The sequence below is a fragment of the Kribbella sp. WER1 genome (assembly GCF_054189145.1).
Window position 1 is genome coordinate 391412 of record NZ_CM135186.1, and the last position, 226337, is coordinate 617748.

A 226337-nucleotide genomic window follows, 5' to 3' on the forward strand; every position below is an offset into this window, starting at 1 on the left:
GCACCACCTGAGCCGGCGGATACCTCCGACGCGCAGCGCGCGGTGTCGGCTGCGGCCTGCAGGGCGCAGGGGATCAGGCTCAGGTCGGCGGGGCCGTTGGAGGGTAGTTCGGCGTAGGCGAGTCGGGTGCCAGAGAGGTCGCAGATGATGGCCCGGGCGCCCCGCGGGCCGAGGTCGACGCCGGCTACCAGGCCCGTCTCGCGGGCGAAGCGGAAGGCTCGGGCCGGGCGGCCGGGACCTGCCGTCGCCGGGCTGGCGGACTCCACCAGGCCGGCGGCGAGCAGGTCGTCGAGGACGGCGTGCACGGTCGGGCGCGACAGGCCGGTGCCCTCGCTGAGCATGCCGACAGTGCGCGCCTCGTCCGCGTCGGAGAGGAAACGCAGGCAGGCGACCTGGTTCGCCGCTCGCTCCGCCTGCGCGGCTCCGCGTGCAGTCTCCATCGACCCCAACCCATTAAGGAACCGGCTTTAATAAAGACGGTAACAGAATGCGCGGACCGACGGCAATGACCGTTGCTCCAAGCAACTACCGCTGCAGCACCGTGCGCTCGACGACCGTCCACGTGGTCGTCGTCAGCACGTACAACCCGGCCGCCAACGGCACGAACGCCACCGTCAGCAAGGTCCCGAACGGCAGCAACTGCGCCATCCGCCGAGACAGCGTGGTGGCCGACGCGTCCAGCTGCCGCAGCTGCAGCCGCGCCGAGAAGAACGCGACTACAGCGAGCAACACAGCGATCACCAGGTACGCCGGAGTGCCGGTCAGGATCGGCCAATGCGCACCGAGGGGCGCCCCGAACAGGCTTCCGCTGATCAGCTGGTTCGACTCCCCCGCGACCACCGCGCGGGAGAACAGCGTGTACATCAGCCAGAAGAACGGCAGCTGCGCGAGCAACGGCAGGAACCCGGCGAACAGCGACGTACCGGACTCCGACTGCAGTTTGGTCAGCTCGCACTGCAGCCGCTCCGGATCACCCCGGTGCTTCTCGGTGAGTTGTTTGTACTGCGGCATCAACGCCGCGCGCGCCTGCATCCCGCGATGCGCCCGCACGCTGAGCGGGACCAGACACAGCCGGACGAGCAGGGTACACAGCACGATCGCGACCACGGCGGCGTACGCACCGGTCAGTGGTTGCAGGACGGAGACGAAGGACGTGAGCATGTGATAGGCACCGGCGACCGGTGCCTCCAGGAAAGAAGGCACAGCAAAACTCCACGAGTGGGTAGGAACTGGTAGCGAGGTGGTCCGCTACAGTCCCGGGGCTCGTGGCCGGGCTCTCCCGGCAGCATCGGGATCCCGGAGCAACAGATAGGCCGTACGCCGGGCGTTGGCCCGGGTGGCGCTCGAACGTGCCGGCAGCGGCGAGGCCATCGGATGGCGCGACGCCGTCCGGGCGACCTGGACCGCCAGGAACAGCAAGGCCGCCGCCGTGAACACGGCGACGGCCAGCAGACCCGCATCCGGGCCGAGGGCAGGCATCGCCAGCGACCAGACGCCGGCGAACACCTGCCCCATCGTCATCAGTCCAGGTAGTCGCGAAGCACCTGGGACCGCGACGGGTGCCGGAGCTTCGACATGGTCTTGGACTCGATCTGGCGGATCCGCTCGCGGGTCACGCCGTACACCTTGCCGATCTCGTCGAGGGTCTTCGGCTGACCGTCGGTGAGACCGAAGCGCATCGAGACCACGCCGGCCTCACGCTCGGACAGCGTGTCCAGCACCGCGTGCAGCTGCTCCTGGAGCAGCGTGAACGAGACCGCCTCGGCCGGCACGATCGCCTCGGAGTCCTCGATCAGGTCGCCGAACTCGGAGTCGCCGTCCTCACCGAGCGGGGTGTGCAGCGAGATCGGCTCCCGGCCGTACTTCTGCACCTCGATGACCTTCTCCGGGGTCATGTCGAGCTCCTTGGCGAGCTCCTCCGGAGTGGGCTCCCGGCCGAGGTCCTGCAGCATCTGCCGCTGGACACGGGCCAGCTTGTTGATGACCTCGACCATGTGCACCGGGATCCGGATGGTGCGGGCCTGGTCGGCCATCGCCCGGGTGATCGCCTGCCGGATCCACCAGGTGGCGTACGTCGAGAACTTGTAGCCCTTGGTGTAGTCGAACTTCTCGACCGCACGGATCAGACCGAGGTTGCCCTCCTGGATCAGGTCCAGGAACAGCATGCCGCGGCCGGTGTAGCGCTTGGCCAACGACACCACCAGGCGCAGGTTGGCCTCGAGCAGGTGGTTCTTGGCGCGCCGGCCGTCCTCGGAGATCCACTCGTACTCGTCGCGGACCTTGTCCTTGAGCTTGGCGGCCTCGTCGGCGGACTGCTCCTCGGCGAACAGGCCGGCCTCGATCCGCTTCGCGAGCTCGACCTCCTGCTCGGCGTTCAGCAGCGGGACCTTGCCGATCTGCTTCAGGTAGTCCTTGACCGGGTCCGCGGTGGCACCGGCGACCATCACCTGCTGCTCGGGCTCGTCGGTCTCGTCGGCCTCGGAGACGATGAAGCCCTGGTCCTCGGTGAGCTCCTTCTCCAGCCCCTTGACCGCGTCCGGCTGGAAGTCGGACTCGTCCACCTCGTCGAGCGCGCGCGGCTTCCCGGTCTTCGGGTCGATCGCCAGACCCGCCTCGGACACTGCCTTCTTCGCCGGAGCCTTCTTGGCAGCGGCCTTCTTCGCGGGGATACCGTCCTCCTTGGTGCCGGCGGCCTTCACCGCCGCCTTCTTCGCGGCCACCTTCTTGGCGGCCGGCTCGGTCACTCGGGCGCTGGTCCTCGGAGCCGTGCTACGGGCGGTGGCGGCCACGGCCCGGGCCGGCTCGGCGGGAAGATTCTCGGACGAGCTGGACGACACGAATTACCTCTCGTCTGACGCAGGGTTTGTACGACGGTACGACGTTGTGTATCTGAGACTTTGGGTACTGCGGTGTGCGGCTGCTCGCTGGTCAGGCGGCGGCAACAGTCCATTGTAATCCGCGAACCAAGGCCACGCGTCGCACGACCCCCCAGAAGAGCGCATTTCCGGAGGGTCGTCCGTCGATCTTTGCTCACCCGTTACGTGTCTTGCGGAGCGGTCGCGCGACGACCGGCCGCCGGACCAGCTGCTGCTCCTGTTTGAACTGCCGGACCTTCACCAGCGACGCCACGTCGATGACGTCGGCGACCGACTTGTACGCGCCGTCCTCGCCGTACGGCTCGGACGCCTCGCGCCAGCCGCGCGGCCGGACCTTGAGCTGCTTGCCGAGCAGCGCGACGAAGATCTTCGCCTTCTGCGCGCCGAACCCGGGCAGGGCGGACAGCCGGGCCAGCAGGTCGTCACCGGACTTCACGTCGGACCACAGGCCCGACGCGTTCCCGGAGTACTGCTCGTCGAGGTGCTTGGCCAGGGTCTGGATCCGGGCCGCCATCGCGGTCGGGAACCGGTGGACGGCGGGCGGGCCGGCCACCACCTCGACGAACGCGTCCGGGTCGTAGTGCGCGACCGTGGACGGATCGAACGGGCCGAGCATTCGTTGCGCGATCGCGACCGGGCCGGCGAACGCCCGCTCCATCGGGATCTGCTGGTCGAGCAGCATGCCCACCAGCAAGGCGAACGGATCTCTGCTCAACATCTCGTCGGCGTCGGGTTGCTGGGCCAGGCACAGCTTCCTGCTGCGTGTCGAAGTCACCTCAGTCCTCCCCTCCTTCGATCAACTCAGCGTCGGCCTTCACGGCCAGCACCGGACACGGCGCGTCCAGCAGCACCCGCTGCGCGTTGCTGCCGAGGATGAGCTTGCCGACCGGTGACCGGCGCCGCAGCCCGATCACGATGAACTCCGCGTGCACCTGCTCGGCGACGGCCACCAGGTCCTCCGCCGGGTCCAGTCCACGGACCAGCTGCCGCACCTCGTACGGCACACCGGTCGAGTCGAGTTGCTCCCGTACTTCCGTCAGCGCCGCGTCGCTTGCCGCGGCCTCGTCGCTGTCGTAGCTGCGCCCGCCCCGATGCGAGTTCACCACCACCAGCTTGGCGTCCCGCAGCGTCGCTTCCTCCGCTGCCCGCCGAAGGGCCGCACGGCCTTCCGCCTTCGGCACATAACCCACGACGATGGTCGTCATCGCCCTGCCTCACCTCCGGGTGTGTGTCGACCCGTCTCGAACGATACTGCTCCCGACCCCGGTCGGCATCCGCTGCATTTGCACCTGTTGTGTCGCACCGGTGACGGAGGGCTGCCGGTGCCCGACTACTACCCGCCGCGGGCCTGCCTAACCTTCCGGTGGCCACACCTTTGCAGGGCTGTCACCAAAAGCGCCACCCCTGTAGTCCGGGTCGTTATCGAACTCGTCCCGATTGGGCCTCGCGACGCGCTCGGGTACGACGTTGCCCTGGGCAAGAGCGGACGGTTCCGTGGGGAGGACCGTGGTTCCGCGCGGCGTTGTCCGACGTTGTCGACGGTTCCTGACCGTTACTAACCGGTTCAGTCCGTCGGCCATTCGTGGACTGGCGTGTTGTCGTGCATGTGGTCGCGGTACCGGCGTAACATCCCGCGCAATGCGTCCCGGCGACCGTGCGAGCCCTGTGTATACAGGCGATGGAAGACGTCGGCCTGCCAGGACGCACCGTTACGGTTGGTGAGGCAACGCTGCTCGACGATCCCCAGCAACCGGTCCCGGACCGCGACGTCGACGCCCCAGGCATCGAGACCGCGAACCGCCAACGGCAGCAGGCGTCTGAGCACCAGCTCGGTCGCGCGCGCCGTCCCGACCCCGGGCCAGAACACCTCGGCGTCGATCCCGTTGCGGGCCGCGGTGTGGAAGTTCTCCTCGGCGGCACTGAACGACATCTGTGACCAGATCGGCCGTTCGTCGTCGGCCAGCGCGCGGACCAGCCCGAAGTAGAAGGCGCCGTTGGCAATCGTGTCGACCACCGTCGGCCCGGCCGGCAGCACCCGGTTCTCGACCCGCAGATGCGGCTTCTCCCGGACAACGTCGTACACCGGGCGGTTCCAGCGATAGATCGTCCCGTTGTGCAGCCGTAATTCCGAAAGGGCTGGTGTGTCGCCGCGGTCCAGGACGGCGATCGGATCCTCGTCGGAGGTGACCGGCAGCAGCGCCGGGTAGTACCGCGAGTTCTCCTCGAAGAGGTCGAAGATCGAGGTGATCCAGCGTTCACCGAACCACACTCGCGGGCGTACGCCCTGGGTCTTGAGTTCGTGCGTGCGGGTGTCGGCGGCCTGCTCGAACAACGCGATCCGGGTCTCCCGGAGCAGCTCCTTGCCGAACAGGAACGGCGAGTTCGCCCCAACCGCGAGCTGGACGCCGGAGATCGCCTGGGCGGCGTTCCAGTACCGCGGGAACGCCTCGGGCGTCACCTGCAGGTGGAACTGTGTCGACGTACAGGCGGCCTCCGGGACGATGCTGTCCGCGGTCACCTGGAGGCGTTCGACACCGTCGATGGAGATCTGCACGTCCTCGCCGCGGGCGGCGAAGATCTGGTCGTTGAGCAGCGCGTACCGCGGGTTGGTGCTGAGCGACTCGCGCTTGATGTGCTCGGTCAGCAGGGTCGGCAGGATCCCGACCACCACCATCGACGAGCCGGTCCGGGCCGCCTTGTCCTCGGCCGCGTTCAGGCTGTCGCGGATGTTCGACTCCATCGTGTCCAGCCCGAGCCCGTCGATCTGCCCGGGCGGCACGTTGATCTCGATGTTGAACTGGCCGAGCTCGGTCTGGAACGCGTCGTCCTCGATCGCGCTGAGCACCTCGGCGTTCTTCATCGCCGGGTCGCACTGCTCGTCGACGAGGTTCAGCTCGATCTCGATCCCGGTCATCGGCCGCTCCGGCGCGAACCGGTTCTCCCGCAGCATCCGCGCGAAGGCGTCCAGATTGCGGTGCACCTGTTCCCGGAACGCGGTCCGGTCCGCCCGGGTGAACTCGACCCGGTCGACTTCCTCACCCATCGCGCCTCCCCTGTGGCTCCTTCGCTCAGTGTGCCTGAAGGTGCCCGGTAGCGCGCTGTTCAATCGCGTCGTGGTCAGACCGGGACGACGATGAAGTGGTCGCGCTCGATCCGGACCGGCTCGTCCCCGGCCGCCGCCAGCACCTCGACCAGTTCGTCGAGTACGGCGGGCCGCAGCTGCAGGACGTGTTCGCCGGGATGCCGGTCGGCGCCCATCGGGTAGTCCTTGCCGGGTTCCGCGGTCATCTCGACGTGCGCGCCCAGTACCCACTCCACGGCATTGCCTGCGGCAACGAACTCCCCCAGCCGCCGGACACTCGCCCGGTACGCCGCCCAGTCCTTCACGTACAACCGGCCCGGATACAAGGAGTCTCCGGTCAGCAGCAGCCGCGTACGCCGGTCGTACAGCGTGACGTCCGCGCCCTGGTGTCCCGGGATCGGGATCACGTCGACGACTCGCTCCCCCAGGTCGACGGTGCCGTTGTGGTGCGGCCAGTTCCCGAGCCCGAAGTACGCCGCGACCTGCTCGACGGACCGTCCCACGACCGCGTCGAAGCCGCTGTCGCCGCCGACGTGGTCCCCGTGGCCGTGGCTGTGGGCGACGATCAGCTCGCGATCGCCGCGCAGGCTGTGGACCAGCTGAGGGAGGTCCGCCTCGCCGGTGCCGGTGTCGACGAGCAGGGCGTGCGTGGTGCCGAGCAGCAGGTAGAGGAACGGGCCCTCGAAGCTCGTGTGCAGGGCCTGCCGGATGATCGCCGTCCGGTCGTCGTACCAGTGGACCTGGTGATCGGGCGTGGCCGGGTCGGTGCCGTCGTCCCAGTGGCCGGGGAAGGTCATGGCGGGAATTGTCGGTGCCGGCGGCGACAATTGGCGAGTGCGTAATGATCCGTCGGTGCTGCACGTCGACCTGGACGCGTTCTTCGCGGCCGTCGAGCAGCGGGACAAGCCGTCGCTGCGGGGCAAGCCCGTGGTGGTCGGCGGGATCGGCGTGCGCGGAGTCGTGTCGACGGCGTCGTACGAGGCGCGGCGGTACGGCGTCCGCTCGGCGATGTCGACGGCGGAGGCACGCTCGCGTTGTCCGCACGCGGCGTACCTCGGTCCGCGGTTCGAGGTGTACCGGGAGACCAGCCGTGCGGTGATGGCCGAGATGCGGGCGCTGTCGCCGCTGGTCGAGCCGCTGTCGGTGGACGAGGCGTTCGTCGACCTGTCCGCGAGCGGTCTCACCGGGCTGACCGTGGACGACGTCCAGGCGATCGCCGACGACCTGAAGGCCGCGATCCGGAAGGTGAGCGGCGGGCTGACCGCCTCGGTCGGTGCCGGTACGTCGAAGCTGATCGCGAAGATCGCCAGCGATCTCGACAAGCCGGACGGCGTGGTCGTGGTGCCGCCCGGTACCGAGGCGGAGTTCCTGGCGCCGATGCAGGTGACCGTGATCCCCGGCGTCGGGCCGGCCACCGCGCAGCGGCTCAGCATGGCCGGAGTCCGGACCGTCGCAGACCTGCAGCAGCTCGACGAGGATGAGCTGATCCGCCAGGTCGGCTCCGCGCACGGGACCAGCCTGCACCGGCTGGCGATCGCCGCCGACGACCGGCCGGTGGTGAGCGACCGGGAGACCAAGTCGGTGAGCGTCGAGGACACGTTCGAGACCGACATCATCGACCGCGCGCTGCTCACCGCGATCAGCGACCGGATGGCGCACCGGGTCGCCGAGCGGCTGCAGAAGGCCCAGCTGTCCGGCCGGACCGTCACGGTCAAGACCCGGATGCACGACTTCACCACCCACACCCGGTCCTCGACGCTGGCCGGGCCGACCGACGACGTCCGGGTGATCGCGCGGGTCGCCCGCCGGCTGCTCGAGGAGAGCGAGATCGGCGGCGGCATCCGGTTGCTCGGTGTAGGCGTCTCGTCACTGGCCGACTGGATCCAGGACGACCTGTTCACCGAGGACGAGCACGCGGCGAACCCGATCGAGGTCGTCGAGCTGCCGGCCCGGCCGCGCGACCAGCGCGGGTTCCACCCCGGCCAGGACGTCGCGCACCCCGACCACGGGCGCGGCTGGGTGTGGGGTTCCGGGCGCGGCCGGGTGACTGTCCGGTTCGAGACCGCGGACACTCCGCCGGGGCCGGTCCGGACGTTCTCGGTCGACGATCCGGCGCTTACCAAGGTGCAGCACACCGGTGCGGATGCAGACGGCGGACCCGAAACCGACCACAATGGGTCAGGTGACTGACGACCGGCGGGGTGTGTACCCGTTCTGCGCGCCGTGCACCGCGGCGTCGGAGGCCTGGCGTGCCGCCGAGCTGACCGGCCCGATGGGCGGCCGGTTCTACGGCCATCACGACGTCTGCGAGAACTGCGGGTCCTCGGTGCGGACCCTCTACCACACGGTGCTGTGGGTGCCGGTGTCGAAGGCCGGGCGGTACCGGATCATCCCGACCGGCGGCCGGTCGTACGTCGCCCGCCGGGTGGTCGACCAGCCGGCGCCGCCCGAGGTACGCCGGGATCCGGTGCCGGTCGCGCATCCCGAGCTGGACGCGAGCCCGGAGTACCGGCTGGCCGAGGCGTGCTGGGCGGAGAGTGAACCGGGCCAGGCACTGCCGCACTACCAGGCGGCGCTGGCCGAGCGGGAGCAGCTGCTCGCCGCCGACGACCCGGCGACGCTGCGGGTCCGGCTGCGGGTGGCGCAAGGGTTGCTCGCGACCGCGAACTACGGGCGCGCGATCGCCTGGTTCGAGCTGATCACGCCGCAACTGGTGGCGGTGTTCGGGCCGCATCACGAGTACACCCGGGCGGCGACCGAGGCGGTCACCGGTGCCCGGCTGATGGTCGGCGGGCCGCGTTCGGAGGCGCTGCTGCTGGGCGACATTGTTGCCGCCGACATCCATCGGCTCTCGGCGACGGACCCGCAACTGGTGCGCGATCGGGCCGCGCTGGGGAAGGCGTTGCTGGCGTGCGGCGACATCTCGGACGCGGTCGAGGCGCTGATCCGGGTCGTCCGGGACGCCGTACCCGGTCATCCTGACACAGCTGTGTATCGCGCGGCGTTGACGGAGGCGTGCGAGGTGGCGGAGGCGCGCGGGAAGAAGCGTGACGTGCAACTGGCGGGTGCGGCGCGGCAGTTGCTCAGCCGCGCAGACGCACCGACAAGCACGTGACACAGCCTTCGAGCTTCTCGAACTCACTGATGTCGACGACGACCGGCGTGTAGCCGAGGCTTGCGAAGAAATCGGCCGACTGGGGCGCCGAGGCGGCCATCAGCAGGCGGTTGCCGTCCAGCAGCACGACGTGGGCGCCGGCTTCCTCGGGTACTGCGCGGAAGCTGTCGAACGCGTCCGGGTCGTCGACGAGCGGCTCGTACCCGATGACCGTCCCGTCCGGCAGCGCAGTCACCGCCGACTTCAAATGCAGCACCTTCCGCACCGGGACAGCACGCACGTCGGCTGAGACGGCCGCTCGGAGCTGGGCGATGCCTTCAGCGTTCGTGCGGCCGCCTTCGCCGACGTAGATGGTGGTGCCGACCTTCAGGGCGTCGCCGCCGTCGAGGGTGCCGGGAGCGGTGATCGGTACGAGGCGGTAGCCCTGGGCGGCGACCGTCTCCGCGGCGGCGGCTGCTTCCGGGCGGCGTTCGGTGGCGCCGGCGCGGGCGATCACCGCGACGTCGCCGTACACGACCATCGTGTCCTCGACGAACACCCCGTCCGGGCACTCGTCTACCGCCGGCACCTCGACGGTCGCCCAGCCCGTGCCGTGCAGCGCGTCGACGTACGACTGCCACTGCTGCACCGCGAGCGCGACGTCCACCGGCTGCCGCTCGATGTGCGTGACCAGCCCCTCGGCGAGGCGCGGACTCGGGCGGCGGATCAAAGCGGTCGGCATGAGCGCAGGGTATCGGGGTACCGGCAGGCCACCGAGAAAGGAGCACCCCGATGCCGAAGATCCTTCCCGCCACCGGCGGCGACGTGGTCGAGATCATCCTCGCCGACCACCGCTGGTTCGAGGAGGCGCTGCGCGAGCTGCGCGACGTCCGCAGCGACCGGGCCGCCGTCCTCGCCGACCTGGCCACCGTGCTGATCGCACACGCCGAGGCGGAGGAAACGAAGGTCTATCCGAGCCTGCGGCGCAAGGACGCGATCGACGCCGACGAGGTCGAGCACTCCGAACACGAACACGCCGAGGGCAACGAAGCACTGCTCGCGCTGATGGAGGTCGACGACACCGGCAGCGAGGACTTCAGCACCAAGCTGCACGAACTGTCCGAGGCGCTCACCCACCACCTCGACGAGGAGGAACGCGACGTCCTGAACCCGGCCCGCACCGACGTCACGGAGCAGGTACGGCGTGACCTCGGCGACCGCTTCGCCGCCGAACGTGCCCGGCTGATCGACGCCGGCTGCGGCGACATCGCCAACGTCCGCAAGGTCGTGCTCACAGCCGAAGCGTGAGCCCTTCGTCGGCCGCGATCACTTCTCCGTCGAAGACCGCCGTCGCCTCCCGCACCGAGACGCCTCGATCCGAGCCCGGCCAGAAGTGCGTGAGCAGCAACCGCCGCGCACCGGCCGCACCGTGCGCAGCCTCGGCGGCCGTCATCAGATAGCTGTCGGAAGCATCGCCTTGCAGCGTGGCGTCCGAGATGAAGAGGTCGGTCCCCTCGGCCAGCCTCCGCAGCTCCGGCGACGGTCCGCTGTCGCCGGTGTACGCGACGGACACCCCGGGCGCCGACAGCCGCACCCCGAGATTCGTCTTGTAATGCGGGAGTTCCACGGTCAGTACGTCGAACGGCCCGATCCGCGTCGTCGCCGCCAGGTCGTGGACCGCGAAGACGGTCGCCGGATCCGGGTTCGGCTCGAGAGCACGCAGCACCTCCAGCGTCTCCGGCGTGCAGTGCAGCGGGACGGGCGGCGCGTCCGGCGCCTCGTAGTGCCGGACGCGGGCGAGCGCGCTCACGTCGACGCAGTGGTCCGGGTGCTGGTGGGTGACGATCACCGCGTCGACCTCGCCGCGCGGGCAGTACTCCAGCAGCCGCGGCAGAGCGGCGTACCCGAGGTCCAGCAGCACGCGGAACCCGTCGTACTCCAGCAGGAACCCGGCGCAGGCGCGGCCCGGCTCCGGCCAGGCGCCGCAGGAGCCGAGGACCGTCAGCGACCGGCTCACCGGGACGCGAACGGCTGGTTCGTCGGCACGATCTCCTTGCCGAGCGGGACCAGCGAGACCGGGATCAGCTTGAAGTTCGCGATGCCGAGCGGGATGCCGACCACGGTCAGGCAGAGCGCGATCCCGGTGGTCAGGTGGCCGAGCGCCAGCCACCAGCCGGCGAAGACGATCCAGATCAGGTTGCCGAGCAGTGCGCCCGCGCCGGCGCTGCGCTTGTCGACGATGGTGCGGCCGAACGGCCACAGCGTGTACCCGGCGATCCGGAACGCGGCGACACCGAACGGGATCGTCACGATCAGGATGCAGCAGATGATCCCGGCGACCGCGTACCCGACCGCCAGCCAGAACCCGGCCAGCACCAGCCAGATCAGGTTGAGAAGCGTCTTCATGTCTCCCAGCGTGCCACCTGACGGGTGTGTTCCCGGACGAGTTCGGCGACAAGTCCGGGATCGTTCCGGGGCATCCAGTGGCCGCCCCTGACCACCTTGACGGTGCTGTTCGGGGCCCAGCGCGCGATGTCGGTCTGCAGCGGCGTCGTGACGAACGGGTCCGCGTCCGGCGAGACGGCGAGCACCGGTACGCCGGTCCGCCGTTCCGTCGGGCGGGTCAGCCGCGGGAGGACGTTCGCGCGGTACAGCTTCAGGCCGTTGACGTAGTCGCCGAGTTCGCGCTGGTCGTCCGGGTGCTGTTGCTCGAGGCGGTTGAAGAGGCGTTGGGCCCAGCCTTTCCGCCAGGCGAGCTCGGGCAGGTACGGGAGGTGGAAGTAATAGATGTACCAGGAATGGAGCAGTTGTTTGATTGCCGCTCTGTCTCTCCGGCGGATGAAGTACCCGGCATGGTCGAGTGACGGCCCTGAGATGCTCGTGAAGGAGATGATGCGCCGCTGGAGGTCCGGGTCGGTGATGAAGTGCCAGGCCTGGATTGAGCCCCAGTCGTGGGCCAGCACGTGCACTTCCCGACCGCCGAGGACTGCTTCGAAATCTTCTTGCAAGCGGCCCAGGGCATAGGCAGACGTGCTGCTCGGGTGGTCGGATTGGCCGGCGCCGCGGACGTCGTACGTGACGACCTCGAAATCCTCCGCGAGTCGTTCGGCGACCGGTTCCCACAGCCTCGCGTTGTCCGGGTAGCCGTGCACGCAGACGAGGACCGGTGCGCCCGGGTTCGGGTAGGTGTAGACGGCGAGGCGGGTGCCGTCCGCGCTAGTAGCTGTCGACTTCGAGGGTGGCAAAGGTCATCCCCGCCTTCACCAGTCGTTCGCGCAGCGCCGGTCCCATGGCCGCGGCGGTGGTGGTCTGTCCGGCGGTCTCCGGCAGGTCGTCGAGTGCGAGGCAGAGCGTGCTCTCGCCGAGCATCTTCGCGGTCTCGTCGTACCCCGGGTCGCGGCCGGCGACCTCGGTGACGACCTGCTTCCCGCCGCCGCGCCCGACGAAGCGGACGTTGAACCACGAGCGGGCCCGGGTCTCGGCGCTCGGCCCGTCGCCGGGCTGCAGCCGGTTCAGCAGCGCCTTGCGGACCGGCGGCACCTGCGCGCCGGCGACCAGCAGCCCGACCCCACCGATGCCTGCGGCAACAGTCGGCAGGCGCTTCAGCGCGGCGTAGTGCGAGTACCGGAAGTCCGGCCCGTACCGGTCCAGCAGCCGCGCGGAGAAGCCGACGATCTGCGGGTCGATGGTCGGCAACGGCACCGCCCAGAACCCTTGCTGCCGGTGGATCGTCCCAGCAACGGCGCGTGCCTTCCGGCCCTCCGGCCGCGGCTCGGCGGCCCGCCGCGCACGGTGCGCCTCCAGGTTCTGCTTCGGCCGGGAGAATGCGGTGATCGCGGTGTGGAACGTCCCGCCCGACGGCCGCCCGCCGGCCCGGAGCAGCCCGTCGACCTGGATCGGTACGTTCTCCGGCAACTGCTCGACGGTGAACTGAACGCCGAGGTCGTACGGGATCGAGTCGAACCCGCACGCGTGCACGATCCGCGCACCGGTCTGCGTCGCGCGGTCGTGGTACCGCACGTACATCCGGTCGAGGAACTCCGGCTCGCCGGTCAGGTCGAGGTATCCGGTCCCGGCCTCGGCGCAGGCCGCGACCAGCGGTTCGCCGTACTGCACGTACGGGCCGACCGTGGTGGCGACCACCTTCGCCGACCCGGCCAGCTCGCGCAGCGACCGCGGATCGGTGACGTCGGCGTACAGGACGTCCTGGCCGAACCGCTCGAGCTTGGACTTGTTGCGTCCGGCAACGGCCCAGCGGAATCCCGTCGGTGCGTTCTTCGCCAGGTACTCCGCGGTCAGCGCCCCGGTGAACCCGGACGCACCCAGGAGTACGGCGTCGTACCTGCGGCTCATCGTCCGGCGGCCTTCTCCGCGTCGGCCAGCCCGCCCGCGCCGGTCGGCCGGGACGACGCCTCCGCGCCGCGCGCCTGGACGTCGGCGAGCGCCGCCGCGTCCGCCTTCGGGACGCTGAACCGGGACCCTGCCTCGATGATGTGCGGCAGCGCCCAGCGGACCACCTTGAGCGCGCCGATCCAGCCGGGCACGTGCACGGTCCGCGAGCGCTTGGTGATGCCCTCGACGAACTTGCCGACCGCGAAGTCCAGCGGGTACGTCCTGCCGACCATCGGGATGCCGGTCCGGACCTTGCCGAACACCGGATGCGTGTCGACGCCGCGCACCATGTCGGTGTCCACGAACGTCATGTGCGCGACCCCGACCCGGACGCCGAGGTGCTTGAGCTCCGGCCGCAGCGTGTCGCCCATCGCCTCGACCCCGGCCTTCGCCACGTTGTACGACGCCAGGCCCGGGATATGCACGATCGCGGCCAGCGACGACACCAGCAGCAGGTACCCCTTGCTCTCCAGCAGGTACGGCAGCGTCAGACGCACGGTCTTCCAGACGCCCAGCAGGTTCACGTCGATGACGCGCTCCCAGGCCTTCGGGTCCATGCTGCGGGTGAAGCCCGGCGCGGCGATCCCGGCGTTCGCCATCACGACGTCGATCCGCCCGTACCGCTCCGCGACGCCCTCGACGGCGGCCTGCAGCGACTCCACGTCGGTGACGTCGGCCTCCCACCAACCGGCGTCCGGGCCGCAGTCCTCGGCGACCTTCTTCAGTTCGTCCGGCTCCAGGCCGACGAGCGCGAGCTTGGCGCCGCCCTGCGCGAGCTTCCGGGCGACCGCGGCACCGATCCCACGGGAGGCTCCGGTGACGAGCACGACTTGACCGGCCAACGGACGCATCGGGAACCTCCAGCTTGTTGAGTAGATACTCAACAGTAAGTGCTTGTTGACCATTTACTCAATAGACTGGCCGGTATGAGTCAGACCAGCGCCCGCCTGCGCCCGGACGAACGGCGTACGCAGATCCTCCAGGCCGCCCGCCGGGTGCTGCTGGCCGACCCGCACCGCGAGCTGACCATCGAACTGGTCGCCGCCGAGGCGGGCGTCTCCCCCGCATTGCTGTTCCACTACTTCGGCTCGAAGAGGAAGTTCCAGTACGCCGTCATCGAGGAGGCCGCGGCCGAGGTGATGCTGCGGACCGCACCGGATCCGTCGCTGCCGCCGGACGAGCAGCTCCGCTCCGGCATCCGCGCGTTCGTCCGCGCCGTACTGGAGGCCCCGCAGCTGTACCGCGCGACACTGCTGATGTCGGCGGCCGGCGATCCGGAGGTCCGGGCGCTGCACTCCGACCTGCGCCGGGTGTTCAGTCAGTGGGTGATCGGCGCGGTCGCCGAGCGTGGCATCGAGGTCACCCCCGTCGTCGAGCTCGCCTGCCACGGCTGGCAGGGTTACGTCGAACAGACCCTGCTGGTCTGGATCGACGACCCGACCGTCTCGCCGGAGGCTCTCGAGCAGCTCTGCGAGCGGTCACTGGACGCGATTCTTTCTACGACTGAAGAGTGAGTTGACGTCCTCCCCCGCCTGAAGACGGAGGATTTCAACTACGCAACTACTGGAGGTGCGTGTTGAGGTTCACGCCTCTCAGAAACACCTGCCGGCGTCTCTCGGCGTACGCTCACGGCCCGTCCGGCCGCGATGTTGCGTGCTGCATTCACGTCGGCGTTCGCGCGGTAATCGCAGGTCCGGCATCGGAAGACGGCTTGGCTCTCGCGCGCCTCCTGATCCCTGGTCCAGCACCGCGAGCAGGTCTGAGATGTGTAGGTGGGGTTCACTTTCTCGACGCGGCCCGGGGCCTTCTGTTCGAGCCTGGCCACGAGCATTCCCCAGCCATTGGCGAGAATGCCCCTGTTCAGCCCGGCCTTCTGCGCCACGTTCCGGCCTGGTTGCTGGAGGCTTCCTCTGGCGGACTTCGTCATTTGCTTGATGCGCAGATCCTCGACCCGGATCACGTCGAACCTGCGCGCCAGTTCGGTCGTGGTCTGCTCGACCCAGTTCTTCCGCCGGTCAGCCTCCCGGGCCTTCAGCTTGGCGATCGCGGCCTTCAGTTTTTCGCGACGGTTGGAACCTCGCTTCGATTGGGCCATTCTTCGTTGCAACTGCTTCACCCGTCGCTGCTCGCGTGCCGTGGGTGCGGGACACGACAGCAACTCGCCAGTCGACAACGCGGCCGACACCGCGATGCCACGGTCCACCCCGACAATCGATCCCGTGGCTGGCGACGGGATCGGGTCTGGGATGACGGCGAACGCAAGATGCCACCTACCCGCCCGGTCACGAGTAACGCGGTAGGACTTCGCGGCCGGCAGCTTCCGGGACAACCGGAACTTCACCCAGCCAACCTTCGGGATAAGGACCCGGCCCCACTTCCGGGACAGCTTCTCGACCCGGCCCGCTTGGAGGCCGACGATCCGAAACCCTTCGTGTATGCCCTTACGGCGCCATGTCGGCCGCTGGTGAGTCCCGTTGCAGAAGTTCCGCCAAGCCTGGTCCAGGTCACGCAACGCCTGCTGTTGCACAGTCTGCGAACCGGCTGCGAGCCACGGTTCGGCCGAGCGCGCTTCGGTCAGCTGCTTGGCTTGCGCCATGTAGCCCGGGGCAGCCGGAAGGTCCGGCCGCCACATCAGGCGTTGCTCCAAGCCCAGATTCCACACGCACCGCGCATGCCTGCACAGCTCACGCAACCCAGACGCCTGCTCCGGGGCTGGGGCGAGCCGGTAGCGGGACACGGCATTCAGCAAATCACCGAGCACCGACAGTTCTCATGCGAATGGAGGCAGTTGCGGTTCCTTCCCGCCAAATGACGGGACTTGCCGCAACGAAGCCAATGAACAAGTTCTTCCTGATCGTCCACATCCTCGCCGCGATCCTCTGCATCGGCCCGATCACGGTCGCGGCCGGCATGTATCCGCCGCTGGCGAAGAAGCTGCTGACCGCCGAGACGCCGGACGCGGGCGGCCTGCCGGTGCTGCACCGGATCACCCAGGTGTACGGGTGGGCGAGCCTGGCGGTCCCGGTGTTCGGGTTCGCGCTCGCGGGCAGCATGCACGTGATGGGTGAGGCCTGGCTGATCATCTCGATCGTGCTGACCCTGGCCGCGGCGCTGGTGCTCGCGTACCTCGTCGTACCGGCGCAGTCCGCCGTCCTCGCGGTTGCCGGCGGTACTGCGGAGGAGCGCGCCGCCGTACTGCCGAAGGCGAAGCTGATGTCGATGACGACCGGGATCTTCTCGCTCCTCTGGCTGGTCGTGTTCGTGCTGATGGTGCTCAAGCCGGGGCACCACGGAGGGTAAGGTTCGAGCCGTGCTGACGGTTGCCACGGTGAACGTGAACGGGATCAGGGCCGCCTTCCGGCGCGGGATGGGGCCGTGGCTGCAGGACGTCGACCCGGACTTGTTGCTGATGCAGGAAGTCCGGGCGCCCGACGAGGTACTGCGGGACCTGCTGGGCGGCGACTGGAACATCGCGCACGCCGAGCCCGCGATCGACGGGCACAAGGGCCGCGCCGGCGTCGCGGTGGCGACCCGGCGTCCGATCAAGGGCGAGCGCGGCGAAATCGGCCCGACGCGGTTCGACGGCACCGGGCGGTGGGTCGAGGCGGACGTGGTCCTCGACGACGGGTCGACGCTGACGGCGGTCAGTACGTACGTCTTCACCGGCGAGTTCGAGACACCGCCGCGGCAGGAGGAGAAGTACGCGTTCCTCGACGCGATCACCGCGCGGCTGGCCGAGCTCCGCGCCGACGGCCGGCACGTGCTGCTGTGCGGCGACCTGAACATCGCGCATCGCGAGGAAGACCTGAAGGCCTGGAAGGCGAACCGGAAGAAGAGCGGGTTCCTGCCCGAGGAACGCGCCTGGCTGGACCGGCTGTTCGCGGCCGGGTGGGTCGACCTCGGCCGCCGGTTCGGCGGCGACGGCCCCGGCCCGTACTCGTGGTGGTCCTGGCGCGGCAAGGCCTTCGACAACGACGCCGGCTGGCGGATCGACTACCAGATCGCCTCCCCCGGGTTCGCCGATTCCGCGAAGAACTGCGTCGTGCACCGCGCCCCGACGTACGCCGAGCGCTGGAGCGACCACGCCCCGGTCGTCGCGACGTACGCCGTCTGACCCCGGCGCTCCTACGATGGGCGCATGCCTGCGGACCCGTCCTTCGTACTCCCGGCCCCCGAGGTGCCGACCACGACGCACGAAGGCTTGCGGCTGTACCTGCCGGACACCGCCGTGCCCTCACCGGCGGTCCTGCTGGTCCACGGAGTCCCGTACTCCGCCGAGGGCCGGCCGCGGCCCAGCGCGTGGCAGATCTACCGCGGCTATGCCGCCCAACTCGCGGGCCTCGGCACTGTGGCAGCGGCCGTGGATCACAGCCCGGACGGACGCCCCGACGACGACCGATCCCTGGCCGCGATCGCGAAGGCGATCGCCGCCATCCGTGCGCATCCGCAGGTGGACGGTGACCGCATCGGTCTGTGGTACTTCTCCGGCGGCGCGCCATTGTCCGCCGGCTTGCTGCAGGATCCCCCGGAGTGGCTGCGGTGCATCGCGCTGACATATCCCGTGCTCGGCGACTCCGAACTCGTGACGACCCGCGGAGTGCCTCCGGTCGACGCCGTCCGCGGCTCTCGCGGGCTGCCGATCGTGCTGACGGTGGTGGGGCACGAATTGCCCGACGTGGCGCGCACACAGCCGCCCTTCATCGACGCCGCCCTCGCGGCCGGCGCCGACCTGAGGATGATCGACGCACCCGGCGGGCGGCACGGGTTCGACGTACTCGATCACACCGACGAGTCACGACGGGCCGTGCGGGACGCGTTGACTACCGTAACCGAGTGCCTGCGTACCTAGCCGGGTAGTCTCGCCGCATGGCTGAGAACTCTCCTGTGACGCCGCCGACTGCGGCGCGGAAGCCGGTGGAACGGACGCACCACGGTGACACGTTCGTCGACGAGTACGAGTGGTTGCGCGACAAGGAAAACGACGAGGTACTGAGCTACCTGCGGGCCGAGAACGCCTACACCGAGGCGCGTACGGCGCACCAGGAATCGTTGCGTGAGGCAATCTTCAAGGAGATCTCGGACCGCACGCTGCAGACCGACCTGAGCGTGCCCGCGCGGCGCGGGGGGTACTGGTACTACTCGCGCACGATCGAGGGCAAGCAGTACGCGCTGCACTGCCGGGTCGAGGCCGACGGCGACCGGCCCCCCGCGACCGACGGCGCGATCGCCGGCGAGCAGGTGCTGCTGGACGGCAACGAGGTGGCGGGCGACTCCGAGTTCTTCTCGCTCGGCACCGTCGACGTCTCCCCCGACGGCAAGCTGCTGGCGTACTCCGTGGACGTCAAGGGCGACGAGCGCTTCACGTTGCGGATCAAGGACCTGGGCACCGGCGAGCTGCTGCCGGACGAGCTGCCCGACGTGCACTACGGCTCGGCGTGGTCGGCCGACAACTCGACGCTGTTCTACACCAAGGTCGACGACGCCTGGCGCCCGTACCAGGTCTGGCGGCACACGCTGGGCGCGACCGACGACGTGCTGGTGATGGAGGAGCCGGACGAGCGGTTCTGGATCGGCGTCGACCTGACCCGCAACGAGCAGGCGATCATGATTGCGCTCGGCAGCAAGCTGACCAGCGAGGTCTGGCTGCTCGACGCACGGCACCCGGACGGCGATCCGGTCGTCGTCGCGACCCGCCGCGAAGGCGTCGAGTACGACGTGGAGCACGCCGGCGACCAGTTGCTGATCACGCACAACGCCGACGCCGCGAACTTCTCCCTGGCCACCGCGCCGCTGGACTCCCCCGGCGACTGGACGACCTTGATCGAGGGCGACGAGACCAGCCGGCTGCTCGGCGCGGACGCGTTCGCGGACCACGTCATCCTGTACCGCCGCCGCGACGCGCTCACCGAGCTGGCCATCATGCGCCGCGACGGCGGCAGGTTCGGCGCGCCGGAGGCCCTCGAGTTCGACGAGCCGATCTACACGGTCTCCCCCGGGCGCAACGACGAGTGGCAGGACACCCGGTACCGGTTCGGGTACACGTCGCTGGTGACGCCCGGGTCGACGTACGACGTGAACGTGGCGACGGGTGAGCGGCGACTGCTCAAGCAGCAACCGGTGCTCGGCGGCGTCGACCTCGGCGACTACACGCAGTACCGCGAGTGGGCGACCGCCCCGGACGGCACCGAGGTGCCGATCTCGATGGTCGCCCGCAAGGACGTCGCGAAGGACGGGAACGCACCGGTCGTGCTCTACGGGTACGGCTCGTACGAGAGCTCGATGGACCCGTGGTTCTCGATCCCGCGGCTGTCGCTGCTGGACCGGGGCGTGGTCTTCGCGATCGCCCACATCCGCGGCGGTGGCGAGCTCGGGCGGCACTGGTACGACGACGGCAAGATGCTGACCAAGCGGAACACGTTCACCGACTTCGTCGCGGCCGCCGAGCACCTCGTGCAGGCAGGCTGGACCAGGCCGGAACGGATCGTCGCACAGGGCGGCAGCGCCGGCGGCCTGCTGATGGGTGCGGTCGCGAACCTGGCCCCGGAGGCGTTCGCCGGAATCGTCGCGGAGGTCCCGTTCGTGGACGCACTGACCACGATTCTGGACCCGTCGCTGCCGCTCACCGTGATCGAGTGGGAGGAATGGGGCAATCCGCTCGCTGACCCCGAGGTGTACGCGTACATGAAGTCCTACTCGCCGTACGAAAACGTCACCGCGCAGCACTATCCGGCGATCCTGGCGATCACCAGCCTGAACGACACCCGGGTGTTGTACGTCGAGCCGGCGAAGTGGGTGGCGAAACTCCGGGCCACCGCGACCGGCGATTCCGACGTACTGCTGAAGACCGAGATGGAGGCCGGGCACGGCGGCCGCAGCGGGCGGTACGACGCCTGGCGTGAGGTCGCGTTCTCGCTCGCCTGGGAGCTGGACACCCTCGGCCTGAGCTGAATTCGAGCCCGAAAGCAGGAATTTCCGCCTTCCGGCGTGTGTTGTAGAGCACACCGGAAGGCGGATTTCTGCGTGGTTTCTCAGGTTCTCCGCGGAGTGTTGCGCCGAATATCCCCAGCAGGCCTCGGGACACCGGTTTCCAGCGCGGTTTCGGTGCCGGGAACTCTCAGGGAACCTTCAGGGTGTTTACACACTGGTACCGGAATCTTGAACCCTACTCGAGCGTTGCTCTCCATGTAACGACGAAGGGAGTTTCGGTGGCTCGCATGACTCGCGTCCGGGCGACGGACGACGGTATCGACGGCAAGGACAGCGTAGGTCTCTACCTGGAGGAGATCGCGCGCACTCCGCTGCTGACGGCTGAGGAAGAGGTCGAGCTCGCTGAGACGGTCGAAGCAGGACTCCTGGCGGAGCAACTGCTGGCCGAGGGGCGGGTTGGACGGAAGAAGGGCGGAGCGCCCAAATATGCGACGGAGGACGAGCTGGAGTGGCTGGCCGACGAGGGCCGGCGCGCACAGCAGCGGTTCGTGACCGCGAACCTCCGGCTCGTGGTGTCGATCGCGCGCCGCTACGGGCGGTCCCAGATGCCGCTGCTGGACCTGGTCCAGGAGGGCAACACGGGGCTGATCCGGGCGGTGGAGAAGTTCGACTACCGGAAGGGATTCAAGTTCTCGACGTATGCGACCTGGTGGGTGCGGCAGGCGATCACCCGCGGTATCGCGCAGCAGGCCCGGGTGGTCCGGCTGCCGGTGCACGTGGTGGAGCAGCTGAACCAGATCGGGTCCGCGCGGCGCACGCTGGAGCGCAAGCTCGGGCGGGAGCCGGAGATCGACGAGATCGCGGCGGAGCTGGGCCTGGACGAGGAGCGGGTCACCGAACTGATCCGGATCGGCCGGGACCACATCAGCCTGAACAGTCCGGTCGACGACGAGGGCGAGACCTCGCTGGGTGACCTGATCGCGGCCGAGACCGCGCCGGGTCCGGACCAGCTGGTCGCGGACGCGTCGGACCGCTCGGGCCTGTTCAGCCTGGTCGACCAGCTCGACCCGCGGTCCGCGGACGTGATCCGGCGGCGCTACGGCCTGCACGACGGCCGCCAGGCCAAGCTGGCCGACATCGGCGCAGTGCACGGCATCTCGGCGGAGCGGGTCCGCCAGATCGAGCGCGAGGCGCTGGGCCGCCTCCGCCTGCTGGCAGATCCGACCCTCGCCGCGTAGTACTCCCACCCGAAACCCCTCAGGACCCCCGGGCCACGATCTGGCCCGGGGGTCCTTTCGGTTTCAGGCGGCGGCCATGTTCCAGGAGTCGATCAGGGCCGGCAGCTCGGACAGGCGCTGGACGGTTGCGTCCGGCGTGCCCTCGGTGTGGCCGATCTGCTCGCGTGGAATGGCGCTGTGTGGCAGGTGGGCGGCGCGCATGCCGGCGTTCTGGGCGCCCCACACGTCGTCGAACAGGCGGTCGCCGACGAACAGGCAGCGGGACGGGTCCTGCACGCCGACCGAGCGCATCGCGGCCAGGAACGCCTCCGGGTGCGGCTTCGTGTGCGCGATCTCGCTGGTGTAGACGGCGCCGTCGAACAGCTCCAGGACACCGTCCCGGGCGAAGATCTCCTCGTGCCGCCGGCGCGGCCAGATCGTGTTCGACAGTACGCCGAGCTTCAGTCCGCCGTCCCGCAGCGCGTGCAGCGTCTCGATCGCGTCCGGCTCCAGGACCGTGTGCGGGTCCCACTGGCGCTCGTACTCGGCCAGGCCCTCCGGGGTCAGCACGACGTCGGCCAGCGCGCAGACCTCGTCGATGGTGCTGCTGCGGTGCTCGTCGCGGGACCGCCGCCAGACGGCGCCCTCGGCCGCGACCAGCCGGGCCGCCAGCTCGTCGGCGTTCGGCTCGTCGAGCACGGTGCTCACCGCCCGCCAGGTGTCGTGCAGGGAGATGTCGTGCCAGGTTGCCAGCGTGCCGCCCCAGTCGAACAACACGGCTTCGATCTTCACGTTCGTCACGCGGCACAGCCTGCCAGACCCCACCGACAGTCAGCGCGTCCTTTTAGCTCAGCCGGACGACCTCGCGGCGCCGCGCCAGCCAGGTGACGGCGTACGCGTACGCGCCGAGGCACACCGCGTCGGAGACCAGCAGCGTCCACGGCGCCCCGCCCTGCTGGTTCCACTCGCTGCCGTGACCCATTGCCAACGGCAACAAGAACGCGACCAGGTTGTTCAGCGCATGCAGCGTGATCCCGGCCTCCAGTCCCCCGGTCCGGACGGTCAGCCAGCCGGCCGTCGTCGCGAACAGGAACACGTCCGCCATCGCCCAGCCGGTGTACCCGTGCGCCGAGACGAACGCCACCGCACCGATCACGATCCCCGGCCACGGCGACCGGAACAGCCGCCGCAACCACCGCGCGCGACCTTCCGCACTGTCCGGCCCGTACGCCCCGATCGCCTGGATCACCCAGCCGCGGAACACGAACTCCTCCGCCGCCGACTGGAACGGCACCAGCACCAGGATCAGCACCGCCGGTACGACGAACGCGCCGACCCCGATCCAGGCGCCGCCGGTGTTGCCGATCGCGTCCTGCGGCGGGAACACCGCGTCGACGAGCAACCCCATCAGGTACGACAGCACGACGTACCCGAGCGCCGGCAGGCAGCACCAGAGCAGCCAACGCCAGCGGATCCGGTTCAGGACGGACGCAACGCTCCAGAACGGCCGTCGCTGCACCAGCCACGCCGCCACGCCGACGAGCGGCGTCAGCACCGCTAGCAGGACGAGCTGGAACGCCAGGTTCTCGGTGTCGCTCGGGAAGACGTCGGTGCCCTCCGGCGTACCGAACGGACCCGCCACGACCCTGTGCACGATCACCCAGGCGACGACGACGAACGTCATCAGCAGGAACGCCGTCCCGACCAGCAGCAGCGTGCCCAGGATCGGGCGCCACCACGTGTGCTTCGCCGTCCGCGCCAGCCGGTGGTACGGCGTGCCCGGAGGCGCGGGGACCACGCGCGGCTCCCGATAGCCGTACGGCAGGCCCGGCTGACCGTACGGCTGCGAGTACGGCTGTGGATACGGCTGCAGGTACGGACCCGGCGGAGGTCCGTGGTGCCCCGGCTGGGAGTATGGGCCCGGTTGCGGAGACGGCCCGGGCTGTTGCGGGTCCATGACTGGACTCTAGAAGATCGGGCCAACTGGACGGAGGGAGAGCACGGTGGTGACGGAACCGGATCGGGAGACGGACGCCTTGCCGCAGTCCGTACTGATGCCACTCAGCGGATCGGCGATCTTCCTCGTGGTGCAGATCGAGCCGGGCGGCGAGGACCCGACCCGGGACCTGCTCGAGCGGCTCAGCGGCCTGGTCCGCTCGGTCGGCTTCCGCGTCCCGGCCGGGAACCTGTCCTGCGTCACCGGGATCGGGTCGGCCGCCTGGGACCGGCTGTTCAGCGGCCCGCGCCCCGCGGAGCTGCACCCGTTCGTCGAGCTCGAGGGCCGCACGCATCACGCGCCGTCCACGCCCGGCGACCTGCTGTTCCACATCCGGGCCGCGCACCAGGACCAGTGTTTCGAGCTGGCCGCGCAGATCATGAACGCACTCGACGGCGCCGCCGCGGTCGTCGACGAGGTGCACGGCTTCAAGTACTTCGAGATGCGCGACCTGCTCGGCTTCGTCGACGGCACCGAGAACCCGACCGGCGCCGAGGCCCGCGACGCCGTACTGGTCGGCGACGAGGACCCGGACTTCCGCGGCGGCAGCTACGTGATCGTGCAGAAGTACCTGCACGACCTGAAGGCGTGGAACTCGCTCACGGTCGAGCAGCAGGAGCTCGCGGTCGGCCGGAGCAAGCTCGACGACATCGAGATGGACGACGCCAGGAAACCCGGCAACGCGCACATCGTGCTGAACGTGGTCGAGGACGACGACGGCAACGAGCTGCAGATCCTGCGCGACAACATGCCGTTCGGCACCATCGGTACCCAGGAGTTCGGCACGTACTTCATCGGCTATGCGAAGACGCCGTCGGTCACCGAGCTGATGCTGCGGCGGATGTTCATCGGCGTCCCCGAGGGCAACCACGACCGGCTGCTCGACTTCTCGACAGCGGTCACCGGCGGCCTGTTCTTCACGCCGCCGGCGGAGTTCCTGGACGAACTGCCGCCGGCGCCGTGAGCCTCACTCCCCGAACAGCGGCGCGTCGACCACGCTGGCCCAGCTGAAGTCGAGCTTGTCCCCGAACGGCGCCGGCACCTTGCCGAGCGAGTTGATCACGGTCGCGGTGCCGTTGGCGTGCCCAACGGCGTACAGGTAGCCGCTCTTGGTGTCCTTGTCGATGCCCAGCAGCAGCGTGCCGTAGTTGCCGCAGCGGGCGGTCTCGAGCGTCTCGAAGCCCTGCCAGGTACCCGTACGGACCTGCTTCACGACAGGCTTCATCGGATTGGTCAGCGGGATGTGGATCGTGTACAGCGCGCCGCCCCGCGTCGTCGCGAGCAGCGTGTCGTACGTCGACGTACGGCTGAGCAGGGTGATCGCCTTGACGGCGGAGAAGCCAGGATACGAACCGGCCGCCTCCCAGTGCTCCGGGCCGCCGTTGACCGGGTTCAGGTTCCAGCGGAAGAGCACGCCGTCGTTGCGCAGTGCGTACATCTGCGAGTTGGGGTCGTCGAGCGCCCACGAGTGCGTCAGCGTCCGGAACGCATCCCAGCCGCCGCCGATCCGGGTCAGGCTGCTGCTGACGACCTTGCCGCCGGTCCCCTTCTGCACCCATTGGTGGGCCTGGTACATGACGCCGCCACTGACGACATGCCCGTCCAGCGACGTCTGGTCGCCGAAATCGTCGTCCCACGTCCACTGACTCGTCAGCGAGACGGCGCGGCTGCCGAACGGGTTCTTCGCCATCACGTCGAGGGGCTTGACGGAGATCGGCGACGTCGCGTTCACGTAGCGGTCGACGGTGTTGTTGTCAGTGGTGAGGCCGCCGGACTGCACGTAGCACGCGGTCGCGGTCGGCGCCGCGGTCGCCGTACCCAGGCCGGTCAGCAGCGGTGCTGTCAGCGCGAGGCCCGCGGCCAGCGCGGTGATGCGTCGCATGATCATTCCCCGTTCAGTGGTGGGTCGGCCCAGGCCACGCTGGTCCAGCGGAAGTAGGTCGGGTCGTCGAACGTGGTCGGTACCTTGCCGAGGCTGTTGATCACGGTCGACGCCCCGTTAGCGTGGCCGACGGCGTACAGGTAGCCGGTCTTGGTGTCCTTGTCGATGCCGAGCAGGAGTACGCCGTACTGCCCGCAGCGCTCGGCGACGAGGCTCTCGAAGCCCTGCCACGTACGGGTGCGGACCTGCTTCACGACGGGCTTCATCGGCGAGGACACCGGGATCCGGATCGTGTACAGCGCGCCGCCGCGGGTGGTCGCCAGGAACGTGTCGTACGTCCGGGTCTGGCTGATCAGGGCCATCGTCTTGACCGCGCCGAAGCCCGGGTACGACCCGTCGGCCTTCCAGCCGTCCCGCCAGCGGAACAGCGTGCCGTCGTTGCGCAGGCCGTAGTAGTGGGTGTGGGCGACGTTCCCCGGACCGGCGCCTTCGTCGTACGTCGACTCCTCGAAGTACGTGAACTTGTCCCACCCGCTGCCGATCCGGGTGAACGTGACCTTGTCGGACGGCACCGCGCCGGTCCGGTAGATCGCGGAGTACATGGTCGAGCCGAGGACGACCTCGCCGTAGTGTGCCCAGTCCTCCGGGACCTCGGGCTCGATCACCCAAGCGCTGTGCAGCCGGGCCAGGCCGGGCGCGAACCGTTTCGCGGCTTCGAGCTGCTTCGTGGAGGCGGTCGGCGGAGTGCCGGCCGTGACGCCCTGGCGGGTGTGATCGCCGGCGGCGTTCACCGAGCCGAGGCTGAGTCGGCAGGCGGCTGCGGCCTGCGTGGTGTTCGTCGGTTGTGCGGTGGCGGGTAGCGGTGCCAGCAGGCCGGCTGTGAGGAGCGCGGCCGCGGCGGTACGTCGGTGCATCGTGATCATCCCCCTTGGACGACTACCGCTCTTGCTCCCTCGATGCACGGTAGCCGCGGAAAGTTGCGGTCCCCGGACTGTCGGTGGATCGAGGGACACTTGGGACATGTTGCTGATCAAGCTGGTCGAGACCTCGGCCGCGCTGGCCGGGACCCGGTCGCGACTGCAGAAGGCCGGGTTCATCGCCGGGTTGCTGTCCGAGGCCACCGAACCGGCCGAGATCGGGATCGTCGTGACGTACCTGTCCGGCGAGCTGCGGCAGCGGCGTACCGGAGTCGGGTGGCGGACGTTGATGGAGGCGCCCGCGCCGGCCGCCGAGCCGTCGTTGACCGTGACCGAGGTGGACCAGGCGTTCGCGGAGCTGGCCGAGATGTCGGGCGCGGGCGTGCAGGCGCGGCGGCGGGCCGCGGTGGACGCGCTGTTCGGGCGTGCGACCGAGGGCGAGCAGCGGTTCCTCCGGCTGCTGGTCGGCGGCGAGCTGCGGCAGGGCGCGCTGGACGGCGTGATGGCCGACGCGGTCGCGCGGGCGACCGGCATTCCGCTGGACAAGATCCGGGCCGCGGCGATGCTGCGCGGGGCGACAGCGCCGGTCGCGGTCGCCGTACTGACCGAGGGCGCGGCGGGGCTCGCGCAGTTCGGGCTGGAGGTCGGGCGCGGGGTGCAGCCGATGCTCGCGCAGTCGGCGACCACGGTCCCGGAGGCGCTGGAGAAGACCGGTACGCCGGCGGCGCTGGAGTGGAAGCTCGACGGGATCCGGATCCAGGTGCATCGCGACGGCGACGAGGTCGTGGTCTACACGCGGACGCTCGACGACATCACGGGCCGGGTTCCGGAGGTGGTGACGGCGGTGCTCGCGCTCGACGCGCGGCAGGTCGTGCTGGACGGCGAGCTGATCGCGTTGCGGCCGGACGGGCGACCCGAGCCGTTCCAGGTGACCGGGTCGCGGACGGCCACGCGCGCGGCGACGGGGCCCGAGGCGGTGCCGTTGACGCCGTACTTCTTCGACATCCTGCACCTGGACGGTCAGGACCTGCTCGGGCTCGACGGCGCGACCCGGCACCAGTGGCTGTCGAAGCTGCTGCCCGAGGAGCGCCGGATCCCGCGGCTCGTCACGTCCGACGCGGAGGCGGGTCAGGCGTTCTTCGACGACGCCGTACGGCGGGGGCACGAGGGCGTCGTGGTGAAGTCGCTGACCGTTCCTTATGAGGCGGGGCGGCGCGGATCGGGATGGGTGAAGGTCAAGCAGACGTTCACCCTCGACCTGCTGGTGCTGGCCGCCGAGTGGGGGCACGGGCGGCGGAAGGGCTGGCTGTCGAACCTGCATCTCGCGGCGCGCGACGAGGAGACCGGCGAGTTCGTGATGCTCGGGAAGACGTTCAAGGGGCTGACGGACGAGCTGCTGCGGTGGCAGACGGAGCGGTTCCAGGAGCTCGCGGTCCGGCGGGACGACTGGGTCGTGTACATCGAGCCTGAAGTTGTGGTCGAGATCGCGTTCGACGGCGTCCAGACGTCGCCGCGGTATCCGGCCGGGATGGCGCTGCGGTTCGCGCGTGTGATTCGGTACCGCGAGGACAAACGCCCGGGGGACGTGGACACCGTGCAGACCGTGCGGGCGATCCACTCCGGACCTCAACCTGTAGTAGAGATCGAGGAGACCGTCGATGAGTGATGATCCCGACGCCGTGACCCGGCGGATCGCCCGCGCGGCGCTCGAGCACGACGACCCGACCGGCTGGTTCGAGAACCTGTACGCCGCCGCGGCCGACGGCGAGGCAGTCGTCCCGTGGGACCGTGGTACGGCGCACCAACTGCTCGCGGACTGGATCGCCGAGTCCGGGCCGGACGGCACCGGCAAGACCGCGGTCGTCGTCGGCGCCGGCACCGGCTGGGACGCCGAGCTGATCGTGGACCGCGGGTACGACACGACCGCATTCGACATCTCCCCCAGCGCCGTCGAGACCGCGCACCGCAACCACCCCGCCTCGAAGGCGCACTACGTCGTCGCCGACCTGCTCGACCCGCCCGCCGACTGGCACCAGGCGTTCGACCTGGTCGTCGAGATCTACACCGTCCAGGCGCTCCCGATCCCCCTCCAGCCCGACGCGATCACCCACGTCACCGACCTCGTCGCCCCCGGCGGCACCCTCCTCGTCATCGCCGCCGCCCGCCCCGACGACCAGCCCGACGCAGCCACCCAGGGCCCACCCTGGCCCCTCACCCGCGCCACCATCCAGTCCTTCGCCTCCCCCGAACTGCATCTCATCCAGCTCGACCAGGCCCCCAGCCCCACCGACCCCACCATCCTCCGCTGGCGCGCGGAGTATCTCCGGGACTGATGACGGACGCTCCGGACCTGGTACGCCGAGCCGAACGGGCCGCGATCGAGGTCGGGATGCTGCTTCGGCGTACCGGCACCGGTCCCTCGTGCTGCTTGCCCGGCGTCGGGCGCTTCCTGGCGGTGCTCGCGGCCGGTTGCGCCGGAGGAACGATCGGCGAGTCCGGCACGGGAGTCGGATACGGCACGGCGTGGATGGCGTCAGCGATGCCGGCCGACTGCCGACTCGTCACCGTCGAGTCGGACGAGGTTCGCGCGGCCGCGGCCCGACGGGTGTTCGCCGACGAGCCACGCGTCGAGGTGATCCACGGCGACGCGCTCACCGAGCTGGTGGGACACGCGCCGTACGACCTGCTGTTCGCCGACGGCGGCGACCAGCGGCCGGAGGTCGTCGAACTGCTCCGCCTCGGCGGTCGGCTGGTGAACGACGACGTCACCCCGCTCGAGCTGCTGCCGGCGGACTCGCCGTACCGGCGGCACGATCCGAAGCGCGAGTTCTTCTTCGGCGATCCGCGACTGATGGCGACCGAGGTGGTGCTCCCCGACCGCCGGAACTCGCTCCTGGTCGGTACGCGAACAGCTTGAGATCCGATGGGAACATGTGTTCGAAAATGATGTAGAGTTGGGTGCATGGCGGGGCGAAGTGTGGTGGGGCCTACTGCGCTGCGGATGCTGCTCGGGAGTCATCTTCGGGAGTTGCGCGAGCGGGCTGGTGTCACGCGGACGGATGCCGGGTGGGCGATCCGGGCCTCGGAGTCGAAGATCAGCCGGCTGGAGCTCGGGCGGGTCGGGTTCAAGGAGCGGGACGTCTCGGACCTCTTGACGTTGTACGGGGTGCAGGAGGCGCGGGAGCGGGATCGGCTGCTGGAGCTGGCGCGGGAGGCGAACGACCCGGGCTGGTGGCAGCGGTACGGCGACGTCACGCCGGAGTGGTTCGATGCGTACCTGGGGCTCGAGGCGACCGCGGAGCTGATCCGGACGTACGAGATCCAGTACGTCCCGGGCCTGCTGCAGACCGAGGAGTATGCGCGGGCCGTGGCGCGGCTCGATCCGGGTGGTGGGCGCAGTGAGGCCGAGATCGAGCGGATCGTCGCGCTCCGGACCCGGCGGCAGCGGGTGCTCGACCGGGAGCCGCCACTGCGGTTGTGGGCGGTCATCGAGGAGTCGGTACTGCGCCGTCCGATCGGCGGCGTCGACGTACTGCGCGCTCAGCTCCTCGCGCTCCGCGAGGCCGTCGCCCGGCCGAACGTCACCGTCCAGATCGTCCCGCTGGAGAACGTCGGCCACCCGGCTACGGCCGGCGCGTTCACGCTGCTCCGGTTCCCGCAACGCGACCTGCCGGACATCGTGTACGTCGAGCACCTGACCAGCGCGCTCTACCTGGACAAGCGCGACGACGTCGAGGCGTACACGCAGGCGCTGGAGCTGCTCGCCTCCACCAGTCCCCCGCCGCAGAAGACCGACGAGGCCCTCACCCGCCTACTCGACCGCCTCCCCTGACCGCGCCCGACCGACCGCCCCCAGCCCAGCCCCAGCCCCACCTCAGCGCACTCCCGCCGTCCGCAACTTCACGGGTTAACCGGTGAAGTCGCCCCTTCACACCCCGCACGCCGGAAGCACGGGCGCAAGCTCACGGGTTAACCTGCGAGATCGCCCCTTCACACCCCGCACACCGCAGGCACAGGGGCAAGCTCACGGGTCAACCAGCCAAATCGCCCCATCACACCCCGCACACCACAAGCACAGGGGCAAGCTCACAGGTCAACCAGCCAAATCGCCCCATCACACCCCGCACACCACAAGCACAGGGGCAAGCTCACAGGTCAACCAGCCAAATCGCCCCATCACACCCCGCACACCACAAGCACAGGGGCAAGCTCACAGGTCAACCAGCCAAATCGCCCCATCACACCCCGCACACCACAAGCACAGGGGCAAGCTCACGGGTTAACCTCTGGGCGGTCCGCCGTTGAGCAGTTCGGCGTGGGCGTGGGGTGCGAGTTCGGGATGGTGCAGGTCGAAGGCCGGCGACTCCGACCGGATCCGCGGCAGCGCGTGGAAGTTGTGCCGCGGCGGCGGGCAGCTCGTCGCCCACTCCAGCGACCGGCCCCAGCCCCACGGGTCGTCCACCTCGACCCGCGGGCTACGCCGCGACTTGTAGATGTTGTAGAAGAACGGCAGCACCGACGCCCCGAGGATGAACGCACCGACGCTCGACACCTGGTTCAGCGTCGTGAACCCGTCGCTCGCCTTGTAGTCGGCGTACCGCCGCGGCATCCCCTCGACGCCCAGCCAGTGCTGCACCAGGAACGTCGTGTGGAAGCCGATGAACAGCAGCCAGAAGTGCATCTTCCCGAGCTTCTCGTCGAGCATCCGCCCGGTCATCTTCGGCCACCAGAAGTAGAAGCCGGAGAACATCGCGAACACCACGGTCCCGAACACGACGTAGTGGAAGTGCGCGACCACGAAGTACGAGTCCTGCAGCTGGTAGTCGAGCGCCGGCGACGCGAGGATCACACCGGTCAGCCCGCCGAGCAGGAACGTGACGAGGAAGCCGACGGCCCACAGCATCGGCGTGTCGAACGACACCGACCCGCCCCACATCGTGCCGATCCAGTTGAAGAACTTCACCCCGGTGGGCACGGCTATCAGGAACGTCATGAACGAGAAGAACGGCAGCGCCACCGCCCCGGTCGTGAACATGTGATGCGCCCAGACCGCGATCGACAACGCCCCGATCCCCATCGTCGCGGCGACCAGCCCGTAGTACCCGAAGATCGGTTTCCGGCTGAAGACCGGCAGTACTTCGGTGACGATCCCGAAGAACGGCAGCGCGATGATGTAGACCTCGGGATGCCCGAAGAACCAGAACAGGTGCTGCCACAGGATCGGCCCGCCGTTCGCCGCGTCGAACACGTGCGCCCCGAGTTTCCGGTCCGCCTCCAGCACCAGCAGCGCCGCCGCGAAGATCGGGAACGCGATCAGCACCAGGATCGACGTGACCAGCACGTTCCAGGTGAAGATCGGCATCCGGAACATCGTCATCCCGGGCGCCCGCATCGTCACGATCGTGGTGACGAAGTTGACGCCGCCGAGGATCGTCCCGAGCCCGGCCATCCACAGGCCCATCGTCCACAGGTCGCCGCCGACGCTCGGCGAACGCACCTCGTTGGACAGCGGCGAGTACGCCGTCCAGCCGAAGTCGGCGGCACCACCCGGAGTGAAGAACCCGCTGATCGTGATCAACCCACCGAACAGGAAAAGCCAGTAGCTGAACATGTTCAGCCGTGGGAAGGCCACGTCCGGCGAGCCGATCTGCACCGGCATGATCACGTTGGCGAAGCCAATGAACAGCGGCGTCGCGAACAGCAGCAACATGATCGTGCCGTGCATCGTGAACAGCTGGTTGTACGTCTCCTCGTTGACGAACTGCAGACCGGGCTCGGCCAGCTCGGCGCGGATCACCAGCGCCATCACCCCGCCGATCAGGAAGAACGTGAACGACGTGACGAGGTAGAGCTGGCCGATCACCTTGTGGTCGGTCGACGAGAGCACCCGGCCGATCACCAGCCCCAGCGGCCGCCGCCCAGCCCCAGTGGCAGTCGATCCGGCGCGCTCGGTGACCCCGGCATGCCCGCTGACGCTGGCCATGCCACCTCCCGAACTAACGCATCCCTTCGATTAGACACCTCTCGGTTCGGCAGCAACACCCCCACTTTCCGGCGGTTCAGCTGACGGTCAGGACCTTCGATGCGGTCTGGGTCCCCTGGTGGTCGGCGTCGGCGAGCCAGACGACGCGGTACGTGTACGTGCCGCGCGCGGTCGGCTTGATGCTGAACGCGTACTTCCCGTTGCTCGTCAGCTTCCCGGTCGTGACGGCCACCCACGTCGTACCGGAGCGCCGCTGCAGGTACGCCGTCGTACCGGCGTGCGGCGGGTTCAGGTACCCGTACAGCAGCGTCGATGCGCCGAGCTTGATCGCGCCCGGGGTGAGGTACGCCGACAGCGCCGGGTGGACCTGCAGCAGCGCGGTCGAACTGCGCGTGCCGAGGACGCCGGCGCCGCCGTTGTAGCCCCACATGTAGTACGTCGACACCGACGGCTTCTGCGAGACCTTGACGATCCCGTTCGCGTCGGTCGTGTACGACCCGACGGTCGACCACTTCGTCGCGGTCTTCGCCTTCGAGTACAGCACCAGCGGTACGCCGGGCAACTTGCCGCCGTCGAGCCTGGAGACGCCTGCGGTCAGCGTGACAGCCCCGGTGTACATGATCGAGGCCGCGCTCATCCCGAACGTTGCCTTGGACCCGACGAGCCGGACGTCGACGCCCGGACCGACCTTGCCCTTGGCATCCTTCGTCCACACGCGGTACGCGTAGCTGGCCGAGTTCGGCAGACCGGTCTGCGTGTAGATGCTCGCGGCACCGTTGTAGACCGCCGTACCCGACGTGGTCAGCGGCGGCGGCGTCGAGCCGGATGCGCTCCGCAGCATCACCGTGGTGTTCGCCGGCTTCGTCCAGCGCAGCGCGGCGGCCGCGACACCACCGCTCACACTGAAGCTGCTGACCGGCGCGGGCGGAGCGGTGAGGTTCAGGTAGTTCTTGTCGATGGTCATCTGCACGCCACCGTTGGTCTCGCTGACCTCACCCTGGTACTGGTGCACCCGCTGGTGGTTGCTCCAGTACGCCGAGTTGATGAAGCGGCTCGTGCCGACCGCCGAACCCCAGTGCGCGAACCAGATGTTGTCCGGCCGCGTGTACGCCGTACTCGTGTACGCGCTGTTCAGATCCACACCGCCCGACGCGGCGCCGACGTACGCGCCGCCCTGGTAGCCGCGCGAGTTGAGCTCCTGCGTCCAGCCGCTCAGGTACGACAGCACGGCCGCCTTGCACGCGGCCGTCGACGTGTACGACTCGATGTCGCTGTAGATCGCGCTCCGCTGCGCGAACCCGAGCGCCTGCGCCGCCGCAACCGCGTTGATGGCGGCGTTACGCCCCTGAACCAGCGCGGTCGACGCGACCGACGACATCCGGCTGTTGTACGTCGTGCACGGCGCCTGCAGACCGACGTCGATCAGCAGGAACTGCCAGCCCTTGCTCGCGTTCGCCGCGACCCAGTCGGCGGTCAGGTTCGGCTGCGCGCAGCCGCGCAGGCCGCCGCTGATGTAGATGCCGACCCCCTGGTACGTCGGCCGCCACGCGGTCATCGCGTCCTGCGACGGCGCCGCGCAGGTGTCGAACCCGTTCCCGGCGAAGTTGCCGGTAGCAACGATGGACGGCGTCACCGCGGCCGGCTGGGCGACCCGCGCGGACGGCGTCTTCGTCACCACCTTCCCGCTGCCGAGTACGTCGTTCGCGGCCCGCTCCGAGCCCGGCGCGTAGTACGCGGTCGCGAGCACGCCGGCGTCGGTGATCGCGCGACGCAGCATCCCGTCGGTCGACGCCTGCGCGGTCGTCAACGGCTCCAGGATCAGCCCGGAACTGCGACCGATCAGGTGCGCCGGGCACTTCGCCTGCGCCGTACTGCGCCCCAGATACACGGCCGGCTTGTCGAGCCGCACGCACGCGGTCGGATCAGCGGCCAGGTCGACCACCGGCCAGCTCGCCGGGACGGTCACTTGGTAGCCGCGGTAGGACACGGTCTTCGTGTCCGCGGCGGCCGCCGGGCCGGCAACGGTGATCCCCGCCACCAGCGCGAGGGCGAGTGTGAGCCCCCCAGGTCTGAACAACCTCACAATGCTCCCCAGTCTCATCGTCGGATGCTGCCCCCAAGTGAAGGCGAGCGCCGCTCCTGTTGTCGAAGAGCTTCCGGCACTCGCCTCGATGCGAGGATGCTATCGATTGGCGTTTTGGATCGCTCGATCCAGAATGTGTTAGAGTCGTCGGCATGCCCAGACCGAGGACCTTCGACGAGGATCGCGCCGTCGACGCCGCGATGCGCGTCTTCTGGACCTCCGGCTACGAGGCGACCTCCACGCAGGACCTGTGCACGGCGACCGGGCTCGGCCGGAGCAGCATCTACAACACGTTCACCAGCAAGCGTGATCTCTTCGATCGAGCGCTGCGGCGGTACGTCGAGGACTTCAGCGCCGCGCAGCTCGAGGTGATCCAGGACGAGTCGCTGCCGATCCGCGAGCGAGTCCGGCGGATCCTGTGGACGGCGGTCGAGCCCGAGCCCGACGACCCGGCGGGCTGCTTCGTGATCAACACGATCGTGGAGCTCGGCCCGAAGGAACCCGAGATCATCGAGCTCCTGGACCGCGACCACGAGACCAAGCTCGCCGCGCTGACCACCGCCATCCAGGCGGCACAGGCGGCCGGTGACCTCGACGCGGAGCAGGACGCGGCGGGTCTGGCGGCGTACGTCTTCACGGTCCTGGGCGGCCTGCGGGTCGCCGCACGACGCGGCGCGACCCCCGAAAGCCAACGCACGGTCGTCGAGGCCACGCTCCGCAGCTTCTGATTCCCACCAACACCTCGGTCAGGCCTGCTCAGGTTTTGAACCGATTGATCCACTATGAGAGGACATCATGCCCCGAGCCGTCTACCTGCTCGGTCTTGCGATCTTCGCCCAGGGGACGTCCGAGCTGATGCTCGCCGGGCTGCTCCCCGAGCTCGCCACCGACCTGCACGTGTCGATCCCGGCCGCCGGCCTGCTGATCTCCGCCTTCGCGGTCGGCATGCTGGTCGGCGCACCGATCCTCGCCGTCGCCACGCTCCGCTGGTCGCGCCGCGTCGCCATGCTCGCCTTCCTCACGGTGTTCGCCCTCACCCACGTCGCCGGCGCCCTCACCTCGTCGTACGGCGTGCTGCTGGCCACCCGGGTCGCGGGCGCGTTCGTGTACGCCGGGTTCTGGGCCGTCGCCTCGGTGACCGCGATCGAGCTCGCCGGACCGCAGGCCCGCGCGAAGGCGATGAGCATCCTCGCGGGCGGGCTCACGGTCGCGACCATCGTCGGGCTGCCGGCCGGCACACTGCTCGGGCAGCACCTCGGCTGGCGCTCCGCGTTCTGGGCGGTCGCCGGACTGTCGGTGCTCGCGATCGCGGGCGTCCTCGCGACGATCCCACGCGGGCGAGCGCAGCACGTCCCGTCGTTGCGCGACGAGCTGCGCAGCATGGTGAATCCGCAACTCTGGCTCGCGTACGGCACGACCGCACTGTCGACGGGCGCCATCCTGGTCATCTTCAGCTATCTCGCACCGCTGCTCACCGTGACGACCAACCTGCCGGAGGCGTGGGTGCCGGTCATCCTCGCGCTGTACGGCGTCGGCTCGCTGGCCGGGATCACGATCAGCGGCCGCACCGCGGACCGGCGCCCGTTCGGTACGCTCGCGATCAGCCTGACCGGGGTGGTGCTCGCGGCCGTGCTGCTGGCGCTGACGGCCGGGACGCCGTGGATCGCCGTACTCGCGATCGTCGCGGTCGGTACGTTCGGGTTCGCCACCAACCCGGCGGTGAACTCGCGGGTGTTCAGCGTCGCCGGGTCCGCGCCGACGCTGGCGGCCGCGTTCAACATCTCGGCGTTCAACGTCGGGATCACGGTCGGCCCGTGGCTGGGCGGACTCGCGCTCGACGGGGGCGCCGGGTATCCGTCGGTCGGCTGGATCGGCGCCGGACTCGCAGTACTTGCCTTCGGCACCATTCCGCTCGCGATCCGGGCAGGTCAGCCGGCGTACGAGAGGGCGAGCTCGATGACGGGCGCGTAGCCGGTCCGCCGGGCGTCGGTCCAGGTCGCGGCGCCGCCGGCCAGGTCGTCGGTGGTCATCCGGTAGATCAGCGCCCGGATCAGCATCTGGCCCCACTCGGGCAGCTCCGCCCAGCGGGCCGCGAGTCCGGGCTCGGCGCCGTACCAGCACAACGCGTCCGCTACCGCGACGGCAGCCGCCCACGCGGTCGGCCGCCAGTACACCGGCCAGTCGATGATCGCCGGTGGCAACCCGCCCGCGAACATCACGTTCCCGGGCAGGTCGCCGTGTACCACCTGCGCCGGCAACTCCACGGGCCGCCAGGCGTCGACCAGCGGGCCGACAAGCTCGACGTACGGTAGGGTCCCGTCGACGGACTGTTCGCGCCACGCAACCCGGTCTCCGTCGCACCACGGATCGCTCCGGGTGTCGATGAAGTCCGGCCGCGGCACGTCCGCCACTGCCTCGTGGAACGCCGCCGCGGCGACCAGCACCTCGTCCTGCCGCCGCACGTCCGTCGCCCCGGCCAGCAACTCGTTCGCCTCCCACCCGAAGGCGACCCACTCCCCGTCCACCGCCCGCACGGGGCGCGGCACCCGAAAGGCGTCGGACTCCGGCAGCACGCTCAACACGTCCGCCCGCCAGGCGCTCTCGCCGTCCGACCGCTTGAGCACGACCTCGCCCGACCGCCAGGTCTCCCCCTGCCCGCCGTCCAGCCGCACCGCGGGCGCCGACAGGCCGAACGCCGCCAAGACTTGCTGCTCAGGTCCCTCCATGGCGCCACTCTTTCATCCCGGCGACCTCGGCCTTGAGGTCCGCCCAGAACTTGGTGGTCGCATCGACCCGGTAGGCCAGGCGGTAGATCGTGGTCTTCTCGGTGCCGCGGACGCGGAGCTGCACCTCCGAGCGGCCGGGGTGGGCGGCGAGGACGTCGCGTAACCGGTAGACCGTCCGTGGGACGACGTTCGACTGGGGTGTTTCCAGGACCACCACGCCGACAGTGGCGAGATCCGCGACCGTCACCTCCGAGCCGATCAGGCGGGGTACGTCGTCGCGCTTGTCCAGGCGGCCTTTCACGAAGACGACCGCGTCCTGCTGGAGGCGGCCCGACACCAACTGGTAGGCCGCCGGGAAGAACAGGCACTCGACGGCGCCGACCAGGTCCTCGACGGTGGCCGTGGCCCAGGCGTCACCCTTCTTCGTCACGCGGCGTTGAAGTCCGGAGATGATGCCGCCGATCGTCACGACCGTGCCGTCGGGGTGCTCGGAGAGGTGCGCGATGCCGACGTCCGAGCGGGCGGCGAGGACGGACTCCAGGCCGAACAGCGGATGGTCGGAGACGTACAGGCCGAGCATCTCCCGTTCGCGGGCGAGGAGCGCCGGCTTGTCCCACTCGTCGGTCGGGAAAGTCTCGTCGAGGGAGAACACCGGCGAATCCGTCGCGCCGAAGAGGTCGAACTGCCCCTCGGCCTCCTTCCGCTTGACCGCGAGGGCATTCTCGACCAGTTCCTCGTGCCGGGACAGCAGGCCCTTGCGGGTGTGGCCGAGCGTGTCGAACGCCCCGGCCTGGATCAGCGACTCGGTCGCCCGTTTGTTGCAGGCAACCGCCTCGACCTTCGCGAGGAAGTCCGGGAACGACCCGTACCGGCCGCCGGCCCGGCTCCGGACGATCGCGTCCACCACCCCGTCGCCGACGTTCCGGACCGCGGACAGCCCGAACAGCACCACGTCGTCGCCGTACGCCGCGAAGTTCGCCAGCGACTCGTTGACGTCGGGCGGCAGCACCTTGATCCCCATCCGCCGGCACTCGTTCAGGTACGCCGCGGACTTGTCCTTGTCGTCCTTCACCGACGTCAGCAGCGCGGCCATGTACTCGGCCGGATGGTTCGCCTTCAGGTATGCCGTCCAGTACGACACCAGCGCGTACGCCGCCGCGTGCGCCTTGTTGTACGCGTACCCGGCGAACGGCACCAGCACGTCCCACACCGCCTGCGTCGCCGCGTCCGAGATCCCGTGCCTCCGGCAACCGTCCCGGAACGGCACGAACTCCTGGTCGAGCACATCCTTCTTCTTCTTGCCCATTGCCCGGCGCAACAGGTCCGCCTGCCCGAGGCTGTACCCGGCGAGGATCTGCGCCGCCTTCTGCACCTGCTCCTGGTAGACGACCAGCCCGTACGTGATCCCGAGCACCTCACGGAGCGGCTCCTCCAGCTCGGGGTGGATCGGCGTGATCTCCTGCTGCCCGTTCTTCCGGAGTGCGTAGTTGGTGTGCGAGTTCATTGCCATCGGCCCCGGCCGGTACAGCGCGGTCACCGCGGTGATGTCCTCGAACTGGTCGGGCCGCATCAGCCGGAGCAGCGCGCGCATCGCGGTACCGTCGAACTGGAAGACGCCGAGCGTGTCGCCGCGCCCGAGCAGCCGGAAGGTCGGCGCGTCGTCGAGCGGCAGCTGCAGCAGGTCGATCTGGAGGCCCTTGGTCGAGCGGACCATCTTGACCGCGTCGTCGATGATCGTCAGGTTCCGCAGTCCGAGGAAGTCCATCTTCAGCAGGCCGAGCGACTCGCAGCTCGGGTAGTCCCACTGGGTGATCGTGACGCCGTCGCTGTGCCGGACCCAGACCGGGACGTGGTCGACGATCGACTCGCTGGACATGATCACGCCGGCCGCGTGCACCCCCATCTGCCGGACGAGTCCCTCGACGCCTTTCGCGGTGTCGATCACGGTCCGCGCGTCGGGCTCGTTCTCGTACATCGCCCGGACCTCGGACGCCTCGTCGTACCGCGGGTGCTTGGGGTCGGTGATCCCGGTCAGGTCGATGCCCGAGCCGCCGACGTCGGCCGGCATCGCCTTGGTGATCCGGTCGCCGGTCGCGTACGGGAAGCCGAGCACCCGGGCCGAGTCCTTGATCGCGTTCTTCGCCTTGATCGTGCCGTACGTCCCGATCATCGCGACCTTGTCGGCGCCGTACTTGTCGGTCACGTACCGGATCACCTCGACCCGGCGGCGTTCGTCGAAGTCGATGTCGACGTCCGGCATCGAGACCCGTTCCGGGTTCAGGAACCGCTCGAAGATCAGGCCGTGCTCGATCGGGTCCAGGTCGGTGATGCCGAGCGCGTACGAGACCAGCGACCCGGCCGCCGAACCACGGCCCGGGCCGACCGCGATGCCGTGGTTCTTCGCCCACATGATGAAGTCCGCGACCACCAGGAAGTACCCGGGGAAGCCCATCTGGACGATCACGTCGATCTCGTACGCGACCAGCTGCCGGTACCGCTCGTCCCACCCGTCCGGATACCGGCGCTCCATCCCGCGCCGGACCTCCTCCTGGAACCACGTCACCTCGGTGTACCCGTCCGGTACGTCGAAGCGCGGCATCAGGTCGCGCTTGCTGAACATCCCGGTGGTGTCGATGCGTTCGGCCACCAGCATCGTGTTCCGGCAGCCGTCCTGCCAGGCGTCCGAGGAGTCGATCGCGTACATCTCGGCGGCCGGCTTCAGGTAATACCCGGTGCCGTCGAATCGGAAGCGGTCCGGGTCCGCGAGCGTCTTGCCGGTCTGGATGCACAGCAGCGCGTCGTGGGCGGTGGCCTCGGCGGCGTGTGTGTAGTGCGAGTCGTTGGTGACCAGCGGCGGGATGTTCAGCCTGCGTCCGACGTCGAGCAGGCCGTCGCGGACACGGCGTTCGATCTCGATACCGTGGTCCATCAGTTCGAGGAAGTAGTTCTCCTTGCCGAAGATGTCCTGGTACTGCGCGGCCGCGGCGACCGCCTCGTCGTACTGACCGAGCCGCAGCCGGGTCTGCACCTCACCGGACGGGCAGCCCGTCGACGCGATCAGGCCGTCCGACCACTCCGCGAGGCTGTCCTTGTCCATCCGCGGCCACTTCTGCAGCCAGCCCTCCTGGTACGCGTCGGACGACAACCGGAACAGGTTGTGCAGACCGGTCGCGTCTCGCGCCCAGATCGTCTTGTGGGTGTAGCCGCCGGACCCGGACACGTCGTCGCGCTTCTGCTGCGGCTGCCCCCACAAGACGCGTTCCTTGGTACGGCGGGACGCGGGCGCGACGTACGCCTCGATGCCGATCACCGGCGTGATCCCGGCCTTCTGCGCCTGGTGGAAGAAGTCGTACGCGCCGTGCAGGTTCCCGTGGTCGGAGATCGCGAGGTGGCTCATGCCGTAGTCGGCGCAGGCGCCGAACAGGTCCTTCAGCCGCGCGGCGCCGTCGAGCAGCGAGTACTGGGTATGGACGTGCAGGTGGGTGAACGAAGGCATCGGGCTCCACAACTGTCTGTTGTCTCGGGCCCTCATCCAAGGCTTCGCCAGAGGCACCGATCAAACAACCCGTCGAGCACCTCGACAACCATCGGTTGTACTGTCTGGTCGCGTGAATCTCGACAGCCTGCGCGCGTTCGTCGCCGTCGCCGAGGAGGGCCAGTTCCGGTACGCCGCGGACCGGCTGCAGCTGAGCCAGCAGGCCGTGTCGAAGCGGGTCGCCGCCCTGGAGACCTCGCTCGGCGTCACGCTCTTCGAACGCGTCCCCACCGGCGCGGTGCTCACCGCGTCCGGACGGACCTTCCTCCCGCACGCGCACGCCGTACTGATCGCGGCCCGGCACGCGGTCGAGTCCGTCCAGCGCGAGGCGCGGCCGTTGCGCGTCGACATCCTGAACAGCCGTACTCTGCCCGCCGTGCTGATGCTGGACTTCCACCAGGCTCATCCGGAGATCGCGCTCAAGACCCTCGTACTGCGTGGTCTGGGCGCATCGTTGCCGGCCCTGCAGGCGGGCGAGATCGACGCGACGTTCGCGTACCACCCGGACCCGCTGCCGCCGGGCGTCGACAGCACGGTCGCGTACCTCGAACCGCACGAGGTGGTCGTCGGCGCCGGGCATCCGCTCGCGAACCGGACCACGGCGACGGTGGACGAGTTGCGCCGGTACACGTTCTGGATCCCGGGGATCGTCGACGGCAGCGAGTGGGGTGCGTTCTACCAGGAACTGTCCGCGGAGTTCGGGCTGACGATCGACTCGACCGGCCCGAGTTTCGGGTTCGAGGACCTGATCGGGACGATCGCCGAGTCGAAGTCGGTGATCACGTTCTGGGGCGAGCGGACGCGCGAGGCCGGCCCGTGGCCGCGCGGCGTGCGGCGGCTGCGGGTCGTCGACCCGACCCCTGTCTATCCGTGGTCGCTGATCTGGCACCGCTCGAACCGGCATCCGGACCTGCAAGCCCTTGTCGAACATGTGCGGAAACCGCCACAACCCACCGACGACCTGTGGCTTCCCCGACGACTGCGGGACTATAAGATTTCGCGGTGACTGATCTCGACCTGTTCGGCGACCTCGACACCGGCGCACTGCCGGAACGGCAGCAGCGGATCCTGGTGGTGATCCGGGACTGGGTGACGCGGTACGGGTACCCGCCGAGCAGCCGGCAGATCGGGGACGCGGTCGGGCTGAAGTCCTCGTCGTCGGTGTCCAAACACCTGGCGACCCTGGAGGACAAGGGTTTCCTGCGCCGCAGCCCGTCGGTGTCGCGGCCGATCGACGTCCGGATGTTCCTGCAGGAGACGACGACCCGCGACACCAGCGACGAGAACGTCCCGGTCCCGGTGGTCGGCGACATCGCCGCCGGTACGCCGATCTCGGCCGTCGAACACGTGGACGACGTACTGCAACTCCCCCGCGGGCTGACCGGCCGCGGCAACGTCTTCGGGCTCCGGGTCCGCGGCGAGTCGATGATCGACGCAGCCATCTGCGACGGCGACATCGTCGTGGTCCGCCAGCAGGCCGAGGCGCACTCGGGCCAGATCGTCGCCGCGATGATCGACGAGGAGGCGACCGTCAAGGTGTACCGCCGCCGCAACGGGCATGTGTACCTCGAGCCGCGCAACCCGGCGTACGAGGTGATCGACGGCGACAACGCCACCGTCCTCGGCGTCGTCGTCTCGGTACTGCGCAGCGTCTAACGTTCGAGGTTGGACTTCACCCGGGCGAGGTTGGCCGGCATCTCCTTGCGGGACTGCGGTACGACGATCAGCGGCACCAGCACCTTGCCGATGCCGTGGCCCTCGAAGCCGACGTCGATCCGTAGCGTGCTCGCGTCCCGGCCGGGGATCGGCTCGACGGTCACGTTGACGGTCGCGCGGATCGGGCCGTCCTCGCCACGGACCGCCCAGGCGTGCGGCGGGTCGAACAGGGTCAGCCGCGACGTCACGTCCCGTTCGCGGCCGCCGATCCGGCGGGTGGTCAGGCACTTCGCGCCGACGACCGGTTCGCCGCCTTCCAGGTGGCCGCCGGTGACGCCGGCCTGCCATTCGGGGAAGTGGTCCGGGTCGGTGACGTACGCGAACACGTCCTCGGCGGTCCGTTGAACCTCGACCTTCGTCACGATCGTTGTCATCTCGGTGCTCCCTCCAGTCGTTGGTGGAGTAGGTCCAGCTGGGCTGGGTTGGTGGTGAGTTCGGCAGCGCGCTCGTCGGCCGCGCGGGCCTCGGTGGGACGGTCGAGGTCGCGGAGGAACTGCGCGCGCGTCGCGTGGAACAGTGGATACGTATGCAACTCGCCGGCCAGTGCGTCCAGCTCCGTCAACGCCGCGGCCGAGCCGCGGACGTACGAGAGCGCGATCGTGCGATGCAGGCACGTGACAGGGCTCGGCTGCAGCGTCAGGAGCATGTCGTACAGGACGAGGATCTGCGGCCAGTCGGTCTCCGACCAGTCGGCGGCCTCGCTGTGACAGGCGGCGATCGCGGCCTGCAGCTGGTACGGGCCAGGCGCTCGGTAGCGGCGTGCGGTTCGGGTCAGCAGGGCGGTGGCACCGGTGATCGCGGCGTGGTCCCAGAGCGTGCGGTCCTGGTCCGCGAGCAGGACCAAGTCCGGGGTGAAGCGGGCGGCCGTCCGGGCGCGGTGCAGGCGGATCAGCGCGAGCAGTCCGGCGACCTCGGGCTCGTTCGGGAGCAGGCCGTGCAGCAGCGCGGTCAGCCATTCGGCGTCGTCGACGAGGTCGCGCGAGTGCGCGCGTTCCGCCGTACTGGACAGGTAGCCCTCGTTGAAGAGCAGGTAGATGACCGTCAGTACTTCGGTCAGCCGCTCGGGCAGCTCGTCGTCGCGCGGGATCCGGAACGGGATGCCTGCGTCGGTGATCTTCCGCTTGGCCCGGGTGATCCGCTGCGCCACGGCCGACTCCGACGCCAGGAACGCCGCCGCGATCTGCGCGGTCGTCAGCCCACACACCACCCGCAACGTCAGCGCGATCTGCGCCTCCCGGGCGAGCGCCGGGTGGCAGCACGTGAAGATCAGCCGCAACCGGTCGTCCGCGGGCGGCGGTTCGTACGGCTCCAGCAGCGCGAGCTTGCTGCGGTAGTTCTCCTGCCGCCGCAGTACGTCGAGACCGCGCCGCTTCGCGACCGTGAACAGCCACGCGTCCGGCCGGTCCGGGATCCCCTCCACCGGCCAGCGTTTCAGCGCGACCTCGACCGCGTCCTGGACCAGGTCCTCGGCCGCGGCGAAGTCGCCGAGCAACGACACGAGCGCACCGGCCATCCGGCCCGCGTGATCGCGGACCACGCGGGCCAGCTCCTCCTGAGTGCTCACATCTCCGCGACCGGCCGGATCTCGATCACCGGGCAGGCCGGCCACGTCTTCACCATCCGGAGCGCCTCGTCCAGGTCCTCGACGTCGATCTCGGTGAACCCGGACACGACCTCCTTGCCCTCGATGAACGGCCCGTCGGTGGTCAGCGTCCCGCCGTCCAGCCGGACCGTCGTCGCGGTCTCCCGGCCCTGCAGCTTGCTGCCCCGGTTGGTGATCTTGTCCGCGTGCTCCTCGAACCACTGGTACACCCGCCGGTACGCGTCCTCCTTCGCGGCAGGCTCCAGCGCCGCGAACTCCGCCGCGAACTCCTCGGTCTCGATGAACATCAGTACGTATTTCACCCAGCTACCTCCTTGAGCCCAGTGTGACTCTCCTTCAGCTGACGATCGGCGTACGCCGGGATCCGACACTCTGGCAGGGTGGGGCCATGAAACGTCCGTTCTTCGCCCGGATGTACGCGCGGGTCCGGCCCACGCTCGACGAGGCCGGGGCCGCCGAGCACCGGCGGCGGCTGCTCGCCGGAGCCGCCGGGCGGGTGATCGAGGTCGGTGCCGGCGACGGCGGGAACTTCGCGCACTACCCGCCCGAGGTCGTGCACGTACTCGCCGTCGAACCCGAGCCGTTCCTGCGCGAGCACGCCACCCGCCAGGCCGCGGCGGCACCGGTACCGGTCGAGGTCGTCGAAGGTACGGCGGACCACCTGCCGGCCGCGGACGCGTCGGCGGACGTGGTCGTGGTCTCGCTCGTCCTCTGCTCGGTCCCCGACCAGGCCGTCGCGCTCGCCGAGGCCCGGCGGGTACTGCGGCCCGGCGGCGAGCTCCGGTTCTACGAGCACGTCGCCGCCGAACCGGGCCGGCTGGCGCGCGTCCAGCGGATCGCCGACGCCACCTTGTGGCCGCTCTTCGTCGGCGGCTGCCACACCCACCGCGACACGGCGGCCGCGATCACGGCCGCCGGTTTCGCGATCGAGCACCTGGACCGCTTCACCTTCCCGCCCGACCGGGTGACCCCGGCCGGGCCGCACATCCTGGGACGCGCCCGGCTCAGGGTGTGAGGTCGGTGGCGGCGCGGCCCTCCGGGAAGTACATCGGGACCGAGCCCTGGTCGTGGACGATCAGCCACTCGCCGTCGATCCGTTGCCACGCCGCGGTCCAGCGCACCCACATGCCCGTCTGGTCTCCGTTCGCGAGCGTGCCGCTGATCCGGTTCACGGCGTACGTCACCGCAAGGTCGCCGTCGACCAGCACGGTCAGGTCGTGCACCTCGTAGCCGAGCGGCGGCCGGTAGATCGTGAATACCTTCTCCCAGTTCTGCATCTTCTTCTCCGCGCCGAGGTGCCGCAGCGGCGCCTCGACGTCGAAGGAGACCAGGTTCGGCGCGAAGATCGTCTTCAGCGCCCCCAGGTCCCCGTTCCGGATTCCGTCCAGCAACGTCTCGATCCGCTCCCGGATCTCCACCTCGGACACCGCGTTGTCAGTGTTGTCAGTCATGCCGGTACGACGGGACAGCGCCGCGTAATGTCAGACCTCACAGTTCGGCACGCCGTTTCGTCGTACCGGGTATGAGCGAGAGGACCGACATGGCCGAGCCCGGCCTGAGCGCGATCATGAGCGAGCGCCGGCAGCTGATCAACCTGGCCTACCGGCTGCTCGGGTCGCTGGCCGACGCCGAGGACGTGGTGCAGGAGACGTACGCGCGCTGGTACGCGATGACCCTGCCGGAGCGGCACGCGATCGAGAACCCGGCCGCCTGGCTGACCAAGGTCGCGAGCCGGATCTGCCTGGACCAGCTGCGCTCCGCGCGGGCCCGCCGCGAGCGGTACGTCGGCGAGTGGATCCCGGAGCCGCTGCCCGACGACGTCGACGGCCCGGACGACCCGGCGGACCGGATCACGCTCGACGAGTCGGTGAACATGGCGTTCCTGGTGGTGCTCGACGCGATGACCCCGGCCGAGCGGGTCTCGTTCATCCTGCACGACGTGTTCCGGTACCCGTTCCCCGAGGTCGCCGAGATCGTCGGGCGGACGCCCGCGGCCTGCCGGCAGCTGGCCTCCTCGGCGCGCCGGCGGATCCGCGAGTCCCAGTCGCCCACCCCGCCGTCGGCCCGGAAGGCGGAGCTGGTCCGGGCGTTCAAGGCGGCCTGGGAGGCGACCGACATCAAGGCGATCATCAGCCTGCTGGATCCGGACGCCACTGCGATCGCCGACGGCGGTGGGCTGGTGACGGCGTTCCTGGACCCGATCCACGGCCGCGACCAGGTCGCGCGGCGCTTCTCCGCGCTGCCGGTCTTCCAGCACGGCCGGACGATCGTCGAGCGCCTCGTCAACGGTCAGCCGGGACTCGTCATCGAGTTCGAGGGCACGGTCGAGACCGTGCTCGCGTTCGACTTCTCCGGCGACCTGATCACGAACATCTGGACGGTCAGGAACCCGGAGAAGCTGCGTCCCTGGACGCACTGACCAGCGTCATCACGGTCTCCTGCGCGCACGCCTTGTTGACACCGATGCCGCCGCGCGCGCCGCGTTTGATCCAGCCCGCAACATAGTGCCCCGGGCGGTCGACGACGGCGCCGCGGATGTTCGGCACGATCCCCCGCTCGGCGTCGAACGGCAGCCCGTCGACCGGCCGGCCCTCGAACCCGATCGCGCTGAACAGGTTGCCCGCCGCAATGACCTCGCCGGACTCCAGCGTCAGCCCGGCGGACGTCCAGGCCGCCGGCCGGGCGTGGTACCGCAGCTCGACCCGGTCGCCCGCGACGGTGAGCAGCTCCTGCAGGGCCGGTTCGGTGTACGCCGCCTGGTCCGGCCCGCGACGGCCGAGCAGCACGACCTGCTTGATCCCGCTGGCCGCGAGCGTACGGCGGACCTCGGGCGGGACGTCCATCGTGCGGTCGCTGAGCAGCATCCGGGCGATGTCGATCGCGACGTTCCCGTTGCCGACGACAACCGCCCGCGGACCGGTCAGCTCGACCGGGAGTGTCGCGCCCGGCCGGCCGTTGTACCAGGCAACGAAGTCCTCGGCGGTACAGGCGGCCTCCTCGCCGGCGATCCCGAGCCGCCGGCTCTGCCGGGCACCGACCGCATGCACGACCGCGTCGTACCCCTCGGGCAGCCCGCCCCGGACCGGTGTCCGCCCTGCGGGCCCACCGCGGGCATCGCCGCCAACGGCCCTGCCGTCGCCACCGCTCAGCAGCGCGGCTGCGTCCGTTCCCGGGCGCCAGTGGACGCGCGAATGGCGGACCAACCGTTCGAAGTTCTCGATGATCTGCTTGGTCTGCGGATGATCCGGCGCGACCCCGAACCGGACCAGCCCGCCGAGCCGGTCGCTGCGGTCCACCACGGTGATGTCGGCCGTTGTCCGCAGCAACAACTCGCGGGTCGCGTACATCCCGGCCGGTCCGGCGCCGACGACCAGCACCCGGCGCGGCCCGCCGCCCCACACCTGGTACGACACCGGCTCCCAGCTGTCCAGGTCGGTCGCCTCCAGCGGCTCGCGGTCCGCGAAGTACGCGGCGTTCCGCTGGACGTCCTCGGGCGCCGACCGGTCGGCCGGCTTCGCGGCGTCGACCGGGCAGATGTCGGCGCAGGCGCCGCAGTCGATACAGGTCCGCGGATCGATGAACAGGCTCGCACCGGTCCCGAACCCGGGCTCGCCCGGCGACGGGTGGATGCTGTTCATCGGGCACACCGCGACGCAGCTCGCGTCCGAGCAGCAGTCCCCCGAGATCGCGAACGTCACAGCAGCCCGGTCCGCCGGTACACCCGGGACGCGGCCGGCGTCAGCAGTCCGACCGAGCCGAGGAAGTCCATCAGGTTGGCGCAGCTCGTCCGCAGCAGCGACCGGTGGTGCTCGTTCGCCCGCGCCTCGCGGACGGCGCGGTCGGCGTCCAGGCCGACGTTCACGTAGACCTCGCGACCGACCATGCTGGACACGATCATGTCCGCGGCGATCGCGATCACCAGCGCACTCACCCAGCGCCGCCCGCGGCCCGCGCTCGCCAGCCGCTCCCGGGTCTCCTCGCGGGCGAACACCATGTGCCGCGACTCCTCGACCACGTGGATGTGGTTCACGGTCCGCACGATCGGCTCGACCCGGCTGTCCCGCATCCAGTCCCGCTGCATGACGTCCAGGACCTCCTCGGCGACCAAGATCGCGGCGTACGCCGACTCACCGGTCGCGACGGTCTTGAACATCCGCCCGAGCTCGCGGGCCAGCAGCCGCGGCCGGTACGCCGGTTCGACCATCCGCTCGGTCGCCCGCGCGAACATGATCGAGTGCCGGCACTCGTCGGCGATCTCGGTCAGCGCCCACTGGAACTCCGCCGTCCGGGCCGGCTTGTCGTAGATGTCGCGCAGGATGAGCTGCTGCAGGATCATCTCGAACCAGATCCCGGTGGTCGCGACCGATGCCGACTCGTGCCGGGTCAGCTCGCGCTGCTGCGCCTCGGTCAGCTCGTCCCAGTACGGCGTGCCGTACAGCGTGCTCCATTCCGGCGACATCCCGTACCCGTCGCCGACCGGCGCGTCCCAGTCGATCTCTGTCTCGGGGTCCCGGGACAACCGGCTCGCCGATCCCAGCAACCGCTCAGCGGTCTGGTCCATCGCACACCTCCGGAGCGATATGACATCGTCTATGTAACATAACCGATGGTTCACGCTTCTGTCGAGCTGCGCGCCGATGTAACGCGCGCTACAGTGTCGTCTGTGACGGATCGATGGCTGGTTTTGCTGGTACGGATCCCGGCGGAGCCCTCGCGGCACCGCGTGGCGGTCTGGCGCGAACTCCGGAAGGCCGGAGCGCTGTCCCTCGGGCAGGGCGTCTGGGCGGTTCCCGAGCTGCCGGTATTCGAGGCGGCGGTGCAGCGGACGTCCGAGCTGGTCGCCCGCGCCGAGGGTGAGGTGACGATGCTCGAGGCGGCCGGCAGGGGCGAGGCGGACGGCGCCCGGCTGCGCGGGCTGTACGACGAGGCCCGGCGCGCGGAGTGGATCGAGTTCCTGGCCGACTGCGGGAAGTTCGAGGCCGAGATCGCCAAGGAGATCCGGATCGAGAAGTTCACGCTGGCCGAGCTCGAGGAGGAGGAACAGAGCCTCGAACGGTTGCGCCGCTGGCACCGCGACCTGACCAGCCGCGACGTCTTCGGTACGCCGGAAGCGGCCGAGGCCACCGCCCGCCTCAAGGACTGCGTCGCGTGCTGCGAGGAGTACGCCGAGCTCGTCTTCCGCGCCCTGCATCAGCTCCCGGGTGACGCGCAGTGAAGAAGATGTGGCCGTTGTACGCCGCCGGCTTCACCACCGCGTTCGGCGCGCACGCGATCGCCGCCAACCTCGGCGGGCTGTCGTCCGACGCGGTGAAGTCGCTGATGACACTCGGCATCCTGCTCGCGCTGTACGACGGCGCCGAGGTGCTGCTGAAGCCGGTCTTCGGCACGATCTCGGACCGGATCGGCGCGCGACCGGTACTGCTGTTCGGCCTGCTCGGGTTTGCCGTTGCCTCCGGCACCTATGTGATCGCGGACCGGCCCGGCTGGCTGTGGGTCGCACGGCTCGGGCAGGGCGCCGCGGCGTCGGCCTTCTCCCCCGCCGCGTCCGCGCTCGTCGCCCGGCTCAACCCGTCGGCCAAGCACGGGCGGGCGTTCGGCAGCTACGGGTTCTACAAGAGCATCGGGTACACGGCCGGGCCGTTGCTCGGCGGCGGGATCGTCTGGCTCGGCGGATTCCGGCTGCTGTTCGGGGTGATGACGGTCCTCGCCGTCGCGGTCGCCGTGTGGGCGTTCGTCGCCGTCCCCGTCGTACCGCCGCTGCCGCGGACCCGGCAGACGGTGGTGGATCTCGCACGCCGGATCACCGACCCGGCCTTCCTCCGGCCGACCGCGGCGCTGGCCGCGGCGACGGCGGCGTTGTCGGTCGGCGTCGGGTTCCTCCCGGTCACCGGCGCGTCGGACGGCCTCGGCACGATCGCCACCGGAGCAGCCGTTTCCTTGCTCGCGGCAACCGCTGCCGTGGTGCAGCCCCGATCGGGCCGGGCGCTGGACGCCGGCAAGCTCAGCACCCGGACCGGTATCGCGATCGGCCTCGGGCTCGCGGCGGCGGGCTTCGTCTGCGCGGCACTACCTGGCGTCGTGTTCCTGCTGATCGCGGCCGCGCTGATCGGCGCCGGGACAGGCGTGATCACCCCGCTGGGGTTCGCGGCGCTCGCGGCGAGCACATCCCCGGAGCGGATGGGTCAGACGATGGGCACGGCGGAACTCGGACGCGAACTCGGCGACGCCGGCGGCCCGCTGCTCGTCGCCGCCGTCGCGTCGATCGCCGTCCTCGACGCCGGCTACGTCGTACTCGCCGTAGTCCTCGCGCTCGGGTTGCTCATGCTCCGCCCGGCACGAAGCTGAACAGGCTCTCACCCTTCACCAGAGGTTCAGGTACGCCGGTGAACCGGTGCACGCCGACGCCGAAGCCGGCCTCCTTGCCCGACAGCCACACCCGCTCGAAACCGCCCGTCTCGAACCAGTCGCAGATCGACGGCACCAGGTCCGGGTCGCCGCGGTGCCGGGTCCAGATCACCGTCGCGCCGGTCCGGCAGAGCTGCCGGCTGCCCGCGATCGTCCGCCGGATGTCGGCGTGCGCGATGTTCCCGAAGATGCCGGTCAGCAGCACGAGCTCGGCCGGCACGGACCCGTCGTACTGATCCGTCAGCGAAGCGTCACCGGTGACCACCTCGACGTTCTCCGGCGCGCGCTCCCGCGCGGTCGCGGCCAGCTCCGGATCCAGCTCGACGAGCCGCGCCCGTACGTCAGCGGCCCGCGGGTGATCCCGCAGTACGCCGAGCAGGTCGCGGCCCTGTCCCGCGCACAGGCCGACCACCGGGATCGGACCGGCCGGCGCCCGATCGAGGGCGTCCCGGACCTGTGCCTGCACGGCCACCAACCGCTGCGACAGGTCGGAGGCGGGGTCGTCGTACCGCTGATGCCAGGCGCGCCAATCCATGTCAGGAGACACTACGGTCCAGCAGGTCGAACGCGCGGTTGATCAGCGCGACGACCCGGTCCCGGACCTCCTCCGGCGACGCGCCCTCGACGGTCCAGCGCTCCGCCATCCGGAGCGCGAGCGGATGAATACTGAAGACCTGATGCGCCAGCACCTTCGCGGTCAGCTCGTCCACGTCGGCCGCGAGTGCGCCCGCGACCGCGTCCTCGTGCGACGCCCACAGCTGCTGGCCTCGCGCCTGCAGCAACGCGCTTCCGGCGAGGACGCGGCGGAAGTGCACCGTCGGGCCGCTCGGATGGTCGGCGAACCGGCCGACGGCCGACCGCCGCAACCCGGCCAGCAGGCTCTCGCCCTCGCGCCGGTCCGCGACCGCTTCGATCCAGCGCTGCTCGATCGCGGCCTCGCTGGCGAAGAACAGGTCCTCCTTGGCCGGGAAGTAGTTGAAGACGGTCTTCACCGACACGTCGGCGGCCGCCGCGACGTCGGCGACCGTGGTGCCGTCGAAGCCGCGCTCGGCGAACAGCTCCAGCGCCGCGGACGCGATCCGCGCCCGGGTCTCGCGCTTCTTGCGTTCCCGCAGTCCGGGTTCGGCCATCTCGTCGACCTCCTTGCGACAGCACCTTACATCAGGCTATATCTTTATAGTCGACTGTAAGGTTTTATCTGACAGTAGGAGAACACTATGACCCGGGCCTCGGTCCTGATCGTCGGAGGCGGGCTCGTCGGCCTGTCGGCGGCCTTGTTCCTGCAGTACCACGGCGTGGACTTCGTGCTGGTCGAGCGACGGGACGGGGCGTCCGTCCTGCCCCGGTCGCGCGGCGTACATACCCGCACCGTCGAGTTCTACCGGCAGATCGGCATCGAGCCGCGCGTCCAGGAGGCCGCGGCGCACGCGCTGAAGGCCGGCGCGTTCGGCGGCGCCCGGTACGGCCGGAACCTGATCGAATCCGAGGCGCTCGACCTGCGCGGGCTGCACAAGACCGCGATGGGCGGCGACCCGAGTCCGTCCGGGTTCTGCTTCTGCCCGCAGGTGCTGCTGGAGCCGGTGCTCGCCGGGATCGCCCGCGACCGCGGCGGCGACCTGCGGTTCGGGACCGAGCTGACGGCGTTCAGCGCCGGGCCTGACCTCGTCACCGCGACCGCGGGCGGGGAGCGGATCGAGGCCGACTACCTGATCGCGGCCGACGGCGGCGGCAGCCCGATCCGGACCGACCTCGGCATCGGCGGCTGGACATTGCCGCCGACGCACCGCTACCTCAACGTGTTCGTGCACGCCGACCTGACCGAGCTGGTCGCGGGCCGGACGTTCAGCCAGTGCGATGTCGCGAACGGCGTCGTCCTCGCGAAGAACAACACCGACGAATAGTCGTTCCACCTCGAGTACGACGACACTCCCCCGGCCGACCCGCTGGCCTGCATCCACGCGGCGATCGGGCGGGACGACATCGCCGTCGACGTTCTCGCCAGCAGCACCTGGGACACCCGCGTGCACGTCGCCGACGAGTACCGCCGCGGCCGGATCTTCCTCGCCGGCGACGCGGTCCACCAGCACGCGCCGTGGGGCGGGTACGGCGCGAACACCGGGATCGCGGACGTCCACAACCTGGCGTGGAAGCTGGCGATGGTCCTCGACGGGCGGGCGGCCCCGGACCTGCTCGACACGTATCAGGCCGAGCGCCGGCCGCGCGCCGTACTGGCCGCGCAACAGGCCCGGGTACGCACCGACTTCCTCGCGCGCTATGGGATCACGACCGACGAGAACGCCGCGGACGTCGCGCAGCAGGTCGACACCGGCGCGATCATGACCCGCTACGACTACACCGGCGACGGGTACGTCGACGAGCTGACCGGTCAGGTAGGCACCCGGATCCCGCACGCCGAGCTGACCGACGGATGCTCGACGCTCGACCTGTGCGGCCCGGGGTACGTCGTACTCGCCGGGCGAGACGCTCCGACGTACCGTGAAGTTGTCCCGGTCGACCGGGTCGGGCTCGGCGCGGACGGCGCGGTCCTGGTCCGGCCGGATCAGCACGTCGCGGCGCGGTCCGACGACGGACTGTCGCCGGACACGGTGCGTGCCTTCCTGCCGAGGTAACACGGTCGATCTGTAACCTCACAGTGACCGACAGGCAGGAACTTCCGGGGCCGATGGATAGTTGTTCTTCCGGAGCCCGTGCACGATCAGAGGAGAGTCATGGCAAGGCGTGTCGAACAGAAGGCTGCGGCCCGTGAGCGGATCGCGGCGCAGCAGGCCGCGCAACGGCGGGCCGAGCAGCGCCGGCGGCTCCTGCTCGCGGTCGGCGCGGTCGTTCTGGTCGTGGTGATCGTGGGCGGGCTGATCACGATCCGGCTGGTCGGCGGCGGCAAGAAGACCGCGACCGGCCCGAGCGGCACGCTGGACCCGGCGCAGGTCACCGCGCTCGGTTCGATCCCGGACTCCACGTTCTCCACGGTCGGCAGCGCCGGCGTCACCACCGCGCCGTCGGCGATCAACAACGCCCCGGCCCTGACCGCGAACGGCAAGCCGAAGGTGCTCTACATCGGCGCCGAGTACTGCCCGTTCTGCGCCGCCGAGCGCTGGCCGGTCGTCGTCGCGCTGTCCCGCTTCGGCACCTTCAAGGACCTCGGTACGACGCACTCCGCGTCCGCCGACGTGCACCCGAACACGCCGTCGCTCTCGTTCCACGGCTCGACGTACACGAGTCAGTACCTGACCTTCACCGGCGTCGAGACGACGACCAACGAGGTGCAGGGCAACAGCTACAAGCCGCTCGACACCCCGTCGGCCGAGGACCAGGCGACGCTGCAGAAGTACGACAACGTGCCGTACGTCGACAAGGAGAGCGCCGGGTCGATCCCGTTCATCGACATCGGCAACAAGTTCATCGGCTCCGGCGCGACGTACTCCCCCGACGTGCTGGCCGGCAAGACGCAGGCGCAGATCGTCGACGCGCTGAAGGACCCGTCGAGCCCGATCACCAAGGCGGTCATCGGGTCGGCCAACGTGTACACGGCGGCGATCTGCAAGATCACCAACAACCAGCCGGCGAACGTGTGCACGAGCGAGGCCGTCACCGGGGCTGCCGGCAAGCTCGGCGCTGCGAAGGGCTGACCGATGACCGGCACGACGGAACGGTCCTCGTCGCGGACGTCGCTGGGCGTGATCCCGTGGGCCACCCTGGCCGTCGCGGTGGCCGGGCTGGCGGTGGCGGCGTACCTCACCTACGAACACTTCACCGCCGGCACCACACTCGCCTGCCCGGACACCGGCGTGGTCAACTGCGCCAAGGTCACCAGCAGCCAGTACTCGAAGGTCTTCGGCATCCCGGTCGCGCTGCTCGGCCTGCTGTTCTTCGTCGGCATGACCGCGCTGTCGGTCCCGCCGATGTGGCGCACAACGTCGCCGTGGCCAGGCCGGCTGCGGCTCGTCGGCGTCCTCACCGGCGTGGTCTTCGTCTGCTACCTGATCTGGGCCGAGCTCTTCCAGATCAACGCGATCTGCCTGTGGTGCACGGTCGTCCACGCGTTGACGCTGGTGTTGTTCGGCCTGGTCATCGTCCGGCTCGCGCTGGTGCCGCCCGCTTCATGAAATGAGCCCGCTCCGGGTACCGGGACGGCATGCGATCGCCAGGGGCCGAGGAGTGGGTGCCGCACGACGGTGGGATGCGGAAGCTCCGGGCGCGGCTTCCGGACTGCCGCGGGTGCGAGTTGTGGGAGGACGCCGACCAGGTCGTGTCCGGCGAAGGGCCGGTCCGGGCCCGGATGATGCTGGTCGGCGAGACCCCTGGTGACCACGAGGACAAGGAGGGGCATGTCTTCGTCGGCCCGGCGGGTCACCTGCTCGACAAGGCGCTGGCCGAGGCCGGGATCGTGCGGTCGGACGTCTACCTGACCAACGCCGTGAAGCACTTCCGCTTCGAGCGGCAGGGAAAGCGGCGCATCCACAAGACGCCGAGCGCGGGCCAGATCACGGCCTGCCACCCCTGGCTGGCCCGTGAACTCGAGATCGTCAAGCCGGCACTGGTGGTCGTGATGGGATCCGTGGCCGCTCGCAGCCTGCTCGGCAGCGGTTTCCGGGTCACCCAGCAGCGCGGCGAGCGGGTCGAACTGCCGGACGGACGGGCGGCGGTCGCGACCGTCCACCCGTCCGCCGTCGTGCGCTCGGACGAGTTCCGCCGGGACTTCCGGCGCTTCGTCGACGACCTGCGGGTGGCCCGCGGCCTACTCGGCTGACCACCGCCAGTCGCGGACTTCTGGCAGGTCTTCGCCGTACTGCGTGACGTAGGCGTGGTGCCGGGTGCGCTGGTCGGCGAGGTACTGGCGGGTGGTGGCGGCGCGGGTGCCGAGGGACGGGACGCGGTCGATGACGTCCATGGCCAGGTGGTAGCGGTCGAGGTTGTTGCGGACGACCATGTCGAACGGCGTGGTCGTCGTACCCTCCTCGATGTAGCCGCGGACGTGCAGGTTCGCGTGGCCGGTACGGCGGTACGTGAGGCGGTGGATCAGCCACGGGTAGCCGTGGTACGCGAAGATCACCGGCTTGTCGGTGGTGAACAACGCGTCGTACTCCGCGTCCGGCAGACCGTGCGGGTGTTCGGTCGCGTCCTGCAGCCGCATCAGGTCCACGACGTTCACGACCCGGATCCGCAACTCCGGAAGGTGTTCGCGCAGCAGTGAGACCGCGGCCAGCGTCTCCATCGTCGGTACGTCGCCCGCGCACGCCATCACCACGTCCGGGTCACCGCCGTCGTTGCTCGCGAAGTCCCAGATGCCGGCCCCGCGGGCGCAGTGCAGCGCCGCCGCGTCCCAGTCGAGCCAGTTCGGCTGCGGTTGCTTGCCGGCGACAACGACGTTTATGTAGTTCCGGGTCCGCAGGCAGTGGTCCATCGTGGACAGCAGCGTGTTGGTGTCCGGCGGCAGGTACACCCGGACGACCTCGGCCTTCTTGTTCACCACGTGGTCGATGAACCCGGGGTCCTGGTGCGAGAACCCGTTGTGATCCTGCCGCCACACGTGCGACGTCAGCAGGTAGTTCAGCGACGGGATCCGCCGCCGCCAGTCCAGCCGGTTGATCGTCTTCAGCCACTTCGCGTGCTGGTTCACCATCGAGTCGACGATGTGCACGAACGCTTCGTACGACGAGAACAGCCCGTGCCGGCCGGTCAGCAGGTACCCCTCCAGCCAGCCCTGGCAGGTGTGCTCGCTGAGGATCTCCAGTACCCGCCCGTCCGCGGCGAGGTGGTTGTCGGTGTCGAAGCGCTCCGCGAGCCAGCGCTTGCCGGTCTCCTCGTACACCGCGGTCAGCCGGTTCGACTCGGTCTCGTCCGGGCCGAACAGCCGCAGGTTGTCCGGGTTCAGCCGGAACGCGTCCCGCAGGAACGCGCCGAACACCTTCGTCGGCTCCCCGTCCTCGGCGCCCGGCACCTTCGCGGGTACGGCGTACTCCTCGACGGCCGGCAGCTCCAGGTCCCGGCTCAGTACGCCGCCGTTCGCGTGCGGACTCGCCCCCATCCGCCGCTCCGGGACCAGGTCCAGCAGATCCGGTACCGGACGGCCGTGGTCGTCGAACAGCTCCTCGGGGCGATACGACCGGAGCCAGTACTCCAGTTGCCGCAGGTGGTCCTCATTCGACCGGACACCGGACAGCGGGACCTGATGCGCCCGCCAGGTGCCCTCCACCTGCTCGCCGTCGACGGTGTGCGGGCCGGTCCAGCCCTTCGGCGTACGGAACACGATCATCGGCCACGCCGGACGGACCGGCTCGTTCTTGATGTCGGCCTTGATCTCGTCGATCCGGTCCATACAGACGTCGAGCGTCGCCGCCAGCGCCTGGTGCACCTCGGCCGGATCGGATCCCTCGACCAGGTACGGCTCGTACCCGTAGCCCCGCATCAGCGCGGTCAGCTCCTCGTCGCCGATCCGCGCGAGCACCGCCGGGTTCGCGATCTTGTACCCGTTGAGATGCAGGATCGGCAGCACGGCGCCGTCGCGCACCGGGTTCAGGAACTTGTTCGAGTGCCAGGACGCGGCCAGCGGACCCGTCTCGGCCTCCCCGTCCCCCACCACGCACGCCACGAGCAGGTCCGGGTTGTCCGCGGCCGCGCCGTACGCGTGACTGAGCGAGTAGCCCAGCTCGCCGCCCTCGTTGATCGACCCCGGTACGTCGGCCGCGACGTGACTCGGCACCCCGCCCGGAAACGAGAACTGCTTGAACAGCCGCGCCATCCCCACCTCGTCGCGGGTGGTGTTCGGATACGCCTCCGTCCAGCTCCCCTCCAGCCACGTGTTCGCGACGAGCGCCGGCCCGCCGTGCCCCGGCCCGGTCACGAACAGCACGTCCCGGTCCCGCTGCCGGATCACCCGGTTGAGATGTGCGTACAGCAGGTTCAGGCCGGGCGTCGTCCCCCAGTGCCCGAGCAGCCGCGGCTTGATGTGCTCGGCCCGCAGCGGCTCCCGGAGCAGCGGATTGGCCAGCAGATAGATCTGCCCCACGGACAGGTAGTTGGCCGCCCGCCAGTACGCATCGATCCCACGCAGCTCACCGTCGCTCAGCGGTACCCCGTCGATCTGGTCCACTTTTCACCCTCCTTCTCGCCGGACCCGCGCCTATTACCCAGTGCCGGTCTGCAACATTCGGGCCGGGGCAGGTAGCATGGTTTCTCGATCGCGCATGCAGGAGCGGTGAATTCTGAAAGCCGTGTTCCTGGGCACTCTCTGGGCGACCCTCTGGACGACACAGGGTGGCGTCTCGTCGGCGGGTCGGTCCCCGCGCGGTCCGGCGTTCCGCCACGGCCCGGTCGTGGCACGACACAGGAGGAAATGTTGGCCCGACGAGGTCAGCGCCAGCCCGGCGCTACCCGTTCCGCACCCCGTCGCCGGCGGCGCGTCCGCGACGGCGAGTCCGACGGTCTGATCCAGGTCCTCGCGCAAGCGGTCCGCGAGGTCGAGAACGCGGTCACCCGCGGCGCGATCAAACCCTCGACCCGGACGAAGTTCCAGGTCGTCGCGCTGCTGGTCCGCGAGGAGCGGGCCCGGGTGAACGGCGACGCGGCGGCCACCGAGGCGTACCGGACCGAGCAGCTCCGGCGGCTGGACGGGATCGCGACGATCCTGGCCAAGACCGCCGCGATGGAGCCGTCGCTGCTCGTGCTGCTCGCCGAGGACGCGGTGATCTCCGAGGCGGCGGCCGCGCTGAAGCGGCAGATGATCGAGGAAGCCGGTCTGGAGGCCCCCGAGGAGCCGGAGCCGGCCGAGCCGGTGATCGCCCCGGAGACCCAGACCCGGCGGGTCGTCCCGCAGGCCGTGGTCTCCCGGCAGCTGGCGAACCCGTTCCTCGCCCCGGACTTCTCCGCGGCCCCGTCCCGCCCGGCCGGTCCGAGCCGGCTCGGCGGCTGGGAGCTGATCGGCCCGCTGCTGCGCTCCTTCGAGCACGCGGCCGCGTCGGCGAGCATGACGCTGCCGGACCCGACCTCGCTGCGGCTGGCCGGCGGGATCGACGCGCTCCGGCTCCGCGGTCTGGAGCTGATGCCGCACCAGGCCCGGCTGATCGCCGCCGCCGCGGACGGTCACCGGACGTTCCTGCTCGCCGACGAGCCCGGCCTCGGCAAGACCGCCCAGGCGCTGCTCGCCGCGCAGGCCGCGGACGCGTACCCGCTGCTGGCCGTCGTACCGAACGTCGTGAAGACGAACTGGGCCCGCGAGGCCGGGCTGTGGACGCCGCGCAAGACGCCGACGGTGATCCACGGCGACGGCGACTCGATCGACGGTTTCGCCGACATCGTCGTGGTGAACTACGAGGTCCTCGACCGGCACGTCGGCTGGCTCGGCGATCTCGGCTTCCGCGGCATGGTCGTGGACGAGGCGCACTTCATCAAGAACAAGAAGTCGCAGCGCTCCCGCAACGTCCTGGAACTGTCCGAGCGGATCCGGTCCCGGACCGCCCGGCCGCTGCTGATGGCGCTCACCGGTACGCCGCTGATCAACTCGATCGAGGACTTCACCGCGATCTGGGAGTTCCTCGGCTGGGTCGACGAGAAGGCCCCGCGCGCCGAGCTGATGGAGAAGCTCGACGCCACCGATCTGACCCCGGCCGACCCCGGGTTCGCCGCGGCCGCCCGGTCCAGCGTCATCGACATGGGCATCGTCCGGCGCCGCAAGGTGGACGTCGCGGCGGACATCCCGGCCCGCCGGATCGCCGACCTGCCGGTGGAGCTGGACGGCGCCCTCGGACGCTCGATCCGGGCCGCCGAGCGGGAGCTCGCCGACCGGCTGGTCGAGCGGTACCGGACCGCACTGGAGACCCGCCGCGCGGGTGCCGTGGTGGACGGTATCGACCACGACCTGGTCCGCCAGGTGGCCGGCTGGGAGCGGACCGAGATGGCCGCGAAGAAGACCGGCGACAACGTGTTCAGCCTGTTCCGCCGGATCGGTCAGGCGAAGGCCGGGCTGGCCGCGGACTACGCCGCGCAGCTGGCGCAGAACGTCGGCAAGGTGGTCTTCTTCGCCCGGCACATCGAGGTGATGGACACCGCCGAGGAGCTGTTCGCCGAGCGCGGTATCAAGTACTCCTCGATCCGCGGCGACCAGACGTCGCGGACCCGGCAGAAGAACATCGATGCCTTCGTCAACGATCCCGAGGTGTCGATCGCGGTCTGCTCGCTGCTCACCGCGGGCGTCGGGCTGAACCTGCAGGTCTCCTCGAACGTCGTCCTCGCCGAGCTGTCCTGGACGAACGCCGAGCAGACCCAGGCGATCGACCGGGTGCACCGGATCGGCCAGGACGAGCCGGTCACCGCCTGGCGGATCATCGCCGCGCAGACCATCGACACCCGGGTCGCGGACCTGATCGACGCCAAGGCCGGCCTGGCCGCGATGGCGCTCGACGGCTCCGACGAGGAGGTCGGCTCGTCGGCGGACTTCCAGCTCGAGGCGCTGACCGCGCTGCTGACCCGGGCCCTAGAGGCCGCTGCCTGACAGCTCGCCCACCGGCAGCTCGACGTCGAGCACGTTGGTTGCCGGGGCGAGCGGGCAGGTCCACTCCGGGCTGTACGCGCAGGACGGGTTGTACGCGAAGTTCAGATCGACGACGAAGCGGCCGGTGCTCAGGCCGCTGCCGAGGTCGGCGCCCTTGACGGTGTCGACCAGGTAGCGGCCGCCGCCGTACGTCGCGCTGCTCCGGTCCTTGACCGGGACGAACAGGCCGCCGCCGTACGACTCGAGCCACCAGACGTCGAGGTCGCCGACCGGGAGGTGCAGTACGCCGACCCTCGAGAACGGGATGGTGCCGTCCGTCGCCGACTGGAACTCCCAGGTGTGCGGCTTCACGTCGGTGTCGATGATCGCGTCGAACCGGTACTGCTGGTCGTAAGCGGCGACGGGTGCTCCGGGGTAGGTATCGCGGTGCTCGCCCGGAACTGGAGAGGCCGGGTGGTTCTTCAGGAGGTTGTCGCGGGTGGCTCGCCAGTGGGCGTGGGCCTTGGCGGGGTCGCGTTCTGTGCGGACGGCGTCGTAGAGGGCGAAGACTTGGCGGCGCCAGTCGGCGACGGCGAGCGCCGGCGCTCCGAAACGCGTCTCCGGATTCATGAGATCTCCTGTCAGCTCTTGAGGGCTTCGGCGGAGTCGGGCCAGTACCTGTGGATCTTGTCCAGGTACGACTGGGCCTGCGGGCCCGCCTTGCGGCCGCGGGCGAAGATCCGCATGTTGCCGCCGCCGGCGTTGTAGCCGAGGGCAAGCAACTCGTCCTTGGTGTACAGGCCGGCGCGCTTGCTCGGCAGTCGCTTCGCCAGGTCGTGCAGGTGCCAGGCGGCGGCCTCGATCGCCAGCGCCGGGTTGTCCGGCAGCTCCTCCCACTTCCGCTTCGCGAAGTCCCGGCCGCGTTTCGTCTCGTCGAAGGCGGGCTTGTGCATGTTCGCGATCCCGAACGCCGGATTCGAGTCGACCTGCGCCCACTGCCGCTCGAACTTCGGGTCGTGCGGCTTGTACGACTCGGCGTACAGGACCGCCATCAGCAGCTGCGGGTTCACCCCGGCCTGTTCGGCGTACCGGCGGACCTGGGGCGCGAAGTGCGCCGGGTCGTAGTCCTCGTACCAGGCCTTCGACGCCGTGGCGGTCGGCTTGGACGCGGGTGCGGTGGTGGTCTTCGCCGTCGGGGCAGATTTGTCCGCGGTCGTCCGGTCGGAGCACGCCGCCCAGACCCCCACCAGGAGCACGCCGACCGCGACCCAGCCCCACCGCTTCGCCACCTGCACCCCGCCAAACCTACCGTCCTGTCCGGACAACGAAGCCGCGGCTGTCCGCAGAACGCAATTTCGGCGAGTTTCCGGCCGGATCGGCGCCGAACAGGTCATCACACCCGCATGATGAGCTCACCATGATCGATCCCCACGAAGATGGCGCCGCTTCGGCCTTCGCCAGGCTCGCCGTCGAACTGCACGAGGCCCCCGGCGTCGAGGAGACCGTCGACGCGGTGGTCCAGTTCGCCCTGCAGGCACTCAGCTGTACGTACGCCGGTGTCGCGTTCGCCGTCCGCGGTGCCCGCGCCGAGGTGGCCGCGGTCACCGACCCGGTCGTCGCGGAGGTCTACGAGCTGCAGATCGGCAACCAGGCCGGCCCGCTCGTCACGGCACTGCGCGACCAGGTCCCGGTCCTGATCCGCGACACCGGCACCGACGACCGCTGGCCGGAGTGGGCCGCCAAGGTCGCCGCGCTCGGCGTCCGCAGCGTGCTCGACGTACCGCTCGCGGCCGGCCCGGAACCCCGGCGTACGGTCGGCGTACTCGGGCTGTACAGCCCCGAGCCGGACGCGTTCGGCCCGGACGACGAAGCGGTCGCGCACATCCTCGCCCGGCACGCGGCCGTCGCCCTCGCCTCGGCCCGCAAGGAACAGGCGCTGTCCCAGGCGGTCGACGCCCGGAAGCTCGTCGGTCAGGCGATGGGGATCCTGATGGAGCGGTTCGCGATCGACGCCGATGCCGCGTTCGCGGTCCTGCGGCGGTACTCGCAGGACACCAACACCAAGCTCCGGGACGTCGCGCAGCAGCTCATCGACACCCGCAAGCTGCCCTAGCGCGCCAACGTCGTACTCGGGAGCTCGCCGTACAGCTCCCGGTACGCCGCGGTCATCCGGCCGTGGTGGTGGAAGCCCCAGCGCGCGGCGACCGCCGCCACGGTCCGCTCGGCCGGATCGGCCGCCAGCAACTCGGTGCGTACTTCGGCCAGCCGCAGCCGGCGGAGGTGATCGAGCGGCGTGCTGTCCAGGTGCTTCCGGAACGCCGCCTGCAACGCGCGGACCGTCACGCCCGCCGCGGTCGCGATGTCCGCGACGCTGATCGGCTCGTCGAGATGCGACTCCAGGTAGCCAAGCGCTCGCTTGATCGTCGCCGGCGCCGCGGTCGGCCCAGGAGCGTCCATCGCGCTGTGCGGGAAGGCCGCCAGGACGCTGGAGGCCAGCAGCTGCGAGAGCGAGGCGAGGACCAGCGGCGACTCCTGGACAACCGGGTCCGGGAGCGCCTGATCCCCCAGGTACGCGATCATCCGCGACAGCTGCGCGGCGGCCTGCCGGCTCCGCGGCCGATGGCTGAGCAGCCGCACCGGAGCGTTGCCGGACCTCGCGACCCGGCTCAGCAACGCCGGATCGAACATCGTGATCGTGTACGCCGACCGGCAGACCCGGCCTTTGTACGGGCGGTCCGGCGGGGCGAACGCCGCCAGGTCGCCCGGCCCGAACCCGTCCTGCCAGCCGTCGGTCGCGTGGTCCCGGATGCTGCCCGAATGCACCTCGCAGAGGCAGATCTTGCCGAGCGGATCGGCGTCGTAGCTCATCTCGAAACCGATCTCGATCCGGTCCACGCTGATCGACTCGGCGGTCGCCCGCGAGATCCGGGTCCGCACGGTCGACGTACCGCCGCCGATCTGCATCTTCGTGTACGCCCGGTTCAGGAATTCCTCGGTGTGCGCGAGATCGCGGCTCTCGAACAGCAACGGCTCCATCCGGCTATTTTGCCTGCCACCGGGCACGGGTGAGAAGACAGCAGTTCGGCCCCGGTCCGCGCGCGAACCGGGGCCGAACCGTGACGTGCTACTTGCCCTGCAGGACCGTGAACAGGTCGGTGTGGTCGTTGGTGCCGAGGACCGCCTCGGCGCCCGGGCCGTTGGCCCAGACCGGTACGACCGCGCCGGTGTGCTGCTGGCTCGGGCCGGACGCGACCGGTGCCTTGCCGTCGCCGCCGAAGCCGGCGGTGCCGTACGTCAGCGTCAGGGTCTGACCGTCCTTGGTGGTCACGTTGGTCGAGTAGCCGGTCGGCAGGCCGCTGCCGCTCGCGTCCTCGCCGACGATCTGGCTGGTGTGGGAGTGGTCGGCAGTGACCACGACCAGCGTGTCCGGGTGCGTCTTCTGGTAGTCCAGCGCGACGCCGATCGCCTTGTCGAAGTTGACCGTCTCACCGAGCTGGCCGCAGGCGTTGGTGGCGTGGTCCTGCTTGTCGATCGAGGCACCCTCGACCTGCAGGAAGAAGCCCTTCTTGTTCTCCAGCAGGTTGATCGCCTTCGAGGTCATGTCCGCCAGGCTCGGCTCGTTCGCCGGGCGCTGGTTCTCCTGGCACGCGGCCGGGGCGTTGCCCTTGCCGAGCGAGGCGGCCGGGCCGTTCCACTCCAGCGACATGTTGCTCTTGTTGAACAGGCCCAGCACCGGCTTGCCGGCCTTGACCGACTTCAGCCCGGCCGCGTCGGTGACGTACTGGATGCCGTTCACCTTGGCCTGGTCGACCACTGTCTTGCCCGCGTACGGACCGCCGGTGATCTGCTGCTCGAACCGTCCACGGCCGCCGCCCAGCAGTACGTCGACCTTGTGGTCGGCCTCCTGCTCCGCGATCGAGCCGAGGCCGCCGGCCGCCTTGGTCTCCTTCGGGCAGGCGGCCATGTCGGCCGGGCCCTGGCAGCCGCGCAGCGACATGTGCGAGGCGAGCACGGCCGGGGTCGCGTCGGTGATCTCCGCGGTGGAGACGTCGCCGACCTTCAGGCCGCGCTTCTGGGCCAGCTCGAGCAGGGTCTGGTAGTTCGTCCCCGGGACGTTGTCCGCGCTGCTCGGGCCCTGCGAGATCCGCTCGTCGATCGTCTTCTTGCCGGTCGCCCAGCTCGAGCCGGTCGAGGCCGAGTCCGGGTCGTAGTCCGGCAGGTACGGCGCCTTGGCGCCCGGCTTCACCGACCAGGTCGTGTCGAAGCCGGTGTACTTCGCCCGGTCGACGTTCAGCTTGTTCCGGACGCCCTGGTAGTACCGCGCCGCGGTGATCTCCTGGGTGCCCATGCCGTCGCCGAGGAAGAAGATCACGTTCTTCGGCCCGCGCTGCGGGTTGTGCCTGTCGGCCTGGGCGTTGTCGAACGCACCGCTGGCGGCGGCGGAGGCCATCCCCGCGGCGGCGATCACCGTGGCCGCGGCAAAGGCGGCGACGAATGCCTTTTTCCTGATCATTACGGGCCTTTCTGGTCGGTCAGAACACCCGGAAGCTATGGGTGGCCGCCGGACGTGGCGTGTACGGCAGGTGACCGGCAGATGACGGCACCCACGGTGCAGCTGTGAGGACTCTCAGCGAGCGGAAAGCGCTTGCTAGACTGGCGCGATGATCTACGAGCTGAATCATGTCGGCGGGCGGGTGCAGGATCTCGAGGCGAGCCTGGCGTTCTACGGCGGGCTCGGGGCGGAAGTCGTCGACCGGTTGTTCATGGCCGGGTCACGGGTGCATCGGGTGCACATCCAGCTCGCGACCGGGCTGGTCGAGCTGCTGCATCACGAGGAGGCTGATGCGGAGGCGACGTACGGGCTGAATCATGTGGGATTCATGACCGATGACCTGGACGGGGACTATGCGCGGCTGATCGCGCTCGGGTACGGCGAGCTGTCGTCACCGCGGGTGGCGGGCAGCGGGCAGGGGCGGCTCGCGTTCCTCGCGGACCCGAACGGCGTCCGCGTGGAGCTGCTGCAGCGGACCGAGGAGTTCCGGGTCCCACCGATCACGACGGGACCGGTGCAGGCGCTGTCGTACGTCGGCGTCGCGGCGCCGGACGCCGAGGCTGCGGTCGAGTTCTACGGGACGCACCTCGGGATGGAGCAGGTCGCCGACGACACGTTCCGCCTCGGGCCGGACGCGATCAAACTGTTGCCATCAGCAACCACCACGATCGACCACCTCGGCTTGACCACGCAGACCCCCCAACCCCCAACCACCGACCCGGACGGCAACCGCGTCAGCTTCAACTGAGAACGGGGGTCGGCGAACGATCAGCTATCTCCACCACGCAGCACCGTTCGCCGCTCGCCGCGCCCCCAACACCCGCCCACCGCGGCCCACACACAGCGCCCGCTCGCTGCGCTCAACTCACTCAGCGCCCCCTCGCGGCGCCTGCCTCACTCGGTGGCTCTCGCGGCGCTGCACTCACCCAACACCCGCCCGCCGAGCTCCACTCACCCGGCACCCATTCACGGCGCTCCACTCACCCAGCACCCGCTCACGGCGCCCGCCTCACTCAGTGCCGCTCGCCGCGCTCCAGTCACCCAGTACCCGCCCGCGGCGCCCGCCTCACTCACCACCCGCTCAGGGCTCCCCACTCACCTGGCACGAACTCGCGGCACTCCGCTCGCTCAGCGCTCGCTCGCGGTGCTCGGTGGTGCGGTTGCTGTGGCGACTCGTTCGATTGTTGGGCGCCAGGAGTTGAGGGGTGCGACCGTCAGGCCGACTACCTTGCCGGCGTCGTCTGCCCGGCGGAGGGCGACTGCCGCGGCGAAGTCGGGGTCTGACTCGAAGGCTCGGATCTCGTACGTCGTCATCGGTCCGCCCTGGGCGACCAGCGTCCGGCGGCTTGACTCCGACAACTGCTCGGCATGTACGGCGTCCGTCGCCACCAGGTAGCGCTTGGCGACGCCGTGCAGCTCCACCAGCCGGGCGACCCGCTCCCCCAGCAACTCGCGCACCGCCTCCGCCCCGTTCCGCCCGTGCCCCGCATCGTCCCCGGGTCGCAGCATGTGGCCGATGTCGTGCACCAGACCGGCGACCTGCAGCTCCTCGTCCGCGGGGAAGTCGCGCCGTAGCAGCTCCGCGCACTGGCGGTCGTGGTCGAGGATGTCGACCGGGTCGCCGCTGCGGTCCGGCTGGTCCCAGACGTCCGCGCATTCACCGAGCACCGCCATCAGCTCACCGACTGTGGAGATCGACATGCCGCGCAGAGTAGACACCCGGGGTTAACACCACGCGCCGCCTAGCCTTGGGACGTGTTCGACTACGACGCCGAACTGCAGCGGTACCAGCCGCGGCTCCGCGCCGCGTGCGCCGTACGACCGGGCGATCGAGTGCTTCGGTACGACGTACGGTCTGGGTATCAGCCGCCTCGGCGTGATGTTCTTCGCGGATCCGGCGGCGTCCTCTTCGACTCAGACGCCTGGGTCGCCCGCGCGGAGTGACCTGCGTCACACTTCGAGGGTGTCGATTCGGCCGGCCGCCAGCCGACGCCCAGGTACAAGCAACCCGACGAAGGAGCACCACACCATGCGAAAGCTCATCACCACCGCGTTCATCTCCCTCGACGGCGTCGTGGAGGCACCTGGCGGGGAGACGGGGTACCGGAACACCGGCTGGACGTTCAAGGACATCCCGTTCGACGAGACGGCGTACGCGCTCAAGGGCGAGGAGCAGGAAGAAGCGACCGCGCTGCTGCTCGGCCGGGTCAGCTACGAGTCGTTCGCGCCGGTGTGGCCGACGATGGCCGAGTTCCCCGGCTACCTGGCGATGCCGAAGTACGTCGTGTCGACGACGCTCCAGGACAGCGACCTGGTCACCAACTGGAACGAGATCACCATCCTCCGCTCCCTCGACGACGTCGCCGCCCTCAAGGAGACCGAAGGCGGCCCGATCATCGTCAACGGCAGCGCCACCCTGAACCGCGGCCTCTCCGACGCCGGCCTGATCGACCAGTACAACCTCCTGGTCTTCCCGGTCCTCCTCGGCGCCGGCAAACGCCTCTTCAGCGACGCCGACCGCGACAAGATCGCCCTCACGCAAACCTCCAGCCAGTCCTACTCCAACGGCATCCAGCGCCTGACATACGACGTCCAGCACTAACACGCGGGGCGGAGTGGGCGGTTTTCGGAAGGAAGTTTGCGCCTGGTGCCGAAAAGGTTCCGCAAAGGACGGCCTGAGGGAGGTCCGGGTGGTTATGCGTCTCGATCTGCGGCGAGGTGGCGGGCGGCGGCGTGGTAGATGTCGTCGGGTGTCTGATTGAAGGCGATCGCGGCGTCGGGGGCGTGGCGGCGGATGAGGTTGATGACGGTCTCGAAGAGGCCGGACTCCTCGTCGGCTCGGCGGATGCCGCCGCCGACGACCACGCAGTCCCACGGCTGGGCTGACAGCGCGGTCGTCACCACGGCCGGAATGTCGTCGCTCCCGTCGAGCCCGACCAGGCAGGTCCGCGCGCCGACCCCGTGCTCGGCGAAGTCCGCCATACCGGCCTCGATGCCGGTCATCACCGGCTCCGGGTTCCACGGTCCGGGGACGCGGTACGGATCCAGCCCGATCACCAGCACCCGCGGCTTGCTCTCCATCCGTCGAGACTAACGCGCGAACGAGAGCAGCGTGATGCTGTGCGGCGGGAACTCGTAGCTTCCGTCCAGGTCGACCGTGCCGAGGTCGCGGAGCGCGACGGTGTCCGGTGCGCTGAGGCTGTTGGAGGCGAGTACGTCGTCTGCGCTCAGCCGCATGACCGCGCACCGGGACGGCAACGCCTCGCGGCGTCCGTCGAGGGTCAGCGCGGCGCCGATCGTGTCGTCGCGGTGCCGGTTGATGACTGCGACCCGGATCGTCTGCCCGTCCGTCGTCGCCGACACGTCCAGGTCCGGCACCGTCGCCGGCACGCTCCGGAACTCGCCGCGGTGGTCCCGCTCGTCCCCCTGCCGTACGGCGGCCAGCCGCCCGGGCGACCGTACGTCGGCCGCCAGCGCGATCGGGCCGAGGTGGTTCTGGAAGAGATCCCACACGTGGTACGTCGCCGCGCGCACCGAACCGTTGGGGCGGGCAACGATCACGCCGTTCGCGTTCAGCAGGTTGACCGTGTTCGCCATCGTCACCGGCACCTCCCGGCCGCCCATCCGGTGCAGGGCGTGGAAGACGCCGGCGTAGAACAGCGCGTCGGCGAGGGTGCGCGGGCTCCAGCGGTTCACCCGGTGCGCGGGATGCGTGGGCAGGCCGTCGACGCCGCGCGGGACCGTGCCGCCGTCGTCCGACGGCTGCGGCTCCGGCCAGCTCGCGGGCTCGACGTGCCGGATGTTCCACTCGTCCAGCGCGAGGCCGAGCGGACGATCCACCCCGGCGCGGGCGGCCAGCGCGCCGACGAGGTCGGAGTACTCGACGAGCTGCTGCTCGAAGTACAGCGACTGGGCAACGATCGCGTCGTACTCGGCGGCGCCGTCGAACTGTTGCGTGGTCGCGCCGTACAGGTGGAACGACAGGTAGTCGATCTGGTTGCCGACGGCCCGCAGTACGGTCTCGGTCCAGTGCGCGTCGGCCTGACCGACCGCGATGAACTTGAGCGCCGGATCGACCCCGCGCATGAAGCGGGCGTGCTCGGCCGCGTCGGCGGCGTACGCGGCGGCGGGGCGGTGCCCCATCTGCCAGTCGCCGTACACCTCGTTGCCGAGGCCCCAGTACTTCACGCCGTACGGCGCCCGGCCGCGGCGGCGGGTGTACTCCGTGTCGCCGGCGTAGTTCGTGTACTCGACCCAGCGGACCGCCTCGTCGACGTCGCGGCAGCTGTGCGCGAGGTACGGCTCGGTCCCGACCTCGGCGCACCAGGCGAGGAACTCGTCGGTGCCGAAGTGGTTGTCCTCCTCCGAGCCCCACGCCAGCTCCAGCCGGCGCGGACGGCCGGTGCGCGGGCCGATGCCGTCCTCCCAGTGGTACGCCGAGGTGAAGTTGCCGCCGGGCCAGCGCACGACCGGGAGGCCGAGCTCCTGGCAGAGGGCGATCACGTCCTTGCGGAGACCGCTGCGTACGTCGTCACCGCCGTACGCGAGTGGTGAGCCCTCGTCGAAGACACCACCGTCGATGTTGCCGAAGAACGCGGACTCCAGGAAGTGCCCGTAGATCATCGGATCGATGGCGTGCTGCCGGTCGCTGTGGATGTCGATCGTGGCGGCGAAAGTCACAGCACTGGACTATAGACTGCTTCGCATGCCGCCGAACGTCCTGCTCATCTGTACCGACCAGCAGCGTTTCTCCGCATTGGGTGCCTCGGGCAACGATGAGATCGACACCCCCAACCTGGACCGGCTCGCAACTCAAGGCGTGTTGTTCGAGAACTGCTATGTGCAGAGCCCTGTCTGCGCGCCGTCCCGCGCGAGTCTGATGACCGGCCGGTACGTGCACCAGCACGGCCTGTGGGCGAACGGCGTCGGACTGCCGGACCACGAGCGGCTGTTCAGCAAGGACCTCGCCGACGCCGGGTACGACTGCGGCCTGGTCGGCAAGTTCCACCTGAACGCGTGCTTCGGCGGCCGGTCCGAGGTGCGGCACGACGACGGCTTCCGGGTGTTCCGGTGGGCGCACGATCCGTACCCGGGGTCGTCGGAGAACGAGTACCACCGCTGGCTGTACACGGTGCGTCCGGATCTTGTCGGGGCGGAGCTGGACTACGACTCGCTGCCGGCCGAGATCCACTACAGCCGCTGGATCGGCGCGCAGACGATCGACTTCCTCGCCCGGTCCCGCGAGCGGTCGAAGCCGTTCTTCTTCGTCGCGAACTTCTTCGATCCGCACCACGGGTTCGGGGCGCCCGAGGAGTACGTCCGCCGGTACCGGGAGAAGGAGCTGAGCCGCCCGGTCCCGGACGACCTGTCCGGCAAGCCGCCGATCCAGACCGAGGCGTCGCACGCGTCGTACGCCGGGCACGCGCGCGGGTTCACGACGTACAGCCCGGAGGAGCTGCAGGAGGTCAAGGCGGCGTACTACGCGATGGTCACGCTGGTGGACGACGAGGTCGGGCGGATCCTCGACGCGCTCGACGCGCAGGGCCTCGCCGACGACACGCTGGTCATCTTCACCAGCGACCACGGCGAGATGCTCGGCGACCACGAGCTGATGCTCAAAGGCCCGATGATGTACGACGAGGCCGTCCGCGTCCCGCTACTTCTGCGCTGGCCGTCCGTCATCCCCGCCGGCACCCGCAGCCCCGACATCGTCCAGTGGATCGACCTCTCCGCCACGATCCTGACGGCCGCCGGCCTCCCCACCCGCGGCGAAGGCCAGGACCTCCTCCCCCTCACCACCGGCCAGAACAGCCGCGGCTGGGCCGTCAGCGAGTACCGCAACAGCGGCCACCCGTACGCCGACCCCGTGCACCTCACGATGCTCCGCCGCGACCACTGGAAGCTGATCGTCCACCACGCATCCCGCACCCGCCCCCGAACCGGCGAACTCTACGACCTCACCGCCGACCCCCACGAACAACAGAACCTCTGGAACGACCCCCTCCACCGCGACATCCGCACAAACCTCCAAGAATCCCTCCTCGACACCCTCGTAGCCACCGAATCCCGCACCCAACCCCGCCTCGCGGACTGGTAGGCCCGCGGTTTCAGCTGGTGGTGAAGCGTTGTTCGAGGGTGTCGAGGAAGGATTGGACCTGGCGGTAGGTTTCGGAGCTGTAGGCGCCGACGCTGCGTTCGGTGGAGAGGGCTTCGCGCATGGCGTCGAGGTAGCGGCGTTGGATTACTTCCATTTGTTCGCGGGTGTCCGGTTTGGTGTCGCGGAGTTGGCGGGTGCCGGACATCAGGCGGGGCAGGATGCGGTCTTTCAGGCTGTGGACGACGTCTGGGTCGAGGGGTTCGCCTTCGACGGTTTGGTCCGCCAGGGGGCCGACGGCGTCGATGGCGGATTCGCCGATCCGGCGCATGAGTTCCTGGACGGAGTCGCGTTTGTCCTCCGCGCTCTCGGGACGGAAGCGCATCCGCGCGATCACCGCGGGCAGCGAGATGCCGAACAGCACCAGCGTGATCAGCGCGACGATGAACGCGGCCAGTACGACGGTTGCGCGGTGCGGCGTACCGGCGGGGATCGTCTGGGCGGCGGCGACCGTGACGACGCCGCGCATCCCGGCCCACGCGAGCACCAGCAGGCCGCGTCCGGTGATCGGCTCCCGCTCCTCGAAGTCGGCGTCGGCGCGACCGCGGGCGAGCCGTTTCCGGGCCCAGGCGACCCGGTTCTCCTCACGCTCGGTCGACGGCTCCATCGCCTCGAGCCGTTCCTCGAACTGATCCAGCTGCGCATGCGCCTGCTCGTGCCGGTCGTCCGGCCCGAAGTGGCTCTGCAACGCCGGCCACACCAGCCCCAGGAACCGCAGCGCGATCAGCAACCCGACCACGAGCAGCACCAGGACCGTGATCTCCCCGGCCGTGGTCTCCGCGCGTGCGTCGTTCACCAGCTCCGGCAGCTCGTACCCCATCGCCAGGAAGACGCCGCTCTCCAGGATGAAGCTGATCGTCGTCCAGGTGGTCGACTGCGTCTGCCGGTCCCGCGCACTGAACCGCCGGTTCCCGAGCGCCCCGGTCAGCAGCCCGGCGATCACCACCGCGAGTACGCCGGACGCGTGCGCCTCCTCGGCCGGGAAGTACGCGAGGAACGGCACCGCGAACGAGATCGTCGTGTTCAGCACCGGATCGTCCAGCCGCTGCCGCAGTACGACGGTGACGAACCCGACCGCCCCACCGATCAGGATCGCCCCGACGACCGCCCACACGAAGTCGAGCACCGTATGACCGAGGCTGAAATGCGTCGTCACCGCCAGCGCCGCCACCGCGGTCCGCAACACGACCAGCGCCGACGCGTCGTTCACGAGACTCTCGCCCTCGAGCACCGTCATCAGCCGCGGCGGTAGCCCGACCCGGTGCCCGATCGCGGTCGCCGCGACCGCGTCCGTCGGGCTGACGACCGCCCCGAGCGCCACCGCAAGCGCGAACGAGATGCTCGGGAACGCCGCGTGCACCAGCGCCCCGATCACCAGCGCCGACACGATCACCATCACGATCGACAGCCACGAGATCAGCCCGAAGTTCCGCCGTACGTCGATCACCGGCAGCTTGACCGCCGACGTGTAGAGCAGCGGCGGCAGCACGCCCGCGAGGATGATCTCCGGTTCGATGTGGATGGCGGGCGTACTCGGCAGGTAGCTGGCGCCGATCCCGAGCGCGACCAGCAGCAACGGCGCCGCGACACCGGTCCGGCGCGCGAACACCGAGGCGGCGATCATGATCGCGAGCCCCGCACCGGCAATCAGAACGATCTGGTGGTCCACGTGACGGCAGTCTAGGGGCGGCGGCCCGTGCCCCAGGGTAATGACCAGTGATTCACCCTGGTGTCACGCGCGGCCCGGAGCGGCAGATTGGTGGTCAACGCAGGATGTTGATCCCAGGAGGAAGTCATGAGTACCGACCTGTTGTTCGAAGCCGTCGTCGTCCCGGTCGCGGACGTGGACCGTTCGAAGGCGTTCTACACCGGCCTCGGCTGGCGGCTGGACGCGGACTTCGCGTTCGACAACGGGTTCCGGGTCGTCCAGTTCACCCCGCCGGGCTCCCCCGCCTCGGTCCAGTTCGGCAGCAACATCACCACGGCCGAGCCCGGTACGGCGCAGGGCCTGTACCTGGTCGTCGCGGACATCGAGGCGGCCCGGTCGGAGCTGATCGCCGCCGGCGCGACGGTCGGCGAGGTGTTCCACCCGGGCGCGCCGGGTGCCCAGTTCGAGCCGGCGACCGCCAGCGGCCGGGTGGCCGGTCCGGCGGACGACCGGTCGAGCTACGGCTCGTTCGCGACGTTCGGCGACCCGGACGGCAACACCTGGCTGCTGCAGGAGGTCACGGCGCGGATCCCCGGCCGGGTCAGCGAGGCGACGTACGGCTCGGTCGCGGAGCTGGAGGACGCGCTCCGGACCGCGGCGAAGGCCCACGGCGAGCACGAGGCCCGGACCGGCCGGGCCGACGAGAACTGGCCGGCCTGGTACGCCGCCTACATGCTCGCCGAGCACACCGGCGCGAAACTTCCTGAGTAGGACATGTAGAGAACGTCGCCGCAGCCTCGTCCTCCGGGCAAGAACCACCTGACAGAGGAGACTCGGACGATGGCAATCAAGCGCATGGACCACATCGGTGTCGTGGTCGAGGACCTGGCGGCGGCGAAGGCGTTCTACCTGGAGCTCGGGATGGAGCTGGTCGGCGAGACCACGGTGTCCGGGCCGTGGGTGGAGGGCGTGTCCGGGATGCCGGGCGTGGTCGCGGACATCTCGTTCCTGCGGACCCCGGACGGGCACGGGCAGCTGGAGCTGACGACGTACCGGACCCCGCTCGCGACGACGCTGGAGCCGGACGCGCCGCCGAACACGCTCGGGATCCGGAACCTGATGTTCGCCGTCGACGACGTCCGGGACACCGTCGACCGGCTGAAGGCGCACGGCGGGTCGCTGGTCGGCACGATCGAGGAGTACACGCCCGGAAAGCACTTCTGCTACCTGCGCGGCCCGCAGGGCGTGATTATCGCGCTTGCCGAAGACTAATTGTCCATGGCACCGCCTAGCGTGCGGTGCATGAACCGGATCGATCGGCTGTACGCGCTCGCGGAGGAGCTGCGCGCGGCGGGCCCGCGGGGGCGGACGGCGCGGCAGCTGGCAGCGCGTTTCGAGGTCAGCGTACGGACCATCGAGCGCGACCTGAGCGCGCTCGGGCAGGCCGGCGTACCGCTGGCCACCAAGCAGGGCCGGACCGGCGGGTACTCCGTGGACCGCGCGATGAGCCTCCCGCCGCTGAACTTCACGCCGCGGGAGGCGATGGCGGTCGCGGTGGCGCTGAGCCGCAGCGACCACGTGCTGTTCGCGCGGGACTCCCGAACCGCGCTGCAGAAGATCGTCGCCGCGATGCCGCAGCGGGACCTCGACGAGGCGCGGACGGCGGCCGCCAAGGTGCGGCTGCTGGTGCAGCCGGTGCCGGATCCGGACGGCGAGATCGCGGAGCAGATCTGGCGGGCGGTGCGCGACAACCAGGTGCTGCGGGTGCAGTACACCGACGTCGGCGGCGTCGAGACGGTCCGCGAGATCGAGCCGCAGCACGTGGTCGTCGGGCCGAACGGGTCGTACCTGACCGCCTGGTGCCATCTGCGGCAGGAGGACCGGGTGTTCCGGATGGACCGGATCACCAAGGCGGAGCGGACCGCGACGCTGCCGCTGCGGCCGCCGGCGACCGACGACCTGCACGTCGACGGGTACGAGACCAAACTGCCGGACGCCGCGCTGCGTCCGGAGGATCTTTTTCCAACTCCGACATAGGGCTGTCGCGAACCGCTGGAACCGTGGTTCTCACGCAGTCCACACGAGTTGAAGGAGAAAGTCCCATGAGTACTCCCGCACCCGGCACGCTGGCCTGGTTCGAGGTCGCGACCGACAACCCGGACGCGGCGGAGAAGTTCTACGGCAGCCTGTTCGACTGGTCGTTCGACTCGTCCGGCAGCCAGACGTCCGGCGGCCTGGACTACCGCAACATCACCGCCTCCGGCGCGCCGCAGCCGATGGGCGGGCTGTTCGCGACCAACGGCGAGCTGCCGAACCACGCCGTCTTCTACATCCTGGTCGCCGACGTCGAGGCGACCTGCACCGACGCCGAGCAGCTCGGCGGCACGGTGGTGAACAAGCGGCTCGGCGTCGGCGGCGGCACGCCGGACTTCGCCTACCTGCGCGACCCGGCCGGTAACCAGTTCGCGGTCTTCACGCCGCGCCCCGAGTAATGACCCCCACCAGCCCCGCGTCCCCGCCGGCCGGCACCGGCGGGGCGCAGGCCCTGTACGACGAGCTGACCGACGACCTGCTCTACGACCCGGCGATCGGGTACGGGACGATCATGGGCCATCCGTGCATCCGGCTGGCCGGGAAGTTCGTCACCTGCCTGGAGCGGAACGGCACCGGCCTGATCCTCAAGCTGCCCGCGGCCCGGGTCGGCGAGCTGATTGCCGACGGCACCGGCGTACCGTTCACCGCGAACCGCGCGCCGATGCGCGAGTGGGTCACGATCCCGGCGGTCGACCGGACCCGCTGGCAGTCGCTGCTGGCGGAAGCGGTCGCGTTCGCCCGGACGCAGGTGGTTCCGTAGGGTTCGGGGTATGGGTAGCAGTGTCTACGTTGCTTCGGTGGAGGGGACGACCGGGAAGTCGACGGTGGCTCTCGGCGTACTGCATCAGTTGTCGCGGCGGGTCGGGCGGGTGGCGGTGTTCCGGCCGATCGTCCGCGCCGACACCGCGACGCACGGCGGGCGGGACTACGTCCTCGACCTGCTGATCTCGCAGGACGCGGTCGAGCAGTCGTACGAGGACGGCGTCGGAGTCACGTACGACGCCGTGCACGCGGACCCGGACGCGGCGCTGGACACGATCGTGGAGCGGTACCACGCGGTCGCGGAGCGGGCGGAGGCGGTGGTGATCGTCGGCAGCGACTACACCGACGTGGGGACGCCGACCGAGTTCTCGTTCAACGCGAAGATCGCGGCGAACCTCGGCGCGCCGGTGCTGCTGGTGCTGAACGGCTTCGACCGCACGCCCCACGACATCCGCGCGATCGCCGACATGGCAGCCGCCGAGCTGACCGCCAACCACGGCTCTCTGTTCGCCGTCATCGCCAACCGGGTGGATGGTGGGGCAGGTACCGAGTTGGTCGCAGCCTTGGAGGGGGTGGGCGCGCCGGCGTTCGCCATTCCTGAGGAGCCGGTGCTCAATCAGCCGCTGGTCGGGGACCTGTTGCCGCCGATCGACGGGCAGTTGCTGAGCGGCGACCCGCAGCTGCTGACCCGCGAGGTCACCGGGCTGATGATCGCCGGGATGACCATGCCGAACGTGCTCGATCGGCTGTTCGAAGGCGCCGCGGTGGTGACCGCAGGCGATCGCCCCGAGGTGGTCCTCGGCGTCGTGATGGCGCACGCGTCCCGCACCTTCCCGCAGATCGCCGCGATCGTCCTCAACGGCGGCTTCGAGCTCCCCGCCCAGGTGCAACGCCTGATCGAAGGCCTCGGCGTCACGCTCCCCATCATCGAGACCGGCCTCGGCACCCAGGCCACCTCCAGCAAGCTCACCGCCGTCCGCGGCCGCCTGACCAAGGACGCGCCCCGCAAGATCGACACCGCGCTCGCGCTCTTCGACCAGTACGTCGACGGCCCGGCGCTGCTCGACCAGCTCGCCCTGGCCCGGAGCAGCGCGGTGACCCCGCTGATGTTCGAGCACCAACTGGTGGACCGCGCCGTCTCGGACCGCCGCCACATCGTCCTCCCGGAGGGCGGCGAGGAGCGGATCCTGCGGGCGGCCGACGTACTGCTCCGGCGTGGTGTCGCGGACCTGACGCTGCTCGGCGACCCGACCGTGATCAGCCAGCAGGCCGCGACGCTCGGCGTCGACGTGAGCGCGGCGACCGTCGTCCATCCCGAGCACAGCGACCTGGCCGAGCGGTTCGCGGCGGAGTACCACCGGCTCCGCAAGCATCGCGGCGTCGACCTCGACCGGGCGCGTGAGCTGGTCCGGGACGTCTCGTACTTCGGCACGATGATGGTGCAGCTCGGCCTCGCGGACGGCATGGTGTCCGGCGCCGTGCACACCACCGCGCACACGATCCGCCCGGCGCTCGAGGTGGTGAAGACGGTCCCGGACGTGTCCGTGGTCTCGTCGGTGTTCTTCATGTGCCTGCAGAACCAGGTGCTCGTGTACGGCGACTGCGCGGTGAACCCGGACCCGACCGCGGAACAGCTCGCGGACATCGCGATCTCGTCGGCCGGCACCGCCGCGGCGTTCGGGGTGCAGCCGCGGATCGCGATGCTCTCGTACTCGACCGGCACGTCCGGCGCCGGCACCGACGTCGAAAAGGTGTCGAAGGCAACGACCATCGTCCGCGAGCGGGCGCCGGAGCTGCCGGTCGAGGGCCCGATCCAGTACGACGCCGCGATCGACGCCGCCGTCGCCCGGACCAAGCTGCCGGACTCCCCCGTCGCCGGGAAGGCGACGGTGTTCGTGTTCCCGGATCTCAACACCGGCAACAACACCTACAAGGCGGTGCAGCGCTCGGCGAACGCGGTCGCGGTCGGACCGGTCCTGCAGGGTCTCCGGAAGCCGGTCAACGACCTGTCCCGCGGCGCCACGGTCCGGGACATCGTCAACACGGTCGCGATCACCGCGATCCAGGCGCAACAAGGTGGAACGCGATGAGTGAATACGTCCTGGTGATCAACGCCGGCTCGTCCTCGCTGAAGTACAGCCTGGTCGACGCTGTGTCCGGTACGGCGGCCGCGTCCGGACTGGTCGAACGGATCGGTGAGGAGCAGAGCCACCACGTGCACCACGGCCCGTCCGGTGACGTCGACGACGACCAGCCGGTCGCCGATCACGAGGCCGCGCTGGAGGCGGCAGTGCGGGCCTTCGACAAGTACGGCCCGGCGCTGTCCGAGGTCGACATCGTCGCGGTCGGGCATCGCGTCGTGCACGGCGGCGACCGGTTCGCGGCGCCCGCGCTGGTGGACGACGAACTGATCGCGGCCGTCACGGACCTGGTACCGCTGGCCCCGCTGCACAACCCCGAGAACCTCGAAGGGATCGAGGTCGCGCGCCGGCTGTTCCCGGACCTGCCGCACGTGGCGGTGTTCGACACGGCGTTCCACCAGACGCTGCCGCCGTACGCCTACACGTACGCCGTACCGTCGTCATGGCTGGACGACTACGGGATCCGGCGGTACGGGTTCCACGGGACGTCGCACGCGTTCGTGTCGGAGCAGGCGGCCCGGCTGCTCGGCCGCGAACCCGATGAGCTGAACGTGATCGTCCTGCACCTCGGCAACGGCTGCTCCGCGGCGGCGATCCGCGGCGGTCAGTCCGTCGACACGTCGATGGGGTTGACGCCGCTGGAAGGGCTGGTGATGGGCACCCGCTCGGGCGATCTCGATCCGGCGGTCCACGGACACCTGGCGCGGGTCGCCGGCCAGTCCGCCGAGGAGACCGACCGGGTGCTGAACTCGCAGTCCGGGCTCAAGGGCCTGACCGGCGCGAACGACTTCCGCGAGGTCCTGCGCCGCCGTGCGGACGGTGACGGGCAGGCTCAGCTCGCGTTCGACATCTACACGTACCGCCTGAAGAAGTACATCGGCGCGTACTACGCGGTCCTCGGCACCGTCGACGCGATCGTGTTCACCGCCGGCGTCGGGCAGCACTCCGCCGAGGCCCGGGCCGCCGCGCTCGCGGGGCTCGAGCCGCTCGGCATCCACCTGGATCCGGTCCGCAACGCCGACCCGAGCGACAACCTGGTCAGCACCGACGACAGCCTGGTCAAGGTGCTGGTCATCCCGACGAACGAGGAGTGGGAGATCGCCCGTCAGTCCGTGGGCGTGCTCACCGCCCGCTGACGAGCCTGCCGGCGTTCCATGGTCGCGGCCAGCCCGATGACGTAGCCCACGGCAAGCAACCACAGTCCGCCGGGATCCTTGGTGATCAGCTCCGCGACGCCGGCCAGCGCCACCAGGGTCCCGACGCAGACGCCGGCGACCGACGCGATCACGGTCGCCTTGTCCGGGTCGCCGTACCGGTGCCAGAGCACCGCGCGCAGGACCCGACCGCCGTCCAGCGGCACGCCGGGCAGCAGGTTGAAGACGAACAGCGCCAGGTTCATCACCGCGAGCCACATCACCGACATCTCCGGCAGCCCACCGTGCTCACTTGCCCCGAGCAACAGTCCGCCGCCGATGCCGAGACCGCCGAGCGCGAGGCTGGCCGCGGGACCGGCGGCGGCGATCAGGAACGCGCCGCGCGGCGTCTCCGGGTCGCCGTCCAGCACACTCACGCCGCCGAGCATCCAGAGCGTGATCCGCTGCACCGGAACCCGGAACCGCAGCGCCGTCAGCGCGTGCGCCAGCTCGTGGACCAGCAGCGACGCCACGAAGACGACGGCGACGATCACGCCGGTGATCCAGTACTCGGCCGCGCTCCGGCCGGGCACCAGGTACGGCAGCGTCGTCCAGGCGAGGGTCCCGGTGATGATCAGCACCATGCCGAGGACCGACCAGTGGGTGCCGATCGGGATCCCGGCGATCCGGCCGAAGCGGAACGTTTCCTTCATCCGTGCGTCCTCACTGTGCTGCGCGCCAGGCTTGCTGGATCCGCAGACGGGTCCCGTGGTGCAGGACCGCGCCCTGGTAGAGCCGGCCGCCGATCCGCAGTACGACGCCGGTCGCGGCGACGACGAGGACGGCGGCGAGCACGCCCTGCCAGAGCGGTACGTGGATCAGGGCGGATCGCAGCGGCAGGTACATCGGGGCGGTCGGCGGGAAGAACGACAGGACGGTGACCCACCACGCGTGCGGGTTGCGCAGCGCGACGAAGCCGCCGAGGTAGGCGAGCGTGAGCAGGCCGGTGAGCGGCACGACGGCGGCCTGTGCGTCCTCGATGCGTGACGCCAGCGAGCCGAGGGCGCCGTACAGCACGCTGTAGAAGCTGTAGCCGAGGACGAACCAGACGACGACGCTCGCGATCTGCGGCAGGGTTCCGCCGGGCAGGTTCGGGGGCTTCACGACCTGCAGCGTGAGCGCGGCGACGATCGCGAGCGCCGCGAACTGGGCGACGCCGAGCAGACCGATGCCGATCACCTTGCCGGCCAGCAGCTGGGTCGGGCGGACGCGGGCCAGCAGGACCTCGACGACCCGGCTGGACTTCTCCGCGACGACACCGGTGAGCACGTAGCTGCCGTAGATGTTCAGCGCGACGAACAGCAGGATCACGCCGACCAGCGCGACGATCACGCGGCTGGTGTTGTCCGGGTTCGGGTTGAGGACGGTGACGGCCGGTCTGGCGGGTGCCAGCAGCCCGTTGACGTTGGAAGGCGCCAGGCCGAGGGCGGTGGCGCGTTGCTCAAGGATGTAGCGGCTGGTAGCACCGGCGATGACCGGGGCGAGCGTGGTGTCGGCGTCGCCGGACCAGATGACCTCGACCTTGGTCGCGGTCGCGACGATCGCGGCGTCGGCGGTACCAGCCGTGACCTGAGCGGATGCGGCCGCGCGGGTGTCGACGACGTGCGTCTGTACGTCGAGCCCGCTCGCGGCCAGCGCGGTCGCCAGCGGCTGGGGCTGGGTCGCGACGATCGCGACCGCGTACGTGTGCTGACGTTGTGCGACCCGGACCGGGATCACGATCACCAGCACGACCGCGAGCAGCATCACCACCGCGGACACCCGGAACGCCGTACTGCGGACCCGGGTGCGGATCTCGCGGCTCGCGACGATCCAGACGGCACGGATCCCGGGCGTCATCGGCCGACGGCTTCCCGGAAGAGCTCGTCCAGGGACGGTGGCTCGTAGTCGAACCGCAGGACCGATCCGGCGGTGCGGGCGGCCTGGAGTACGTGGTCGGGGTCGCCGTCGGCCTGCAGACGTAGCTGGACGTGGCGGTCGTCGGCCCGTTCGACCGTGATGCCCTGCAGCTCGGCGGTCCACGCAGTACTCGCGGGTGCGGCGAACACCACCGTCACGCGGCGGTGGGCCGTTGCGCGTTGCAGCTGCTCGAGTTCGCCGGCGAGGACCACGCGGCCGCGGTCGATCGTGACGATGTCCTGGCACAGGTCCTGCACGAGGTCGAGCTGATGGCTGGAGAACAGCACCGTCGTACCGTCCGCGGCGAGGTCGAGGAGCAGGGCGCCGAACTGGTCGACACCGAGCGGATCGAGGCCCGCGAACGGCTCGTCCAGGACGAGGATCTCCGGGTCGTGGACCAGGGCGACCGCGAGCTGGATCCGCTGCTGGTTGCCGTGCGACAGCTCCTCGAGGCGGCGCTCGGCCAGGTCCGCGGCGCCCACCCGGTACAGTACGCCGGTGGTCGCCTCGGCGGCGGCCGCGGACGAGAGGCCGGACAGCATCGCGAAGTACCGCACCTGCTCGGCGACCCGCATCGACGGGTACAGACCGCGCTCTTCCGGCATGTACCCGAACCGGCGGCCACGATCACCGTCGAGCCGCGCCCCGGACCAGCGGATCTCCCCGCCGTCCGGTACGACGAGTCCGAGCAGGCAGCGCATCAGCGTGGTCTTGCCGGCGCCGTTCGGCCCGAGCAGCCCGACGAGCCGCTTGGGTGCGACCGCGAAGGTACAGCCGTCCAGTGCGACGGTGCCGCCGTACCGTTTCCGCAACCCCTCGATCTCCAGCACCACCCGGCCCACCTCCGCTCAGCCGGCGCCCCTTCCGCCAGTGTAGGTAGCCGCGGAAACCCGGCCTCAGGGCTGGGCGGCCCAGTCGTTCCAGCTCGCCTTGGCGCCGGAGTCGCCGATTCGGACCACGTCGTAGACAGCGCCACCCGCGACCAGGACCGCGACCACGGTCAGGACGGCAGTGAGCGCTCCGGAGGTGGGGGCCAGGAACCGGCGGTTGAGCGGCGAGCGGCCGGTGGTTTCGCGCTGGCGCCACCAGATCAGGAGAGCGAGCACCGCCACGCCGATCGCGGCGTAGATCGCGGTGTCGCCCAGCTCGGTGTGCTTCTGGATCAGCGGGCTCGGTGTCAGGTGGTGTTCGAGCCACTCACCCGCATTGGTGGTGATCGGCACCAGCACGACGACGATCAGCGACAGGACCAGGTTGGGACCGGCGAGCCGGCGGCGCGCCGCCGGCCAGAGCGCGGTGAGCGCGAGCAGCAGGGCCGCCAGCGGAAGCAGGACGACGATGGCGTGGACGAGCAGCACGTGGGCGGGGAGACCGTTGACAGTCTTCATGCGACTTCCTTCGTGTGGGGACTGAGTGGCTCACGCTGGCAGCCCGATCTTGGGAAATTCTTGGAAAGCGGCGCCGTGCACACTGGAGACCGGGAGGGAGCGACCCATGGCCACACCGACCAGGAGCCGTCCGGCGTGGTACCGCCGGGTCTGGTCCGCGGTCTCGCTCGTCGTCCTGGTCGCGATCGTCGAGTACGTCGTCCTCCCGAAACTCTCGGTCGCCCGCGAGTCACTCGAGCGGGTCGCCCGGCTGAACGCGCTCTGGCTGATCAGCGCGGTCACCCTCGAAGCCGCCTCGCTGGTCTGCTACTCGCTCTTCAGCCGCGCGCTGCTGTCCGGCAGCCCGGTCCGCTTCTCCTGGATCCTGCGCTCGGACCTGACCGGCTACGGCGTGAGTCACGTCGTGCCCGGCGGCGCGGCCACCGCCACCGCCGTCCGGTTCCGGCTGCTGGTCAGCGGCGGCGCGAAGCCGGCCGACGTCACCGCGACGGTCACCGCCGAGGCGATCGGGTCGCCGCTCGCGCTGGTCCTGGTCGCCTGGCTGGCGACGATCCCCGGGGTCGTCCTCCGCGACGAGACCCCGGCGTACCTGACGTTCTTCCTCGTCGGGCTAGTCGCGCTCGCGCTGGGGCTGCTCGCCGTCCGCGAGAGGTCCCGGCTCGAGCGGCTCTCCGCCCGCCTCCTGCGCGCGATCGCCCATCGTCTCCCCGAGCGCGCCGGGACCTGGATCTCGACCGTCGCGCTCCGGCTCCGCGAGGTGCTCGCCGACCCCGAGGTCCGCAAGGCGTTCCTGCTCTGGGCGACCCTGAACTGGATCCTGGACGCCACCGTGCTGTGGATCTTCGTGGCCGCGTACCACACCCCGATCAATCCGGTGCCGGTCCTGCTCGCGTACTGCGCCGCGAACCTCGCCGCGGTCGTCCCGCTCACCCCGGGCGGAATCGCGGTCGTCGAGGGGATCGCGATCTCCAGCCTGCTCGGCTTCGGCGTCCCCGGAGAGGCAGCCGTCCTCGCGGTGCTGTCCTGGCGGCTGCTCCAGTTCTGGGCGCCGGTCCCGCTGGCCGGCCTGTGCTACCTGAGCCTGCGGGTCAGGGCTCGATGAGCCCGGCGCGGATCGCGTACCGGGTCAGCTCGGTCCGGTCGCGCATGCCGAGCTTCTGCAGGATGTTGGCCCGGTGCCGTTCGACCGTCTTCTGGCTGATTGTCAACAATCTGGCAATCTCCTTGGACGGGTATCCCTCGGCGATCAGCTTCACGACCTCGTCCTCGCGTGCGGTCAGTACCTGCCCGGGCACCCGTTCACCCCGGCGGACGCGGTCCACGTAGTCGCGGACCAGCGTGCTCATCACGCCCGGGTACAGGAACGACTCGCCCCGCCCCGCGGCCCGGCACGCGTCGACGAGGTCCCGGTCGGCGACCGACTTCAGCACGTAACCGCTCGCCCCGGCCTTCAGCGCGGCGAAGAAGTACTGCTCGTTGTCGTACATCGACAGCATCAGCATCTTCGGTGGATCCCGACGGCGGGACAGCTCCCGCGCCGCCTGCAGCCCGGTCATCCGCGGCATCGCGACATCCAGTACGGCGAGATCGACCGGAGTGTCCCGGAACGCCTGCAGCGCCTCCGCCCCGTCGCCCGCCTCGGCCACCACCTGCAGATCCGGCTCGCTGTCCAGGATCAGCCGTACGCCGCGCCGTACCAGCGCGTGGTCGTCCGCGAGCAGGATCCTGATCATCGCCGCTCCAACGGGACGGCCAGGCGTACCGACGTACCCGACTTCCCCGGGCCGACCGTCAGCTCGGCCCCGATCAGCAGCGCCCGCTCCCGCATCCCGCGGATCCCGGTCCCTTCCTCGGCTCCCCGCATCCCCGTCCCATCGTCGTCGACCTGCAACACGATCGCCTCACCCTGCCGCTGCAGCGACAGCCGCACGTCGGCCGCCTGCGAATGCCGGGCCGCGTTCGTCAACGCCTCCTGCGCGACGCGGTAGATCACCAGCTCCCGGTCGGCCCCCAGCTCCGGCAGCCCGGGCGACGTGACCCGCCGTACCCGCAGACCGTGCGCCGAGAACTCGGTCGCGAGCGCCGCCAGCGCACTCTGCAGCCCGAGATCCTCCAGTACGCCGGGCCGCAGCCGCCGCGCCACGCTCCGCACCTCGTCCAGCGTCGCCCGCGCCGTTTCCTGGACCTCCAGCAGGTCCTGCTGCGCGGCCGGCGGCACGTTCGACGACAACTGCTTCAGCCCGAGCAATACGGCGGTCAGCCCCTGGCCGATCTCGTCGTGCAGCTCGCGCGCGATCCGGTGCCGCTCCGCCTCCTGCGCCTCGAGCGCCATCGCGTTGCTCCGGCCGCGCTCCAGCTCCAAGCGTTCGAGCATCGCGTTGAAACCGTGGACGAGATGCTCGACCGCGCTGTTGCGGGACTCCGGCAACCGTTGGCCGGGGCGCTGCAGGTCGACCGCGTCCATCAGCCGCGCCAGCCGGTCCAGCGGGGCGAGACTGGTCCGCAGCAGGATCGAGTTCAGCACCACGATGCCGATCAGGCCGAGCACCAAGACGACCGCCTCCGACTCCAGCACGGTCGCGGACACCGTGACCGGAGCCAGTGCCAGCGCGGCGGTGCCGACCACGAACACCAGCCCGTTGATCAGGCAGACCCGCCAGTACAAAGGCATTCCGTTCACCTCTCCACCTTCCACTACGTACGTCCGCGAAGTCCATGCAGACAGCCAAAAGTGGGTGCCAGCACTCATACCGCCGCCCTCGGCGGCCGAGCAGACTGGAGCTGCGGCGAGGCGTGCTGACGGGGGCCGCCTCGCCGCAACCACACGGCTCCGGGAGGCAGCATGCTGTTCACACCGTCGGCGATTCTCGTCGCACTCGTCGTTCTCGCGGCCGTGGCCGCCGTCGAACCCCGGCTGGTCCCCCGCGACCGCCTGCTGGTCGTACTGCGGGCCGGCCGCGCCGAGCGGGTGATCAGCTCCGGACCCGCCGTCCGGCTGCCGTTGGTCGAGCAGTACGTCTGGTTGCCGAAGGCATCCACCCGGTACCCGCTCGCGGTCGGTACCCGCAGCCGCGAAGGCGTCGAGGTCCGGGTCGCCGCCGATGTCCGGCTCGCGATCACCGATCCGGCCGCCGCCGTCGAGCACACGCCGCGCCCGCTCGACCTCGCCCTCGACGAGCTCGAGCGGGCACTGATCCGGACCGTCGCCCGCCACGACGTCACCGCCCTCGCGGACCTGCCGTCGACCCTCGAACTCGCGGTCGACGTACCGGGTGTCCGGGTGGTCGCGGTGCACGTCGGCAGCGTGGAGATCGCGCTCACGCCGTACGCGCTCCGCTCGGTCGGCGGTCAGACGAAGTAGCGCAGCCACACGTACACCCAGGCCAGTCCGATGCTCAGCGCGGTCACGACCACGCCGTACCGGGTGAACTGCCAGAACGTGATGTGGTGCCCGCTGCGCGACGCGATGCCGAGGGCAACCACGTTCGCGCTCGCCGCCACCGCCGTACCGTTGCCGCCGAAGTCGGCGCCGAGCGCGAACGCCCACCACAACGCCTTCCCGGTCTGCGGCTCCTGCTCGACCACGCCCTCCACCACCGGCGTCATCGTGGCGACGTACGGGATGTTGTCGAAGAACGCGCCCAGGACGCCGGAGCCGAACAGCAGAGCGGTTGCCGCCAGCAAGTACCGGTCGCCGATCGCGGCCACCGCCCAGTCGCCGATCGCCTCGATCACGCCGGTGTGGGTGAGTCCGGACACCATCACGAACAGGCCCATGAAGAACACCAGCGTCGCCCACTCGACCTCCCGCAGTACCTCGCCGACGTCCGCCTTCGACACCAGTACCATCACGCCGGCACCGATCAGCGCGACCAGCGACGGCTCCAGGTGCAGGACCGAGTGCAGCGAGAACGCGGCCACCATCAGCCCGAGGACGATCAGGCACTTCACCAGCAGCCACGGATCTCGGATCGCGCGCCGCTCCTGCAGCGCGAGCACGGCCGCAACCTGCTCCGGGTTGAACCGGAAGTCCTTGCGGAACAGGAACCGCGACAGCACCACGAACAGCACGAACACGACCACCACGATCGGCGTCATGTGCACCAGGAAGTCGTTGAACGACAGGCCGGCACGACTGCCGATGATGATGTTCGGCGGATCCCCGATCAGGGTCGCGGCACCGCCGATGTTGGACGCCAGTACCTCCGCGATCAGGTACGGCTGCGGCCGGATCCGGAGCCGCTCGCAGACCACGATCGTCACCGGTGCGACCAGCATGATCGTGGTCACGTTGTCCAGGAACGGCGACGCGACCGCGGTGATCAGCATCAACAGCACCATCAGCCGGTACGGCTGGCCACGGGACCGTTTCGCGGCCCAGATGCCGAGGTAGTCGAAGACCCCGGTCTGCTTCACGATCCCGATCACGACCATCATGCCGAGCAGCAGGAAGATCACGTTCCAGTCGATCCCGGCATGCTCGGAGAAGAACACCTCGGTGCCCGGCGCGAGCCCGAGGACCAGCATCGCGGCGGCGCCGATCAGCACCACCTTGACCTTGTCGGCCTTCTCGGTCGCGATGAAGAAGAACGCCAGGCCGAAGATCACCAACGCGACGAGTGGCCTCACGCTCACCCCGGCGGCTGGTCCTCGAGCCCGGCGACCGCCAGGCTCGTCAGCAGGCGGTCCAGCGTGATCACGCCGGTCAGGACGCGATCCGTACTGACCACCGCGATCAGCGGGCTGCGGCCGCGCGCCATCAGGGCGGCGATCTCCAGCAGCGTCGCGTCCTCGGTCAGCGTCAACGGCCGCGCCACCGGACGCGGGAGGCAGTCGCCCACCGTCAGGCCGCCGAGCTCACGCCAGAACCCGTCGGCCGACGACTCGTCGACGGTCCGGGACAGCATCGGGTCGTCCTGGTACGCCGCCGGGATGCTCAGCCGCAGTACCTGGGATCCCGGAAGCACCGCGACCGGACGGCCCGCATGGTCGACCACCACCAGGCCGGGCAGTCGGCCGACCGCCATCAGCTGCACCGCCTTGACCACCGGATCGGCCACCGTGACCGTCGGCAGCCGTACCGCTATGTCCACGGCCCGCATCGGCGCCCCTTGCCCAATCGCAACACTCACCAGACCTCCCCTGACGGCGTACTCAGACGTACTCAGGAGTCAAGTCTTGTGGCCGGGGCCGTGCGCAACCATGGGGTCCACACCCCAACTTCGGGGTGTGATTACACGACGCGTGCGGGTGCTGCGGTCTTGTCGTTGCGGGCGACGCGGAGGCGTACGCGGTGCCGCAGCCGCGGGAGGCCGAGTACTTCGTGGAGGTCGGCTGCTGCTTCGGCGACTGCTGCCGTGACCGTGTCCAGGTCGGCGCTCGGCTCGATCGTGCACTGCAGTTCGGCGACCAGCTGGCCGCGGTCGGTGACCACTCGACCGGAGGCGTCGCGGATCTCCGGGAGCGCGGAGAGGTCGGTCGCCGCTGCTGCTACTGCCGCATGCGCGTCCGCGGACAGGCCTCCGTGCTGCTTGTCGTCGGACAGGTGGAAGTGGCCGTTCACCCGGCGGGGCAGGTGTGCCGCGAGCCACCACAGGCCGATGAGCGCGATGACGATGCCCGCGGCACCTGTTGCCCACGGCCACCATGATGCCTGGGTGTGGTCCGGCGGGGTTTGCACTGTTAGGCGGTGCGGCGTGCCGGCGTGCCACCAGAGGAGCGCGAGTGCGCCGGCTGCGATCAGGATCAGGGCGACCAGGACGCCGACCGTACGGTCCAAGGCGATGATTCCGCGGCGCATGTCACTCCTCCCTCAGGTCGACGCGTACGCGGGGCTGTGGGGTGACGGATCGGAGACGGTCGGCGATCGTCGCCTGGACCTCGTCGTGCACGCGCTTCGGGCTCCCGAACATGGTCACCGTTGCCTGCAAGCGCCGTCGCTTGGCGACCACCGACGCGGCCGTCACCGAATCCACCCGCGATGCACTGTCGGCCGCAAGCCGCGCGGCTGCCGCCGGCCGGATCCACACGAGGTCACCCACCTGCAGATGCGTGCGCCGCCGCGGCTTCACCGCCAGCACCAGCACCACAAGCCCCACGACAACAGCCGCGATCCCCGCCACCCGCATCCAGTCTCCCGGCTCAACCACCACGGTCCGCCCGAACCAGTCCGCCGGAATCACCTGCCCGCGCAACAACCCGGTTGCCCGCAACATCTCAGCAACCCCCACCACCCCAACTCCAACCAACACCAAGGCCCCCACAACCCCAAACCCCCACACCCCAGCCCCCGCCACCGGCCCCCTCGCCGCCACCGCGGAGAAGGCAGAGGACACGCCCCGCTCCCCCACCGCGGCCCGCGGCCGCGCAGCCCCTCGCGCGCCGGCACCCTGCTCCTCGGCCCCTCGCACCGCCGGAGCATGATCCTCGGCGGGGCGGGCCTCGACTGCTGTGATGTCTACGTCGACTCGGTCGACGCCGAGGCCGGTGAAGCGTTCTACGTCTTCGGTGACGGCCTGCTGCACCTCCGCGGCCACCTCCGCCAGCGGGCGGCCCCAGGCGGCGGCCACCTGCAGCTCGATCCGGGTACGACGTCCCGCGACGACCGCCCGCGCCTTCGGCAACCCGCGGCCCAGTACGCCATCCCGCCGGACCACCCCGCCGTGCCTCCGCGCGGTGATCTCCGCGATCCGTTCGACCGCCCGTTGAGCGATTTCGAGCCGCCCTCGATCACCCCCGTACGCGACCGAGGACGGCTCTGTCACGGGCGCGACGGTGGCTGCGTCAGCCACGGCCACGGCGCGAGATCAGGTCGTCGATGCCCTTCGTCCCGTCGGACAGGAAGCGGCCGACGACGAGCCCGACCGCGCCCAGGACGAGCGCGAGCAGGAAGCCGGGAAACCCGCCGGCCGCGGCGGCGATGGCGATCAGCAGACCGGCGAACAGACCGATGGTCGACGTGCTCACGTGCTCTCCTCAGGGATTCGGGGTAGTGACTACTGGACCCGGCGCTCGGCCGGGGCTTCCGCGGTGTCGTCGTCGTCCTCGTCGTCGCCTTCCAGGTGCACGTCGCTGACCGCGATGTTCACCTCGGTGACCTCGAGCCCGGTCATCCGCTCGACAGCGCCGATCACGTTCCGGCGGATCGCGTCGGCGAGGTCGGCGATGCTTACGCCGTACTCGGCGACCAGCTCGATGTCGACGGCCGCCTGCTTCTCGCCGACCTCCACCGAGACGCCCTGGGACAGGTTGGTCCGGGAACCTGGGATCCGCTCGCGGAGCAGTCCGACCGCGCGGGCCGCGCCGCCGCCGAGCGCGTGCACGCCCTCGATCTCGCGGGTCGCGATCCCGGCGATCTTCGAGACCACGATGTCGGCGATCGTGGTCTTCCCGGTGGCGTCGGCCCCGCCGGCGGTTCCGGTGCCATCGGCAACGATGTCCTTCGGCGCCGGGTCGGCGCCCCGGCGGGCGGTGGTCTTGCCGGCTGTCACGGTCTCGGTCATCGGACGATGCCTTTCTGGTCAGCGGTTGTGCCCGTACGACGGTTGGACGACAGCCCGCAGCGATTCGTCACGCGCCGGACAAGAGTGACATGTCTCACGCCGTCGATCCGGGAGGTTACCGTGACAGGTGTGCCTTCGGTGTCGTCCTCACAACATGAACCTCCTGGATCCGCGATGAGCGGCGGTCCGGCGCTCATCGAGCTGGACGAAGCGACCCTGGTCGCGCGCGCCCGCGACCGTGACGCGGGCTCGTTCGAGCTGCTCGTGCGCCGGTACCAGCGCCGGATCTACACGCTCTGCCTGCGGATGCTCGACGGCGCCAGCGGCGAGGCCGAGGACATCACGCAGGAAACGTTCGTCACGGCGTGGCGCCGGCTGCCCGAGATCCAGAACGACGCGGCGTTCGGCGGCTGGCTCTACCGGACCGCGACGAACAAGTGCCTGACCGTGCTGCAGCGCCGCCGGCCTACCGTTGACCTGGACGAACACCATCCGGCGACGGACGCCGACCCGGCCCGGACGGCGGGCACGAGCGCCGCGATGGATGCGCTCTCACAGGCGCTCCGGCAGTTGCCGCCGCAGCAACGGGCCTGCTGGCTGCTGCGTGAGGTGCACGGCCGCTCGTACCAGGAGATCGCCGAACTGGTCGGTACGACGCCGACCGCCGTCCGCGGACGGATAGCCAGAGCCCGCGCCGAGCTCGCGGAGGTGATGAAGCCATGGAGGTGACCGACCTGCACCCGCTGGCCTGTGGCCGGACGGTCGAGGACGTGTGGGAGGACCTCGACAGCGGTACGCCGAGCGCGCACCTGGCCGAGTGCCCGCACTGCCGGACGGCCCGCGCCGGCCTGGAACAGCTGGCCGCGGCGACGGCCGTGCTGATCGACGACCCGGTCGACGTACCGACCGGTCTGCTGGACCGGATCATGACCGCGGTTCGCGCGGACGTGAACCTCGGCCGGACGCTCCCGCTCGGGTCCGCGGACGTGGAGCTGTCGGTGCCGGCGCTGGCCGCCGTCCTGCGGTACGCCGTCGACGCCGTGCCCGGGATCCGCGCCCGGCAGTGCCGGATCGAACTGGTCGACGGCCGGCCCGACACGGTCCGGGTGTCGATGACGGTCGCGCTGAAGTTCGGCGCCGGGCAGGTGGATGCGCTCGCGGCGGCTCGCGCACGGGCCGCGACCGCGCTGGAGGCCCAGATCGGGTACGTCGTCGAGAGCCTCGACTTCGAGGTGGTCGACGTGTGGACGGACCCGCGGTGACGCCGGACGGCCTCGACGACGCGAACGACGTGGACGACGTGGACGACGTCGCCGATGCGGTGGCGTTGGCGGAGGTCGCGGCGGTCGCGGCTCGTGGGGTGGCCGGTGTGGTGCGTTTGCAGCCGGGGCTGGTCGGCTTGCTGAAGCAGCTTGCGGCGCAGGCCTGGGAGCGGGCGTCCGGCCGGCCGGTTCCTGACATCGCGGGGATCGACGTCGAGGTGCATCCCGATGGACGGATCCAGATCGGCGCCCGGATCGTGACCGCTGCGACCCATCGCGCGGCGGACGTGGGTGCCGGCGTGCATGACGCGATCAGCAGCGCGATCGTGGCGTTGACTGGGAAGGAGCCGCAGGTCCGCGTCCGCATCGTCGAGATCGCGCTCGAACCACACCGCCTTTAGGGTCGTCGTATGGGCGAATGGCAGTTCGGGCGGATGACCGACGACAGCGTGTTCGAGGCCGTGACGTTGCCGCACACCGTCGTACCGCTGTCGTGGCGGGACTGGGACGCCGCCGCCTGGGAGGACCTCTGGTGCTACCGGCGCTCGGTCGACGTACCGGCCGACGCGCAGCGGGTATTCGTCGACGTGGACGGCGCACTGCATGCCGCCTCCGTCTATCTGAACGGCGAGCCGGCCGGATCGCAGGGGGGCGGATACCTCGCGCATTCGTACGAGGTGACCGCGCTCGTCCGGCCCGGCGCGAACCTGCTCGAGGTAGTCGTCGACGCCCGCTGGCTGCCGATCCCGCCGAACGGCCACCCGGACGGGCACGGCGCCGTCGACTACTACCAGCCCGGCGGCATCTCGCGCTCCGTCGACGTCCGGTTCGAGCCGGCCACCTTCATCTCCGACGTGTACGCCCGCCCGCTCGACGTCCTCGACCCGTCCGCCCGCCGCCTCGAAGTGACCTGCACCCTCGACGGCGACCCCGAGCAGGTCGGCGTAGAGCTCCGGGCTCCCGGCGGACGCGTGATCGCCGCCGGATCCGGGACTCACCTGACGCTGCGGGACCTCGACGTACAGCTCTGGTCGCCCGACTCCCCCACGCTGTACGACGTCGTCGCGCGGCTCGGCAACGGCAGCCAACGGACCGTCCGGATCGGCTTCCGCGAGGCGCGCTTCGAGGTCGACGGGTTCTCCCTCAACGGCACCCGGCTCGAGCTGTTCGGCCTGAACCGGCACCAGATCTTCCCGTGGACCGGCATGGCGATGCCCGATCGCGTCCAGCGCCGCGACGCCGAGATCCTCCGCAACGAGCTGAACTGCACGATGGTCCGCTGCGCCCACTACCCGCAGTCCCCCGCGTTCCTGGACGCCTGCGACGAGCTCGGGCTGCTGGTGTTCGAGGAGATCCCCGGCTGGCAGTACGTCGGCGACGCCGCCTGGCAGGACCTGGTGGTCGCCGACGTCGAGCGGATGATCCGCCGCGACCGCAACCGCCCGTCAGTGGTCGTCTGGGGCGTCCGCGTCAACGAGTCCGCGAACTACCCGGAGCTGTACCTGCGTACCCAGAAGGCCGCGAAGGAGCTCGACCCGGACCGCGCGACGAGTGGCGCGATGGTCGCCGGGGAGTACTCGACGGACGCGTTCCACCAGGACGTGTTCGCGTACAACGACTACGCCCACGACGACACCGGCGCGACCCTGCTCGAACCGTTGCCGGACATCCCGTACCTGGTCACCGAGGCGATCGGCTCACTCGCCGGACCGCACTTCTACCGGCGCACCGATCCGCAGGAGGTCCAGGCCCGGCAGGCGTTCCTGCACGCCCAGGTGCACCAGCAGGCGGCTGTCGACGACCGGTACCTCGGCGTGGTCGCCTGGCAGGCGTTCGACTACGACTCCGAGAACGGCTGGGTCGACCATCGCCTGAAGTGCAACGGCGTCGCCGACACGTTCCGGATCCCGAAGCTCGGCGCGGCAATCTACCGGTCGCAGGTCCCGCCGTCACGACGGCCGGTGATCGCGCCCGCCTTCTACTGGGACGATTCCGCGCCGGACGAGCTGATGATCTGCTCGAACTGCTCGACCCTCGAGGTGTTCCTGGACGGCGAACTGGTGGCGACGGTACACCCCGACACCGAACGCTTCGGCGGGCTGCCGTACCCGCCGTCCTTCCTGCCCCACCCCGGACCGGGCGAGCTCCGGATCGACGGGTACGTCGACACGCACCGGGTGATCAGCAGCAGCTTCTCCCCCGCACTCGACCGGCTGCAACTGGTTGCCGACGACACCGAGATCGTGGCCGATGGCACCGACCTGACGCGAGTGGTGCTACAGGCAACAGATGCCCACGGCAACCCCCTGCCCGCGACCGGCACCGTGACCTTCGAGCTCGACGGACCGGGTCAGCTCGTCGGCGACGCCGGCTTCCCGCTGGAGTCCAACGGCGGCGCGGTCGCGGTGTGGGTGCGGGCGAACGAGCCCGGCCGCATCGACCTCACCGCGACCCACCCGACGCTCGGCACCGCATCCGTCACCGTGACGGCAGTCTGAGCCACCCACTCAGCGCGGTCGCGAGCGCCACCGGTGCGTCGTACTGGATCAGGTGTCCCGCGTCCGGGATCTCGGCGTACGCCGCCCCCTGGATCAACCCCGCGAGCCGGCGACCGGTCTCGGTCGGGATCCACGCGTCGTCGCGTCCCCACACGACCTGCACCGGGACCGTCAGCTCGCCGAGCAGCCGCTCGTTCGTGACCAGGAACTCCTCGTCGTACTGCGCGATCTGCCGGTAGAACGCCGACTGCCCGACGTCCGTGCACCAGGGGCCGAGCAGCTCCGCCAGCTCCTCATCCCGCAGCCCGCGATGACTCGCCGCGCTCACGTACGCCCGCAGGATCGCCTCGTGGATGTACGCCGGCAGCTCGCCAAACGTCTCCGGGTGCTCCTTCACGAACCGGAAGAACGCCGACCCGCTCGGCGGGATCGCCACCACGTCGACGAGCATCAACGACGCGTACGCCGCCTTCTCGACCAGCGTCGCGCGCAACGAGACCGCGCCGCCGAAGTCGTGCGCGACGACCTGCGGCCGGTCCAGCTCCCAGTACTCGAGCAGCGCCGCGAACGCCCGGGCCTGCCGATCCGTTCCCAGGCGATCTCTCGTCCGTCCCATCCGAACCGTTCGTCCATGCACTCCACCTAACCATAGGAACGGCTCGCAACGGTTAGCTGAGGTGGGCGATCTGCTCCTGGACGCGGAACTCCAGACCGTCCGCGACCGCCAGGTACACGTCCTGGTCGACCAGGTTCCCGTCGAGGCGGAGCAGCCCGCGCGGGCTGTCGTAGAAGTGCCCCGACGGCAGCCCCGCCGACACTGCCACGGATCCGTTGATCTCGCCGAGCCGGGCGAGGAAGCGGATCGCCTCGTAGCAGGATTCGCCGACCGCGTTGAGCGCCGGAGCGTACGGCCCGAAGCGGGCGTAGTACCCCCGGGCGAACTCGCTGCTCTCCACCGTCGGCAGCCCGTCGAAGTACGCCGCGGCCGCATAGACCCCGTCGTTCGCGCCCGCTCCGGCGCCGAGCAGCGTGTTCTCCTCGACCGCGGGACTCAGCCGGACCATCCGCTCACTCAACCCACCGGCCGCGAACTGGCGGTTGAAGTGCACCGCATCCTGCCCCATCAGCAGCATGATCACGCCGTCCGCAGCGGTTGCCCGCAGCCCGTCGATCACGTCCCGGAAGTTCGACGTACCGAGGGGCACGTACGCCGAGTGCACGATCTCGGAACCCGTTCCCTGCAAGGCTTCTCGCGCCACCGAGCCCGTCACACGCGGGTACACGTAGTCGTTGCCGACGACAACCCAACGCCGGGCACCGAGGTGCTCACGCAACCAATGCGTTGCCGGGAGCAACTGGTTCACCGGCCGCTCGCCGAGCATGAACACGCCGGGCGTGTCGTCGGCGCCCTCGTGCATCGCGGCGAACGCGTACACCACCTGCCCGCCGATCCGCCGCGTCAGCGCGACCCGGACCGCCGAGATGTGCCAGCCGGCCACCGCCTCGACTCGTCCCGCGTCGACGAGCCGCCCGACCTCTTCGGCGACCACAGCAGGCGCCCGGCCCGCGTCCACCTGGACGAGTTCGACGGCTCGCCCGGCGATGCCGTTCGCCGCGTTCAACTGCTCGACGGCCAGCTGACCACACGCCAGACAGGACGGCCCGTAGATCCCGGTCGGACCCTGCTGCGGCACGACGAAGGCGATCGGCAGTACGTCGGTCCGCCGCACCGTCCACCTCCTCCGGGTCGCCGTTCAGTCTGACCGAACCGCAGGCGGATGTTCGAGTGAACCGGCTATATTCCCAGCACCTGAACCTGGAAGGGGGCCGGCGTGCTGCTCCTGCTGAAGCGGATCGAGCGACAACTCGAGCTCGGGCTGCAGCCGCTGCTCGACGAGTTCGGGCTGACGATCGAGCAGTGGCGGATCATGGCCGCGCTCCGCGAGGAGCCCGGCCGGCCGATGTCGCTGCTGGCTGAGTCCGCCGTACTGCCCGCCGCCAGCCTCACCCGGCACGTCGACAAGCTGGTCGAACGCGGGCTGGTCCTGCGCCGCATCCACCCGGACGACAAACGCCGGATCGTCGCGGCACTCTCCCCCGTCGGCGGCACCGTCGCCGAGCGGATCGGCGGCGTCCAGCAGGACCTCGAGGCGGATCTGGCGAAGTACTTCCAACTGGAAATACGCGAACGTAGCAGCTCGGCAACACCGCGGTAACACGGCGTTCCTAGGTTCCTTCCATTCGGGTGCATCCCCCGCCGGCAGCGTCGCCGGCCCGCCGGAGCACCGCCCGCCCGAAGGTGCCGCAGGAGTTCCGCCATGACTGTTGAACCCACGCTGGACCACCGCACCCACGCAGCTCCCACCACCGCGACCCGCGAGACGCTCGAGGACTACACGCTCCGGTTCGCTCCGCGCAGCTACCGGAAATGGTCGACCGGCGTCGTCGCGGTCTCCGCCCTCGGCGGCATCGCGTACCTCGCCGACTTCGCGATCGGCGCGAACATCGGGATCTCGTACGGGACCACGAACGCGCTCTGGGGCATCGCGATCTTCGCCGTCGTGATCTTCGCGAGCGGTCTGCCGCTGGCGTACTACGCCGCCCGGTACAACATCGACCTCGACCTGATCACCCGCGGCAGCGGCTTCGGGTACTACGGGTCCGTCGTCACCAACGTGATCTTCGCGTCGTTCACGTTCATCTTCTTCGCGCTCGAAGGCTCGATCATGGCGCAGGGCCTGTACCTCGGGCTGCACGTACCGCTATGGCTCGGGTACGCCGTGTCCACGCTGGTGATCTTCCCGCTGGTGATCTACGGGATGAAGGTGCTGTCCACGCTGCAGGTCTGGACCACACCACTCTGGCTGATCCTCATGGTGCTGCCGTTCTGCTACCTGCTCGTCTCGCACCCGTCGTCGGTGTCGACGTTCTTCTCGTACGGTCCGGACGCCGACTTCGGGTCGATGCTGCTCGCCGCGGGCGTCTGCCTGTCGCTGATCGCGCAGATCGCCGAGCAGATCGACTATCTCCGGTTCATGCCGCCGAAGACGCCGGAGAACTCGCGGCGGTGGTGGACCGCGATGCTGCTCGCCGGGCCGGGCTGGGTGATCTTCGGCGCGATCAAGCAGGTGATCGGGCTGTTCCTCGCGGTCTACATCATCGCCCAGGTCGACGGCGGTACCGCGATCGCGAACCAGCCGGTGCACCAGTTCCTCGAGATCTACCGCGGGTTCCTGCCCGGGTGGCTGGCGATGACGCTGGCCGTCGTACTCGTGGTGATCAGCCAGGTGAAGATCAACGTCACCAACGCCTACTCCGGCTCGCTGGCCTGGACGAACTCGTACACCCGGCTGACCCGGCACTACCCCGGACGGCTGGTGTTCCTCGGGTTCAACCTGGTGATCGCGCTGGTGCTGATGGAGGCGAACATGTTCGACTTCCTGAACACGATCCTCGGGTTCTACGCGAACTGCGGGATGGCCTGGATCGTGGTGGTCGCCTCGGACATCGTGTTCAACAAGTACCTGCTCAAGCTGTCGCCGCTGGCGCCGGAGTTCCGCCGCGGCATGCTGTACGCCGTGAACCCGGTCGGCTTCGTGTCGATGGCGCTGGCCGCGGGCGTGTCGATCATCGTGTTCTTCGGCGGCCTCGGACCCGCGATCAAGCCGTACTCACCACTCGTCGCGATCGGACTCGCCGTCGTACTGCCGCCGGTCCTCGCCATCGCCACCCGCGGAAAGTACTACCTACGCCGCGCCGACGACGGGCTCAACCTCCCGATGTACGACGACCACGGCAACCCGTCGGGCGAGCTCCTGACGTGTCACGTGTGCCGCCACGAATACGAACGCCCAGACATGACCGCCTGCGTCACCCACGACGCCGCAGTCTGTTCCCTCTGCCTGAGCACGGACAAGCTCGCCGACCACGTTCTACCGTTGCAGTCATGAACTTCACCCCCGCCGACGTCGAGAAGCTGCTGCTCTCCGTGGCCGGCATGGTCGCTCGCGACCGGCTGGCCCGGGGAGTGCTGCTCAACCACCCCGAGGCCGTCGCACTGCTCAGCACCTGGGTCATCGAACGCGCCCGCGAAGGCGCACGCGTCGCCGACCTGATGGAGTCGGGGCGGACCGTCCTCACTCGCGAGCAGGTGATGCCCGGCGTCGCCGAACTCCTCCACGACGTCCAGGTCGAAGCAACCTTCCCGGACGGCCGCAAGCTCGTGACTATCCACAACCCGATCATTTGAGGGCAGACGCCATGGCCGACGAAAGTACACTTAGCAAGGAAGAGCAGGGGGCGGAGGCGTCAGCCGCCCCGCCTGGGGCAGTTCGGGTCAGGCCAGGCACGATCGTGCTGAACGCCGATCGGACGGACGGCGAGCGGCTGCGGCTGGTGGTCGTGAACGCGGGCGACCGGCCCATCCAGATCGGCTCGCACCTGCATCTGCCGGATGCGAACAGCGCGCTGGAGTTCGACCGGGAGGCGGCGCGCGGGTTCCGGCTGGACATACCGTCGGGTACGTCGCAGCGGTTCGAGCCCGGCGCGTCGCGGGAGGTCGCGCTGGTCGCGCTGCGCGGGAACCGGCGGGTGCCGGGGATCCAGGCGAAGGCGGCGGCGGACGCCGAGCTCGGGCCGGTGAGCCGTGGCTGAGATCTCCCGGGCCGCGTACGCCGCCTTGTACGGCCCGACCGTCGGCGACCAGGTGCGGCTCGGGGACACCGACCTGTGGGTCGAGGTCGAGCAGGACCTGACCGCCGGCGGCGAGGAGGTCGTGTTCGGCGGCGGGAAGTCGATCCGCGAGTCGATGGCGCAGGGTACGGCGACCCGCGCGGACGGAGCGCCCGACACCGTCATCACCAACGTGCTCGTCGTCGACTGGTGGGGCATCGTCCGGGCCGACGTCGGGATCCGCGACGGGCGGATCGTCGCGCTCGGCCGGGCCGGCAACCCCGACATCGCCGACGGCGTCGACCCGGACCTCCGGATCGGGCCGTCGACCGACGTGATCGCCGGCGAGGGACGGATCCTGACCGCGGGCGCGATCGACTCGCACGTCCACCTGCTCTCCCCGTCCCAGCTGCACGAGGCGCTCGCCACCGGCATCACCACGATCGTCGGCGGCGGTACCGGTCCGAGCGAGGGGTCGAAGGCCACCACCGTCACCCCGGGCGCCTGGCATCTCGAGAAGATGCATCGCGCGCTGGACGCCGTACCGCTGAATGTCCTGCTGCTCGGCAAGGGCAACACGGTCAGCGCCGAGGCGCTCGCCGAGCAGGCGCTCGCGGGCGCGGCCGGGTACAAGGTGCACGAGGACTGGGGGTCGACGCCCGCGGCCATCGACTCGGCTCTGCGCGCGGCGGACGAGTGGGGTCTCCAGGTCGCCCTGCACGCGGACAGCCTGAACGAGGCCGGGTACGTCGAGTCCACGCTGAACGCGATCGCCGGGCGCGGCATCCACGCGTTCCACGTCGAGGGCGCGGGCGGTGGGCACGCGCCGGACATCCTGTCGATCGCGTCGTACCCGCATGTCATCCCGGGCTCGACGAACCCGACGCTGCCGCACACGGTCAACACGGTCGCCGAACACCTCGACATGTTGATGGTCTGCCACCATCTCAGCCCGGACGTGCCGGAGGACCTCGCGTTCGCCGAGTCCCGGATCCGCGCCACCACGATCGCTGCCGAGGACGTGCTGCACGACCTCGGCGCGCTCTCGATCACCTCCTCGGACGCGCAGGCGATGGGCCGGATCGGCGAGGTGATCACCCGGACCTGGCAGGTCGCGCACGTGATGAAGCACCGGCGCGGGCCGCTCGGCACGGTCGCGGACAACGAGCGGGTCCGGCGGTACGTCGCGAAGTACACGATCAACCCGGCGATCGCGCACGGCATCGACCACGTCGTCGGATCCGTGGAGGTCGGGAAGCTGGCGGACCTGACGCTGTGGGACCCGGGGTACTTCGGGGTCCGGCCGAACCTGGTGATCAAGGGCGGCGCGATCGTGTGGGCCGGGCTGGGCGACCCGAACGCGTCGATCCCGACGCCGCAGCCGGTGCTGATGCGGCCGACGTTCGGGAACGGGATCGGGGCGGAGCTGTCGTACACGTTCGTGTCGCCGGCCGCGCTGGCGGACGGGCTCGCGGGACGGCTCGGGTTGCGGCGGGAGCTTCTCGGCGTACGGCCGACGCGGGCGGTGACGAAGGCGGACCTGAAGAACAACGACGCGCTGCCGTCGATCGTGATCGATCCGGAGACGTTCGCGATCGAGGTCGACGGCGAGCAGATCGAACCGGCGCCGGCCGCCGTGCTGCCGCTCGCCCAGCTGTATTCGATGTTCTGATGAGCACCCCCGAACTGGTCGCGATGATGCTGGCCGACGGCCGCCTGCCGACCGGCGGTCACACTCAGTCCGCCGGCCTGGAACCCGCCGTGCGCGCGGGCCTCGGTGCCGGCGGCAACCACCTGGAGGACGTTCCTGCGTACGCCCGGGATCGCCTGCGCACCGTCACCCGCGTGGAGGCGGCGGTTGCCGTCGTCACCCGGCACGCCGCCGCCGGCTCGCCTCCACCGAGTCGTGTGAACTGGTCCGGCCCACGTTCGCCGAGTCGTGAGGAATCGCTGGGTTCGGACGACCGATCTCCACGACTCGGCGGAGCGTACGCGGAGGTGGAGCGGGCGTGGGCGGCTCGGGTGGGGAGCCAGGTGGTGCGCGGGGTTTCGCGGCGGCAGGGGCGGTTGCTGCTGCGGCTGGCTGGGCGGGTTTGGCCTGAGGTGCTTACGTATTTGCCGGCAGATCGGGAGGTGCCGCGGCCGATCGTGCTCGGGGTCGTTGCGGCGGTCAACGGGTTGTCGGCGGAGCAGCTGGCGCGGGTGGTTGCATACGAGGATGTGCAGACCGTCGTCTCCGCCTCGCTCAAGCTCCTTCCGGTCGATCCGGCCGACGCGGCCGCCTGGCTTGTCGGGCTGCACGACGACATCGAGCGGCTCGTCAAGGACGTCGCGCCGCTCACCGATCCGGACACGATCCCGGCCGACGGCGCACCGCTGATCGACCTCTTCGCCCACCAGCACGCGACCGAAAGAATGAGGCTGTTCCATGCCTGAGACCCGCTCCTTCCGACTCGGCGTCGCCGGACCCGTCGGCACCGGCAAGAGCTCCCTGATCGCGACCGTCTGCCGTGAGCTGTCCGCCGAACTCCGGCTCGGCGTGATCACCAACGACATCTACACCGACGAGGACGCGCGCCTGCTCAAGTCCGCCGGCGTCCTCGACCCCGAGAGGATCCGCGCGGTCGAGACCGGCGCCTGCCCGCACACCGCGATCCGCGACGACGTCACCCCGAACCTGATCGCGGTCGAGGACCTCGAACGCGACTTCGCCCCGCTCGACATCGTCCTGGTCGAGTCCGGCGGCGACAACCTGACCGCGACGTTCTCCCCCGCGCTCGTCGACGCGCAGATCTTCGTCCTCGACGTGGCCGGCGGCGGCGACGTCGCCCGCAAGGGCGGACCGGGAATCGCCCGCGCCGACCTGCTGATCGTCAACAAGACCGACCTCGCCCCGTACGTCGAGGTGGACGTCGAGCAGATGGTCCGCGACGCCGAAACGGCCCGCGACGGCAAGCCCGTGATCGCCCTGTCCCGCACCGATCCCGCCTCGGTCGCCCGCCTCACGGACTGGGTCCGCGCGATGCGGAACGCCGTACACACAGGTGATCACACGCCCGTCGACCCCGGCCCGATGGCGCCGCACGCCCACACCGGCGAGAACGGCGAGGTCGTTGTCCACACGCATTGAGGTCGTCGCCGACCCGATCCGCGACCGGTGCCTCCTGACCACGGGCCACCTGTCCCCACTTCAGCTGCCCGGCCGCCCCGGCGTCGTACGCGTCGCACTCGTTGCCGCAGGCGCCCTCTTGCTCGCCGGTGACGAAGTACGGATCGAGATCGCAGTCGCCGGCGCCGTCCGTCTGGAGATCGTCGAGACCGCCGGGACAGTTGCCTACGGCATGCGTGGCGGCTCCGCCCGCTGGGACGTCGGCATCACGCTGACCGACGGCGCAAGCCTCCAGTGGTACGCCGAACCGTTCGTCGTCTCCGCCGACGCCGACGTCACGCGGACGACGACCGCGCACCTGACCACCGGCTGTACGGTGCACCTCCGCGAATCGATCGTGCTCGGACGCCAGAACGAGCCGCCCGGGCGCCTCCACACCACCACCCGCGCCTGGCTCGACGACCGACCGCTCCTCGCCGAAGACCTCCAGTTCCGCAACTCCTGGGCGGTTCTCGGCACCGCCCGCTGCCTCGACACCGTCACCACCCTCGGCTTCCGCTTACCCGACGACCCGCAGACCCTCCAGCTCGAAGGCCCCGGCTCCATCGCCCGTCAACTGCTCGACCAGCAACACGAAAGCACCCTCTGAGATCTCGCCGCGCGGCAAGCTCACCGTCACTACCTGATCCGTCAGTACGTCGACACGTTGTCGAAGTACGCCGGGTCGTCGACCGTGTTGTTGCTACCCGCAATCATCTGAAAGCGCACGCCCGTCATCAGGAACGGGTTCTGGATACTCGCGAGCGTCGTCCACGGGCCCGACACGCTGGCGGAGTACTCCCAGTAGAGCTTCCCCTCCGCCTCACGGAAGCGCAACCACTGCTGGCTTGTCGCCGAGTACCTCGGCCACGACGGCGTCAGGTTCACCTCGCCGGACCCGCTGTTGTACCATGCCGTCAGGCTCCCGCCCGCGACGAACAGCTCCGCGTAGTGCGTCGCGTCCTGCCGGATGATCACCGACGTCTCGCCGTACGCCGTCCCGCCCGCGCCGCCGTTCGCGGGCCGGACCAGCTGGACCTGTACCGACCGGCCCGTCTGGTCGTACGTCGTTGCCGTCTGCACCGAACCCGTCGTCCAGGCGCCGGCCGGATGGGTGATCGCGAGCTGACCGTTGACCACGCCGACCGTGGACCCGTTCTGACCGACCACCCAACCGGGGCCGACGGCGCCGGAGCTGAAGTCGTCCGACGGACCCTTGCTCGGTGGCACCGAGTCCAGCAAGGCGTCGATCGCGGAGTCCAGCGCGGTCGCGTCCACGAGTTTCAGGTAATACTGCTTGCCGAGCAGGCTCGGCGTGAACGAGTTCGCACCGCTGTTCGAGATCACGTTCTGCCCAGGCCCCGACCGGCTCATCGACTGGTCGGCCGGCCGGACGGCCCGGTAGACCGCGACCAGGTCGTACGAGTAGATCCAGTTGCCCGGCTTGACGAAGGCCTCGTACGCGACCCGCAGCGGTGACGTCGCCGGCTGCGTCGTCGACACCGTGCTGCCGGTGTGCACCGCGTCGCCGACCTCGTACCCGTCCCACTCGAGTTCCGTCGGCCACTTCTTCGCGACCGTCTGTGCCGAGGCCACGTCGCCGACGATGTTGTTCTCGCCGTTCCGGCTCGGGTAGCCGCCGGCCATCGAGACCAGGCGGCTCACCTTCTGCGCCACCAGTTCCGTGCCGTTCAACGGGCTGTACGCGTCCGGTGGGGACGCGAGCAGCCGCGCCAAGTTGCCCAAGTAGCCTGTGGACGCGATCACCACACTGCCGTCCGGCTGCGCGGCAAGGACCTGCCGGTACGCCGTGACTGCGTCGGCGGGTGCCGGGACGGTGCCGGTCGTCGCCGCGCAAGGTCCGGCCCAGTCAGGGTTGTTCACGTCCGTACCGTTGGCGGGCTGCGCGGATCCGATCACCGTCGACGAGGAACCGTAGTACCGGGTGAGCGCCGCCGCGCACCTCCAGGAGTCGACGGCCACCGCCGGGCGGCTGGTCCGGGTGTTCACCATCACCGCCAGCACCTGTGCCTCACCGGCCCGCTGCAACGCCAGGGCCGTCGCGACCGCACCCGCATCGTCGGCATCGCTGAAGATGTCGGTGTCGACGATCAGCCGCACCGGCCCGGCCGGCGGTGGCACCGGCGACCGCAGGGCGACCAGTACGGCGAGCGCCCGGCTCTCCGCCACCGACGCGGTCGCGGTCTTCGCGCCGGACGAGCCGGCCGCGGTTTGCGCGCCGGCTGCCAGCGTGGCGGACCGGGCCGCGTACGCGGCGTCCGCCAGCTTCGCCATCCCGGTCGGTGCGGTCCAGGTCGCCTTGCGGTTCGCTGCGTTGTAGGCGTAGTACGCCGCGACCAGCTCGGTGTTCTTCGTCGTGGTCGTGACCCGGGTGGTGGCGATCCTCTGCGTCGGGCCCGTGACCGCGACACCGGCCGCAATCTCCACCGGCCGGCGCGGATCGGCGCCCGCGAACGCGGCGATACTCGCGACGCCGCCGACCGCGACGGTGCTCATCCAGGTGTAGCTCTTCTCGCCCGCGACGAACACGTGCCGGTAGACCGCGAGCGCATCGACGACCCTGCTGTTGGTCCGTACCACGAGGGTCCAGCCGACCGGCGGGCTGAGCACCGGCTGTGTGGTCGCCCCGGTGCGGCCGAAGCCGAGCGACGCGATCAACAGGTCGCCCGGCTTGGTGCCGGTCGGCACCGGCAACGTGAGCTTGGTCGTCCCGTTCGGCGGATACGCAGCGGTGCGTGCCGGTCCACGCGACGTGATCACACTCGCAGTGACCGTTGCCGACGCCAACAGCTTCGGTCCGGTCGCCAGCATCGCCAACGCGACGAGCCCACCCAGGACCGTCCTGCCGATCCTCATTCGATACCTCCCCCGGGCCCACCATACGACGAAAACGCGTCCGGGGAACCCCTGAAAACTCGATGCATCAACACCGCGTCCGCCGTGCACTTGCTGGATATAGCCGCATTCCTGTGGGGGGAAACCAATGACCGCGACGGACTCTGCCACGCCGCTGAACGACCACGCCCGACGACCGTCCGTGACCCGGCGCGCACCGAGACGTACGACGGTGAGCCTGGTGATCCCGGTGAAGAACGAGGCCCGCAACCTCGCCTGGGTACTGTCCCAGATCCCTTCGTGCGTTGACGAAGTACTGATCGTCGACGGCGATTCGGTGGACGCCACCACCGCGATGGCCCTCAGCTGCCGGCCGGACATCCGGCTGGTCAACCAGTCCGGACCCGGCAAGGGCACCGCGCTGCGGACCGGGTTCGAAGCCTGTACGGGCGATGTCGTCGTGATGATGGATGCCGACGGCAGCATGTCGCCGGACGAGATCCCGCACTACCTGCACTTCCTTGCCAACGGCTACGACTTCGTCAAGGGCTCGCGGTTCATGGGCGGCGGCGGGTCGCTGGACATCACCCGGTTCCGGCGCTGGGGCAACCGCGCGCTGCTGATCGCGGTCAACTCGCTCTACGACACCAACCTGACCGACCTCTGCTACGGATTCTGCGCGTTCGACCGGCGGTTCCTCGAGCACCTGAACCTGAACGCGTCCGGCTTCGAGATCGAGGCCCAGATGACCGTGCACGCGGTCCAGGCCGGACTCCGGATCGCCGAGGTACCGAGCCTCGAACTGCCGCGGCGCAGCGGCCGCTCGAACCTGCGCGCGATCCGCGACGGCCGCCGGGTGCTCTCCGCGATCCTCACCGACCACCCCGGGCGACTGGCCGGTGCGGCCCGCCGTACCCGACTGGTCGCGCGGTGATCCCCGCGAACCAGCGGATACTCGTCGGCGATCTGCACCTGGACCGGCCCTGGCCGGATCCGCCGCTCGGGGACAGCGCCCGCTACGGCGCTGCCCGCCTGCTGGTCCGGCGCCACCAGCAGCCGCTCGGCGAGATCACGGTCCCGCTCGACCGGCCGCCGACCGCGGACATCCTGCGGCGTGCTGTCCTCGAGCAACTCGGCGACCTCGGCCCGGACGTACTACCTGACACGCCGGCGCCGCGGTCCGCGACGGTCGTGATCGCGACCCGGGAGCGGCCCGACAGCCTGGAACGCTGCCTCGGGACACTGGCGGAGTCCGACCATCCCTTCTTCGACGTCGTCGTGGTCGACAGTGCGCCGACGACGCCCCGCACCCACGCGCTGGTCCGGGAGCACCCCTGGCCCTTTCGGCTGAGCTATGTCCGGGCGGACCGCCCGGGCCTCGGGTACGCACACGACGTCGGGATCCCGCGGCTGACCGGCGAGGTGGCGGCGTTCACCGACGACGACGTGGAGATCGACCGGCGCTGGCTGACCGCGATCAGCGCGCCGTTCGGGGATCCGGCCGTTGCCTGTGTCACCGGTCTGATCCTCCCGGCGGAGCTGGAAACCTACGCGCAGCGGTGGATCGAGGACGCCGGCGGATTCGCCCGCGGGTACCGGCGGACGGAGTACCGCCTCGATCGTCCGACCGCGGATCGGCTGTTCCCGTTCACCGCGGGCCGGTTCGGGTCGGGCGCGAACATGGCGTTCCGGTCGGAGTGGCTTCGGGCGCGCGGCGGGTTCGACCCGGCGACCGGTGCGGGCACGCCGGCCAAGGGCGGTGACGATCTCGACGCGTTCCTGCGGGTGGTGCTCGACGGACAGACGCTTGTGTACGAGCCCGGCGCGATCGTACGGCACCATCACCGGCGCGACTACGAAAGCCTCCGGCGGCAGGCCTATGGGTACGGCGTCGGCCTCGGCGCCTACTTGACCGCCGCGGTACGCCGGCATCCGCTGGATGCTTTCGCGATGGGCCGCCGGGCCGTTCCCGCGCTGCGGCACCTGCTCGCGCCGGGCTCGGCACGGAACGCGAGCCGCGGGCAGGACTTCCCGGCCGAGCTGATCTGGCGCGAGCGGCTCGGCGTCTGCGTCGGCCCGGCCGCGTACGCGTGGAGCCGGTGGCGGTACCGCGAGGTGATCCGGCCATGACGGTCGACGTCGAAGAACGCTTGATCGGGGTACGCCGCTTCGTTGCCGAGCGCACCGAACGCTGGCGGCAACCGCTGTTCCGCAGCGGCCACTTGCTGGTCGCGAGCTCAGTCCTGACCGGCGTCGTCGGGATCGCGTACTGGCTCGCGGCCGCCCGCCTCTACCCGCCGGACGTCGTCGGCCGGAACTCCGCGGCGATCTCCGCGATGATGTTCCTGGCCGGCTGCGCGCAGCTCAACCTGATGAGCGCGCTGCTCCGCTTCCTGCCGACATCCGGCTCCGGCGCGAAGGCGATGGTCGTCAGGTCGTACGCCGTCGGCGGCGGGCTCAGCCTGATCGCGGGCGCCGTCTTCGTGCTCGGCGTACCGCTGTGGACGCCGGAACTCGCAGGACTCGTCCGCGCGTGGCCGGACGCGGTGCTTTTCACGGTCGCGACCGGTTGTGCGGCGATCTTCGTCATGCAGGACAACGTGCTGGTCGCGCTCGGCCGGCCGGCCGGCGTGCCGGTGGAGAACCTGGTCTTCGCGGTGCTCAAGCTCGGGCTGGTCGTCGCGCTCGCGACAGTTGCCGCGCGCAACGGGATCTGGATCTCCTGGGTCGTCGGTCTGCTGGTCGCGGTCGTCGGTACCAGCGTCTATCTCGCGACGCGGGCGGTGCCGCGATTCTCGGGGCCGCGGTCCGAGTCGGTCACGCTGCCGGAGCTGGTGCGGTTCGTCGGGCCGGACTACCTGGGATCGCTGTGCTGGATCGCGAGTACGACGCTCGTTCCCGTCCTGGTCCTCGGGCTCGCCGGTTCGGCCGAGGCAGCCGCGTTCGCATTGCCGTGGTCGATCTGCCTCGCGGCGTTCCAGGTCCCGGCAGCCTTCGGTCAGTCGCTGGTCGCCGCGGGTGCCCGTGATCCGGATCGACTGCCCCCGCATTACCGGCAGCTTCGCCGGCACACGCTCACCGTGCTCGCCCCGGCCGTGCTCGTGGTGGTGATCGGCGCGCCGATGCTGCTGCACTTCTTCGGCGGCTGGTATGCGTCCGAAGGGACGACGACCCTGCGGCTGCTGATCCTCTCGGTCCTGCCGAACGCCGTGGTTTCGCTCGCGATCAGCCGTGCCCGCGCGGAACGGCGTACCGGAGAGGTCGCCTGGTACCTGATCGCCACCGGGCTGATCGTCGTCGGCCTGACCGTCGTCATGGTCCCGCGGATCGGCATCGCGGGCGCCGGGCTCGGCTGGTTCGTCGCGGAGACGCTGCTCGCGGGCGTCGTCCTGCTGCGGGACCTGCGGATCGTCCGGCGGGGCTCCCGTTCGGACACGAGCGTCGTACTGCTCGACGACCGGGTGCTGCACACGGCCGCGACGCGTTCCGGCCGGCAGGCGCTCGACCGCGAGTACGGCGCCCTCGTACGGCTGCATGCCGACGACCGGCTCGGCTACTGGCGACGGCTGCTCCCGGTCGTCCTCGAAGCAGAAGGCGGACGACTCGCCACCAGCAGGATCGCCGGCCGACCGGGCCGGCGGGTCTCGTCCGCGGAGTACGCCGCCGCCGTCGACGCGATCCGCGCGCTCCACGACCTGACCAGCCGGAACGTCGTACTCCGAGCCGCTGACCTGGACGCGATCGTCGACGAACCGGCGGCCGTCCTGCGCGGCGTCCTCACCACGACGACCCACCGTAGGATTGTGGACAATCTGACGATCGGCCTGCGCGCGGCCCTCGACGGGCAGGTTCTCCCGGTCGGCTGGACGCACGGCGACTTTCATCCCGGCAACGTCCTGTACGACGTCGGCCGGGTCAGCGGCATCGTCGACTGGGAGCAGGCGTCCGTCGCGTATCCAGTTGCCCTCGACACCATGTTCTGGGCGCTCACCACCGCCGGCGACCGCCACCAGCTCGGCCGCCGCGTCGTCGACCGGCTGCGGCACGGCTGCTCCGAACCCGAACGCCGACTCCTCGGGGCCACCGACGTACGACTCGAGCGCGCGCTGCTCCTGCTCACCTGGCTCCGGCACGTCGCCGGCAACCTGACGAAGTCCGAGCGGTACGCCGCCAACCCGATCTGGCTGCGGCGCAACGTCGTCCCCGTGCTGCGCGAGGTGGCCCGATGACCGCCGTCATCAGCGCACCTCCGATCCCGACGGTCTCGGTCGTGATCTGCTGCTACACGCTCGACCGGTGGCAGCAGATCGTCGAGGCGATCGCCTCCGTCCAGGCGCAGACCCAGCCGGCCGCCGAGATCATCCTGGTCGTCGACCACTCGCCCGACCTCGCCGCGCAGGCGTTCACGCTGGACGGCGTCCGGGTGGTCGAGAGCGACGGACCGCGAGGCCTGTCCGGAGCCCGCAACAGCGGTGTCGCGGTCAGTACGTCGGACATCGTCGCGTTCCTCGACGACGACGCGTTCGCGGCGCCCGACTGGCTCGAACGGCTCACCGACGAGTACGCCGATCCCGACGTCCTCGGCGTGGGCGGGCACGTCGAACCCGACTGGGAGAGCAGCCGGCCGGCCTGGTTCCCACCCGAGTTCGACTGGGTGGTCGGGTGCAGCCACTCCGGACTCCCCCGCGCCACCGAGGCCGTCCGCAACTTCGTGGGCGCCAACATGTCCTTCCGCCGATCCGTGTTCACACAGGTCGGCGGGTTTCGCCCGGACCTTGGCCGGGTCGGCCGGCGACCGGTCGGCTGCGAGGAGACGGAGCTCTGCATCCGCGCCGCGGCAGCCTTTCCCCACGGTGTGCTGCTGCACCATCCCCAGGCCAAGGTCCGGCACCACGTCCCGGCCGAGCGCGCGACCTGGTCGTACTTCCGGTCCCGCTGCTACTCCGAGGGCCTCTCGAAGGCGGTCGTCTCCCGCCTGACCGGCCGGACGGCGGCGCTGTCGTCCGAGCGGGACTACGTACGCCGGGTATTGCCGCGCGGTCTGCTCGTCCGCCGCAGAGCGCTGCCGCTCGTCGCGGGACTGGCCACGACAGCCATCGGGTACGTCGCCGGACAGGTGCTCGCCCGTCGCCGGACCCTGATCGCACACGTGCCGCTCGTCGCCGCGCTGCTCGTCTGGGCGCTGTCCCTCGGCTCCGTCAACGTCAACGCGATGACGGATCTCGGCCTGGTCAGCGTGCTGTCGATCGGGTACTGGATCGCATTCGTGACGATCCTGGTCACGACAGTCGTCCTGATCCATCGACGGCGGTCACCCGCCGGCTACCTGCTCGGGCTCATCCTCGTCATCCACGGCACACCACAGCTGCTGTACGGGACGCTCAGGTATTCGTGGGCGTGGAAGCACGTCGGCATCGTCGACTACATCCTCCGGCACGGCGCGGTGGACCCGAGCATCCCGGCGCTCAACGCGTACCACGCGTGGCCTGGGTTCTTCGCGCTGAGCGCCGTACTCACAAAGGCGTCCGGCATCCCGACCCTGAGCTACGCGGGCTGGGCGCCGGTCGTGAACACCGCGCTGGTGCTGCTGCCGTTGTGGCTGATCTTCGACCACCTTGCGAAGGACCGGCGCCGCGTCTGGTTCGCGATGTTGCTGTTCGTGCTGTGCAACTGGATCGGCCAGGAGTACTTCTCGCCGCAGGCGTTCGCGTACATCCTGTATCTGACCGTGCTGGCGATCTGCCTGCGGCATCTCGGCCCGACCGCGAAACGGCAGCGCCTCGGGTTCCTCGGCATCGTCCTGCTGCTGATGGTCGCGATCGCCAGCAGCCATCAGCTCACGCCGTTCATGCTGTTGTCCGCGCTGTCGATGCTCGTGCTGATCCGCAAGATCCGCCCGTTCGTGTTGCCGATCGCGCTCGCGGCGATCACCGTGGTGTGGATCTCCTCGATGGCGGGCGCGTTCCTCGGCCAGAACCTGTACTGGATCGTCGAATCGATCGGCCGCCCGGCGTCGAACACGCAGACCACCTTCGTCGACCTCAGCCAGGCGGGCCCCGACCAGCAGCTCGTCCTGTACGCCGATCGCGGGCTCACCGCGGGGATCGGGCTGCTCGCCGTCCTCGGAGCGTTCCGGCTGCGGCACGCGCGGGCACCGATCCTGACCACCTCGGTCCTCGCGTTCAGCCCGTTGCCGCTGCTGGTGATGAACAGCTACGGCGGCGAGATGCTCTTCCGGGTCTACCTGTTCGCGCTGCCGTTCCTCGCGCTGCTCGCCGCCGGGCTGGTCTACGCGCCCCGCCCGGCACGCTGGTCGTTGCCGGTAGCAATCGTCTGCGTGCTGGCGACCGCGTCCGCGTTCTGCCTCGCGTACTACGGCAAGGAGCGCGCGAACCGGTTCACCCCGGCCGAGGTCACCGCGTCGAACTGGCTGTACGCGCACGCCCCGCGCGGTTCGACCATCGTCGGGGCGACCGCAAACTTCCCGTGGGCGTTCACGCACTACGAGTACTACGACTACGAGTTCCTCGAGAATCTCCCCGCGGCCCGGAAGCCGCTTGCCGCCTCCTCCCCGGTGAGCGCCATCAACGAGGTCGCGGGGACGCCGTCCGGCACACCGGTGTACGTCGTGCTCACGGCATCGGAGCAGACCGCGGTCCGGTACACCGGCGTACTGCCGGCGACGACCGTGCCGCGAATCGATGCCGTGCTCGCGCACACCCCGGGCTACCGGGTGGCGTACCGGAATGCGGACACCACGATCTATCTGCGGAGCGCCCGATGAGGGCGGTCGTGGTGTTCGCGTTCGTCGCCCTCGGCCCCGGGCTCGCGATCGTCCGCCGGCTCGACGTCGACCCGCCGATGCGCTGGCTGCTCGTCATCACGACCAGCCTCGCCGTCACGGCCGTGGTGTCCGAGGCGTTCGCGATCGCGCAGAGCTGGACCGCGACGGCGGTGCTGTGCGTGGTCGCAGCCTTCTCCGTCCTGCTGCTGCCCCGGCGGCGGCGATGAACATCCCGATCCTGCTGTACCACTCGGTCAGCCACGCGCCGTCGGAGTGGATCGCGCCTTTCACCGTCACGCCGGAGACCTTCGAGCGGCACATCCGGCTGATCTCGCAGGCGGGGCTGCAACCGCTCACCGTGTCACAACTGCGGTCCGCCGTCGACCGGCGGCAAGCGCTGGAGCGGCCGGTGGTGATCACGTTCGACGACGGGTTCGCCGACACGCTCGACGCGGCGGCGCCGGTGCTCGCCCGGTACAGCATGCCCGCGACCGTGTACGTGACATCCGGGTTCGTAGGCGGCCGGAGCCCGGGCAGCGACCGGATGCTCGGCTGGACCGAGGTACAGCAACTCGCGGCGCTCGGGCACGAGATCGGGGCGCACTCGGTCACGCATCCCGAGCTCGACACCCTCGAAGCAGCACCGCTGTGGCACGAAGTCACCCGCTGCCGGGCCGACCTGGAACAGCACCTCGGGCAACCCGTCGACAGCTTCGCGTATCCGCATGGATACTCCAGCCCCGTCGTACGGCGAACCGTCGCGGCCGCCGGGTACCGGTCGGCGTGCTCGGTGAAGAACGCGCTCAGCCCGTACGACGATCCGCCGTACGCGATCGCGCGCTTGACGGTGATGAGCGACACGACCGACGACGAACTGTCCGGGTGGCTCGCCGGGCGCGGCCCGGTGGCACGGCCGCACGATCGGCACATCACCTGGCTGTGGCGCCAGTACCGCCGAGCGAAGAGCTGGTCGCGATGACCCAACCGCTGGACCTGCTACTGACCGCCGACGAACTCGCCGACCACCTCCGCACGGCGGTCGCCGAGGGCGACCACCTGAACGCCTACCTCTACACGGCCGGCCTACACCAACTACTCGAAGACCACCTACACCCAGACCCCCTACTACTCCGCCGAGCCGCCGCCTATCTCCACACCTCACCCGCCGGCCATCTCGCCGAGGCTGTCGCGCGGGTCCTCCAGCCACGGACGGACCCACAGCTCGTCGCCGCGAGCCACCAGTTGTCCGCAGCAACAATCAGCTACGCCACCGCGTACCTCACCCAGAGCGAACTCACACCAGTGGACCTTCCGGTACTCCGGCTGAACGACGTAGCGCGGGTCCCATCCTGCTTCCGCAGCTTCGACCAGCACCCGGACGACGTCGTACTGCTGGCGAACCGCTTCATGGCGCAGTACGGAACCGCTGACTCGGTGTGTGTGGTCGGCATCCGCACCTCCGGCAGCTACCTGGCACCACTCTGCGTCGCCACCCTCCGCACCCACTCGGTCAACGCCGAGCTGCTCACCTACCGCCCCGGCCGCGGCCTCCGCCCCGACGAACGCCGCACCCTGCAGTCCGCCGACCGCATCGTCCTCATCGACGACCCACCGGTCTCCGGCACCGCACTCGCCACCGCCGCCAAGACCATCGCCGCAACCAACAATCAGATCACCATGCTCCTCGCCTTAGCCGGCGACGAACCACCACCAGCCCTCCGCCCATGGCCCGGCATCTACCTCCCGTGGACCGACTGGACGGTCCACACCCGCCTGACCGAAGCCGCCGTCTCCGCCCAACTGAGCACGCTCCTCGGCCACCCCGTCCAAGCCCACCCCCTCCCCAACCCAACCCAACCCACCCACCGCGGCCGCATCCGCGCCCGCTACGAAATCCGAACGACCACCAGCAGCAGCGAGATCGTCGTCGAAGGGGTTGGGCTCGGCTACTTCGGCGATCATGCAGCCCTCGTCGCCGATCGGCTACCCGCCCACTGCCCCAGGGTCTACGGAGTCGCCGACGGTCTGCTCTACCGCGAGTGGATCCCCGACGGTCAACAGGTGGCCCCTCGGCCCGAGGACATCGTGCGGTACGTCGTCGAGCGTGCCGACGCCCTGCGGGTGCCCCGCGACCCAACCGCGCTGCTCCGCGGGCGGTCGCCGGTGTGGGAGGTCGGGGGTGGGCTGCTCAGCGGGGTGTTCGGGCGGCTTGCGCCGGTTGGGCAGGTGGTGTTCACCGACCGGATCGTGCGCGGGCTGATCCGGACCAGCGCGCCGACGATCGTCGACGGGCAGACCGACGTACGGCATTGGGTATTCGGGCGGAAGACCGGGTTCGACGAGCGGTCGTTCGGGAATCTCGAGCTCGGCTGCTACGACGAGACCTTCGACCTCGCGGGCGCCGCCGCCGATCCGCCGGAGCCTGGGTTCGAGGCGCAGTTGCGGGAGCAGTACCGCTGGCACACCGGGCGATCCGTCGACCTCGAGCGCTGGCTGATCTACCGGCTCGCGCACCTCTGGCGGCTGCGCCGGGCCGGCGACCTGCCGCGTTCGCGGACCGACGAGCTGTCGGCGATCGCCGTCACCGAATACCTGGCCGCGGTCCTCGACGCGACCAAGCTCGACGGCGGCGGCGACCTGTGCGCGATCGACCTCGACGGCACGCTGGAGAGCGATCCGCTCGGGTATCCGTGCGCCACCCCGGCCGGCGTCCTCGCCCTGCGCGCACTGGCCGCACACGGGTACGCGCCGATCCTCGCCACCGGCAGAAGCTTGCCCGAGGCAATCGCCCGGGGCAGGACGTTCGGCCTCCGGGGAGTCGTCGCGGAGTACGGCGCCGTCAGCTACGACAGCGCGTCCGGGCAGGTCACCGACCACCGCGACGCCCGCGCCCGGACCACGATCGAGCAGCTCCGCGAACGGCTGCACGACGTACCGCTGGACGAACGCTTCCGGTACGTCGTCCGTCTCCCGCGGCTGGACGCGGAGCTGGAACAAAAGATCGGCCCGAAGCTGCTCGCCCAGGTGCGGATCATCCGCGGCGACGAGCAGGTAGACCTCGTACCACGCGGAATCACCAAGGGCACGCCGCTCGACGGGTGGGCCGAGCCGCGTGGGAACGCCAACAGCACAGTGCTTGGTGGGGTGGTGGCGATGGCTGTTGGCGACAGCGTTGAGGATCTGCCGCTGTTCGATCTGGCTGGGCTTGGGCGGGCGCCGCGGAATGCTGCGGGTGCGGTTCGGGCGGCCGGGGTTGTGGTCACGCGGGGTGGGTATCAGGCGGGTCTCGCGGAGGCCTGTGGCGATCTGCTCGGCCACCAGCCCGGTCGGTGTCCGCGTTGCCGGGCGCCTGAGTTGCCGGACCGGTCGAAGGTTCTTCTGGCCGTTCTCGGTCTGCGTGAGAACGGGCTTCGTGGTCTGCCGGCCCGCACGATCCGTCTCGCGCTGCGGAGTTCGCGATGGTGAGGCTGATGGACGTGGTGAGTCCGGCACCGGTGGAGGCCTGGCGCGAGGTGCTCTGCAACGATCGCGAGGCCGGGCCGGGGCAGACGCCCGAGTGGCTGGCCGCCATTCGGGAGGTCGGACCGTACCGGGACGTCAGCCGGCTGTACACGTTCGACGACGGCCGCCGGGTCGTGCTCCCGTTAGCGGGGCGGCTCGCCGGCGTGATGGCGGTCGAGGAGTCGTGGCCGTTCGATTGGGGTATCGGCGGGCCGGTGTGCGACGGACCGGTCGACGACACGCACGTGCGGCTCGTGTACGACGACCTCCTCGCGCGCCGGGCGCTCCGGCTCACGGTCCGGCCGGGTCCGTTCGCGAGCAGCGGGTGGCGTCGTACGCCCGGATCCTTCAGCGTCACCGAGCACACCAGCTACTGCCTCGACCTCCGCGGCGGGTACGACGTTCTGTGGGGCAACTTCCACAGCCGGGTCAGAAGAGCCGTCCGCAAGGCCGAGCGCTCGGGGCTCCGGATCGAGGTGGATCGGAGCGGCCGGCTCGTGGACGTGTTCGACCGGCTCTACCGGCTGTCCGTGGCGCGCTGGGCGGAGCAGCAGCACGAGCCGCTCGCGCTCGCCCGGTGGCGGGCCGCCCGCGCGAACCCCAGGCGTAAGTTCGCGGCGGTGGCCCGCCAGCTCGGTGAGCGGTGCGCGATCTGGATCGCCTGGTACGGCGACGAGCCGGCCGCGGGACTCGTTGTCCTGCGCAACGGCGACCACGTCCGGTACTGGCGCGGCGCCATGGACCACCGGATCGCGAACCCGACGCGGGCCAATGATCTGCTGCACCGTGAGGTGATCGCGGACGCCTGCGCGACCGGCGCGATCCGCTACCACCTCGGCGACAGCCGGCCCGGGTCGTCCCTGGCCGCGTTCAAGACCGGCTTCGGCGCGACGCCGCACCTGTCGAGTTCGTACCGCACCGAGCGGCTGCCGCTGACGGCCGCCGACAGCGCCGTACGGACGGCGGTGAAGCGGGCGCTGGCGTTCCGCGACGGATGAGTTTCGGGAGGGGATCATCATGACCTGGTTGGTCACCGGCGGGGCCGGATACATCGGAGCGCACGTCGTCCGGCTGCTGCTCGGCGCCGGCGAGGGAGCGGACGGGGACGTCGTCGTGGTCGACGACCTGTCCACCGGCGACGCCTCCCGGGTGCCGGGTTCGGTGCCGTTCGTCGAGTGCTCGATCCACGACACCGCGCAGCTCGTCCAGGTGCTGTCGGCGTACGGCGTGACCGGGATCGTGCACCTCGCCGGGCACAAGGCGGTCGCCGAGTCGATCACGCATCCGCTCGAGTACTACTTCCAGAACGTCGACGGCCTGCACAGCGTCCTGACCGCGATGGTGCGGACCGGCGTACGGCGGATCCTGTTCTCCTCCAGCGCCGCCGTGTACGGACCCGTGACGTCCGAACCGGTCAGCGAGACGTCGCCGACCGAGCCGGGATCGCCGTACGGCTGGACGAAGCTCACCGCCGAGCGGCTGCTCCGCGACACCGCCGCGGCGCACGGACTCGACTGGGCAGTCCTGCGGTACTTCAACGTCGGCGGCGCCGCCGTACCGGAACTCGGCGACACCGGCGTCGACAACCTCCTCCCCCGGCTGCTGGACGCGGTCGAGCGCGGGATCGCCGTCGGCGTCAACGGTGTCGGACACCCGACCCACGACGGCAGCTGCGTCCGCGACTACGTGCACGTCGCGGACGTCGCCGCCGCGCATCACTGCGTCCTCGACCGCCTGCAGGCCGGCCCGATCGGATCGGTCTACAACATCGGCACCGGCCGCGGGACCAGCGTCCTGGAGATGATCGACGCGGTACGACGGGTCACCGGGCAGCCGCTCGCCTGGTACCCGGCGCCGGCGCGACCGGGCGACGCGGCCGAGGTCGTCGCCGACGCCACCCGGATCGGCCGCGATCTCGGGTGGTCCGCCGAACGCGACCTCGACGAGCTGGTCCGCAGCGCCTGGCGGGCCCGCACGCTCAGCCGTGTGCGGCAGTGAACGTCAGGCTGTTGACCACGTTGATCGAGCCTGACTGAACTTTGTGGCCCGCCCCGAGCTTGGTCGCCGTCTTCTGCACCGCCTCGAACACCTTGTCCGGCGTGATCTTCGGCGCCAGCGACTGCACCAGCGCGACCTGACCGGCGACGAACGGCGCGGCGACCGACGTACCGCGCCACCACGCGAACCGGCCGCCCGGCAGCGGACCGGCGATCTGGTCGCCCGGCGCCGCGACGTCGATCCAGTCGCCGAAGCCGGAGAACGACGCGAGCGCGGTCCATTGCGCGTCGAGCGCCGCGACACTCATCGCCTCGGGCTGCGCGGCCGGGAACTCCTTGCTGTCGTTGCCGGAGTTGCCCGCCGCCGCGACCACCACGATGCCGCGCCTGCGCAGCTCCTTGATCGTGTCGCCGAGCAGCTTCGAGGACTTCGGCGCGCCGAAGCTCAGGTTCACCACCGTCGCACCGGCGTCGGCCGCGTCGAGCAGCGCCTGCGCGACCGTGAACACGTTCCCGCGACCGTTGCTGTCCAGCACCCGCTCCGGCATGATCTTCGCGCCCGGCGCCACCAGCGAGGTGATCCCGGCGATGAACGTCCCGTGCCCGTACGCCGTGTCGACGTGACCGAGGCCGTCCGGGGTCCCCGGCGCCTCCTCGGACGGGTCCGGATCGTCGTCGACGTAGTCCCAGCCGGGGACGAGCCGGCCCTTGAGGACCGGCTGGTTCGGGTCGACGCCGGTGTCGAGGATCGCGACCACGCTGCCTTTGCCGAGACTCTTCCCCTGCGCCTGGACGAGCTTCAGGTCGGAGACGACCGGCTGATCCAGATACACCGACGGGTCGCTGCCGGCGTCCACCGCACTCCCTTCCGGCCAGGCGTGGAAGCGGGTGTCGAGCAACGTCTCGACCGTGTCCGGCTCGGCGTACACGACACCGGCCGCGTGCTCGATCTGGTCGGCCAGCTGCTTCAACTTGTCGCCCTTCTGGTACTTCGGATCGGTCGGGTGCAGCCGGTAGATACCGCGGGACGCGAGTACGGCGCTGTCCAACGCAACCGGGTACGCGGACACCACGTCGCCGATCCGGTAGCCGTCGGCAACATCGATCTTCACCACGATGCCGTCGGTCAGGTCGGCCGACGCCGGCAGGTTCGCCCTGGCCGGCAGTGCGGCGCCCAGCCAGCCGAGGACCACGAGCAGGACGAGGCTCGCCGTCCGGCGACCGGGACGAAGGCTGATCATCGATTCACTCCCGTCGGTGACGGTGCCGGATTGGTCGTGCCGGGCGGCTCGACGTAACTGAACGGGGCCCAGTGGAAGGGGTGCGGCAATCGGCGGGCGACCGCCGCGCGCGCGACCCGCAGCGCCGCGGCCGGACCGGATCCGTCCGCGAGCGCGCGGTAGTACGCCGCCATCAGGTCGACGGTGACGGTGTCCGAGACGAGCCACTGGCTGACCACGGCGCCGCTCGCCCCGGCGGCCAGGAACGCCCAGGCGAGTCCGACCGGCTCGGCGCCGACGTTCTCGTGGCGGCCCGATTCGCAGGCGCTCAACGTCACCAACGTCCCGCGCAGGTCCAGGTCGAGCAGTTCGGCGGCGGTGACCCAGCGGTCCGCGAGGCCGAGCGAGGAGAACGCCGGGTTGCCCGGGCGGTACAGCCCGTGGCAGGCGATGTGCAGTACGGCGGGGGCGGGTCCGCCGGCGAGCTCGCGGAACAGCGCCGCGCTGGTCGCCTCCGGGCCGCCGTACACCCGGACGTTCGGGAGCAGCCCGCCGACGGTGTCGGCCTCGGCGCCGACCGACGGCGCGTTCACGTCGGCGACCGCGAAGACCACCGAGTGCCGACCCGGACGATTGTCGCCGGAGGCAACGATCGGGCCGCCGCGGGCAGGTTTCACGGTGATGTCCCAGTAGCTGTTGAGGTGTGCGGAGCCGTCGTACAGGGCGTGGAAGGGGACCCGGTACAGCCGCCGGTCGGGGACCACGATCAGGCTCCGGCCGGTGGTGGCGTCGAGCAGGTCGCGGATCGGCGCGATCACCGCGCGGTACAGCCGGCCGAGGATCTGGTTCGTCGTCGCCACCAGCGTGTCCGCGTGCCGCCGGGTGAACACGTCGCCCAGCCGGAAGCGGCTCCACTGCGCACCGAGGTGATCCAGCTCCAGCGTCAGCGCGGGCAGCACACCGCGTTTCCGCCGTACGACGAGTTCCCGGCCGGAGCGCTCGACGAACACGAGCAAGTCGTCGCCCGCGGTGTGGAACGTGACGATCGCGGCCCGGCCGGCCGGCGCCGGTGCCACCGGTCCGACCGCCTCCGCGGGCGCGGCGACCGGCTTCTCCCGTGCCGCGAGGCGGACCTGCGCGAGGCCGAGCTGGTCCTCCAGTTCGTTGGCCCGGCGCTGCAGCGCGGCACGCTTCTGCGGATGCTCGGTGGTCGTCAGGCCGTTGTACGTCGCGGCCAGGTCGGCGAGCAGCGGACGGAGTTCGGCGGAGTGATGAGCGGGGCGGATCGCGCCGTTCAGCCGGTCGATCAGGGTCCGCGCCTTCGCCCGGTCGCTGAGCATCCGCGCCTCGTCGGCGGCGCCCCGGTCGACCAGCAGCGCGACGAGCTCGTCGTACGCCGCCAGCCGGTCGGTGCGGAAGGCCAGCCGCATCGTGTGGTCCGGGAGTACGCCGCTCATCCGCTCGACCTCGTCGGTTGCCTCACGCAAGCATTCCTCGGCCTCGGCGCGACGGCCCGCGGCCAGGTGCCGGCGGGCGGCCCGGAGCAGGAACGGGTACCGCAGGTGCGCGTACGGCTGCTCCTCGAGCATCGCCTCGACCGCGTCCAGCGCCTCCCCCGCGGCCTCGTCGTCGAGCGCCAGGTCGATCCGGCGCAGCGTCGCGGACACCAGAGCGGCCGTCCAGTTTCCGGCCAGCAGCTCGGCCGCGGCCTGCTCGGCGAGCCGTGCCGCTTCCTCGGACCGGCCCTCCACCGCGGCCAGCTCCGCCTCGGCCAGCCGTATCTGCGCGCGCAGCCGATCGTCGCCGACCGACTCGGCCAGCTCCGCCGCGGTCCGGATGTCCGGCTCCGCCCGAGCGGCCCGCCCGGCGCCGAGCTGCGCGAGTCCTCGCGTCAGCCGCGCGGTCGCGACGTCGTGCCGCATGCCCAGTACGGCGGCGTGTTCCGCGACCGTCGTCGCCGCCGCGAGGGCTTCGTCGTACAGCCCGAGGTCGAGGCAGGTACCGGCGATCGCCAGCTGCAGGCGGATCGCCTCCGGGACAGCCTCCAGCTCCTGCAACTCGTCGTACGCCGACTCGAGCAGGCGTAACGCCCGGATCAGGTCGCCGGTCTGCCGGTACACGTCGGCGCGATGGCCCGCGCACTTCGCGGACCAGAGGCGGTCGCCCTCCGTTCGGAAGACCTGTTCGGCGGACTCGAGCGCCGCGAGGGCTTCGTTGGCGCGGCCAAGATCCAGCAGCTCGATCCCGCGGTTCGCCCGGGCGCGGGCCGCGTCCGGCGCCAGCCCTAATGCGTCGTACTCGGCCTCGGCCCGCAGGCACGCCGCGAGCGCTTCCTCTTGCTGGCCTAGGAATCCGCGGGCGACCCCGAGGTTCTCCTGCGCCGCGGCGTGCAGCCAGCGGCTCAGCTCGGTCTCCTCCGGATCGTCGCCGAGCTCGACCGTCTCGAGTTGGGCCAGCAGTGTCTCGGCCACTTCCGCGGCCTCGTGATGCCGGCCGAGGTCGTCGAGGATCTGCATCTTGCCGAGGTCCGTACGCAGTCCCGACAGCTGTGCGCCCGTTTCCCACCAGCGCCGCCGCGCTTCGTCGATCAGCGCGAGCGCGTGGTCGAACTCGGCCCGATCGGCAAGCACTCTGGCGAGCAGGTAGCAGGCCCGCGCGGTCAGCCCGTCGTTGCCGAGGTCCTCCGCGGCGAGGCGGCAGACGGTCGCGACATCACCCGCGGCCGCGGGCTCGACGTGGACGAGTTGCTCGACCTCGTCGAGGAGTCCGGTGACACCCGGGGCGGTGGCCAGGCCGTGCGCGCGCAGCCGCTCGAGGCGTGCCGGCGTGTCGGGTTCGGCGAGCAGCTCCCCCACTGCCGCGCTGCTCATCAGGACGGCTCGGTTCCGGATCCGGCCAGGGGGCGGTCCGGTTCGATCGTGACGTCGGCGACGACCACGAACTCACCGTTCGACGCCCGCAGCTCGTACTGCCCGTCCGGTACGTCGGGCAGGCAGAACCGGCCGAGCTCGTCGCCGTCGACGGACCGGAACTCGCCGGCGCCGCCGCGCAAGGTGACCTCGGCGACCGGCGCCGCACCGGGCTCGACCAGCAGCTGCCCGTCGATCCGGCTGTTCCCGCGACCCAGCCGGTGGATGTCGACGACCAGGTCCGCCCGCGCGCTCCGGAACGCGACGTGGATGGCGTGCTCCACCGACCCGGCCGCCCGCAGTCCGACGAGTACGAGATCGCGCCGGCTGTCGAAGACCTGCTCCGCCCTCAACTCCGGCAGCTGCCCCGATTCCCGACCGGTGCGCCAGCGTTCGAAGTACTGGTGCAGGCGCTGCGCGACGATCGGCGGCGGTTCCTCGAGCGGCAACTCGGCCGCCGCCCGCTTGAACCTGCGCAACCAGGACGCCGCCGCGGCCGTCGCCGGCACGTTCGCCACAGTAGCCTCGACGGCGTCGGCGCGCTCCGGGTCGAGCCGGCCGTCGACCCAGTCCGCCACCAGCTCGAACCACGTGTTCACAGCGACTCCTCAGGCAGGAACCGGCGCAACGTCTGCAGGCACCGCGCGCGCATCGGCCCGACCGTGCCGATCGCCTTGCCGAGCCGGCTCGCGATCTCGGCGTACGACGGCGACGCGGCGTCGAAGTACAACCAGAGCAGCAGGTCCCGGCACGGCTGGCCGAGCCGCGCCAGTGCCTCGTGCACGACCGCGACCTTCTCCCAGTCGGCGAACCAGTCCAGCTCGTCCGGTATGTCGGCGGCCGGGTCCGGCTGCGGCGACTCGTGGTCGTGCCGCGAGCGCAGCCGCCAGGCCTGCCGGCGGGCCACGGTCATCAACCAGGACGGCAACCGTTCCTGGCTGCGGATCGCGGCCCCGGCTTCGAGCAGCGCGACGAACACGCTCTGGGTGACGTCGGCGGCGTCGTCCCGGCCGAGACCGTTGCGTCTCGCAACAGTGAAGACGAGCCGCTGGTACCGCCCGACCAGCAGCGCCCAGGCGTCCTGATCCCCTGCGTGGCAACGCGCGAGCAGCTCTGCGTCACTGGGCAGCAACAACCGGTCCGCTTGATTCGTCCGCCCCCGGACCGCCGCTCGCGGGACCACCTCCGCGGCATGAAAAGCCAGGTCCATCGGCCGCTCCCTCCCCTGGAGGCCAAGGACTGTTGCGTCAACGTAACTCCGGAGCGGCCGTGCTGCAATACACCTGCTACAAGAACGTCGAGAGCAGTAATGTCATGCCTAATCCCATTACAGAGATGACTGTCTCCATCACAGACCACGTCTTGATGGTCTCGCCGACGGTCATCCCGAAGTACTCCTTGACGAGCCAGAAACCGGCGTCGTTGACGTGCGAGAAGAAGAGCGATCCGGCACCGATCGCCAGCACGACGAGGGCCAGGTGCGTGGTGCTGAGTCCGGTCGCGAGCGGCGCGACGATGCCGGCCGCCGTGACGGTCGCGACCGTCGCGGAACCGGTAGCGAGCCGGATCAGGACCGCGACGATCCAGCCGAGCAGCAACGCCGACAGGTTCGCCGCGATCGCGATCTTCGCGATCGCCGTGCCGGTGCCGCCGTCCACCAGGACCTGCTTGAACCCGCCGCCGGCGCCGACGATCAGCATCACGCCGGAAATCGGCATCAGGCTCTCGCCGATCTTCTTGCTCAGCTCCGGGATCCCGAAACCGACCGCGGTGCCGAACGTGTACATCGCCAGCAGTACGGCGATCAGCAGCGCGACCACCGGGTCGCCGATGAACTGCAGGACCGGGTAGATCGCGTTCTTCGAACTCATCCAGACGTCGGACGCGGCCTTGATCAGCATCAGCGCGACCGGGAGCAGGACGGTGCTGAGTGTCGCGGCGAAGCTCGGCGTCCGGGTGCGCGTCGTACCCGGAGCGGGCGGCGGCGCGGCGTGCCGTGCGTCCGCGGCGCTGTCCTGGGTCGATTCCGGAGTACGGTCCTGCGGCGCGTTGTGCGCGGCGGTGTGCGCAGGCTCGGAGTCGTGGTGGCCGGAGCCGACCTCGAGTGCGGCACCGGCCGCGCCGATCGGCACCCACTTCGCGGCCAGCCGGCCGAACAGCGGACCGGCGACGATCACGGTCGGGATCGCCACCAGCAGGCCGAGCGCAAGCGTGATGCCGACGTTCCCCTTCAGTACGCCGATCGCCGCCAGCGGCCCGGGGTGCGGCGGGACGAACCCGTGCAGTACCGACAGACCCGCAAGCGCCGGGATCCCGAGCAGCATCGCGCGCGCACCGGTACGCCGTACCGCGAGCACGACGACCGGGATCAGCAGCACCAGCCCGATCTCGAAGAACATCGGGATGCCGATGATGAACGCAATCAGCGCCATCTTCCACGGCAGGCCGCCCGGCTTCCCGCGCAGCAACGTGTCAACGACCTGGTCGGCGCCACCGGAGTCGGCGAGCAGCTTCCCGACCATGGCGCCGAGCGCGATCAGGACACCGACGTACCCGAGCACACTGCCGACGCCGTTCTCGTACGACTTGGTGACGTCGCCGGCCGCGATCCCGGACGCGACGCCGACGAACAGCGCGCCGATCGTCAGCGACAGGAACGCATGCACCTTCAGGGCAACGATCAGCACCACGATGATCGCGATACCGACCACGGCCATGATCAGGACGCGGGTGTCGTGCCCGTTCCAGGGCGCGTGCACGTCCGCCTCAGCCACCAGCGGAAGACCGACTTCGTAAGCGAGACTCATAGCTCTCCTCCGGTCGCGACCCCCACTTCGCAGTCTGCCACCAACCCACCGTTTCCGCCGGACGGCGCGGCGCAGTGCTCGTGTAGAACCGGTTGCATGGTCCAACCTGCCGAAGTCGTCCCAACGGCCCGGATCGAGGTCGGCCCAGCTCACCACCTGGCAGTCCGCCGGCGCAGCGCGGGCGGCTCGCATGGGCGCAGCGCCGGCAAGGCAACGAGACCGACGCCGAGCAGGTGGCACCCAATCCCGCCCGCCGAATCCGGTGGGTCCACCACCGAGATGCAGGGTTCGCCTACCTGATCCGAGGCGCTAACCCACCATCTGCCGGGTCCACCCACCAGAAGCGGCCGTGCCGACGTGATCGCCGTGGACGCCGCCGTACAGCTGGCCGACGTCCCCCCGCAGCTCGCCGGGTGACGCGGCGACGATCGAGGTCTTGCGGTCGAATTATCGATCACTTACAGTCTGGCCCACGGCCGAATGTGATCGATAACTTTTCTTCCGGACCTGCACGTTGCGAGACCTCCCCGCCCATGTGAGGACCCACCGTCATGCCTAGAAAACGCTTCTTCCGACCCGTACTCGCCGGCCTGGTGGCGGCGACCGTGACCGTCGCGGGACTGCCGCCGGGCGGCGCCGCGCCCAGCGGACCGACGTACCGCAACCCGCTGATGAGCGACATCGCCCAGGCGTTCTCCGACGCCGGGCTGATCCGCGCCAAGGACGGCGCCTGGTACGCGTACGCGACCAACACCAGCCTGACCCGCGGCAACGCCCAGAACGGCGGACCGCAGCACCTGATCCCGATGGTCCGCTCCACCGACCTCGTGCACTGGACCTTCCTCGGCGACGCGTTCAGCCAGGCCAACCACCCGCAGTGGGCCGGCTGGCCGCAGAAGGGCTACTGGGCGCCGGACGTCCGGTACGTCGACGGCGAGTACTACATGTACTACTCCGCCCCCGGTTCCACCTCGCTCGACGCCGCGATCGGCCTGGCCACCGCGCCGACCCCGGCCGGACCGTGGACCGACGTCGGGCATCCCGTCGTGAACTTCGTGAAGGACAGCGAGGTGATGGAGATCGACCCGATGATGTTCATCGACTCCGACGGCTCGAAGTACCTGTACTACGGCTCGTTCCGCAAGGGCGGCATCCACGTCGTCAAGCTGACCGCCGACGGCAAGAACACGGTCGGCGAGTCCACCCAGGTCGTCGCCGGGGAACGCGGTGAAGGCACCTGGGTCCAGAAGCGCGGGCCCTGGTACTACCTGTTCTACTCCGGCTACGGCTGCTGCATGGGCACCGACGGCGGGGGCGGCTACCCGGTGCTCGCCGGCCGCTCGGCCTCCCCGACCGGCCCGTTCGTCGACGAGAACGGCCGCTCGCTGACGTCGAACCAGCCCGGCGGCACGATCGTGAACTCGTTCAACGGCAACTCGCTGAACGCCACCGGCCACAATGCCATCACCGTCGACCGCTCCGGCCAGGAGTGGAACATCGTGAACTCCGATATCCGCGCCGACCACACCTGGGGCGGCCGCCCGCAGTCGATGGACCGCCTCGACTGGGTCGGCGGCTGGCCGACCGTCCGCGCCGGGCAGTGGACGTCCGACACACCCCAGACCGCACCGGACGCGACCTCGACGGTCGGCAGCTCCTTCGACTCCCCCGGCCTGTCCGGCTGGCGCTCGGTCGCGGGCGACTGGACGAGCGACGACGGGTACGCCGCCTCGACCTCGCCGTCCGGGCTCCTCGTCAGCCAGAAGAGCGGAACTGCCGACTACCGCGTCGAGGCCGACCTCCGCACGCCATCGGGTCCGGCCGGTGTCGTCTTCGGGTACCGGTCGTCCCGCAACTACGCGGTCGCCTGGCTCGACCCGCAGCGCGGCGTGCTCCGCGTCGAGCAGCGCCTCGGCGGCAAGATCGTCGGTACGACGGAACGCCCGCTGTACCAGGGATTCCGGTACGACACCTGGCACTCGGTCACCGTCGAGGTCCGGAACGGCCGCGCCGCGGTCCAGGTCGCGCCGTCGATCGGCGACAACCCGCTCGGCGAGATCGACGTACAGCTCGCGCCCGGGCTCAGCGGGCCCGCGCAGCTCGGGCTGACCGGAACCGCGCAGGGCGACAACCTCTCGATGACCAAGCTGTACCAGCCGGTCACGCGCAAGATCGCGGATCCGAAGATCGGGCCGTTGCTCCCGGCGTACAGCGACGAGTTCACCGGACAGGACACCAACTGGCAGTGGACCGGTGCGGACCAGGGTCAGGTCGCGGACGGTCAGCTCAACTGGGACACGCAGGCAACCAACCTCAGCACCGACGCCACCGTCGCGTTGCGGGACGCTCCGGAGGGCGACTTCACCGTCGAGACCAAGCTGACGCTCCCGTTCGCGAGTACGACGGGCAACGGCCGGGCCGGGCTGATCGCGTGGACGTCCCGGACGAACTCGTTGCAGCTGGCACCGACCCGGACGAACGCCGTACAGCAGGCGTTCCTGTGGCCCGGGGCCGATCCGAGCCCGTGGCCGGAGGCGATCCAGCTCGGCCCGAGCGCCGACACGATGTGGCTGCGGCTGCGGCACACGACGCGGGACGGGCAGCACCTGTTCCAGGCGGCGACCAGCCTGGACGGGAAGCACTGGCAGTGGGGTAGCTACTGGTACCTGCCGGCCGGGCCGCTGAAGTTCGGGCTGATCTCGATGGGCGGCGCCGGATCGACGGCGCACTTCGACTACGTCCGGACGTACGGGGCGACCTCGTGACGATCACGCGCCGCACCTTGCTCGCGAGTGGTGCGGCCGGGGCGCTGGCCGCGGGGTTCCTGCCGGGCCTGCCGGCCTTCGCGGCATCCGCCGACGAGGACGGGTACGACCTGTGGCTGCGCTACCGGCTCGTCCCGGACGCCGGCCTGCTGGCCCGGTACCGGTCCGCCTTCACGCACATCGTTGTCTCCGGCAACCACGCCGTACTGCGGTCCGCCGGGGCCGAGTTGTCCCGCGGGCTGTCCGCACTCCTCGGCCGGTCGGTGCCGGTGAAGGACATCGCCGGGAAGAACGCCGTCGTCGTCAGCGTCGGGAAGCCGGCCGCGGAGAGCTTCACGATCAAGCGCCGGGCGGACCGACTGGAGATCACCGGCGGCGACGAGCGGGGCGCACTGTACGGCGCGTTCCGGTTCCTGCAGCAACTGCAGCGTCAGCGGCCGGTCTCGGCGCTCAACCTCGCCGACCGGCCGGCCGCGCCACTGCGGATGCTCAACCACTGGGACAACCTCAACGGCAGCATCGAACGCGGGTACGCCGGCAAGTCCATCTTCGCCTGGGACGAACTCCCCGGGCTCCGCGAGCGGTACGTCGACTACGCGCGGGCGATCGCGTCCGTCGGTATCAACAACACCGTCGTCAACAACGTGAACGCCAGCGCGGACTTCCTCCGCAGCGAACGGCTGCCCGGGCTCGCGGCGCTGGCCGGCGTACTGCGGCAATGGGGTGTGCGGCTGTGGCTGTCGGCGAACTACGCGGCACCGATCACGCTGTCCGGCGGCCAGGTCACTGTGGCGGATCCGTTCGACCCGGGTGTGCAGCAGTGGTGGCAGGACAAGATCGACGAGATCTACCGGCTGATCCCGGACTTCGGCGGGTTCCTCGTCAAGGCCAACTCCGAAGGGCAGCCCGGGCCGCTCGACTACGGGCGGACGCACGCCGACGGCGCGAACATGCTCGCCGACCGGATCGCGCCGTACGGCGGGAGGCTGGTCTGGCGGTCGTTCGTCCACGAGGGGTTCTCGGACTGGGCGCAGTACGAGTACAACGTGTTCCATCCGCTGGACGGGAAGTTCCACGAGAACGCGATCGTGCAGACGAAGAACGGGCCGATCGACTTCCAGGTCCGGGAGCCGGTGAATCCGTTGTTCGGCGGGCTGCCGCAGACCAATCAGATGGTCGAGCTGGAGATCACCCAGGAATACACGGGGCACGCGACCCATTTGTGTTATCTGGTGCCGGAGTGGAAGTCGATTCTCGGGTTCCGGAACGGTCCGACGGTCGCCGATATCGTGACCGGGGTTGCCTATCGGCAGGAGAACGTCGGGCTGGCCGGCGTGCTGAACTTCGGCGACGACCGGGACTGGACGGGCTACCAGCTCGGGGCGGCGAACACGCACGGGTTCGCGCGATTGGCCTGGAATCCCGGGCTGTCGGCGGACGAGATCGTGACCGAGTGGATCGAGCTCACGTTCGGGTCCGATCCGCAGGTGAAGTCGGTACTCAAGGCAATCATGCTGCAGTCGTGGGAGACGTACGAAAGCTATACGTCGCCGCTCGGGATGGGGTATCTGACGTATCCGCTCGGGGCGCATTTCCTGCCGGATCCCAACTCGACGCACAATCTGTCGCATTACACGACCAATGAGGGAACCGGGTTCGATCGGACCGCTGTGTTCCCGGGGCTTTACACCGGTTCTTGGCCGGACGTCTACGGGTCGTTGGACAAGTGTCCGGACGAGCTGTTGCTGTTCATGCATTGGGTGCCGTACACGCATCGGCTGAAGTCCGGGAAGACGGTCATTCAGCACATCTACGACAGTCACTTCGCCGGGTACGAGCGGGTGCTGGAGTTCCGGCGGGCGTGGGGGCGGCTGGCCGGGCGGGTGGATGCGGCGCGACATGCCGATATCGCGGCGACATTCGACGCGCACGTGGTCGAGGCCGAGCGCTGGCGGGACACGATCGTGTCGTACTTCTACGGGTACTCGCGGATCCTGTCGACGGGGACGGAGTGGCTGCAGGTTGAGTACCCGAACCGCGGGTTGCTGATCGGTGGCGTGGCCAACGACCTGCCGCTGGCTGTCACGAATGCGTTCCGGACGGCGCAGACGGTGGCGGCTTCGGTGCGGCCGGTGGACTCGTCGTGGACGGTCGGGACGACGACGGTGGCGATCGAGTCGGGGGCTTCGGCAAGCATCACCGTACCGGTCACTCCGCCGTTGGTGACGGAGATGGTGGAGCTGGCGATCGAGACCGGGCAGACGGCGTTGGGTGCGGAGCATCAGACGTTCGTGGTCACGCCCGACGCTGCGCAGTGCCGGCTCGCGTTGGACATCGGGACCGTGGACAGTCCGTTGGTGCCGGGGTATGCGCGGGTCTCGCCTAGTACGACGTGGGATGCGGCGCGCGGGTACGGCTGGGTCGGGACGGCGCCACAGCCGCGGGATCGTGGGAGTGCGTGGGACGCGCTCCGGCGGGACTTCGTCGGGGACTATCCGGCGAGGACGTTCCGGATCACGCTGCCGCCTGGGAAGGTGCGATTGTCGGCCTTGGTCGGCGACGGTGGACCAGACTGCCCGCCTACGCTCATCACCGAGGCCGGCAAGCTCCTCGCCGCGTCCACGGACCTGCCCGGCGGCGTCTTCACCTGGATCCACGCCGACCTCGACGGCGGCGCGACGGGCCGCACCGCCGACCTGGTCCTGGACAGCGAGCCTGACCGGTTCTGGCACCTAGGTGCCCTGATCCTCCGCTAAAGCCCGTCGGTGGTCGGGACCCACCAGGCCCGACCACCGGCGCCCGCCCCACCCATCAGCGTGGGGGCGCGGTGGTTTCCCGGAAGAGGATCCGAGTGGGGGCTGCAGGCAACGGCTCCGGCTCGGGCTCCTCGCGGAGCGCTGCGATCAACCGGCGCATGCCGTGGCGGCCGGACGATTCCCGGTCCACGTGCACGGTGGAGAGCGCGGGCGTCCCGTACCGGACCAGCGTGAGGTCGTCCCAGCCGGTCACGCTCAGGTGGTTCGGGACGTGCCAGCCGCGCTCGAAGGCAGCCCGCAGTACCCCGGCGCCGATGTGATCGCTCGCCGCGACGACGGCGGTCACCGGCGTGTCGTCCGGCAGCGATCGCACCGCCTCCGCGCCGGTCTCCGGATGCCAGGGGCCGTCGTACACGCCGTGCGACCGCAACCCCAACCGCTCGCACGCCTTCAGGTACCCCGACCGCCGCAGCTGCGCCGACCTCCAGTCCTGCGGTCCGGCCACGTGGAAGAAGTCCCGGTGCCCGAGCACCGCGAGCTTCTCGACCAGCTCCTCCATCGTCGCCTCGTCCGTCGCCACCGCCTCGACAGCCCGCAGCCGCGCGTCGAACTCGTCGGTCTGGACGACGACCCCGCCGGGCTTCACGGTCAACGGCGTCACCGACAGCACCCCGTCGACCTGTCCGCGCCCGAGGATGTCGTCCGCGAGCCGGCTCAGCGCGGCCGGGTCCTCGTCCACGCCGATCACGATCTCCACCTGGTACCCGAACCGCTGCGCCTCCTCGCACGCCGCCTCGACGGTCCGCTCCGGCCCGGTCCACCCGGGCAGGATGATGGCCACCACCCCGGTACTTCGGGTCCGCATCGCCCGCGCCGTCAGGTTCGGCCGGTACCCGAGCTCGTCGACCGCCGCCTGGATCCGCGTCGACGACGCCGCCCCGACGGTCGGATCGGCCCGCAGGTACCGCGACACCGTCTGATGCGAAACCCCTGCCAGCGCGGCCACGTCGTACATCGTCGGCCGCCGCTGCGCACTCATGCCGGCAACGATACTTGCCTACTACTTCAGGTGGTGGACCTCCTGCAGCGCATAGACGGGCGTGGGCAGGTTCTCGTAGCGGGCCTTGAGTTGCAGGGACAGGTAGAGCGAGTAGTGCCGCGACTGGTGCAGGTTGCCGCCGTGGAACCAGAGCGCCTCCTGTTGGGTCGGCTTCCACATGTTGCGTTGTTCGCCCTCCCACGGGCCCGGGTCCTTGGTCGTGTCGGAGCCAAGGCCCCAACACTTGCCTACGGCATCGGCTACCTCCGGTGAGATCAGGTCGGCCGCCCAGCCGTTCATCGAGCCGTACCCGGTGGCGTAGACGACGAGGTCCGCGGGCAGCGTCGTACCGTCCTCGAGTACGACGGCGTCCTCGGTCAGGTGCGACACCTGGCCGTGGGCGAGCTTCACGTCCCCGTTCGCGACCAGCTCCGCGGAGCCGACGTCGATGTAGTACCCCGATCCCCGCCGCAGGTACTTCATGAACAGCCCGGACCCGTCGTCTCCCCAGTCGTGCCGGAAGCCGGACGCCTCCAGCCGCGCGTAGAAGTCCTTGTCCTTCTCGGCCATCGCCTGGTACGCCGGGATCTGGAACTCGTGCAGGATCCGGTACGGGATCGACGCGAAGATCAGGTCCGCCTTCTCGGTCGTCACGCCGGCCGCGAGCGCGCGCTCGGAGTACAGGTCACCAAGGCCGTACTCCATCAGCGAGGCGCTCTTCACGATGTGCGTGCTGGACCGTTGCACCATCGTCACGTCGGCGTCGTGTTCCCAGAGCGCGCCGCAGATGTCGAAGCTGCTGTTGTTCGACCCGATCACCACGCACCGCTTGCCGGCGTACGCGTCCGGGCCGGGGTGCGCCGACGAGTGGTGCTGGTCGCCGCGGAACACGTCCTGCCCGGGCAGGTTCGGCACGTTCGGCTTCCCGGACATGCCGGTCGCGAGGACGAGCTGCTTCGGGCGCAGCGTCAGCTCCTGCCCGTCTCGCTCGACGACGACGGTCCACTCACCGTCGGCGTACGACGCGGAGCGCGCGACCGTGTTCGACCAGTACGGGACCTCCATCGTCCGCACGTACGACTCGAGCCAGTCGCCGATCTTGTCCTTCGGTGCGAACACGGGCCAGTTGTCCGGGAACTTCAGGTACGGCAGGTGGTCGTACCAGACCGGATCGTGCAGGCACAGCGACTTGTACCGGTTCCGCCACTGGTCCCCCGGCCGCGGGTGCTTGTCGATCACCAGCGCCGGTACGCCGAGTTGCCGCAACCGTGCACCGAGTGCGATCCCGCCCTGCCCGCCGCCGATCACGAGGACGTACGGCTGCTCGGCCGACCCGAGCGTCTCCGCCTCGGCCTGCCGCTTCTCCTTCCACGTCTGCCGGTGCTTGTCGGCGCCGTGCTCCGCGCCCAACGGCCGGCGTACGCCGCGCGGCTCCTCGAACCCCTTCAGCTCCCGCAACGTGGTGAGCAGCGTCCACGCCTTGTCCTGCCCGTCCTCGTCGACGAGCCGGACCAGCCCGCCGCCGCGCCCGACGCCGGTCTCGAACTCGAACCACGCGGTGATCACCCCGTCCGCCTCGGCCGCCGGCTCGGTCAGCCGGAAGCCGCTCGGATCGGTGGTCTCCAGCGTCTTCGTCAGCAGGTCGGTGACGCCGTCCGGGTTCTCGACGGTCTTCAGGTTCCAGGTGAACGCGACGAGGTCGCGCCAGAAGCTCGTGGTCGCGAACAGGCCCGCGGCCCGAGGGACGTCGCGCGCCCGCAGCGCGTCCTCGAACGCCGTCAACCAGTGCGTGGCCCGCTCGTCTGCCGACTGCTGCCTGGTCGGCTTCTCCTCGGTCTGAGTCATGAGGTCAGGACACCGCGTCACGGCTAGGGGCGACCAGGGTTGCACCACGTTGCACCGTGGCGACGGTCACTGTCCCGGCCTACGATGAGCCGCAAGGCGGGAGGTGCCCATGACAGCGAGTACGGCGTACGGCGCGATCCCGCCTGGCACGGACCTCACACTGCGTGCCCGCGAGCTGGTCCGGATCCACGACGCGGTGCTCAGCGGCGTACGGCCTCCGCAACGGCCACGGGCGCTCGTAGCGCGCTCCTGGTCGCGGGTGATGAACCTCGGACTGGCCGCCGATCATGTCAATGCGCGCCGTCCGATGAGCCAGGAGGAGCTGGTACGTCGTCGCAGTACGTCACGACTCTCGCTGGTGATCGACGAACTGCGCCGGGTGCTGACCAGCGTCGCGGACGCCTCGCTGTTCCTGATGGTGGTGTGCGACGCGGACGGTGTCGTGCTGTGGCGGGAGGGCGCGCCGCGGGTGCAGCTCACCGCGGATCGGCTCGGGTTCCTCGAAGGGATGCTGTGGACCGAGCAGGTCGTCGGCACCAACGCGATCGGTACGGCGCTGGCCGAGGCGGCGCCGGTGCAGCTGTTCTCGGCCGAGCACTACGAGAGCCACCAGCACCCCTGGTACTGCACGGCCTGGCCGATCCACGACCCGCGGGACGGCGCGCTGCTCGGGGTGGTCGACGTGAGCGGCCCGGCGCTGACGCTGCATCCGGCGATCGCCGCGCTGGTGGAGAGCGCGGTCCGGCTGTCCGAGGCGGCGCTCTGGCGGCACCACCAGGAGCGGCTCGAGAGCCTGCGGCGGTCGACCGAGGCCGTGGTCAGTTCCACCAACGGTCCGCTGCTGGTCGTCGACGACCACGGGTGGGTCGCGCACCACACCGGGATCGCGGCGCGCGACCAGATCGACGTACCGCAGGCCGACCGGGCGGTCGCCGTACCGGGGCTCGGGCTGTGTCTGCCCGAACGGCTCGGCGACGGCTGGCTGATCCGCCCGCGGGAGGCCGGGGCGACCGTGCGGGCCCGGTTGTACCCCGGGCCGGACCCGCGGCTCGAAGTACTCCGGGACGGCGAGCCGTGGCGTACGTCGCTGACACCGCGGCACGCCGAGATCCTCGCCGCCCTGACCGCGACCGGACCACGCGGGCTCACCGCGGCCGAACTCAGCACCCGCCTGTACGGCGACGCGCACCACGAGGTCACGATCCGTGCCGAGATCTCCCGCCTCCGCCGCGTCGCCGGAGCACTCGTGTCGACCCACCCCTACCGGATCGCGGCCGGCGTGTCGATCGAGCTCTGAACCTGGCGCGGGCCGGCCTTGGGCCAGGTCATCGAGCCGGGTTCGCGGGCCTCGCGGCGGATCCGGTTGTCGACAACGAACCGGCAGGTCTTCTCCTTCACCTTCGCGCCCAGCCGCCCCGGGATGAACAGATTCACCGCCGTGTCGTCCTTGCGCGCAAGCTGGCGGATCCCCGCCCCCCGTCCGAGGCTGATGCACGCACCACTGAACCGCAGCTCAAGCGGAGCAGGCTCAGTGCCCGCGATCCGACTCAGCACCGTGTCAGCCGCCTGCGCACCGAGCGGCCCGGCTGCATACGTACTCATCCGCAACGGCCGCCCGGACGGCGCAACCGCGTCGCCGGCAGCCAAGACCCGATCGTCGTCCACCGACGTCAACGTCTCGTCCGTCATCAGCCGCCCGGCCGCATCCGTCCGCAAACCACTGTCCGCCGCCAGCCCCGGTACGCCGAACCCCGCCGTCCAGATCGTCAACGCGCTGCGCCGCGCGAGACCGTTCTCCAGCACGATCGTGTCCGCGTGGACCTTCGTCACCGGCTGCCGTTCGAGGACGTCGACATCGTGGCCGGCGAGCCACTTCGCGACGTACCGCCGTCCCTTCGTGCTCAGCGTCGGGGCGAGCGAGCCGCCGCAGACGAGGGTTACGTCGCGACCGGCTTCGGCGAGTTCGGCGGCCGTTTCGATCCCGGTGAAGCCGCCGCCGACCACGGTGATCGGGGCGTCCGCCGGCAGGTCGTCCAGCTTCGCGCGGAGGCGTTCGGCCGACTCGTACTCGGCGATGTCGAAGGCATGCTCGTTGATCGGCGTCGCCGCGCGGCTGCCGATCGCGTAGATCAGGTAGTCGTAGTCCAGCGCGCGACCGGACGCCAGCTCGACCGTCCGGCCCGCGGTGTCGATCCGGGTGGCGCTGTCGACGACCAGGTCGACGCCCTCGGCGAGCAGCGTGCCGTAGTCGATCGTGACGTCCCCGGTGCGGGCGACGAACTGGTGCAGCCGGATCCGCTCGACGAACCGCGGGCGCGGGTTGACCAGCGTGACGTCGACGTCCGCGCGCTGCCGCAGACGGTTCGCGGCCAGCGTCCCGGCGTACCCGCCGCCGAGGACGACGACCTTGTGGTGTTCGGACATCGTGGAGTTCCTTCCGTGACGTGTCGTGTGCACTGGTCCGACCAGACAGGTCGCCGGAACGTGAGGTCACACTTCGCCGGCCTGCGGTGTCGGGTAGCTGTGGACATGCATCAGGAACGACGACAGCTGACCAACCTCGCGTACCGGCTGCTCGGGTCGCTGGCGGACGCGGAGGACGTCGTCCAGGAGACGTACGCCCGGTGGTATGCGATGGCGCCGTCCGAGCGTCAGGTGATCGAGAACCCGGCCGCATGGCTGACGAAGGTGGCGAGCCGGATCTGCCTGACCCAGCTGTCGTCGGCGCGGGTCCGGCGGGAGCAGTACGTCGGCGAGTGGATCCCGGAGCCGCTTCCCGGACCGGCTCCGGGATCGGCTTCGGGAACGGCCGAGTGGCGGGCCGGCGACCCGGCGGACCGGATCACGCTGGACGAGTCGGTCAGCATGGCGTTCCTCGTCGTCCTGGAGTCGATGACGCCGGCCGAGCGGGTGGCGTTCATCCTGCACGACGTGTTCGCCTACCCGTTCAAGGAGATCGCCGACATCGTCGGCCGCTCGCCCGCGGCCTGCCGCCAGCTCGCCTCCTCCGCCCGGCGCCGGCTCACCGCCGCACCCCCGACCCCGGCCGCCGTCCAGTCCCGGATCGTCCGCGACTTCAAACACGCCTGGGAGTCCCGCGACATCCAGGCCCTGATCGCCCTCCTCGACCCCGACGCCACCACCACCGCCGACACCGGCGGCCGCGCCCCCGTCTTCGTCCGTTCTCTCACCGGCGCCGGCCGCATCGCGGATACCTTCGCGAAGTTCGCCGCCCGGCTCACCCAACTCACCATCAAGGAATGCACCGTCAACGGCCGCCCCGGCCTCCGCGCCGAATCCGGCGGCACCACCGTCACCGTCTACGCCTTCGACACCACCCCCACCCAGATCAAACACATCTGGGCCATCCGCAACCCCACCAAACTCGACGCCTGGGTGTCCAGTTGCTGACGGGGTGGTGGTGTTGGGGTGGTGGGGCGGGGAAGGGTGGGTGGTTATGACGGACAAGGTGCGTGAGGCGACCGGGTTTCAGGAGCAGGCGGGGTACGACGAGTCCATCGATCTGCGGACGGACTTCGTCATGGTGTACGGGTTGAACGAGACGACGGCGGAGCGGATCGGGCGGTGGCGGGAGGCCGGGTATCGGGTGCATCTGATGACCGGGATCTCCTGGGGCACGTACCAGGACTACCTGGACGGGCGGTGGGACGGGGACGGGCACTGGGACGACGCCCAGACCGCGGCGGACGGGAAGCCGATCCTGCACGGGGAGAGTACGGACATCCCGTACATGGTGCCGACGTTCGGATTCACGGAGTACCTGGTGCAGAAGCTGCGGCCGATCATCGGGCTCGGGGTGGAGGGGATCCACCTGGAGGAGCCGGAGTTCTGGGCGCGGGCGGGATACTCGGAGGCGTTCAAGCGCGAGTGGCAGGCGTACTTCAAGGAGCCGTGGCAGCCGCCGCACAGTACTCCGGAGGCGCACTTCCGCTCGGGCGAGCTCAAGCAGCACCTGCTCTCCCGCAGCCTCGACCGTGTCACCTCGGTACTGCGCGACGAGGCGCTCACGCAGGGACGCGAGGTGCACTTCTACGTACCGACGCACAGCCTGCTCAACTACACGCAATGGCAGATCATCAGCCCGGAGTCCCGGCTGCGCACGCTGCCCTCGATCGACGGCGCGATCGCGCAGGTGTGGACCGGTACCTCGCGGACGCCGAACGTGTACGACGGCAAGGTCGCCGAGCGGACGTTCGAGACGGCGTACCTGGAGTACGGCATCGCGCAGGACCTGACCCGCGGCACCGACCGGCGGATGTGGTTCCTGCACGACCCGATCGAGGACCACCCGGACCGGACCTGGGAGGACTACCTCGCCAACTACCAACGCACCCTGGTCGCGTCGCTCCTGCACCCGGGCGTCTCCCGGTACGAAGTCGCGCCGTGGCCGCACCGGATCTTCACCCGCCCGTACCTGCGCGAAGGCAGCACCGAGCGCGAGCTGATCCCGCCGGACACCGCGACCAGCTACCTGATCGCGATGAACAGTCTCCGCGACCTCGACCAGCCCGACGTACGGTGGGCGCACGACGGCCCGCGGGTCGGCATCGCCCTGTCGGACACCGCGATGTTCCAGCGCTGGTCCCCCGGCGGCGAGAGCGGGCACTACGACGGCTTGCAGGACGCCCTCGCGCTCGAGGGCCGTGAGCAACTACATTTCTCCGACTTCTACGGCCTCGCCCTGCCCCCGCTGTACGAAGGCCAGCGCGTCGCGCCCGTCCAGCTCGAGAACGTCATCGACACCCCCGATGCGCTCGACGACGTCGACGTACTCGTCCTCAGCTACGAGTTCCAGAAGCCCCTCGCCCCGAGCATCCACTACGCCCTCGCCGGCTGGGTGAACCGCGGCGGCAGCCTGCTGTACGTCGGCGACGGCGCGGACCCGTACCACGAGATCCGCTCCTGGTGGACCGGCCGGTACGACACCTGCGCCGACCACCTGGCCGAGGCACTCGGCGCCGACCGCACCCGCGACGACATCCAGCCGATCGGCCAGGGCCGCGTCCGCTTCCTCGCCTCCCGCCCCGCCGACTTCACCGAGAAGCCGGGCGAACTCGTCACCGCACTCCGCGAGCTCGCCGAGGCCGGCGGCCACACCTGGCAACCCACGAACTGGCTCGCCGTCCAGCGCGGCCCGTACCTGATCGGCGCCGTCCTCGACGGCACACACGTTGTCGAAGGCACCTATCTCGACCTGCTCGACCCGCACCTCGGCGTCGTGCGCCGCTGCGAGCTCGGCCCGGGTGAGTTGACCTGGCTCCGCGACCTCACGTACGACGACGCAACCCTGCTCGCCTCCGCCGGCCGAATCGTCGACTGGCACGAAACCGCCGGCACCATCACCTTCACCTGCGAAGCCCCCCGCGGCATCACCGTCACCACCGCCCTCCGCCTCCCCACCGAGCCCACGACCGTCAACGTCGACTCCCACTACACCCCCGAAACCCACCTCCTCCACCTAACTCACCCGTCCTCCCCAACCGGCACCCCCGTCACCATCACGCTCTGACTTCGTCGAGTCGTGGATCGTGGTCGGGATTTCCCGCCACAATCCACGACTCGACGCCGGCCCCACGGACCGATCTCCACGACTCGGCGGGTTCAGGTGGGTAGTTCGACCGTCACCCGTAGGCCGCCTTCGGGGCGTGGGGTGACGGTCAGGGTGCCGTCGTGGGCGCGGGTGATGCTCTTGACGATTGCGAGGCCGAGGCCGACGCCGGAGTGCTGGTCGGTGCGGATGCGTTCGCTGCCGCGTTGGAACGGCTCCACGAGCGTGGCGATCAGGTGTGGCGCCAGCTGCTCGCCTGTGTTCTCGACAGTCAGCACGACCGTCGGGGTGTCGACGCGGGTGTTCACCCACACCGAGCCACCGGTCGGCAGATTGTGGACGATCGCATTGTGGACGAGGTTGGTCGTCAGCTGCAGCAGCAGCGCGGGTGAGCCGACCGTCGGCGCCTGGTCCCCGCCGGTCTCGACGGTGATCCCGTTCTTCTCGGCGAGCGGCAGCAGCGTCTCGGTGGCCTCTTCCGCGATCAGTGACAGGTCGACGCGTTCGCGGCTGAACGACCGCTGGTTCGCACGGCTGAGCACGAGCAGCGCCTCGGTCAGGTCGATCGCCCGCGCGTTGACTGCGTGCAGCCGATCCACGAGTACGCCGTTGTCGTGCGTCATGTCGTTGCGCGCCACGTCGAGCAACGTCTGCGTGATCGCGAGCGGCGTCCGCAGTTCGTGCGAGGCGTTCGCGGCGAACCGTTGCTGCTCGGCCACGTGCGCCTCGAGCTGGGCGAGCATCGTGTCGAACGCGTCGGCCAGCTCCCTGAACTCGTCGTTCGGCCCGGTCAGCCGGATCCGGTGCGACAGCGACCCGGTCGCGGCGACCCGGGTGGCCTCGGTGATCTTGGTGAGCGGATCGAGCATCTTGCCGGCCAGCACCCACCCACCGACCATTCCGAAGACCAGCAGGAACGCCATCACCACCGCCGCCACCGGCGCGAACGACCGCCACAGCAGCTGCGGGAACGTGTACGTCGTGGTCATGATCACCACGCCGCCGGACTTGAACTGCATCAGCCCGAACCATCCCGCGACCAGCAGCAGCACGCCTGCGGCCATCACGAACCCCGCGTAGCTGATCGCGAGCTTGAGCCGGACGCTCAGCCCGGGCTCCCTATCCACGCCCGGTGCCCCCAGTGTCCTCGTCGATCCGGTACCCGGCCCCCGCGACGGTCGCGATCACCCAGGGCTCACCGAGCCGCTTCCGCAGTGCCGACACGGTGATGCGTACGGCGTTCGTGAACGGGTCGGCGTTCTCGTCCCAGGCCCGCGCGAGCAGATCCTCCGCGCTGACGATCCCGCCCTCCGCGGCGACCAGCACCTCGAGGACCGCGAACTGCTTGCGGGTCAGCGCGACGTACCGCCCGTCCCGGTACACCTCGCGGCGGAACGGGTCGAGCCGCAAGCCGGCGATCTCCCGCACCGGCGGCCGGCTGTACGCGCGCCGCCGGTCCAGCGCGCGCAACCGCAGGACCAGCTCCTGGAACTCGAACGGCTTCGTCAGGTAGTCGTCGGCGCCCAGCTCGAACCCGGACGCCTTGTCGTCCAGCCGGGACGCCGCGGTCAGCATCAGGATCGGCGTACCGCTGCCGGAGGCAACGATCTGCTTGGCGACCTCGTCACCGGACGGGCCGGGGATGTCCCGGTCCAGGACCGCGATGTCGTAGGTGTTCAGGTCGAGCAGCTCCAGCGCCGTGTCGCCGTCGCCGGCGATGTCCGCGGCGATCGCCTCCAGGCGCAGCCCGTCCCGGATGGCACCCGCCATCTCCGGCTCGTCCTCCACGATCAGCACCCGCACACTGACGATGCTACGGGCCGGTCCATATCGTCCGCGTATCCAAAACCCGATACCGGCCGGCAACACGCTCCCGCCTTCACTGGGTGCTATGACCGTCAGCCGACCGACCCGGCGCGCCCGATCGACGACCAGATCGACGATCCGGGCGGCCTTCCTGCTCGCCAACGTGGCGATCATCAGCGTGTTCATCCACCAGTCCCTGGCGACCTCGCTGCCGACCGTCGGTCGCGGCGGGCTCGGCGAGGCGGACGGAGCCGTGCCGGACGGCGTCACGGTGTTCGACGACAAGGTTCCCGGTGTCGTCAACCTCGATCCCGAGCTGCTCGGCGCGCTCCGGCGGGCCGCGACGGCCGCGGCGCGGGACGGGGTCGTGTTCTACGTGAACAGCGGCTGGCGGTCCCCGGCGTACCAGGAGAAGCTGCTCGCGGACGCGATCGAGCGGTACGGCTCGCAGGAGGAGGCGGCGCGCTGGGTGGCGACGCCGCAGAACTCGCCGCACGTCCAGGGCCAGGCGATCGACATCGGGCGCTCGGACGCGACGGCGTGGCTGGCCGAGCACGGTGCCGGGTACGGACTGTGCCAGATCTACGACAACGAGCCGTGGCACTACGAGCTCCGCCCGGAGGCGGTCGAGCACGGCTGCCCGCCCCGGTACGCCGACCCGACGCACGACCCGAGGATGCAACGGTGACGCTCACCGTCGCGCCGATCAGCGCCGCCGAGCATCTGGCCTTCGTCCAAGCGCAACCCTCGGTCAGCTTCCTGCAGACGCCGGCCTGGGCGCAGGTGAAGACCGAGTGGCGCAGCGAGTCCCTCGGCTGGTACGACGGCCGGCGGCTCGTCGGCGCCGGGCTCGTCCTGCACCGCCCGGTCCCCCGGCTGGACCGCGTCACGCTCGCGTACCTCGCCGAAGGACCGGTCATCGACTGGACCGGCCCGCTCGACCGGTGGCTCGATCCGCTGGCGACGTACCTCAAGGCGAACGGCGCGTTCGCGATCCGGCTCGGTCCGCCGGTCCGCACCGACACGTGGACGGCCGCGCAGGTCAAGGACGGCATCGCGGACCCCGGCGTCCGGCGGCTCACCGACCTGCCGAGCGTGGAGGCGCCCGGCGCCCAGGTGACGAAGCAGTTGCGCGCGGCCGGCTGGCTCCCGCAGAACCCGGTCGACGGGTTCGGCACCGGGCATCCGCAGTACACGTTCGAGCTCCCGCTCCGCGGCTCCGAGGACGACGTACGGCGGGGCATGAACCAGCAGTGGCGGCGCAACATCAAGAAGGCGGCGAAGTCCGGCGTCGAGGTCACGGTCGGCGACGACCTCGAGGCGTTCCACGCGCTGTACGTCCACACCGCCGAGCGCGACCACTTCACACCACGGCCGCTACGGTACTTCGAGACCATGTACGACGCGCTCCGCGCCGAGGACCCGGACCGGATCCGGCTGTACCTCGCGCACCACGAGGGCGACCTGGTCGCCGCCGCGATCATGATCCGGGTCGGCACCCAGGCGTGGTACTCGTACGGCGCCTCCGCGACCGAGAAGCGCGACGTCCGCGGGTCGAACGCCTGCCAGTGGGCGATGATCCGGGACGCGCTCGCGGCCGGGTGCGAGGTCTACAGCCTGCGCGGCATCACCCCGACGCTCGACGCCGACGACTCCTACGTCGGGCTGGTCCAGTTCAAGGTCGGCACCGGCGGACAGGCCGTGCGGTACGTCGGCGAGTGGGACCTGCCGCTGCGGCCGCTGACGTACCGGGCGTTCGACCTGTACATGCGCCGGCGACGCTGACATATCGTCCACCTATCGAAAATCCGATACGCCCGGGCAACACGGGATTCTGGTTTACTGGCCGGATGCACCCGAGCGGCCTGCGCTTCTGGTCGGGCACGTTCACCGGAGTCGTCTTACTGGCCGTGCTCCTGCTGCCCGTCGCCGTCGTCGTCCTGTGGCTGCGCGCGCGTCGACGGGGCCTGCGCGCCGCGGTTGCCGAGGTCGCGATCGTCTACTGGACGCTGCCGCTGATCTGGATGACCCTGCTCCCCGGCAGCCACGCCGGCCAGGTGCCCGAACGGGTCAGCCTGGTCCCGTTCCGCGACCTGCTGAGCATGGACCCGCCGCAGATCATCGGCAATCTGCTGCTGTTCGCCGTGCTCGGCTTCTTCCTCCCGCTCCGATTCGCCATCGGGTTCCGGCGGGTCGTGCTGATCGCGGCCTGCTGCTCGCTGGGGATCGAGATCTCGCAGTACGTCTTCCGGCTCGACCGCGTGTCGTCGGTGGACGACGTCCTGCTGAACACCGTCGGCGCCGGCCTCGCGGCGCTCGCGTCGTACCGCTGGTGGACATGTCGTCCGCATATGAAAAACCGGATACGCGCTCGCAACGCCGTCTCTTCTTGACTGGGAGGCATGAAACCGGGAATCACCGTCTTCGGCTGCGAGCCCGACGAGGCGATCCTGTTCCGTGAACTGGCGCCCCGGCTCGGCGTACTGCCGACGATCACCGCGGCCGCCGTCACCGGGGAAACCGCCGAGCTCGCCACCGGGAATCGTTGCATCAGCATCGGCCACAAGACCCGCGTGTCCAACGAGACATTGCACGCCCTCAGCCGCCTCGGCGTCGAATACGTGTCCACCCGGAGCATCGGCTACAACCATCTCGACCTGCCGTTCGCCGAAAGCGTCGGAATCGAGGTGGGAAATGTCTCCTACTCCCCCGACAGCGTCGCCGACTACACGCTGATGCTGATGCTGATGGCGGTCCGGAACGCGAAATCCGTCGTCCGGCGCACCGACCTCCACGACTACCGGCTGTACCCCGTCCGCGGCCGCGAGCTGCGCGATCTGACCGTCGGCGTCGTCGGTACCGGCCGGATCGGCGCCGCGGTCCTGGATCGGCTGCGCGGCTTCGGCTGCCGCGTACTCGCCTTCGACACGACCCCGAAGACATCGGCCGACTACGTCCTCCTGGACGAATTGCTCGAGCAGAGCGACATCGTCACGTTGCACACTCCGCTGACTCCGGAAACGCATCACCTGCTCGACAAGGAACGTCTCGCGCAATTGCCGCCCGGTGCTTTCGTCGTGAACACCGGACGTGGCGCACTGATCGACACCGAGGCGCTGGCGACAGCTCTCGAGGACGGACGGCTCGGCGGCGCCGCACTCGACGTTCTGGAAGGCGAGGAAGGAATCTTCTACGCCGACCACAGCAATCGTCCGGTCAAAAGCTCGCTGCTGCTGCGATTGCAGGTCCTGCCGACGGTCCTGATCAGTCCGCACACCGCCTATTACACCGACCGTGCCCTCCAGGACATGGTCGAGAACTCTCTTGTCAATTGCCTGAACTTCGAAAGCGGGAAACACCATGGGTAAGTTGAAGGTCGGAATCCTGTTCGGCGGCGTGTCCGAGGAACACGGTGTCTCGGTGAAGTCCGCCCGCCAGGTCGCGGCGGCCCTCGACACCGACAAGTACGAGCCGTACTACATCGGCATCTCGCAGAGCGGCGCCTGGAAGCTCTGCGACGGCCCGGACACCGACTGGGAGAGCGGCAGCCCCGTCGTCCTGTCCCCGGACAGCAGCGTGCGCGGCCTGCTGGTCCTGGAGGCCGACCGCCTCGGCTCGCGGATCCGCCAAGGCCAGTACCGGACCGTCAACCTGGACGTGATCCTGCCGGTCCTGCACGGCAAGCGCGGCGAGGACGGCGCGATCCAGGGCCTGCTCGAGCTGTCCGGCATCCCGTACGCCGGCTGCGACATCCAGAGCTCGGTGCTGTGCATGGACAAGACGCTGACGTACCTCGTCGTGCAGAGCGCGGGCATCCCGACGCCGAAGTTCTGGATCGTCGGCGCCAAGGAGACCGTCGACCCGGAGCAGTTCGAGTACCCGGTGTTCGTGAAGCCGGCCCGGTCGGGTTCGTCGTTCGGCGTCAGCAAGGTGAACGCCAAGGACGAGCTGGCCGGCGCGATCGAGACGGCCGCTCAGTACGACGGGAAGGTCCTGATCGAGGAGGCCGTCGTCGCCAGCGAGGTCGGGTGCGCGATCCTCGGCAACGACCCGGAGCTGACCGTCGGCGAGGTCGACCACATCGCACTCTCGCACGGGTTCTTCAAGATCCACCAGGAGGACACCCCGGAGAGCGGTTCGGAGAACTCGACGCCGATCGTCCCCGCCGACATCCCGGCCGAGTCCCGGTCGCTCGTGCAGGAGACGGCGAAGGCCATCTACCGGGCGCTGGGGTGTACCGGGCTCGCCCGCGTCGACCTGTTCCTCAAGGAGGACGGCTCGGTGGTCCTGAACGAGGTCAACACCTTCCCGGGCCTCACGTCGTACAGCCGGTATCCGCGGATGATGACCGCCGCCGGCCTGCCGCTCGGCAAGGTCGTCGACGGGCTGATCACCACCACGCTGTCGGGGAGTCCGCGGTGACGGCAGAGCTCGTGTACGTCGACGAGTTCGCGGCCGGGATCCGGTGGGACGCGAAGTACGCGACCTGGGACAACTTCACCGGCAAACCGGTGGACGGCTACCAGGCGAACCGGATCGTCGGCACCCGCGCCCTGTGCGCCGCCCTCGAACGCGCCCAGCGCAACGCCGAGCCGCTCGGGTTCGGCCTGCTGCTCTGGGACGGGTACCGCCCGCAGCGGGCCGTCGACAACTTCCTCCGCTGGTCCGAGCAACCCGAGGACGGCCGGACCAAACCGCGGCACTACCCGAACATCGAGCGCGCCGAGATGTTCACCCAGGGATACGTCGCGACCCGGTCGGGACACAGCCGCGGCAGCACCGTCGACCTCACGCTGTACCACCTGGGCACCGGCGAGCTGGCCCGGATGGGCGGCGACCACGACCTGATGGACTCGATCTCGCACCACGGGGCGACCGGTATCAACGCGGGCGAGGCGCGGAACCGGGAGACGCTGGCGTCGGTGATGGAGTCCGCTGGGTTCGAGCGGTACGCGTGCGAGTGGTGGCACTACACGCTCCGCGACGAGCCGTACCCGGACACCTATTTCGATTGCCCGATCGGATGATCCGGCCGGCCCGTCCCACCGACAGCGCAACGGTCAACGAGCTGTTCGCGCAGCTCGGATACCCGCAGGACGACGTCGCCGCGACCGCCGCCCGGATCCGCTTCTGGGCGGGCGATCCGACCAGCGCCGTCTACGTGGACGATGCCAACGGCAACCTTCGCGGACTAGTCGCGGTGCACGTCGAGCCATTCATCCAGCTGCCCGGGTTCTCCGGCCGGATCGTGGCGCTGGTCGTCGCCGAGGACGCCCGCCGCCAAGGTGTGGCGGGTGAGCTGATGACGGCGGCGGAGTCGTTCGCGGTCCGGCACGGCTGCGTACGGTTCGAGGTCACCAGCTCGGACTTCCGCAGTGAGGCGCACGAGTTCTACCAGCGCCGCGGCTACGTCAACCAGGCCGGACGGTCGTCGCGGTTCATCCTCGCGGCGAACTGACGTTGAACCACGCCCGCAGCCCGGCGACCCGGCGAAGTACCAGCTGGTCGAGCAACAGCACGGCGAGCAACGTCAGGCCGAAGAGAGGCAAGAAGAGGCCCAGGGCAACGACCAGCACGGCCAGCCCCGGTGTCGCCCGCAGCGGCAACCGCCCGCGCGGGGCACCGAGGGCCTTGCCTTTCGGCCGCCGGCGCCACCACATCAACGGACCGGTTACGCACAGGAAGATCACGCCCGCGCAGAACGCCGTCGTCGCCCAGAAGTTCACCACGCTGCCCCGGCGTCCCTCGTGCAGCGCGATCCCCTGCGCCACCACCTTCGCCAGCACCGGATAGTCGCGATAGCCGTACGTCGACACCACGCGCCCGCCGTACTGGTCGACGTGCAGCGTGCGTTCCTGGCCGGGGTCGTGGAACGCGTACCCGATCGCCGAGAACACGCCCTCGCGGTCGGCGGGCAGCGCGATCGTCATCGGGCTGCGCAGCCCGTTGCGGCGGCCGACCTCGACGGCGGTGTCGACGGTCGCGACCGAGGCCGTCCGGTTCGCCGGGTCGGACCGCGGCACCTCGCTCTTGCCGAGCGCCCACGGCACCGTGTGGCTGTGCGGCAGCGACTCGTCGAGCTTCGAGGTCGGGTTCGACAACGCGCCCGGGTCCTCGGCCCAGAACGACGTACCGTTGTTCGTCGCGAGCTCCTGGGTCTTCGCGCCCCACACGCCGGTCCACGGCAGACCCGAGACGACCAGGAACAACAGCCCGACGCCGAGTACCGCACCGGTCCGGCCGTGCCGCGAACGCAGTACGGCGCCCGCCGCACCGGCCGCCCGGCGGCGCGCCCGCGCCACCCGGCCGCGGACGAACAGGTAGTAGCCGGTCAGCGCCATCACGATCGCCCAGCAGGCGGCGATCTCGATCACGGCGTCACCCCAACGGCCGGCCATCAGCTCGCCGTGCAGGAGGATCGCGACGCCGGAGAGCGTGCGGTCCGGGTTCAGCGCGCCGAGGACCTTGCCTTCGTACGGGTCCACGAACACGTCCCGCGGACCCGCGGCCGTGTCGACCGAGAACACCGTCGACCGGTTCGGCGTGGACGGCTCGGTCATCGACACGACCCGGTCTCCCGGGTACGCCGCCCGTACCTCCGCCAGCTGCGACTCGTACGGCTGCGCCACCAGGCCGGCGGGCTGGTCGACCTTCATCAGGTCGGCGTGCAGCATCGGCTCGAGCTGGAACCGGAACAGGTAGATCAACCCGGTCGTCGCCAGGATCAGCAGCACCGGTACGACCAGGAAGCTGGCGTAGAAGTGCCACCGCCAGAACGCCCGGAACAGGCCCGTCCCCCGCTTGCGCGGCTCCTGTTCGACGGCCGGCGGTGCCTCCAGTACTGCGTTCACGTCCGCTCCTCTCCGTCGTAGGAGTCGGTTCCGCGGACCGGGCGGTTCCCGGCGACAGGTGTGGTGTGGCGCACAGCACGGCGAATGCGAGGATGGTGCGGCCATGCACCAGAGCCCGGGGTTCCGCGCCGCGCGCGCCACGATGTTCGCGGCCACCTGCGTGCTGCTCGCCGGTCTCGGCCACGTGCTGATGTCCGGCGCGATGCTTCCGTGGTGGGCGCTGCCGATGGGTTTCGGCTGGATCGGCGTCACCGGATGGATCCTCGCCGACCGCGAGCGCGGCGTACCGTTCGTCGTCGTCTGCACGCTGGTGGCGCAGGGTGCGCTGCATGTCGTGTTCACGCTCGCGCAGACGATGACGCCGATGGGGCACATGCACGGCGGTACGCCGGCCGGCATGTTCGGCGCGCACGCGGCGGCCGCGGTGTTGTGCGGTCTGTGGCTCGCGTACGGCGAGCGCGCGGCGTTCTCGGTCCTGCGATCACTCGCTGTGCGGATCCTGTCCCCGCTCCGGCTGGTCGTCTGCCGGCACGTCACGCCGCATCAGCCGCCGGCGTACTCCCCCGCACCGTTGCGGGAGCTGCTGCTCGTCCACGCCATCACGTCCAGAGGTCCACCGCGCGGAGTCGCTGTCTAGACCCACCGCTCACCGGCGTACCGCGGGACTTCCCGCCACGCCGGATCTTGGACTTTCCGAAGGACGTACAGACATGGCTACTGCCCTGTTCCACGATCCGGACGAGACGTCGACCCGCCTCGCCCTGGCCGCCCGCTCGGGCGACCTCGAGGCCCTCGACGCCTTCGTCCGCGCTGTACACCGCGACGTACGCCGGTACGTCGCGCACCTGTCGGCGGATCCGCACGCCGCCGACGACCTCACCCAGGAGACGTTCCTGCGGGCGCTCAAGAGCCTGCACCGGTTCGAGGGCCGCTCGCCGGCGCGGACCTGGCTGCTCGCGATCGCCCGGCGTACCGTCGCCGACGATCTGCGCCGGAAGGCGGCGCGCCCACGCATCTCCCAGCAGGACTGGCAGTTCGCGGCCGAGCAGTCGCAACCGCGCGACCTGCCCGGCTTCGAGGACCGGATCGCGCTGGCCGAACTCCTCGACGCTCTCCCCGTCGACCGCCGCGAGGTCTTCGTCCTCACCCAGCTCGCCGGCGTCCCCTACGCCCAGACCGCCACCCGCCTCGGCTGCCCGATCGGCACCGTCCGCTCCCGCGTGGCCCGGGCCCGGACCGATCTGGCGAACCTACTGAGTACCGCCTGACCACTTCTCCTCGATGTGGGCGTACTTCCAGATGGCATGTGCGCCCACCCAGGTCAGGACGAACAGCGCGACGATCGCGTAGCCGACGTTGTTCAGGTCCACGGCGGCGATCGCCGCCAGTGGGCCGTGGTCGATGTGCAGCTTCTCGGTCAGGATCGAGATCAGCTCGATGCTGCCGATCACCAGCGCGACCGCGACCGAGAGGCCGGTGATCGTGATGTTGTAGTAGACCTTGCGCACCGGCTTCGCGAACGCCCAGCCGTAGGCGAAGTTCATCAGGCAGCCGTCGATGGTGTCGAGCAGGCTCATCCCCGCCGCGAACAGGATCGGCAGCGTGAGTACGGCGTACCACGGAAGACTGAACGCCGCGGCACCACCGGCGAGCACCAGCAGGCTGACCTCGGTCGCGGTGTCGAACCCGAGACCGAACAGGAAGCCGATCGGGTACATCTGCCACGGCCGGGTCACCGCCTTGGTGACGCCGGACAGGATCCGGTTCATGAAGCCGCGGTTGTTCAGGTGCTGCTCGAGCGTCGCCTCGTCGTACGCGCCGGTGCGCATCCGCCGGAACACCTTGATCACCCCGACCAGTACGGCGAGGTTCAACGCGGCGATGAGGTACAGGAACACGCCGGAGACCGCCGTACCGATCACACCGGTGACCTGCTGCAGCCGGGACGAGTCGTTGGTGACCTGGCCGGCCAGGGTACGGACGCCGATGCCGAGCAGGAAGCACAGCGTGAACACCACGGTCGAGTGCCCGAGCGAGAACCAGAACCCGACCGACAACGGCCGCCGTCCGTCCGCCATCAGCTTCCGGGTGGTGTTGTCGATCGCGGCGATGTGGTCGGCGTCGAACGCGTGCCGCATCCCGAGCGTGTACGCCGTCACGCCGAGCCCGACCCCGAACACGCCGGCCGACCCGAGCAGGTAGTGCCGCGGCGCCACGATCAGCGCCAGCACGCCCCAACCGGCCAGGTGCAGCAGCAGTACGAACGCCGCCATACCGCCGACCGAGGTCCACTCGCGACCGGTCACCTCCATTCGCCTCACGAACGGCCAGTTAACGCCTTTCGCTTCTCAGATGCAACCAAGTCGCAGGAGCGGATTGCTGCTTGATTCCTTTCCCCGCGGCACCGGACCGTGAGGGCTCGTGCCGTATCCCGAGAGCCGTACCCCGAGAGGACCCACCGTGCAGAGACCGAATCTGTTGTTCGTGCTGGCCGATCAGTGGCGCAGCAGCGCGTTCGGCTTCCGCGGGCAGGATCCCGTGCGGACGCCGCACCTCGACGCGCTCGCGGCGGACTCGGTCGTGCTGACGAACGCGATCAGCAACTACCCGGTGTGCAGCCCGTATCGCGCGATGCTGATGTCGGGGCGGTACCCGTTCGGCAACGGCGTACCGCTGAACGTCAACTCGCTGACCGCGCCTCTGGGCGTCGGGCTGCGCGCGGACCTCACGTGCTGGTCGGACGTGCTGCACGCGGACGGGTACTACCTCGGGTACGTCGGGAAGTGGCATCTGGACCCGCCCACCGACGACGACGCGATCTACGGCGAAGGGGTCCGCGAAGGGTGCGTGTGGGACGCGTACACGCCGCCGGAGCGCCGCCACGGGTTCGACTTCTGGTACTCGCACGGCTGCTGCGACGACCACCTGCACCCGCACTACTGGGCCGACGCCGCGCCGCGCGAGGCACCGACCCGGGTCGACGCCTGGTCGCCCGAACACGAGACCGACGTCGCGCTCGGCTTCCTCCGGGACGCGGCCCGGCGGTACCGCGAGGACGGGGCGCCGTTCGCGTTGACGATGTCGTACAACCCGCCGCATCAGCCGTTCGACACCGTGCCGTCCCGCTACCTGGACGAGTACCGCGACCGCGACCTGCTGGTCCGTCCGAACGTGCCGGCCGGATCGGACGAGGCCGCGACCGTCGCCCCGCAGTACTTCGCCGCGATGACCGGGGTCGACGAGCAGATCGGCCGGCTGCTCGACGCCCTCACGGCGGAAGGGCTGGACGACAACACGATCGTCGTCTTCACGTCCGACCACGGAATGCAGCTCGGCAGCCACGGCCTGATGTTCAAGAACGTCTGGTACGACGAGTCACTGGTCGTCCCGTTCATCCTGCGCTGGCCCGGCCAGGTACCGGCCCGCACCGACGACCTGTTGCTCAGCGCGCCCGACATCGCACCGACACTGCTCGGCCTGCTCGGCGCCGCGGTACCGGACGAGATGCAGGGCCGGAACCTCTCCGCCGTGGTCCGCGGCGAACCGGGCGACCGGCCGGAGCGGGCGCTCTACCTTCGCCCGGCCGGTGGCTTCGAAGACACCACGGAGGACACCCGCGGGCTGCGGACGCTCGACCGGACCTTTGTCGTCCAACGCGCCGGTGACGGCACCGAGCAGTTGCACCTCTACGACCTCGTCGAGGATCCGTACCAGCAGCAGAACGTCGCCGCCGAGCGTCCGGACGAGGTCGCGGCCCTGCGCGCGGCGCTCCGCGAAGAGCTTGCCCGCTGCAACGATCCCTGGAAGTGACCGAGCGGCGCCGACCGGTCCAGCCGGTCGGCGCCGCTGAAGGTCAGTTCCGTACGAAGCTCGCTCGATGGCTCGCGCCGTACGTGCCATCCGTGGCGACGACCAAGCGCAGCTTGTCCTTCCGCGGCCCGGCGACGGTGATCGTCGGGTCCTTGCTGATCGTGGACCAGCCGGCTTGGTCCAGGACCAGCTCGACCGCGGCAGTGTGCTGCGTCGGGTCGGACACCGCCACGTCCAGCCTGTTCCCCGTCCAGCGCAGTACGACGGCACAAGGATTGTCGACAATCAACGACGTCTTCTGGAGTGCCACCGATCCCGCCGCCCAGAAGTTCGCGCCGACGAGACCGCCGCGGCCGGCGGCTTGGACGACATTCCTATTGTCAACAATCTGCACCGGCGACGCCTGCGCCAGCCGGGCGGTCTGCGCCGCGTCAGCACCCGGCGCCAGCACGTACGCGTACTGCGCCGCGCTCGTGCCGTGATCCAGCCAGAGCGTGACGAACCGGCGGGTGATCGGATCCGTCGGACCGCCCAGGTTCACGTCTCGCCAGCTACCGGTCCGGTCCTCTCGCTTCAGGTTCACCTCGGCGCTGCCCGGGAAGATGTACCCACCAACGCCGTCCACGTGCACCCAGCGCGCCGCCACGCTCGCTGACGACCCTGGGTCCGCGACAGCCGTCCGCCCGTCGACCAGTACCGCCGCGGTACCGCCCGCGTGCAGGTTGCGGTTCTCGACGACGGTCTCGACCCGGTTCCCGCTGGTACTGCGAATGTCGGTGCCCAGCGCAACGATCAGGTCGCCGAAGCAGAACCACGACTTGAGCGCCGTCAGTCCGGTCCCGCCCGGCCCGAGCAGGTGCTGCCCGATCGCGGCGTCCTCGCCGAGCACCGCGCCGCCGACCCAGGCCGCGACCGGCAGACCCGCGCCCCACTCCCCCGCGACCTTGTCCGGCAGCGGCGTCGTGTCGACCGTCGTACCGGGGAGGCGGTAGCGATCGACCGTCGGCCAGAAGCTGTCGTCGAACTGCCCGTTGTCGCGGTCGTACAGGTACGTCATCCCGCTGCCGCTGAAGTACCCGCGGTTGTTCTCGCCGTTGCCGCACTCGTACCAGGTGATCCGCTCGCTGGCCATGCTGATCGCGAGCGCCCACCCGTCACGGCGATGGACGGCCCGGTCCATGCTCGTGAACAGCTTGTGCCCGACCGGTTCGGCCGCCGGCGCGACGCCGGACAGGTCCTTCAGCAGCGCGAGCCGCGCCAGCCCGGCGCTCGCCCGGATGCTGCCGTAGGTGTCGCGCGCGATCCATCCCGCACACAGCCCACGCCAGCGCGCGGCGGTCGCGGCGTCGACGCCCTTGGCGAGCGTCAGCATCGCCTCGATGATGATGTACGCGTCGTCGTGGCTCCGCTCCTGCGTCCGCGACACGGCCCGCCCGCGGACCGAGTCGAGCATCTGGCAGTCGTAGATCACCGGCGCGAACGACTCGTCCACCGTCGCGTACAGCGCGCTGCGCGTCGAGTCGACGTCGACCGTGCTCCCGGCGAGCAATGCGAACAGCAGGCTGAGCCCGCGCAGCAGGACACCGCCGTACGTGCCGGTGTAGGCGATCGTGCCGTGCTGGATGAACGACCCGTCCCGGTAGAACCCGTCGCCCGTCGTCACGTACTCCCAGGTCACCGAGAGCCCGTCACGGGCATGCGCCAGTCGCGCCTGGTCCGGCTGCGCGATCGCGCGCACGATCACGGCCTGGCACTGGTCGACCCGGTTCGCCCCGGTCGACACGGTCTCGTTCGGCTGCCCGGGCCGCGACGACCACGGGTCCGGGAGGAAGTGGTCGATCGCGGCGGCGTACCGGGTCAGCTGGTCGGCGGTGAGCTCGGAGTTCAGCAGCACCATGCTGTTGGCCAGCGACTTGGAGGCCCCGATCTCCCAGTCCCACCAGTTGCCGAACTCGGCCATCGTGTCGTTGTAGAAGATCCGGTTCGCGTCGTCCAGACCGGCCACGGCGTCCGCGAGCACCCCGGCGTCGCCGTACCAGGCCGAGCCCGGCGTGACGTACGCGGTCGCCATCTGTTCCAACTGCCGGTACGTCGTGGTCAGGTTCGGGCTGGTGCCGAACGGCACGTTGGTGAACACGCTGGACCGGGTGCCGGCCGGGCTGGCCAGCTTCGCCCGGTTGGCGGCGACCGCGTTGTCCATCGCGGCCAGGCGTCCGGTGAAGTCGGGATCACTCGCGTCGATGCCCTGCCGGCCGGTGATCAGGTCGACCCACCGCTCCCGCAGCGTGGCGAAGTCCGGCAGGTCGGCAGCCGACGCGGGCATGGCCCGGCCGACGGCAGCGGCGAGGCCCAACACGCCCAGGCCGCCGAGTACGGTACGACGTGCGATTGTCATCGTGCACTCCTTTGGTCACGCGATCTGCGGAAGGTCCCCCGCGGTGATCCGGCCGGCCAACGGCTCGCCACGGACGAGGCGTTCGACCTCGCCGGCGACGTACTCGCCGAGCAGCCGGATCTCGCTGCCCATCGCGCCGGCCACGTGCGGTGTGACCTGGACGTTCGGCAGGGCGAGCAGCGGATGATGTGGTGGCAGCGGCTCCGGGTCCGTCACGTCGAGGACGGCGTACAGCCGCCCCTGCGCGCACTCCGCGGCCAGGGCGTCGGTGTCGACGAGCGAACCGCGGGCGGTGTTGACGAGGACGGCGCCGTCACGCATCGACGACAGCCGCCGGCCGTCGAGCAGATGCCGGGTCTCGGGCAGCGCGGGCGCATGCAGCGAGACGATGTCGCTGCACCCGAGCAAGGTCTCGAGCTCGACCAGCTCCGCCCCGAGCCCGGCGGCACCGTCCGGCGACAGGAACGGATCGCTGACGAGCAGCCGGTACGGCGAACCTGCCAGCATCTGCAGGACCAGCCGCCCGATCCGGGAGGCGCCGACGATGCCGACGGTCCGCCCGACGTTGCCCATCGCCGGATCGAGCGTGTGGTCTTCGTGCCCGCTGTCGCGATAGCGGGCGGCGAGCTGGAACGCCTTCTTCCCGGCCAGCCGGATCGCGCCGACCGTGAACTCGGCCACCGGTACGGCGTTCGCCGCGGCCGCCGAGGACACCGCGATCCCCCGCTCCCACACCTCCGGCCCGACGTGCCCCTTCACGCTCCCGGCGGCATGCAGGACCGCGGTGAGCCGGGGCGCGTCCGCGAGTACGCCGGCGTCGATCCGCGGACATCCCCAGCCGGTGATCAGGATGTCCGTGGACGCGAGCGCCTTGCGGACCTCGGGATCGCCGAAGTCGGTCGCGACCACGTCCAGCACGTCGACGGTACGCCGGAGCCGGTCGAGCAGGTCGGGTGGGAACGCGAGCGCCCGGACGTCCGGGTTCATCGCGAGCAGCACCGTTCGGCGTACAAGCAACGGGTCCATCTACTTGTCCGACCCGAGGGTCATGCCCTCGATGATCCGGCGGCCCAGCCACAGGTACAGCCCGACCAGCGGCAGCACGACGATCGCGATCCCGGCGAACATGCCGCCCCAGTCCGCGCCGTTGTACTGCATCTGCTGCAGGAACCCGAGCATTGCCAACGGCAACGTCTGGAGCTGCTGGTCGTGGATGAACACCAGCGCGAAGAACGTCTCGCCCCAGTGCCCGATCACGTTCAGCAGCACCAGCGTGACGATGCCGCTGCGGCAGACCGGCAGCATGATCCGGGCGAACGTGTCCAGCGGACTCGCGCCGTCGAGCGCCGCCGCCTCCTCGAGCTCGATCGGCAGCGACCGGAAGAACCCGGTCAGGAAGAACACCGCGAACGGCATCGACGTCGCGGTGTAGAGCAGCCAGAGCCCCCACAGGCTGTTCACCAGCCCGAGGTGACTCATCACGGCGTACAGCGGGAGGAAGATCGCCTGCGCCGGGACGCCGAGGCCGATCGCGAACAGCGAGGTCGTCGCGCCCGCGCTCCGGGCGCCGAGCCGGCTCAGCGCGTACCCGGCCGGTGCCGCGAGCAGGACGGTCGCCGCCGCGGTGCCGGCGACCAGGACGACGGAGTTCACCGCGGCCGGGCCGAAGTTCCCGGTGGACCACGCGCGGCCGAAGTTCTCCCAGTTCAGGGCCTTCGGCAACGACCACGGCGCGTCCAGCAGTTCGCGGGTCGACTTCACCGAGTTGAGCAGGATCCAGACCAGGACGGCGAGATCGAACACCACCAGTGCCCAGGCGAGCGGGGCACCGAGGAAGCGCTGGATCGCACCCGCCTGGGTCGGGCGCGGCGGACGTCGCAGGAAATGGGTCAGAGTACTCATGGCGGTCCGTTCTCAGACTGGTCAGAACTGGTCAGAACTGGATGGCGTCACGGCGCATCACGCGCCGGATCAGGACGACGAGCACGGCCACCAGGCCGAGGGTGAAGATCGCGTCGGCAGCGGCCAGGCCGTAGCTCGGTACACCGTCCGCCGCGAACGCGGTCGCGTACGCGTACAGCGACACCGTCCAGGTCCGCGTGCTCGGCAGCCCGCTCGCGGACCCGGCCATCGCGAGGATGAACTCGAACGTCTTGATCGAGTTGATCGTCCACAGCACCGAGCAGACGCCGATCACGTCCCAGGACAGCGGCAGCGTCACGTGCCGGAACCGCTGCCAGGAGTTCGCCCCGGCGAGCAGACAGTCCTCGTACAGGTACGGCGGGATCCGGTCGACCGCGGCCATGATCACCGTCGTGTAGAAGCCGGTGCTGATCCACACCAGCCCGAGCAGGATCATCGCGTACTGGTGGTCCTGCGCCAGCCACGCGGGCGGATGCTGGACGCCGATCGCCCGCAGCACCTTGTTCACCAGGCCGTCCGCCTGGAACAGGAAGCCCCACAGGATCGACAGCACCAGCGCCGGCACGATGTTCGGGAAGAAGATCACCGACCGCACCGTCGACCGCCCGGCGAGGTCGCGCAGCAGCATCGTCAGCCCGAAGCTGATCGCGAACGTCGCGACGCCGCCGCCGATCAGCAGCAACAGCGTGTTCTTGAACGCCTGCTGGAACACCGGGTCGCCGAACATGTAGCGGTAGTTCTTCGCCCCGGCCCACTCCATCGGGCCGTACCCGGGCCACTTGTGCAGGCTGATCCAGACGGTCGCGGCGACCGGGACCAGCAGGAAGATCGCGTACAGCGCGAGCGCCGGCGCCACGAACGGCACGTACAGCCGCCGCCGCTGGCGCTGCAGCGCGCTCCCCTTCCGGCGCTGGGCGGCCCGGCTCACGACCGCCGCTCCCGTGCCGGCGACGGCCGTCACTGGCCGCGCTTCCAGAAGTCGGCGCTCTGCGACTTCAGCTTGCCGACGAAGTCGGCCGCCGAGAGCTTGCCGGTCACCAGCTGGTCGTCGAGCGGCAGGAACACCTTCGTCCACCAGTCGGAGAAGTCCGCGGTGACGCCGTCGGCGTTCATGTAGGTGCCGTTCTTCTTCACCAGTGCGGCGATGTCCGCGGCGGCCGGTGCCACCGTGACGTCCTCGCGGGCCATCAGCGAGGAGGTGGCGTCCTCGTACGACTGCATCTGCTTCTTGCCGTACAGGAACGCGACCAGTTGCTCGGCGGCCGGCTTGTGCTTCGCCTTCGCCGGTACGACCCACCCGGACGGCTGGCACGCGACCGGCGTACTCGCGGCTCCGTCGGCCGGGAAGTTGAACGTGCGGTACTGGAATCCTTCGGCGGCGTACGTCTTCGCCTCGCTCGGCAGCCAGGAACCCATCAGGATGAAGTCGGCCTTGTTCGTCGCCCACTTCTGCTGCATCGCGGGGAACTTGCTCGCGTTGTACCCGTCCGCGAAGTACCCGCCCTTGGCCAGCTGCTCGACCTGCGCGGCGGCCGCGGCGTACTGCGGCTTGTCCCAGGTCGCGCCGGTCTTGTCGGCCGCCGCGGCGTGGAACGAGCCGACGCCGAGCTTCGCGACGACGAGGCTGATGTACCACGACGCGTTGTAGCCGGGGATGTCCGCGTCGAGGGCCAGCTTCTGCTTGCCGACCAGCTGCTGGAACGCCTGCCAGGTGGCCGGCGGCGTCTTCGTCAGCTCGGGGAACCGCGCGCCGTTGTACCAGATGCTGTTGCAGGTGATCACGTACGGCAGCATCGGGTGCTTGCCGTCGACGGCTGCCAGCTTCTGCAGGTCCTGCGGGATCACCTGCCCGACGGTCTTGTCCTCACCGGACACCTTCTGGTCCAGGACGCCGCTCAGGTCCTCGGCGCCACCGGCCGGGATCTTCGACTTCACGTTGTTGTACGGGTTGTCGATCAGGTCGGCGGCCGGGCTGTTCATCAGCGTCGGCTGCAGCTTGGTCAGTACGTCGCGGCCCTGCCACTGGACGTTCACCTTGATGCCGGTCTGCTGGGTGAACTCGGCGATCGACGCCTTCAGCGCGGTCTGCTGCGGCTCTCCGTCCTTCCACATCGACCAGTAGGTGAGCTCCTTCGCGGCGCTCGACCCGCCTCCCGCACTCGAACCGCAGCCCGCCAGGGCGGCCGCTGCGAGGGTCACGGCCGTGCAGGTCGCGGTGATCCGGCCGGCGATCGGTGATTTCATGGGGTGGTCCTCTCCAGTCGGGGGATCGACTTGGAGAGACGGTGCGGCGGTCCCGGAAGAGGAATCAAGACTGATTCCGGCGCCGTTGTGCCGACGAGATCGATTCCTCCTTCATTCCTGCCTTTTCGGCGTGTGATCATGACTCGGTGCAGCCAGTCCCCCAGTCGTCGCGCGAGCTGAAGTTCCGCCGGCTCGCCCGCGAGCTGCGGCACCGGATCCTGGACAACACCTACCCTCCGGACAGCAAGCTCCCGACCGAGGAGGCGCTGGCCGCGGAGACCGGCCTGTCGCTCACGACGATCCGGCACGCGTACCAGGAGCTCGCCGCCGACGGCCTCGTCGTACGGCGGCAGGGCGCCGGGACCTTCGTCGCGCCGACGAACCACCGGGCGCAGGCGCGGCAACAGGTGATCGGCGTCCTTGTACCGGACACGGCGCTGTACTACCCGCGTGTGCTCCAGGGCATCGAGAAGGCGCTGTTCCAGGCCAACGCGCGACTCGTCCTCGCGTGCTCGCACTACGACCCGGACGCCGAGGACACCGCGATCAACGGCCTGCTCGACGCGGGTGTCGACGGGCTGCTGCTCGTCCCGTCGCTGCACGCGCTCGCCGACCCGCGCGCCCGGGTCGCCGAACTGCTCGACCTCCCGGTGCCGGTGGTCTTCGTCGAACGCCGGCTCGCCGCGCTCGGACCCGGCGACGCGATGGAGCACGTCTGTACGGACCACGAGGGCGGCGCGTACGACGCCGTACGGCATCTGCACGACCTCGGGCACCGCGACATCGGCCTGGCCGTCCGCGCGGAGGCGCCGACCACGCCGCCGATCACTTCCGGCTTCGACCGGGCGATCGCTGACTTCGGCCTCACCCGCCACGACCCGCAGCGGCTACTGGACTGGACCACCCGGCGCGCCGACGAGACCGTCGCACTGTTCCGCTCCCGCGGGATCACCGCCGCGCTGTGCTTCGGCGACCGCGAGGCCTCCCTGATCCTCGGCGCCGCCCGCCGGGCCGGCCTCGCGGTCCCGGACGACTTCGCCATCATTGCCTACGACAACGAGTTCGTCGACGTCGCCGAGGTACCGATGACCGCGGTCTCGCCACCGCGCTACCAGCTCGGCCAGCTCGCCGTCCAGGTCCTGCTGCAGCGCCTCAGCCTCGGCGACGCCCTCCCGGTCCACCAGATCCACCTCCGCCCCCGCCTGGTCATCCGCGCCTCCTGCGGCGCGAAACCGGCCGCCGACGAGCTCGCCGGCTCCTGACGCTCGCCGTCCGTTCGCTGACGGATCAGTTGCGAACCGGGCCTGCGGCAACGTAGGTTGCCTGACGTCTGTTGCGATCGAGTCGCATGTGAGGCGTGGAGGGGTGACGTGCTGCTTGGGCTGAGGAAGTCGTGTGCCGTGCTGGTCGCAATGCTGTTCGGCGTAGGGGCGGTGGCATGCTCCGCCGGTGTCGACGAAAGTGCCGGCGGTACGCCGAAGGAGCTCCGGCTGGCGATCGGCGGCGAGTCGGCGGACGGGTACGACCCGACGCTCGGCTGGGGACGGTACGGCTCGCCGTTGTTCCAGTCGACGCTGCTGAAGCGGGACGCGGACCTGAAGATCGTCAACGATCTCGCGACCCGGCACTCGGTGAGCGCCGACGGCCTGACCTGGACGGTCGACCTCCGGACCGACGCGAAGTTCGGCGACGGTACGCCGGTGACGGCGGAGGACGTCGCGTACACGTTCACGACCGCGAGCAAGAGCGGCGGGCTGACCGACGTGACCGCGCTCGCGACGGCCGTTGCGGTCGACAACGACACGGTCGAGCTGCGCCTGAAGCGGCCGCAGAGCACCTTCGTGAACCGGCTGGTGTCGCTCGGGATCGTACCGAAACATGCCCACGGCAAGGACTATGCGCGGCATCCGGTCGGGTCCGGTCCGTTCACGTTCGTCCAGTGGGACGAGGGCCAGCAGCTGATCGTTCGCCGGAACGAGAGCTATTACGGCCCGAAGCCGGCGTTCGAGCGGATCGTGTTCACGTTCACCAAGGAGGACGCGTCGCTCGCCGCGGCGAAGGCCGGACAGACGTCGATGGCCGCCGTACCGTCGAGCCTGGCGAAAACCTCCGTACCGGGGATGCGGCTGGTGCCGGTGCAGTCGGTGGACAACCGCGGCATGGTCTTCCCGTACGTCCCGGACACCGGCATGAAGACCGCCGACGGGCTGCCGATCGGTAACAACGTGACGTCGGACAAGGCGATCCGGCAGGCAATCAACCAGGTCGTCGACCGGCAGGCACTGGTGGACGGCGTCCTCGAGGGCTTCGGTACGCCGGCAACCGGTCCGGTCGACGCACTGCCCTGGTTCGAGCCGTCGTCGGCGATCAAGGGCAACGACCCGGACCGGGCGAAGGCGCTGCTGGACGCGGGTGGCTGGAAGGACACCGACGGCGACGGCGTCCGGGAGAAGGCCGGGATCAAGGCCGCGTTCACGGTCCTGTACCCGGCGGACGACTCGATCCGGCAAGGGCTGGCGCTCAGCGTCGCCGACATGGTCAAGCCGATCGGGATCCGGATCACCGCGAAGGGCGTGAGCTGGGACGTCATCGACAAGCGGCTGCACGCGGACGCGGTGCTGTTCGGCTGGGGCAGCCAGGACCCGGCCGAGATGTACCACCTGTACTCCACCGCCGAGGCCGGCGTCGAGTACTGGAACCCGGGCTACTACGCGAACCCGGTCGTCCAGCGGAACCTCGACGCGGCGCTCGCGGCGACCGATCCGGAACAGGCAACGAAGTACTGGAAGCTTGCCCAGAAGGATGCCGGCGGCAACGGTTTCGGGCCGTCCGGCGACGCCGCCTGGGCCTGGCTGGTGAACCTGCAGCACACGTACTTCGTCAGCGACTGCCTGGACATCGGAAAGCCGCAGATCGAGCCGCACGGGCACGGCTGGCCGATCACTGCCGGGATCACCCAGTGGCGCTGGACCTGCTGACGACGGAGCGGGCCGGACGCTCGGTACGAGTGCTGGCCTGGCTTGCGGGGCGGGCCGGGCGGTTGGCCGTCCTGCTGGTCGCGGTCGCCGCGGCGGCGTTCGCGCTGATGTCGGCGTCGCCGGTCGACCCGGTCGCCGCGTACGTCGGTGGCGACATCGCGGCGATCGGGCCGGAGCAGCGGGCACGGATCGTCGAGCGGTGGGGCCTCGACGATCCGCCGCTGCAACGGTTCGGGACCTGGCTGGGGCACCTCGTCCGCGGAGACCTCGGGCAGTCGCACACCTTCAACCAGCCGGTCGCCGACGTGATCGCCGGCAAGTTCCTGACCAGCATCGCGTTGATGGCGGTCGCCTGGCTCCTGTCCGGCGTCGTCGGGTTCGCCCTCGGCCTGGTCGCGGGGGTACGGCGTGGGCGGTGGGCGGATCGCGTCATCACCTGGTGGGCGTACACGCTCGCGTCGGCGCCGACGTTCTGGGTCGGGCTCCTGCTGCTGTACGTGTTCTCGGTTTCGTTGCAGTGGACGCCGCTGTGCTGCGCCGTACCGGTCGGAACAGTCGCCGGTGACGTCAGCCTCTTCGATCGGCTCCACCACTTGTTGCTTCCGGCATTGACCCTGAGCCTCGTCGGGATCGCACCGGTCACGCTGCACACCCGGCAGGCGGTCGCGGTCGCGATGGCGAGCGACTACGTCACGTTCGCCCGCACACAGGGCGAGCGCACGCTCGGTCTCGTCTTCCACCGCGTGCTGCGGAACGCCGCTGGTCCGGCGCTGCTGCTGCAGTTCAGTTCGCTCGGTGAGCTCTTCGGCGGTTCGGTGCTGGCAGAGCAGGTGTTCTCGTACCCGGGCCTCGGCGCCGCGACCACCGCCGCCGCCCTCGGGCAGGACGTCCCGTTGCTGCTCGCGATCGCGTTGTTCACGACCGTGTTCGTGTACGTCGGCAACCAGCTCGGCGATGCGCTCCACACCTGGCTCGATCCGCGGACCCAGGTGGTCCGATGACAACCGTTGCCGCCGTACTGACCGACCGCAGACGCCGTACCGTCGCGTTCATCGCCGTCTCGCTCGTTGTCGTCGTCACGGTCGTCGTCGCCGGGACCATGTCGGTCGACGCAGCCGGCACCACGCACCTGTCCGGGCGGAACCTCAGCCCGTCCTGGCAGCACGTCTTCGGCACCGACCGGCTGGGGCGGGACATGTTCGCGCGGGTCCTGTCCGGACTTCGGCTCAGTCTCGTCGTCGGGGTCAGCGCCGCGGTGATCTCCGGCGTGTTCGCCGTACTCATGGCGTGCGCGGCCGCGGTCGGCGGGCGAGTCGTGGACCGGGCCATCACCTGGCTGGTCGACCTGTTCCTCGCGCTCCCCCACCTGGTGCTGCTGATCCTGCTCGCGTTCGCACTCGGCGGTGGGACCCGTGCGGTGATCATCGCCGTCGCGGTGACGCACTGGCCGTCGCTGACCCGGGTACTGCGCGGTCACGCCCGGCAGGTGGTGTCGTCGGACTACGTCGCGCTGTCGCGGCAGCTCGGGCGCGGACGGTGGTGGATCGCCCGGCGGCACGTCGTACCGCAACTGCTCGGGCATTTCCTGGTCGGGACCGTGCTGCTGTTCCCGCACGCGATCCTGCACGAAGCAGCCCTGTCTTTCCTCGGCCTCGGCGTCGATCCGGCGGAGCCGTCCATCGGCGTCCTGCTGGCCGAATCCATGCGGTTCCTGTCGGCCGGCGCGTGGTGGCTCGCCGTCCTGCCCGGGCTCTGCTTGCTGGTCGTCGTCAAGCTCGTCGACGCGATCGGCGAGAACACCCGCGCGCTGCTCGACCCGAGGAGTCATCACCTGTGACCCCACTCCTGACCATCGAGGACCTGCGCGTCACGTTCACGCAGTACACCCGCGGCCTGCGGCGCCGCGAACTGGTTGCGCTCGACGGCATGAACCTCACCGCCGACCGGGGCCAGGTCGTCGCCCTCGTTGGCGCGTCCGGCGCCGGCAAGACCCTGCTGGCGCACGCGGTCCTGGGGATCCTCCCGCCCAACGCCTCGCTGTCCGGCACCATCACCTACGACTCCCCGCAGCGCGACATCGCCTTCCTGCCGCAATCGGTCGACTACCTGGACCCGCTGGCCACGGTCGGCCGACAGGTACGGCGTTCCGCGCGGCTGGCCGGCCGGACCGACGCCCGGCAGGCGGCGGCTGCCGCGTTGGAGGCCCGCGGCCTGGGCGTCGAGGTGTTGCGGCGGTATTCGCACGAGTTGTCGGGCGGGATGGTACGGCGGGTTCTGGTGACTATGGCGCTGTTCGGCGATCCGGAGCTGGTGATCGCGGACGAGCCGACGCCGGGGCTGCCCGCGGCCGACGTGGCCGCCGTACTCGGGGATCTGCGGGAGTTGGCCGACGACGGGCGTGCGGTTGTACTGATCACGCATGAGCTTCGGGGAGCGCTGGAGATCGCGGACCAGGTGGTGATCTGTCAGGACGGGCGGACGGTCGAATGCACGGAGCCGGCCGCGTTCGTCGAGGGGCGGCTGATGCATCCGTACACCCGGGCGTTGTGGAAGGCACTGCCGGCGAACGGGTTCGAGGTGTCGTCGTGCTGAGCGCGGACGGGGTGTGGTTCCGGTACTCGGACCGGACGCCGTGGGTGGTGCGGGACTTCTCGGTGACCGTCGAGCCGGGTGAGACGGCCGGACTCGCGGGACCGAGCGGCGTCGGCAAGAGCACGATCGGCCGCCTCCTCGCCGGCCTGCTCCGCCCGGACCGCGGCCGGCTCACAGGTGCGTCGCGGCGTACCGGACCCAACCTGGTGCAGCTGGTGCTCCAGCATCCCGAGCGGGCGTTCAACCCGTCCTGGAAGGTCCGCGACATCCTCGCCGAGAGCGGCGCGGACGAGGCAACGATCGACGGCCTCGATCCGGACCTGGTGTGCCCGGCCTGGCACGACCGCTTCCCGCACGAGATCAGCGGCGGGGAACTCCAACGCGTCAACCTCGCCCGGGCACTTCTCGCACGACCGCGGTACCTGATCGCCGACGAGATCACCGCCAGCGTCGACGCGCTCACCCAGGCCCAGATCTGGCACCTGCTCCTCGACCACGCCGCAGCGCACGACATCGGCGTCCTGGCGATCTCCCACGACCGCGACCTGCTGGCCGCCGTCACCGACCGCGTGGTCGAGCTACCGGGCTAGAGCGCAGGCGTCATCAGAGCGAGCATCGCCGCCATGCCGCCGGTGGTGAGGCCGTGGCAGCAGCACAAGACGCGGTGGCCGACGGTCTGGACCATGCGGCCGAACCACCACGCCGCCGAGAGCGTCAGCAGCCCGACCACCGACCAGCTCAGCAACCCCGTCCAGGTGTGCCCATGGCTCATGCCTGACATCCCGGCCATGCCCGCCATCCCGGACACGCCCACGAGTCCGACGGCCAGCATCCACACCATGCCGAGGTTCATCCCACCGTGTAGCAGCGCGCCGGTGCGGGCGACGACGCCGTCCGAGATGGACAGGTGGCGGAAGAACACCACCGCCAGCCCCGCGAACAGCGCGATCTGTACCCAGACGACGGCGGTCGTCGACGGTAGCCACAGCATCAGCAGCATCGCCGGGCTCATCAGGATGTGGTTCACGTCCACGACCGTCTCGATCCCCCGGCCGCGGCCGGACGCGACCCGCCACAGGCAGTACAGCCCGGACGCCGCGAAGACGACCGTCAACGCGACCGCCTGACCAAAGGGCAGCATTCCGTGCGACATCGAGGCGGGACCTTCCTCGCGATAGTGACCGTACTGTCAACTCCGAACTGTCAACTCCGCCGACCGGCCCGAAGTTCCGGGAACTGTTCGGCGGCCTCCTTCGTACTCAAGAGTTGGGGGTACAAGGCAATCGCAACAGATCTGGAGAGACGTGGCACCGACACGCCACCGGCCGTGGCTGATCCGGTACGTCGTTCTACTCGGCGTGCTGGCCGTCGCCGTACCGCTGGTGGCGACGGCGCTGATGGGTCCGGACAGCTATCTGCCGATCGCCCGCGACGACCCCGGCCGGGTGACCGGGCTGATCGCGACGCTCGTCCGGGCTGTGGCGGATCTCTCGTCGCTGGTCACCGTCGGCGCCCTGGCGTCCGCCCTGTTCGCGGGAAAGGCCAAGCCTGTCCAGGGCAAAGCGTCGCGGCGGCAGCTGGACGTGGCCGAGTGGTTCGAGCCGATCGTCGTACGCCGGGCCGCGGTCGCCTGGGTGATCAGCTCGGGGCTGCTGATCCTGCTCGACTCCGCCGACTCGAACGGGTACTCGCTCGGTAAGCTCGCCGACCCGACGGCGCTCCGGTTCGCGCTGTTCTCGGGTGACGCCGGGCGGTCCTGGATGGTGGCGTTCGCCGCCGCGGTCGTGGTGCTGGTCACCTGCGTGCTGAGCGCCCGGTGGATCGGGTACGCCGTCGCACTGTGGGCCGCGCTGGCCGGATCGCTGGCGCCGGTCGTCACCGGACAGATCCTGGTCGGACCGCGGCACGACTTCGGCAGCGACGCGGGCATCTTCCAGACGGTCGCCGGTCAGGTCCTGCTCGGGTTGGCAGTCGTCCAGGTACTGCGGGTCGCGACCGGGCGGCGGCTCCGCGCCCTCGACCGGGTGCACTGGCGCGGCACGGCGTTCACGTTGCTCGGCGTACTCGTGGCCACCGAGGGCATCCTGATCTGGTTCAAGCTGGCCGGGTCGTCGCCGTTCGCGAGCGCGACCGGGTGGTTGAGCCTCGCGCAGTTCGTGGCGCTCGCCGTGGTCGGCGGCGGTCTCGTCGCGGTGCACCGGGAGCGGGTCATCAGCGGTGCGGTGCTGCTGGCGGGCGGTACGGCGGGGTTCGTCGCGGCCGGGCTCGCGATGACGCGGATCCCGCCGCCGCAGTTCTTCGTCCCGACGTCGATCAGTCAGATCTTCTTCGGGTTCGACCTGTTGGTCCCGCCCGGGTTCGGGTCGCTCGCCGGGCAGTGGCGGCCGAACCTGCTCTTCGTCACGGTCGCGGTGGTCGCAATCGGCGGGTATCTGGCCGGCGTCCGGCGGCTCGCGCGACAGGGTGAGCGCTGGCCGGTGGCGCGGACGATCGCGTGGACGCTCGGCTGGGTGATCATCATCGTGGTCACCAGCTCCGGCCTCGGGAAGTACTCCGGCGCCGACGTCGCCGTTCATATGGCCGTGCACATGGCGCTGAGCATGCTCGCGCCGATCCCGCTGGTCCTCGGCGGCCCGATCACGCTCGCGCTGCGGGCGCTCCCGGCCAAGGACTCGCAGGTCGGGCCGCACGAGTGGATCCTCGCCGTCCTGCACTCCCGGCCGCTGCAGGCTTTGTACCATCCGTTGTTCGTCTTCACCGTCTACATCGGTTCGTACTACGCGTTGTACCTGACCGACGCCTTCGGGACCCTGATGAAGTTCCATTGGGCCCACCAACTGATGAACGCGCACTTCCTGATCGTCGGCTGCCTGTACTTCGGGCTCGTGATCGGCGTCGACCGGACGCCGCACCAGCTGCCGTCGCTGGCGAAGCTCGCCGTACTGCTCGGCGCGATGCCGTTCCACGCATTCTTCGGCGTGATCCTGATGTCGGACGGCGCGGTCGTCGGCCAGTCGTTCTACGACCACCTCGAGCTGCCGTGGAAACGCGACCTCGCCGCCACCCAGCACGTCGCGGGCGGGATCGCCTGGGCGGGCAGCGAGATCCCGCTGCTGATCGTGGTCGTGGTGCTCGCGCTGCAGTGGGCGATCCAGGACGGCCGGGCCGCGCGCCGGATCGACCGGCACCTGGACAGCGGCCTCGACGACTCGCACGACGCCTACAACGCGATGCTCCAGCGGCTCGCCCGGCGGACCGAATCCACCCAGGAGCGTCGGTGACACTGACCGAACAGGAACCACGGACCGCGACCGTCGAGCTGCTCGTCGGCGGGATGACCTGCGCCGCCTGCGCGAACCGGGTCGAGCGCGCGCTGAACAAGCTCGACGGCGTCACGGCCACCGTCAACTACGCGACCGAACGCGCGATCGTCACCGGGTCCGGCGACGATCTGACCGATCGTGCGACGACAGCCGTCGACAAGGCCGGGTACCAGGCGACGCTGCGCGATCCGGAGTCGGGCGACGAACTCGCGGAGCAGCTGACCGCGCGCCGGATCAGCTCGCTGCGGCGGCGGCTCGTGCTCGCGACGCTGCTGGCGATTCCGTTGATGGACGCAACGATCGTGCTGGCCGCCGTACCGTCGTTGCGCTTCCCCGGCTGGGATCTCGCGTGTCTGCTGGTGGCGCTGCCGATCGTCACGTGGGCGGCGTACCCGTTCCACCGCGCGACCGTGCGGAACCTGCGGCATCGCGCGGTGAGTATGGACACGCTGGTGTCGCTCGGGATCACGGTCTCGTTCGGGTGGGCGGCGGTGTCCGTCGCATGGCCCGGGGTGGCCGGCGGGTCGGGCTGGCTGTCGCTCGACACCGGCAGCCTGTACCTCGACGTGGCGGCCGGGATGACTGTCTTCCAGCTGGCCGGACGGTACTTCGAGACCCGGTCGCGGCGGCGGGCGGCCGACGTGTTCGGCGCCATCGGGCGGCTCGCGACGCCGGTCGCGCGGGTACTGCGGGACGGCGTCGAGGTCGACGTACCGACCGGTGAGGTGCTGAAGGGCGACACGGTCGTGGTGCGGGCCGGCGAGATCATCCCGGTGGACGGGACGGTGGCCGACGGGGCGGCGGCGGTCGACACGAGCGTGGTGACCGGGGAGCCGGTGCCGCGGGTGGTTGCCGCCGGCGACCAAGTGGTTGGCGGAACCATCAGTACGGACGGGCGGCTGGTCCTGACGGCGACCGCGGTCGGGGTGCATACGCAGCTCGCGCAGATGGCGGCGATCGCGGAGCAGGCGCAGGAGCGGAAGGCGCGCATCCAGCACACGGTCGATCGGATCATCGTCTGGTTCGTCCCGTCGGTGATCGTGCTCGCGATCCTGGTCGCGCTCGGCTGGATACTGTCCGGCGCGCCGGTCGCGCAGGCGGTCGGGACCGGGATCGCCGTCCTCGTGATCGCCTGCCCGTGCGCGCTGGGTCTCGCGACGCCGACCGCGCTGATGGTCGGCATCGGCCGCGGCGCCACCCTCGGCATCCTGATCAAGGGCCAGGACGCGCTCGAGGCCAGCGGCGTCATCGACACGATCGTCCTCGACAAGACCGGCACCCTCACCACCGGCGACCTCACGATCACCCGCGTGGACCTCACCGCCGACCTCACCCGTGCGGAGGTGCTCAGCTACGCCGCGTCGGTCGAACGAGGCTCCGAGCATCCCATCGCCCGAGCTGTCGAGCAGCTGGCGACCGCCGAGGGCGCGTCCACCCACCCGATCGCGAGCTTCACCACCCACCCAGGCCAGGGCGCGACCGCCACGGTCGGGGGGAAACAGGTAGCCGTAGGCAACCACACCCTCGTGCACACGACCACCGCCGGCCCCACCGCGGCGGTGCGCGACAGGACGCCGGCGGGTGGAGCAGACGCCGGTCGCGGTGCGGTTGTCTGGGTGGTGGTGGATGGGGTCGTGGTCGGACAGCTGGAGGTGGCCGACCGGCTGCGGGACACCGCTGGGGACGCGGTGCGGGAGCTGCAGGAGGCCGGGCTGCGGACGGTGCTGCTGACCGGGGACTCGGAGGTCGCGGCGCGGGAGGTCGCCCGGGAGCTCGGGATCGACGACGTACGCGCCGGGGTGCTGCCGGCGGACAAGGCAGGCGTGATCGCGCAGCTGCAGGCCGACGGACGGCGGGTGGCGATGGTCGGCGACGGCATCAACGACGCGGCCGCGCTGGCGACGGCGGACCTCGGGCTCGCGGTCGTCACCGGGACCGACATCGCGTTGAAGTCGGCCGACATCGTGCTTGTCCGCGAGGACCTCCGGGTGATCCCGGACGCGATCGGTCTCGCGCGGCGGACCCGGCGGACGATCCACCGCAACCTGATCTGGGCGTTCGCCTACAACCTGGCCGCGGTCCCGGTCGCCGCCGCCGGGTTGCTCAACCCGTTGGTTGCGTCGGCAGCGATGTCGCTGTCGTCGTTGTTCGTCACGTACAACAGCCTCCGGCTGCGCACCTTCGGCGACGCGGACGACTGATGCCGCCTGACACGCGGCTCCAGCAGCGCGGTCACCCGATTCCGGGAACAATAAGAGCTGCCGGTGTGGCGCGGCGTCGGAGTTGTTCTCGTGTCAACGGGAGGTACGGCGTGGGTCGACCGGACGGCAGCTACGACCGCCTTGCGGCGGCACGCATCCTCGCCCGGGTGGCCGGCCGCCTCCCCGCCGTCGATGCGCTCCCCGCCTCGCTCGAGCTGGATCCTGAGCTCACACCGCTCACCCCGGCGCCCGGCAGCCACCTGACGCCCGCCCAGCTCCGCTACCTGCCGGTCCCCCTCCAACCCCACCACGTCACGTCCGCCACCCACCGAATCCTCTGGCGCGACAGCACCGGCACCTCGAACGTCGCCCACTGCACGACGGATTGGGCGCTGGTACCGGTTGTCGCTCGGGAGGTGGTGCTCCTGTTGCGGCGCGGCCTCGGGGCGGACGTGGACGAGCGCTCGAACGGGCTCGCGGACTGGGAGCACGGCGTACTGGCGGCGACGACCAGCGACCGGGATCCGGTCGAGATCCTGCGCGTCGGCTTCGAGACCACGGCGCGGGCGTTGGTGCAGCACGCGTGGCTCGTCGGGCAGACGACGTACCGGACGCCGACGGAGCTCGCGCGCGGGCTGCGCGACTCCGGCATCTTCGGGGTCGTCGCGAACACCTGGTTCTGGGGGCTGCAGTCCGAGACGTTCCGCCGCGGGATGATCCCGGTCAGCCTGACGTCGCGCCCCGACGGCGGCGTCGCCTACACCACGGAATCGCGCATCCTGCTCCGCGCGATGAAGGACGCCGCGATCGCCCACCCCGATCCCGGCGACCCCGGCCTCGTCCGCCAGTACGGGCCGCTCGCGTACGCCGAAGTACCGCGCTGCCTCGCGAACATGCCGGTCACCGTCGCCGGCGAACGCCGCACCCTGCTCCCGGTCGCGGTCGACCTGTTCGTCGACACGTTCGTCCGGCTGCTCGACGTCGTCCGTATCACCGGAAGTACCGATCCCCAGGAGGAACCCAGGATGTCCGAGGTGTTCGAAGTACCCGACATGACCTGTTCGCACTGCACGAACACCATCACCGGCCTGCTCGAGACCCACGGCGCGACGGTCTCCGACATCGACCTCGACTCGAAACAGGTCGTCGCCACCTTCCCGTCCCCCGAGTCCCGGACGCAGGCCTTCGACGCGATCCGCGACCAGGGTTACACGGTCGTCCCCCAAGCCTGACCTGGTGGATCGTGGGCCGCGGGACGCACGGCGCGGCCTACGATGCCTTCGCCTTCCGGGCACGCGGTTTGCGCGCCGGTCGCTCCGGATCCGGGGCGAACGGGATGAACGGCATGCTGAGCGGGAGCGCCGCGAGACGCATCAGCAGCAGGGCGTTGTCGTCGCCCGCGGTCTTGTTGAGGCGGAGCCGGCCGCAGTTGGTGCAGCGATGGATCAGGACCCAACGGCCCTCGCCCCGCACGGTGACGGCGATCGGCTCCATCCCGCCGGAGCAGTCGGCCTTGCGGTCACCGGGAACGTTGCGATCGAGATGCCGTGACCACAGGCAGCTCGGGCAGTGATTGCGATGGGTGGTACCAGGGGCGTCGAGGGAGACCTCTACGCCGCAATGTTCACAACTGAACGAACGTGCGAATGCCAAACCGATGAACCTTTCAGAGCAAAGCTGCAGGACAGGACAGACATCGGCTTCCTCCTTCCGGTCCGCGCCGGCTCGTCCGGCGCACCTCCGCCCAGCAGATCAGTGCACCGGACGTACCGTCAATCGATTAACCGTCGCGGGTCAGCCGCGTGAGTTCGGCGTACACCTCGGTCAGTACCAGGTCGCCGCTGTCCGCGTCGTAGTCGAAGAGTTCGCCGTAGCGGCCCCAGTCGATCGCGATGTCCAGTTGTTTCTCGGCGTCGTCGGCCGAGAAGCCGCGGCGGAGCAGGTCGCGGAAGAAGTCGTCGTGCAGCGAGCCGTCGTCGCTGTTCTCCAGCGCCTTGCAGATCGTCCGGACGAGCGGCGCGTGCTGGACGGCGAGGTTCGCGAACAGTTCCTTGCTCTCCAGGATGTCCGCGGTGTACCAGTCCCGCCCGATCTCGGTCAGGAACGCCTGCGCGCCGTCGACCTCGAGCAGCCCGAGCATCACCGCGGCGTCCACCAGCGGCAGCAGGTCGTCGACCTCGAACGACAGCTCCAGCGCCAGGTCCGGCAGATCGGTCTGGCCGTTGTGCGCGTACACGATCTCGACCAGCCCGGCGAGTCCGCCGACGGTTGCGTCCGGCAACGGATGGGTCAGCGGACCGGGCGGCCCGGCGGGCGCCGGCCGCGGTTCGTCGCCCTTGGCCAGGGTGGCGTACAGCTGGTCGACCAGCGCGTCGAACGTCGGGCTGCGGCGGTCCCGCGGACGCGGCAGCCGGACCGCGACCTCGGCCTTGATCCGGCCCGGGTTCGACCCGAGGACGACCACCCGGTCGGCGAGCAGCACCGCCTCCTCGATGTTGTGGGTGACGATGCAGACCGCCTTGGTCGGGAAGTCCGGCTGCGCCCAGAGCCCCATCAGCTCGGTCCGCAGGTTCTCCGCGGTCAGTACGTCGAGCGCGGAGAACGGCTCGTCCATCAGCAGCGCGTCGGGCCGCAGGACCAGCGCCCGGGCGAAGCCGACCCGCTGCCGCATCCCGCCCGACAGCTCCTTCGGGTACGCCGACTCGAAGCCGTCGAGGCCGATCAGGTCGATCGCCTCGAGCGCCCGCTCACGCCGCTCGGCGGCCGGCACGCCCCGTGCCTGCAGCCCCAACTCGACGTTGTCCTGCACGGTCAGCCAGGGCATCAGCGCGAACGACTGGAACACCATCCCGACCCCGGGATTGGCGCCGTTCAGTACGGCGCCCCGGTACCGGACGGTTCCGTTGCTGGGGGCAATGAGCCCGGCGACGGTACGGAGCAAGGTGGACTTGCCGGACCCGGACTTGCCGAGCAGCGCGACGATCTCGCCCTCGTGCAGCGTGAGGTCGATGCCTTCGAGGACCGGCAGAGTGGTGCCGCCGGCGCCCGGGAAGAACTTCGAGACGTTGTCGAGTTCGACGATCGCCGGACGGCGCGCGACGGCCGCCGTGATCGGTGTGGATGTAGTGGTGGCCATGCGGCACCTCCCAGATACTTGTCAGCTGAGTGAGTAGCGGGTTTCGGCGAGCCGGTAGAGGCGGCGCCAGAGCAACCGGTTCAGGCCGACGACGTACACGCTCATCACCGTGACGCCGACCAGGGTCTTGGCGAAGTCGCCGGTCTCGGTGGAGCGGGCGATGTACGCACCGAGGCCGGTCGCGGTCAGGGTGGTCGATCCGTAGCTGACCACCTCGGCGACGATCGAGGCGTTCCAGGCGCCGCCCGCGGCGGTCAGCGCGCCGGTCACCCACGCGCCGAAGATCGACGGCAAAATCACGGTCCGCCAGCGCAGCACCAGCGGGAGCCGCAGATTGACCGACGCCTCGCGCAGGTCGTTCGGGATCGCGCTGGCCCCGGCGATCACGTTGAAGAGGATGTACCACTGCGCGCCGAGGCTCATCAGCAGGATGCCGCCGAGGTTCAGGCTGACGCCCGTGCGGATCAGCAGCAGCGTGAACAGCGGGAAGAGGAAGTTCGCCGGGAAGCTCGCCAGTACCTGCACGATCGGCTGGGCGAACCGGCTGACCCGCGGGTTCATCCCGATCCAGACGCCGATCGGCACCCATACCAGCGTGCCGACCACGACCAGGACGACCACCCGGGCGAACGTCACCAGTCCGAGCCCGAACGCGTCCCCGAACGCGCCGAGTCCCGGCCCGTGCGCGACGTACACGAGCATCCGGTACAGGCCCCACCCGACCGCGGCGGCGACCAGCCCGTAGAACACCACGTCGCCCGTCCGCCGGCGCGCGGGGTTCACCCGCAGCGGATGCTCCGCGAGCCCGAACGGACGCGTGCCGCGGTCGAGTGCGACGCCCACCGGCTTCACCAGCAGATGCACGTACTGCGGGACCCGCGAGCGCCGCAGTACGTCGAGAACCAGGCTCCGCGGCGCCTCCGCCGCCTCCGACTCCTCGACCCGGAACCGCTCTGCCCAGGCCGTCAGCGGCCGCCAGAACAGCACGTTGACGCCGATCACCATGACCACCATCACGCCAATCGCCAGGAACATCCGGCCGAGCTGCTCCCGCTCGCTCGCGGCCGCGACGTAGCTGCCGATCCCGGGCAGCGCGTAGGTGTGACCGTTGACGCTGATCACCTCGGAGGCGATCAGGAAGAACCAGCCGCCGCCGAAGCTCATCATCCCGTTCCAGACCAGCGGGATCATCCCGTTCGGTACGTCGAGCCGCCAGAACCGCTGCCACTTGGTCAGCCGCAGCACCCGGGCCGCCTCGTCCAGCTCGCGCGGCTGTGTGACCAGCGAGTTGTAGAACGCGAACGTCAGGTTCCAGGCCTGCGACGTGAAGATCGCGAACACCGACGCACACTCGACGCCGAGCATCGTGTGCGGGAACAGGGTCAGCCAGACCGTCAGCGTGACGGACAGGAACCCGAGCACCGGCACCGACTGCAGTACGTCGAGTACCGGGAGCAGCACCTTCTCGGTACGCCGCAACCGCGCGGCCGCCGTCGCGTAGACGAACGTGAACGCCACGGAGAGCGCCAGCGCGGCGAACATCCGCAGCAGTGAGCGCGCCGCGTAGTACGGCAGGTTCGCAGGGTCGGTCGACACGCTCGACGCCGCGGTCGACGGCGAGAACGGCATCGTGATCCCGTTCGACACCCGGACCAGCAACCAGAACAGCGCGGCCATCCCGGCCAGCACCAGGACGTCGGCGGCGAGGTGAGTACGGGAGCGCAGCGGCGCGTCCTGCGCGGTGAACGGACGGAGCATCGACATCGGAGAGCCTCCTGAACGCAAGCGGGAAGCACCCGTCCCCGAACGTCCGCGCTAGGGCTGACCGAGGAGGGTGCGGAAGACCACGAAAGAGCCATGTCTATGACTGTCAGAATTCATCGCAACCACCTCCTCCGGTCTCATCAAAAAGCTACCCCATACTCAACGGCTTGCGCAAATGAGTGCTCGTTGGGCTAAACTGATGCGATCATGACCTCCGCCATCGATCCCCGTGTCCCACCCGAGCAGCTGGAAGCCGCCGCCTCGACGTTCGATCTGCTGTCCGTGCCCGGCCGGCTGCACCTGGTCGTCATCCTGGCCTCCGGCGAGTACGACGTGTCCACGCTCGCCGAGCTGTCCGGCGCGAACGTACCGGCCACCAGCCAGCAGCTGGCCAAGCTCCGCGCGGCAGGAGTCGTCACCGCGCGCCGGGAGGGCCGCCGTCAGCTCTACCAGGTCAAGGATCCGCACATCCTGACGGTGATCGACCAGATGTTCAGCCATATCGCCCCGGACGGGACGCTCGCGGTTGACTCGTCCGGCCGTCCGCCCCGGCGCCCGCGCTTCACCGCCACCAGCAACGCGACCTGACGCGCTAGGACACCTTCGCACCGGCGTGCAGGGCGAGGCCGTCGGTCGCGGCGACGTCGGCCTGGAACCAGCCGGAGGCGTCGACCGTGTAGGTCGGGCCGGTGCAGTGGCCCGGGGTGTAGTCGCCGTGGAAGATGTCGCAGTACGTGCCGGCCGGGAGGTCGGTGTGGAAGCTGCGACCGGTCAGCGCGGTGCTCTCGTCGTTGAGGACCAGATAGCCCTTGGGGCCGCGGCCGAAGGCGATCGCGTCGTTGCCGTTGTCCCACCATTCGGTGACGCCGGTGCCGCGGACGGTGTTGTGGAAGGCAACCATGTTGGCGATCACCCGCCACTCGTGCTCGCAGCGCCAGCGGTTGCTGAAGCAGGTCGTGTCGACAGTCTGGCCGGTGCTCGTCGACGGCGGGCCTTCGTCGTTCGAGGTGTACTCGTAGCTCGACATCACCTTGGGCGTCCCGTACGTCCAGGCCAGCATGAACGCGTTCGCCATCGCGTACCGCCCGTTGTCGCGGAACGTGAGGACGCCGCTCCCCCGCTGCGTGTCGTGGTTGTCGGTGAACACCACCGCGTGGTCCGACGCCAGCGGCTCCGCGAACGTCTTCAGGTACGCGAGCTTCTCGGTGTTGAAGATCTTCGCCAGGTCCTTCCCGTACCGGAACTCCAGCACGTCACCGTTCCCGACGTACTCGTCCGGGGTGATCGGCTCGCCCGCGCCGTAAATCACCTCTTGGTAGATGTACGCCGGCCGCGACAGCCGCGAGGTGATCGCGGCGATGTCGGTCGCCGGGATGTGCTTCGCCGCATCCAGCCGGAATCCGTCGACGCCGATCGAGAGCAGGTCGTTCAGGTACGCCGCGATCCGCCCGCGCACGTAGTCCGTCTCGGTGGCGAGGTCGGCCAGGTCGACGAGTTCGCAGTTCTGCACCTCCCACCGGTCGTTGTAGTTGACGATGTCGTCGTTCCCGTTCCGCCCGCAGTGGTGGAAGTCCTGGGTCTGGTACGTCCCCGGGTAGTCGTAGTGGCTGTACGTCGACCCGGCGCTGCCCGTGCCGCCCGATGATCCGCCGGTCATGTGGTTGATGACGGAGTCGACGTACACCTTGACACCGGCCGCGTGGCAACTGTTGACCATGGCAACGAACTGGGCACGGGTCCCGCGCCGGGTGCCGTCGAGCTTGTAGCTGACCGGCTGGTAGTCCTGCCACCACGGATACCCGGACCCGGGCAGCACGACATGCTCCTGCGGCGGCGACACCTGGACCGCGCCGTACCCCTTCGGTCCGAGCACCTGTCCGCACTCGCGGGCGACCGAGTTCCAGTTCCACTCGAACAGCTGGACGATCACGTCACGGTCCCCGCTCGGCGCCGCCTTCGCGACGGGAGCGATCAGAGACAAGCTCAACAACACGATCAGGAATCGGCGCATCGGAACAACTCCCTCGGGGCGGTGGGGTACTCCGTGAAACCATCTCGGCGGCGTACCGTGCGGGAAATCGTGTCAGGAGGCTGATGTGCTGGACTGGTTGCAGGAGCGGTTGCCCGGGCTGATCGCGGAGCACGCGGTGCCGGGGATCGCGGTCGGGGTGTGGGCCGGCGGCGAGGTGTACGACGCCGCCGCGGGAGTGCTGAGCACCGGAACAGGCGTCGAGGCGACCACCGACTCGATCTTCCAGATCGGGTCGGTGACGAAAGTACTCACGGCCACGCTGGCGATGCAGCTCGTCGACGAGCGCAAGGTCGAGCTCGACGCCTCGGTGCAGCGGTACCTGCCGCGCTTCGGGCGGGACGTGACCGTACGGCAGCTGATGTGTCATGTCGCGGGCTTCGAGGGCGACATCTTCACCGACACCGGACCGGGCGACGACTGCATCGAGCGGTACGTCGACCTGCTCGACGACGTCCCGCAGCTCTTCGCGCCGGGCTCGATGTTCTCGTACAACAACGCCGCGTTCTGCGTGCTCGGACGGCTGATCGAGGTCGTCCGCGGCAAGCAGTTCGACGTCTGCATGCGAGAGCACGTCTTCGAGCCGCTCGGGATGACGCATGCCGCGAGCAACCCGTACGAGGCGATCCTGCACCGCGCCGCGGTCGGGCACCTGGACGGCCGGCCGGTGACGACCTGGGCGATGGCGCGGTCGAACGCGCCGGCCGGGTCGATGCTGGCGATGCGCGCCCGGGACCTCGTCCGGTTCGCGCGGCTCCAGGGGCAGGTGCTCAGCGCGGAGAGCGCCGCCGCGATGCAGCGGCCGCAGATCACGCTCCCGGACATCGGCTGGGCGGACGCGTGGGGGCTCGGGTGGGAGACGAGCGAGCTGCCGGGCGGGACGGTGATCGGGCACGACGGCTCGACGGTCGGCCAGGCCGCGTTCCTGCGCGTCGTACCGGAGCGTGACGTAGCGGTCGCGATCCTGACGAACGGCGGATCCGCGCGGCCGGTGCATGCCGAGCTGATGGGGCGGCTGCTCCAGGAGCTGGCCGGCGTCACGTTCCCCGAGCTGCCGGTACCGGATCCGGGTGCTCGCCCGGAGCATCCCGAGCGGTACGTCGGCCGGTACGCCTCGCGCGAGTCGGTCACCGACGTACGGCAGGACGCGGACGGGCGGCTGTGGCTCGAGCAGACGCCGATCGGGGTGAGCGCGGAGATCGGCGACCAGCCGCACCGGACCGAGCTGGTCGCGTGGCGCGGCGACAGCCTGCTGCCGGTCGAGGCGTCCGGCGGCGTGCACTGGCCGGTCGCGTTCGTCGGCCGTGACGACGAAGGACGGGCGGAGTACCTGCACACGGGACGGGCGGACCGCCGCGTCTGAAGTGGTGCGATCGGATGAAGCGAGGGCGGGTGATCTGTCCGGCCGGACCAACATGACCTGAGGTTCCGGCAGGACGATCGTCCGATGAACGACTCCCAGGGCGAAGGGCTGCTGACCGTTCGCGACCTGTCGGTCGAGATCCGGCGGGGGTCCCGGATCGTGCGGCCGGTGACGCGGGCGGACCTGGTACTGCGGGCCGGCGAGACCCTCGGCGTGGTCGGCGAGACGGGGTCCGGCAAGTCGATGACCGGGCTCGCGATCATGGGCATGCTGCCGCCCGGCGGGACGGTCACCGGCGGGTCGATCCGGTTCGACGGCCGGGAGCTGACCGAGCTGGCGGCGGCGGAGTACCGGGCGCTGCGCGGCAACGACATCGCGATGGTTTTCCAGGACTCGATGACCGCGCTGAACCCGACGAAGCGGATCGGCGAGCAACTGGCCGAACCGCTCCGGCTGCACCGCGGCGCGAGCAGGCGGGCGGCTCGCGACCGGGCCGCCGAAGTACTGCGGCTGGTCGGCATCCCGTCGCCCGCCGAGCGGATGGACGCGTTCCCGCACGAGCTGTCCGGCGGCATGCGGCAGCGCGTGCTGATCGCGATGGCGCTGGTCTGCGAGCCGCGGGTCATCATCGCCGACGAGCCCACCACCGCGCTCGACGTCACGGTCCAGGCCGAGATCCTCGACCTGCTCGCCGACCTCAAGGCCCGGCTCGGCATGGCACTGATCCTGATCACCCACGACCTGGGCGTGATCGCGGGCCACGCCGACCGGGTCGCGGTGATGTACGCCGGTCAGGTCGCCGAGACCGGACCGACCAAGACCCTGTTCGGTGCGACGCGGCACCGCTACACCCACGCTCTGCTCTCGTCGATCCCCACGCTCGCGCACGACCGCCGCCGGGAACTGCACAGCATCCCGGGCGCCCCGCCGGACCTGACCGTCGCGACCTCGGCCTGTGCCTTCGCGCCGCGCTGCCCCGCCGCCACGGACCGTTGCCGCGAGCAAGCACCGGAGCGGACCGTCGACGGCGACACGACGTACGCCTGCTGGCACCCGGTCGACGAGACCCTGACCATCACGCCTCCCGCGAAGGAGACCGCGTCGGCGCCCGACGAGCAGATCCGGCTGCGGGTGGACGGCTTGGTCCGCGAGTACGGCGCCGGCCGGACGGGCGTGTTCGGGCCGCGCCGAACCGTCAAGGCGGTGTCCGGTGTGAGCTTCGACGTCCGCGCCGGGGAGACGTTCGGGCTGGTCGGCGAATCGGGCTGCGGCAAGTCCACCCTCGGCCGGATGATCGTCGCGCTGGACCGCCCTACCGGCGGCGACGTGCTGTACGACGGTACGTCGGTCGCAGGGCTCAGCTCGCGCGCGCTCGGCGACCGGCGCGCGCAGCTGCAGATGATGTTCCAGGACCCGAGCGCCTCGCTGGACCCGCGGATGCGGATCGGCACGATCCTGCGCGAGCCGCTCGCGATCCAGGGCGTCGGCAACCGTTCCCAGCGGGCTGCGCGTGCCGGCGAACTGCTGCACGAGGTCGGTCTGCCGCCGGCGATCCTGGAGCGCTACCCACACGAGCTGTCCGGTGGCCAACGGCAACGAATCGGCCTCGCCAGAGCACTCGCACTGAACCCGAAGGTGCTGGTCGCCGACGAACCGGTCAGCGCCCTCGACGTCTCGGTCCGCTCCCAGGTCCTGAACCTGATGCGCCGCACCCAGCGCGACCTCGGGCTGAGCAGCGTCGTCATCTCCCACGACCTCGCCGTCGTCCGCTACCTGGCCGACCGGGTCGGCGTGATGTACCTCGGCAAGCTCGTCGAGACCGGTACGACGGACGACGTCTACACCGCGACCGCCCACCCGTACACGGCCGGCCTGCTCGCCGCGGTCCCCGAGCCCGACCCGTCCGCCGAGCGGCCGAACGCCGACGTACGGGTACGCGGTGAACTGCCGAGCGTCTTCGATCCGCCGAGCGGCTGCCGCTTCCGGACGCGCTGCCCGCTCGCGACCGGCCTCTGCGCCGAGGCCGAGCCCGAGCTGACCACGCTGTCCGGGGTTCACCGGGTCGCGTGCCACTTCCCGTTGGAGGTTGCACGATGACCCGGTACGTCGTCCGCCGCCTGCTGATCTCGGTCCTCGTACTGCTCGGGATCTCCGCGGTGATGTTCTTCCTGCTGCACGTGGTGTCCGGGAGCCCCGGCCGGGTCGTCCTCGGGCCGAAAGCGTCACCGGAAGCCGTTACCACGTTCAACCATGACCACGGGTTCGACCGGCCGTTCGTCGTCCAGTACGTGAGCTATCTCGGGCAGCTCCTGCACGGCGACCTCGGTCGTTCGTACAAGCTCAACCAGGGCGTCGCGACCCTGCTCGTCCAGAACGCACCGCGCAGCGCGATGCTCTCGCTCGCGGGACTCGTCCTCTCACTGCTGATCGCCGTACCGCTCGGCATCCTGCAGGCGGTCAAGCGCAACAGCCTGGTTGATCGGCTTGGGACCGCGCTCGCCTACACCCTTTACGCGACACCGGTCTTCCTCCTGGGACTCCTGCTGATCGCGGGACTCAGCCAAGCCGTCCACCTGTTCCCGGCCGAGGCGTCGCAGTCCCACTCCCCCTGGGTCGTCATCACCGACCCGCACGCGATGGCGTTGCCGGTCATCACGCTGGCCGTCACGAACGTCGCGATCTTCTCGCAGTACCAGCGGTCCGCGGCGCTCGAACAGCTCGGGCAGGACTACATCCGGGTCGCCCGCGCGAAGGGTCTGCCCGACCGGCTGATCGTCACCCGGCACCTGCTGCGGAACGCCTGCCTGCCGCTGATCACGCTGCTCGGGCTGTCGATCCCGAGTCTGCTGGCCGGCAACCTGATCGCCGAGTCGCTGTTCAACTACCCAGGCCTCGGCCTGCTGTTCCTGAACAGCCTGCAGCGCGAGGACTACCCGGTGCTGCTCGCCTACACGCTGACGGGCGCCGTACTGACGGTGCTCGGCAACCTCCTCGCGGACGTCGCCCTCGCGGCCGCCGACCGTCGCATCACCCTGAGCGCCTAGGAGCCACCGTGACGAACATCGACGCCGAGGCCGTCACCCGGACCCGGCCCAGGCTCCGGTTGCAGGACCATCCGCTCGGCCTCGCCGGTGGGCTGATCCTGATCCTGCTGGTCGGGTTCTGCTTCCTCGGACCACTCTTCCACCACACCGACCAGACCGACGTCGACATCGTCAACGCGGCCCTGCCGCCGGGCGGCGGCTATCCGCTCGGCACCGACACGAACGGCTTCGACGTCCTCGGCCGGCTGATGCGCGGCGGCCAGGTCTCGCTGCAGATCGGCCTGCTCGCGGCGGTCACCGCGACCACGATCGGCACGCTGTACGGCGCGGTCGCCGGGCTCGCGGGCGGCGTACTCGACGGAGCGTTGATGCGGCTCGTCGACGTGGGGTTGTCGGTGCCGTTCCTGTTCGTGGTGCTGATCCTGTCGGCCCGGTTCAACGCCAGCGTGTGGTCGTTGAGCCTGGTGATCGGCGGGTTCTCCTGGCTGGTCGCGGCCCGGCTGGTCCGCGGCGAAGTGCTGGTCCTGCGGGTCCGCGAGTTCGTGCTGGCCGCGAGGACGATGGGCGCGTCCCGGCCGCGGCTGATCCTCACCCACCTGATCCCGAACGCCCTCGGCGTGATCATCGTCAACATCACCTTCCAGGTCGCCGACGCGGTACTGATCGTCGCCACGCTCGGCTTCCTGGGGTTCGGCCTCCGCTACCCCGCCACCGACTGGGGCGGCCAGCTGGCCGGCGGCGTCACCTCGATCACGTCGGGCTACTGGTGGCTCGTGGTCCCGGTCGGCGCCTGCATCATCCTCACCGTGCTGGCACTCAACCTGCTCGCCGAGGCGCTTCGTGACGCCGTCGGCCAGGGCGCCCAGTGAACCTCAAGGAGCGACACATGAAGAACCTCTCCGGCCGGGTACTGACGGCCGCGGTCGCGATCGCGATGCTGACCGCCGCCTGCTCCGGCGGCGGTACCCCGAAGGCGGACGCCGGCAGCTACGACAAGCTGCCCGTGGAGGCCGGTAAGGCGAAGGCCGGCGGCACCGTGACCGTTGCCCTCAGCCCCGGTCTGAACCCGAACTACATCTACCCCTACGAGCCCGCCTCACAGAACGGCGGCGTGATCGCCCGCGGACTGCTGTGGCGCGCGCTGTACCGGGCGAGCAGCGAGGGCGACAAGCCGGTCGACCCGGAGCTCAGTCTGGCCGAGCAGCCGACGTACAGCCCGGATCGCAAGACCGTGACGATCAAGCTCAAGGACTACAAGTGGTCCGACGGTACGCCGGTCGCCGCGGACGACGTCGTGTTCTCGATCGCGCTGCTGAAGGCCGCGATCGCCGAGGACCCGGCGAACTGGAGCTTCTACACCCCGGGGCAGTTCCCGGACGGCTTCACGGTCCTCGCCACCGACCCGCGGACCGTGACGATGCAGCTCGCCAAGGCGTACAACCCGTCGTACCTGCTCTCGATGCTGGAGCTGATCTACGTGCTGCCGTCGAAGGCGTGGAACCTCGCCAAGGACGGCGGGCCGCACCTGGACTACCACCAGCCGAAGAACGCGCAAGCGATCTACAAGTACCTGACCAAGTCGTCGGAGTCGCAGGCGACGTTCACCACCAACCCGCTCTGGCAGATCGTGAACGGGCCGTACAAGCTGAAGTCGTTCGACCCCGCGACCGGGTCGTACTCGCTGGTGCCGAACAAGGCGTACAGCGGACCGGGCGAGTCCCGGATCGACCAGATCGACTTCAAGACGTTCACGTCGGCCGTTGCCACGTTCAACCAGTTCAAGGCCGGCACGCTCACCGTCGGGATGCTCGACTCCGGCTACATCGCCCAGGTCGACGCGCTCAAGAAGCAGGGTTACAACGTGTACGGCGCGCCGGCCCCGGCGCGGCTCGACTACCTGACGATCAACTTCAAGAACACCACGAACAACTTCGACAAGGTGATCGCCCAGCTGTACGTCCGGCAGGCCCTGCAGCACCTGATCGACCAGCCCGGGTACATCAAGAGCCGCGGCGTCTACAACGGCGCGGCCACCGAGAACTACAGCACCGCCGGCGTCGGGTCGCCGTACCCGCCCGACTTCGGGACGACGCCGCCGTACCCGCACGACACCGCGGCCGCGCAGAAGCTGCTCACCGACCACGGCTGGAAGGTCGTCCCGGACGGCACCACCACCTGCGAACGCCCGGGCACCGGCCCGGACCAGTGCGGCGCGGGCATCCCCGCCGGGCAGACCCTCAGCTTCAACCTGATCGCCGCGAACAGCCCGTCGTACGTCGAGGCACGCGACGTAGCGTTCGTGTCCGCGTCGAAGAAGCTCGGGATCACGGTGAAGTCCGAGACCAAGGCCGTGAACTACATCTACGAGAACTACGGCAACACGTTCGCGCCGGCCAAGAAGAACGAGTGGGCGATGGTCGACTCCGGCTCGCTCTACCAGGCCGTCGGGTACCCGAGCAGCAACACGCTCTTCAACACCACCGGCAGCTTCAACCTCGGCAGCTACAGCAGCCCCGAGGCGGACAAGCTGATCTCGGCGTCGACGTTCGGCGCCGACCCGAAGGCGCTCAGCGCCGAGGTGACGATGCTCGGCAAGGACCTGCCGGTGCTGTACCTGCCGACCCCGGACACGCTCGTCGTCTGGAAGAACACGCTGTCCGGGCCGCCGTCGTCGTTCCGCTCGCTGCTCAGCTACCTGTACTCGCCCGAACTCTGGTACTTCCACGACTGAGGAGACCGCGTGACCGTCCCACTCGCCACCGTCGACCCCGAGGCGGACTTCGGCGACCTCGACCGGCTCCGGGAGCTGATCGGCGACGCCCGGATCGTTGCCCTCGGCGAAGGTGCGCACAACGTCACCGAGTTCTACCGGATCAAGGACCGGATCTTCCGCTTCCTGGTCCAGGAGCTGGGGTTCACGGCGTTCGTGATGGAGTCCGGGTACGCCGAGGGGCTGACCGTCGCGGACTGGGTCCGCGGCGGGACCGGGCCGGTCGACGCGGTCGCGCGGGACGGGATCACGTACCGGTTCGGGGAGTGCGAGCCGATGCGCCGGCAGCTGGAGTGGATGCGCCGGCAGAACGGGCGGGTCCGGTTCTACGGGATGGACCTGCCCGGGTCGTCCACCTCGCCCGGGCCCGCCGTGCGGGCGTGTCTGGCGCGGATGCCGCGGCACCCCGGCGACGAGGAACTGCTCCGGCTGAGCGACCTCGGCGGGCGTACCGAGGCGGCCATCCGGCTGGACCGGATGCCGCCTGCGGAGCGGTTCCGGCTGCTCGACGGGCTCGCGCGGCTGGAGAATCGGGCGGCCGTGCTCGGCGACGAGATCGCGGTCCGGTGCGCGGCCTCGCTGCTCGCGTTCGTCGAGGAGCTGGCCGGTCCGGTCAGCGGCCCGTATCCGCGGGACGTGTTCATGGCCGGCACCGTCGGCTGGATCGCGGAACGCGAACACCGCATCGTGGTCAGCGCACACAACGCCCACGTCCAGCGCACGCCGTTCCTCGGACGGACAACCGTCGGCGGGATGCTCGGCGACCAGGAGCTCGTGGTCATTGGTACGACCTACGGAACCGGTCCGGAGGTCCGGTTCACCGAGCGGAGCACGCGGCCGTTCGACTGCGACGTGGCCCTCGAGCAACGGGTGCCGCCGCCACACAGTATCGAGGCCCGCCTCGACCGGCTCGGGCACCCGATCGCACTGGTCGAGCCCGGAGACATGGTTGCCGAGGGCATGCTCTCGAACGGCGAGTTCGTGCCGACCGACTGCGCGGCGGCGTACGACGCGCTGATCCACTTCCGCGAGGTCCACCGCATCCCCGGCGCCTTCGAACGGCTCCGGGCCGAGTTCGAACCGGAGTCCGCGTGACCGCCTATCCCCCGAGCCGCATCGTCGACGCCGTCGAGGAGGTGGCCGGCGTCCCGGATCCGTACCGCTGGCTCGAGGACGACACCGACGAGGTCCGCGCCTGGCAGCTCGCCCAGGCCTCGCTGGCGACCGAGATCTGCTACGCAGGCCAGGACCCGGCCGCGGCCCGGAAGCTGATCGAGACGTACGACGCCGGCTCCCGGCCGCCGCTGCCGAAGTACGCCGCCGGCCGCTGGTTCCGCGGTACGACGGAACTCGTCGTCGCGGACACGCCGTACGGCGACGGGCAGGTGCTGCATCGGCTCGAGGAGGGCGCCGTACTGTCGTGGCTCGCGCCCTCGCCCGACGGGCGGGTGCTGGCGATCGGCGTGTGCACCGACGGGAGCGAGAACAACACGATCCGCTTGATATCCGCGGTGTCCGGGGAGTTGCTGGACGGGGCGCCGACGCAGGTGCTGCACGATGCGTGGACCGGTGGTGCGGCCTGGTTTCCGGACAGCCGCGGGTTCTTCTTCTCGGCGCTGACGGGCAGCGTGCACGACTTCGAGCGGGCCGTGTTCCGGCATGTGCTGGGTGGCGAGACCTCCGTCGAGCCGGTGCCGATCTGGGCGGGATCGCGCGAGCACACGGTGATCCAGTTCTCGCCTGACGGGCGGTGGGCGGTCGCGAGTCACCGGCTGGGCAGCCCGGTTCCGGTCGCGGTGCGCGACCTGACGTCGGGCGACGGGTGGCGGCCGTTCATGACGGCGTGCGACGGGATGGTCGCGGGTCATGTGGTCGGCGATCGGTACGTCGGGGTGACCGACGTGGGTGCCGCGCGCGGGCGGCTGGTGGCGATTCCGCTGGATACCGCCGTACCGGATGATCCGGCGCAGTGGATCGAGCTGGTGCCGGAGGGGCCGACGGTGATCCGGTCGGTACAGCCGGTGGGATCGTCCCTGTATCTGAGCGAGTTCGACGACACGTATGCGCGGGTCCGGGTGGTCGACCACTCGGGTGCCTTCGTCGGCGAGGTGCCGTTGCCGGGGCGTGGGGCGGTCGCGGTGCCGTTCTTCCCGTTGATGAGCCTTGCCGCGGGCAACCGTCCGGACGACTTCGTGTTCGCGTTCTCGACGTTGACGAGTTCGTGGGGTGTGTATCGTCATCGGCCCGGCGCCGATCGGCTCGAGGAGCTGGTGGCGCCGGCGGTCACGCTGGAGGCGGTGGTCGAGGATCATTACGCGACGGCAGTGGACGGTGCGCGGATCCCGTTCCGGTTGGTGCGGCGGACGGCGGGTGGTCCGGTGCTGATCTCGGCGTACGGCGCGGCGAACGTGCCGTACCTGCCGTCGTACCAGAGCGACATGGCCGCGTTCGTTGCCGCGGGTGGGGTTTTCGTGCAAGCGCATCTGCGAGGTGGTGGTGAGCTCGGGCGGGACTGGTACCTCGCGGCGCATCGGGAGCGGCGGGGTGTGCGGGACTCGGATCTGGTGGCGGTGGCCGAGCATCTGATCGCTGCCGGGCTGGCGACGCCGGAGCGGATGGCGTTGACCGGTGGGTCGGACGGTGGGTTGATGTGCGGGGTCGCCGTGACTCGACGGCCCGATCTGTGGCGGGCGGTGCTGCCGCGGTCGCCGTTGCTCGACCTGATCGGTGGGCTGCGCGATCCGTACCTCGACTTCGTGATCCGCAAGGCGTGGGGCGATCCGGACGACCCGGCGGAGATCCGGCGGCTGGTCGGGTTGTCGCCGTACCAGCTGATCGAGCCGGGGGTGTTTCCGGCGGTCTATCTGCAGGCGGGTGCGACCGATCCGCGGTGCCGGCCGTGGCATGCGCGGAAGTTCGCGGCGCGGTTGCAGGCTGCGCAGGAGGGACCGGAGCCGATCCTGGTGCACGTGTTCGAGGACGCGGGGCATGGGGCGGCGACGAGTGAGGAGGTTGCGTTGACGCAGGACGCCGAGTGGTTGGCGTTCTTGCTCGGCCGCCTCGGGCTAGCGTGACGTCAGCGTCATCAGCCGCAGCTGGAGCATCATCGCGAACCGTACGTCGGGGTCGTCCAGGTCGATGCCGCCGACCTCGGCAACGCGGCGCAGCCGGTACCGGAAGGTGTTCGTGTGGACGTACATCGCCGCGGACGCGACCGCGATGTCGCCGAACGCGTCGAGCCACGCCCGCAACGTGTCGACCAGCAGACTCCGGTGCTTCGCGTCGTACGCCGTCAACCGCGCGAGCGGGCCGGACGACAGGTCGTCACGCGGGACGAGGTCGGCCAGCTCGAGCAGCAACGCCTCGACGTACACGTCCGCGACGCGCGCGACCTGCTGGGTGGATCCGCGCGACCTGAGCACCCGCAACGCCCGGTCCGCGCCGGTGCGGGACCGCGCCAACGCCGACCCGTCCGCCACCGGCGACCCGATCCCCACCAACGGTCGCAACCGCGGCCCGATCCGCCCGAGAAAGTCGGACGCAATCCGGACCGCCCGATCCTCGGCAGCCGACTGCTCGTCGGCCCGGGTCCGCGGCACCACGCCGTACGCCACCTCCCCCACCAGGCCGGCCGCCGACCGCGGATGCACGGCGGCCAGATGCATGGCAAACGCGTCCGCCAAGCGCTTCCGCTCAGCCACCAACTCTGCCGCGCTCCGCCCGTCCCCGGCGTCGTGGAGGCCGACCGCGAGGACCACTGCTGGTTCGTCGGCGAGGCCGAGGCGGCGGATTGCTTCGGCGGAGCCTGGGCCGCTCTCCAGCGCGGTGCGGAGGAGGTCGGCACGTAACCGCCGCTCGACGTCGGCGCCGGCGCGCTGGCGGATCATGTAGAGGGCGACCTGCTTCGCGGCGTCGCACAGCGCCTGCTCGCGGTCGGGCGGCAGCGGATCGGTCACGGCCGCCCAGATCGTGCCGAGGATCTCGTCGCCGGCGCGGACCGCGATCGCCACCCGCGGCAGCTCGCCGTACTCCGGCAGCGGCGCCACGAACACCGGCTGATCCGTCCGGAAGATCTCCTGGAAGACGCCCCGCTCGCGCAGGATCCGGGTGTACTCCCGCGGCACCTGCCGCGACAGGATCGTCTGCACCCGCGACGGATCCGCCGACTCCTGCCGCCCCGAGAACGCCAGCACGCGCGTGCTCGGATCCTCGATCGTGATCGGCGCATCCAGCAACGCCGCGATCGCATTCGCCAGCGCGAACAGATCCCCCGCCGGAATCCCCCCGAGCGCCTCCACGGCCCCCGCGTCTCCCCCGGCGATCAACGACCGAACCATCGACGTCAACTGCGTCCACGAAGCCCCGCGCGCCAGCCCGAGTACGACGACTCCGGCCGCCTCGGCCGCCGCGACCAACTCCTCATCCGGTACGACGGGCGCGCGCACCACCAGCGCCGCCGCCCCATGCCGCCCGACGTCGGCCACCACCCGGACCAGCTCCGCCGGCTCGTGCAGCCCGACCCCGAGCACCAGCGCCTGCCGCGGCAGCACCTGCTCGTCGAGTGGATCGTGGATCACCACCCCGCCGAGATCGTCCGCGCGCCCCGGATCGCCGCAGACCACGTCGAGCAGCGTCGTACCGATGTCGTCGAGGACGCCCTCCAGGCTGGCCCGCACGGGGCTGTCGGTCGGGACGAGCACGTCCTCGACGCTAGTCCCGCCGTACCCGGCCGGATGTTGTCGCATGCGACGAAATTATGCCGACGATCCGTCCGATCCGACAAGATCGATCCACTCGGTCCGGACCGTCACCGCGTCGAGAACATCCGGCAGCGGCGCAACCCCGAGCCCCGGCCCGGTCGGCACCGCGAGCCGGCCGCCGGCGAGCTCGAACGGCGGCGTGATGTCGGTCCGGTAGTACCGCGCGGACGCCGACGTGTCGCCGGGGAACGCGAACCCGGGCAGCGCGGCCAGCGCCAGGTTCGCGGCCCGCCCGAGGCCGGTCTCGAGCATCCCGCCGCACCACACCGGTACGCCGTTCGCCACGCAGACGTCGTGGATCCGGCGCGCCTCCAGGTGCCCGCCGACCCGGCCGGGCTTGATGTTGACGACCCGGCAGGCACCGAGCGCGATCGCGTCCGCCGCCCCGCGGGCCGACACGATCGACTCGTCCAGGCAGATCGGCGTCCGGATCATCCGGGCCAGTTCGGCATGACCGCGCAGGTCGTCCTCGGGCAGCGGCTGTTCGAGCAGCAGCAGTTCGAACGGGTCCAGCCGGGCGAGCTGCCGCGCATCGCTCAGCCGGTACGCCGTGTTCGCGTCGACCTGCAGCGGCACGTCGCCGAACCGTTCCCGCACCGCCCGCACCGGCTCGACGTCCCAGCCCGGCTCGATCTTCAGCTTGATCCGCAGATACCCCTGCTCCAGGTACGCCGCGACCGCGTCGAGCAGCGCCGGGATCGACTCGGTGATCCCCACCGACACCCCGCACTCCACCTCGTCCCGGACCGCGCCGAGGTACTGCCCGAACGACATCCCGCGGGCGCGCAGCTCCGCGTCCAGGATCGCGGTCTCCAACGCGGCCTTCGCCATCCGATGACCCTTGACCTGGGCCGTGGCGGGCGCGACCTGCTGCGCCGTCGTGACACCGGCGACCGCCGGGATCAGGTAGCTCCGCAGTACGTCGGCCGCGCCCTGGGTGTACTCCGACGAGTAGAACGGCTCGCGGCTGGTCCCCGACTCGCCCCACCCCTCGGCCTCGTCGGTGACCGCCCGGACCAGCAGCGCCTCGCGGACGGTCTCGGTCCCGAACGACGTCCGGAACGGTGTCACCAACGGCATCTCGATGGTCCGGAGTTCGACCCCGACGAGCTTCACGACACGGCCTCCCTGTCGACGACGTACCAGCCTCTGCGATCGAATCCCCGGATCCGCGCCCCGTCGGCGAGCAACCCGCCGAGCACGTCCCGGACGGCCACCCGCCACTCCGCGGCCGCCGCGGGATCGGTACTCCGGAGCGCCTCGATGTCGGGCGGTACGGCGACCCGCACCACGCGCCCGTCCACCTGCCCGCCCGCGGGCCTGCCCAGCGCCGTGATCCCCAGCGCGATGCCCGGACCGGCGTCCGCCGTCCGCGGCTGACCGTTGCAGGCGGCAACAACCGCCGGATCGTCCAGTCGCCAGCGGGCGAGCAGCCGGTCCGTGTCGTCGGCCGCGTTGATCGCGTCGTCGATCCGCCCGTAGAAGTTCGGCAGGTACTCGACCGCGTCCGCCGCCAGCTTGCCCAGGTTGAAGTACGCGTTCCGCCGGATCAGCGGATCGAACGTCCACGAGATCTCCCGCGCACCGTGCGCCAGCGTCCACGCGCGCTGATGCACCTTCAACGCGTACCCGACGCCGCGCCGCTGCGGAAGCACGCCGGTGATGTGACTGTGCAACGCCCCGCGCCCCGGCGCGCCGAAGAACCCGACGCAGGCACCGACCATCGCGTCATCGGCGAACGCGCCGTGCACGTAGCTCCCCGCCTTGCTCATCGCCCGCAGCAGATCGGCCGGGACCGGCGGGCTGAACTCGCCGGTCCGCCAGATCCGCTCGAACAACGCGCACGCGGCGTCCAGCTCCGGCAACGTCTCCAGGCTGCGAATCGTCACCACCGACGGCTCGTTCAGCACCTCTGTCATGCCGACGCCTGCCGGTCCGCGCGAGACGCCTGGCCGGCCGTCCGCTGCAGCTCGGCGACCAGTGCCGTGAGCAACTTCGTCCGTCCGGGCAGTTCGGAGACGATCACGTGCTCGTCGTCCGCGTGCGCGCCACCGCCGACAGCGCCGAGTCCGTCGAGCGTCGGCGTACCGACTCCGGCCGTGAAGTTCCCGTCCGACGCGCCGCCGACGGCCAGCTCGGCGGGTGCGGTCAGCCCGAGGTCTTCCGCGAGGCGGCGGGCCCGTTCGTACAGGTCCTTCGAGGCGGCACGTGCCAGCGGCGGGCGGTTCGGGCCGCCGTCGACCGTCACCTCGGCGCCGGGCAGGTGCGGCTGGAGGGACCGCACCGCGCGGTCGACGCGGTCCTGCTCGGCGGCGTCCCAGACCCGGACGTCGACCTCGACGTGCGCGGCGGCCGGAACGGTGTTGACGGTGGTCCCGGATTCGAGGCGGGTCGGCGTCACCGTCGTCCCACCGGCCGCGAGCGCCGCGACGGCCTGCACCTGGTAGGCGGCCTCGATCGTCGCGTTCACGCCGCGCTCCGGGTCCAGCCCGGCGTGGGCGGCGCGGCCGCGGATCTGCACGTCGTACCGCGAGACGCCCTTCCGGGCGGTCTTCAACGCGCCCCCCGGGCCGGACGCCTCAAGGATCAGCGCGGCCGCACAGCCGCGGGCCTCGTCCTCGATGAGGGCGCGCGAGGACGGCGACCCGATCTCCTCGTCGCCGGTGATCAGCACCGAGATCCCGTCCAGGTCGTCCAGGGCCGCGAGCGCGTGGAAGATCATCGCGACCCCGGCCTTCATGTCGAAACACCCCGGCCCGGTCAGTACGCCGTCCCGCACCGCGAACGGACGCGTCGCCAGCGACCCGATCGGCCAGACGGTGTCGTGATGCCCGAGCAGCAGTACCCGCGGCCGCGCCCCGAACCGCCAGCGGAGGTGCGTCCGCCCGTCGACTTCGACGTACTCCGCCTTCTGGGCGAGCCGCTCCGCGCCCAGCTCGGCCACCACGGCCGCGCTCCGCGCCACGGCCGCCAGGTCCGCGGACGGCGACTCACACCGCACCAGCCGCTCGATGTCCGCAACCAGCACCAGTACCTCCCCGTCGACTCGGTCCGCACCAGCATCCTGCGCCGGGCGCTGCCCCGTCTTGTGCGCGGTGCCCAAATCGGCCACCGCGGTTCGGACCAACGGATGAAATATCGCGCCGGACGCCCGTGTTGGACCTCGGTATGAGCGACTGGAACCAGCACACGATCGAGGAGTTCCGCGCGAACGAGGGCCGTGTCGGCGGCCCGTTCGAAGGCGCGCCGCTGCTCCTCCTGCACCACCACGGCCGGAAGAGCGGCAAGGAGTACGTCGCCCCGATGATGTACCTCGCGGACGAGACGGACCCGAAGACCGTCTACGTCTTCGCCAGCAAGGCGGGCGCCCCGACCAACCCCGACTGGTACACGAACCTCGCCGCCGCCGGCACCGCGACGGTCGAGGTCGGCACCGAGACCCACCCGGTCACCGTGCACGAGATCACCGGCGCGGACCGCGACCGCATCTACGCCGAGCAGGCGCGGCGCTACCCGGGCTTCGCCGAGTACGAGGTGAAGACGACCGGCATCCGGACGATACCGGTGCTCGCCCTCACCCGCAGCTGAACCAGTTGCCGATCGCCACCGTCCGGGATCACGTACGCTCGATCCGTGTGACCCGGAGAAGCAGTCGGCTCGTGATCGGCCTCGGCGTACTCGTGTTCGTCGTGACCCTGCTGGACCTGGTCACGATCGGCGTACTGCGGTCCTGGGACCATCACGTGATCCCGGTCGCCCGGCCGGCCGGCGAGCCGTCGTCGGCGTGGTGGCAGGCGCTCGCGGACATCGGCGGCTTCGCGGTGCTGACGGTCGTCCTGGTCGGGACCGCCGTACTGCATCTGCTTCGGCGCCGTCCGTTCCGGCAACTGGTGCGGGCGGCCGTGTGGATCGCGATCATCGAGGCCGCGATCTGGCTCACCAAGCTCGCCGTCGGCCGGACGCCGCCGCGCTCGCACGTCGACCACCTCTGGGACGGCGGCATGTCCTGGCCGTCCGGCCACACCGCCGACAGCCTCGCGCTGCTGCTGATCGCCGTGACCCTGCTCACCACGCCCGGCACCCGCCTCGACAAGCTCACCGTCTGGGCCGTACCGGTCGTGTCCGCCGGCGTCGCGGTGGCGTGCGTACACCTCCACTACCACTGGCCGACCGACACGATCGGCGGCTGGTCGCTCGGTCTGGCGATCGGGATGCTGGCCCGTCGATCACTGCGAACCGAGCGGTAACCGCACCCCGGAAACAAGCTCACTTGTGTGGACCGCAACACTCGGAGCGTGGCATCCACGACCCACACGCAGACCACGCCCGCCGGCGAGCGCTTCACGGCCGCCATGACCGCGGTCGCCCGACGCCTCCCCGGCAGCCTCTCGCGGATCGTCCCACCGAGCCTGATCGGCTTCGTCCTGATCAACGGCTTCACCTTCGGCGTCGACCTCGCCCTCCTCACCGCCCTCCGGTCGTGGGCACGGCTCCCGCTGTGGCTGGCGATCACGATCGCGTACTGCTCGGCGTTCGCGTTGAGCTACGTTCTCAACCGGGCATTCAACTTCCGGTCACACGCACCGGTCGGCCCGCAACTCACGAAATACGCGATCGTTGTCGCAATCAACTACTTCGCCCTGATCCTCGGCCTCACCACAGCCCTGAACGCCGTCGGCGTCGAGTACCACCTCTCCCGCATCACCGCCGGCCTCTGCGAAGGCATCTTCATGTACTGCGCCCTCCGCTGGTTCGTCTTCCGCCGCCCGGCCTAGCCACTGCCCGCGATTGGCGATAACATCGCCGTATGGCGATGAGTGAAGTCGACGAGACAGCCGCGCTCTCCGTGGCGGCCTGCCTCTTTCACGGGTTCAGTGACGCGTCGCGGCTTGCGATCGTTCGGCATCTGGCGTTCGGCGAACATCGGGTGGTCGAGCTGACCGAGCATCTCGGGCTGGCGCAGTCGACCGTCTCGAAACACCTCGCGTGTCTGCGCGACTGCGGGTTGGTGGAGTCGCGGCCGCAGGGCCGGGCGTCGCTGTTCCGGCTCACGCATCCCGACGCGACGCTGGAGCTGCTGACGGCCGCCGAGCGGTTGCTCGGGCTCACCGGCGACGCCGTCGCGCTCTGCCCGGTCTACGGAACGGCCACGCAATGAGCGACCCGATCCAGCTCACTCCCCCGTCGAGCACCTGGACCACCGACCCGGAGCAGCGCCGCAGGCTGGGTCGCCGCGCGCAACTGCTCGCCGCCGCATCGGTCACCTACAACATCGTCGAAGCAGTCGTCGCCATCTCGGCAGGCGCCGCCGCCGGATCGGTCGCGCTCGTCGGCTTCGGGCTCGACTCGGTCGTCGAGGTGTCCAGCGGGCTGATCATTCTGTGGCAGTTCCGCCACCGCCTCCCGGAGACGCGCGAGCGCCAGGCGCTCCGGCTGCTCGCGCTCTCCTTCTTCGGACTCGCCGCCTACGTGACCTTCGAGTCGCTGCGCTCCCTGATCGCCGGCACCCACTCCGACACGTCGCCGGTGGGCATCGGCCTCGCGATCGCGTCCCTCGTCGTCATGCCGTTCCTCTCCTGGGCCCAACGACGTACCGGCAAGGCGCTCGGCTCCAACGCGGTCGTTGCCGACGGCACGCAAACCTTGCTGTGCACCTACCTCTCCGCGGTCCTCCTCGCCGGCCTGCTGCTGAACGCCACGCTCGGCTGGTCCTGGGCGGACCCGCTCGCCGGCCTGGTCATCGCCGCCGTCGCCGTCCGCGAAGGCTTCGAAGCCTGGAAGGGCAAGGGCTGCTGCTGCGACTGACCTACACGAGCGTTCTCCAGTAGTCCCAGAAGCGGATCGTGATCAGTGTCAGGACGAGCACGTACCACGCGGTCAGCACGACCGCGTGATAGGTGACCCGGCGCAGGGTGTGCTGCGTGACGTACCAGAAGATCGGGATCGTGACCGCCCAGACGATCAGGCAGTACGGGCACAGTGCGCCGATGCGGTAGAGGCTCTGGAAGATCAGCCAGTGGACGAAGGCGACACCGAACGTGGTGCCGAGCTGGAGTCCGATCCAGAACCAGCGGGCGAACTGCGCGCCGGCCAGTAGGGCCGCGCCGACCGTGGTGACGATGGCGAAGCCGGCGATGCCGAGGAGGGGGTTGGGCAGGCCGAACGCCTCGGCCTGCGGGGTCGACATCACCGAGCCGCAGGACAGCACCGGGTTGATGCTGCAGGACGGCACGTACGACGGGTCGCGCACCAGCCGCAGCTTCTCGACCGTCAGGACGATCGCCGCCGCCAGCCCGGCCGCGCCGCCCAGCAGTAGCAACCACGCCAGGCCGCGAGGACTACTCGAGCGCGGCATCGATGCTCGCGGTCAGGTCGGCGGCCGACTTCGGCTCGAGCTTCTTCCCGTTGAGGAAGAACGTCGGGGTGCCGGTGACGCCGAGCGCCTCTCCGTCGGCGACGTCCTTCTTGATCCGTTCCAGGGTCGCCGGAGCGGTGTAGACCTTGTCCCAGGCAACCACATCGAGCCCGAGTTCCTCGGCGTACGCACGGAATCGCGCGTCCGCGGGCACCCGCTGCTCCGCCCACTCGGTCTGGGTCTCGTACATCGTGCGGTACATCGCCTCGAACTTGCCCTGCGCGGCGGCCGCCTCCACTGCGCGGGCGGCGCGTTCGGCGTTGAAGTGGCTCGGGATCGGGAAGTACCGGACCACGAAGGTGACCTTCCCGGCGTAGTCCCGGCGGAGCTTCTCGACGGCCGAGTACGCCGCCCCGCAGGCCTCGCACTCGAAGTCGAGGAACTCGACGAACGTGACCTTCCCGTCGGCCGCCGTACCGAGCCGATGGCTGTCCGCGCGGACCAGCTGGTCCGGTGCCGCGGCGGACGCGTCGTCGCCCGAGCGGTTGCTGACGGCAAGTAGTACGCCGACCACAACCGCGAAGGCGGCCGCGATCCCGATGGATATCCGTGCGTTGGTGCTCATGTGTGGGTCCTTACCGAAGAGTCTCTGGATGCGGGCGAATCGGGTACGCCGAAGCGGTGGCGAGCTCGATCGAGCTGCCACTCACGACGTGCGCCGGATCACGTCCGCAGGACGCAGAGCCTCGTCAGCGAAGGAGTCGTGCACCGGGGCCGATCGGACACGCCGGCACGGGCCGCCGTACGCCACAGATCACCGAGGGCGTACGCCAGCGGGCGAACTGCGAACGCGAGCAACAGTCCGCCCAGCAGGATGACGACGACCGGATGTGCGTGCTGTCCCTCGTCCGGAACCGCCGCCGGCACCTCGTTCAGATCGACGTGCAACGGGCCGACCAGGTCGGGGACCGGGGCAGCAGCGACCGACACGCCAGGCGGTTCCGACGCCGAGCCGTGGAAAGCGCACACGGCGAAGAGCGCGGCAACCAACGCCAGCCCTCGCATCAGCAGCCGCATCCCGGATCGGTCCATAACGACGCCCAGCCTAGCCAACCGCGATTTTGTGTCGGAGCCGCCACCTAGAGTGCGGGCATGACTTCCACCAGGCACGCCGGCGACTCCTGGGGCCTAGCGTCCGGCGTCGGTACGACGGCCACGATGTCGGCCGCTGCCCGCGCGGTCGCGAGCCGCACGGAGCCGTACCTGTTCGACGATCCGTTCGCCGCACCGCTCGTGCAGGCGGTCGGCGTCGACTTCATCATCCGGCTGGCGAACGGCGATGTGCCGATCGAGCAGATCTGGCTCGACGTCGCGAAGATCCGCACCAAGTTCTACGACGAGTACTTCGTCGCCGCGACGACCTCGGGCATCACGCAGGCGGTCGTCCTCGCGTCCGGCCTGGACTCGCGCGCCTACCGACTCCCCTGGCCGCCCGGCACGATCGTCTACGAGCTGGACCAACCCGAGGTCATCGCCTTCAAGACCCAGGCACTCGCCGCCCTGGGCGCCACGCCCACGGCCGACCGCAAACCGGTGGCAGCCGATCTCCGCGAGGACTGGCCGGCCGCTCTCCGCGCGGCCGGCTTCGATCCCGCCGTACCGACGGCGTGGAGTGCCGAGGGCCTCCTCGGCTACCTGCCGCCCGACGCGCAGGACCGCCTCCTCGACACCATCACCGAGCTCAGCGCACCCGGCAGCCGCGTCGCGACCGAAAGCAAACCCACGCCGACCGCCGCCGAGGAAGCCGACACGAAGCAAGGCCTCCGGGGCCTCGCCCAAAGCTGGCCGACCAGGACCGACATGTCCAACCTCCGGTACTACGGCCCGCGCAACGAGGCGGCTTCATACCTGACGGCCGCCGGCTGGACGCTCACCACGACCACCATCGAATCCTTGCTCGCCACCAACAACCTCGCGGCGTTGGATCCGGACCCGATGAACATGGGCGCGATGCAGTACGTCGCCGGCGTAAATTCGACGGACAGCAGCGGATCGCAGGTGTAGCGTCACGAAACCATGGAGCCGTCGGACATCACCCGCGCGATCGCGGCCGCAACCTCGATCGCGACGTCGCTCGGCCTGCGTGCCGACGACGGCACGGTCCTCCACAACTCGAACAAGCTGGCGGTCCGGCTGACGCCGTGCGACACGTTCGCCCGGGTCGCGCCGCTGGCCGAACAGGTCGCGGAGTACGAACTCGAGCTCGCCCAACGCCTCGCCGAGGCCGGCAGCCCGGTGGCCGCGCTGGAGCCTCGGGTGGAGCCGCGCGTGTATGTCCGCGACGGTTTCGCGGTGACGCTGTGGGCGTACTACGAGCCCGTGACGCCCGAGGTCGCGCCGCCGGAGTTCGCGGACGCGCTGGCGCGGTTGCACGCCGGCATGCGCAAGGTCGACCTGGCGAGCCCGCGGTTCACGGATCGGATCGCCGCCGCGCTGAAGATCGTCGGCGATCAGCAGATCTCACCGGAACTGCCCGACGCGGACCGCGAGTTCCTCATGGGCAGGCTGGAGAGTCTGCGGCAGGCGACCGGCAATCACGAGGAGCAGCTGCTCCACGGGGAACCGCATCCGGGGAACCTGTTGAGCACGGCGTACGGACCGCTGTTCATCGACTTCGAGACGTGCTGCCGTGGGCCGATCGAGTTGGACCTGGCTCATGTTCCGGAGGCGGTCTGCGACCACTACCCGGACCTCGACCAGCAGCTGCTTGCCGACTGCCGGGAGCTGGTGCTCGCGTTGGTCGCCGCCTGGCGGTGGGACGTCGGCGACCAGTTCCCGAACGGCAGGTTCTTCGGCCAGGAGTTCATCCGCGCGCTCCGCGCCGGACCTCCGTGGCCGACGCTCGACGCGATGGCCAAGCGGGCGCCGTAGTCAGCCGGGCAGGATCTCGCGCAGGAAACAGTCGGTCGCCCGGACGGCGGCGTCGGCGTCCTGCGCCCGGATCGCCGCCAGCAGCTGGCTGTGGTCGACGTAGTTGCCGTCGTGCAACTCCGGCCCGATCACCGCGGCGACGCTGACCCGCGTCATGTCCGCGAACGCGCCGTACAGCTCGCTGAGCAGCGGGTTCTTCGCCGTCTCCACGACCGCCAGGTGGAACGCGACATCCGCCTCGACGAAGCCTTCGATCTCCCCCGCGCGCCACGCCTCGTCGCGGGCCGCACACGCGCGCTCGAGGATCTCCAGGTCCTCGGAGGTACGCCGGGACGCCGCGAGCCGGGCGGCCTCCGTCTCGTACGCGCGCCGTACCTCGATCACCGAACGCAGCTCCGCCTCCTCGAGCCGGCGGCGCAGGACCGCGGGCAGTTCGCTCGGCGCGAGGACGTACGTGCCGTCGCCCTGGCGGGCTTCGAGGACACCTGAATGCGCGAGGGCGCGGACGGCTTCGCGCACCGTGTTCCGGCCGACACCGAGGGCGGCGACCAGCTCCGGCTCGGTCGGGATCCGCTCACCGATCGGCCACTCGTTCGTACTGATCATCTGCTGCATCGACGTGATGACCTGATCGACGAGCCCCGTCCGGTTCGGTGACGCGAGCGGCATGATCCACCTCCTGAAACTGCCGGTCATCCAATCATCCCATGAATGTTAGACTCTGCAGCATCGACTCGCCCGAAACCAGGCGCCCGGCACGCGACCGACCTGTGACCGACGCCGTGGAAGGAGCACCGCCCGCATGAACGGCTCGTCCTCGACCCTGCACCGACCCGTTCCCGGGCGCCGTCGCTGGACCTGGCTCTTCCGCGCCAATCCGCTCCGCCGCCGGACCGACAAGATCCAGGCCGCCGTGCTCGCCGCCTGCACGCTCGTCGCAGCGGCCGCCGTCCCGCTGATCACCGTCCTGGCGCTGCACGTCCAGCGCTCGACGGTCGACGACGTCCGCGCCACCCAGCAGAACAGCACCCAGACCACGGCGACCACCACCGGCCCCGGGCAGTCCCCGCTGGGCTCCTCCGGCCCCGTCTCGCCTACCCTCGCGGCCCCCGCTCGCTGGACCACCCCCACCGGGGACCTCCGCACCGGCTTCATCCAGGTCCCGGCGGACACCCCACCGGGCACCGACCGGCAAATCACCATCGCCGGCGACGGTCACTACGTTTCGAAGGCGTCCGCGCAGACGAGCACCGTAGTGGTCCCCATCATCTTCGGCATGACGCTGTTCGCAGTGACCCTGCTCGTCTGCTTCCTCACCTACAACATCATCTCCACCGTCCTGGAGCGTCAACGAGCCACCGCCCTCACCAACGAGTGGGCAGAACTCTCCCGCACCTCGTCCCTGTAGCCGGACGTCGGGCCCGCGTCAGCTTGTGGTGTTCTTGGCGATGGCGCCTTGTTTCATGATGAGCGCGAATGAGGTTTCCGGGGTGGCGAGCAACTGGATGTTGTCCAGCGGGTTGCCGTTGACGAGGAGCAGGTCGGCGTGGGCGCCTGGTTCGATGACGCCGAGGGTGCCGGGGTAGGGGTTTCGTTCGGCGGCCAGGGCGAGGAGTTCGGCGTTGGTGACGGTTGCCATCGTGAGCACTTCGGCCGGGGTGAACCAGCGGGTCATCTTCGCGAGTTGCTTACCCTGTTTGGCGGCCAGCCCGGGATCGAACAGCGTGTCCGTCCCCCACGCCAACCGCACCTCGTGCTTGCGGGCCAGCTCGTACGCCGTCTCGGTCCCCCGCACCATCTGGTCGTACTTCGCCTGGTTCGCCGGCGGTACGGGCGGTGCGTCCTCGTCCGCGAGGAACGGCTGCAGCGACCACCACACGTCGTTCTCCGCCATCAACGCAACGGTCTCGTCGTCCAGCAACTGCCCGTGCTCGATGCAGCGCACCCCGGCCCGCACCGACTGCTGCACAGCCCGCGGCGTGTACGCATGCACCATCACATACGTCCCCCAGTTCTCCGCCGCCTCGACCGCCGCATGCAGCTCAGCCTCGGTGTACTGCGTGACGTCCAGTGGATCGTACGGCGATGCCACCCCGCCGCCGGCCATCAACTTCAGCTGCGACGCGCCCAGCATCAACTGCTCCCTGGCCGCCTCGAACACCGCGCTGACCCCGTCCGCGATCCGCACCGCCCCCACCAGCTCGGCGTGACTCAAATGGCCCGTCCGCCCCCGCGGAACCTCATTACGCGTCCGGAAATCGCCATGCCCACCCGTCTGCGAAATCATCGCCCCCGACGGATAGATCCGCGGCCCCTGCGCCACCCCGGTGTCGATCGCCTGCTTCAACCCGAGCGACGGCCCCCCGGCGTCCCGCACCGTGGTGAACCCCCGCATCAACGTCTCCCGCGCCGCCGCAGCCGCGACGATGTGCAGGTACCCGACATCACCCATCATCGCCGTCATCAACGGCACCGCCGCGAACAGCGAATGCCAGTGCGCGTCGATCAACCCGGGCATCACGACGCGCCCGTCCCCCGCGATCACCCGCGCCCCGTCCGGTACCTCCACGGACGGCGAGATCTGATCGACAACCCCGTCCCGGACCAGTACCTGCTCAGCCTCGCCGACGCGACCGCGCCGTACGTCGAGAACGCGCACGTCACGGAACACCGTCGGCTGGTCCTGGCTCACGCTGGCACCTCCCGCAGTAGGTTCATCGTGCAGCGTAAGACCGCACCGGCGAGCCCTGCTCACCCGATCTGGAGGAGGAAACCGCCGCCCCGACAGGTCACGCTCCTGATGACGGCGGAGGCAGTCCATGGAGGACACACACAAGGCCAGGACCGTGATCGCGGTCGTCCTGATCGTGGCCGGGTGCTTCCTGGCGCCGGTCGCGGTGACGGCCGCCTGGGCACGCACCCACGTCACCAACACGGAACGGTACGTCGCCACCGTCGCGCCGCTGGCTGCCGACCCCGACGTACGCAATGCCGTCGCCGACCAGATGACGGCGGCGATCCTGCGCAACCTGCCGCAGCGGATCGCGAGCAGCGCGAGCGGCCCCGTCCGCAACCAGGTCGGCCAGCTCATCGACAGCGACAACTTCCAGAGCCTGTGGAACACCGCCAATCGGGTCGCTCACGAGCAGCTCATCAACATCCTGACCGACCGCGGCCCGGTCGGCGTCAACGGCGAGACGGTCAGCATCGACCTCGGCCCGTTCGTCGCGGCGGCCCGGGACCGTCTGGTCCGGTCGGGCTTCTCCGCCGCCCAGCTGATCCCGGACGTCCACCAGAGCCTCGACCTGTTCTCGTCGCCGGACCTGCCGAAGGCGCAACGCGGGTACCGCCTCCTCGACCGCTACGGCGCGATCCTGCCGTACGTCGCCGGCGGTCTGCTCGTCCTCGGCCTGGCTGTCGCGGCCCGGCGTCGCCGGACGCTCGTCGGGATCGGGCTCGGCGTCGCGTCCTCGATGGTTGTCCTCGGCATCCTCCTGGTGATCGGTCGGCAGCTCGCACTGGACCGGCTGCCGACCGACGTCCCGGCGACCGCGCTGTTCGACACCCTCACCCGGTCCCTGTGGACGGCGGCGCTGGTGATCTTCGTGGCCGGCGCGGTGGTGGCCGGTGCGGCGCTGGTCGCGACGCGGCTCAGTCGGCCGGACCCCACGGCGGGATCTGCAGCACTTCCAGGATGTTGACCCCGAGCATGTCGAGGTGGTTCAGGACGCCGGCCAGCGCGGCCTGGTCGGCCAGGTCGCCGTGCAGTACGGTCTGCACCGGCTCCGGGTCCACCGCGAGCGCCGGAAACGCGTCGGTGAGTTCGTGCGACAACGTGCCCTGTACCCGGATCACGTAGTGGCTCATGACAACGCCCCTTTCGCCGCCCCTCGCCGCAACTGTGCCGGAGCCGCGGCGGTGCGGGCATCACCCTTCCCGGGCGATAGCCGGCAACTCCCCCGGATCGTGGGAGGCGGGCGTACGGCGCCGACGGCAGAGTGATGGAGTGGCCGACCCCGTACCTCGACCGGCTTCGACCGACCAGCCGGCCGGGCGCCGAGTGCCGCGGGCCGTCGTTCGCGTGGCCCGGTTCGTGGCGATCGCCGTGGTCGCGTGGCTGCTGCTCCGGTTGGTGCGGTCGATCGACTGGAGCCAGGTCGGCTACGCGGTGACGCATCTGCACGCGTGGCAGATCGTGGCGATCCTGCTCGTCCTGCCGCTGCGGCGGTTCGTCCTCGCGGCTCCGCTCGCACTGTTCATATCGGGCCTCAAGGTCCCGCGGGCGATGGTCAACGACGTCGCGGCGACGTCCGTGGCGACGATCGCGCCGTCGCCGGGCGATGTCGTCGTACGGCTGGCGATGCTGCGGTCGTGGGGCATCGACGCGAAGGCGGCCGCGTCCGGGCTGACGCTCAGCACGGTGATGTTCTACATTGCGCGGCTGGCCGCGCCGGTGCTCGGGTTCGTCGTGTTCTGGGCCGCTCAGGCGTTCTACGCGCCGTTCGCGTGGGCCGCGCTGCTGTTCGGTGCCGGCGCCGCGGCGTTGCTGATCGGCCTCGTGTACGCCGTACGCGCGGAACGGACGGCCGCCGCCCTCGGCCGGCTGCTCGGCACCGTCATCCGGAAGGTCCGCCCGTCGGCCAATGGACCGGTCGAGTGGTCCGCGCGGCTCGTGGACTTCCAGGCGCACAGCGCGGGCCTGCTGAAGGTCCACGGCCGGACGGCCGTCCTGAGTCTGTGCGCACTGGTCGTCGTGGAGGCGGGCGTTCTCGTCCTGTGCCTAGGGTTCGTCGGCGTACCCATGAGCGCCACGACCGTCCTGCTGCTCGCGTGTACGTTCCTCGTCAGCTACCCGCTCACGGGCCTGCCGCTGATGGGCGCCGGCGTGCTCGACGCGAGCTTCACCGCGTTCGTCGCGTCGCACAGCGACCTGGAGCCGACGACGATGATCGCCGGCCTGCTGATCTGGCGGGGCGCGGTCCAGGTCGTCCCGGTCGTGGTCGGGCTGCTGGCGCTCGCCCGTTGGCGCTACCAACAGCGCGGGGTACCTGCCGCGTAGGTCAGGACTGCAGGGCCTGCACCAGTTCTTCCTCCCGCTCACGGGTGAGGTTGGTCTGCAGGATCGTCGGGCTGTACGGCTTCAGCGCCTCGATCACCCGGTCGACGGTTGCCGACCGCGCCAGCAGGAACACGGCCGCGTGCCCCTCCTGCAGCTCCTGGCCGATCTCCTTGATCAGCTGGTCACTGACGCCGATGTCGGTCAGCTTCCCGCTGATCGCACCGGTGGCCGCACCAACGACCATGCCGGCCAGTGGGTTCAGGAAGATCAGGCCGATCAACGTCCCCCAGAGCGCGCCGCCGGTCGCTCCGGCCGCGGTCAGGTTCATCGTCTGCTGGATCCGTACCTTGCCCTTGGCATCCTTGTACGCGATCGCCGCGTCCTCGCGCTGCAGCAACTGCTGCTTGGCGAGCTCGTCGGTGACCTGGACGACGCGCTCGGCGTCCTCCCGGCTGTCCAGACCGAGTACCACGAGGTGAGTCATGTCAGGTTCCTCCCGTTGATGGTGACCTTCAGTGCGGCGGGTCCTCCGGTGTGCGCTGGGCGCGCGGCACCCGGGAGCCGATCCAGACCGCGACGGCGACCAGCAGGCCGATCCCGATCACCCAGCCCCACAGCCCTTCGGACACCGGGCCGAGCCGGCCGAGGCCGAGCCCGCCGGGGTTCTTCGCCTGCTGCAGCGCGACGATGTAGGCGATGATGTCCCGCTTGTCCTCGGGGCGCAGGACCTGGTCGGAGAAGACCGGCATCTGCTGCGGTCCGGTGAGCATCGCCTGGTAGATGTTCAGCGGTGTCGTCTTCATCAGCGACGGCGCGTACTTCCCGTTCGGCAGCGCACCGCCGCTCCCGGCGAAGTTGTGGCACGCCGTGCAGTTGGTCCGGAACAGCTCGCCGCCGCGGGTGATCTGCTCGTCGGTCGCCTTGCTCACGTCGTACGACGAGGACGGCGGGATCGCCGGACCGGGTGCGAGCGAGGCGACGTACGCCGCGAGCGCCGCGATCTCGTCCGCGGTGTAGACGGGTGGCTTCTGCGGGATCTGCGCCCCGGGCTGCTGGGCCGGCATCCGGCCGGTACTGACCTGGAAGTCGACCGCGGCCGCGCCCACACCGATCAGCGAGGGCGCCGTGAACGTGCCGGTGCCGTTCGTACTGCCCTCCGCGTGCAGGCCGTGGCAGCTGGCGCAGCCGACCGCGAACAGCTTCCGGCCCTGCTCGATCTGCTGGGACTGCGGACCGTCGGCCCCGGCGGCACCGTTGGGGACCAGCGCGCTGTACCCCAATCCGACCAGGACCAACGAGACACCGATCAACGGCAACCTGAACCGGGCCCTGAATCGGGCTGTGAACCGGGTACCGCGCATCCTCTGCACCTCCTCGACGCCGCGGTGTCCAGCTCAACGGACCCGGCGCCGTTTGTGCTCACCCGAATCGGGCGAGTCAGCGAGAGTCTCGTTTGGCCTGCCGACGGCTGCCGAGCGCCCTGGTCGACGCATCCTTCTTCAACCCACCGGTGGTCTTCGTGGCCCGCGGCGGCGGGTCGGTCGCCGGAGCGGGCTCCGCCGCCGGCCGCTTCGCAGCGGGTCGTTTCGTGGTCGCGAGGGCCGGGCGGGTCGTCCGTCCGGCAGCGATCCGCTCGGCGCGCAGTTCCATCGACGCCCGGCGCGCCACGGTCGCGACCTCGCGGCTCACGCTGGCCAGCACCAGCTCGAACAGCTCGGCCTTGTCCCGGTCGCGCTGGTTCCGTGGGTACGACAGCCCGCGCCCGCCGACCTCCGCGACAGCGGCGCTCGCTCCGCGCCGGTAGTTCTTGACGTACTTCGTCCGCGCCCTCCGGACCCGTTGGTGCAGATCCAGCAGCTCATCCTCGTCCAGCTGCTTCAACGTGTCGCGCTCGGTCTCGGCCACGAGCAACCGCTCCGCCTCGGTCAGCGAGTTCAGCAGGCCTTGATTCATTCGAGTCACCCCAGTCTCCCTTGTCCGCCGAATGCCCCCGACGCCGATCCGCGCGCCGCCGGCAGGCCCGTCTCCACCGCTGGTGCCGGCCGCAGCAGCCCGACGCCGCGGGCGACCCGGAGCGCCGCGGACCGCTTCTCGACACCAAGCTTTCGGTACAGCGCCATCAGGTGCGTCTTCACCGTGTTCTCGGTGATGTACAACGCCTTCGCGGTCTCGGTGTAGGAGTTGCCGAGCGCGAGCTGGTCCAGGACGTCGGCCTCCCGGGCGGTCAGCCGGATCTGGGCGCCGTTCACGACCGCGCTCAGCCGGCGGTCCGGCGCGGTGCGCGGCTCCGGCCGGGTGCGGGCGAGCAGGGTACGGCCGCCGCTCGGGGGGCTCCGGTACGCGGCGAGCTTCTCGAGGGCGATCGCGGCGAACGGGTGCGGGTTCGGCGTACCGACGTGCGCGCGGAGCTGGTCGAGGAACGCCTGCTCGCCGCCGGCCGGGATCAGCGCGTGCACGATCCGCTGCGGGGCGACGCGGTTCAGGGTGTCGACGAGGGACGCCTCGGCCGCGATCGGGTCGGCCGCGCGGGCCAGCAGTACGGTCCGGAAGGAGGCCGCCGCGGACGCGACCGGTGGGTGGATGCCGGGGCGCGCCAGTACCTCGTCGATCGTCCGCACGGTGGCCGGTGGATCGCCGTCGCTGATCGAGAGCACGGCGCGCAGCAGCTCGGCCTCGGTACGGCTGCCGACGCGGTCCAGGTCCGCGAGCTGCCCGACGGCCCCGTCCTCGTCCCCCATCAGCACCGCCAGCCGGAACCGCAACAACGCCAGGTCGCGGGCCAGGAACGACGGCAGCGGACCGGCCGCGACAGGATCCACGGTCAGCTCGGCCAACGCCTCGTCCAGCCGGCCGTCCTCGATCAACAGCACCCCGCGCAGCGTCGCCCGGAGTACGGCGATCACCGTGTCCGACTCGGCCGCGGTCGCCACCAGCTCGTACCAGTGCCAGGCCCCGTCCTGCCGGAGGTCGTTCAGCGCGGCGAACCCGAGCACGAGATACGCGCGGACGGCGTACTCCCGTGGCAGGTCGTCGCCACCGATGTCGAGCGCCTCGCGGGCCGAGGTCGCCGCGTTGCGGACCTGACCGCGGGCGTACTGCACGACCGCCCGGTGCGCGAGCCCACCCGCGACCAGCCGGGGATGGGACGCCATCCGGGCCGAGACGAGCGCCTCGCCGAGGTGCGCCGACGCGCTGTCGAGGTCGTCGGCCCAGGTCTCGGCCGCGGCCAGCTCGATCAGCAGCCACGCCAGGCGCTCGGGCCCGAGGACGGCGCCGCCCGGGTCCAGCAACGCCCGCGCACCGTCGATCGCGGCGCCGACGTCGTGCCAGCCGTACCGCGACTCCCACAACCGCAGTAGCACGCCGTCCGCCGCCAACGCATCGTCCTCCGGCGTCACGCCTTCCGCGATCGGGCCCGCGCCGGCCGCGTCCATGATCGCGCCGGCCACATCGCCGGACTCCCGGCGCAGCAGCCCGCGTACGCCGGTCAGGTGCGGGTGACTGTCGACGTATCCGGCCGGCAACGCCGCGAACGCCGCCGCGACCAGCTCCAGCTCGCCCGCCGCGAGCAACTCCGGACCCCGTCCCAGCACGATCCGCGCCACCAGCTCCGGATCGTCCGCGCCGAGTGCACTCCGCAATGCGCCGACGCTGTCGCCACGGTTCTCGCAGTACACGGCGGACCGGTGCTGCGCGTCCGCCACGATCCGCGCCCGCCCGGCGTTCCCGGCGACCCGTCGCCGCAGCAGCTCGACCAGCAACGGGTGATAGCGGTACGTCGGCTCCCCGCCGGGCTCGTCGACGTACGCCGTGACCAGCAGCCCGTTCCCCGCCAGCTCCGCGAGCATCGCCCCGGCCTCCGGGTCGTCGCTCAGCCGCGCGGCCAGCTCACCGGTCACCGACGGCACCCCGAACGTGCACAGCAGCATCGTCTGCACCCGCTCGTCGAGCGTGTTGACCGTCTCCCCCAGGAACAGGTCCAGCACCGGGCTCTGCTGCACCAGCGACCACCTCACCTCGCCGGACGCCGCGAACGTCCGCGCCGCGAGGACCAGCGCGGCCGCCCACCCGGCGGTGTTCGCCTGGAACAAGCGAATGTCCTCCGCGGTCGCCCGACCGGCATGCGCGCGCACCAGCTCCGTCGCCTCCGCGTCGGTGAACCGCAGGTCCCGCGACCGCAACGTCAGCGCCAGCCCGCGCAGTTCCAGCTCCGGCACCGGGAGGGGCAGGTCGTAGCGGCTCGCCAGGACGATCCGCAGCGCGTACGGCGACTTCCGCAGTACCTGCGACAACTCGGCAAGGGCGGTTGCCGGCAGCAACTGCCCGTCGTCGACCACGGCAAGCTCCGGAACCGCTGCGTCCGCGGCCCGTTCGAGCAAGCGCTCGAGCGAACGTGGGTCCTGCCCACCGATCCACGTCACCGCGGTCCCCGCGTCACGCTGCCGCCGCACCCAGTCCGACAGCAGCACGGTCTTCCCGGTCCCCGGCGGCGCGATCAGCACGGTCAGCGGCGCCCGGACACCGACGTCCAAGGCCTCGTGCAGGCGCTCCCGCACCACCAACGTCGCCGGCGGCCGCGGAATCCCGCCGGCCGTCGGTGGATCAACTACCTGCTGTTCCCGATCGATCGAGGCGCTCACCTCGAGGCCCTCCCCTGGCCGACGGGCTGCACATGGTGACCGGGATGACTCCGGCCCTGACCTTCAACCGTTGCCCAGCGTTACGAATACCGAGACTAGCGGTTCCCCCACCATCCCGGCAGACCCCGAACGACCGGACCACGGTCCGTTAACGTCTCAACCCATCCAGCAGCTTCTCGACGCGGGCGCGGATCTCGTCGCGGACCTGCCGAACGACCTCGATCGGCTGGCCGGCGGGGTCGGTGAGTTTCCAGTCCTCGTAGCGTTTGCCGGGGAAGAACGGGCAGGCATCCCCACAGCCCATCGTGACCACGACGTCGCTGTCCCGCACGGCCTCCGTTTCCAGAATCTGCGGTACGGCGTCCGTGATGTCGATCCCGACCTCGCGCATGGCTTCGACCGCGACCGGATTGATCCGCTCGGCAGGCTCCGAGCCCGCGGACCGGACCTTCACAGCGTCGCCGGCCAACTGCCGCAGCCAGCCCGCAGCCATCTGCGATCGGCCGGCATTGTGGACGCAAACGAACAGGACGGTGGGTGTACTCACGAGGATGCTCCCGCGGTGGATGTGAGGTCGGCTGCTTGTCTCGGTCCGGGGTACAGAATCGCGACCAGCGCGGAGCCGAGGGCGGCACCGACGAACTGGAAGGCGACGAACCCGGGTACGGAACTGGGCGCGATACCGGCGAAGGTGTCGCTGAACGCCCGCCCGATCGTGACGGCCGGGTTGGCGAACGAGGTCGACGAGGTGAACCAGTACGCCGCGCCGATATAGGCACCGACCGCCGGCGCCGCCGCCGCGCGACCGGACCTGACGAGCGCGAAGACGAGCAGGATCAGCCCGGCCGTGGCGACGGTCTCGCCGAGGTAGAGATGTCCCGCGGACCGGTGCGTGGTCGACCAGGACACGGCGGTGGCGCCGTACATCAGGTTCGCGAGGATCGCCCCGGCGATCCCGCCGCCGACCTGCGCAAGAACGTAGACGGCCAGCTCCCGCGCAGTCAGCCCGCCGCCGCTCCGGCGGCCGAGCCACCAGTCGACGAGCGATACGACCGGGTTGAAGTGGGCGCCGGAGACCGGGCCGAAGACCAGGATCAGGACAGCGAGCCCGAGTGCGGTGGCGAAAGAGTTCTCCAGCAGTTGCAGGCCGGTGTCGGCGGGCGAGAGCCGCGCGGCGGCGATTCCGGACCCGACCACGACCGTCACGAGCAGGCCGGTACCGAGACCTTCGGCGATTGCCTTGCGGCCCACCGGTTGCGCGTGGTTCACGCGCGCTTCGCCGGTACGGCGAGCAGGTCGGCGATCGAGCGGAGCTTCTCCGGGACGGGCCGGTAGTAGACCCACGTACCGCGGCGCTCGCAGTCGACCAGGCCCGCCGCGCGTAGCACCTTCAGGTGATGGGAGATCGTCGGCCCGCTGACCTCGAACTGTGGGGTCAGGTCGCAGACGCAGATCTCGCCGGCGGCCGACGTGATCATCGAGAACAGCCGCAGCCGGACCGGATCGGCCAGCGCCTTGAACACCGACGCGCCTTCCGCGGCTCGGGCCTCGTCGAGCGCGGACGTGGAGATCGACGCGCAACAACCACCGGCGGTCAGCGTCACGTCTTGTTTCGACATAGATCTATCTTGACTCTTGTCTAATCAAGAGGCAAGCTGGCGTTGTTTCGATGATCTTCTAGACAGGAGTTGGATCGTGGGCGAGCAGACAGCAGCGCCGATCGTCGTTCTTGGCGCCGGCCCGATCGGCCTCGCGGCCGCCGCGCACCTCGCCGAGCGCGGACTGGACTTCACAGTCCTCGAAGCAGGACCGGGTCCCGCGGCCGCGATCGAGGAATGGCGGCACGTGAAGCTGTTCAGCCCGTGGCGCTACGACATCGACTCCGCCGCCCGCCGCCTGCTCGAACCGACCGGCTGGACCGAGCCCGGCCCGGACACGCTCCCCACCGGCGGCGACCTGATCGACGCCTACCTGACACCGCTCACGAAGACACCCGAACTCAACGACCGCATCCGGTACGACGCGCAGGTGGTCGCGGTGACACGCCTCGGGTTCGACCGCATCCGGACCGCGGGCCGCGAGACCGCGCCGTACCTGATCCGCCTCGCCGACGACACCGAACTGCTCGCGTCGGCGGTCGTCGACGCGACCGGTACCTGGCGCAACCCCAACGTCCTCGGCGGTTCGGGCATCCCCGCTCGCGGCGAACGCGCCAACACCGACGGCATCGCGCACGCGCTCCCCGACGTACTCGGCGCGGACCGGCAGCGCTACGCGGGCCGCCGTACCGCCGTCGTCGGCGCGGGCCACTCCGCCGCGACCACGCTGCTCGACCTCGGCCGGCTCGCCGGCGAGGAGCCCGGCACCGAGATCGTGTGGGTCGTCCGCGGCACCGACCAGACCCGCGCGTACGGCGGCGGCGACGCCGACGAGCTCCCCGCCCGCGGCGCCCTCGGCAGCCGCCTGCAGCAGCTCGTCCGTTCGGGGCGCGTCGAGCTGGTCGGCTCGTTCCGCATCGAGTCGGTCGGTACGTCGGACGGCCGCGTCGTACTCACCTCCGGCGAGCAGACCGTCACCGCCGACACCGTCGTCAACTCCACCGGCTTCCGCCCCGACCACGACCTCGTCTCCGAGCTCCGCCTGGACCTCGACCCGATCCTCGGCTCGACCCGCGCGCTCGCTCCGCTCATCGACCCCAACCAGCACTCCTGCGGCACCGTCCCACCGCACGGCGCCGACGAACTCGCCCATCCCGAGCCCGGCTACTACGCCATCGGCGCCAAGTCTTACGGCCGCGCTCCGACCTTCCTCCTCGCCACCGGCTACGAACAGGCCCGCTCCGTCGCAGCCGCCCTGGCCGGCGACTGGACCGCCGCGCGCGACGTACAACTGAACCTCCCCGAATCCGGCGTCTGCTCCTCCGACCTCGCCTACGGCGGCACCTCCGAGGAATCAGCCGGCTGCTGCGGTCCCGTGGTCGGCGGTTTGAACGATCACAATCGCGTCACGGTGGTAACACTCGGCGTGCGGCCGCCGATCTAGCAGACAGGTTCAGCCTGCCCGGTGGCTGCAGGTTGTGCTGGTGTGCCGGGAAGTCTCGCGGCGACGGCCGGCCCATCGTCGGTTGCACCAACAACCGTCACGACGCCGACCGAGACGACACCCGCGCCCGCACCGACCACGGCCACCCCGGCGGTCCCGACGCCGACGATGGCACCGCCGGCGCGGGCGCCTCGTACGGCAGCCGTGCTGAAGAAGGCGCTCCTGGCGCTCACCGACCTCCCGTCGGGCTTCTCGATCGAGACCGACACTGGCGGCGACGGACCGCAGGTGGTGCTGTCCTCGAAGGACTCCCGCTGCGCGAAGCTCGTCGCGTACTCGAACGCCGACAACCCACCCGGTTCCAAGGCGTCCGCGGGTCTGTCGTACTCCGGCGGCGCTGAAGGCCCGTTCATCGACGAGAGCCTCGACGCGATGGGGTCGACGGCCGCCGTCCGCGCGCTGCAGCGGTCGTTCAAGAACGCCGTCACCAGCTGCCGCTCGATGACGCTGAAGATCCCCGGTCAGGGCAGTTCGCCGATCAGCGTCCGCCAGGTCTCCGCTCCGCAGGCCGGCACCGACCCGGTCGCCGTCCGCTTCACCGCAACCTCCGGCGCACTCCAGGGCCTCGAGGTCACGATGATCACCACCGGCGTCGACGACGTCGTACTCGCCCTCACCATCGTCGCCGGCATCCCCGACGACATCGACGGCGCCACCGAAACGGCCGTCGACAAGGCCGAGTCCGTCCTCAACCCCCAACCCGGCGCCTGACCCTGGATCGCCCGCCGCCTGGACGGGAGCCGCTCGTCCCTCAGCGGGGCCAGCGGGCGGCTGCCGGGGGGAGCGCTGGGAACGGTATCTGCCTGCCGGTCTGGTACCAGTAGGCGGTGGTGGCGATGTCGTCCTGGCGTTCGAACAGGCCGTGGTCCCAGGCGCCGATCTGCTGGAGTGTCACCTTCAGGCGCTGCTCGAAGTGGATCGGATCGGGCAGGTGCCACCGATATAGACCGTGCATCGGCAACGCCTCCGTGGCGAACGGTGACGCCGCGGTCCGATCGCGCGTCGAGTGGAACGGATACCCGCAGTACGGCGCGCTGAACGTGATGATCTCCGGCTCCGGCGCCGACCGCAGCTCGTCCTGGAACGCCCACGCCCCGCCTGCGTAGTCCTCGAGCCCAGTACTGCACAGCGTCGGGAACTCCTCGTCCTCGTCCAGGAAGAACTTCACCTCCCCCTCGCCCCACCAGTAGCGATGCAGGGACGTCAGCGCGACATACGTCCCGACGTACGTCCCCCGCCCGCTGACCCCGTCGACAATGACGTGATCCGTCCCCAGCGGCGCAGCACCGTCCGAGTGCCGCCACTGTGCATGCAGGTACGGCGTCTCGGCCGAATGCGCGTCCCCGACCGTGTAGTCCACCTGGTAGAACAGCGCCGGTACGTCGCCCGCATGCTGGCTCTCGACCGTGATCCGCGCCCCCTCACGGAACGGCATCGGCAGGTAGCAGTTCATCCCGCCGGTGGGAGCAACCACGATCGGGACCGAGTTCACCAGCGCCCGAGCGCCGAACCCGTTGCAGAAGAAGTCCCCCAGCGGTACTTCGATCGACGGATCGGCGGCGCCGTCCCAGTACGCCCGCAGTACCAGGTCCCGCAGTAGGAACGGCCCGTGATCGGTGCGGTCGGCAACGGTCAGCCAGATGTGCCGGATGGTGCCCGGCCCGTCGATCTCAGCCAGCGTCACGGTCTCGCCGGCCGGGAGTCGTACCGCGGGTGAACCCTTCCGCCCGACACCCAGCGCCGAGGCGGTTCGGGCGGCTGCGCCGGGGGCGCCGGTCGGGTTCTCCGCGTTGATGGAGCGGCTGCGGATGCCGGCCGGTGGGACGGGGACGCCGAAGATCGGGAACAAGCTGGATTCCTCTCGATTGGTCATTTGACGGCTCCCGCGGTGACGCCGCGGTTGAGGGTGCGCTGGAAGATCAGGAAGAACACCAGCGTCGGAAGCAGCGACAGCAGGGAGCCGGCGTTGAGTACGGTGATGTCGATCGAGTGCTGGCCGCGCAGCGTCGACAGCGCGATCGGCACCGTCTGCGACGTCTGGTCGGAGAGCAGCACGACCGGGATGTAGAACTCGTTCCAGGTCCAGATGAAGAAGAACACGACGAGTACGGACAGTGTCGGGCGCAGGATCGGCAGCACGATCCGCCAGAGGATCTGCCATCGTCCGGCACCGTCGATCGCCGCCGCCTCCAGGATCTCCTTCGGCATCGTCCCCATCACGCTCGCGAGCAGATAGGTGCCGAAGGCCCCTTGCAGTACGACGAACACGATGATGACCGACCACACCGTGTTGAAGGTGTGCGTGGCCTGGGCGCCGTAGAACAGCGGGTAGATCAGTGCCTCGTGCGGCAGCATCGTGGACAGCAGCAGGATCGCGAGGATCAGCCCGCTCCCCCGGATCCGGCCGACACCGATCGGGTAGGCGCTGAGCAGGCTGAGCGCCACGCCGCCGAAGGCGACCACGGTCGAGATCAGGACGGAGTTCCAGAGCGCGACCGGGAAGTCCACCAGCGACAGGTAGTTGCTGAAGGCATCCAGGCTGAAGCTGCGCGGCCAGGCGATCGGTCCGTGGCTGGAGTAGTCGGCGCCGGACTTGAAGGCGTTCAGCACCATCAGCAGGAACGGCGACGACATCACCAACGCGATGAGGCCGGCGGCCGCCAGGACGAACCAGGTGAGCGGCGTCCGTCGATCGGTCACGTCACGCCCTCCGTTCCGCACGCCGCTGCCAGCCGAGCAGAACGGCGGCCACGCCGAAGATCACGATCGCCATCACGGTCGAGATCGTCGAGCCGTACCCGACCTGTGACAGCTCGAAGAAGTTCCGGTAGGCGTAGTACGACGGCACGATCGTCGACCCCTCGGGACCGCCGCCGGTGAGGATCAGGATCGGCGCGAACACCTTCAGCGCGGCGACCGTCGCGGTCAGCACCACGATGAAGATCTCCGGCCGTACCGTCGGCAGCGTGATCGCGCCGAACTGCCGCCACCAGCCGGCACCGTCGATCGCGGCCGCCTCGTACAGCTCGGGGTCGACGCGGGACAGCGCCGCCATGAAGATCACCAGCGGGTACCCGAGCTGCAACCAGACGAGCATCAGCATCACCGAGTACAGGGCGAGGTCCGGGCTGCCGAGCCAGTCCGGCGGATCGCTCACCCCGATCGAGCGCAGGAACGTGTTGATCGAGCCGCTGCCCGGGTCGAGGATCCAGCTCCAGATGAACCCGGCGACCGCGATCGGCAGGATCTGCGGCAGGTAGTACGTCGCGCGCAGGAAGCTCGCCGCCCGGGCGCCGAACCGCTTGCCCAGGTAGTCGACCAGTGTCGCCGCGAGCAGGATGCCGAGGCCGGTCGGGATCACCACGATCGCGATGATCATGAACACCGAGTTCCGGAACGACAGCCAGAAGTTCGCGTCGTGCAACAGGTCGCTGTAGTTGCCCAGCCCGTTCCAGTGCAGCGGCGCGATCCCGCCTTTCCACCGGAAGAAGCTGAGCACCACGTTCGCCGCGAACGGTACCGCGACCACCGCGGTGAACCCGATCCCGATCGGCAGCAGGTACCACCAGTACGCACGTCTCATCGTTTGGTGCCGTCGTCGTAGAACTTCTGCAGCGCGTCGAGGTACTGCGCCGCTGTCTCGTTCTTGTTCGACATCGCCTGCATATGGGTCTGGATGAAGTCGAGGAAGCCCGGCACCGGGTAGTCCGGGTAGAACGACAGCGTGTCGGCCTTGACCAGCTCGTCGAACCGCTGGGTGAACTGCCGGGTGATCGGATCCGTGATCGTCGCGGTGTCACCGGCCAGCGGCAGACCGCCCTTCTGGCCGATCAGGTTCTGCACCTCGGGGCTGAGCGTGGTGTTGATCCAGTCGTAGGCGAGGTCCTTGTTCTTCGCCTTCGCCGGCACGCCCCACAGGTGCCCGGACGACCCCATCGACAGCTGCGCGCCCGGAAGCGTGAAGTAGCCCCAGTCGAACTTCGCGTCCTTGCGGATCCGGGCGAACTCGCCGTTGTTCCAGATCAGCATCGCCGCCTTGCCGCTGAGGAAGTTCACCGTGGCCTGCTCGAACGACAGCCCGCCCAGCTTGTCCCCGACGTACCCCTTGTCGATCCACTGCTGGAACCGCTCCGCGCCGTCCTTCCACGGACCGGTGTGGAAGTCGACCGGCGACTTCACGAACATGAAGTCGTCGACCTGCTTGCGCGTCGACAGCGCCGAGACCAGCGAGTACCAGATCCACATCTGGTTGAACCCCTGGCTGGTGTTCGCCGAGCTGGAGATAGGGATCTGGCCGGCCGCCTTCAGCTTGTCCATCGCGGCCTCGAACTCGGCGAGCGTCGTCGGCAGCTTCGTGATCCCGGCCTGCTGGAACTTCGCCTTGTTGTAGTAGAACATCACGTACTCGCCGATGTTCGGGATGCCGTACCAGTCGCCCGAGCCGGCGTGCCCGTTCTCGTCGTACTTCGCGAACGCCGCCATCGAGCCGGTGACCTTCTTGTCCCAGCCGTACTTCGTCACCTGATCGGTCAGCGGTTCGAGCAACCCCTGCGCGGCCAGCTGCCCGCCGTCGGCGTTCCCCTTGTTGAACTCGACCACATCCGGTACGTCGTTCCCGGACAAGGTGATCTTCGCGTTCTGGCGGAACGCGTCGAAGCTGGTCTGCTGGAACTCGACCTTCACGTCCGGGTGCTTCGCCTTGAACAACTGCAGCGCCTTCTGCCAGCCCTGGCCCTGCGCCGTGTCCGGGGTCTCGTACTGCACGATCTTGAACGTCTTGCCGGCCTCGCCTCCCGATCCGCCGCCACATCCGGCGGCGGTTGCGAACAGGACGACGGCCAGCGCCGCGGCGATGCGGGATTTCAGCACTGCTTTCACGACAGACTCCTTCAGGCGTGACTGACCGACCCGGCGGCCTGGGACGGCGCGGGGTGCGGTGACGGTGATGTCAGCGGGGCGGTGTTATCCAGGTGGTGCGACGGACGATCGTTCGACCAGCGGACAGGGCATCAGCCGGTGGGCCGGTACGCCGGTCAGGCCGCGGCTGCGGGCGATGGCCTGTTCGGCCGCCCACTCCCCCATCGCGCGATGCGGCAACTGAATCGTGGTCAGGCCGGGAAGCATGCTCTCGGCAACGAACTGGTGGTTGTCGAAGCCAACGATCGACAGGTCCCGTGGAATCTCCAGCCCGAGCTGCTGCGCGACCTGGTAGAACCCCATCGCGATCTTGTCCGAGAAGCAGAACACGGCCGTCGGCCGGTCCGCCCGTCCGAGCAGCTCGTACGCCGCCGCCCGCCCGGCCTCGGCACTCGGAACGGCCGCGTCCACGACCAGCCCCGGATCGACGTCGACGCCGGCCTCCCGCAACGCCTTCTCGTACCCGGTACGCCGCAGATCGCGCGCGACGAACACCGGATCCGCGACGTTGCAGAACGCGATCCGGCGATGCCCGGCCGCGACCAGCCGCTCCGTCGCCGTCCGCGCCCCGCCGACCTCGTCGGGAACCACCCAGTCGGCCCGCGCCCCGGGATCCCGCGGCCGCCCGTCCAGGACGACGATCGGCAACGCGTTCGGAACCAGCGGCAGGTCGACGTCCCGGTGGAACTCGGCCGCCACGATCAAGGCCTCGATGTTGCGTTGCAGCAGCGCCCGCGTCGCCGGCGCCTCCACCTCCGGATGCCCCACGGTGTCGATCAGCATCAGCAGGAAGCCCTCGTCGGCCGCTGCCAGCTGCGCCCCGGCGAGCATCTGCCCCGCGAACGGGATCGACGCCACCCCGTCCGAGATCAGCCCGACGGTCAGCGACTGCTTCGTCTTGAGGCCCCGCGCCAGCAGGTTCGGCACGTACCCCAGTTCGGCCGCGACCCGGCGGATCTCCGCGGCGACCTCGGGCCGGACCCGCCCCCGGCCGCGCTCGTTGAGCACCAGCGACACCGAGGACACCGAAACGCCCACCTGCTCGGCGATGTCGCGCAAAGTCACCATCTCAACCATCCGTCAAACGATTGCCGTCAACCACTTGCGGCGAGCTTGAACCCGTCAAACGAGTTGACGCAAGCAGACGGCAGAGAATCACGTTCCGCGGGCGGCGCGGTTACGGTTGGTGCATGAGCCGGATCTTCACCGTCAGCTTCGCGTCCGTCTACCCGCTGTACGTCACGAAGGTCGAGAAGAAGGGCCGCACCCAGGCCGAACTCGATCAGGTGATCGAATGGCTGACCGGCTTCGACGCGTCCGCGCTGCAGCAGCACCTGGCCGCCGAGACCACGTTCGAGGACTTCTTCGCCGACGCCCAGCTCAATCCCCGAGCGTCGGCGATCACCGGAACGATCTGCGGCGTACGCGTCGAGACCATCGAGGACCCACTCATGCAGAAGATCCGCTACCTCGACAAACTCGTCGACGAACTCGCCAAAGGCCGTCCGATCGATAAGATCGTCCGCACCTGACCATGCTCGGGCTCTCGGTTTCGCAGGCGTGGGGCCGGCTCGAGGCCGGCCCCACGGAACGCCGCACCTGCTGGTTTGAACTGCCGCGTTCTCAGGCCCGACACGCCTGCAGTCAGCCGGCCACTGTGCCGTTCAGGTTCCCTCGCTGCCCGGAACTCATTCATCACCGTTCGCGTTGCACTGCACGGATGTGGGGCAAGATGGCCCCATGGAGCAACAGCTGCTTGAGCTTGCGCAGGAGCTGGCCGAGATCGGCCGCCTCGTCGAGGACGACGACGTGGTCGCGACGCTGGACCGCTTCGTCAGCCGCGTGGTGCTGACGGTCCCGGACTGCGAGGAAGCCTCGATCACCGTGCTCGCCCAGGACACGCCCGAGATCCTCGCGCGCCATCACAAGACCGCGGACCAGGTCGCCGAACCCGCCCGCGAGGCGCTGGACGCGCAGCTGTGTGCGGCCAACGGCCCGCTGTACGAAACCCTTGCGCACGGCGAGCCGCGCCGCATCGGCGACCTGGCGGCCGACCACCGGTGGCCCGAGTTCGCCGCCGCCGCGATCAACGCCGGCTACCGGAGCTGCCTGTTCCTCCCGCTGCCGGCCACTGGAGACGGGCGAGCCGCGTTCAGCCTCTTCTCGGTGGAGCCGGACGCCTTCGGAACCACGTCGTACGACATCGTGCTGCTGTTCGCATTGCACGCCGGGGTCGCCTTCGACAACGTGACGCTCTACGACAACAGCGCCAAACTGATCGAGCACCTGCAGACGGCGCTCCGCACCCGGACAGTCATTGGCCAGGCCCACGGCATTCTGATGCACCGGTACGACATCACCTCCGCCGTGGCCTTCGAAGTACTCAAACGTGCTTCCCAGGACACCAACGTCAAACTTCGCACGATCTCCCACCACCTGGTCGAAGCGCAGAACGCCGGCAACCTCACCGAGGTGCTCCGGAAGTACGGCCTCACCGAGCACTGAGCGCCGGTTCATCGGCGAGGTTTCGGCCGCTTCGTCGGGACGGCGGTGAGTGGATCCTCCGGCCACGGATGGCGCGGATAGCGGGCCCGCAGATCCGCTCGCACCTGGGGATAGCCCTGCTTCCAGAACGATGCGAGGTCGCTCGTGATCGCGACCGGGCGCCGCGCGGGAGACAGCAGATGCAGGACGACCGGGACGCGACCGTCCGCGACCGCCGGAGTAGCCGTCCAGCCGAACACTTCCTGCAGCTTCACCGCGAGGACCGGCGGCTCGGCACCGTCGTACGCGAGCCGCACATCGGAGCCTGATGGGACCTGGATCCGCTCCGGCGCGAGCTCGCCGAACCGGGTTGCCGCCGGCCACGGCAGCAGACGTCGCAGCGCCGACGCCACGTCGATGCGGCCGAGATCGCCGGAGCCTCGCACCGACGCGAGCTCCGTACCCAGCCACTCGTCCAGCCGCGCCAGCAAGGCCTCGTCGTCGACCGCGGGCCACGGGTCTCCGAGGTGGGCGTGGCAGAACGCCAGCCGTTCCCGCAGAGCACGAGCCGCCTCCGACCAACGCAGTACAGACAGACCGCTGCGCCGAATGCCGTCACGGACAGCGGCTTGGACTCGCAGCGGATCGGGGTTTGTCAGCGGTACGTCGTTGAGCACGATCGCACCGAGCGCCTCGACGCGCCGCGTCACGACCCGGCCGTCGTCCCAGCGGACCTGGTCGGTGGTCGAGACGAGTTCGGCCGCAATGTCGCGCGCGGTCCGCTCGTCGATCGGCGCCGCGGAACGAATCCTGGCATCGGCCCGCCCCGGCGCCCGGTCGGCGACCGCGATCGCCAGCCAGGCCGTGCCCCGCAACACCGACTGCGCGTCCAGCACCGCTCCCGTACCCCCAGCCATCAGGGAGTCGGCGTTCTGCTCCAGCCAGGTCTGGTACGTCGCCGACTCGGCCCCGCGAACCCGCGCAATCCGCTCCGGATAAGCCAGCCCCACCACAACCCCCACCGAAACCTCATCCGGCCCACCACCCGCCGGGGTTGAGGGGGTGCCTCGGGTGAGGCGGCGTGCTTCTTCTCGCCAACGGGCCGTCGCACCGCGATCGTCGCCGCGCCGCAGCGCTCTCCAGCGAGCCGGCAGATCATCGCCGAAGTCCCCGGAGGAATCCGACAGCATCGCCACGATCTCGCGCGCCCGCTCCGCACCGACCCGCGGCGCCCCGTCGAGCAGCGCACGAGCCAACCGAGGATGCGCCCCGATCCCCGCCATCCGCCGCCCTCGCTCGGTGATCCGGCCGCTGTCATCAACAGCCTCGAGCCGGCGCAGCAACTCGACCGCCGCCGCCATCGCCGCCGCCGGCGGCTCCTCCAGCAACCTCAGACCATCACCACCCGGCGCACCCCACGCCGCGAGATCGAGCGCGAAGCCCGCCAGATCCGCGACCGCGATCTCCGGCGCCGGATGATCGTCAAGATGCGCATGATCAGCAGCCGACCAGCACCGATACACCCGCCCAGGCCCCTCCCGACCCGCGCGCCCCGCCCGCTGCTCGGCCGACGACTTCGACACCCGACACGTCACCAAGGCACCCAGCCCACGCGACTGATCGGTCCGCGGCTCCCGCGCAAGCCCCGCATCGACCACCACCCGGACCCCGGGCACGGTCAACGAACTCTCCGCCACCGACGTCGTCACCACGATCCTGCGAGCGGCCGTCGAGACCAACGCACGATCCTGCTCAGCCCTGCTCTGCCGACCGAACAACGGCATGACATTCAACCCGGCCAGCCGCCGCGTCACCCCATTGATCTCGCCCTCCCCCGGAACGAACACCAGCATGTCGCCCTCGTTCTCAGCCACCGCACGCCGAACGACAGCCGCCACATGATCCAGCAGCCGCGGATCCACCCGCCCGCCAGGAAGCAGCGGCACCGCAACCGGCGGCGGAACCCACTCGACGGCCACGTCGAACAGCGCAGCAGACGCGGTAACCACAGGCGCCGGAGCATCCGCACCCAGCGCCCGGCTCAGCCTGACCGTATCCGGCGTCGCCGACGTCGCAACGACCGCCAGATCGTCCCGGAGATTCGCACGGATATCGACGCACAACGCCAGCAGCAGATCAGCATCGAGATGCCGCTCATGACACTCGTCGATCACAATCGCCGCCACACCCGGCAACTCCGGGTCCTGCTGCAAACGCCGTACCAGAAGCCCCGTCGTCACCACCTCGACACGCAACCCCCGGCCGCCGCTCCGTTCACCACGCATCGCATAGCCGATCCGCTCCCCCAGCGGCTCACCGACCAGCATCGCCAACCGGGCCGCCGCCGCACGGGTCGCCAACCTCCGCGGCTCAGCCACGATCACCGTCCCCTCGAGGGCGTCACCCAGCGCCAACGGCAACAGTGAGGTCTTCCCCGACCCGGGCGGCGCAACCAACACCGCAGTACCCCGCGAACGCACCGCCTCGACCGTCGCAGGCAGAACGGCTCGCACCGGCAGGTCGGCCCCGGGCACCGACGAGTCAGGCAGTAACACGGTCCGGACCGTCAGACCTTCGGCTTGCCAGGCTGGTAGAGCCAGCTCTGGAAGAACGCGCCGAGATCGCGGTGAGTCAGCCGCTCGACGTACCGGATGAACATCTGCGTCGAGACATTGCCGTACCGATGCGTAGCCGGCCACTGCTTCAACACCTGGAAGAACGCGCGGTCGCCGATCTTCAGCCGGAGCGCCTGCAACGTCATCGCGCCCCGGTTGTACACCAGGTCGTCGAAGATCCGGTCCCGTCCCGGGTCGGCCACCTTGCCGGACCAGTCCTTCTCACCGGCGTATGTCTTCTCGAAGCTCCGCTGCACCGGAATACCGTTGAACTTCTCCTGGTAGAGCCACTCCGAGTAAGTCGCGAACCCTTCGTTCAGCCAGATGTCCGACCAGTGCACCGGCGTCAGGCTGTCCCCGAACCACTGGTGGCCGAGCTCATGGGCGAGCAGGTCTCCGCTCACCGCGCTGCTGCTCTGGTCGTACACCGGCCGTCCCTGCGTCTCCAGCGCGTAGTCGACGCCCAGGTCGGCGAGGATCCCGCCGGTCGAGCCGAACGGGTAGCGCCCGTACATCGACGACTCCCACTGCACGATCTGCGCCGTGGTCCGGTTGAACACCTTTCCCTGACCGGCCTTCGTGTCGATCGACCGCCCGATCGCGGTGATGTTCGGCCGGCCGTCAGCAGTCACCCCGCGCGTCACGTCGTACTTCCCGATCGCCAGCATCGCCAGCTCACTCGCCATCGGCTGGTTCATCCGCCACCGGAAGGTGGTCCGGCCGCCGTGCCGGGTGGTCGGCCCAGGTTCACCATTCGCCAGCACCGTGAGCCCGGTCGGCACAGTAACGGTCTGGCTGTACGTCGCCTTGTCGTCGGTCGTGTCGTTCACCGGGAAGTACGTCGCCGCACCGATCGGCTGATTGAGCGCGACCGCACCGTCCTTGGTGGCGACCCACCCCGAAACGCCCAACGCCGGATCGTCGATCTTCTGCGGGACGCCCGCATAGGTCACCGAAACGACAAATCTGCTCCCCCGCCACAGACCGCGCCGCGGAGTGATCACCAGCTCCTGCGCACCACTGCAGGTGAACGCCGCCTGCCGCCCGTCGACAGACACCTTGCTGATCTTCAACGGCCCCCGGAAATCCAGATCGAACCGCGAAAGATTCTGCGTCGCCGTGGCAACAATCGTCGTCGTCGCACTGATCGCCTTCGTCGCGGGATCGAACGCCAGGTTGATGTCGTAGTGGCTGACGTCATACCCACCGTTCCCCATGTCAGGGAAGTACGGATCCCCGGCTCCCGGCGCACCGGGCGAGAACTGCGGCGCTCTTTCAGGTGCGGCATTCGCGGCCGGCGCAGCCACGAGTCCGAGACCCAACGCGCCAACCACCATCAGGTAACCGAAGCGTCCCACAACTCCTCCTCCGTCGGCCCACAACGACTGGCCCGACCCTATATCCACCACCTCGCCTACTCCGGCTCCTCGCAGATGTCGAGGACGCCCCAGCCCCTGGAAGTGGTGCCGGGGTCATGAGGCTGATTGAGATCCGCGACGATCTCCGCCAGCACGGCCTGCCGTTCAGCCAAGTCGGTGACAGGCGTGGCCCGTGCCGGCAGATCCGCACGGATCCCGTTCTTGAGGTGGAAGGTGAAGGTGGGGTTGGCGCGCAGGTTCGCATGCCAGTCGGTAGCGGCTCCGCCGGCGCCGCTACACAGGTAGGTGCGGCCCGCAGCTCGGTAGAAGAAGATCTCGATGCGGCGTGGCCGGCCGGTGCGGCGGCCCAGCGTTGTGATGTCGGCGATCCGTTCGCTGGTGCCTGCGGCAGGTGTGATCTCGATGGCCCGCCGGATGTGATCGGGCAGTTGCGGCAAGGACGCGTCACCGGTGGAGTCGTTCCGTTCGATCGCGTCCGGACTGCTCACGCGGCCTCGGTCTGAAGGGCGGGTCCGAGGAGGAGCCCACCGTCGATGACGTACTCCGACCCCGTGACGAACGACGCCTCCGATGACGCGAGGAACAGGAGAAGCCGGGTGACGTCGGCCGGCTGTCCAAGTCGGGGAACGGCGAACGGCTCGGGTGAGTAGAAGTCGGCGATTGCCGCGGTGGCCCCTGCTGCCGGCTGTTCGATGAAGGGGGTCGCGATCACGCCGGGGTGGATGGTGTTCACGCGGATGCGGTCCCGGCCGAGCTCCAGCGCTGCCGTCCGGGTGAGACCTCGTACGGCCCACTTGCCGGCGACGTACGGCGCGTAGTGCGCCGTACCGCCCAGGCCCATCGTCGAGGCGATGTTGACGATGGCTCCCCCTGATGCGCGGCGCAGAGCGGGGGCGGCGACCTTGATGCCGAGGAAGGTCCCGGTGAGGTTGATGTCGAGGATGCGGGACCACGTGGCCCGGTCCGTGTTCTCGATCGGCGCCGGCGGGTTCTGGACGCCCGCGTTGTTGACGAGCACGTTCAGGGCACCGAAGGCGCTCTCGGCGGCTTGCACAGCAGCGGACCACGAGCTCTCGTCGGTGACGTCGAGGCGGGTGAAGAGAGCGCCAGCCCCGAGCTCGTCGGCGAGAGCGGCGCCCCGTTCGGTGTCGATGTCGCCGATCACCACGTTCGCTCCCTCTGCGTGAAAGGCGCGCACGTGGCTCGATCCCTGGCCGCCGGTCCCGCCGGTCACGAGCACGGTCTGGTTGTCGAAGCGGTTCATCCGATATTCCTTCGGTCGGTGGTGAGCTGATCGACTCACTATTGCCTCGACACTAGGTCGACGGCAGTGGTGAGTCAAGCCACTCACCTCGTACACTCCGTCCATGAGTAGCGCCGTACCGACGTACCACCAGCGCGTCGCCCAGGAAAAGCGCGCACTGATCGTGACAGCCGCGACCGCGCTGTTCCTCGAGCTGGGCTACGACCGGACATCGCTGGCGCGGATCGCGGAGCGCTCGGGTGTTTCGCGGGCCACCTTGTTCAAGCAATTTCCGAGCAAGGCTGCCCTGTTCGACGCCATCGTCACCGAGTCCTGGTCAACCGCTGACGAGGAGGACCCACCGCCCGCAGGCAACGTCGTCGACGGGCTCAGCGCCATCGGCCGCCGGTACGCCGACCTGTTGAGCCGGCCCCAGATGACCGACCTGTTCCGGATCGTCATCGCCGAACTGCCGCGCTTCCCGGAGCTGGCGCATGCGCAGTTCTCGCGCGGGAAGATGCCCTACTTCGAGTCCGTCCGCAGCTACCTCCTCGCTGAGCACGAGGCGGGAACGATCCAGGTCGACGACGCGGACCTCGCAGCCACCCAATTCCTGGGCATGATCTCCAACTACATCTTCTGGCCAACACTCCTGGTGCCCGACTGGAAGGTCACCGCCGAACGCATCACCCAAGTAGTCGACGAAGCCGTCCGCACCACCACCGCCCGGTACGCCACCGGCCCGAGGGCGTCCACCAACGACTGAGCCCGCCGGCACGGCCGCGTGGATATCGGATGGGAAGGGAATGCCAATGGCAGAACCCACAGCCTCCTGGGCTGCGTTCGACTATGCAGTGGTCGATGTCGAAGGCAACGGTCAACAACCACCCGACCTCGTCGAGATCTCGATCGCCCACCGCGCGACGTACGACGCGATCGTCTGCGCGCGACTCCTACTCCACCTGGCCACGCCACCCGGCCGCCAACCGCTTGCTTTCGCACAACTGTTCAGCGGCACAGCCGATGAACCGACCGCAACCCTCTTCTGAATGCCACGACCGTCGAACGTAGGCAAACCAGGAACCGCATGGTGCAGCGTTGCGAGGGAGGCGCCGAGACCGTCCACCCCACCACTGCACCGTCCTACGGCCCCTTCGGATTTCCAGGCTGGTTCTCGCGTGCTTGATCGAGTGGTCCCGATTCAGCCTGTCGGGCCTTTTATGGCTCTCCCGAGCGCCCCGGACGTTTTCACCGAGACCCCGCCCGGCCGCACGGTCGGCTGGTCTAATAGCCAGGGAAGACCTTTCGCAGCTTCCCGAGAGTGATGTTGCCGGTGACGGTCACGCCGGCGGCGCGGGTGGCACCGAGCCGGCCGCTCAGCAGCCGCACGACAGCCTCGGCCGGACCGTCGAACGTCGCCGTCGGGTCCTCGATCGCACCGGTCACGGTGACGGTGTCGGTGATGTGGATAGCGCCGCCCGGGATCGCCAGGCGAACCTCCTGGTCGACCTGATCGGCTTTGGCGGAGAAGCCGAGGAGGAAGGCCAGCGGGCCGCCGAAGAGCTCGACGAGCAGCTCGGCCGAGTCCGGATCCACGGTCGCCGACGGATCGACTCCGACGCGCACGTCCCAGGCATGATTGGCGACCTCGTTGAGCCGCATGGCGAGCGCGACGGCCAGCGGCACCGGCTCCGGCAGGAAGCCGAGGTCGATCCGGAGTTCGCGCTGCTCGGCGCTGAGCGCCTCGACCGTGTCGAGATACGCCTGGTTGTACTTGACGAACCCAGCAGCCTGGTCGGCCGGGGACGCGGCGTCCCACCTGGCCCAGACCGACTGGTTGTCCGCAGCCTCGACGTGCTCGCCGGCGGCGGCCGCGATCGGCGTGCGGCCGATCTCGGCACCACTCCCGAGATGTGAGAGGACCTGCGCGACAGTCCAGTCCGTCGCGCCGCTGCCGGACCGCAGTTGGCTCTCGGACAAGGTCGGCACCAGGGCTGCGAGGGTGTCGTGGTTGGCACGCAACGCCGCGACTACGCGATCGAGAAGTGTGGTCATGGAAGACGCAACCTCAGGGGCCACGACTTTCTTCCATGAGACCTCGCCGAATGTCGGCCGGACTCGAGGGGCCGCTGCACGTCGAAACATGGCCGTCACAGGTGCGGGTCATGATCGATTCATGATCTCTCGTGCCCCTCGGCGCGTCGCCGACCAGACCCGCAGGATCCGCGACCTGCTTCGCGCGAGCATCATTGCCCAGGAGTTCGGGGACGGGGCGCTGCCTTCGGAGGAGGAGCTGCGGGCCGAGTTCGACGCGCCACGTGCCTGCGTCCGGGACGCCCTCACGCTCCTCGAGCGCGAGGGCCTGATCGTGCGGATCCGTGGCCGCGGGACGTTCGTGGCCGGCGGCCGGGTGTGGACCTCGTTGCGGGAGATGCACGGCGTCGAGCAACCGACCGGCGACAGCATCTGGCACGGGCGGATGCGTACTCAGGTGCTCGACTGGTCCGAGGTACCCGCGAGCCCGCCGGTGGCCCGGCTGCTCGGCCGCGATGCCGGCGAGCCGGTGCTGCGGATCGACTACGTCGGCCTGCTCCACGACGCGGCGATCGGCGGCGCGACCAATTACGTCCGCTTCCCCGAGGCCAGGAAGCTGGAGCCGTCGATGCTACGTGTCGACTTCTACGAGATGCTCCGCCTCGGTGGCATTGCGGTCGCCCGCAGCACGTTCCGGATCGACACCGGGCAGGCCGACGAGCACGACACGGAGCTGTTCGGTGTCGAGCCGGGAGCGCCGATGCTGGTGTTCGAGCAGATCATCTACGACGACAACGACAGGCCGGTCGACGTTGCCTTCGTCCGATCCTGCGCGAGCAGGACGACCTTGTTCAGCCAGGCGGGAACCCCGGCGGAGCCTGGCGGTGGACGGCGGGAATCCGGCGTTATGACGGCGGAGCGGCCCGTTCCACGCGGAGAAACCGGCCCCGATCGCGGCGAAACACCGGCGTAATTGCGCGAGTCCCGGGCTGAAACCTCCAGGCCTGCCAATAGGCCCCATGACCAGCACGGCATCGATCGCAAGCCGCAATCACCGGCGTCACCCGGCCCGCTGGCTGCGCGACGCCCTGCGCTCGGAGCTGATGAGCGGTGGCTTCAGCGGCGGGCTACTGCCCAGCGAGGCGCAGCTGATGATGACGTACGGCGCCCCGCGTGCCGCCGTCCGCGAAGCCCTCGACCTGCTCCGCGGCGAAGGCCTGGTCGAGCGCATTCAGGGAACCGGAACGCTCGCCGTCGCACCACGGCGCGCGGCCAAGCTCGTCGAGATCCACGGCTTTCTCGAGGACGGGCAGGTGGCTATCCCGGGCCTGTCGAACCGGATCCTCGCCCACGAGGTGGTGCCGATGCCGCGGATCGCCGCCCGGCGGCTCGGCGTGCAGGCCGGCCAGGACTGCCTGCTGATCGAGTACATCGGCTATCTGTACGGCCAGATCCTCGGCGTCTACACCAACTACATCCGGTTCCCCGAGGCCGAGGTGGTGCTGGCCGCGCCGTTCGACAGCGATTGGTACACGATGCTCGATGCCGCCGGTCTGTCCATCGGCGAGACGGACTTCCTCATCGAGGTGCTCCCGGCCGACGAAGTGCTGGCCCAGGTCCTCGACCTCGAGCCGGGCCGCCCCGTGCTCGCGTTCGAGCAGGTGATCAGGGACCAGCGGGGCGAGGCCTACGACTATGCGATCCTGCGCAGCCGCGGCGACCGGATATCGCTGATGTCCGACGCGGTCAGCCCGCACATCGGCGTCACGCAGGAGAAGGCCCGATGACCCGCTTCGTGCTCCGACGACTCGGCTACGGCGTCCCCGTGCTGCTCGGCGTCGCGCTGATCGTCTTCCTGACCGTCAAGCTGGTCCCGGGCGACCCGGTGGCCCTGCTGGCCGGCACCGGCGCGTCGGAGCAGACCAAGGCCGCGCTACGGCACAGCCTCGGTCTCGACCAGAACCTCTTCGTCCAGTTCTGGCGCTGGCTGACGAACGCGCTGCACGGAGACCTCGGTACGAGCATCGCCCAGCATCGCCCGGCCCGCGAGCTGGTGATGTCCGCTTTCGGCAACACGCTCGTGCTCGGGGCGTACGCGATGGTCCTCGCCCTGGTCGTCGGAGTATCCCTGGGCGGGGTGGCGGCGCTGCGGCCCGGCACCCTGCCAGGGCGGGTCTGCTCGGCGATCAGCTCGATCTCGGTCTCGGCGCCCCAGTACTCCGTCGCCCTCCTGTTCATCGTCTACGTCTCGCTCGGTACCGGTGCCTTCCCGGTCTCCGGCATGCACAACGCGACCGGCGGCGGCCTCGGCGATCTGCTCTGGCACGGTTTCCTGCCGGCACTGACCTCCGCACTGGTCCCGGCGGGCATGATCGGCCGGGTCTTCCGCGCTTCGCTGACGGACGTCCTGCGGCAGGATTTCGTGGAGGCGCTGCGCGCCCGCGGGTTGCCCCGCCGGACGGTGCTGCTGCACGCGGTGCACAACACCTTGCCGTCGCTGCTGACCATGGCCGGCCTGCAGGTCGGCTACCTGCTCGGCGGCGTGGTCTTCGTCGAGACGATCTTCAGCTGGCCCGGTCTCGGGCAGCTGCTGTTCACCTCGATCTCCACCCGCGACCTGCCCGTCACCCAGGCCGGCGTCCTGGTCAGTGCGGCCACCTTCGTCGGTGTCAACATCCTCGTCGACACCGCCCACGCGCTCATCGACTCCCGAGTGAGGAACGCATGACGACCACCGCCCTGGCACCCGATGCAGCCACAGCGCGCGTACGCCGGACCGAGCGCCGGTCCCACGCCATCCCGTTCGAACTCTGGATCTACGGCTGCATGGCCGGCCTCCTGGTCCTGCTCGGCGTGGTCGGTCCCTGGCTGGTCGGCGACGTGACCACCAACGTGTTGTCCCAGCGGCTGCTGCCGCCCGGATCGGCCGGTCACCTGCTCGGCACCGACGGCCAGGGACGTGACGTACTGGCCCGCCTCGCCGCGGGCGCGCGTCCGAGCATGGTCTCGGGCATCCTCCCGGTCCTGATCGGTACCGCGCTGGGCAGCGCGATCGGCATCCTCGCCGCGATGGGCCCTGGCTGGATGCACTCGCTGGTGATGCGCACCCTCGATGTCTTCTACGCCTTCCCTGCGGTGCTGCTCGCGATCGCGATCGCGGCCGCGATGGGACCCGGGACGACGACGACGGTGGTGTCACTGTCGGTCGTGCTGATCCCGCCGATCGCCCGGATCGCGGAGACCGAGACGATGCGGCTCAAGGGGATGGACTTCATGGAGAGCGCCGCGGCCAGCGGCGCCGGCATCCTCGCGATCGCCTACCGGCAGGTGCTGGCCAACGTGTTGCCGACCCTGCTCGTCTACGCCACCAGCCTAGTCGGGCTGGCCCTCGTCTTCGCCGGCGGCATGTCCTTCCTGGGCCTCGGCGTCGCGCCGCCGCACCCCGAGTGGGGCCAGATGATCAACGAGCAGCGCCAGAACATGTACAGCGCCCCGATGACCGCCCTCGTGCCGGCGTTGGTGATCTTCGGTGCCTCGCTGGTCTTCAACCAACTCGGCGACGCCCTCCGCGACCTCCTCGACGTACGGCGGAAGGGACACCGATGAGCACCCAACTGAAGGTCCGCGGCCTCCGTACGACGTTCGGGTCCGGCGAGCGCGCCGTCCGTGCCGTCCGCGGCGTCGACTTCGACCTCGAACCCGGCGGCA

219 protein-coding genes and 1 pseudogene (2 of these 220 running past the window's edge) are annotated in these 226337 nt (G+C 70.0%); 116 read left to right on the forward strand and 104 right to left on the reverse strand.

The features are described from left to right. The 8 genes from ACXJJ3_RS01900 to ACXJJ3_RS01935 all read right to left on the reverse strand — a co-directional run. Window positions 1-440, reverse strand: partial view of an ROK family protein gene (locus ACXJJ3_RS01900; protein WP_458168091.1) — the beginning only. 820 nt of this gene lie to the left of the window's left edge; only the first 440 of its 1260 coding nucleotides appear in the window; the start codon lies at window positions 438-440; its stop codon lies off the left edge, out of view. A gap of 85 nt (window positions 441-525) precedes the next feature. Further along, a complete protein-coding gene (locus ACXJJ3_RS01905) occupies window positions 526-1203 on the reverse strand; it encodes a YidC/Oxa1 family membrane protein insertase (protein ID WP_458168092.1) in 678 nt (225 codons plus the stop codon). A 45-nt stretch (window positions 1204-1248) separates the two neighbouring features. Then, window positions 1249-1521: a DUF6412 domain-containing protein gene (locus ACXJJ3_RS01910; RefSeq protein ID WP_458168093.1), complete on the reverse strand. Its 273-nt coding sequence runs from the start codon at window positions 1519-1521 to the stop codon at window positions 1249-1251. Next, window positions 1521-2837: an RNA polymerase sigma factor gene (locus tag ACXJJ3_RS01915; protein WP_458168094.1), complete on the reverse strand. Its 1317-nt coding sequence runs from the start codon at window positions 2835-2837 to the stop codon at window positions 1521-1523. The genes ACXJJ3_RS01910 and ACXJJ3_RS01915 overlap by 1 nt, the downstream gene beginning before the upstream one ends. A gap of 193 nt (window positions 2838-3030) precedes the next feature. Beyond that, on the reverse strand, window positions 3031-3651 hold the full coding sequence (locus ACXJJ3_RS01920) for an HhH-GPD-type base excision DNA repair protein (protein WP_458168095.1): 621 nt from the start codon (window positions 3649-3651) through the stop codon (window positions 3031-3033). Window position 3652: 1 nt separating this feature from the next. Further along, window positions 3653-4081, reverse strand: coding sequence for a universal stress protein (locus ACXJJ3_RS01925; protein WP_458168097.1), 429 nt, complete (start codon window positions 4079-4081; stop codon window positions 3653-3655). A 359-nt stretch (window positions 4082-4440) separates the two neighbouring features. Then, window positions 4441-5919, reverse strand: coding sequence for a glutamate--cysteine ligase (locus ACXJJ3_RS01930; protein ID WP_458168098.1), 1479 nt, complete (start codon window positions 5917-5919; stop codon window positions 4441-4443). A gap of 74 nt (window positions 5920-5993) precedes the next feature. Continuing rightward, window positions 5994-6755, reverse strand: coding sequence for an MBL fold metallo-hydrolase (locus ACXJJ3_RS01935; protein WP_458168099.1), 762 nt, complete (start codon window positions 6753-6755; stop codon window positions 5994-5996). 37 nt (window positions 6756-6792) lie between these two features. Between ACXJJ3_RS01935 and ACXJJ3_RS01940 the strand changes: the two genes are divergently transcribed. Together ACXJJ3_RS01940 and ACXJJ3_RS01945 are read left to right on the forward strand one after the other, a co-directional pair. Beyond that, the gene (locus ACXJJ3_RS01940; protein ID WP_458168100.1) at window positions 6793-8148 is read left to right on the forward strand and encodes a DNA polymerase IV; all 1356 of its coding nucleotides are present in this window, start codon (window positions 6793-6795) and stop codon (window positions 8146-8148) included. After that, window positions 8141-9073, forward strand: coding sequence for a tetratricopeptide repeat protein (locus ACXJJ3_RS01945; protein WP_458168101.1), 933 nt, complete (start codon window positions 8141-8143; stop codon window positions 9071-9073). Before ACXJJ3_RS01940 ends, ACXJJ3_RS01945 begins: the two co-directional genes overlap by 8 nt. Here the strand turns inward: ACXJJ3_RS01945 and ddaH are convergent. After that, window positions 9042-9794: a dimethylargininase gene (ddaH, locus tag ACXJJ3_RS01950; protein WP_458168102.1), complete on the reverse strand. Its 753-nt coding sequence runs from the start codon at window positions 9792-9794 to the stop codon at window positions 9042-9044. The genes ACXJJ3_RS01945 and ddaH overlap by 32 nt on opposite strands. Before the next feature lie 50 nt (window positions 9795-9844). Between ddaH and ACXJJ3_RS01955 the strand changes: the two genes are divergently transcribed. Further along, window positions 9845-10360 (forward strand): hemerythrin domain-containing protein, encoded by a 516-nt coding sequence (locus ACXJJ3_RS01955; RefSeq protein ID WP_458168103.1) that lies wholly within the window; start codon window positions 9845-9847, stop codon window positions 10358-10360. Here ACXJJ3_RS01955 and ACXJJ3_RS01960 read toward each other — a convergent pair. Genes ACXJJ3_RS01960 through ACXJJ3_RS01980 form a run of 5 tightly spaced genes read right to left on the reverse strand, consistent with a single transcriptional unit; the run spans window position 10344 to window position 14295 of the window. Next, window positions 10344-11069 (reverse strand): MBL fold metallo-hydrolase, encoded by a 726-nt coding sequence (locus ACXJJ3_RS01960; protein WP_458168104.1) that lies wholly within the window; start codon window positions 11067-11069, stop codon window positions 10344-10346. The genes ACXJJ3_RS01955 and ACXJJ3_RS01960 overlap by 17 nt on opposite strands. Beyond that, window positions 11066-11458, reverse strand: a complete 393-nt coding sequence (locus ACXJJ3_RS01965; protein ID WP_458168105.1) for a YccF domain-containing protein — start codon at window positions 11456-11458, stop codon at window positions 11066-11068. The genes ACXJJ3_RS01960 and ACXJJ3_RS01965 overlap by 4 nt, the downstream gene beginning before the upstream one ends. Next, the gene (locus tag ACXJJ3_RS01970) at window positions 11455-12297 is read right to left on the reverse strand and encodes an alpha/beta fold hydrolase (RefSeq protein WP_458168106.1); all 843 of its coding nucleotides are present in this window, start codon (window positions 12295-12297) and stop codon (window positions 11455-11457) included. The genes ACXJJ3_RS01965 and ACXJJ3_RS01970 overlap by 4 nt, the downstream gene beginning before the upstream one ends. After that, complete coding sequence (locus tag ACXJJ3_RS01975; RefSeq protein ID WP_458168107.1) at window positions 12269-13405, reverse strand: saccharopine dehydrogenase family protein; 1137 nt, start codon at window positions 13403-13405, stop codon at window positions 12269-12271. The genes ACXJJ3_RS01970 and ACXJJ3_RS01975 overlap by 29 nt, the downstream gene beginning before the upstream one ends. Next, window positions 13402-14295, reverse strand: a complete 894-nt coding sequence (locus tag ACXJJ3_RS01980; protein ID WP_458168108.1) for an SDR family oxidoreductase — start codon at window positions 14293-14295, stop codon at window positions 13402-13404. The genes ACXJJ3_RS01975 and ACXJJ3_RS01980 overlap by 4 nt, the downstream gene beginning before the upstream one ends. Window positions 14296-14370: 75 nt before the next feature. On the opposite strand from ACXJJ3_RS01980, the gene ACXJJ3_RS01985 reads away from it, so the two are divergent. Then, on the forward strand, window positions 14371-14958 hold the full coding sequence (locus ACXJJ3_RS01985) for a TetR/AcrR family transcriptional regulator (protein WP_458168109.1): 588 nt from the start codon (window positions 14371-14373) through the stop codon (window positions 14956-14958). Window positions 14959-14996: 38 nt separating this feature from the next. Here ACXJJ3_RS01985 and ACXJJ3_RS01990 read toward each other — a convergent pair whose 3' ends face one another. After that, window positions 14997-16205, reverse strand: a complete 1209-nt coding sequence (locus tag ACXJJ3_RS01990; RefSeq protein WP_458168110.1) for an RNA-guided endonuclease InsQ/TnpB family protein — start codon at window positions 16203-16205, stop codon at window positions 14997-14999. Between the two features lie 74 nt (window positions 16206-16279). On the opposite strand from ACXJJ3_RS01990, the gene ACXJJ3_RS01995 reads away from it, so the two are divergent. The 5 genes from ACXJJ3_RS01995 to ACXJJ3_RS02015 all read left to right on the forward strand — a co-directional run bounded on the left by ACXJJ3_RS01995 (window position 16280) and on the right by ACXJJ3_RS02015 (window position 21609). Further along, the gene (locus ACXJJ3_RS01995; RefSeq protein ID WP_458168111.1) at window positions 16280-16744 is read left to right on the forward strand and encodes a DUF2269 family protein; all 465 of its coding nucleotides are present in this window, start codon (window positions 16280-16282) and stop codon (window positions 16742-16744) included. Between the two features lie 10 nt (window positions 16745-16754). Continuing rightward, complete coding sequence (gene xth / locus ACXJJ3_RS02000) at window positions 16755-17558, forward strand: exodeoxyribonuclease III (RefSeq protein ID WP_458168112.1); 804 nt, start codon at window positions 16755-16757, stop codon at window positions 17556-17558. A gap of 24 nt (window positions 17559-17582) precedes the next feature. Next, on the forward strand, window positions 17583-18293 hold the full coding sequence (locus tag ACXJJ3_RS02005) for an alpha/beta hydrolase family protein (RefSeq protein ID WP_458168113.1): 711 nt from the start codon (window positions 17583-17585) through the stop codon (window positions 18291-18293). Window positions 18294-18310: 17 nt separating this feature from the next. Continuing rightward, complete coding sequence (locus ACXJJ3_RS02010) at window positions 18311-20392, forward strand: S9 family peptidase (protein WP_458168115.1); 2082 nt, start codon at window positions 18311-18313, stop codon at window positions 20390-20392. A 257-nt stretch (window positions 20393-20649) separates the two neighbouring features. Next, on the forward strand, window positions 20650-21609 hold the full coding sequence (locus ACXJJ3_RS02015) for a sigma-70 family RNA polymerase sigma factor (protein WP_458168116.1): 960 nt from the start codon (window positions 20650-20652) through the stop codon (window positions 21607-21609). A gap of 63 nt (window positions 21610-21672) precedes the next feature. Here the strand turns inward: ACXJJ3_RS02015 and ACXJJ3_RS02020 are convergent, their stop codons facing one another. Together ACXJJ3_RS02020 and ACXJJ3_RS02025 are read right to left on the reverse strand one after the other, a co-directional pair. Then, window positions 21673-22389: an HAD family hydrolase gene (locus ACXJJ3_RS02020; RefSeq protein ID WP_458168118.1), complete on the reverse strand. Its 717-nt coding sequence runs from the start codon at window positions 22387-22389 to the stop codon at window positions 21673-21675. A gap of 43 nt (window positions 22390-22432) precedes the next feature. Continuing rightward, complete coding sequence (locus tag ACXJJ3_RS02025) at window positions 22433-23545, reverse strand: CPBP family intramembrane glutamic endopeptidase (protein WP_458168119.1); 1113 nt, start codon at window positions 23543-23545, stop codon at window positions 22433-22435. Between the two features lie 46 nt (window positions 23546-23591). On the opposite strand from ACXJJ3_RS02025, the gene ACXJJ3_RS02030 reads away from it, so the two are divergent. Then, window positions 23592-24548, forward strand: coding sequence for a Dyp-type peroxidase (locus ACXJJ3_RS02030; protein WP_458168120.1), 957 nt, complete (start codon window positions 23592-23594; stop codon window positions 24546-24548). Window positions 24549-24551: 3 nt separating this feature from the next. Here ACXJJ3_RS02030 and ACXJJ3_RS02035 read toward each other — a convergent pair whose 3' ends face one another. Continuing rightward, entirely contained in the window at window positions 24552-25466 is a 915-nt protein-coding gene (locus tag ACXJJ3_RS02035; protein ID WP_458168121.1) for a hypothetical protein, read from the reverse strand. A 2-nt stretch (window positions 25467-25468) separates the two neighbouring features. After that, on the reverse strand, window positions 25469-26380 hold the full coding sequence (locus ACXJJ3_RS02040; RefSeq protein WP_458168122.1) for a hypothetical protein: 912 nt from the start codon (window positions 26378-26380) through the stop codon (window positions 25469-25471). Between the two features lie 106 nt (window positions 26381-26486). Here ACXJJ3_RS02040 and ACXJJ3_RS02045 point away from each other — a divergent pair, with 106 nt between their 5' ends. From ACXJJ3_RS02045 to ACXJJ3_RS02060, 4 genes are read left to right on the forward strand one after another with little or no spacing between them, the layout of a single operon-like run. Next, window positions 26487-28049, forward strand: a complete 1563-nt coding sequence (locus ACXJJ3_RS02045; RefSeq protein ID WP_458168123.1) for an ATP-dependent DNA ligase — start codon at window positions 26487-26489, stop codon at window positions 28047-28049. Beyond that, entirely contained in the window at window positions 28042-28716 is a 675-nt protein-coding gene (locus ACXJJ3_RS02050) for a class I SAM-dependent methyltransferase (protein WP_458168124.1), read from the forward strand. Before ACXJJ3_RS02045 ends, ACXJJ3_RS02050 begins: the two co-directional genes overlap by 8 nt. Further along, a complete protein-coding gene (locus ACXJJ3_RS02055; RefSeq protein ID WP_458168125.1) occupies window positions 28716-29300 on the forward strand; it encodes an O-methyltransferase in 585 nt (194 codons plus the stop codon). Before ACXJJ3_RS02050 ends, ACXJJ3_RS02055 begins: the two co-directional genes overlap by 1 nt. Before the next feature lie 45 nt (window positions 29301-29345). Continuing rightward, on the forward strand, window positions 29346-30215 hold the full coding sequence (locus ACXJJ3_RS02060; RefSeq protein WP_458168127.1) for a helix-turn-helix domain-containing protein: 870 nt from the start codon (window positions 29346-29348) through the stop codon (window positions 30213-30215). 447 nt (window positions 30216-30662) lie between these two features. On the opposite strand, the gene ctaD is transcribed toward ACXJJ3_RS02060, so the two are convergent. Together ctaD and ACXJJ3_RS02070 are read right to left on the reverse strand one after the other, a co-directional pair. Beyond that, window positions 30663-32366 carry an aa3-type cytochrome oxidase subunit I gene (gene ctaD / locus ACXJJ3_RS02065; RefSeq protein WP_458168128.1) on the reverse strand — a complete coding sequence of 568 codons (1704 nt, stop codon included), beginning with the start codon at window positions 32364-32366 and terminating at the stop codon, window positions 30663-30665. 76 nt (window positions 32367-32442) lie between these two features. Further along, window positions 32443-34443, reverse strand: a complete 2001-nt coding sequence (locus ACXJJ3_RS02070) for a glycoside hydrolase domain-containing protein (protein WP_458168129.1) — start codon at window positions 34441-34443, stop codon at window positions 32443-32445. A 158-nt stretch (window positions 34444-34601) separates the two neighbouring features. Between ACXJJ3_RS02070 and ACXJJ3_RS02075 the strand changes: the two genes are divergently transcribed. Together ACXJJ3_RS02075 and ACXJJ3_RS02080 are read left to right on the forward strand one after the other, a co-directional pair. Next, on the forward strand, window positions 34602-35177 hold the full coding sequence (locus ACXJJ3_RS02075; RefSeq protein WP_458168130.1) for a TetR/AcrR family transcriptional regulator: 576 nt from the start codon (window positions 34602-34604) through the stop codon (window positions 35175-35177). Between the two features lie 67 nt (window positions 35178-35244). Then, complete coding sequence (locus ACXJJ3_RS02080; RefSeq protein WP_458168131.1) at window positions 35245-36420, forward strand: Cmx/CmrA family chloramphenicol efflux MFS transporter; 1176 nt, start codon at window positions 35245-35247, stop codon at window positions 36418-36420. Here the strand turns inward: ACXJJ3_RS02080 and ACXJJ3_RS02085 are convergent. Beyond that, entirely contained in the window at window positions 36378-37175 is a 798-nt protein-coding gene (locus ACXJJ3_RS02085) for a TIGR02569 family protein (RefSeq protein WP_458168132.1), read from the reverse strand. The two genes, ACXJJ3_RS02080 and ACXJJ3_RS02085, sit on opposite strands and share 43 nt — an antisense overlap. Next, a complete protein-coding gene (gene dnaE / locus ACXJJ3_RS02090; protein WP_458168133.1) occupies window positions 37162-40671 on the reverse strand; it encodes a DNA polymerase III subunit alpha in 3510 nt (1169 codons plus the stop codon). Before dnaE ends, ACXJJ3_RS02085 begins: the two co-directional genes overlap by 14 nt. Window positions 40672-40783: 112 nt before the next feature. Between dnaE and ACXJJ3_RS02095 the strand changes: the two genes are divergently transcribed. Beyond that, complete coding sequence (locus tag ACXJJ3_RS02095) at window positions 40784-41716, forward strand: LysR family transcriptional regulator (RefSeq protein WP_458168134.1); 933 nt, start codon at window positions 40784-40786, stop codon at window positions 41714-41716. Then, window positions 41713-42366: a transcriptional repressor LexA gene (lexA, locus tag ACXJJ3_RS02100; protein WP_458168135.1), complete on the forward strand. Its 654-nt coding sequence runs from the start codon at window positions 41713-41715 to the stop codon at window positions 42364-42366. Before ACXJJ3_RS02095 ends, lexA begins: the two co-directional genes overlap by 4 nt. On the opposite strand, the gene ACXJJ3_RS02105 is transcribed toward lexA, so the two are convergent. Genes ACXJJ3_RS02105 through ACXJJ3_RS02115 form a run of 3 tightly spaced genes read right to left on the reverse strand, consistent with a single transcriptional unit; the run spans window position 42363 to window position 44331 of the window. Continuing rightward, entirely contained in the window at window positions 42363-42800 is a 438-nt protein-coding gene (locus tag ACXJJ3_RS02105) for an SRPBCC family protein (RefSeq protein WP_458168136.1), read from the reverse strand. The genes lexA and ACXJJ3_RS02105 overlap by 4 nt on opposite strands. Then, complete coding sequence (locus tag ACXJJ3_RS02110) at window positions 42797-43990, reverse strand: RNA polymerase sigma factor (protein ID WP_458168137.1); 1194 nt, start codon at window positions 43988-43990, stop codon at window positions 42797-42799. The genes ACXJJ3_RS02105 and ACXJJ3_RS02110 overlap by 4 nt, the downstream gene beginning before the upstream one ends. After that, window positions 43987-44331, reverse strand: a complete 345-nt coding sequence (locus tag ACXJJ3_RS02115) for a YciI family protein (RefSeq protein ID WP_458168138.1) — start codon at window positions 44329-44331, stop codon at window positions 43987-43989. Before ACXJJ3_RS02115 ends, ACXJJ3_RS02110 begins: the two co-directional genes overlap by 4 nt. A gap of 86 nt (window positions 44332-44417) precedes the next feature. Between ACXJJ3_RS02115 and ACXJJ3_RS02120 the strand changes: the two genes are divergently transcribed. Continuing rightward, complete coding sequence (locus ACXJJ3_RS02120) at window positions 44418-45044, forward strand: class I SAM-dependent methyltransferase (RefSeq protein ID WP_458168139.1); 627 nt, start codon at window positions 44418-44420, stop codon at window positions 45042-45044. Here the strand turns inward: ACXJJ3_RS02120 and ACXJJ3_RS02125 are convergent. Then, complete coding sequence (locus ACXJJ3_RS02125) at window positions 45034-45480, reverse strand: YybH family protein (RefSeq protein WP_458168140.1); 447 nt, start codon at window positions 45478-45480, stop codon at window positions 45034-45036. The two genes, ACXJJ3_RS02120 and ACXJJ3_RS02125, sit on opposite strands and share 11 nt — an antisense overlap. Window positions 45481-45551: 71 nt before the next feature. Between ACXJJ3_RS02125 and sigJ (ACXJJ3_RS02130) the strand changes: the two genes are divergently transcribed. Then, entirely contained in the window at window positions 45552-46448 is an 897-nt protein-coding gene (sigJ, locus tag ACXJJ3_RS02130) for an RNA polymerase sigma factor SigJ (RefSeq protein WP_458168141.1), read from the forward strand. On the opposite strand, the gene ACXJJ3_RS02135 is transcribed toward sigJ (ACXJJ3_RS02130), so the two are convergent. Further along, window positions 46411-47727, reverse strand: a complete 1317-nt coding sequence (locus ACXJJ3_RS02135; RefSeq protein ID WP_458168142.1) for an FAD-dependent oxidoreductase — start codon at window positions 47725-47727, stop codon at window positions 46411-46413. The two genes, sigJ (ACXJJ3_RS02130) and ACXJJ3_RS02135, sit on opposite strands and share 38 nt — an antisense overlap. Further along, window positions 47724-48590: an AurF N-oxygenase family protein gene (locus tag ACXJJ3_RS02140; RefSeq protein WP_458168143.1), complete on the reverse strand. Its 867-nt coding sequence runs from the start codon at window positions 48588-48590 to the stop codon at window positions 47724-47726. Before ACXJJ3_RS02140 ends, ACXJJ3_RS02135 begins: the two co-directional genes overlap by 4 nt. Window positions 48591-48692: 102 nt before the next feature. On the opposite strand from ACXJJ3_RS02140, the gene ACXJJ3_RS02145 reads away from it, so the two are divergent. Both ACXJJ3_RS02145 and ACXJJ3_RS02150 read left to right on the forward strand, forming a co-directional pair. Further along, window positions 48693-49244 (forward strand): Chromate resistance protein ChrB, encoded by a 552-nt coding sequence (locus ACXJJ3_RS02145; RefSeq protein ID WP_458168144.1) that lies wholly within the window; start codon window positions 48693-48695, stop codon window positions 49242-49244. Window positions 49245-49249: 5 nt separating this feature from the next. Then, entirely contained in the window at window positions 49250-50374 is a 1125-nt protein-coding gene (locus ACXJJ3_RS02150; protein WP_458172011.1) for an MFS transporter, read from the forward strand. On the opposite strand, the gene ACXJJ3_RS02155 is transcribed toward ACXJJ3_RS02150, so the two are convergent. After that, complete coding sequence (locus tag ACXJJ3_RS02155) at window positions 50349-50969, reverse strand: SAM-dependent methyltransferase (RefSeq protein ID WP_458168146.1); 621 nt, start codon at window positions 50967-50969, stop codon at window positions 50349-50351. The genes ACXJJ3_RS02150 and ACXJJ3_RS02155 overlap by 26 nt on opposite strands. 1 nt (window position 50970) lies before the next feature. Next, the gene (locus ACXJJ3_RS02160) at window positions 50971-51564 is read right to left on the reverse strand and encodes a TetR/AcrR family transcriptional regulator (RefSeq protein WP_458168147.1); all 594 of its coding nucleotides are present in this window, start codon (window positions 51562-51564) and stop codon (window positions 50971-50973) included. An 87-nt stretch (window positions 51565-51651) separates the two neighbouring features. Between ACXJJ3_RS02160 and ACXJJ3_RS02165 the strand changes: the two are divergent. The 5 genes and pseudogenes from ACXJJ3_RS02165 to ACXJJ3_RS02185 form a co-directional block, all read left to right on the forward strand. After that, a pseudogene (locus ACXJJ3_RS02165) lies at window positions 51652-52665 on the forward strand (FAD-dependent monooxygenase); the annotation flags it as partial. 105 nt (window positions 52666-52770) lie between these two features. Next, window positions 52771-53064, forward strand: a complete 294-nt coding sequence (locus tag ACXJJ3_RS02170; protein ID WP_458172012.1) for an aromatic-ring hydroxylase C-terminal domain-containing protein — start codon at window positions 52771-52773, stop codon at window positions 53062-53064. Window positions 53065-53163: 99 nt separating this feature from the next. After that, window positions 53164-54081, forward strand: a complete 918-nt coding sequence (locus ACXJJ3_RS02175) for a DUF929 family protein (protein ID WP_458168148.1) — start codon at window positions 53164-53166, stop codon at window positions 54079-54081. A gap of 3 nt (window positions 54082-54084) precedes the next feature. After that, window positions 54085-54558 (forward strand): vitamin K epoxide reductase family protein, encoded by a 474-nt coding sequence (locus ACXJJ3_RS02180; RefSeq protein ID WP_458168149.1) that lies wholly within the window; start codon window positions 54085-54087, stop codon window positions 54556-54558. Between the two features lie 29 nt (window positions 54559-54587). Beyond that, complete coding sequence (locus ACXJJ3_RS02185; protein WP_458168150.1) at window positions 54588-55202, forward strand: UdgX family uracil-DNA binding protein; 615 nt, start codon at window positions 54588-54590, stop codon at window positions 55200-55202. Here the strand turns inward: ACXJJ3_RS02185 and ACXJJ3_RS02190 are convergent. Beyond that, window positions 55191-57545, reverse strand: coding sequence for a phosphoketolase family protein (locus ACXJJ3_RS02190; protein WP_458168152.1), 2355 nt, complete (start codon window positions 57543-57545; stop codon window positions 55191-55193). The genes ACXJJ3_RS02185 and ACXJJ3_RS02190 overlap by 12 nt on opposite strands. A gap of 243 nt (window positions 57546-57788) precedes the next feature. Here ACXJJ3_RS02190 and ACXJJ3_RS02195 point away from each other — a divergent pair, with 243 nt between their 5' ends. Further along, window positions 57789-59942, forward strand: a complete 2154-nt coding sequence (locus ACXJJ3_RS02195) for a DEAD/DEAH box helicase (RefSeq protein WP_458168153.1) — start codon at window positions 57789-57791, stop codon at window positions 59940-59942. Here the strand turns inward: ACXJJ3_RS02195 and ACXJJ3_RS02200 are convergent. Next, window positions 59925-60551, reverse strand: a complete 627-nt coding sequence (locus ACXJJ3_RS02200) for a DUF1684 domain-containing protein (protein WP_458168154.1) — start codon at window positions 60549-60551, stop codon at window positions 59925-59927. The genes ACXJJ3_RS02195 and ACXJJ3_RS02200 overlap by 18 nt on opposite strands. A gap of 11 nt (window positions 60552-60562) precedes the next feature. After that, window positions 60563-61216, reverse strand: a complete 654-nt coding sequence (locus ACXJJ3_RS02205) for a transglycosylase SLT domain-containing protein (protein ID WP_458168155.1) — start codon at window positions 61214-61216, stop codon at window positions 60563-60565. Window positions 61217-61338: 122 nt separating this feature from the next. On the opposite strand from ACXJJ3_RS02205, the gene ACXJJ3_RS02210 reads away from it, so the two are divergent. Further along, on the forward strand, window positions 61339-62034 hold the full coding sequence (locus ACXJJ3_RS02210; protein ID WP_458168156.1) for a GAF and ANTAR domain-containing protein: 696 nt from the start codon (window positions 61339-61341) through the stop codon (window positions 62032-62034). On the opposite strand, the gene ACXJJ3_RS02215 is transcribed toward ACXJJ3_RS02210, so the two are convergent. Beyond that, window positions 62031-62957 carry a helix-turn-helix domain-containing protein gene (locus ACXJJ3_RS02215; RefSeq protein WP_458168157.1) on the reverse strand — a complete coding sequence of 309 codons (927 nt, stop codon included), beginning with the start codon at window positions 62955-62957 and terminating at the stop codon, window positions 62031-62033. The two genes, ACXJJ3_RS02210 and ACXJJ3_RS02215, sit on opposite strands and share 4 nt — an antisense overlap. An 88-nt stretch (window positions 62958-63045) precedes the next feature. Next, window positions 63046-64434, reverse strand: coding sequence for an alkaline phosphatase (locus ACXJJ3_RS02220; RefSeq protein WP_458168159.1), 1389 nt, complete (start codon window positions 64432-64434; stop codon window positions 63046-63048). Window positions 64435-64582: 148 nt separating this feature from the next. Between ACXJJ3_RS02220 and ACXJJ3_RS02225 the strand changes: the two genes are divergently transcribed. Beyond that, complete coding sequence (locus ACXJJ3_RS02225) at window positions 64583-65221, forward strand: VOC family protein (protein ID WP_458168161.1); 639 nt, start codon at window positions 64583-64585, stop codon at window positions 65219-65221. 380 nt (window positions 65222-65601) lie between these two features. On the opposite strand, the gene ACXJJ3_RS02230 is transcribed toward ACXJJ3_RS02225, so the two are convergent. Further along, complete coding sequence (locus ACXJJ3_RS02230) at window positions 65602-66174, reverse strand: HD domain-containing protein (protein ID WP_458168162.1); 573 nt, start codon at window positions 66172-66174, stop codon at window positions 65602-65604. A 54-nt stretch (window positions 66175-66228) separates the two neighbouring features. On the opposite strand from ACXJJ3_RS02230, the gene ACXJJ3_RS02235 reads away from it, so the two are divergent. Then, entirely contained in the window at window positions 66229-66417 is a 189-nt protein-coding gene (locus ACXJJ3_RS02235) for a hypothetical protein (RefSeq protein WP_458168163.1), read from the forward strand. Between the two features lie 85 nt (window positions 66418-66502). Further along, complete coding sequence (locus ACXJJ3_RS02240) at window positions 66503-67075, forward strand: dihydrofolate reductase family protein (protein WP_458168164.1); 573 nt, start codon at window positions 66503-66505, stop codon at window positions 67073-67075. A 92-nt stretch (window positions 67076-67167) separates the two neighbouring features. Here the strand turns inward: ACXJJ3_RS02240 and ACXJJ3_RS02245 are convergent, their stop codons facing one another. Further along, window positions 67168-67554, reverse strand: a complete 387-nt coding sequence (locus ACXJJ3_RS02245; RefSeq protein WP_458168166.1) for a hypothetical protein — start codon at window positions 67552-67554, stop codon at window positions 67168-67170. 9 nt (window positions 67555-67563) lie between these two features. Continuing rightward, window positions 67564-69153 carry an alpha-L-arabinofuranosidase C-terminal domain-containing protein gene (locus ACXJJ3_RS02250; protein WP_458168167.1) on the reverse strand — a complete coding sequence of 530 codons (1590 nt, stop codon included), beginning with the start codon at window positions 69151-69153 and terminating at the stop codon, window positions 67564-67566. Window positions 69154-69178: 25 nt separating this feature from the next. On the opposite strand from ACXJJ3_RS02250, the gene ACXJJ3_RS02255 reads away from it, so the two are divergent. Further along, window positions 69179-70570, forward strand: coding sequence for a sulfatase family protein (locus ACXJJ3_RS02255; protein WP_458168168.1), 1392 nt, complete (start codon window positions 69179-69181; stop codon window positions 70568-70570). Window positions 70571-70580: 10 nt separating this feature from the next. Here ACXJJ3_RS02255 and ACXJJ3_RS02260 read toward each other — a convergent pair whose 3' ends face one another. After that, window positions 70581-72296, reverse strand: a complete 1716-nt coding sequence (locus ACXJJ3_RS02260) for a cation:proton antiporter (protein WP_458168169.1) — start codon at window positions 72294-72296, stop codon at window positions 70581-70583. A gap of 126 nt (window positions 72297-72422) precedes the next feature. On the opposite strand from ACXJJ3_RS02260, the gene ACXJJ3_RS02265 reads away from it, so the two are divergent. From ACXJJ3_RS02265 to ACXJJ3_RS02295, 7 genes are all read left to right on the forward strand, one after another. Continuing rightward, the gene (locus tag ACXJJ3_RS02265; RefSeq protein WP_458168170.1) at window positions 72423-73046 is read left to right on the forward strand and encodes a VOC family protein; all 624 of its coding nucleotides are present in this window, start codon (window positions 72423-72425) and stop codon (window positions 73044-73046) included. A 69-nt stretch (window positions 73047-73115) separates the two neighbouring features. After that, complete coding sequence (locus ACXJJ3_RS02270; protein ID WP_458168171.1) at window positions 73116-73547, forward strand: VOC family protein; 432 nt, start codon at window positions 73116-73118, stop codon at window positions 73545-73547. Between the two features lie 30 nt (window positions 73548-73577). Further along, window positions 73578-74312: a helix-turn-helix transcriptional regulator gene (locus ACXJJ3_RS02275; protein WP_458168173.1), complete on the forward strand. Its 735-nt coding sequence runs from the start codon at window positions 73578-73580 to the stop codon at window positions 74310-74312. 65 nt (window positions 74313-74377) lie between these two features. After that, window positions 74378-74767 carry a VOC family protein gene (locus ACXJJ3_RS02280; RefSeq protein ID WP_458168174.1) on the forward strand — a complete coding sequence of 130 codons (390 nt, stop codon included), beginning with the start codon at window positions 74378-74380 and terminating at the stop codon, window positions 74765-74767. Beyond that, complete coding sequence (locus ACXJJ3_RS02285) at window positions 74767-75129, forward strand: hypothetical protein (protein ID WP_458168176.1); 363 nt, start codon at window positions 74767-74769, stop codon at window positions 75127-75129. Before ACXJJ3_RS02280 ends, ACXJJ3_RS02285 begins: the two co-directional genes overlap by 1 nt. Window positions 75130-75139: 10 nt before the next feature. Next, a complete protein-coding gene (gene pta / locus ACXJJ3_RS02290; protein ID WP_458168177.1) occupies window positions 75140-77221 on the forward strand; it encodes a phosphate acetyltransferase in 2082 nt (693 codons plus the stop codon). Next, a complete protein-coding gene (locus tag ACXJJ3_RS02295) occupies window positions 77218-78408 on the forward strand; it encodes an acetate/propionate family kinase (RefSeq protein ID WP_458168178.1) in 1191 nt (396 codons plus the stop codon). The genes pta and ACXJJ3_RS02295 overlap by 4 nt, the downstream gene beginning before the upstream one ends. Here ACXJJ3_RS02295 and ACXJJ3_RS02300 read toward each other — a convergent pair. The 4 genes from ACXJJ3_RS02300 to ACXJJ3_RS02315 form a co-directional block, all read right to left on the reverse strand. Then, window positions 78378-79118, reverse strand: a complete 741-nt coding sequence (locus tag ACXJJ3_RS02300; protein ID WP_458168179.1) for a site-2 protease family protein — start codon at window positions 79116-79118, stop codon at window positions 78378-78380. The genes ACXJJ3_RS02295 and ACXJJ3_RS02300 overlap by 31 nt on opposite strands. A 10-nt stretch (window positions 79119-79128) precedes the next feature. After that, window positions 79129-80304: an ABC transporter permease gene (locus ACXJJ3_RS02305; RefSeq protein WP_458168180.1), complete on the reverse strand. Its 1176-nt coding sequence runs from the start codon at window positions 80302-80304 to the stop codon at window positions 79129-79131. Further along, window positions 80301-81197: an ABC transporter ATP-binding protein gene (locus ACXJJ3_RS02310; RefSeq protein WP_458168181.1), complete on the reverse strand. Its 897-nt coding sequence runs from the start codon at window positions 81195-81197 to the stop codon at window positions 80301-80303. The genes ACXJJ3_RS02305 and ACXJJ3_RS02310 overlap by 4 nt, the downstream gene beginning before the upstream one ends. Window positions 81198-81260: 63 nt before the next feature. Then, a complete protein-coding gene (locus ACXJJ3_RS02315; RefSeq protein ID WP_458168182.1) occupies window positions 81261-81752 on the reverse strand; it encodes a DUF2231 domain-containing protein in 492 nt (163 codons plus the stop codon). Between the two features lie 106 nt (window positions 81753-81858). Between ACXJJ3_RS02315 and ACXJJ3_RS02320 the strand changes: the two genes are divergently transcribed. After that, window positions 81859-82854, forward strand: a complete 996-nt coding sequence (locus ACXJJ3_RS02320; RefSeq protein ID WP_458168183.1) for a lysylphosphatidylglycerol synthase transmembrane domain-containing protein — start codon at window positions 81859-81861, stop codon at window positions 82852-82854. Here ACXJJ3_RS02320 and ACXJJ3_RS02325 read toward each other — a convergent pair. Further along, a complete protein-coding gene (locus ACXJJ3_RS02325) occupies window positions 82841-83485 on the reverse strand; it encodes a response regulator (RefSeq protein WP_458168184.1) in 645 nt (214 codons plus the stop codon). The genes ACXJJ3_RS02320 and ACXJJ3_RS02325 overlap by 14 nt on opposite strands. After that, window positions 83482-84423, reverse strand: a complete 942-nt coding sequence (locus ACXJJ3_RS02330; protein WP_458168185.1) for a histidine kinase — start codon at window positions 84421-84423, stop codon at window positions 83482-83484. The genes ACXJJ3_RS02325 and ACXJJ3_RS02330 overlap by 4 nt, the downstream gene beginning before the upstream one ends. Before the next feature lie 171 nt (window positions 84424-84594). Between ACXJJ3_RS02330 and ACXJJ3_RS02335 the strand changes: the two genes are divergently transcribed. Further along, complete coding sequence (locus ACXJJ3_RS02335; protein ID WP_458168186.1) at window positions 84595-85113, forward strand: SPFH domain-containing protein; 519 nt, start codon at window positions 84595-84597, stop codon at window positions 85111-85113. Here the strand turns inward: ACXJJ3_RS02335 and ACXJJ3_RS02340 are convergent. The 6 genes from ACXJJ3_RS02340 to ACXJJ3_RS02365 all read right to left on the reverse strand — a co-directional run bounded on the left by ACXJJ3_RS02340 (window position 85101) and on the right by ACXJJ3_RS02365 (window position 89254). After that, window positions 85101-86387 carry an SLC13 family permease gene (locus ACXJJ3_RS02340; RefSeq protein ID WP_458168187.1) on the reverse strand — a complete coding sequence of 429 codons (1287 nt, stop codon included), beginning with the start codon at window positions 86385-86387 and terminating at the stop codon, window positions 85101-85103. The two genes, ACXJJ3_RS02335 and ACXJJ3_RS02340, sit on opposite strands and share 13 nt — an antisense overlap. Next, the gene (locus ACXJJ3_RS02345; protein WP_458168188.1) at window positions 86384-86884 is read right to left on the reverse strand and encodes a CBS domain-containing protein; all 501 of its coding nucleotides are present in this window, start codon (window positions 86882-86884) and stop codon (window positions 86384-86386) included. The genes ACXJJ3_RS02340 and ACXJJ3_RS02345 overlap by 4 nt, the downstream gene beginning before the upstream one ends. 101 nt (window positions 86885-86985) lie before the next feature. Then, window positions 86986-87552: a hypothetical protein gene (locus ACXJJ3_RS02350; protein WP_458168189.1), complete on the reverse strand. Its 567-nt coding sequence runs from the start codon at window positions 87550-87552 to the stop codon at window positions 86986-86988. Between the two features lies 1 nt (window position 87553). Continuing rightward, complete coding sequence (locus ACXJJ3_RS02355) at window positions 87554-88516, reverse strand: Asp23/Gls24 family envelope stress response protein (protein WP_458168190.1); 963 nt, start codon at window positions 88514-88516, stop codon at window positions 87554-87556. Window positions 88517-88535: 19 nt separating this feature from the next. Further along, window positions 88536-88718 (reverse strand): hypothetical protein, encoded by a 183-nt coding sequence (locus ACXJJ3_RS02360; protein WP_209695774.1) that lies wholly within the window; start codon window positions 88716-88718, stop codon window positions 88536-88538. Window positions 88719-88747: 29 nt separating this feature from the next. Further along, window positions 88748-89254, reverse strand: a complete 507-nt coding sequence (locus ACXJJ3_RS02365; RefSeq protein ID WP_458168192.1) for an Asp23/Gls24 family envelope stress response protein — start codon at window positions 89252-89254, stop codon at window positions 88748-88750. A 174-nt stretch (window positions 89255-89428) separates the two neighbouring features. Between ACXJJ3_RS02365 and ACXJJ3_RS02370 the strand changes: the two genes are divergently transcribed. The 4 genes from ACXJJ3_RS02370 to ACXJJ3_RS02385 are packed head-to-tail and all read left to right on the forward strand — an operon-like array spanning window position 89429 to window position 93014. Further along, complete coding sequence (locus tag ACXJJ3_RS02370) at window positions 89429-89983, forward strand: RNA polymerase sigma factor (RefSeq protein ID WP_458168193.1); 555 nt, start codon at window positions 89429-89431, stop codon at window positions 89981-89983. Then, window positions 89974-90516, forward strand: coding sequence for a hypothetical protein (locus tag ACXJJ3_RS02375; RefSeq protein WP_458168194.1), 543 nt, complete (start codon window positions 89974-89976; stop codon window positions 90514-90516). The genes ACXJJ3_RS02370 and ACXJJ3_RS02375 overlap by 10 nt, the downstream gene beginning before the upstream one ends. Beyond that, a complete protein-coding gene (locus ACXJJ3_RS02380; protein ID WP_458168195.1) occupies window positions 90498-90917 on the forward strand; it encodes a hypothetical protein in 420 nt (139 codons plus the stop codon). The genes ACXJJ3_RS02375 and ACXJJ3_RS02380 overlap by 19 nt, the downstream gene beginning before the upstream one ends. A 9-nt stretch (window positions 90918-90926) precedes the next feature. Further along, the gene (locus ACXJJ3_RS02385) at window positions 90927-93014 is read left to right on the forward strand and encodes a glycoside hydrolase family 2 protein (RefSeq protein WP_458168196.1); all 2088 of its coding nucleotides are present in this window, start codon (window positions 90927-90929) and stop codon (window positions 93012-93014) included. Here ACXJJ3_RS02385 and ACXJJ3_RS02390 read toward each other — a convergent pair. Together ACXJJ3_RS02390 and ACXJJ3_RS02395 are read right to left on the reverse strand one after the other, a co-directional pair. Continuing rightward, window positions 92995-93630 carry an alpha/beta fold hydrolase gene (locus ACXJJ3_RS02390; protein ID WP_458168197.1) on the reverse strand — a complete coding sequence of 212 codons (636 nt, stop codon included), beginning with the start codon at window positions 93628-93630 and terminating at the stop codon, window positions 92995-92997. The genes ACXJJ3_RS02385 and ACXJJ3_RS02390 overlap by 20 nt on opposite strands. A gap of 52 nt (window positions 93631-93682) precedes the next feature. Further along, complete coding sequence (locus tag ACXJJ3_RS02395; protein ID WP_458168199.1) at window positions 93683-94744, reverse strand: substrate-binding domain-containing protein; 1062 nt, start codon at window positions 94742-94744, stop codon at window positions 93683-93685. Window positions 94745-94846: 102 nt separating this feature from the next. Between ACXJJ3_RS02395 and ACXJJ3_RS02400 the strand changes: the two genes are divergently transcribed. The 8 genes from ACXJJ3_RS02400 (at window position 94847) to ACXJJ3_RS02435 (ending at window position 101443) form a co-directional block, all read left to right on the forward strand. Further along, window positions 94847-95230, forward strand: a complete 384-nt coding sequence (locus ACXJJ3_RS02400; protein ID WP_458168200.1) for a MarR family winged helix-turn-helix transcriptional regulator — start codon at window positions 94847-94849, stop codon at window positions 95228-95230. Window positions 95231-95332: 102 nt separating this feature from the next. Next, a complete protein-coding gene (locus ACXJJ3_RS02405; protein ID WP_458168201.1) occupies window positions 95333-96964 on the forward strand; it encodes a purine-cytosine permease family protein in 1632 nt (543 codons plus the stop codon). Beyond that, a complete protein-coding gene (locus ACXJJ3_RS02410) occupies window positions 96961-97263 on the forward strand; it encodes an urease subunit gamma (RefSeq protein WP_458168202.1) in 303 nt (100 codons plus the stop codon). Before ACXJJ3_RS02405 ends, ACXJJ3_RS02410 begins: the two co-directional genes overlap by 4 nt. Before the next feature lie 11 nt (window positions 97264-97274). After that, window positions 97275-97667: an urease subunit beta gene (gene ureB, locus ACXJJ3_RS02415; protein WP_458168203.1), complete on the forward strand. Its 393-nt coding sequence runs from the start codon at window positions 97275-97277 to the stop codon at window positions 97665-97667. Continuing rightward, entirely contained in the window at window positions 97660-99357 is a 1698-nt protein-coding gene (locus tag ACXJJ3_RS02420) for an urease subunit alpha (protein ID WP_458168204.1), read from the forward strand. Before ureB ends, ACXJJ3_RS02420 begins: the two co-directional genes overlap by 8 nt. After that, window positions 99357-100121 (forward strand): urease accessory protein UreF, encoded by a 765-nt coding sequence (locus ACXJJ3_RS02425; RefSeq protein WP_458168205.1) that lies wholly within the window; start codon window positions 99357-99359, stop codon window positions 100119-100121. The genes ACXJJ3_RS02420 and ACXJJ3_RS02425 overlap by 1 nt, the downstream gene beginning before the upstream one ends. Then, window positions 100114-100815 (forward strand): urease accessory protein UreG, encoded by a 702-nt coding sequence (ureG, locus tag ACXJJ3_RS02430; protein WP_458168206.1) that lies wholly within the window; start codon window positions 100114-100116, stop codon window positions 100813-100815. The genes ACXJJ3_RS02425 and ureG overlap by 8 nt, the downstream gene beginning before the upstream one ends. After that, entirely contained in the window at window positions 100799-101443 is a 645-nt protein-coding gene (locus tag ACXJJ3_RS02435) for an urease accessory protein UreD (protein WP_458168207.1), read from the forward strand. Before ureG ends, ACXJJ3_RS02435 begins: the two co-directional genes overlap by 17 nt. Before the next feature lie 41 nt (window positions 101444-101484). Here the strand turns inward: ACXJJ3_RS02435 and ACXJJ3_RS02440 are convergent, their stop codons facing one another. Then, complete coding sequence (locus tag ACXJJ3_RS02440) at window positions 101485-103710, reverse strand: nucleoside hydrolase (protein WP_458168208.1); 2226 nt, start codon at window positions 103708-103710, stop codon at window positions 101485-101487. 127 nt (window positions 103711-103837) lie between these two features. On the opposite strand from ACXJJ3_RS02440, the gene ACXJJ3_RS02445 reads away from it, so the two are divergent. Genes ACXJJ3_RS02445 through galE form a run of 9 tightly spaced genes read left to right on the forward strand, consistent with a single transcriptional unit; the run spans window position 103838 to window position 115972 of the window. Then, entirely contained in the window at window positions 103838-104623 is a 786-nt protein-coding gene (locus ACXJJ3_RS02445) for a glycosyltransferase family 2 protein (protein ID WP_458168209.1), read from the forward strand. Next, the gene (locus tag ACXJJ3_RS02450; protein WP_458168210.1) at window positions 104620-105819 is read left to right on the forward strand and encodes a glycosyltransferase family 2 protein; all 1200 of its coding nucleotides are present in this window, start codon (window positions 104620-104622) and stop codon (window positions 105817-105819) included. Before ACXJJ3_RS02445 ends, ACXJJ3_RS02450 begins: the two co-directional genes overlap by 4 nt. Next, complete coding sequence (locus tag ACXJJ3_RS02455) at window positions 105816-107918, forward strand: phosphotransferase (protein WP_458168211.1); 2103 nt, start codon at window positions 105816-105818, stop codon at window positions 107916-107918. Before ACXJJ3_RS02450 ends, ACXJJ3_RS02455 begins: the two co-directional genes overlap by 4 nt. Next, window positions 107915-110473 carry a glycosyltransferase gene (locus ACXJJ3_RS02460; RefSeq protein ID WP_458168212.1) on the forward strand — a complete coding sequence of 853 codons (2559 nt, stop codon included), beginning with the start codon at window positions 107915-107917 and terminating at the stop codon, window positions 110471-110473. The genes ACXJJ3_RS02455 and ACXJJ3_RS02460 overlap by 4 nt, the downstream gene beginning before the upstream one ends. Beyond that, window positions 110470-110700: a hypothetical protein gene (locus tag ACXJJ3_RS02465; RefSeq protein ID WP_458168213.1), complete on the forward strand. Its 231-nt coding sequence runs from the start codon at window positions 110470-110472 to the stop codon at window positions 110698-110700. The genes ACXJJ3_RS02460 and ACXJJ3_RS02465 overlap by 4 nt, the downstream gene beginning before the upstream one ends. Next, window positions 110697-111452 carry a polysaccharide deacetylase family protein gene (locus ACXJJ3_RS02470; RefSeq protein ID WP_458168214.1) on the forward strand — a complete coding sequence of 252 codons (756 nt, stop codon included), beginning with the start codon at window positions 110697-110699 and terminating at the stop codon, window positions 111450-111452. The genes ACXJJ3_RS02465 and ACXJJ3_RS02470 overlap by 4 nt, the downstream gene beginning before the upstream one ends. Continuing rightward, the gene (locus ACXJJ3_RS02475) at window positions 111449-113938 is read left to right on the forward strand and encodes an HAD family hydrolase (RefSeq protein ID WP_458168215.1); all 2490 of its coding nucleotides are present in this window, start codon (window positions 111449-111451) and stop codon (window positions 113936-113938) included. Before ACXJJ3_RS02470 ends, ACXJJ3_RS02475 begins: the two co-directional genes overlap by 4 nt. Next, window positions 113932-114972: a GNAT family N-acetyltransferase gene (locus ACXJJ3_RS02480; protein ID WP_458168217.1), complete on the forward strand. Its 1041-nt coding sequence runs from the start codon at window positions 113932-113934 to the stop codon at window positions 114970-114972. The genes ACXJJ3_RS02475 and ACXJJ3_RS02480 overlap by 7 nt, the downstream gene beginning before the upstream one ends. 19 nt (window positions 114973-114991) lie before the next feature. Continuing rightward, a complete protein-coding gene (galE, locus tag ACXJJ3_RS02485) occupies window positions 114992-115972 on the forward strand; it encodes a UDP-glucose 4-epimerase GalE (protein WP_458168218.1) in 981 nt (326 codons plus the stop codon). Here galE and ACXJJ3_RS02490 read toward each other — a convergent pair. The 5 genes from ACXJJ3_RS02490 to ACXJJ3_RS02510 form a co-directional block, all read right to left on the reverse strand. After that, a complete protein-coding gene (locus ACXJJ3_RS02490) occupies window positions 115953-117212 on the reverse strand; it encodes a S8 family serine peptidase (protein ID WP_458168219.1) in 1260 nt (419 codons plus the stop codon). The two genes, galE and ACXJJ3_RS02490, sit on opposite strands and share 20 nt — an antisense overlap. After that, window positions 117209-120061, reverse strand: a complete 2853-nt coding sequence (locus ACXJJ3_RS02495) for a CHAT domain-containing protein (RefSeq protein WP_458168220.1) — start codon at window positions 120059-120061, stop codon at window positions 117209-117211. The genes ACXJJ3_RS02490 and ACXJJ3_RS02495 overlap by 4 nt, the downstream gene beginning before the upstream one ends. Beyond that, window positions 120061-120699, reverse strand: coding sequence for a carboxypeptidase-like regulatory domain-containing protein (locus ACXJJ3_RS02500; protein WP_458168221.1), 639 nt, complete (start codon window positions 120697-120699; stop codon window positions 120061-120063). The genes ACXJJ3_RS02495 and ACXJJ3_RS02500 overlap by 1 nt, the downstream gene beginning before the upstream one ends. Beyond that, a complete protein-coding gene (locus ACXJJ3_RS02505; RefSeq protein ID WP_458168223.1) occupies window positions 120696-121310 on the reverse strand; it encodes an RNA polymerase sigma factor in 615 nt (204 codons plus the stop codon). The genes ACXJJ3_RS02500 and ACXJJ3_RS02505 overlap by 4 nt, the downstream gene beginning before the upstream one ends. A gap of 76 nt (window positions 121311-121386) precedes the next feature. Beyond that, window positions 121387-122817 (reverse strand): GntT/GntP/DsdX family permease, encoded by a 1431-nt coding sequence (locus ACXJJ3_RS02510; protein WP_458172014.1) that lies wholly within the window; start codon window positions 122815-122817, stop codon window positions 121387-121389. Window positions 122818-123458: 641 nt separating this feature from the next. Here ACXJJ3_RS02510 and ACXJJ3_RS02515 point away from each other — a divergent pair. Both ACXJJ3_RS02515 and ACXJJ3_RS02520 read left to right on the forward strand, forming a co-directional pair. Then, on the forward strand, window positions 123459-125672 hold the full coding sequence (locus ACXJJ3_RS02515) for a family 43 glycosylhydrolase (protein WP_458168224.1): 2214 nt from the start codon (window positions 123459-123461) through the stop codon (window positions 125670-125672). Beyond that, the gene (locus ACXJJ3_RS02520; protein WP_458168225.1) at window positions 125669-128428 is read left to right on the forward strand and encodes an alpha-glucuronidase family glycosyl hydrolase; all 2760 of its coding nucleotides are present in this window, start codon (window positions 125669-125671) and stop codon (window positions 128426-128428) included. The genes ACXJJ3_RS02515 and ACXJJ3_RS02520 overlap by 4 nt, the downstream gene beginning before the upstream one ends. A 55-nt stretch (window positions 128429-128483) precedes the next feature. On the opposite strand, the gene ACXJJ3_RS02525 is transcribed toward ACXJJ3_RS02520, so the two are convergent. Beyond that, window positions 128484-129467 (reverse strand): LacI family DNA-binding transcriptional regulator, encoded by a 984-nt coding sequence (locus ACXJJ3_RS02525; protein ID WP_458168226.1) that lies wholly within the window; start codon window positions 129465-129467, stop codon window positions 128484-128486. Between the two features lie 21 nt (window positions 129468-129488). Beyond that, on the reverse strand, window positions 129489-131312 hold the full coding sequence (locus tag ACXJJ3_RS02530) for a flavin-containing monooxygenase (RefSeq protein ID WP_458168227.1): 1824 nt from the start codon (window positions 131310-131312) through the stop codon (window positions 129489-129491). A gap of 109 nt (window positions 131313-131421) precedes the next feature. On the opposite strand from ACXJJ3_RS02530, the gene ACXJJ3_RS02535 reads away from it, so the two are divergent. Next, complete coding sequence (locus ACXJJ3_RS02535; RefSeq protein WP_458168228.1) at window positions 131422-132609, forward strand: GAF domain-containing protein; 1188 nt, start codon at window positions 131422-131424, stop codon at window positions 132607-132609. Here the strand turns inward: ACXJJ3_RS02535 and ACXJJ3_RS02540 are convergent. Then, window positions 132573-133736 (reverse strand): NAD(P)/FAD-dependent oxidoreductase, encoded by a 1164-nt coding sequence (locus ACXJJ3_RS02540; RefSeq protein ID WP_458168230.1) that lies wholly within the window; start codon window positions 133734-133736, stop codon window positions 132573-132575. The two genes, ACXJJ3_RS02535 and ACXJJ3_RS02540, sit on opposite strands and share 37 nt — an antisense overlap. 105 nt (window positions 133737-133841) lie before the next feature. Between ACXJJ3_RS02540 and sigJ (ACXJJ3_RS02545) the strand changes: the two genes are divergently transcribed. Then, entirely contained in the window at window positions 133842-134723 is an 882-nt protein-coding gene (gene sigJ, locus ACXJJ3_RS02545; RefSeq protein ID WP_458168231.1) for an RNA polymerase sigma factor SigJ, read from the forward strand. A 46-nt stretch (window positions 134724-134769) separates the two neighbouring features. Next, complete coding sequence (locus ACXJJ3_RS02550; protein WP_458168232.1) at window positions 134770-136842, forward strand: hypothetical protein; 2073 nt, start codon at window positions 134770-134772, stop codon at window positions 136840-136842. A gap of 92 nt (window positions 136843-136934) precedes the next feature. Here the strand turns inward: ACXJJ3_RS02550 and ACXJJ3_RS02555 are convergent, their stop codons facing one another. Together ACXJJ3_RS02555 and ACXJJ3_RS02560 are read right to left on the reverse strand one after the other, a co-directional pair. Next, window positions 136935-138008, reverse strand: coding sequence for a sensor histidine kinase (locus ACXJJ3_RS02555; RefSeq protein ID WP_458168233.1), 1074 nt, complete (start codon window positions 138006-138008; stop codon window positions 136935-136937). Continuing rightward, complete coding sequence (locus ACXJJ3_RS02560) at window positions 138001-138684, reverse strand: response regulator transcription factor (protein WP_458168234.1); 684 nt, start codon at window positions 138682-138684, stop codon at window positions 138001-138003. The genes ACXJJ3_RS02555 and ACXJJ3_RS02560 overlap by 8 nt, the downstream gene beginning before the upstream one ends. 88 nt (window positions 138685-138772) lie before the next feature. On the opposite strand from ACXJJ3_RS02560, the gene ACXJJ3_RS02565 reads away from it, so the two are divergent. The 7 genes from ACXJJ3_RS02565 (at window position 138773) to ACXJJ3_RS02595 (ending at window position 144145) form a co-directional block, all read left to right on the forward strand. Beyond that, window positions 138773-139375: a M15 family metallopeptidase gene (locus tag ACXJJ3_RS02565; RefSeq protein ID WP_458168235.1), complete on the forward strand. Its 603-nt coding sequence runs from the start codon at window positions 138773-138775 to the stop codon at window positions 139373-139375. Beyond that, window positions 139372-140472 carry a lipid II:glycine glycyltransferase FemX gene (locus tag ACXJJ3_RS02570; protein WP_458168236.1) on the forward strand — a complete coding sequence of 367 codons (1101 nt, stop codon included), beginning with the start codon at window positions 139372-139374 and terminating at the stop codon, window positions 140470-140472. The genes ACXJJ3_RS02565 and ACXJJ3_RS02570 overlap by 4 nt, the downstream gene beginning before the upstream one ends. Window positions 140473-140537: 65 nt before the next feature. After that, window positions 140538-141080, forward strand: a complete 543-nt coding sequence (locus tag ACXJJ3_RS02575; protein ID WP_458168238.1) for a VanZ family protein — start codon at window positions 140538-140540, stop codon at window positions 141078-141080. A gap of 9 nt (window positions 141081-141089) precedes the next feature. Then, window positions 141090-142055 carry a D-isomer specific 2-hydroxyacid dehydrogenase family protein gene (locus ACXJJ3_RS02580; RefSeq protein WP_458168239.1) on the forward strand — a complete coding sequence of 322 codons (966 nt, stop codon included), beginning with the start codon at window positions 141090-141092 and terminating at the stop codon, window positions 142053-142055. Continuing rightward, on the forward strand, window positions 142048-143109 hold the full coding sequence (gene vanA, locus ACXJJ3_RS02585) for a D-alanine--(R)-lactate ligase (RefSeq protein ID WP_458168240.1): 1062 nt from the start codon (window positions 142048-142050) through the stop codon (window positions 143107-143109). The genes ACXJJ3_RS02580 and vanA overlap by 8 nt, the downstream gene beginning before the upstream one ends. Next, a complete protein-coding gene (gene vanX / locus ACXJJ3_RS02590; protein ID WP_458168241.1) occupies window positions 143106-143714 on the forward strand; it encodes a D-Ala-D-Ala dipeptidase VanX in 609 nt (202 codons plus the stop codon). Before vanA ends, vanX begins: the two co-directional genes overlap by 4 nt. Next, window positions 143711-144145, forward strand: a complete 435-nt coding sequence (locus ACXJJ3_RS02595; protein ID WP_458168242.1) for a GNAT family N-acetyltransferase — start codon at window positions 143711-143713, stop codon at window positions 144143-144145. Before vanX ends, ACXJJ3_RS02595 begins: the two co-directional genes overlap by 4 nt. On the opposite strand, the gene ACXJJ3_RS02600 is transcribed toward ACXJJ3_RS02595, so the two are convergent. Next, complete coding sequence (locus tag ACXJJ3_RS02600; RefSeq protein WP_458168244.1) at window positions 144126-145538, reverse strand: PepSY-associated TM helix domain-containing protein; 1413 nt, start codon at window positions 145536-145538, stop codon at window positions 144126-144128. The genes ACXJJ3_RS02595 and ACXJJ3_RS02600 overlap by 20 nt on opposite strands. Window positions 145539-145641: 103 nt before the next feature. On the opposite strand from ACXJJ3_RS02600, the gene ACXJJ3_RS02605 reads away from it, so the two are divergent. Further along, window positions 145642-146175, forward strand: a complete 534-nt coding sequence (locus ACXJJ3_RS02605; protein WP_458168245.1) for a hypothetical protein — start codon at window positions 145642-145644, stop codon at window positions 146173-146175. Between the two features lie 73 nt (window positions 146176-146248). After that, on the forward strand, window positions 146249-146806 hold the full coding sequence (locus tag ACXJJ3_RS02610; protein WP_458168246.1) for a sigma-70 family RNA polymerase sigma factor: 558 nt from the start codon (window positions 146249-146251) through the stop codon (window positions 146804-146806). On the opposite strand, the gene nicT is transcribed toward ACXJJ3_RS02610, so the two are convergent. Beyond that, entirely contained in the window at window positions 146789-147844 is a 1056-nt protein-coding gene (nicT, locus tag ACXJJ3_RS02615) for a Nickel transporter NicT (RefSeq protein WP_458168247.1), read from the reverse strand. The two genes, ACXJJ3_RS02610 and nicT, sit on opposite strands and share 18 nt — an antisense overlap. 154 nt (window positions 147845-147998) lie before the next feature. On the opposite strand from nicT, the gene ACXJJ3_RS02620 reads away from it, so the two are divergent. Continuing rightward, the gene (locus ACXJJ3_RS02620) at window positions 147999-149348 is read left to right on the forward strand and encodes a sulfatase-like hydrolase/transferase (RefSeq protein ID WP_458168248.1); all 1350 of its coding nucleotides are present in this window, start codon (window positions 147999-148001) and stop codon (window positions 149346-149348) included. A gap of 43 nt (window positions 149349-149391) precedes the next feature. Here ACXJJ3_RS02620 and ACXJJ3_RS02625 read toward each other — a convergent pair whose 3' ends face one another. The 5 genes from ACXJJ3_RS02625 to ACXJJ3_RS02645 are packed head-to-tail and all read right to left on the reverse strand — an operon-like array spanning window position 149392 to window position 155910. After that, window positions 149392-151743 (reverse strand): polysaccharide lyase 8 family protein, encoded by a 2352-nt coding sequence (locus ACXJJ3_RS02625; RefSeq protein WP_458168249.1) that lies wholly within the window; start codon window positions 151741-151743, stop codon window positions 149392-149394. A 15-nt stretch (window positions 151744-151758) separates the two neighbouring features. After that, on the reverse strand, window positions 151759-152769 hold the full coding sequence (locus ACXJJ3_RS02630) for a hydroxyacid dehydrogenase (RefSeq protein ID WP_458168251.1): 1011 nt from the start codon (window positions 152767-152769) through the stop codon (window positions 151759-151761). Further along, complete coding sequence (locus ACXJJ3_RS02635) at window positions 152770-153645, reverse strand: carbohydrate ABC transporter permease (RefSeq protein WP_458168252.1); 876 nt, start codon at window positions 153643-153645, stop codon at window positions 152770-152772. 31 nt (window positions 153646-153676) lie between these two features. Further along, complete coding sequence (locus tag ACXJJ3_RS02640; protein WP_458168253.1) at window positions 153677-154594, reverse strand: carbohydrate ABC transporter permease; 918 nt, start codon at window positions 154592-154594, stop codon at window positions 153677-153679. A gap of 29 nt (window positions 154595-154623) precedes the next feature. Beyond that, window positions 154624-155910 (reverse strand): ABC transporter substrate-binding protein, encoded by a 1287-nt coding sequence (locus ACXJJ3_RS02645; RefSeq protein ID WP_458168254.1) that lies wholly within the window; start codon window positions 155908-155910, stop codon window positions 154624-154626. A 146-nt stretch (window positions 155911-156056) separates the two neighbouring features. Here ACXJJ3_RS02645 and ACXJJ3_RS02650 point away from each other — a divergent pair, with 146 nt between their 5' ends. The 6 genes from ACXJJ3_RS02650 to ACXJJ3_RS02675 all read left to right on the forward strand — a co-directional run bounded on the left by ACXJJ3_RS02650 (window position 156057) and on the right by ACXJJ3_RS02675 (window position 162070). Continuing rightward, window positions 156057-157172, forward strand: coding sequence for a GntR family transcriptional regulator (locus ACXJJ3_RS02650; RefSeq protein WP_458168255.1), 1116 nt, complete (start codon window positions 156057-156059; stop codon window positions 157170-157172). A 108-nt stretch (window positions 157173-157280) separates the two neighbouring features. Next, window positions 157281-158888, forward strand: a complete 1608-nt coding sequence (locus tag ACXJJ3_RS02655; RefSeq protein WP_458168256.1) for an ABC transporter substrate-binding protein — start codon at window positions 157281-157283, stop codon at window positions 158886-158888. After that, window positions 158870-159889 (forward strand): ABC transporter permease, encoded by a 1020-nt coding sequence (locus tag ACXJJ3_RS02660; protein WP_458168257.1) that lies wholly within the window; start codon window positions 158870-158872, stop codon window positions 159887-159889. Before ACXJJ3_RS02655 ends, ACXJJ3_RS02660 begins: the two co-directional genes overlap by 19 nt. Further along, window positions 159886-160725, forward strand: coding sequence for an ABC transporter permease (locus ACXJJ3_RS02665; RefSeq protein ID WP_458168258.1), 840 nt, complete (start codon window positions 159886-159888; stop codon window positions 160723-160725). Before ACXJJ3_RS02660 ends, ACXJJ3_RS02665 begins: the two co-directional genes overlap by 4 nt. Continuing rightward, window positions 160722-161480, forward strand: a complete 759-nt coding sequence (locus ACXJJ3_RS02670) for an ATP-binding cassette domain-containing protein (protein WP_458168259.1) — start codon at window positions 160722-160724, stop codon at window positions 161478-161480. The genes ACXJJ3_RS02665 and ACXJJ3_RS02670 overlap by 4 nt, the downstream gene beginning before the upstream one ends. Then, entirely contained in the window at window positions 161474-162070 is a 597-nt protein-coding gene (locus ACXJJ3_RS02675) for an ABC transporter ATP-binding protein (protein ID WP_458168261.1), read from the forward strand. The genes ACXJJ3_RS02670 and ACXJJ3_RS02675 overlap by 7 nt, the downstream gene beginning before the upstream one ends. Here ACXJJ3_RS02675 and ACXJJ3_RS02680 read toward each other — a convergent pair. After that, window positions 162067-162633, reverse strand: a complete 567-nt coding sequence (locus tag ACXJJ3_RS02680; RefSeq protein WP_458168262.1) for a DUF5134 domain-containing protein — start codon at window positions 162631-162633, stop codon at window positions 162067-162069. The genes ACXJJ3_RS02675 and ACXJJ3_RS02680 overlap by 4 nt on opposite strands. Window positions 162634-162784: 151 nt before the next feature. Here ACXJJ3_RS02680 and ACXJJ3_RS02685 point away from each other — a divergent pair, with 151 nt between their 5' ends. From ACXJJ3_RS02685 to ACXJJ3_RS02695, 3 genes are all read left to right on the forward strand, one after another. Continuing rightward, window positions 162785-164761: a cytochrome c oxidase assembly protein gene (locus ACXJJ3_RS02685; protein WP_458168263.1), complete on the forward strand. Its 1977-nt coding sequence runs from the start codon at window positions 162785-162787 to the stop codon at window positions 164759-164761. A 53-nt stretch (window positions 164762-164814) separates the two neighbouring features. Continuing rightward, window positions 164815-167004 carry a heavy metal translocating P-type ATPase gene (locus ACXJJ3_RS02690; protein WP_458172016.1) on the forward strand — a complete coding sequence of 730 codons (2190 nt, stop codon included), beginning with the start codon at window positions 164815-164817 and terminating at the stop codon, window positions 167002-167004. A gap of 110 nt (window positions 167005-167114) precedes the next feature. Beyond that, window positions 167115-168236 (forward strand): heavy-metal-associated domain-containing protein, encoded by a 1122-nt coding sequence (locus ACXJJ3_RS02695; protein WP_458168264.1) that lies wholly within the window; start codon window positions 167115-167117, stop codon window positions 168234-168236. Window positions 168237-168273: 37 nt separating this feature from the next. Here the strand turns inward: ACXJJ3_RS02695 and ACXJJ3_RS02700 are convergent, their stop codons facing one another. From ACXJJ3_RS02700 to ACXJJ3_RS02710, 3 genes are all read right to left on the reverse strand, one after another. Further along, window positions 168274-168657 carry an RNHCP domain-containing protein gene (locus ACXJJ3_RS02700; protein ID WP_458168265.1) on the reverse strand — a complete coding sequence of 128 codons (384 nt, stop codon included), beginning with the start codon at window positions 168655-168657 and terminating at the stop codon, window positions 168274-168276. A 127-nt stretch (window positions 168658-168784) separates the two neighbouring features. After that, entirely contained in the window at window positions 168785-170140 is a 1356-nt protein-coding gene (locus ACXJJ3_RS02705; protein ID WP_458168267.1) for an ABC transporter ATP-binding protein, read from the reverse strand. A 21-nt stretch (window positions 170141-170161) separates the two neighbouring features. Further along, window positions 170162-171904, reverse strand: a complete 1743-nt coding sequence (locus ACXJJ3_RS02710; RefSeq protein WP_458168268.1) for an ABC transporter permease — start codon at window positions 171902-171904, stop codon at window positions 170162-170164. A gap of 207 nt (window positions 171905-172111) precedes the next feature. On the opposite strand from ACXJJ3_RS02710, the gene ACXJJ3_RS02715 reads away from it, so the two are divergent. Then, window positions 172112-172492: an ArsR/SmtB family transcription factor gene (locus ACXJJ3_RS02715; RefSeq protein ID WP_458168269.1), complete on the forward strand. Its 381-nt coding sequence runs from the start codon at window positions 172112-172114 to the stop codon at window positions 172490-172492. Between the two features lie 4 nt (window positions 172493-172496). Here ACXJJ3_RS02715 and ACXJJ3_RS02720 read toward each other — a convergent pair whose 3' ends face one another. Then, on the reverse strand, window positions 172497-173915 hold the full coding sequence (locus ACXJJ3_RS02720) for an alpha-amylase (protein WP_458168270.1): 1419 nt from the start codon (window positions 173913-173915) through the stop codon (window positions 172497-172499). Between the two features lie 85 nt (window positions 173916-174000). On the opposite strand from ACXJJ3_RS02720, the gene ACXJJ3_RS02725 reads away from it, so the two are divergent. From ACXJJ3_RS02725 to ACXJJ3_RS02755, 7 genes are all read left to right on the forward strand, one after another. Continuing rightward, on the forward strand, window positions 174001-175296 hold the full coding sequence (locus tag ACXJJ3_RS02725) for a serine hydrolase domain-containing protein (RefSeq protein ID WP_458168271.1): 1296 nt from the start codon (window positions 174001-174003) through the stop codon (window positions 175294-175296). Window positions 175297-175380: 84 nt separating this feature from the next. Then, window positions 175381-177393, forward strand: a complete 2013-nt coding sequence (locus tag ACXJJ3_RS02730; RefSeq protein WP_458168272.1) for a dipeptide ABC transporter ATP-binding protein — start codon at window positions 175381-175383, stop codon at window positions 177391-177393. After that, a complete protein-coding gene (locus tag ACXJJ3_RS02735; protein WP_458168273.1) occupies window positions 177390-178340 on the forward strand; it encodes an ABC transporter permease in 951 nt (316 codons plus the stop codon). The genes ACXJJ3_RS02730 and ACXJJ3_RS02735 overlap by 4 nt, the downstream gene beginning before the upstream one ends. 8 nt (window positions 178341-178348) lie before the next feature. Next, the gene (locus ACXJJ3_RS02740) at window positions 178349-179209 is read left to right on the forward strand and encodes an ABC transporter permease (protein ID WP_458168274.1); all 861 of its coding nucleotides are present in this window, start codon (window positions 178349-178351) and stop codon (window positions 179207-179209) included. A 17-nt stretch (window positions 179210-179226) separates the two neighbouring features. Beyond that, window positions 179227-181071, forward strand: coding sequence for an ABC transporter substrate-binding protein (locus ACXJJ3_RS02745; RefSeq protein WP_458168275.1), 1845 nt, complete (start codon window positions 179227-179229; stop codon window positions 181069-181071). A gap of 9 nt (window positions 181072-181080) precedes the next feature. Beyond that, window positions 181081-182205 (forward strand): erythromycin esterase family protein, encoded by a 1125-nt coding sequence (locus ACXJJ3_RS02750; RefSeq protein WP_458168276.1) that lies wholly within the window; start codon window positions 181081-181083, stop codon window positions 182203-182205. Next, window positions 182202-184184, forward strand: coding sequence for a prolyl oligopeptidase family serine peptidase (locus ACXJJ3_RS02755; RefSeq protein ID WP_458168277.1), 1983 nt, complete (start codon window positions 182202-182204; stop codon window positions 184182-184184). Before ACXJJ3_RS02750 ends, ACXJJ3_RS02755 begins: the two co-directional genes overlap by 4 nt. Here ACXJJ3_RS02755 and ACXJJ3_RS02760 read toward each other — a convergent pair. The 4 genes from ACXJJ3_RS02760 to ACXJJ3_RS02775 are packed head-to-tail and all read right to left on the reverse strand — an operon-like array spanning window position 184176 to window position 188898. Then, window positions 184176-185855: a PucR family transcriptional regulator gene (locus ACXJJ3_RS02760; RefSeq protein WP_458168278.1), complete on the reverse strand. Its 1680-nt coding sequence runs from the start codon at window positions 185853-185855 to the stop codon at window positions 184176-184178. The two genes, ACXJJ3_RS02755 and ACXJJ3_RS02760, sit on opposite strands and share 9 nt — an antisense overlap. A gap of 9 nt (window positions 185856-185864) precedes the next feature. Beyond that, on the reverse strand, window positions 185865-186986 hold the full coding sequence (gene menC / locus ACXJJ3_RS02765) for an o-succinylbenzoate synthase (protein ID WP_458168279.1): 1122 nt from the start codon (window positions 186984-186986) through the stop codon (window positions 185865-185867). Continuing rightward, window positions 186983-187789 carry a GNAT family N-acetyltransferase gene (locus ACXJJ3_RS02770; protein WP_458168281.1) on the reverse strand — a complete coding sequence of 269 codons (807 nt, stop codon included), beginning with the start codon at window positions 187787-187789 and terminating at the stop codon, window positions 186983-186985. Before ACXJJ3_RS02770 ends, menC begins: the two co-directional genes overlap by 4 nt. Next, window positions 187786-188898: a M20 family metallopeptidase gene (locus tag ACXJJ3_RS02775; protein ID WP_458168282.1), complete on the reverse strand. Its 1113-nt coding sequence runs from the start codon at window positions 188896-188898 to the stop codon at window positions 187786-187788. Before ACXJJ3_RS02775 ends, ACXJJ3_RS02770 begins: the two co-directional genes overlap by 4 nt. A gap of 140 nt (window positions 188899-189038) precedes the next feature. On the opposite strand from ACXJJ3_RS02775, the gene ACXJJ3_RS02780 reads away from it, so the two are divergent. The 5 genes from ACXJJ3_RS02780 to ACXJJ3_RS02800 are packed head-to-tail and all read left to right on the forward strand — an operon-like array spanning window position 189039 to window position 191675. Further along, the gene (locus tag ACXJJ3_RS02780; RefSeq protein ID WP_458168283.1) at window positions 189039-189458 is read left to right on the forward strand and encodes a nitroreductase family deazaflavin-dependent oxidoreductase; all 420 of its coding nucleotides are present in this window, start codon (window positions 189039-189041) and stop codon (window positions 189456-189458) included. A 47-nt stretch (window positions 189459-189505) separates the two neighbouring features. Continuing rightward, window positions 189506-190117, forward strand: a complete 612-nt coding sequence (locus tag ACXJJ3_RS02785) for a phosphatase PAP2 family protein (protein WP_458168284.1) — start codon at window positions 189506-189508, stop codon at window positions 190115-190117. Window positions 190118-190165: 48 nt separating this feature from the next. After that, a complete protein-coding gene (locus ACXJJ3_RS02790) occupies window positions 190166-190645 on the forward strand; it encodes a GtrA family protein (protein WP_458168285.1) in 480 nt (159 codons plus the stop codon). Window positions 190646-190677: 32 nt separating this feature from the next. Next, window positions 190678-191028: an ArsR/SmtB family transcription factor gene (locus tag ACXJJ3_RS02795; protein WP_458168286.1), complete on the forward strand. Its 351-nt coding sequence runs from the start codon at window positions 190678-190680 to the stop codon at window positions 191026-191028. After that, a complete protein-coding gene (locus tag ACXJJ3_RS02800) occupies window positions 191025-191675 on the forward strand; it encodes a cation diffusion facilitator family transporter (RefSeq protein ID WP_458168287.1) in 651 nt (216 codons plus the stop codon). Before ACXJJ3_RS02795 ends, ACXJJ3_RS02800 begins: the two co-directional genes overlap by 4 nt. A 1-nt stretch (window position 191676) precedes the next feature. On the opposite strand, the gene ACXJJ3_RS02805 is transcribed toward ACXJJ3_RS02800, so the two are convergent. From ACXJJ3_RS02805 to ACXJJ3_RS02815, 3 genes are all read right to left on the reverse strand, one after another. Next, window positions 191677-192225 (reverse strand): vitamin K epoxide reductase family protein, encoded by a 549-nt coding sequence (locus tag ACXJJ3_RS02805; protein ID WP_458168288.1) that lies wholly within the window; start codon window positions 192223-192225, stop codon window positions 191677-191679. Continuing rightward, window positions 192209-192850 (reverse strand): DsbA family protein, encoded by a 642-nt coding sequence (locus tag ACXJJ3_RS02810; protein ID WP_458168289.1) that lies wholly within the window; start codon window positions 192848-192850, stop codon window positions 192209-192211. Before ACXJJ3_RS02810 ends, ACXJJ3_RS02805 begins: the two co-directional genes overlap by 17 nt. Before the next feature lie 98 nt (window positions 192851-192948). Continuing rightward, complete coding sequence (locus ACXJJ3_RS02815) at window positions 192949-193317, reverse strand: hypothetical protein (protein ID WP_458168290.1); 369 nt, start codon at window positions 193315-193317, stop codon at window positions 192949-192951. A 60-nt stretch (window positions 193318-193377) separates the two neighbouring features. Here ACXJJ3_RS02815 and ACXJJ3_RS02820 point away from each other — a divergent pair, with 60 nt between their 5' ends. After that, complete coding sequence (locus ACXJJ3_RS02820; protein WP_458168291.1) at window positions 193378-194289, forward strand: class I SAM-dependent methyltransferase; 912 nt, start codon at window positions 193378-193380, stop codon at window positions 194287-194289. A 12-nt stretch (window positions 194290-194301) separates the two neighbouring features. Next, window positions 194302-195156, forward strand: a complete 855-nt coding sequence (locus ACXJJ3_RS02825) for a phosphotransferase (protein ID WP_458168292.1) — start codon at window positions 194302-194304, stop codon at window positions 195154-195156. On the opposite strand, the gene ACXJJ3_RS02830 is transcribed toward ACXJJ3_RS02825, so the two are convergent. Continuing rightward, window positions 195157-195825, reverse strand: a complete 669-nt coding sequence (locus ACXJJ3_RS02830; protein WP_458168293.1) for a FadR/GntR family transcriptional regulator — start codon at window positions 195823-195825, stop codon at window positions 195157-195159. It lies immediately after the preceding gene. Window positions 195826-195958: 133 nt separating this feature from the next. Between ACXJJ3_RS02830 and ACXJJ3_RS02835 the strand changes: the two genes are divergently transcribed. Beyond that, window positions 195959-196564, forward strand: a complete 606-nt coding sequence (locus tag ACXJJ3_RS02835; protein ID WP_458168294.1) for an Rv1733c family protein — start codon at window positions 195959-195961, stop codon at window positions 196562-196564. 18 nt (window positions 196565-196582) lie between these two features. Here the strand turns inward: ACXJJ3_RS02835 and ACXJJ3_RS02840 are convergent, their stop codons facing one another. Then, complete coding sequence (locus ACXJJ3_RS02840) at window positions 196583-197848, reverse strand: amidohydrolase family protein (RefSeq protein ID WP_458168295.1); 1266 nt, start codon at window positions 197846-197848, stop codon at window positions 196583-196585. Window positions 197849-197975: 127 nt separating this feature from the next. Here ACXJJ3_RS02840 and ACXJJ3_RS02845 point away from each other — a divergent pair, with 127 nt between their 5' ends. Continuing rightward, window positions 197976-198857 carry a hypothetical protein gene (locus ACXJJ3_RS02845; protein WP_458168296.1) on the forward strand — a complete coding sequence of 294 codons (882 nt, stop codon included), beginning with the start codon at window positions 197976-197978 and terminating at the stop codon, window positions 198855-198857. Here ACXJJ3_RS02845 and ACXJJ3_RS02850 read toward each other — a convergent pair. Next, window positions 198808-199023 (reverse strand): hypothetical protein, encoded by a 216-nt coding sequence (locus tag ACXJJ3_RS02850; protein ID WP_458168297.1) that lies wholly within the window; start codon window positions 199021-199023, stop codon window positions 198808-198810. The genes ACXJJ3_RS02845 and ACXJJ3_RS02850 overlap by 50 nt on opposite strands. A gap of 214 nt (window positions 199024-199237) precedes the next feature. Between ACXJJ3_RS02850 and ACXJJ3_RS02855 the strand changes: the two genes are divergently transcribed. Next, window positions 199238-200215: a lysylphosphatidylglycerol synthase domain-containing protein gene (locus ACXJJ3_RS02855; protein WP_458168298.1), complete on the forward strand. Its 978-nt coding sequence runs from the start codon at window positions 199238-199240 to the stop codon at window positions 200213-200215. Between the two features lies 1 nt (window position 200216). Here ACXJJ3_RS02855 and ACXJJ3_RS02860 read toward each other — a convergent pair whose 3' ends face one another. The 7 genes from ACXJJ3_RS02860 to ACXJJ3_RS02890 all read right to left on the reverse strand — a co-directional run bounded on the left by ACXJJ3_RS02860 (window position 200217) and on the right by ACXJJ3_RS02890 (window position 206474). Further along, the gene (locus ACXJJ3_RS02860; protein ID WP_458168299.1) at window positions 200217-200699 is read right to left on the reverse strand and encodes a DUF1269 domain-containing protein; all 483 of its coding nucleotides are present in this window, start codon (window positions 200697-200699) and stop codon (window positions 200217-200219) included. A 28-nt stretch (window positions 200700-200727) separates the two neighbouring features. Beyond that, window positions 200728-201576 (reverse strand): cytochrome bc1 complex diheme cytochrome c subunit, encoded by an 849-nt coding sequence (gene qcrC / locus ACXJJ3_RS02865; protein ID WP_458168301.1) that lies wholly within the window; start codon window positions 201574-201576, stop codon window positions 200728-200730. Between the two features lie 76 nt (window positions 201577-201652). Continuing rightward, window positions 201653-202177, reverse strand: coding sequence for a hypothetical protein (locus tag ACXJJ3_RS02870; protein WP_458168302.1), 525 nt, complete (start codon window positions 202175-202177; stop codon window positions 201653-201655). Next, entirely contained in the window at window positions 202174-204855 is a 2682-nt protein-coding gene (locus tag ACXJJ3_RS02875; protein WP_458168303.1) for a LuxR C-terminal-related transcriptional regulator, read from the reverse strand. Before ACXJJ3_RS02875 ends, ACXJJ3_RS02870 begins: the two co-directional genes overlap by 4 nt. Before the next feature lie 148 nt (window positions 204856-205003). Beyond that, window positions 205004-205402, reverse strand: a complete 399-nt coding sequence (locus ACXJJ3_RS02880; RefSeq protein WP_458168304.1) for an arsenate reductase ArsC — start codon at window positions 205400-205402, stop codon at window positions 205004-205006. After that, on the reverse strand, window positions 205399-206124 hold the full coding sequence (locus ACXJJ3_RS02885; RefSeq protein WP_458168305.1) for an aquaporin: 726 nt from the start codon (window positions 206122-206124) through the stop codon (window positions 205399-205401). The genes ACXJJ3_RS02880 and ACXJJ3_RS02885 overlap by 4 nt, the downstream gene beginning before the upstream one ends. Then, complete coding sequence (locus ACXJJ3_RS02890) at window positions 206121-206474, reverse strand: ArsR/SmtB family transcription factor (RefSeq protein WP_458168306.1); 354 nt, start codon at window positions 206472-206474, stop codon at window positions 206121-206123. Before ACXJJ3_RS02890 ends, ACXJJ3_RS02885 begins: the two co-directional genes overlap by 4 nt. A 76-nt stretch (window positions 206475-206550) precedes the next feature. Between ACXJJ3_RS02890 and ACXJJ3_RS02895 the strand changes: the two genes are divergently transcribed. Together ACXJJ3_RS02895 and ACXJJ3_RS02900 are read left to right on the forward strand one after the other, a co-directional pair. Then, complete coding sequence (locus ACXJJ3_RS02895; protein WP_458168307.1) at window positions 206551-207897, forward strand: FAD-dependent oxidoreductase; 1347 nt, start codon at window positions 206551-206553, stop codon at window positions 207895-207897. A gap of 42 nt (window positions 207898-207939) precedes the next feature. Continuing rightward, window positions 207940-208668, forward strand: a complete 729-nt coding sequence (locus ACXJJ3_RS02900) for a hypothetical protein (RefSeq protein WP_458168308.1) — start codon at window positions 207940-207942, stop codon at window positions 208666-208668. A gap of 40 nt (window positions 208669-208708) precedes the next feature. Here the strand turns inward: ACXJJ3_RS02900 and ACXJJ3_RS02905 are convergent, their stop codons facing one another. From ACXJJ3_RS02905 to ACXJJ3_RS02925, 5 genes are all read right to left on the reverse strand, one after another. After that, window positions 208709-209830 (reverse strand): glycoside hydrolase family 172 protein, encoded by a 1122-nt coding sequence (locus tag ACXJJ3_RS02905; RefSeq protein WP_458168310.1) that lies wholly within the window; start codon window positions 209828-209830, stop codon window positions 208709-208711. Beyond that, entirely contained in the window at window positions 209827-210657 is an 831-nt protein-coding gene (locus tag ACXJJ3_RS02910) for a carbohydrate ABC transporter permease (RefSeq protein WP_458168311.1), read from the reverse strand. Before ACXJJ3_RS02910 ends, ACXJJ3_RS02905 begins: the two co-directional genes overlap by 4 nt. Before the next feature lies 1 nt (window position 210658). Continuing rightward, window positions 210659-211540: a carbohydrate ABC transporter permease gene (locus tag ACXJJ3_RS02915; RefSeq protein ID WP_458168312.1), complete on the reverse strand. Its 882-nt coding sequence runs from the start codon at window positions 211538-211540 to the stop codon at window positions 210659-210661. Further along, the gene (locus ACXJJ3_RS02920) at window positions 211537-212835 is read right to left on the reverse strand and encodes an ABC transporter substrate-binding protein (RefSeq protein ID WP_458168313.1); all 1299 of its coding nucleotides are present in this window, start codon (window positions 212833-212835) and stop codon (window positions 211537-211539) included. The genes ACXJJ3_RS02915 and ACXJJ3_RS02920 overlap by 4 nt, the downstream gene beginning before the upstream one ends. Before the next feature lie 84 nt (window positions 212836-212919). After that, window positions 212920-213942, reverse strand: a complete 1023-nt coding sequence (locus ACXJJ3_RS02925; RefSeq protein WP_458168314.1) for a LacI family DNA-binding transcriptional regulator — start codon at window positions 213940-213942, stop codon at window positions 212920-212922. Between the two features lie 122 nt (window positions 213943-214064). On the opposite strand from ACXJJ3_RS02925, the gene ACXJJ3_RS02930 reads away from it, so the two are divergent. Together ACXJJ3_RS02930 and ACXJJ3_RS02935 are read left to right on the forward strand one after the other, a co-directional pair. Further along, window positions 214065-214406: a DUF2200 domain-containing protein gene (locus tag ACXJJ3_RS02930; protein ID WP_458168315.1), complete on the forward strand. Its 342-nt coding sequence runs from the start codon at window positions 214065-214067 to the stop codon at window positions 214404-214406. Between the two features lie 208 nt (window positions 214407-214614). Then, a complete protein-coding gene (locus tag ACXJJ3_RS02935) occupies window positions 214615-215379 on the forward strand; it encodes a GAF and ANTAR domain-containing protein (RefSeq protein WP_458168316.1) in 765 nt (254 codons plus the stop codon). Between the two features lie 8 nt (window positions 215380-215387). On the opposite strand, the gene hrpB is transcribed toward ACXJJ3_RS02935, so the two are convergent. From hrpB to ACXJJ3_RS02955, 4 genes are read right to left on the reverse strand one after another with little or no spacing between them, the layout of a single operon-like run. Beyond that, on the reverse strand, window positions 215388-217913 hold the full coding sequence (gene hrpB / locus ACXJJ3_RS02940) for an ATP-dependent helicase HrpB (RefSeq protein ID WP_458168317.1): 2526 nt from the start codon (window positions 217911-217913) through the stop codon (window positions 215388-215390). An 11-nt stretch (window positions 217914-217924) separates the two neighbouring features. Then, window positions 217925-219331 (reverse strand): M1 family metallopeptidase, encoded by a 1407-nt coding sequence (locus tag ACXJJ3_RS02945; RefSeq protein WP_458168318.1) that lies wholly within the window; start codon window positions 219329-219331, stop codon window positions 217925-217927. A 56-nt stretch (window positions 219332-219387) separates the two neighbouring features. Then, window positions 219388-219840 (reverse strand): nitroreductase/quinone reductase family protein, encoded by a 453-nt coding sequence (locus ACXJJ3_RS02950; RefSeq protein ID WP_458168320.1) that lies wholly within the window; start codon window positions 219838-219840, stop codon window positions 219388-219390. After that, on the reverse strand, window positions 219837-220616 hold the full coding sequence (locus ACXJJ3_RS02955; protein WP_458168321.1) for a glucose 1-dehydrogenase: 780 nt from the start codon (window positions 220614-220616) through the stop codon (window positions 219837-219839). Before ACXJJ3_RS02955 ends, ACXJJ3_RS02950 begins: the two co-directional genes overlap by 4 nt. Before the next feature lie 103 nt (window positions 220617-220719). On the opposite strand from ACXJJ3_RS02955, the gene ACXJJ3_RS02960 reads away from it, so the two are divergent. Continuing rightward, entirely contained in the window at window positions 220720-221361 is a 642-nt protein-coding gene (locus ACXJJ3_RS02960) for a TetR/AcrR family transcriptional regulator (protein ID WP_458168322.1), read from the forward strand. Between the two features lie 46 nt (window positions 221362-221407). Further along, window positions 221408-221644, forward strand: coding sequence for a hypothetical protein (locus tag ACXJJ3_RS02965; RefSeq protein ID WP_458168323.1), 237 nt, complete (start codon window positions 221408-221410; stop codon window positions 221642-221644). Between the two features lie 235 nt (window positions 221645-221879). Here ACXJJ3_RS02965 and ACXJJ3_RS02970 read toward each other — a convergent pair whose 3' ends face one another. Then, window positions 221880-222650 (reverse strand): maleylpyruvate isomerase family mycothiol-dependent enzyme, encoded by a 771-nt coding sequence (locus ACXJJ3_RS02970; RefSeq protein ID WP_458168324.1) that lies wholly within the window; start codon window positions 222648-222650, stop codon window positions 221880-221882. A 121-nt stretch (window positions 222651-222771) separates the two neighbouring features. Here ACXJJ3_RS02970 and ACXJJ3_RS02975 point away from each other — a divergent pair, with 121 nt between their 5' ends. The 5 genes in view from ACXJJ3_RS02975 to ACXJJ3_RS02995 are tightly spaced (at most 46 nt apart) and all read left to right on the forward strand, a layout consistent with a single transcriptional unit that may run on beyond the window. Beyond that, window positions 222772-223602 (forward strand): GntR family transcriptional regulator, encoded by an 831-nt coding sequence (locus ACXJJ3_RS02975; RefSeq protein ID WP_458168325.1) that lies wholly within the window; start codon window positions 222772-222774, stop codon window positions 223600-223602. A 46-nt stretch (window positions 223603-223648) separates the two neighbouring features. Beyond that, window positions 223649-224416 (forward strand): GntR family transcriptional regulator, encoded by a 768-nt coding sequence (locus tag ACXJJ3_RS02980; protein ID WP_458168326.1) that lies wholly within the window; start codon window positions 223649-223651, stop codon window positions 224414-224416. After that, entirely contained in the window at window positions 224413-225357 is a 945-nt protein-coding gene (locus tag ACXJJ3_RS02985; protein WP_458168327.1) for an ABC transporter permease, read from the forward strand. Before ACXJJ3_RS02980 ends, ACXJJ3_RS02985 begins: the two co-directional genes overlap by 4 nt. Beyond that, complete coding sequence (locus ACXJJ3_RS02990) at window positions 225354-226235, forward strand: ABC transporter permease (RefSeq protein WP_458168328.1); 882 nt, start codon at window positions 225354-225356, stop codon at window positions 226233-226235. The genes ACXJJ3_RS02985 and ACXJJ3_RS02990 overlap by 4 nt, the downstream gene beginning before the upstream one ends. Continuing rightward, window positions 226232-226337, forward strand: the 5' end (the start) of a protein-coding gene (locus ACXJJ3_RS02995) for an ABC transporter ATP-binding protein (protein WP_458168329.1). 878 nt of this gene lie beyond the right edge of the window; only the first 106 of its 984 coding nucleotides appear in the window; it begins with the start codon at window positions 226232-226234; the stop codon falls past the right edge of the window. Before ACXJJ3_RS02990 ends, ACXJJ3_RS02995 begins: the two co-directional genes overlap by 4 nt.

Bases quoted from the DNA above. Each gene is read 5' to 3' on its own strand.
- ACXJJ3_RS01910 (WP_458168093.1), bottom strand. From the start codon at position 1,521: ATGACGATGGGGCAGGTGTTCGCCGGCGTCTGGTCGCTGGCGATGCCT.
- ACXJJ3_RS01925 (WP_458168097.1), bottom strand. From the start codon at position 4,081: ATGACGACCATCGTCGTGGGTTATGTGCCGAAGGCGGAAGGCCGTGCG.
- ACXJJ3_RS01930 (WP_458168098.1), bottom strand. From the start codon at position 5,919: ATGGGTGAGGAAGTCGACCGGGTCGAGTTCACCCGGGCGGACCGGACC.
- ACXJJ3_RS01935 (WP_458168099.1), bottom strand. From the start codon at position 6,755: ATGACCTTCCCCGGCCACTGGGACGACGGCACCGACCCGGCCACGCCC.
- ddaH (WP_458168102.1), bottom strand. From the start codon at position 9,794: ATGCCGACCGCTTTGATCCGCCGCCCGAGTCCGCGCCTCGCCGAGGGG.
- ACXJJ3_RS01955 (WP_458168103.1), top strand. From the start codon at position 9,845: ATGCCGAAGATCCTTCCCGCCACCGGCGGCGACGTGGTCGAGATCATC.
- ACXJJ3_RS01965 (WP_458168105.1), bottom strand. From the start codon at position 11,458: ATGAAGACGCTTCTCAACCTGATCTGGCTGGTGCTGGCCGGGTTCTGG.
- ACXJJ3_RS01975 (WP_458168107.1), bottom strand. From the start codon at position 13,405: ATGAGCCGCAGGTACGACGCCGTACTCCTGGGTGCGTCCGGGTTCACC.
- ACXJJ3_RS01980 (WP_458168108.1), bottom strand. From the start codon at position 14,295: ATGCGTCCGTTGGCCGGTCAAGTCGTGCTCGTCACCGGAGCCTCCCGT.
- ACXJJ3_RS01985 (WP_458168109.1), top strand. From the start codon at position 14,371: ATGAGTCAGACCAGCGCCCGCCTGCGCCCGGACGAACGGCGTACGCAG.
- ACXJJ3_RS01995 (WP_458168111.1), top strand. From the start codon at position 16,280: ATGAACAAGTTCTTCCTGATCGTCCACATCCTCGCCGCGATCCTCTGC.
- ACXJJ3_RS02005 (WP_458168113.1), top strand. From the start codon at position 17,583: ATGCCTGCGGACCCGTCCTTCGTACTCCCGGCCCCCGAGGTGCCGACC.
- ACXJJ3_RS02010 (WP_458168115.1), top strand. From the start codon at position 18,311: ATGGCTGAGAACTCTCCTGTGACGCCGCCGACTGCGGCGCGGAAGCCG.
- ACXJJ3_RS02025 (WP_458168119.1), bottom strand. From the start codon at position 23,545: ATGGACCCGCAACAGCCCGGGCCGTCTCCGCAACCGGGCCCATACTCC.
- ACXJJ3_RS02035 (WP_458168121.1), bottom strand. From the start codon at position 25,466: ATGCGACGCATCACCGCGCTGGCCGCGGGCCTCGCGCTGACAGCACCG.
- ACXJJ3_RS02040 (WP_458168122.1), bottom strand. From the start codon at position 26,380: ATGCACCGACGTACCGCCGCGGCCGCGCTCCTCACAGCCGGCCTGCTG.
- ACXJJ3_RS02045 (WP_458168123.1), top strand. From the start codon at position 26,487: ATGTTGCTGATCAAGCTGGTCGAGACCTCGGCCGCGCTGGCCGGGACC.
- ACXJJ3_RS02050 (WP_458168124.1), top strand. From the start codon at position 28,042: ATGAGTGATGATCCCGACGCCGTGACCCGGCGGATCGCCCGCGCGGCG.
- ACXJJ3_RS02055 (WP_458168125.1), top strand. From the start codon at position 28,716: ATGACGGACGCTCCGGACCTGGTACGCCGAGCCGAACGGGCCGCGATC.
- ACXJJ3_RS02060 (WP_458168127.1), top strand. From the start codon at position 29,346: ATGGCGGGGCGAAGTGTGGTGGGGCCTACTGCGCTGCGGATGCTGCTC.
- ctaD (WP_458168128.1), bottom strand. From the start codon at position 32,366: ATGGCCAGCGTCAGCGGGCATGCCGGGGTCACCGAGCGCGCCGGATCG.
- ACXJJ3_RS02075 (WP_458168130.1), top strand. From the start codon at position 34,602: ATGCCCAGACCGAGGACCTTCGACGAGGATCGCGCCGTCGACGCCGCG.
- ACXJJ3_RS02080 (WP_458168131.1), top strand. From the start codon at position 35,245: ATGCCCCGAGCCGTCTACCTGCTCGGTCTTGCGATCTTCGCCCAGGGG.
- ACXJJ3_RS02085 (WP_458168132.1), bottom strand. From the start codon at position 37,175: ATGGAGGGACCTGAGCAGCAAGTCTTGGCGGCGTTCGGCCTGTCGGCG.
- dnaE (WP_458168133.1), bottom strand. From the start codon at position 40,671: ATGCCTTCGTTCACCCACCTGCACGTCCATACCCAGTACTCGCTGCTC.
- ACXJJ3_RS02105 (WP_458168136.1), bottom strand. From the start codon at position 42,800: ATGACAACGATCGTGACGAAGGTCGAGGTTCAACGGACCGCCGAGGAC.
- ACXJJ3_RS02120 (WP_458168139.1), top strand. From the start codon at position 44,418: ATGAAACGTCCGTTCTTCGCCCGGATGTACGCGCGGGTCCGGCCCACG.
- ACXJJ3_RS02125 (WP_458168140.1), bottom strand. From the start codon at position 45,480: ATGACTGACAACACTGACAACGCGGTGTCCGAGGTGGAGATCCGGGAG.
- sigJ (WP_458168141.1), top strand. From the start codon at position 45,552: ATGAGCGAGAGGACCGACATGGCCGAGCCCGGCCTGAGCGCGATCATG.
- ACXJJ3_RS02140 (WP_458168143.1), bottom strand. From the start codon at position 48,590: ATGGACCAGACCGCTGAGCGGTTGCTGGGATCGGCGAGCCGGTTGTCC.
- ACXJJ3_RS02150 (WP_458172011.1), top strand. From the start codon at position 49,250: ATGTGGCCGTTGTACGCCGCCGGCTTCACCACCGCGTTCGGCGCGCAC.
- ACXJJ3_RS02155 (WP_458168146.1), bottom strand. From the start codon at position 50,969: ATGGATTGGCGCGCCTGGCATCAGCGGTACGACGACCCCGCCTCCGAC.
- ACXJJ3_RS02160 (WP_458168147.1), bottom strand. From the start codon at position 51,564: ATGGCCGAACCCGGACTGCGGGAACGCAAGAAGCGCGAGACCCGGGCG.
- ACXJJ3_RS02170 (WP_458172012.1), top strand. From the start codon at position 52,771: ATGACCCGCTACGACTACACCGGCGACGGGTACGTCGACGAGCTGACC.
- ACXJJ3_RS02175 (WP_458168148.1), top strand. From the start codon at position 53,164: ATGGCAAGGCGTGTCGAACAGAAGGCTGCGGCCCGTGAGCGGATCGCG.
- ACXJJ3_RS02180 (WP_458168149.1), top strand. From the start codon at position 54,085: ATGACCGGCACGACGGAACGGTCCTCGTCGCGGACGTCGCTGGGCGTG.
- ACXJJ3_RS02185 (WP_458168150.1), top strand. From the start codon at position 54,588: ATGCGATCGCCAGGGGCCGAGGAGTGGGTGCCGCACGACGGTGGGATG.
- ACXJJ3_RS02195 (WP_458168153.1), top strand. From the start codon at position 57,789: ATGTTGGCCCGACGAGGTCAGCGCCAGCCCGGCGCTACCCGTTCCGCA.
- ACXJJ3_RS02200 (WP_458168154.1), bottom strand. From the start codon at position 60,551: ATGAATCCGGAGACGCGTTTCGGAGCGCCGGCGCTCGCCGTCGCCGAC.
- ACXJJ3_RS02210 (WP_458168156.1), top strand. From the start codon at position 61,339: ATGATCGATCCCCACGAAGATGGCGCCGCTTCGGCCTTCGCCAGGCTC.
- ACXJJ3_RS02215 (WP_458168157.1), bottom strand. From the start codon at position 62,957: ATGGAGCCGTTGCTGTTCGAGAGCCGCGATCTCGCGCACACCGAGGAA.
- ACXJJ3_RS02220 (WP_458168159.1), bottom strand. From the start codon at position 64,434: ATGATCAGGAAAAAGGCATTCGTCGCCGCCTTTGCCGCGGCCACGGTG.
- ACXJJ3_RS02225 (WP_458168161.1), top strand. From the start codon at position 64,583: ATGATCTACGAGCTGAATCATGTCGGCGGGCGGGTGCAGGATCTCGAG.
- ACXJJ3_RS02230 (WP_458168162.1), bottom strand. From the start codon at position 66,174: ATGTCGATCTCCACAGTCGGTGAGCTGATGGCGGTGCTCGGTGAATGC.
- ACXJJ3_RS02240 (WP_458168164.1), top strand. From the start codon at position 66,503: ATGCGAAAGCTCATCACCACCGCGTTCATCTCCCTCGACGGCGTCGTG.
- ACXJJ3_RS02245 (WP_458168166.1), bottom strand. From the start codon at position 67,554: ATGGAGAGCAAGCCGCGGGTGCTGGTGATCGGGCTGGATCCGTACCGC.
- ACXJJ3_RS02255 (WP_458168168.1), top strand. From the start codon at position 69,179: ATGCCGCCGAACGTCCTGCTCATCTGTACCGACCAGCAGCGTTTCTCC.
- ACXJJ3_RS02265 (WP_458168170.1), top strand. From the start codon at position 72,423: ATGAGTACCGACCTGTTGTTCGAAGCCGTCGTCGTCCCGGTCGCGGAC.
- ACXJJ3_RS02270 (WP_458168171.1), top strand. From the start codon at position 73,116: ATGGCAATCAAGCGCATGGACCACATCGGTGTCGTGGTCGAGGACCTG.
- ACXJJ3_RS02275 (WP_458168173.1), top strand. From the start codon at position 73,578: ATGAACCGGATCGATCGGCTGTACGCGCTCGCGGAGGAGCTGCGCGCG.
- ACXJJ3_RS02280 (WP_458168174.1), top strand. From the start codon at position 74,378: ATGAGTACTCCCGCACCCGGCACGCTGGCCTGGTTCGAGGTCGCGACC.
- ACXJJ3_RS02285 (WP_458168176.1), top strand. From the start codon at position 74,767: ATGACCCCCACCAGCCCCGCGTCCCCGCCGGCCGGCACCGGCGGGGCG.
- pta (WP_458168177.1), top strand. From the start codon at position 75,140: ATGGGTAGCAGTGTCTACGTTGCTTCGGTGGAGGGGACGACCGGGAAG.
- ACXJJ3_RS02295 (WP_458168178.1), top strand. From the start codon at position 77,218: ATGAGTGAATACGTCCTGGTGATCAACGCCGGCTCGTCCTCGCTGAAG.
- ACXJJ3_RS02300 (WP_458168179.1), bottom strand. From the start codon at position 79,118: ATGAAGGAAACGTTCCGCTTCGGCCGGATCGCCGGGATCCCGATCGGC.
- ACXJJ3_RS02305 (WP_458168180.1), bottom strand. From the start codon at position 80,304: ATGACGCCCGGGATCCGTGCCGTCTGGATCGTCGCGAGCCGCGAGATC.
- ACXJJ3_RS02315 (WP_458168182.1), bottom strand. From the start codon at position 81,752: ATGAAGACTGTCAACGGTCTCCCCGCCCACGTGCTGCTCGTCCACGCC.
- ACXJJ3_RS02320 (WP_458168183.1), top strand. From the start codon at position 81,859: ATGGCCACACCGACCAGGAGCCGTCCGGCGTGGTACCGCCGGGTCTGG.
- ACXJJ3_RS02325 (WP_458168184.1), bottom strand. From the start codon at position 83,485: ATGATCAGGATCCTGCTCGCGGACGACCACGCGCTGGTACGGCGCGGC.
- ACXJJ3_RS02330 (WP_458168185.1), bottom strand. From the start codon at position 84,423: ATGCCTTTGTACTGGCGGGTCTGCCTGATCAACGGGCTGGTGTTCGTG.
- ACXJJ3_RS02335 (WP_458168186.1), top strand. From the start codon at position 84,595: ATGCTGTTCACACCGTCGGCGATTCTCGTCGCACTCGTCGTTCTCGCG.
- ACXJJ3_RS02350 (WP_458168189.1), bottom strand. From the start codon at position 87,552: ATGCGCCGCGGAATCATCGCCTTGGACCGTACGGTCGGCGTCCTGGTC.
- ACXJJ3_RS02365 (WP_458168192.1), bottom strand. From the start codon at position 89,254: ATGACCGAGACCGTGACAGCCGGCAAGACCACCGCCCGCCGGGGCGCC.
- ACXJJ3_RS02370 (WP_458168193.1), top strand. From the start codon at position 89,429: ATGAGCGGCGGTCCGGCGCTCATCGAGCTGGACGAAGCGACCCTGGTC.
- ACXJJ3_RS02375 (WP_458168194.1), top strand. From the start codon at position 89,974: ATGGAGGTGACCGACCTGCACCCGCTGGCCTGTGGCCGGACGGTCGAG.
- ACXJJ3_RS02385 (WP_458168196.1), top strand. From the start codon at position 90,927: ATGGGCGAATGGCAGTTCGGGCGGATGACCGACGACAGCGTGTTCGAG.
- ACXJJ3_RS02390 (WP_458168197.1), bottom strand. From the start codon at position 93,630: ATGGGACGGACGAGAGATCGCCTGGGAACGGATCGGCAGGCCCGGGCG.
- ACXJJ3_RS02405 (WP_458168201.1), top strand. From the start codon at position 95,333: ATGACTGTTGAACCCACGCTGGACCACCGCACCCACGCAGCTCCCACC.
- ACXJJ3_RS02410 (WP_458168202.1), top strand. From the start codon at position 96,961: ATGAACTTCACCCCCGCCGACGTCGAGAAGCTGCTGCTCTCCGTGGCC.
- ureB (WP_458168203.1), top strand. From the start codon at position 97,275: ATGGCCGACGAAAGTACACTTAGCAAGGAAGAGCAGGGGGCGGAGGCG.
- ACXJJ3_RS02425 (WP_458168205.1), top strand. From the start codon at position 99,357: ATGAGCACCCCCGAACTGGTCGCGATGATGCTGGCCGACGGCCGCCTG.
- ureG (WP_458168206.1), top strand. From the start codon at position 100,114: ATGCCTGAGACCCGCTCCTTCCGACTCGGCGTCGCCGGACCCGTCGGC.
- ACXJJ3_RS02440 (WP_458168208.1), bottom strand. From the start codon at position 103,710: ATGAGGATCGGCAGGACGGTCCTGGGTGGGCTCGTCGCGTTGGCGATG.
- ACXJJ3_RS02445 (WP_458168209.1), top strand. From the start codon at position 103,838: ATGACCGCGACGGACTCTGCCACGCCGCTGAACGACCACGCCCGACGA.
- ACXJJ3_RS02455 (WP_458168211.1), top strand. From the start codon at position 105,816: ATGACGGTCGACGTCGAAGAACGCTTGATCGGGGTACGCCGCTTCGTT.
- ACXJJ3_RS02460 (WP_458168212.1), top strand. From the start codon at position 107,915: ATGACCGCCGTCATCAGCGCACCTCCGATCCCGACGGTCTCGGTCGTG.
- ACXJJ3_RS02465 (WP_458168213.1), top strand. From the start codon at position 110,470: ATGAGGGCGGTCGTGGTGTTCGCGTTCGTCGCCCTCGGCCCCGGGCTC.
- ACXJJ3_RS02470 (WP_458168214.1), top strand. From the start codon at position 110,697: ATGAACATCCCGATCCTGCTGTACCACTCGGTCAGCCACGCGCCGTCG.
- ACXJJ3_RS02475 (WP_458168215.1), top strand. From the start codon at position 111,449: ATGACCCAACCGCTGGACCTGCTACTGACCGCCGACGAACTCGCCGAC.
- ACXJJ3_RS02480 (WP_458168217.1), top strand. From the start codon at position 113,932: ATGGTGAGGCTGATGGACGTGGTGAGTCCGGCACCGGTGGAGGCCTGG.
- galE (WP_458168218.1), top strand. From the start codon at position 114,992: ATGACCTGGTTGGTCACCGGCGGGGCCGGATACATCGGAGCGCACGTC.
- ACXJJ3_RS02490 (WP_458168219.1), bottom strand. From the start codon at position 117,212: ATGATCAGCCTTCGTCCCGGTCGCCGGACGGCGAGCCTCGTCCTGCTC.
- ACXJJ3_RS02495 (WP_458168220.1), bottom strand. From the start codon at position 120,061: ATGAGCAGCGCGGCAGTGGGGGAGCTGCTCGCCGAACCCGACACGCCG.
- ACXJJ3_RS02505 (WP_458168223.1), bottom strand. From the start codon at position 121,310: ATGGACCTGGCTTTTCATGCCGCGGAGGTGGTCCCGCGAGCGGCGGTC.
- ACXJJ3_RS02510 (WP_458172014.1), bottom strand. From the start codon at position 122,817: ATGGCCGTGGTCGGTATCGCGATCATCGTGGTGCTGATCGTTGCCCTG.
- ACXJJ3_RS02515 (WP_458168224.1), top strand. From the start codon at position 123,459: ATGCCTAGAAAACGCTTCTTCCGACCCGTACTCGCCGGCCTGGTGGCG.
- ACXJJ3_RS02525 (WP_458168226.1), bottom strand. From the start codon at position 129,467: ATGAGTGCGCAGCGGCGGCCGACGATGTACGACGTGGCCGCGCTGGCA.
- ACXJJ3_RS02530 (WP_458168227.1), bottom strand. From the start codon at position 131,312: ATGACTCAGACCGAGGAGAAGCCGACCAGGCAGCAGTCGGCAGACGAG.
- ACXJJ3_RS02535 (WP_458168228.1), top strand. From the start codon at position 131,422: ATGACAGCGAGTACGGCGTACGGCGCGATCCCGCCTGGCACGGACCTC.
- ACXJJ3_RS02540 (WP_458168230.1), bottom strand. From the start codon at position 133,736: ATGTCCGAACACCACAAGGTCGTCGTCCTCGGCGGCGGGTACGCCGGG.
- sigJ (WP_458168231.1), top strand. From the start codon at position 133,842: ATGCATCAGGAACGACGACAGCTGACCAACCTCGCGTACCGGCTGCTC.
- ACXJJ3_RS02550 (WP_458168232.1), top strand. From the start codon at position 134,770: ATGACGGACAAGGTGCGTGAGGCGACCGGGTTTCAGGAGCAGGCGGGG.
- ACXJJ3_RS02565 (WP_458168235.1), top strand. From the start codon at position 138,773: ATGACCGTCAGCCGACCGACCCGGCGCGCCCGATCGACGACCAGATCG.
- ACXJJ3_RS02575 (WP_458168238.1), top strand. From the start codon at position 140,538: ATGCACCCGAGCGGCCTGCGCTTCTGGTCGGGCACGTTCACCGGAGTC.
- ACXJJ3_RS02580 (WP_458168239.1), top strand. From the start codon at position 141,090: ATGAAACCGGGAATCACCGTCTTCGGCTGCGAGCCCGACGAGGCGATC.
- vanA (WP_458168240.1), top strand. From the start codon at position 142,048: ATGGGTAAGTTGAAGGTCGGAATCCTGTTCGGCGGCGTGTCCGAGGAA.
- ACXJJ3_RS02595 (WP_458168242.1), top strand. From the start codon at position 143,711: ATGATCCGGCCGGCCCGTCCCACCGACAGCGCAACGGTCAACGAGCTG.
- ACXJJ3_RS02605 (WP_458168245.1), top strand. From the start codon at position 145,642: ATGCACCAGAGCCCGGGGTTCCGCGCCGCGCGCGCCACGATGTTCGCG.
- ACXJJ3_RS02610 (WP_458168246.1), top strand. From the start codon at position 146,249: ATGGCTACTGCCCTGTTCCACGATCCGGACGAGACGTCGACCCGCCTC.
- ACXJJ3_RS02625 (WP_458168249.1), bottom strand. From the start codon at position 151,743: ATGACAATCGCACGTCGTACCGTACTCGGCGGCCTGGGCGTGTTGGGC.
- ACXJJ3_RS02630 (WP_458168251.1), bottom strand. From the start codon at position 152,769: ATGGACCCGTTGCTTGTACGCCGAACGGTGCTGCTCGCGATGAACCCG.
- ACXJJ3_RS02635 (WP_458168252.1), bottom strand. From the start codon at position 153,645: ATGAGTACTCTGACCCATTTCCTGCGACGTCCGCCGCGCCCGACCCAG.
- ACXJJ3_RS02645 (WP_458168254.1), bottom strand. From the start codon at position 155,910: ATGAAATCACCGATCGCCGGCCGGATCACCGCGACCTGCACGGCCGTG.
- ACXJJ3_RS02665 (WP_458168258.1), top strand. From the start codon at position 159,886: ATGACAACCGTTGCCGCCGTACTGACCGACCGCAGACGCCGTACCGTC.
- ACXJJ3_RS02680 (WP_458168262.1), bottom strand. From the start codon at position 162,633: ATGTCGCACGGAATGCTGCCCTTTGGTCAGGCGGTCGCGTTGACGGTC.
- ACXJJ3_RS02690 (WP_458172016.1), top strand. From the start codon at position 164,815: ATGACCTGCGCCGCCTGCGCGAACCGGGTCGAGCGCGCGCTGAACAAG.
- ACXJJ3_RS02705 (WP_458168267.1), bottom strand. From the start codon at position 170,140: ATGGCCACCACTACATCCACACCGATCACGGCGGCCGTCGCGCGCCGT.
- ACXJJ3_RS02710 (WP_458168268.1), bottom strand. From the start codon at position 171,904: ATGTCGATGCTCCGTCCGTTCACCGCGCAGGACGCGCCGCTGCGCTCC.
- ACXJJ3_RS02715 (WP_458168269.1), top strand. From the start codon at position 172,112: ATGACCTCCGCCATCGATCCCCGTGTCCCACCCGAGCAGCTGGAAGCC.
- ACXJJ3_RS02720 (WP_458168270.1), bottom strand. From the start codon at position 173,915: ATGCGCCGATTCCTGATCGTGTTGTTGAGCTTGTCTCTGATCGCTCCC.
- ACXJJ3_RS02730 (WP_458168272.1), top strand. From the start codon at position 175,381: ATGAACGACTCCCAGGGCGAAGGGCTGCTGACCGTTCGCGACCTGTCG.
- ACXJJ3_RS02735 (WP_458168273.1), top strand. From the start codon at position 177,390: ATGACCCGGTACGTCGTCCGCCGCCTGCTGATCTCGGTCCTCGTACTG.
- ACXJJ3_RS02745 (WP_458168275.1), top strand. From the start codon at position 179,227: ATGAAGAACCTCTCCGGCCGGGTACTGACGGCCGCGGTCGCGATCGCG.
- ACXJJ3_RS02760 (WP_458168278.1), bottom strand. From the start codon at position 185,855: ATGCGACAACATCCGGCCGGGTACGGCGGGACTAGCGTCGAGGACGTG.
- ACXJJ3_RS02770 (WP_458168281.1), bottom strand. From the start codon at position 187,789: ATGACAGAGGTGCTGAACGAGCCGTCGGTGGTGACGATTCGCAGCCTG.
- ACXJJ3_RS02780 (WP_458168283.1), top strand. From the start codon at position 189,039: ATGAGCGACTGGAACCAGCACACGATCGAGGAGTTCCGCGCGAACGAG.
- ACXJJ3_RS02795 (WP_458168286.1), top strand. From the start codon at position 190,678: ATGGCGATGAGTGAAGTCGACGAGACAGCCGCGCTCTCCGTGGCGGCC.
- ACXJJ3_RS02800 (WP_458168287.1), top strand. From the start codon at position 191,025: ATGAGCGACCCGATCCAGCTCACTCCCCCGTCGAGCACCTGGACCACC.
- ACXJJ3_RS02805 (WP_458168288.1), bottom strand. From the start codon at position 192,225: ATGCCGCGCTCGAGTAGTCCTCGCGGCCTGGCGTGGTTGCTACTGCTG.
- ACXJJ3_RS02810 (WP_458168289.1), bottom strand. From the start codon at position 192,850: ATGAGCACCAACGCACGGATATCCATCGGGATCGCGGCCGCCTTCGCG.
- ACXJJ3_RS02815 (WP_458168290.1), bottom strand. From the start codon at position 193,317: ATGGACCGATCCGGGATGCGGCTGCTGATGCGAGGGCTGGCGTTGGTT.
- ACXJJ3_RS02820 (WP_458168291.1), top strand. From the start codon at position 193,378: ATGACTTCCACCAGGCACGCCGGCGACTCCTGGGGCCTAGCGTCCGGC.
- ACXJJ3_RS02825 (WP_458168292.1), top strand. From the start codon at position 194,302: ATGGAGCCGTCGGACATCACCCGCGCGATCGCGGCCGCAACCTCGATC.
- ACXJJ3_RS02830 (WP_458168293.1), bottom strand. From the start codon at position 195,825: ATGCCGCTCGCGTCACCGAACCGGACGGGGCTCGTCGATCAGGTCATC.
- ACXJJ3_RS02835 (WP_458168294.1), top strand. From the start codon at position 195,959: ATGAACGGCTCGTCCTCGACCCTGCACCGACCCGTTCCCGGGCGCCGT.
- ACXJJ3_RS02845 (WP_458168296.1), top strand. From the start codon at position 197,976: ATGGAGGACACACACAAGGCCAGGACCGTGATCGCGGTCGTCCTGATC.
- ACXJJ3_RS02850 (WP_458168297.1), bottom strand. From the start codon at position 199,023: ATGAGCCACTACGTGATCCGGGTACAGGGCACGTTGTCGCACGAACTC.
- ACXJJ3_RS02860 (WP_458168299.1), bottom strand. From the start codon at position 200,699: ATGACTCACCTCGTGGTACTCGGTCTGGACAGCCGGGAGGACGCCGAG.
- qcrC (WP_458168301.1), bottom strand. From the start codon at position 201,576: ATGCGCGGTACCCGGTTCACAGCCCGATTCAGGGCCCGGTTCAGGTTG.
- ACXJJ3_RS02890 (WP_458168306.1), bottom strand. From the start codon at position 206,474: ATGTCGAAACAAGACGTGACGCTGACCGCCGGTGGTTGTTGCGCGTCG.
- ACXJJ3_RS02905 (WP_458168310.1), bottom strand. From the start codon at position 209,830: ATGACCAATCGAGAGGAATCCAGCTTGTTCCCGATCTTCGGCGTCCCC.
- ACXJJ3_RS02915 (WP_458168312.1), bottom strand. From the start codon at position 211,540: ATGAGACGTGCGTACTGGTGGTACCTGCTGCCGATCGGGATCGGGTTC.
- ACXJJ3_RS02925 (WP_458168314.1), bottom strand. From the start codon at position 213,942: ATGGTGACTTTGCGCGACATCGCCGAGCAGGTGGGCGTTTCGGTGTCC.
- ACXJJ3_RS02930 (WP_458168315.1), top strand. From the start codon at position 214,065: ATGAGCCGGATCTTCACCGTCAGCTTCGCGTCCGTCTACCCGCTGTAC.
- ACXJJ3_RS02935 (WP_458168316.1), top strand. From the start codon at position 214,615: ATGGAGCAACAGCTGCTTGAGCTTGCGCAGGAGCTGGCCGAGATCGGC.
- ACXJJ3_RS02955 (WP_458168321.1), bottom strand. From the start codon at position 220,616: ATGAACCGCTTCGACAACCAGACCGTGCTCGTGACCGGCGGGACCGGC.
- ACXJJ3_RS02960 (WP_458168322.1), top strand. From the start codon at position 220,720: ATGAGTAGCGCCGTACCGACGTACCACCAGCGCGTCGCCCAGGAAAAG.
- ACXJJ3_RS02965 (WP_458168323.1), top strand. From the start codon at position 221,408: ATGGCAGAACCCACAGCCTCCTGGGCTGCGTTCGACTATGCAGTGGTC.
- ACXJJ3_RS02970 (WP_458168324.1), bottom strand. From the start codon at position 222,650: ATGACCACACTTCTCGATCGCGTAGTCGCGGCGTTGCGTGCCAACCAC.
- ACXJJ3_RS02975 (WP_458168325.1), top strand. From the start codon at position 222,772: ATGATCTCTCGTGCCCCTCGGCGCGTCGCCGACCAGACCCGCAGGATC.
- ACXJJ3_RS02980 (WP_458168326.1), top strand. From the start codon at position 223,649: ATGACCAGCACGGCATCGATCGCAAGCCGCAATCACCGGCGTCACCCG.
- ACXJJ3_RS02985 (WP_458168327.1), top strand. From the start codon at position 224,413: ATGACCCGCTTCGTGCTCCGACGACTCGGCTACGGCGTCCCCGTGCTG.
- ACXJJ3_RS02990 (WP_458168328.1), top strand. From the start codon at position 225,354: ATGACGACCACCGCCCTGGCACCCGATGCAGCCACAGCGCGCGTACGC.